The organism is Rhodopseudomonas palustris HaA2 (assembly GCF_000013365.1).
Taxonomy (GTDB): Bacteria; Pseudomonadota; Alphaproteobacteria; order Rhizobiales; family Xanthobacteraceae; genus Rhodopseudomonas; species Rhodopseudomonas palustris_J.
This window is the reverse complement of sequence record NC_007778.1, coordinates 970,671-1,201,356: the sequence shown is the minus strand read 5'-3', so window position 1 is coordinate 1,201,356 and position 230,686 is coordinate 970,671. Positions and strand designations below refer to the sequence as shown.

Below are 230,686 nucleotides of genomic sequence, written 5' to 3'. Positions count from 1 at the left end.
GGCATCCAGCGGCTTGATCGAGCGCACGTCGGTGAGCCCGAGCTGATCGATCAGCGTGTCGCGATAGGCCAGCGTCTCGGCGAACAGCCAGCCGGTGTCGAGAAACACCACCGGGATCGCCGGATCGACATCGGCCATCACTTTCAGCAACGCCGCCGATTCGGTGCCGAACGACGACACCAGCGCGAGCCTGTCGCGGCCGACCTCGCGCAGCGCCGCGGCGATGATCTCCGGCGGCGACGCAGCGCGCAGCGCCGCGTCGAGGTCGCGCGCACGCGCCTCGGACGGGTTCGCCGACGGCAAAGACACGGACTGCGCCAGTTCACTCATGCTCGTTACGTCCTGATCGCGGCGGCTGCCATTCAAACACCAAAACCGCGACTGCCGGCGCCGAATGATCCGAAGGAGGATTGACTAGAATTATTTTCTATCTAAGTATCTTGCAAGCCGCGTATTGAGAAAATTATTCTTTCTATTCGCGGCCTCCGTTCTAGCAATTCTATCCCCAACCAGCGTGCGACAGAGATGTTCGTTCTCCTGACGACCCCAGCGACGTCGCGCGGCGCCACCACGACGGGTCCGCGGCGATGCGGATCAGCCAATTCCGGGAGCTGTGAATGACCCTCGCCGCCCGCGACCCCCTCGCCGCCAAGCCGGTGTCGTTCGCCGATCTCGACCCGCGCGAACAGCTCCGCCCGATGGATCATCTCGACGCGCTGGAAGCGCAGAGCATCTACATATTCCGTGAAGGTTTTGCGCGGCTGAAGAAGCTGGCACTGCTGTGGTCGCTCGGCAAAGATTCCAACGTGATGATCTGGCTGGCGCGCAAGGCGTTCTTCGGCAAGGTGCCGTTCCCGGCGCTGCACGTCGACACCGGCAAGAAGTTTCCTGAGATGTACGCCTTCCGCGAACACTACGCGAAGGAGTGGGATCTCGATTTGCGCGTCGATCCCTGCCCGCCGATCGACAGCGTCGATCCGACCCTGCCGCCGGCGGCGCGCTCGGCGGCGCGCAAGACCGAAGGCTTGAAGCTGGCGCTGGCCAAATACGGCTTCGACGGACTGATCGCCGGCATCCGCCGCGACGAGGAGGCGACCCGCGCCAAAGAACGCGTGTTCTCGCCGCGCGGCACCGAGGGCGGCTGGGACGTGCGCGATCAGCCGCCGGAATTCTGGGACCAGTTCAACGCCTCGCCGCCGCCCGGCGCTCACTTGCGTATTCACCCCATCCTGCATTGGACCGAGGCCGACATCTGGGCCTACACCAAGCGCGAGAACATCCCGATCATCCCGCTGTATCTGGCCAAGGACGGCAAGCGCTATCGCTCGCTCGGCGACCAGGACATCACCTTCCCGGTGGCGTCGCACGCCTCGTCGATCGACGAGATCCTGCACGAATTGCAGACCACCAAGGTGCCGGAGCGCGCCGGCCGCGCGCTCGACCACGAGACCGAGGACGCGTTCGAGCGGCTTCGCGTCGCCGGTTATCTGTGAGCTGTGACTTCGCACCAAGTGATGTCCGACAATGAGTGACGCCATGACCATCGCCGTCCCGCCCGCCACGCTCTCCACGCCGAACGGCACCACGCGCCCCTTGGTGCGCATCGTCATCGTCGGCCATGTCGACCACGGCAAATCGACGCTGGTCGGCCGGCTGCTGCACGAGACCGGCTCGCTGCCGGACGGCAAGCTGGAGATGCTGAAAGCGGTCAGCGCCCGGCGCGGCATGCCGTTCGAATGGTCGTTCCTGCTGGATGCGCTGCAGACCGAGCGCGATCAGGGCATCACCATCGACACCACGCAGATCTCCTTCCGCACCCGCTCGCGCGACGTCGTGCTGATCGACGCGCCCGGCCACGCCGAATTCCTGCGCAACATGATCACCGGCGCCTCGCAGGCCGACGGCGCGGTGCTGATCATCGACGCGCTCGAAGGCGTCCGCGACCAGACGCGGCGGCACGGCTATCTGTTGCAACTGCTCGGCATCAAGCAGGTCGCGGTGGTGGTCAACAAGATGGACCGCGTCGACTTTTCGGCCGAGCGGTTCGGCGCGATCAGCGACGAAATCAGCGCACATCTGATCGGGCTCGGCGTGACCCCGACGGCGGTGATCCCGATCTCGGCGCGCGACGGCGACGGCGTCGCCGAGCGCACCGCCAACATCGCCTGGTATGTCGGCCCGACCGTGGTCGAGGCGCTGGATGCGCTGACGCCGTCGCAGCCGCTCGATCTGCTCGCGCTGCGGCTACCGGTGCAGGCGATCTACAAATTCGACGACCGCCGCATCGTCGCCGGCCGCATCGAATCCGGCCGGCTGCAGGCGGGCGACGACATCGTGATCATGCCGGCCGGCAAGATCGCGAAGATCAAATCGGTCGAGAGCTGGCCGGTGACGCCGGTCGAAGGACCGCAGGGCGCCGGCCGCTCGGTCGGCATCACGCTCGACCGCGAATTGTTCGTCGAACGCGGCGACGTCATCGGCCATGTCGGCGCCGCGCCGCGCGATACGCGGCGGCTGCGCGCGCGGATCTTCTGGCTGCACGATCAGCCGCTCGAAGCCGGCGCCTCGCTGCTGGTGCGGCTCGGCACCCGCGAGACCCGCGCCACCGTGGTGGCGATCGAGAAGGCGGTCGATCCGGGCGAACTCGCCAGCGAGGCCGCGACCGCGATCCGGCGCAATCATGTCGGGGAGATCGACCTGTCGCTGGCGCAGCCGGTGGCGGCCGATCCGGCCGAGGCGTTTCCGCGCAGCGGCCGGCTGGTGATCGAAATCGGCGGCCGGATCGCCGGCGGCGGGCTGGTGCTCAGCGTCGACTCGGGCCAGCGCGCCGCGAGCGCCGACATCGTGCCGGTGGACTCCGCGCTGCGGCCGGACGAACGCGTCGCGCGCTTCCGCCACAATGGCGCGGTGCTGTGGTTCACCGGCCTGCCGGGCTCCGGCAAATCGACGCTGGCCAAGGCGATCGAGCGCCGGCTGTTCGACCGCGGCGGCTCGCCGATCCTACTCGACGGCGACACGCTGCGCGCCGGGCTCAACAGCGACCTCGGCTTTGCGCCGCACGACCGCGCCGAGAACATCCGCCGCCTCGCCGAGATCGCCGCGCATCTCGCCACCAACGGCCACATCGCCATCGTCGCCGCGGTGTCGCCGGCGCTGGACGATCGCGCCGCCGCCCGCCGCATCGCCGGCGACCGCTTCCGCGAAATCCATGTCGCGACGCCGGCCGAAATCTGCGAGCAGCGCGACCCCAAGGGCCACTACGCGAAGGCCCGCGCCGGCGCGCTGCAGAACTTCACCGGGATCGGCAACGACTATCAGCCGCCGACCGCGAGCGAACTGGTGCTCGACACCTCGGCGCAGACCGTGGCCGAAGCCGCCGACACGATCGAGGCGATGCTGGCGCGCAGCGGCGTGCTGGTCGACGAACTGGTCGATCTCGCCGCGAACATCTGATCGCCTTCCGACCGCCGAAACTGATCATTCACGCCTTGCGCATCCGGCAGCAGAATCTTGCCGGAGCGGGCCGCCATTAGAAATGGCTTGATCGGCGGCGGTCTCGTATCGTCTTATGACTCGACCTCGCACTGCAGCATCACTCCAGGAGACCGCATGGCCCTTTCGCGCTTCGAGATCAACCGCCGGACCGTCCTGCTGACGTCGGCCGCCATCGCCGCCAATGTGATCAATCCGATGCGGGCGTTCGCGCAGGAAACGCCGCGCAAGGGCGGCGTGTTCAACGTTCATTACGGCGCCGAGCAGCGCCAGCTCAACCCCAGCTTGCAGGCCTCGACCGGCGTCTACATCATCGGCGGCAAGATCCAGGAGCCGCTGGTCGATCTCGACGCCGCCGGCAATCCGGTCGGCGTGCTGGCCGAGAGCTGGGACTCGACGCCCGACGGCAAGACCATCACCTTCCGGCTGCGCAAGGGCGTCACCTGGCACGACGGCAAGCCGTTCACCTCCGAGGACGTCGCCTTCACCGCGATGAACATGTGGAAGAAGATCCTCAATTACGGATCGACGCTGCAGCTGTTCCTGACCGCGGTCGACACCCCCGATCCGCAGACCGCGATCTTCCGCTACGAGCGGCCGATGCCGCTGAACCTGCTGCTGCGCGCGCTGCCCGACCTCGGCTACATTTCGCCGAAGCACATCTACGAGACCGGCGACATCCGCCAGAACCCGGTCAATCTCGCGCCGATCGGCACCGGCCCGTTCAAGTTCAACAAATACGAGCGCGGCCAGTACATCATCGCCGACCGCAACGACAATTACTGGCGGCCGAACGCGCCCTATCTCGACCGCATCGTCTGGCGGGTGATCACCGACCGCGCCGCGGCGGCGGCCCAGCTCGAAGCCGGCAGCCTGCATCTCAGCCCGTTCTCGGGTCTCACGATCTCCGACATGGCGCGGCTCGGCAAGGACAAGCGTTTCGTCGTCTCGACCAAGGGCAACGAGGGCAACGCCCGCACCAACACGCTGGAATTCAACTTCCGCCGCAAGGAGCTGTCGGACATCCGCGTCCGCAAGGCGATCGCGCACGCGATCAACGTGCCGTTCTTCATCGAGAACTTCCTCGGCGATTTCGCCAAGCTCGGCACCGGGCCGATCCCCTCGACCTCGACCGACTTCTATCCGGGCCCGAACACGCCGCAATATCCGTACGACAAGAAGAAGGCGATCGCGCTGCTCGACGAGGCCGGGCTGAAGCCGGCCGCCGGCGGCAACCGCCTCACGTTGCGGCTCTTGCCGGCGCCGTGGGGCGAGGACATCTCGCTGTGGGCGACCTTCATCCAGCAGTCGCTGGGCGAAGTCGGCATCCAGGTCGAGGTGGTGCGCAACGACGGCGGCGGCTTCCTCAAGCAGGTCTATGACGAACACGCCTTCGACCTCGCCACCGGCTGGCATCAATATCGCAACGACCCCGCGGTCTCGACCACGGTGTGGTATCGCTCCGGCCAGCCCAAGGGCGCGCCCTGGACCAATCAATGGGGCTGGAAGGACGAGGCGATCGACAAGATCATCGACGACGCCGCCACCGAGGTCGATCCGGTCAAGCGCAAGGCGCTGTATGCCGACTTCGTCACCCGCGCCAATGGCGAGCTGCCGCTGTGGATGCCGATTGAGCAATTGTTCGTCACGGTGATCAGCGCGAAGGCACGCAATGCCTCCAATAATCCACGCTGGGCGTCGTCGACCTGGCACGATCTTTGGCTGGCCGAATAGCACCAACTCCGCCAAGATGATCGCATGCGTATCCTGAATCTTGCGGGGCGGCGACTCGCCGCCTCGATCCCGACCTTGCTGCTGATCCTGATCGGCATCTTCCTGCTGCTGCAATTCGCGCCCGGCGACACCGTCGACGCGATGATGGCGCAGATGGGCGGCGGCGACGCCGCGACCGCGCGCGAGCTGCGGCAGTTCTACGGGCTCGATCTGTCGATCCCGATGCAGCTCGGCAACTATCTGTGGCGGCTGGTGCGGTTCGATCTCGGCTTCTCGTCGATCTACGGCAAGCCGGTCGCGACCGTGATCCTGGAGCGGCTGCCGCCGACGCTGCTGTTGATGACCGCGTCGCTGTCATTCGCGTTCTTCGCAGGCCTGGTGCTCGGCGTGATCGCCGCGCGCGGCGTCAACAAATGGCCGGACACGCTGATCTCCACGCTCGGCCTGATCTTCTACGCGACGCCATCCTTCTGGTTCGGCCTGATGGCGATCGTGGTGTTCTCGGTCTATCTGCAATGGCTGCCGGCCGGCGGCTTCGAGGATATCGGCGCGGCCTCGACCGGGCTCGCCCGGACGCTCGACATCGCCAGCCATCTGGTGCTGCCGACGCTGACGCTGGGGCTGATCTTTCTGGCGATCTATCTGCGGATCATGCGCGCCTCGATGCTCGAAGTGCTCAATCTCGATTTCGTCCGCACCGCCCGCGCCAAGGGCCTCGACGAGACCCGCATCGTCGTCCGCCACGTGCTGCGCAACGCGCTCTTACCGATGGTGACGCTGATCGGGCTGCAGGCCGGCACCATGCTGGGCGGCTCGGTGGTGGTCGAAAGCGTGTTCTCGCTGCCGGGCCTCGGCCGGCTCGCCTATGAGTCCGTGGTGCAGCGCGACCTCAACACGTTGCTCGGCATCGTGTTCGTCTCGGCGCTCTTGGTGATCGCCGTCAACTTCCTGGTCGACCTCTTATATGCGCGGCTCGACCCGCGCATCACCGCCGGGACGTGACGTGATGGATGCGATCAAGCGTTACTTCCGCAGTCCCGCCGCGATCGTCGGCCTGCTGCTGTTGCTGGTGGTGATCGGCATGGCGATCAGCGCCGGCTGGTTCTACCCGCGCGATCCGCTGTCGCTCGCCGGCCGGCCGCTGATCTGGCCGTTCAGCAATCCGCGCTTTTTGCTCGGCACCGACAATTCCGGCCGCGACATCGCCGCGCAGATTTTCCACGGCGCGCGGATCGCGCTGCTGATCGGCGGCGCGGCGACCGTGATCGCGGTGGTGATCGGCGTGCTGATCGGCGCCTTCGCCGGCTATTTCGGCGGCATCGTCGACACCGTGCTGATGCGCATCACCGAGGCGTTCCAGATCCTGCCGAACTTCGTTTTATTACTTGTGCTGGTCGCGGTGTTCGGCTCGACGCTGACCACGGTGACGATTGCGGTCGGCATCGTGTCGTGGCCGGCGCCGGCGCGGCTGACGCGCGCCGAATTCCTCAGCTTGCGCAATCGCGAATTCGTCCAGGCCGGCCGCACGCTGGGCATGAAGGATCTGCAACTGATCCTTGGCGAAATTCTGCCCAATGCGCTGCCGCCGGTGATCGTCTATGCCAGCGTGGTGATGGCGGTGGCGATCCTGCTGGAGAGCGCGCTGGCGTTTCTGCGGCTGTCCGATCCCAACGTCGCCTCCTGGGGCAATCTGATCGGGCTCGGCCGCGACGTGCTGCGCGTGCAATGGTACGTCGCCGCGATCCCCGGCATCGCGATCCTGCTCACCGTGCTGGCGGTGTCGCTGGTCGGCCAGGGCCTCAACGACGCGCTCAACCCGAGGCTGAAGGGACGATGACGGAGACCAAAGCCGCCGTCCTGACGCTCGACCGGCTCAACGTCCGCTTGCCCAAGGGTGCCGACAGGACGCACGCCGTGCGCGACGCGTCGCTCACGATCGCCGCCGATGAAATCCTCTGCGTCGTCGGCGAGTCCGGCTCCGGCAAGTCGATCATGGCCAACGCGGTGATGCGGCTGTTGCCGGGCGGCGTCGCGCTCGACGGCGGCCGCGTGCTGTTCGAGGGCCGCGATCTGGCGCAGGCCAGCGCCGCCGAGATGCGCGCCGTGCGCGGCGCCGGCATCGCCATGGTGTTTCAGGAGCCGATGACGGCGCTCAACCCGCTGCGCTCGATCGGCGACCAGATCGGCGAGATGTTCCGCATTCACACCGACCTGTCGAAGAAGGACATCCGCGCCAAGGTGCTGGCGCTGCTCGAGGACGTGCGGATTCCCGATCCGGCGCGCGCCGCCGACGCCTATCCGCACGAACTCTCAGGCGGGCAACGCCAGCGCGCGATGATCGCGATGGCGCTGGCGCTCGACCCGAAGCTGTTGATCGCCGACGAACCGACCACCGCGCTCGACGTCACCACGCAGGCGCAGATCCTGACGCTGATCCGCGAGTTGCAGCATCGCCGCAACACCGCGGTGCTGTTCATCACCCATGATTTCGGCGTGGTCGCCGAAATCGCCGATCGCGTCGCGGTGATGCAGCACGGAATCATCGTCGAGCAGGGCACCGCCGACGACGTGCTGCACCGGCCGCAGCATCCCTATACGCGGCAACTGATCGCCGCGGTACCGCCTCTGACCGCGCCGCCGCCGCGGCCGATCGCGGCCGAGACTATTCTGGGCATCGACAAGGTCTCGAAGACATTTCGCACCGGCGGCTTTCTCGGCCGCGGCGCGCGCGTCACCCACGCCGTGAAATCAGTGTCGCTGCAATTGCCGCGCGGCGCGACGCTCGGCATCGTCGGCGAATCCGGCTCCGGCAAGTCGACGCTGGCGCGCTGCATCATCCGGCTGCTCGACCCCGATTGCGGCTCGATTCTGCTCGACGGCCGCGACTGGGCGACGATGCCGCGCGAAGACGTACGTCGCGAGACCCGCCACATGCAGATGGTGTTTCAGGACCCGTTCGCCTCGCTCAACCCGCGCCACAAGGCCGAGGAATTAGTTGCGCAGGGCCCGATCATTCACGGCACGCCGCGCAAGCAGGCGATCGCCGAGGCGCGCGAGCTGTTCGCGCTGGTCGGGCTCGATCCCGCCGCCGGCGACCGGCTGCCGCACGAATTCTCCGGCGGCCAGCGCCAGCGCATCGGGCTGGCCCGCGCATTGGCGCTGAAGCCCGACGTGCTGATCGCCGACGAGGCGGTGTCGGCGCTCGACGTCTCGGTGCAGGCGCAGGTGCTGCGGCTGCTCGCCGATCTGCGCGAGCGGCTCTGCCTGTCGATCGTCTTCATCACCCACGATCTGCGCGTCGCCGCGCAGATCTGCGACCTCGTCGCTGTGATGAAGGACGGCGAAGTCGTCGAACACGGCCCCGCCGGCGAGGTCTTCAACGCGCCGAAGCATCCCTACACGCAGGCGCTGCTGGCCTCGATCCCGGGCGGCGATTTCGCGCGGAGCCATCCGGTGGAAGCGGTGGTGTAGGCGCCACGCAGCAGGCGCCGTCATCCTGAGGTGCGCGCTCTTGCGCGCCTCGAAGGATGCGGCCACAGGCACGTGCGGCCCATCCTTCGAGGCCCGCCGCGCCGCGCTAGGCGCGGCCCGACAGCACCTCAGGATGACGCTGTGCGTGGGGGTAGGCGCTGAAAGAGGTTGGGAGTCGTACTCACCTCTGTGAGAGCTCCGCGACACTTTCCACCCGGATGGCCGGGCTTGACCCGGCCATCCACGTCTTCCAATGCTGAACGGCTCGAGAACGTGGATGCCCGGGACGAGCCCGGGCATGACGGTTGAAAGGTTGGAGCGGAATCGCGCAGGCAGGCGAACTACGCGATCTCCTTGCTGTCGCGGTGCCGGTACAGCACCATCATCAGCGGCGCGAAGGGGCGGAGCAGTTCGTTGGCGGGGATCGGCGTCGGCTCGGTGAAGGGCAGCGCCAGTTCGCCGTCCGGCACGCCGCGCACCGCTTTCGACAATTCGTCGCCGAGCGCGATCGACAGCGCGACGCCGCGGCCGTTGCAGCCGGTCCAGCCATAGGCATTGGGGCCGAGGCGGTGGATGTGCGGCAGATAGTCCGTGGTCATGCCGATGAAGCCGTTCCAGACGTAGTCGAACTGCACCTCGCCGATCTGCGGCCACAGGCTCTGCAACCGCTTGCCGACACGCGCCCGCAAGGTCGCGGCCTGATTGAACGGCCGGATGATCGCGCCGCCGGTGACGAAGCGGTTGCGGGCGTCGAAGCGGCCGAAGATCAGCTCGCCATGCGTATCCGACATCGCCTGACGGCCGGGGATCATGCTCTTGCGCACATTATCGCCGAGCGGCTGCGTCGCCATCTGCCACGACCGCACCGGCATCACTTCACTTGCGATCGCCGGCGCCAGCGTCTTGGCGAACTCGCCGGTGTAGGCGTTGCTGGCGACCACCAGCGCACGGCCGCTGAGCTCGCCCTGCGCGGTCTTGACGATCCAACGGTCGCCCTGCCGCTCGATGCTCACGGCCGGCGAGCGCGCAAAGATGCGGCCGCCCTGCGCCAGCACCGTGCGTGCCAGCCCGCGCGCCAGCGCCAGCGGATTGATGTGGCCGCCGGTCCTGTTCCAGAACCCGCCGAACCAGGCGTCGGAGCCGAGCATGGCGCGGATCTGGTCGCGCGACAGCAATTCGACCGGCGCGCCGAATTTCGACCATTGCCGGACGCGGCGCTCGGCGATCTTGATCCGGCCCGGCGAATGCACCGGCTGCACCCAGCCATTCTGCTCCTGCTCGGCGGCGATGCCGTGGCGCTTCACCACATCGAACAGGATCGAGGCGCTGTCGCGAATGAGGCCCACCAGCCGCTCGCCGGCGGCGCCGTGTTTGGCGACGATGTCCTCCGGATCGGGCCGCGACAGCGTCGGGATCACCTGGCCGTTGTTGCGACCGGACGCGCCCCAGCCCGGCTCGGCGGCCTCGACCACCGCGACGTCGACGCCCGCTTCGCGCAGATGCAGCGCCGTCGACAGCCCGCTGAAGCCGGCACCGATCACCACGACGTCGGCCGTCTCCGTGCCGCGCAGCTCGGGCAGCTCCGGCCCCGGCGGCGTCACCGCAGCCCACAGCGAATCCGGCCAGCGCACATCGGCAGTCATCCTCAATCCTTCCATATCGATTTCAATCGCCCCCACCTCCGACATGCGTCGGGTTGCGGCGCCGCGGCGATGTCGCTAGCCTTATATGCAAGAATTTTGGGGAGTTGAGCCAGCGTGTCACTGCAATATGTCATCGGAATCGATCACGCCGTGGTCATGGTCGGCGATCTGGATGCGGCCGCGGCCAATTGGCAGCGGCTCGGCTTCACGCTGTCGCCGCGCGGCACCCACAGCCCGGCGCTCGGCTCCGGCAATTACACCATCATGTTCGGGCAGGACTATATCGAGCTGCTCGGCATCCTGGCCCCGACCGAGCACAATGCGCCGAGCCGCGCCTTCCTCGCCGAACGCGGCGACGGCATCGAGCGGATCGCCTTCACCACCACCGACGCCGCCAAGGGCGCCGACGAACTGCGCGACCTCGGCCTCGATGCGGTCGGCCCGATCGATTTCGGCCGGCCGGTGCCGCTGCCGGGCGGCGGCGAAGGCGAGGCGCGCTTCAGCGTGTTCCAATGGCCGCTGCAGGAGGCGCCCGCCGGGCTGCGGATCTTCGCCTGCCAGCACCACACCCGCGATACCGTGTGGATTCCCGAACTGCAGCGCCACGCCAACGGCGCGACCGGGCTGGTGCGGGTGATCGTCACCGCGCCGCGGCCGGAGAGCGACGCCCGGCACCTGCTGCGGCTGATCGACGGCGAGCAGTTTTCCGAGCCCGACGGCAGCGTCGTGGTGCCGTCCGGATCGGACCGCGCCGAATTCGCCTTCGTGGCGCGTGATGTGCTGGCGCAGCACTATCCCGGCGTGGCGCTGGACGGCGTGCCGGAACGCGGCGGCGCCGGCCTGATCATCGCGGTGAACGACCTCGCCGCCTCCGAACAGGCGATCGGCGCCGCCGGCGTCAAGATCGGCGATCGTCTGGTGGTGCCGCCGCGCGCGGCCAACGGCGTGCTGCTGGTGTTCGTGGCGCGCTGACGCGCCACGGAGTTTTGCAGGAACCTTTTCCCGGTCGGACACGTTTTCGCGCCGTCGAGTCTGCTCGACGGTCTGAAGCGTGCGAGCGCCCCGCCAGGGGACGCCCGAATTCCGGGAGCGCCGGCCCTGCCGGCGACTGCAAATGTCCGACGCCTACGTCATCGAAGTGAGCTCACGCACCGCGGGCATCGTCGTCCGCGACGGACGCAATTTCTGCTTCTTCGCCGCCCATCGCGATTTCGACAGCCTCGAGCGGCAATCGTTCGGCTCGCTGGTCGCTGCGCACAAGGCCGCGATGCGCTGCGCCGAGGACATTCGCCATCCGAGGAAGGCCGCGGCCTGATCGGTCGCGCGTCGACCGAGGCTCGGTCGCGCGGGCGCTCGACCTGCCGGATGTTTCGGCATCGGCAGGCCACACGCCGGTGACGGCCAGGAAGATCCGAGCGGCCCTCAGCGGGCCAGGACGATCGAAACCTGAATCCGTCCGTCGGTGCGCAGCACCTCCATCGAGACGCCCTCGCCGTGCCGCCGGATCCGCAGATCGACGCTGGAATCGCCGAGACGCAGATCGCGCAGCACGACTTCGTTGAGGAACGCCGGCAGCCGCGGATTGACCAGACGGATCTCGCGGCGGTCGGCGTTGAACTGCACGCCGAGCGCAGCTTCGACCAGCGTGAACGGCGTGGCGCTGGCCCAGGCCTGCGGCGCGCAGGCCACCGGATACAGCGTCGGGCCGCGGCGCCGCTCGCGCTGGAAGCCGCAGAACAGTTCCGGCAGCCGGCGCAGCTCCATGTAGGACGCCGCCTCGAACAGCCCCTTGAACACCTTCTCGACCGCGGCCTTGAAGCCGTAACGCGCCAGCCCGAGCACGATGATCGCATTGTCGTGCGGCCAGATCGAGCCGTCGTGATACGACATCGGATTGTAGCGCGCCTCGCCGCAGGCGATGGTGCGGATGCCCCAGCCGGAGAAGAAATGCGGCCGCATCAGATCGGTCGCGACCAGCCGCGCGCGATCGGGCCGGACGATGCCGGTGAACAGCAACTGCCCGGCGTTCGAGCTGCGCACCTTGCACGGCCGCTTGGCGCCGTCGAGCGCGACCGCATAGGTGCCGAGTTCCTCGCACCAGAATGCGCGCTCGAACCGGGCGGCGAGTTGCTCGGCCTGCTGCTCGAGCTGCTCGGCCCGCGCCACCAGGCCCAGCCGATGGGCGCAGAGCGCGGCGAGCCGCTTGGCGGCGAACACATAGCCCTGCACTTCGGCGAGCGCGATATTGCCCTCGGCGAGCTTGCCGTCGGCGTGGAAAATCGCGTCGTAGGAGTCCTTCCAGCCCTGGTTCTGCAGACCTTGATCGGTGGCGCGCTGATACTCGACGAAGCCGTCGCGATCCGGATCGCCGGGTCCGTCGATCCAGCCGATCGCCTTCTCGATCGCAGGCCACAGTTCCTTCAACGTCGAGTCGTCGCCGGTGCGCTCGACATAGAGGCCCGCCAGCATCACGAACAGCGGCGTCGAATCCACGCTGCCGTAATATTGCGCGAACGGCACCTCGCGCAGCGCCGCCATCTCGCCGCCGCGCATCTCGTGCAGGATCTTGCCCGGCTCGGCGTCGTTGAGCGGATCGACCGCCGTCGCCTGATGCGCCGCGAGCCGCCGCAACACGCCGCGCGCGATCCGCGGATCGATCCACAACATCTGCAACGCGGTGATCAGCCCGTCGCGGCCGAACGTGGTCGAATACCAGGGAATTCCCGCATACGGATAGCGGCCCTGCGGCGTCTCCGTCGTCAGCATGTTGAGGTCGGCCATCGCCTGGCACAGCACCTCGTTGAAAATGTCGTTCGACGTCTCGACGGTGGTGACGCCCAGCGTCGCCTGCCGCATCTCGCGCCGATGCGCCAGCAGGCTCTGGAAGAACGGCATCAGCTGCTGCGTCGCCGGCCTGTTGCAACTCACGGCCAGGAACACCGACGCCGTCTGCTGCGGCGCCAGCGTGAACTGATACACCGCGCGGTTGACCTCGAGCCGCGCCGGCGCCGGATCGAAGTGCATCGCGGTGCCACGGCTGGTGTCGTCGAGCCCGCGATAATCGAACGCGACATCGCACGGCGACAACCGCCGGCTCGCGCGCTCGCCGCGCCGCGGCCGGACGCTGCCGCGCACCTCGAACAGATCGGCGAAGTCGGTGTCGAAATCGAGCGAGAGCTCGAAGCTGGCTTCGGCGTCGCCGTGGTTCTGCAGCCCGATCCGTTGAAACGCGGTGCCGCGCCACAGGAAGATCGTGCGCACGATGTGCAGCAGATCCTTCGCCAGCACCAGGCGGCCGTCGCGATAGATGTCCGGATTGGTGAGGTCGACGGTGAGCGCCGAATTGTCGTCGCGCAGATTGGAGCCGAGCAGCAGCGGCTGCATGTCGTCGAGGCGGAGCTGCAGCCGCGCGAGATAGCGCGTATCGGCGTTGAACAGCCCGTCGCTGCCGCCGGCCGCCGCGCCGATATCGCCGTGGCTGTCGAGCACCAGGAAGGTGTCGTCGTGTTTCAGGGCGGTGCGCGGGCGCGACGGCCCGGTCATCGGAATGTAGAACGGCGATTCCGCTGCGGCGACAGCGTCTTCGGAAATTGATAGCGGGATCACGTCCGACAGCATCGATCGACCCTAACTGCGACTTGACTATGCGACCGAAGTCGCCGGGGACGCAAACGCGACGGTTTCAGGCGCCGTTCGTCACCAGCCCGGCCGATCGCGCGCGCCACCGGGCCACGATACGGCCCCCGGCGCTGCATCGGCCGGTCCGGCGGACCGTTCGACGATCCGGCCGGCAGGACATCGAGTTGTGGCGGTGCCGAGACGGAAAGCGGCCGGGAGAGGAACATGGAAGAAGTCTGCACGTCTAAGGAACTTCGCAACTGCGAGATCGTTCCCATCTCGGCAATTCCCCCGCATCGCTTGGAGCCGATGTCTGAGGCCCGGCTGGAGCCCATATCTGGAGCCTCATGTTGGAGCCCCGTTGAGCCCATGTCCGGCTCAGGTCTGGAGTGCACATCCCATCGCTGAAGCTACAGTTCACAATGATAACAGGAGACTACTCGATGCGCATCGCGCAGGTTGCTCCGCTGACGGAGGCGATTCCGCCCAAGCTTTACGGCGGCACTGAGAGAGTCGTGCACTGGTTGACCGAAGAGCTGGTCGCTCTCGGACATGACGTGACGCTGTTCGCGAGCGGCGATTCCACAACATCGGCGAAACTCGTGGCCACATGGCCGCGCGCGCTGCGCCTCGACGGTTCGGTGCGCGATGCGAATGCACTGCACATGGTGATGCTGGAGCAGGTGCGACGGCGTTGCGACGACGAGGAATTCGATCTGCTGCACTTCCACCTCGATTACTATCCCTGGTCCCTCTTCCGCCGCCAGCCGACGCCGTACCTCACCACGCTGCACGGACGTCTCGATTTGCCCGAGCATCAGCCGGTGTTCTCGACGTTCTCCGACGTGCCGGTGGTGTCGATTTCGGATTCGCAGCGGCGTCCGGTCCCCAAAGCGAACTGGATCCACACCATCCATCACGGGCTGCCGGCCGATCTTCTGACGCCGCTGGCGCGCAAGCTGGAATATCTCGCCGTGCTGGGACGAATCGCACCGGAGAAGGGCGTCGACCGCGCGATCCGGATCGCGATCCGCGCCGGCATTCCGCTGAAGATCGCCGCCAAGGTGGACTGCACCGATCGGGATTATTTCGACCAGGTGATCGAGCCGATGCTGCATCACCCGCTGATCGAGTTCATCGGCGAGATCGGCGATCAGCAGAAATCGGAATTCCTCTCGGGCGCGCTGGGGCTGCTGTTGCCGCTGGCCTGGCCGGAGCCGTTCGGTCTGGTGATGATCGAGTCGATGGCCTGCGGCACACCGGTGATCGCCTACAACCGCGGCTCGGTCCCCGAGATCATCGAAACCGGACTGACCGGCTTCATCGTCGAGGACGAGACCAGCGCGGTCGCGGCCGTGCATCAGCTCGCCGATCTCGACCGCTCCGCGATCCGTGCCCGGTTCGAGGAGCGTTTCACCGCGCGGCGGATGGCGCTGGACTATCTCGCCGCGTATCGCGGCCTGGTCGCAAGGACCGCGCCGCCGCGGATCTCGCTGGTCCCGGCCGAATAGCGGCCCGACGTTTCGTCGAGCTGAACTTTCTCACTTAGTCGTCATGCCCGGCCTTGTGCCGGGCATCCACGTCTTTACCGCGTGTCGAGAAAAGACGTGGATGGCCGGGACGAGCCCGGCCATGACGGTTTGTGGATGTGACGACCCGCTGGTCCCCGGCGCGCGTGTCAGCGCTTGGCCCCGATGCGGCAGTTATACGCCTTGCGGAAGCCGGCGGCCCGGGCGTCGTCCTCCGAGCAGAACCAGCGGTTCAGCTTGATCAAAGCGGCGTAGCTCGGGCAGCCCGGCAACTGATAGACGCCGACATTGCCGGTGATGCGGGCGCGCTTGGCGAGCTTGCCCTTGATGGTGCAGCCTTCCGGCCTCGCCGGCATATCGGGAAACAGCGCCGAACGGGTCTCGGCCTGGCGATCGTCGCGGCAGGCCGCTCCGCGCAGTGGCGCGGTCTTGTCCCACCGCCGGAAGTTCTCAGGCGCGACGAAGCAGCCTTTCCACAAGCCGGTGTGATCGTCCATTGCCTTGGACTGATCGGCAGCGAAGCGGCCTTTGGAATCAGAATTGAATGCGAGGCCGGCCTGCACCAGCCGCCGGCTCAGGCCGAGGTCGTCGCCGGCGATGGCGCAGCCGCCGATCCGGCGGCCCTTGAACACGGGATCGGGGCCGAGATCGCGGCAATTGACTTTGCGGCCGGCGATCAGCTTGGCCGCGGCGTCGCGGGCTTCGATCCCGCAGGCGGAGGGATCGGCGAACTCGCTCAGGCAACGCTGGTCGAGCTCCGGCGCATCGATGCCCTCGAGCCGATAGGTGACGCCGCCGAGCTGCAGCGTCGCGGCGTCCTTGATCACCGCATCGGCCGCGAAGGCCGGCGTGCCGAGCAGCAATGCCAAAACGAAGATGACCGCAACCATTCCCCGCGCCCTCACGGTTTCCGCCGGCGCGGCGGGATCTGAATCGCCGCGCCCTCGCCGCAGCTATAGCGTGATTCCGCGTGGCCGCCTGCAACGATCGCGCAGGACGGACTGCAAAATGTGGCGGTGATCAGTAGCCGTAATCGCGATAGATCGAGTCCCAAAACGCCGGCGGCGGGGTCCGGCGCCATTCGCCGACGGCCCTGTATTGCGGCCCGCAGCCGCCACAGGCGCCGGTCGGCACCAGATGCTGGACGTATTGCGGCGGCGCCTCGACCCAGATCACCGGCGGCGCCTGCGGAATTCCGATCGGGCGCGGCGCGTAATAGGTGACCGGCGCGGGCGCGGCCCGGTAGGCCGATCGGTACGGCGCCGGCGGATAGTCCGCGGCCATCGCCGCCGTGGCTGTCACCAGACCCGCTACCAAAGGAACCATAAACCGGACTGTACGCACCGACGCTACTCCGAACCGAACCGATGCAGCACGCTCGCACGATATCGTAAACAAAGCCTGCAGACGGCTCGCAGGCCGGATCGGCCGCTCGACCGGCGGCCCGTACTCGTACCAGCCGCCGCATTAACGACTGGGCGAGGTTTGCCCGGCAATCTCAATCCGAACAATTCGATTCGAATTGTCCAGGCCGATGCAAGGGGCCGGGAGCCGCTCGTCCAAGCTATGACGTGGACGCCGCTCTTCAACCAAGACCGTGTCCGAACGCGTATCGCAAATTCACACCGATCCAGGATGTTGCCGGCACTGCTCATTCCCTGACCCTTTTGGCACGCCCGCACCGTCACCAGCCTCCCCACCGGGAGCACTGGATTGCCGAAGGCTGCGGCGCAATCAGGAATCGCCGTCATGAGTCTTCGTACGCGCATCACGCTCGCTTTGATCGCCGCTTCGGTGCTGACCGCGGCCGTCCTGCTGATCGGATCGATCACCACCATCAGCGACATCATCCGCCGCGCCGACGACCGCGAACTACGCGGCCACTACGATGCGGTGATCTCACAGCTCGCGCAGGAGGCCCGGCAGGCGGCGGCGATGAGCGCCGTCGTCGCCGCGATGCCGGCTGCGCAGCAGGCTCTGGCGCGTCGCGACCGCCAGGGGTTGTTCGACCTCTTCCTGGCGGGCTTTCCGTTTCTCAAGTCGCAATACGGCGTCGATCAGTTCCAGTTCCACGTTCCGCCGGCGACGTCGTTCGCCCGCATCCACCAGGCCCAGAAATTCGGCGACGACCTGTCGGGCTTCCGCAAGACGGTGGTCGAGGCCAATCGCGACCGCAAGGCGATCGTCGGTCTGGAGTCGGGCGTCGCCGGACTCGGCATCCGCGGCGTGGTGCCGGTGGCGCACGACGGCAAACATGCCGGCACGGTCGAATTCGGCCTGACCTTCGGCCAGGGCTTCTTCGACAAGTTCAAGCAGGAGCGGGGCGTCGATGTCGCCCTGCATCTGAGCAAGCCCGACGGCTCGGTCGCCGCGCCAGTCGGCACGATCCGCGGCCCGAGCTTCTTCACCCCCGCCGAGATCCGGAAGTCCGCGGGCGGCGCGGTGACGACCCGTCAGGCCGACGACGCCAGCGGCAAGCCGATGGCGATGCTGCTCGGCCCGGTCAAGGACTTCTCCGGCCATCCGATCGGCGCGCTCGAAATCGCGATGGACAACAGCGAATATGCCGCCGCCACCAGCAACGCCTATCTGCTCGCCATCCTCGCCTCGGTGGGAGCCCTGGTGCTGGCCGCGATCACCGGCTTCATCATCGCCGGCGGCATCTCGCGGCCGATCCTGTCGCTGTGCGAGGCGATGCGCGGCCTCGCCGGCGGCGATCTGTCGATTGCGCTGCCGCCGCTGAAACGAAAGGACGAGGTCGGCCAGATGATCGACGCGGTCGGCGTCTTCCGCGAGAGCATGATCGAAACCGAGCGGCTGCGCGCCGATCAGGCCGAAGCGGCGCGGCGGCAGGCGGCACAGCGCCGCGACGAGATGCACGGCCTCGCCGAGTCGTTCGAGGCGGCGGTCGGCCGCATCGTCGAGACGGTGTCGTCGGCCTCGACCGAACTCGAAGCCTCCGCCGGCGCGCTGACCGCCACCGCCGACCGCTCGCTCGACATCGCCACCGCGGTCGCGGCGGCGTCGGAGGAAGCGTCCACCAACGTCCAATCGGTCGCCTCCGCCACCGAGGAGATGACCTCGTCGGTCGGCGAGATCGGCCGCCAGGTCCGGGAATCGGCGCAGATCGCCCGCGACGCGGTGAGCCAGGCCGAGACCACCAACGCCCACGTCGCCGAACTGTCGCGCGCCGCCGCACAGATCGAATCCGTCGTCGAGCTGATCAACAAGATCGCCGGCCAGACCAATCTGCTGGCGCTCAACGCCACCATCGAGGCGGCGCGCGCCGGCGAGGCCGGCCGCGGCTTCGCCGTGGTCGCCGCCGAGGTCAAGGCGCTGGCCGAGCAGACCGCGACCGCCACCAGCGACATCGCCCGCTACGTCGGCAGCATCCAGAGCGCGACCGGCGAGTCGGTGGCGTCGATCGGTTCGATCGGCCAGACCATCAACCGGCTGTCGGAGATCGCGGCCGCGATCGCGTCGGCGGTCGAACAGCAGGGCGTCGCCACCAGGGAAATCTCGCGCAATGTCCACCACGCCGCCGAGGGCACCCATCAGGTCACCGTCAACATCGCCGAGGTTCAGCGCGGCGCCACCGAGACCGAACTCGCCTCCACCAGCGTGCTGGCGGCGGCGCATTCGCTGTCGGAAGAGAGCAACGCCCTGAAAAAGGAAGTCGAGCACTTCCTGCATTCGATCCGCGCCGCCTGAGGCGCCGCCCCCGCCCGCCGGCATGGCGGCGCCGCTTCCGTGTCGCTTCCCGCGGCCCGGATCGCTTGCTACAACGCGCCATGCCCGACGCTTCCAGTGAACCGCGCGCGATGTCCTTCGAGGACAAGGCGCGCATGATCCAGCTCCGCCGCTCGATCCATGGCGCCATCATCGGCCTGCAGCTCGATCGCTTCGCGCCGGGCGAGGCCTGGAGCAGCCTGCCCTATCATCCGGTGTTCGTCGGCGACATCAGAACCGGCGTGATTCATGGCGGCGTCGTCACCGCGATGCTCGACGAGAGCTGCGGCATGGCGGTGCAGCTGGCGCTGCCGGGCACGGCGGCGATCGCCACGCTGGATCTGCGCATCGACTATCTGCGGCCGGCGACGCCCGGCCAGGCGATCCGGGCGCACGCGCATTGCTATCACCTCACCCGCTCGATCGCCTTCGTGCGCGCCACCGCCTATCAGGAGTCCGAGGCCGACCCGATCGCCAGCGCCACCGCGATGTTCATGATCGGCGCCAACCGCACCGACATGCTGCGGCAGGAGCCGAAGGTGCGCTTCGACACGCCGGCGCCGCTGCAGGCCCCGGACGATCCCGGCGGCGCCGACGGCCTTCTCGCCATCAGTCCGTATCCGCGCTTTCTCGGCATCCGCGTCGACGCCGACGCCGAGCCGGTGATGCCTTACGATCCGAAACTGGTCGGCAATCCGATCCTGCCGGCGCTGCATGGCGGGGTGATCGGCGCATTCCTCGAAACCGCGGCGATCGTCGGCGTCCACCGCGAGATCGGCCTCGCCACCGCGCCGAAGCCGATCGGCCTGACGGTGAACTATCTGCGCTCCGGCCGCCCGCTCGATACTTACGCCCGGGTCTCGATCGTCAAGCAGGGCCGCCGCGTCGTCGCGTTCGAGGCGCAGGCCTATCAGGCCGATCCGTCCAAGCCGATCGCGTCCTGCTACGGCCATTTCAAGCTGCGGGCGGAGCCCGGCTGAAACAACGCCGCAACCGCGCCGTGCAGCGCGATTTGCGGCATCGGCTTAAACGGCGATTCACCACTTTTCGGCACGCGCATCGGACTTCACCGGGGATTCAGCTTTCGTCGAATAGGTCTTGCTCGCAACAGGTACTGAAGAACCGCGAAACGTTCACCCGAGCGCGACGCGGCGCCGCCTCGAGATCAAGATGACGCTGAGCAGCAAGGTCGCGAACACCGTCTACATCGAATTCGTTCGACTGCTGTACACGGCGCGCTGGCCCATCGCGGTGGTCGGCGCCGCGATCCTGATGGTGGGGCTGGCCGTCGGCCGGCAGACCGGCGATCTCGTCGCCCCGGCGATCGGCATCATCGGCATGCTGGTGACGGTCGGGCGGCTCGCGCTGTGCGTCGCCTTCGATCGCACCGTGCAGCGCCGGCCGCTCGATCTCGCCTCCGCCAAAGTGTGGGAGCGGCGCCTCGCCATCGGCGTGATCGCCACCGGCGTCTGTGTCGGCGGCTTTGCGGTGCGCTGCTTCCTGCTGCCCGATCTGACCGCCCATATGGTCGCCGGCGGGCTCGTGTTCGGCTACTGCGCCGGGACGACGACGCGCTTTTCGATCCGTCCATGGATCGTCAAAGCCAGCCTCGGCGTCTCCGTCATCCCGGCGGTGTCGGCGGCATTGTGGAATTTCGATCTGATGCACGCCGCGCAGGCGCTGCTGTTCCTGATCTTCTTCTTCGGCGGCTTCGAGCTGATCGTCTACATCCACGACACCACCCGGGAGCAATTGACGTTGCGCGCCGAGGCCGCGCATCTGGCCCGCGCCGACGTGCTCACCAAACTGCCGAACCGGCTGCGCCTCGCCGAGCATTTCGAAGAGACCGCGGCCCGGCTGCGGCGGCACAAGGAAGGCTTCGCCGTGATCGGCGTCGATCTGGATTTCTTCAAGGAGGCCAACGACCGGTTCGGCCACGCCACGGGCGACGAATTGCTCCGGATGGTCGCGACACGGCTGACCGGACTGTTGCGGGAGCACGACCTCGCCGCCCGGATCGGCGGCGACGAATTCGTCGTGATCCAGGCCGACGTCTCCGACCGCCGCGACGTCGAACGGCTGTGCCGCCGCATCGTCGAGACGCTGTCCGCCCCCTATGCGATCGACGGCCACAGCATCACGCTGGGCGCCAGCCTCGGCACCGCGATCGCGCCCGACGACGGCACCAGCCTCGACGATCTGCTCGCCAAGGCGGACGCGGCGCTGTACGCGGTCAAACGCAACCGCTCCGGGCGAACATCGGGCGCTGCAGCCGCACGCGACGCCGCTCCGCTCGCGCCGGATGTGCCGGACGGCGCAGAGCCGACGCGCGGAGCGCCGCAGCCGCTGCAATTCCACGCCTGATCAGGCCGCCCGGTCGCCTTCGACCAGCCGCCAGACGTGGCGGGCGATCATCAGGTCCTCGTCGGTCGGGATCACCCAGACCGAGACCTTGCTGTCGGCGATGCTGATGCGCGCGGCGCCCGCAGCGTGCGCATTGGCGGCGGCGTCGAGCGTGACGCCGAGCCACGCCGCCTGGGCGCACACCCGCTTGCGGATCTCGGCGGAGCGCTCGCCGATGCCGGCGGTGAATACCAGCGCGTCGAGCCCGCCGAGCGCGGCGGCGAGCGAGCCGAGCTCGCGGCCGATGCGATAGACGAACAACGCGACCGCTTCCTCGGCATGCGGATCATCGCTGGCCAGCAGCGTCCGCATGTCGTCGCTGATGCCGGAGACGCCGAGCAGGCCCGATTTGCGATACAGCAGATCGCTGATCTCGGCGGGCGTCATGCCCTTCTGCTCCAGCAGATACAGCACCACGCCGGGATCGAGCACGCCGGTGCGACTGCCCATCATCAGGCCGTCGAGCGCGGTGAAACCCATCGTCGTCGCCACGCTCTTGCGCGCCCGCATCGCGCACATGCTGGCGCCGCCGCCGAGATGCGCGACCACGACGCGGCCCTCGGCGACCGCCGCCCCGGCCACGCCCGGCAGCGCGCTGGCGATGTATTCGTAGGACACGCCGTGAAAGCCGTAGCGGCGGATGCCCTGCGCAATCAGATCGCGCGGCAGCGCGAACCAGGTGGCGAGCGGCGGCAATCCGTGGTGGAACGCTGTGTCGAAACAGACGATCTGCGGCAGCCGGGGATCCAGTCTCGCCAGCGACTCGATCGCCGCGATGCTGTGCGGCTGATGCAGCGGCGCCAACGGAATGAAGCCGCGCAGCCGCTCGATCACGCCGGCATCGACGCGCACCGGCGCGTCGAACAGATCGCCGCCATGCACCACGCGGTGCCCCGCCGCGGCGAGCCGCCGTTCGGGAAAGCGTTGCGCGATCCAGCCCATCAGGGTTCGGATCGCCTCCTCATGGCCGGCGCCGTCGGCCAGATAGGCGTCGTGGACGGTCGCGCCGTGGCGATCGACCACCTTGTGGTGCGGGCGATGGCCGAGGCTGCCGATGCCGCCCTCGCAGATCAGGCAGTCCTGCGTCGGCTCGGTGTGCGCCTCGTACAAGGCGAATTTGACGCTCGACGAGCCGGCATTCAGCACCAGCATCATGTCGTTCATTCGGCGCCCCCGGACGACACGCTGGGCAGCGCCGCGGTCCTGTGGCGCGCGACCAGCAGGGCGATCGCGCAGGAGCTGAGCCGGGCCAGCGTGTTGTCGGCGCGGCTGGTGAGCACGATCGGCACCCGCGCGCCGAGCACGATGCCGGCGACATGCGCGCGCGCCAGATATTCGAGCTGCTTGGCCAGCATGTTGCCGGCCTCGAGGTCCGGCACCACGAAGATGTCGGCGAAGCCGGCGACCGGCGAGACGATGCCCTTGGTCTTGGCGGATTCGGCCGACACCGCATTGTCGAACGCGAGCGGGCCGTCGAGAATGCCGCCGGTGATCTGGCCGCGCTCGGCCATCTTGCACAGCGCCGCCGCGTCCAGCGTCGAGCGGATGCTCTCGGTGACGGTCTCGACCGCCGACAGGATCGCGACTTTCGGCTGGGCGATGCCGAGCGCATGCACCAGGTCGATCGCGTTCTGGATGATGTCGCGCTTGTCGGTCAGCGTCGGATAGATGTTGATCGCGGCGTCGGTGACGAACAGCGCCCGCGGATAGTCCGGCGCATCGATCGCATAGACGTGGCTGATACGCCGCGCGGTGCGCAGGCCGCGCACCGGATCGACCACCGCGCGCATCATCTCGTCGGTGTGCAGCGCGCCCTTCATCAGCGCCTCGACCTTGCCGGCGCGCGCCATCGCCACGGCTTCGGCGGCCGCGGCGTCGCTGTGCTCGGTGGCGACGATCTCGAAAGACGACAGGTCGAGATCGGCCTGCACCGCGGCGGCGCGTATCCGCGCGGCGGGCCCGACCAGCACCGGCACGATCAGCCCTTCGCGCGCCGCCTCGACGGCGCCGAGCAGCGACGGCGTATCGACCGGGTGCACCACCGCGACCCGCAGCGGCTGCAGCCCCTGCGCCATCTCGATCAGCCGCTCGTGCCGCCGCGCCGCCGGGTGCAGATCGAGCTCGGGCAATTGCACGCGCGGGCGCGAGATCTTCTCGACCGGGGCGATCACTTCGGCGAGGCCGACAATCACCTCCTCGCCGTTCTGGTTGGTGGCGCGGCAATCCAGCAGCAGCCGCTTCTTGGCGTCGTTCTTTTCCTTGACCTTGACGCAGACGGTGACGGTGTCGCCGAGCAGCACCGGGCGGAGGAAGCGCAGCGACTGGTCGAGATAGATCGTGCCGGGGCCGGGCAATTGCGTGCCGAGCAGCGTCGAGATCAGCGATCCGCCCCACATGCCGTGCGCCACCACCTGATGGAAGTGGTCGCTCTTGGCGAAGGCGGCGTCGACATGCATCGGATTGACGTCGCCCGACATCACCGCGAACACTTCGATATCGCGATAGGTCAGCGTCCGCACCAGGCTCGCGGTGTCGCCCACCGCGATCTCGTCGAAGGTGCGATTTCGAATCTGCTCCATGATGTCTCCAGGCGTCCGGACGGTCAGCCGACGACGTGATATCCGGCGTCGATGTATTCGATGTTGCCGGTGAGCGCGCGGGCGCCGTCGCCGACCAGGAAGGTCGCGACCTGGCCGACGTCGTCGATGCCGACGAGCTGGTGCGCCGGGGCGCGGGCGCGGGTGCGCTCCATCAACTCGTCGAAGCGGGCGATGCCGGAGGCGGCGCGGGTCTTCAGCGGCCCCGGCGACAGCGCGTGGACTCGGATGCGCTTCACCGCCAGTTCGGCCGCCATGTAGCGCACCGAGCTTTCCAGCGCGGCCTTCACCGGCCCCATCAGATTGTAGTCCTCGACCACCTTCTCGGAGCCGTAGAACGTGACCGTCAACAGACAGCCGCCGTCCCGCATCAGCGGCTCGGCGAGCTTCGCCATCCGGATGAAGGAATGGCAGGACACGTCCATCGCCATCGCAAAGCCGGCCTGCGAGCAATCCACCACCCTTCCGTGCAGATCCTCCTTCGGGGCGAAGGCGATCGAATGCAGCAGGAAGTCGAGCCGGCCCCAGGTCTCGCCGATCTGCGCGAACACCGCCTCGAGCTGGCCCGGCTCGCGGACATCGCAGGGCAGCACGATCGGGCTTTGCAACTGTTCGGCGAGCGGCCCGACATGCGGCTTCGCCTTGTCGTTGAGATAGGTGACGGCCAGCTCTGCGCCGGCGTCGCGGAAAGCCCGGGCGCAGCCGAAGGCGATGCTCTCCGCATTGGCGATCCCGACCACCAGTCCCTTTTTACCTTGCAGCGTCATTCTCACCCTACCGCGTTACGGCGACTCCCTAACCCGGCCGGTGTGTCATTGGCGTGACCGGCGCGCTTCGACCATCGATCAATGGTGAGATGTCGCAGCCGCAGCAAGACCACCGGCGTGCGGGCTATTTCAGCAATTGACGCCGCAATTTCAGCAGTTCCTTGCGCCGCGCCGGCGAGGTCTCGGGATACGACATCTTCAGCGCTTCGATCGTTTCCAGAATGACCTGCGACACGATCAGTCGGGTGTTCTGCTTGTCGTCGGCCGGCACCACATACCAGGGCGCATCCTCGGAGCTGGTTTCGCTGAGGCAATGCGCATAGGCGTCCATGTAGTCGTCCCAGTACTTGCGCTCCTCGATATCGGCGACGCTGAACTTCCAGTTCTTGTCCGGCTCGTCGATCCGCGCCAAGAAGCGCTTGCGCTGCTCCTCCTTCGACAGATGCAGGAAGAATTTAACGATCCGCGTGCCGTTGGCGTGCAGATGCTGCTCGAGATCGCGGATCGAACGATAGCGTTTGTGCCAGAACTGCTTGCCGAAATTGGTGCCGTTCGGCACAGCCTCGCTCAGCAGAATATTCGGGTGGACGCGGACGATCAGCACCTCCTCGTAATAAGAGCGGTTGAAGATGCCGATCCGGCCGCGCTCCGGCAGATCCCGCGTGGTCCGCCACAGGAAGTCGTGCTTCAGCTCGGCGGGGCTCGGATGCTTGAAGCTGAACACCTGGCAGCCTTGCGGATTGACCCCGGACATCACGTGCTGGATCGCGCCGTCCTTGCCGGCCGCGTCCATCGCCTGGAAGATCAGCAGGATCGCATGGCGGTTGCTGGCGTAGAGCAGCTTCTGTTGCTCGGCCAGCCGCACCACGTGGCTACGCAGCATTTCCTGGTAGTTTTCCTTGGATTCGTAGAACGGCTCGACCTGCGTGGGCCATTGATCGAGGACGACCTTGGTGCCTTCCTCGACGCGAAACTGCTTGGTCTTGATTTTCATTTCCGTCCTTTCAGCTCCCGGATCCGGCCCCCGCCAGGCGCATCCGGTGGCCCGCAATCGCCTGCAACCCAGCCGGGCACCGGCCCGGCGGCGGCCACAATAGTCAGCCTTCGTTCATCATCGGTAACGTATACACGTTTGGTCTGATCAGGGAGCCGTCTGGCGCGCGGACCGGACACAAAGCGACCGCAATTTGACGCAATGTCCGGCCGAACCGCTAGGCTTGCTGATCACGCCCATCTTGTGAGATCAGCGGGAACCGGTATGGTGCAGCGAGCGAGGGCCCCACGCCAGGGCCACAGCGACGCGCCTGCCGCCACCAGCCGAGCAATCGCCGCCCTCAACGGCTGACAAGATACTCACCGACATGGAAACGTCCGTTCAGACCAAGCTTCTCGCCGCACAGTCGCGCCGCACCACCTCGGCGCGGATCGCGATGTTCGCGTTGCCGCTGCTGCTGCTCGCGCCCGCTTTGTGGAACGGCTACCCGCTACTCCAGTACGATACCGGCGGCTATCTGGCCCGCTGGTACGAAGGCTATCTGGTGCCGAGCCGGTCGACCACCTACGGCCTCTATCTGCATCTCGGCGAATCCTCGCAGTTCTGGCTCAACCTCGGTTTCCAGGCGATCGTCACGCTGTGGATCCTGCAGCTGACGCTGCGGGTGTTCGGCATCACCCGGCCGTTCCGGCTGGCCGCGATCGGCGTCGCGCTGGTTGCCACCACGGCGCTGCCGTGGATCACCAGCATGTTGCTGACCGATATCTTCGCCGGTCTCGCGGTGCTGGCGCTGTTCCTGCTGATGGCCTGCCGCGACCGCACGTCGGGACTCGAGAAAGGGCTGCTGATCGCCTTCGCCGCCTTCGCCGCCGCCACCCACAGCGCCACGCTCGGCGTGCTGGCGGGGCTGTGCTGCGCCGGCTGGCTGCTGCTGCCGTTGCTACGCGGCCGGCTGTCGGCGATGGGTCTGATGCAGGGCAGCATGACGGTCGTCGCCGGCTCGCTGCTGCTGCTCGCCAGCAACTACGCGCTGTCCGGCACCGTGGCGTGGACGCCCGGCGGCTCCAGCGTCGCGTTCGGCCGGATGCTGCAGGACGGCATCGTCAAGCGCTATCTCGACGATCACTGCGCCACCGTGAAGCTCAAGCTCTGCCCCTACAAGAACGAGCTGCCGCCGACCGGCGACGACTTCCTGTGGGGCGGCAACAACATGTTCGACAAGCTCGGCCGCTTCGAGGGGCTGAGCGGCGAAATGGAGTTCATCTCGCGCGAGGCGGTGAAAGCCTATCCGTGGATGCAGGCCAAGGCCGCCGCCAAGGCGACCTGGGACCAGCTCGTGCATGTCGGCACCGGCGAAGGCACGAACGGCTGGCTGCCGCATACTTACGGCATCATCGAGCGCTATCTGCCCGACCAGGCGGCGACGATGCGCGCAGCGCGGCAGCAGCATTGGGACATCAATTTCAACGCGATGAACTGGGTGCACATTCCGGTGGCGCTCGGCTCGATGGCGCTGCTGCTGGTGATCCTCGGCCGCGCGGCTTGGCGTCGCGAACTCGATGACGTCTCGCTGCTCGCCGGCTTCGTCGCCACCGCGCTGCTCGGCAATGCGCTGATCTGCGGCGTGATCAGTGGCCCGCACGATCGCTACGGCGCACGGATCGTCTGGATCGCCACCTTCGTGGTACTGATCGCCGCGATCAAATACTTCGTCGACGGCCGCAACACCCACGGCGACGAAGCAACGGACTGATCACCGATCTCCGCTCATCAAAAAGCCGCCCGGGAGATCCCGAGCGGCTGATCGATTTGGGGAAGCCCTGCCGTTACGGGCAGGAATGCCGGTTGCCGTCGTAGCCCAGATAGGTGCCCGACGCCGGGTCGTAGGACTTGAAGCGCTGCGAGCAATACGCCACCGCGTCGCCCTGCGCCGCCTGCGCCTGGCTGTTGGCGATCGCGCCGCCGATGATCGCGCCGGCGGCGAGGCCGCCGAGCGCCGCGCCGGCCCCGTAACCATAACCGCGGTGACCGTAGCCGCGATGACCATAGCCATAGCCGCGGTGGCCATAGCGCGGGCCGCCGTGCCAGCCGCCGCGATGACCGCGGTACTGCACCTGCTCGACATTCGGCGCCGCCACGGTGGGCTGGACACCGGCCATCAGCGGCGCGGCCGCAGCCGGAACCGTGGCGACCGCCAGCGATCCAGCGATCAGCGCCATGGCCGGCAGCATGTGAGTCATCTTCATCATCGAATTCTCTCCTTGTGTGCTGTCTGCCTAGCTAACGGCCGCCCCTCCGCGACGTTCCGCTTTTCCCCGCCCGCGGCGACAATTCGCCCGCATTGTGCCCCATCGTACGAACATCTGACTGGAACCCGGATGCTGCGCTCGATGTGAAGCATTCACGACTGACGCGACCGACCGCGTCGTGTAAACAGCAGCGGGTCGCATGGGGGAACTTCGGTCGATGCCGCGCTACATGGCAGCTCTGAAATATCTCGGCCTCGGCCTGCTGGTGATTCTGCTGCTCGGATTGGCGATCGCGCCGTTTTCCAAACGCGTCGTCGAGCAATGGTCGCGCAGCGACGTCGAGGGCCGCTCGCGGCTGGTCTACAACGCGATCCAGGGTCAGATCGTCGGCGCGATGGCCGACGACAACGTCGTGCAGCTCTCGGTGAGTTTCGAGGCGGTCGCGCTCGATCAGCGCATTCTCGCGGTCGGCCTGTGCAGCAGTCAGGGCCAGCTGATCGCGCCGACCCGGTTGATGCCGGCGACGTTTTCCTGCGAGAAGGTGGCCCGCTCCGAGGGCGAGAGTTTCTCGACCATCGTGATCGATGGCCGCCGGGTGATGGTCGGCGCGTTCCCGATCGTCGATCGCGCGCGCAAATCCTATCTGGTCATCCTGCACGATCTCAGCTTCGTCGACGTCCGCTCCAGCGAGGCACAGGGCTTCATGATCGCGGCGCTGGTCGGCGTGGCGCTGATGATCGCCGGCACCGCGGCGATCATCGTCGTGATGGTGCTGCGCGGCTGGATGGCGGCGCTGCGGCGGGCGGTCGACGACGTGCGTTCCGGCGCGGCGCCGCCATTGCGGCAACGCGACCCGTCGGCGATCGACCTGCAGATCAAGAAACTGCTGAGCGAAGTCGAAACCGGCCGCCATTCGATCAGTTCGGCGCAGATCGACTGGTCGCCGGCGACGCTGCAGCAATTGCTGCATTCGACCCTGCCGGACGCCGAAGTGCTGATCGTCTCCAACCGCGAGCCCTACATCCACAATCGCGACGGCGACCGCACCGAGGTGCAGATCCCGGCGAGCGGCCTGGTGTCGGCGCTGGAACCTGTGATGCGCGCCTGCGGCGGCACCTGGATCGCGCACGGCAGCGGCAATGCCGACCGCGACACGGTGGATTCCCACGACCGCATCGAGGTGCCGCCGGATCATCCGTCCTACAGGCTGCGCCGGATCTGGATCACCGACGAGGAACAGGACGGCTTCTATTACGGCTTCGCCAATGAGGGCATGTGGCCGCTGTGCCATATCGCCTTCGTACGGCCGACGTTCCGGGAATCCGACTGGAAGGCCTATCAGCGGATCAACGAGCGCTTCGCCGCCGCCGTCGTCGAGGAGGCGAAGACCGACAACCCGATCGTGCTGGTGCAGGACTATCACTTCGCGCTGGCGCCGCGGATGATCCGCGATCGTCTACCGAAGGCGACCATCATCACCTTCTGGCACATCCCGTGGCCGAACGCCGAGACCTTCAGCATCTGTCCGTGGAAGGAGCAGATCATCGACGGCCTGCTCGGCTCCACCATCCTCGGCTTCCACACCCAGTTCCACTGCAACAATTTCTTCGAGACCGTCGATCGCTTCGTCGAGAGCCGGATCGACCGCGAGCACGCCACCGTGACGCTGTCGGGCCACGAAACCATGGTGCGGGCCTATCCGATCTCGATCGAATGGCCGCCGGCGGCGCTGGACGGCCAGCCGCCGGTCGAAACCTGCCGCCGCGAGGTGCGCGAGGCGCTCGGGCTCGCCGCCGACGTCAGGATCGCGGTCGGCATCGAGCGCTTCGACTACACCAAGGGGATTCTCGACCGCATGAAGGCGGTCGACGATCTGCTGACGCGGCAGCCGCAATGGAAACGCCAGCTGGTGTTCGTCCAGGTCGCGGCGCCGACGCGCAGCAAATTGTCGAGCTACAGCACGCTGCAGGACGACGCGGTGGCGCTCGCCGACGACATCAACCGGCGGCACGGATCGGACGGCTACAAGCCGATCGTGCTGCTGATCCGGCATCACAGCGCGCGCGAGGTGTTCAAGCTGTTCCGCGCCGCCGACGTCTGCATCGTCAGCAGCCTGCACGACGGCATGAACCTCGTCGCCAAGGAATTCGCCGCCGCCCGCGACGACGAGCGCGGCGTGCTGGTGCTGTCGAGCTTCACCGGCGCCTCGCGCGAACTGTCCGAGGCGCTGATCGTCAATCCGTATCACGTCCACGAAACCGCGACCGCGCTCGACACCGCGCTGCGGATGCCGGAGCACGAACAGCAGGAGCGGATGCGCGCGATGCGTCAGCAGATCCGCGAGTGGAACGTGTATCGCTGGGCCGGCCGGATGCTGATCGACGCCGCCACCAGCCGCCGCCGCCAGCGCATTCTCGATCTCGCCGAGGGCTGAGCGGACCGCGGCGCTACAGCTTGAACGGGCCGAGCGGGCCGTGTTCGGCCATGTCGACGAACGCCCAATACCGCGCGCGCACGTCGGCCAGATCGTCCGGCCCGCGGACGTCGCGCTCGGCGTCACCCATCACCAGGTCGGCGTGCCGACGCACGCTGGAGAGCCGCGGCGGATCGCGCTCGACGCTCGCCACCTGCGTCAGCACCTCGAGCATTCCGATCAGCACCGCGGGCTTGCCGGCGGCGTTCTGCCGGATCATGTGCAACATCGCGTCGACCAGCTCGTCGTATTGCAGATGCGGCACCACCAGCGCGAGGCGGCCCTGTTTGACCACGACGCCGCTCTTCATGCGCACCGGCTGCATGTCGCACAGCGCGGCGCCGAGCCGGTTGAGCACGCTGAGCGCGGTGTGCGGGTCGTTGATGCCCGGCGACAGCGCCCGCACCGCGACCTCGACCAATTGCCGGATCGCGAAGCGCAGATCGTCCGACGAGGTCAGCGTCGGGCTGAGCGCCGTCGCGTCGCGGACGGCCTCTTCCGCGCCGTCGCGCGGCGGCTTGATCAGCGCGATCGGCGCGCCGGGAAAGACGTAGTCGCCGGGGCGGACCAGCAGCCGGATTTCCGTCTCGTGCTCGCACGCCCAACTCGCCAACCCGTTCTCGTCGAGATGATGCAGATAGCCGGCGCGCGCGTCGCGGATCGGCTCGGCGTCGCGCCAATGCGCCGGCGGCGGCGGCTCCGGCTGCGGGGCGTCGTCGGTCAGTCCGCGCATCACGCGGCGGACGTCGTCGCTGACCAGCCCGATCACGGTGTCGACATTGATCCGGCTCGCCATGTGATCGACGAAATACACCAGCGTGGCGACGCAGATGAAGCCCAGCGCGATGCCGACGCCGAGCGCGAGATGCGGCACGAAGGCGCCCTCGTCGGCGGTGCGGACGCTGCGCAGCACGATCAGCGCGTAGCAGAACGTGCCGAGGAAGATGCCGAGCGTGATCTGGTTGCCGCGGTCGCGGGTGAAGTTGCGCAGCAGCCGCGGCCCCATCTGCCCCGCGGCCAGCGACAGCGCCGCGATGGTGATCGAGAACACCGTGCCGGCGACGCCGATGGTCGACGACGCCACCGCGCCGAGCAGCGTGCGGGCGCCGGTGGCGCCGCCGTTGTAGAGCCAGTTCTCCAGCAGCCAGGCCGGCACCGTGCCGCTGCGATCGATCTCGATCATGCCGAACGCCGCGACCGTGCCGAGCAGCACCAGCAGCGCCGGAACCAGCCAGAACGTGTCGGACAGATCGTCGTAGAGTTTGCGGAGACGTGCGTTCACGGCGAATTCCGTCGGGTCGGCTGGATCTCGGTCGCGTCGATCAGAGAGTGCCGACCGGCCCACCAGCAGCCAGGCCGCGACATCGATTTCGGAACCAACCAAGTGACCGCCCGACGAAAAGTTCCATCGCCGGATCGCAGGCGCCCGACGGCGCTGACAGCACCGTGGCCGCTCGGCGTCGCATCGGGCGTGCAGCACGCACAAAGGGCGGCCTCGCGGCCGCCCTCGGCGTATCGGCGATGCGGAGTTCGATCAGCCTTTGGCGATCGGCACCGCGACGAAGCGCGCGGCGGAATCCGCGGTCTTGACCCGCATCAGCACGGTCTTCTTGCCGTGCTCGCTGGCCTGCTTCAGCGCGTCGCGGACGTCGCCGGAATTGGCGACCGGCTTGCCGCCGACGTCGAGGATGACGTCGCCGCTGCGCAGCCCGCGATCGGCCGCCGGGCCTTCGGGGTCGACGCCGGTGACGACGACGCCCTTCTGGCCGGAGTCGCCAACCTCGCTGGCCGGCGCGACGCGCAGGCCGAGATAGGGCCGGCCGGACTCGCGCCCGGCATCGCCGCTGTCGGCGACTTTCGCGCTCTCGTTCGGCATCTCCGCCAGGCTGAGCGTCACAGTCTTGCTGTCACCCTTGTGCAGCACGTCGAGCTTCACCGCGCTGCCCGGCGCCATCATGCTGATGGTCCGCGCCAGCGCGCGCGAGTCCTTGATCTCCGCGCCATTGACCGCGGTGATGACGTCGCCGGCGGCGATCCCCGCCTTGGCGGCCGGGCTGCCGTCCTGCGGGCTGTCGACCAGCGCGCCGCGGGCCTGCTTCAGCCCCATGCTGTCGGCGATCTCGGCGGTCACCGGCTGCACCTGCACGCCGAGCCAACCGCGCGTCACCACGCCCTTGTCCTTCAACTGCGCGATGACGAGCTTGGCGGTCGCCGCCGGAATGTCGAAGCCGATGCCGACCGAGCCGCCGGAGGGCGAATAGATCGCGGTGTTGACGCCGATGACGTTGCCGCTGGTGTCGAACGCCGGGCCGCCGGAATTGCCCTTGTTGATCGGCGCGTCGATCTGGACGTAGTCGTCATAGGGACCGGAGCCGATGTCGCGGCCGCGCGCCGAGACGATGCCGGCCGTGACGGTGCCGCCGAGGCCGAACGGATTGCCGACCGCCACCACCCAGTCGCCGACCCGCGCCGGCTGATCGGCGAATTTCACGTAAGTGAAGTCGCTCTTGCCGTCGACCTTGATCAGCGCCAGATCGGTCTTCTTGTCGGTGCCGACGACCTTGGCGGTGTGGACGGCGCCGTCATCGGTCGTGACCTGCACCGACTTGGCGTGATCGACGACGTGATAGTTGGTGACCGCGTAGCCGTCCGGCGAGATGAAGAAGCCGGAGCCCTCGCCGGTGATCATCTCGTGCCGCTTCGGCATGGCGCCTTCGCCGCGGAAGCCGAACTGCTTGAGGAACGGACGCAACTGATCGTCGCCCATCCCCGGATTGGCATTGTCGTCGCTGTCGTCGTTGCGGATCAGCGGCGTGGTGCGGCTGTCCTCGTCGATCTTGACGCGCACCGAGATCACCGCCGGCTTCACCTTGCTGACGAGATCGCCGAAGCCGGAAGGCATGCCGGTCGGCGCAGCCGCTTCGGCCGCGAGCGCGGGCGACGCGAACGACGGAAACTCGTGCGTCATATATCCGCCGGTGACCAGCGCGGCGCTCAGCGCTGCGGCGGACGCCAGCAGAGCAAAGCGCCGCGGCCTCATGATCCGGCGTAGTTGCGCCTCGGATTTCGGGGTGTCGTCGATGTCGTTGCGATCCGTCTTGTTCTGATTCATGGCGAGGCTCCAGTGAGTGGTGAACGGGGCGTGAACTACTCGCTGGAATATAGTTGACCGACATTACGCGAAGCTGTTTGGCGAATTAATCTTTGGACAGGGAGGACCGCCAAACGGGATCGATGCGCCTACGATGACGCGGCGCGCGCGAACGACCTGTCCGAATTTTCATGAAGAGAAAAGGGCAAACAGAGAGATGAAGAAGGAAGAGAGACGCGTCAACGCGGACTAAAGCGCTTCATCGATTGATTGAAGCGGCGCGACCTTCTCGCGTGCAGAGTCGTCATCCTGAGGTGCGCGCGTAGCGCGCCTCGAAGGATGCGGCGAAGGGCACCTGCGGCCCATCCTTCGAGGCCCGCCGCGCCGCGCACAGCGCGGCCCAGCGGGCACCTCAGGATGACGGCGGCAGTCGGATCGCCGGCTCTGATTCCATCAGAAGCAAAGCCGCGCTATTTCGCCGGTGACGCGTCATCCGCTTACTTCATCATGGCCTTATGACGAACGTCAGCGATGGACTTGCTCCGCTCAGCGCTTCTTCAGCGACACCGAGACGTTGCGCACATTGGTGCCTTGCGGCACGATCGAGACAGATTGCGATGCACCGCGGGTCGCCACCGACAGCGACGCCGAGAAGCCCGGGCCTGCGACCTGCGCGTCGACGCGCCCGCCGCGGGCGGTGCCGGTGACCTGGCCGTTGGCGTTGCGGCTCGCTTCCGTCCATGTGCCGGTGATCCGGCCGCCGTTCTCCTCGACATGGCTGGTGATGTCGAACTTGGCACTCGTGCTCGCGCACACCAGGGTTTGTTGCAGCAGGCGCCCCTCGCCCGCCACCGCGTAGGAGGCGCGACAGCGAATGCGCTCGGTCGAACCATCGGACAGTTCGACCTTGCCGCTGCCGTTCCAATAGCCGGCCATGCCGTCGAACGCGCCGGCCGCAAAGCTCGTGGTGGAGAGCATCGCAAACGAGCCCGACAGTACGACAACGGACAGAAGCCGCGCAGCGGAATGAGTTCTCATATGTTGGTTCCTTTCAGTGCGAACGCCGAAGGAAACAACCGCGCAGGACCGTTCCGGTTTCGTCAACTGCCGGTGATCGCTCAATCGTCCACGATCGGCGCCATCGCGGCGAGTACCGCGGCGGAGTCCGCAACCCAGCCGAAGATGCCGCCCTGCGCCTTGATCATCGCGAGCCCGGCATCATGGAAGTCCGGAAAATACGACGCGCAGCCGTCGCCGATCACCACGCAGCGATAGCCGCGATCATTGGCCTCGCGCACCGTGGTGTTGACGCAGACTTCGGTGGTGACGCCACAGACCAGCAGATTCTCGATGCCGTATTTCTGCAGCACGTCGTCGAGTTCGGTGGCGAAGAACGCGCCCTTGCCGGGCTTGTCGATGACGATTTCATCGTCGCGCGGATACAACTCCGGGATGATGTCGTGCCCCGGCTCGCCGCGGATCAGGATGCGGCCCATCGGCCCGGGATCGCCGATCCGCAGCGACGGCGCGCCGCGTGCGAGTTTGGCCGGTGGCGCATCGGTCAGATCCGGCAGATGGCCCTCGCGGGTGTGCACCACCAGCAGACCCATCGCCCGCGCCGCGGCCAGCACCGCGGCGATCGGCCCGACCGCGCGGCCGAGCCGCGAGACGTCGTTGCCCAGCGTTTCGCCGAAGCCGCCCGGCTCCAGGAAGTCGCGCTGCATGTCGATGATCAAGAGCGCGGTCGCGACCCAGTCGAGCGCGATCGGCGCCGGCTCGGCGTCGATCGTGCCCGAGGCTGAGAAAGTCGTGGCGGCCATCGTCGTTGCTCCGCGATCGGAATCGATCGCAGCATAGAACGCCAGACATGACGGATGAAAGCGCCGTTCAGCCGATCAGCAGCGCCACCAGCGTGCCGACGATGGTGCCGGCGCAGGCGGCCGACAGGCCGAACACCGAGCTCCACACCACGAAATACAGGATCACCGAGCCGAGGTTCTTTTCCAGATCGGCGCCGTACATCAGAAACGACACGGCGCAGGCCACCAGCAGCACGGCGGCGGCGGCGATCCGCACCCACAGCGCCCGGCGCGGCGCGCGCGCGACGAACCACGCGCCCCAGCCGAAGCCCGCGGCCAACACCAGCCAGAAGATGATCAACCGGACAGCCATTCTGACCTCCTTGTTACAGGCTCCGGGCTAGCGCGTGAAGCCGACGATGGCATGACGCATCGCACCGCCGATGGTTTTCCGGTAGATTTCGACGGTATTCGCATGCTTGACATGGCGGCGGGCGGCGTTGGGAGAGACCGATGAGATATTCGATTGCGGCGACGGTGCTGATGCTGGCGACCGGCTGCGCGGGCGCGACCGGCGCCGCGGCGCAGGACAAACCGGCCCGGCTCAAGATCGGCTTCGTCTATATCGGCTCGGTCGGCGACGGCGGCTGGAGCTATCAGCACGACCAGGCGCGCAAGGCGATCGTCAAGGAATTCGGCGACCAGGTCGAGACCACCGTGCTCGAGAACGTCGGCGCCGGTCCGGAGGCCGAGCGCTCGATCGAGCAGCTGGCGCGCGCCGGCAATCGGCTGATCTTCAGCACCTCGATCGACTACATGGATGTGACCATCAAGGTCGCGAAGAAATATCCCGGCGTGCGCTTCGAACTCGCCACCGGGACAAGGCGCGAGGCCAATGTCGCGACCTATTCGGCCCGGTTCTACGAGGGCCGGACCATCGAGGGCACGATCGCCGCGAAGATGTCGAAGGCCGGCGTGATCGGCTATGTCGGGTCGTTCCCGGTGCCGGAAGTCGTCTCCGATATCAACGCCACGATGCTGGCCGCGCAGAAGATCAACCCGGACATCAAGCTCCGGATCGTCTGGGTGAATTCCTGGTTCGATCCCGGCAAGGAGGCCGACGCCGCCAAGGCTCTGCTCGATCAGGGCGCCGACGTGATCATGCACGGCACCGACAGCGCCGCGACGATGCGGGTGGCCCAGGAGCGCGGCGCACTGGCCTTCGCGCACAATGCCGACATGATCAAGCTCGGCCCCAAGGCCCAGCTCACCGGCATCGTCGCCGACTGGACGCCGTATTATCTCTCCCGCGTCCGGGCCGCGCTCGGCAACGCGTGGACGTCGGGCGCCACCTGGGGCGGGCTGAAGGACAAGATGATCCTGATGGCGCCGTACACCAACATGCCGGAGGACGTGAAGACGCTCGCGGCCGACACCGAAGCCGGCATCATCGACGGTAGCATCAGGCCGTTCGCCTGCCCGATCCTCGATCAGGACGGCAAGGAGGTCGAATGCAAGGGCGGCGACCGTCTCGACGACGGCCAGGTGCTCGGGATGAATGTCTTCGTCAAGGGAATCGACGACAGGCTGCCGGAGAAGTAGCGCCGCTCAATGCATCCGCGGTCCCTTGAGGAATTTGGCGCGGTCCGCCGAATGCAGCACGACGTCGAAGGTGGCGCCGCCGCTGAACAGCGTCAGCGGGACCTCGACGCCGGCGGCGCCGAGCGCCCAGACCTTGCGATAGAATTCCGCCTCGCTCGTGACCTTGTCGCCGGCGACCGCGAGAATGACATCGCCCGATTTCAGCTCGGCGCGCGCGGCGGGGCCCTTCGGCGCGATCCCGACCACGACGATCCGGTCCTCGATCTCGGTCGAATACAGCCCGAGCCACGGCCGCGGCGGTCTGTCGACCCGGCCGAATTTGCGCAGATCGCCGAGCACCGGCTTCAAGAGATCGATCGGCACCATCATGTTGTAGTGCTCGTCGCTGCCGCTGCGCTCGATCTGCAGCGAGCCGATGCCGATCAGTTCGCCGGTCGCGGAGATCAGCCCGGCCCCACCCCAGTTCGGGTGCGACGGCTCGGTGAAGATCGCGTCGTCGATCAGATATTCCCAATAGCCGGCGAAGGGCTGCCGCGCCGCGATCCGCCCCGCGACCGAGCGGATACGTCCGCCGACGCCGCCGACGATCACGCGATCGCCGGTCTTGGCCGCGCTCGAATGGCCGAGCCGCAGCGGCGGCAGGTCGATCGCGCCGAGCGCCTGCACCAGGCCGAAGCCGCTGTCGGAATCGATGCCGAGCGCGTGCCCCTCGACCGCCCGGCCGTCGCCGAGATGCAGCCAGACGGTCTCTGCTTCGGTGATCAGATAGCCGATGGTCAGCAGCAGGCCGTCGTCGATCAGCACGGCGTTGCCGGCGCGTTCGGTGCCGAGCGTATTCGCGGTGAAGGCGTCGGGCGGAATGATCGCGTGCACGCCGAGCACCGCCGACAGCGTGCGATCGAGATCGAACGGAAAGTCCGCAGCGCGCGGCCGGATCGCGGCCGGCACGTTCCATTCGGGCAAGGAAGGCATCGGGCGTCTCCCGTGGTGCGTCAGCCAACCGGAAATATCGGCACCCCGGCAGCCAATTGCAAGCCGACGCCGCCGGCGCGCGCCCGCCTTCCGGCGCCCCGGCCACGATAATCCAGCGTTAATCTCGGTTTCCTAAACTGTCCGCGCGGCCGACAGCCCCTGCGCGCGGCCGCGTCATCGCACCGCATGACGTTCGGGCCAGGGCCCGCATGAACGACGTCTTCCAGCCGGCGACGCAAGGTTGCAGCCATGACCGACTTTGCCATCGCGGCCGCCCCCTCCCCGGCCACGGCGCCGCGCCTGCGGGCGCTGCAGCTGGCGCTGCTGTGGTTCGTCGGCGCCAGCGGCGCCATCGTGTTCATCGAGCCGAGCCCGTATGAATTCGCGATCCTGCTGTCGATCGTGGTGTTCTTCGCCTCCGGCCTGCGGATCACGCCGGCGCTGATCGTGCCGATCGCGCTCTTGATCGGCGTCGAACTCGGCTACACGATCGGCGCCAGCTCCCTGCTCGACGATCCGATCATCCTGAACTGGCTGCTGACCTCCTGGTACATGGCGATCACCGCGATGTTCTTCGCGCTGGTGACGCTGGAGCACACCGGCGACCGGATCGAGGCGCTGGCCAAGGGCTATCTGATCGGCGGGCTGATCGCGTCGCTGGCCGGCATCGCCGGCTATTTCAACCTGATCCCCGGCACCACGGACCTGCTGACCTATGCGGGGCGCGCCCGCGGCACCTTCAAGGACCCGAACGTGCTCGGCGCGTTCCTGATCTTTCCGGCGGTCTACGCGCTGCAGCGGGTGATCGAGGGCTCGTTCTGGAGCGCGATGCGCCATGCGATCGCCTTCGGCATCATCGCGCTGGCGATCTTTCTGGCGTTCTCGCGCGCCGCCTGGGGCACGCTCGCCGGCGCCTCGATGCTGATGATCGCGCTGATGTTCGTCACCGCGCCGACGCAGCAGCGGCGATTGCGGATCGTGATGCTGGCGGCGATCGCCGGGCTGGTGCTGGTCGCCGCCATCGCGGTGCTGCTGTCGTTCGACCGGATCGACGCGCTGTTCAAGGAGCGCGCCAGCTTCTCGCAACCCTACGACAGCGGTCGGTTCGGGAGGTTCGGCCGGCATCTGCTCGGCGCCGGCATGGCGCTGGACTATCCGACCGGAATCGGCCCGCTGCAGTTCCGGCGGTTCTTTCCCGAGGACACCCACAATTCGTTCCTCAACGCCTTCATGTCCGGCGGCTGGATCAGCGGCATCCTGTATCCGGCCCTGGTGTTCATCACCGCCGCCTACGGGCTGCGCAACGTTTTCGTCCGCACGCCGTGGCAGCGCACCTACATCGCCATCGTGGCGACGCTGATCGTGACGCTGCTGGAAAGCTTCATTATCGATACCGATCACTGGCGGCATTATTTCATGCTGATCGGCTTGACCTGGGGCGTGGCAATTGCGAGCAGTCGCCTCCGGTTGCAGAGCCACGCCGGGCCCTGAGCGTCCGACGGGCCGCCGCCCACAGCCACGGAAGACCGATATGGACAACTACATCCTCGTCACCGGCGGCGCCGGCTATATCGGCAGCCATATGACGCTGGCGTTGCAGGCGGCCGGCGAACGGCCGCTGGTGATCGACGATCTCTCCGCTGGGCTGCGCCGCGCCGTTCCGGAGGGCGTACCGCTGTTCGAGGGCTCGGTCGGCGATTCCGATTTCGTCGGCGACATCATGGATCGCCATCCGATCGCGGCGATCATCCATTTCGCGGCCAGCGTGGTGGTGCCGGAATCGGTCGCGCAGCCGCTGGCCTATTATCGCAACAACACCGCCAACGCCCGCACGCTGATCGACTGCGCGGTGCAGCGGCGGATTCCGCATGTCGTGTTCTCGTCGACCGCGGCTGTGTATGGCGAGCCCGATCGCAATCCGATCGGCGAAGACCAGCCGACGCAGCCGATCAATCCCTATGGCCGCTCGAAACTGATGGTCGAATGGATGCTCGGCGACGTCGCCCGCGCGCATCCGCTGAGCTACGCGGCGCTGCGCTACTTCAACGTCGCCGGCGCCGATCCGGACGGCCGCGCCGGGCAGTCGTCGCCGAACGCCACGCATCTGATCAAGATCGCCGTGCAGGCCGCGCTCGGCAAGCGCGACGGGCTCGACGTGTTCGGCACCGACTATCCGACCGCGGACGGCTCCTGCATCCGCGACTACGTCCATGTCGCCGATCTCGTCGCCGCGCATCTCGACGCGCTGCGCTATCTGCGCGCCGGCCATCCCAGCGTCACCTGCAACATCGGCTATGCCAGCGGCTATTCGGTGCTGCAGGTGATCGAGGTGGTCAAGCGCGTCTCCGGCGTCGATTTTCCGGTGCGCCTCCAAGGCCGCCGCGCCGGCGATCCCGCCGCGCTGGTGGCTGCGAACGAACGCGCGAAGACGCTGCTGGGCTGGACGCCGCGCTACGACGATCTCGAGACCATCGTGCGCCACGCGCTGGCCTGGGAACGCCGGCTCGGCGCCTGAGCCCGCGCTCGCGCCGCTGCGTCATCCCGGAACCCCGGGCCATGCCGGCACAGAGCTGTCACAGCGCGGCACATCCGGGCGAAAACATCGGCCGATTTCGCACAACGCGGTTAACCGTTTTACCTTGTTGAACGGAAGCGGTTAAGCAGCGATTGCATGGTCGTTAAGATGAGCTAATTGTTCTCGTCGAAATGATCGAACCGCCGTCTCGAAACGGCGGCAAGCAGCGGAATTCGCAATGTCCGACGTCAGCGGCCGACTGCCGACCCCCGCGCCCGGCCGACCTCGGGAGTCCGATCGCCGCGTCGCGCCGTTCGCGATCCCCGCCTCGATCGCCGCTCTGCCGTTCGACGAGCGTCGCGTCACCGGCGAACGCCGGCGCGATCGATTTTCGCAGTGGAAGCGCAACATCATCGGCGGCCTGCCGATCGTGGTCGCCGATCGCGCCGAGACCGCGACCGCGATGGTCGACGAGGCGCTGAAGCGTCGCGGCCTGTGGCGCTATCCCGCCTACATGACGTCGACCAACGGCGAAGTGACCTATCGCTGCGCGGTCGATCCGTCCGAGCACGCGATGTTTCTGCAGGCCGATGCGATTCATGCCGACGGCATGCCGCACGTCTTCGTCTCGCGCTTCAAATGCGACGTGCCGCTGCCGGAGCGCGTCGCCACCACCGACCTGTTCCACGATGTCGCGCGCGAGGCCGGCGCACGCGGCGCGACGATGTTCATGCTCGGCGCCGACGAGACCTCGAACCAGCGCGCGGCGGAGTGGGTCGCAACCAACTATCCCGAGGTCCGGCTGGTCGGCCGCCGCAACGGCTACTTCGCCGACGACGCCGAAGAGATCGCCGCCTGCCGGCAGATCGCCGAACTTGCCCCCGACATTCTCTGGATCTCGATGGGGGTGCCGCGCGAGCAATTGTTCATCGGCCGGCATCGCCATCGCCTGACCACCGTGGGTGTCATCAAGACGTCCGGCGGGCTGTTCGATTTCCTGTCCGGATCGAAGCCGCGGGCGCCGCTGTGGATGCAGCGCGTCGGCCTGGAATGGCTGTGGCGGATGGCGCTGGAGCCGCGCCGGCTCGGGATGCGCTATCTCAGGACCAACCCTTACGCGATGTATCTGCTGCTGACGCGAACGCGGTGATCCGGTTCATTGATCGATTTCGTCATGGCCGGGCTCGTCCCGGCCATCCACGTCTTCGGACCCAGCCCCCTGGAAAGACGTGGATACCCGGCGCAAGGTCGGGCACGACGGATCCAGATTCAGCGCCCGACCTTCCTAGAGCAGCTCTGGTTTTGATGGAATCACCGCCGTCATCCTGAGGTGCCCGCTGGGCCGCGCCATGCGCGGCCCAGCGGCCTCGAAGGATGAGCCGCAGGTGCCTTGGCCGCATCCTTCGAGGCTCGCTGCGCTCGCACCCCGGATCAAGTCCGGGGCAGGCTCTCAGGATGACGACTCCGGACGCGAGAATGCCGCGTTGCTTCAATCAAGCGATGAAGCGCTCTACTTGCGCGGCCGAAACAGCATCTGGTCGGTGATCGCGATCTGGTCCGGTCGATAGTGGCCGACGCCCCAGTCCGTCTGCAGCCCATAGGGCGGATCGTTCGACGGACCGATCAGCCACCAGCTGCCGCTGATCGGCTGCTGATCGCCCGAAAAGGCCGGGCCGCCCTCGCTGCCGTATTTGCCGTTCATGTAGTCGATCAGATTGCGCGCCCATTCGCGCGTCTCGGGCGTCCGCAATGATGCGCCCATCTCGCCGATCCACACCGGCGCGATGTCGTCGCGCACCAGATAGCCCCAGGTGGTGTTCATCCGGTCGATGAAGCCCTTGCCGGTCTCCGGAATGCCCCAGCGCTTGGTGTCGGCGATCTCCTCCGGATATTCATGGATCGAATACACCAGCTTGTGCGGGATCTTGAGCCGCACCGGATTGGCGCCCGCCGCGGTGAGATTGCCCGCGGGCGCGGCGTGGCGCGGGTCCATCCCCGACGATTCCGGCGGCGGCTTGTAGGTCTCCGGCCCCTCGCAGATGATCAGCACGTCGGGGCTGACGTCCTGGATCGCCGAGCCGACGTCCTCGCACATCGCCTTGATGTCGGTCGGCCCGCCGCCGCCCCAGGTGATGGCGCCGCGGTCGCCGTTGGGCTCGTTGTGCAGATCGTAGCCGATCACGGTCGGATTGCCGGCGAAGGTCCGCGCCACCCGCAGCCAGTTCTGCTTGAAGTCCTGCGCGGTGAACCGGCCCGGCTTGATGCCGTCGGTGTTGTCGGTGCCTGGGCCGAGATCGAACCACAGCCCGTTGCGCTGCTGCCCCGCGGTGCCCTGATTGGTGTGGTGATTGAAAATCACCTTCAGGCCGATGTCGCCGGCGTAGTCGACGATGCGCTGAAACGCCACCAGCGTGGTGACGTAGCGATAGCGCCCGTTGGCGTCGGGCGTGTCGGATGCCAGCAGGTCGGGATTGAGCGTGGTGTTGATCCAGCCGAGCCGGTCGCTGTAGCCGTTCAGCGGCGTGTCGAGGCCGATATCCGTCCATGGAATCCGCACGGTGTTGAAGCCCGCGGCGACGATCGAGTCGAGAACGGTCCGGTAGCTGACCTTCCAGATCCCCGAGGGTGCTGCGCCGGGCGGGCCCTCGGTGCCGTTCCAGCCGATCGAGGCGATCCGCACCGGCCGGCCGGTCACGTCGACGATCTGGCTGCCCCGCGTGCCGAGATAGCCGGGCGGCAGCAACTGGCCGCCGCGCCCCGCCGGCCGCAGATCGGCGGCGTCCCGGACGATCGCCGGCGGATCGACGAGATGGCTCGGCACCGCGGCGTCCATGTCGCGCTCCTCAGCTCACATAGTCGGGCGGCGCATCCGTCCGCCGGAACAGCGTCGCCACCACCACCAGGAAAATCGCGAAGGTGAAGAACCGCCCGGCGAACGAGCCGAAGGTGCTGCACAGGAAGAAGAACACCGCGATCGGATAGATCGCCTTCGCGGTCATCCGCCGATACGCCTCCCAGATCAGCAGCAGGATGCCGAGCATGATCAGCGAGGCGATCACCACGCCCTGGAACACGCTCATCTGGATGAACGGATTTTCGACGCCCCATTCCAGGCCGAACGAATACACCTGCGACCTGACATATTCGGTGTGCGCGCCCCACAGCATGTCGCCCCAGTCGAACGACAGCAGCAGCGGCACCATCAGCCAGCGGGTGCGGGCGCTGCCGCCGTCCTCGGTGAAGCGGTCGAGCAGCGGATCGAACGCGCCGATCGCCGCCAGCACCGCGACCGCGGCGATCCCGACCGGGATGATCGAGAACCAGACGATCAGGCCGCGCTGCGACATTTTCATGCCCGCCGCGGCGCGGAACGCCCCCCACAACAACATGCCGGCCATGATCAATCCGGTCAGCAGAAACGCGGTGCGCCCGCCGAACGCCAGCAAGGCGGCGCATTGCAGCCCGATCATCGGCAACCGCAGATTCGGCCGCAAGTCCCTGCCCGCGCCGCACAACAGGCTGACGATATAGACGCAGGTGATGGTGGCGGCGTGCAGCGGATGGCTGAGAAACGCCGTCGCCCGCGGCTCCACCGTGGTCATGCCGTCCGGCGAATAGGTGATCAGCGGAAAGATGTTGAAGCCGATCGCCAGCTCGACCACCGCCAGCACCGCATTGGCCAGGAAGAACCAGTGCAGGAAGCGCTCCAGCCGGTCCATGTTCTCCGGCGTCACGAACGGCAGCAGCATGGCGCACAGGAACAGATGCAGGTCGGTGTCGAAATACATGCCGAAGCCGTTGCGGCCGTCGACCACGATGTTGATCACCGCGAAGGTGGCGGCGCAGAAGAAGAAGATCGAGCCGAGCTTGGTGGCGAGGTAGTAGCGCGCCAGATCGCCCTTCTGCGGATAGGTGACGAGAAACACCGCGAACAGCAGCACGATGAAATAGGTCGAGACGTGGATCTTGGTGATCGGCGAGCCGCCGATCGCGCTGTAATCGTAGCCGATCAGGTCCAGTACGTTGGCCGACACCACGAACAGCAGCACGATGTAGACCGCCATCATCTTCTGGACCAGCGGCGCCGCGAACGGCAGCCGCAGCCGGATCGTGGACGCGGCCGCGGCCGCAGGCGCGAACGCGACCGGCGGATGCGGCGCGCCGCCCGCCGTCATGCCGCCACCGCGACGTCCGGCTCGACGAACACGATCCGCGCCTTGACCTGACGCAATTGCAGCAGATCGACCAGGATGGCGGCGTCCTCGCTCTTGCCGCCGGGGCCCTGCGCCAGGAACACGACTTCGTCGGCCATGTAGTACAGCCCGAATTCGGACGCGGTCGATCCGATCTCGCCGCCGTCGACGATGACGCGGTCGAACGCGCGCAGCTGCTGCACCGCCGACTGCAGCGCCTGCCGGGCGCGCGGATCGCGATTGCCGACGGCCGACAGCCCGACCGGCACGATCCGCATCGCGGTCGGCTGGTGCAACTTCACGACCTCGTTGATCGCGGCGGTTCCGGCCATCACGTCACGCAGGCCGGGCGCACCGTCGAAGCCGAGCCGCGACGTGGTGTGATGCCGCGCCAGATCGGCGTCGACCAGCATCACGTCCATCTCGGCGGCGATCACGGTCCGCGCGAGTTGCAGCGCGACGTCGTCGAGCCACGCGGCGCGTTGCACCTGGACCAGCACGATGGTGTGGCCCTTCGGCGCCGCGAGCAGGTCCGCGCTCAGCGCCTTCAGCCGGCCGGTGCGGGGCTGCGCCATCACCGGCCGCGGCGCCGGGACGGGCGCGACCGCGACCGCGACGGGAGGATCGACTTCGTCGACGGCCTCCGGCTCGGGTCCACGGTCCGGGCGCTCGAAGTGATCGCGCGCCAGCGCCAGCGCGATGCCGATGGTCAGCCCGGCGAAGATCGCGGCGGCCAGCATGATCAGCGTCGGCGGCCAGCTCTTGTTTTCCGGCGTGGTGGCGCGCGAGATCAGCCGGATGTTGGTGGTGTCGATGCCCTGCCGCTCCTCGGCGGTCTTCGCCTTGGCGAGGAAGTTCTCGTAGACGATGCGGCTGGATTCCGCCTTGCGCTCCAGCTCGCGCAGCGGCACCAGCAGTTTCTCGTTGGCCTGCGACTGCGTCTTCAGAGCGTCGAAATTGGCCTGCAGGGTCTGCACATTGGTGCGTTCGCTGGCGTAGGTGTTGCGCACCGAGCGCGCGATCGTCTTCAGCTCGCGCTGGATCGCGGCCTGAACGTCACGCACCTGCGCCCGCGCGCCCTGCAGCGCCGGATGATTGGGGCCGTCGATCTGCGCGAGTTGCGCCTCCTCGCGCGACGCGTCGGCCAGCCGCCCGCGCAACTGCACGATCGCGGCCGACTGCATCGCCTCGGGCACCGCCTCGAGGCCGGCGTCGCCGTGCTCGATGGTTTCGATCAGCCGGACCCGCGCCTGCGCATCGGCCAGCCGGGTCTTGGCGTTGGTGAGCTGGGTGTTGGCTTCGTCGAGCTGCTGCTCGCTCACCATCCGGCTGCGCGCGCCGACCAGATTGTTGGCCGCCTTGTAGGCGGCGACGGCTTCCTCGCCGCGCTTGACCTCCTGCCGCAGCTTGCCGAGCTGCGCCGAGATCGCTTCCGAGGTTCGGCGCTGAAACGCGGCGTTGGCGCCGGCCTGCTCGTCGAGATAGGCGGTCGCCACCGCATTGGCGAGCGCGGCCGCGCGCGGCGCGGTGTCGGCCGAGGCCATGATGTCGATCACGAAGGAGCGGTCGACCCGCTTGGTGGCGACCTTCTTGCGCAGATTGCGCAGCGTGACGAGGGCGCGGTCCTCGGTCTTGCCGAGCCCGATCAGCGCCTTCACCAGCCGGCCGAGCCCCATCCGCTCGCCGTTGAACTCCGGATCGTTCTGCAGATTCATCTGCTCGATGACGCGGTTCAGCACCTCGTTCGAGGTGATGATCTTGAGCTGGCTCTCGACCAGCAGCAGGCCGTCGCCCGGCACCGAATTCTGCAGCGGGTCGTCCTTCGGCGTGTACTGATCGCGCGGATCGACGAACACCTGCGCCCATCCGGTGTAGGACGGCTGCGCGACCAGGAGATAGGCCAGGACCACCGCGCACAGCGCCAGCGGAACGCCGAACACCCAGGTCTTGCGCCGCGCCAGAATGCCGGCGACGTTCCTGAAATCGATCCCGTCGGGATTGCGGTCGTCGGAGATCGTTTGGGAAGACGGCCTGGGCGACATGATGCGTTACACACTCGCTGGTCTACATACGCGGATCATCGGCCGCACCGGCCGACGATGGAAGCGCGGCCCCGCGCCGCAAGCGTCCCGACGCCGCAGCGGAGCGGCGGAGCGACGCGCGCGGCGAACCGGAAGCCTGAGCTGCCTTGCACACTGACCACAAAGTAAAGAACTACGGTTAATCGGCGGTTACGGCCGCCGGCACGGTGGTGAGCAGATCGACACCGCGCAATGCCTCGGCACGATGCGCCGATTTGCCGGCGTGACCGGCACCTCGGCATTAACCGGTTCTGTGGGAACTGATCCCGGAAATGCCCGGAAACGTGTAAACAGACGGGCGAGCGCGTAGTACACCCTTCATTAACCAGCGACGCGCATGCGACGATAGCGACGGTGGAAACGAAGGCCGGGTACTGAAGATTGTGACCATGACGATCACCACAGACACCCGGACCGGGCACGATCGCATCGGCGAGACCGATGCAGCGTCACCACAGCCGACGCCGGCGCGCGACGCCGGGGCCGCGCCGGCGCGGCGCACGCGCGTGGTCGTGATCCAGACCCAGGCGGAGAACGCCGGCGCGCAGGAGATTTCGCGGCTGGTCGGCGCCGGGCTCGCCGCGCGCGGCTACGACGTCCACAATCTGTTCTTCTTCCGGCAGTCGCGCTCGTTCGACGAGCCGGCGCAGACGACGTATTGCGCGGCCCGCCGGCCGGGCGATCCGCTGTCGTTCCTGCGGTTTCTCGGCGCGCTCTACGCGCGCATCCGGACGCTTCGGCCCGACGTGGTGCTGACCTTCCAGCATTACGGCAATGCGATCGGCGGGATCGCCGCGCGGCTGGCGAGCCCGGCGCCGGTGATCGCCAACCAGGTGTCGGCGCGATTGACGATGCCGGCCTGGCTGCGCGGCGTCGATCGGATCATGGGCCAGCTCGGCGTGTTCGAGACCATCACGGTCAACTCGCACGACATGCTGCGCGACTATTCGCGCTATCCCGACGGCTATCGCAGGCGGCTGCAGCACGTGCCGCACGGCTTCGACCAGAAGCACGCGACCATGTCGAAGGCGGACGCGCGCCGGCAATTCGGGCTCAGGCCGGATGCGGTCATTCTCGGCTCCGCCGCGCGGCTGCATCCGCTGAAGCAGCTCGACGCCGCCATCCGCGTGCTGGCGCAGCGGCCGGACTGGCGCCTCGCGCTGGCGGGCCAGGGCCCCGACGAGGCGCGCCTGCGCGAACTCGCCGACGGCCTCGGCGTGTCCGACCGCATCACCTTCATCGGCGAGATCTCGCCCGAGCAGGTCGCGAACTTCCTGGCCTGCCTCGACGTGTTCGTGTTTCCCTCGCTGGCCGAGACCTTCGGCCTCGCCGCGGTCGAGGCCGCCCATGCCGGCGTGCCGGTGGTCGCCAACGATCTGCCGGTGCTGCGCGAAGTGCTGTCGGCGCAAGGCGAACCGGCGGCATTGTTCGTCGATGCGGCGGACCCCGCCGCGATGGCGAACGCGATCGCCCGGGCGCTCGACGACGACGCGCTCCGCGCGCAGCTCCGCCGCGCCGGCGACGGGCTGAAGTCGCGCTACGCGGTCGACGCCATGGTCGACGAGTATGTCCGCATCATCGAGGGCGCAACGCAGCCGGCAGCGCGACGGCAAGGAGCCGGCCGTGATCGTTGAGCTCCGCGTCGACGCGCAGCGCCCGCGCCGATGGCTGCGCCATCTGATCGCGCTGCTCGCCGCCGATCGGCACGAGGTCCAGATCGTCCCGGTGCGGACCGATGCGAGCCGGCCGGCGGGGCTCGAAGCGCTGCTCGAGATCGAACGAATGCTGCTGCGGCGCGGCCGGCCATGCGGCGCGGATGCCGATCCGGCGTTGACGAACGAACCTCGCCGGCCGCCGCAGCGCGCCGACATCGTGATCGATTTCACCGCGATGCCGCGCGATCCGACCTGCGCGGCGCGGCTCTATCTGCGTCCGCTATACGAGGGCGTTGCCGGCGAGGATGCGGCGCTCGCCGCCATTCTCGGCGACGATCTCCCGTTGATCGAGATCCTCGACGAGGTCAGCGGCTCGATCGCCTGGTCCGGCAAGCCTTCGGCGGAGACTGCGGACGGCCTCGGCGGCGCGCTCGACGCCGTGATGGCGCGGACCGCGACCTTGCTGAAAGGCGTGATCGACGCCGGCCCGCGCGCGACCGCGCCGCGCGGCTCGGTTCGACGGCGCAGCCTGCGCACGCCCTCGGCCTATGTGCTGCGCGGCCTCGCGGCGCATCTCGTCCGGAGTATCTACCGGCTGTGCTGCTATTCACCGCACTGGCGGATCGGATGGCGCCACACCGACGATGCCGGCATCTGGAATTCCGCCGACCTCTCCGGTCCGGCATGGCGCGCGGTGCCGAGCCCCGGCCACCGGTTCTACGCCGATCCGTTTCCGATCACCTGGAAGGGCCGCACCTTCGTGTTCGTCGAGGACCTCGACCATCGCGTCGGCAAAGGCACCATCGCGGCGATCGAGTTCGGCGACGACGGACCGATCGGCACGGCGATTCCGGTGCTCGAGGAGCCATGGCACCTGTCCTATCCGTTCCTGATCGTGCACGACGACGAATTGTGGATGATCCCCGAGAGCAGTGCCCGGCACGAGGTGAATGTCTACCGATGCGTGCGGTTTCCGGATCGCTGGGAGCGGCACGCGACGCTGCTGTCGGGCGTCGAACTCGCCGATGCGACGATCGTGCGGCACGACGGCCGGCACTACATGTTCGGCGCCACCCGCGACGGCGCCGGCGGCTATTCGGACACGCTGTCGATCTATCACGCCGACGATCTGTTCGGACGATGGACGCCGCACGCGCAGCGGCCGGCGCTGGTCGATCGCGCCAGCACGCGGCCGGCCGGCCATTTCGTGCAGCGCAACGGCCGGCTGTGGCGACCGGTGCAGGACTGCACCAACGGCTATGGCGGCGCGCTCGGCCTCGCGGAGATCACCGCGCTGTCGCCGACGGATTTCGCGCAGACGGTGCACCACGTCATCAGCCCGGGGCCGCGCTGGCCGGGCCGCAAGCTGCACACGCTCAACCGCTGCGGGCGACTCGAACTGATCGACGGAACCATCATCCAGCCGAAGATCGAGGCGTTGCGGCTGCCCGATCGACTCGGCGCGCCGGTCGACGCGCGCGGCCGCTGAAGCCGCCGACGCATCACCGCCGCGGCATCCACCGCACCGCAAGCCAGCCGGCGATCAGCCCGACCGTTCCGCCCGACAGTTTCACCGCGGCATCGAACAGCCGGCCGTGCCGCGACGGCGCCAGCACCTGCAGGATCTCGAACAGCAACGCCGCGCCGAGCACGATCGCGGCGGCGAACAGGATGTAACGCGGATAGGCCGCGGCGAACAAACCGCCGACCAGCGCGAAGGCGAGAAACCGCTCGATCGACGGCGGCCATCCGGTGGTCGGGCGAAGGCCCAGCGGACTGAGCGTCGCCATCGCGACGAACGCCAGACCCAGCCATGCCGCCACGCGCAACGCGGTCTGGTACCTTGCCGGAAACTCAGTCATGCAGGCCTCGTCCGCAACGGATCGCGTATGGTTAACAATCCGTCAATTCCGTCTCTGCCGAGCGAATTGGAACTGCGGCACAGTCTTAACCTCACACGCAAATATCATTTCGAATTTTCTCGATCGACCTTCAGATAGGATAAGTTGGCGTCGCACGCCAGAGCGCCGACGCCGTATCGCCCGGCGGCACTCCGACGATTGCGCGGGCGACATGTCCGCACCAGTGTCGCAACGACCAGGTTGAGTGAGAGTGAAGTTCAGCGTCGCGATCGGGAAAGTCATTCAGCTCCGCCACGATTCGACGGTCCGTTCGATGGCCGGCGCGTTCGCGTTGCGTGTCGGCATCACGGTGGTCAATCTGGCGCTGGTGACGCTCGCCGCGCGGATGCTGAGCCGGCACGATTTCGGCACTTATTCGATGCTGTTCAGCGCCGCCGGCCTGCTCAGCGTGATCGCGACCTTCGGCCAGCAGATCTTCGTCATGCGCTCGTGGAGCGAATTCGGCGCCGCCGGCGACGAGAGCAGGCTGAAAGGCGCGCTGACCTTCAGCACGCTCGCCTGCCTCGCCGGCGTCACGCTCGTCGGCCTGCCGTTCTATGTCTGGTTCGCGGCGGAGCACGATACGGCGCTGGCGCTGTCGGCCACGCTGTATCTGGTGTCCTACTCGCTGATGCTGACCTCGGCGCATGTCGCGCGCAGCGCCGTCGGCGTCCGCATCGGCGATGGCCTGACCTATCTGCTGGTGGCGGTGTGCCCGATCCTCTATCTGATCGGCTGCTATGCGCTCGGCGCGCCGATCCGGATCCACGTCATCTTCCTGACGATGGCGGGCGCTTCCGCCTTCACGGTGGTGGTGCACATGACGCTGCTGCGGCAGCAGATCCGGATGAAGTTTCCTGCGCTCGGCCGTTCGCGTCCGAGCTTCGATCTCAGGACATGGATCGCGCGCTCGGCCAAGCTGTGGGTGTCCGCAGGGCTGGAAGCCGCCAATCAATACGCCGACGTCGTGATCATCGGCTATCTGACGACGCCGTCGATCGCCGGCGCGTATTTCGTGACGACGCGGATCGCCAATGCGTTCGCGATGGCGACCGGCGCGGTCTACATCTTCTCCACCCGGCACATTCCGCATCTGTACTACAATCAGCAGCACCGGCAGCTCGACAGCCTGCTCGACTCGGTCGCACTGGTGACGCTGACCATCGTCGTCGGCGGCCTGCTGGTGGTGCTGGGCGGCGGACACTGGATCCTGTACGCCTTCAACCCCGACTACGTGTCGTATTACGGCATGCTGGCGCTGCTCACGGCGGGGACGGCTGCGGTCGCGGCCACCGGCCCCTCGGGATCGATCCTGATGCTGACCGGCCACGAGGGCCGCTATCTGGCGATCATCGGCGGTACGGTGTTGATGCGCGCGATCGGCTTCTTCGTGCTGATTCCGATGTTCGGCATTCCCGGCGCCGTGGCGGCGACGACGATCTCGTTCGTCACCATGGCGGTGCTGCTGCGCAGCTCGGCCATCAGCACGACCGGAATCGACGGCTCGGTGCTGCGCCTGCTGACACGGCTGCGGCGCGGGCCGGTGTCGCTGCGCCCGGAATGAGCGGGCGGCGCTCCATATCGGCAGACGAGCAAGCGTGAGACGGCGCTGGTCGCGGTCGATGCGATCGGGCGGCTACTCGGTGCCGCCGATGTCGTGATAGCCGCCGCGCCAATACACCAGCGCCTGCGAGGCGCCGCCGAGCTGCACGGCCTCGACCCGGCCGATCACCAGCGCGTGGCTGTTCCAGTCGATGATGCTGTCGACCGTGCAGTCGATCGCCGCCAGCGCATCGCTCAGCAGCGGCGCCCCGGTCACCAGTTCGATCCAGTCGCCGTCGGCGTAGCGCTCCGCTCCGCGCACGCCGTGGCGGCCGGCGAAGCGGTCGGCGAGGTCGCGATGGCCGGCGGCGAGGATGTTGACGCCGAACGTGCCCCGCTCGCGGATCACCGGCAGCAGCGCGCAGCTGCGATTGATGCAGGCGATCAGCGCCGGCGGCTCGGCCGAGAGCGAACTGACCGACGTCGCGGTGATGCCGTTGCGCTCGTCGTCCTGCCCGCTGGTGACGATGCTGACGCCACCGGCGAGGTGGCGCATCGCCGCCTTGAAGCTGTCGGCGGCGGATTCGCGATGCAGCGCGGCGGGGCGGATGTTCATGAGCGGCCTGCGAGGGAGTCGAGCCAGTTGCGGAACAGCGTGGTGGCCGTGGCCTCGATGGCGTCGGCGACGCCGGCGCGCAGCGCCAATTGCGGCAGCCGGGAAATCAGCGCGGGCTCCGGTTCGGCCTCGGCTTGCGCGCCGAACGCGCCGAGCGCGGCCTCGGTCGCGGCATCGAAATAATCGACCGGAATCTCCGGATAGGATTCGCGCTCGCCGGTGAGGAAACGGCCGATGTCGCGCAGATACTCGCGCTGCAGCGAGCCGATGTCGTATTCGGGGTGGCCCTGGAAGAACACGAAGCGGCTGCGCCCGCGGCGCATGAAGACGTCGACGCCGGCGTCGCGCGCCTGCGTCAGCACCTCGTAGCCGCTCGCGGCCAGCCGGTCCGCCGGCAGGTCGTTCAGCCGCGAATGCGGCACCTGCATCTGAGCCGGCAGGTCGATCAGCAGCGGATCGTCCTGCAATCGCTCGCCGGCATAGATGCCGGAACATTTCTTCGGCAGGCGTTCCCGCTCGATGCCGTCGAGATGCAGCACTGCCGCATGCGCGGCGAGGCACGACCAGATCGTCGAAGTGGTGTTGGCCTCGGCCCAGTCGACCAGCGCGCGCATCTCGTCCCAATACGGCTCCTCGCGCAACGTGGCGGCGCGCGGTTCGGCCCCGGTCACGATCAGCCCGTCGAGCCTGATGGTGCGCAGCTCGGAGATGCCGGCATAGAGGCTGTCGATGCGATGACGCGCCGCCGGCGAACGCTGCACCGAGGGCAGCGCGAAGCAATGCAGCCGCACCGGGCGATCGCCGGCGCCGGCCTCGAGCAGGCGCGCGAACTGCCGCTCGGTGGCCCGCAGCGCGGCGTCGCCCATGTTGTTGACGAGCCCGATCTCGATCGCCGCGTCGCGCCCGGCGGCGTCGCGGCGTCTGCGCCCGTCACGCCGGCCGCTCGGGACCAGCATCGGGCTGTCGATCGGATCGGCGTTGTCGAACAGCAGGGACATGCCGGCGCGCCGCTTTATTCCGCCGCGATCAGTTGCGTGCGCCGGCCACCGGCCTGCGCCAGCGCCTGATCGAGATCTTCGATGATGTCGGCGATGTGTTCGATGCCGATCGACAGCCGGATCGTCTCCGGCAGCACGCCGGCGGTGCGCTGCTGCTCGGCGGACATCTGCCGATGCGTGGTCGAGGCCGGATGGCAGGCGAGCGATTTGGCGTCGCCGATATTGACCAGCCGGGTGATCAGCCGCAGCGAATCGTAGAAATTCTTGCCGGCCTCGAGGCCGCCCTTGATGCCGAAGGTGAACAGCGACGACGCCCGGCCGCCGAGATATTTCTGCACCAGCTCGTAATACGGACTGTCCGGGAAGCCGGTGTAGTTCACCCAGGCGACGCGCGGATCGTCGCGCAGGAACTCCGCCACCTTGCGGGCGTTCTCGACGTGGCGTTCCATCCGCAGCGCGACGGTCTCGATGCCCTGCAGCAGCAGGAACGCATTGAACGGCGACAGCACCGACCCCATGGTGCGCTGATAGATGCTGCGGGCGCGCTCGATATAGGCCGTCGGGCCGAACCGCTCGGCATAGACCATGCCGTGATAGGAATGATCGGGCTGGTTGAACGCCGGAAAGCGCTGCGGCTGCGCCGCCCAGTCGAACCGGCCGCTGTCGACGATCGCGCCGCCCAGCGTCGTGCCGTGGCCGCCGAGGAACTTGGTCAGCGAATGCACCACGATGTCGGCGCCGTGGTCGAACGGCTTCATCAGGATCGGCGTCGCCACCGTGTTGTCGACGATCAGCGGCACGCCGTGCCGATGCGCCACCTCGGCGATGCGCTCGATATCGCAGACATTGCCGGCGGGATTGCCGATGGTCTCGCAGAACACCGCGCGGGTATCGGCATCGATGAGCTTCTCGATCGCCGCGGCACTGTCGTTCTCGGCGAAGCGGCCGTGGATGCCCTGGCGCGGCAGGATGTGGGAGAGCAGCGTGTGCGTGGTGCCGTAGAGCTGCGGCACCGAGACGATGTTGCCGCCGTGATCGGCGACGTTGACGAAGGCGTAGTGCAGCGCCGCCTGGCCGCTGGCGACCGCGAGCGCGCCGACGCCACCCTCGAGCTCGGCGACGCGCTTCTCCAGCACAGCGCTGGTCGGATTGGCGATCCGCGAATAGCGATAGCCTTCGGTCTCGAGATTGAACAATGCGGCGCCGTGGTCGGCGCTGTCGAAGGCGTAGGATGCGGTCTGGTAGATCGGGACCGCGACCGCCTTGGTGGTCGGATCGGGATCGTAGCCGGCGTGAATGGCGATCGTCTCGTTGCGCATCGGTCACCTCCGCATCGCCGAGGCTGCGATCGACGCGCAGTCCGCAGGCGTCTTCCTAGCTAGAGCGGAGATCTTTAATCGACAACAAATTTCGAAAATGACGACAAACTAACCCTAATTTCGGATGATAAATCGATTACAATTTGAATCGAATTGCGCGCGTCCGATTTCGTTTACCTTGCGAACGCATTGTTGTCGCAACGGCGATCGATCTTCGATCGCATTCGGCTAAGTTGTATCGATAATTCTCGCAATGTTGTCGGACCGGCATTGATGAACATCCAACCACGATCCGTGACGGCGGACGCGACGCAGGCCCCGCCTGCGCGGGGGGCTGCGACCACTGCCCCGTCCGTCACCAAATCTCCTGTCACCAAGCCTCCTTCCGTCACCAAGAGCTGGCTGCGGGCGATCGAGATCACCTCGCGGATCGAGACCGAACCGCGCCGGCTGCTGGCCTCCGTGATCGACGAATGGGCCGCCGCCGCGCCGCAGCGGGACGCGATCGTGTCGGATCGCGAATCCTTCAGCTACGCGGCGCTGGCCGATCGCATCGACCGCTACGCGCGCTGGGCGCTGACGAACGGGATCGGGATCGGCGACGTGGTGTGTGTGCTGATGCCGAACCGGCCGGACTATCTGGCGGCGTGGCTCGGCATCACCAAGGTCGGCGGCGTCGCGGCGCTGATCAACACCCAGCTCGTCGGCGCCTCGCTGGCGCATTGCATCGAGGTCGCGCAGCCGAAACACGTCATCGTCGCCGACGAACTGGCGGAGGCCTTCGCGAGCGCCCGCCCACATCTCGCGCAGGCCCCACGCGTATGGACGCATGGCGGCGCTGGCGCCGATTCGATCGACCAGGCGCTAGCCGCGCTCGACGCCGGCCCGCTGGCGCCGCACGAACGGCGCGAGGTCTCGATCGAGCATCTGGCGCTGCTGATCTACACCTCCGGCACCACCGGGCTGCCGAAGGCCGCGCGAGTCACGCATCGCCGGGTGATGAGCTGGGCCGGCTGGTTCGCCGGCCTCACCGACGCCGGGCCCGGCGACCGGATGTACAATTGCCTGCCGATCTATCACAGCGTCGGCGGCGTGGTGGCGCCCGGCAGCCTGTTGATGGCCGGCGGCTCGGTGGTGATCGCCGAAAAGTTTTCCGCGAGCCGGTTCTGGGACGACATCGCCCGCTGGGATTGCACGCTGTTTCAATATATCGGCGAGCTCTGCCGCTATCTGCTGCAGGCGCCGCCGCGCGCGCGCGACACGCAGCACCGGCTGCGGCTGGCTTGCGGCAACGGGCTGCGCGGCGACGTCTGGGAGGCGTTCCAGGCGCGCTTCGCGATTCCGCGCATCCTCGAATTCTACGCCTCGACCGAAGGCAATTTCTCGCTCTACAATGTCGAGGGCAGGCCCGGCGCGATCGGCCGCGTGCCGTCGTTCCTGGCGCATCGCTTTCCGGCCGCGATCGTGAAGTTCGACCTCGACAGCGGCCTTCCGCTGCGCGGCGACGACGGGCTGTGCGTCCGCTGCGCGCGCAACGAGCCCGGCGAGGCGATCGGCCGGATCGGCGACGCCGCCGATCGCGGCGGCCGGTTCGAGGGCTACACCAGCGATGCCGCGAGCGACACCAAGGTGCTGCGCGACGTGTTCGCCAGGGGCGACGCCTGGTATCGCACCGGCGACCTGATGCGGCTCGACGATCAGGGCTTCTTCCATTTCGTCGACCGCATCGGCGACACCTTCCGCTGGAAGGGCGAGAACGTCGCGGCGAGCGAAGTCGCCGAGGCGATCGCCGCCTGCCCAGGCGTGACCGACGTCAGCGTCTATGGCGTCAGCGTGCCGCAGCACGACGGCCGCGCCGGCATGGCCGCGCTGGTGGTCGACGCGCGGTTCGATATCGACGCGCTGCATCGCCATCTGGCCGATCGGCTGCCGTCCTACGCGCGCCCGCTGTTCCTGCGGCTGCGCCCGGCGCTGGAAATCACCGGCACGTTCAAGCAGAACAAGCAGGATCTGATCCGCGACGGATTCGATCCCGGCGTGGTGAGCGATCCGCTCTATGTCGGCGGGGCCCAGGCCGCGCGCTACGTCGCGCTCGACGAGGACCTGCACCGCCGCATCGCCGCAGGCGAGCTGCGGCTGTGAGGCCGGCGCCGCACGATCAGCAAGGTTGCATAGATTTCAGTCGCGGCCCGGCCGCGCGAAGCGATGGATCAGAACGATGACTCCGGCCCCCGCACCGATCAGCTTCTCCAAGACCTGGACGTTCTTCGAGGGCGACTGGCACGACGGCAATGTGCCGATCATGGGGCCGCGCACCCATGCGGCCTGGCTCGGCTCGATGGTGTTCGACGGCGCCCGCGCCTTCGAAGGCGTGACGCCCGATCTCGACCGACACATCGCGCGGGTCAATTGGTCGGCGACCAACTTCAAGCTCAAGGCGATGATCGACGAAGCGACCTGGCACGGCCTGGTGCAGGACGGGCTGAAGCGGTTCGCCGCCGACGCCGAACTCTACATCCGGCCGATGTATTGGGCGCAGACCGGCGCCGGCGGCGGCGTGCTGTTCGATCCGGAGACGACCAACTGGTGCCTGTGCATCTATGAGGCGCCGATGCCGAAGCCGACCGGGCTGTCGATCACGCTGTCGCCGTTCCGCAAGCCGAGCGCCGATTGCGCCGTGGTCGACGCCAAGGCCGGCTGCCTCTATCCGAACAATTCGCGCGCGATGATCGAGGCGCAGAGCCGCGGGTTCGGCAACTGCCTGATGCGCGACATGCTCGGCAACATCGCCGAGCTCGGCAATTCCAACATCTTCATGGCCAAGGACGGCGTGGTCTATACGCCGGCGCCGAACGGCACCTTCCTCAACGGCGTGACGCGGCAGCGCGTGATCGAGCTGCTGCGCGGCGACGGCGTCACCGTGGTCGAATCGACGCTGACCTATCGCGATTTCGAGACCGCGGACGAGATCTTCGCCTCGGGCAATTTCGCCAAGGTGCAGCCGATCGTCCGGATCGACGACCGCGCGCTGCAGCCGGGGCCGTTATTCGCCAAAGCGCGCAAGCTGTATTGGGAGTTCGCGCACGGCTGAGCTCGGCAAGCGTCATTCACGCGCGCTGGAAGCGTCATCCTGAGGTGCGAGCGTAGCGAGCCTCGAAGGATGCGGCGACGGAGTGTGCGGCTCGTCCTTCGAGGCCCGCCGCGCCGCGCAGGGCGCGGCACGTCGTGCACCTCAGGATGACGCTGCGGCCGGCGGCGAGCAGCCCATCAAAGCCGATCGGTCCTACGCCTTTTCCAGCGCCGCCGCGCGGATGCCGGACAGCGTCGCGCCGGGGAGGATCGCGTCGGGGTCGATCTTCAGATGGATGATCGACGGCAGGCCGGAGGCGCGCGCCGCGGTGAACGCCGCCGGGAAGTCGGCCGTCTTCTCGACATTGGCGCCGAAGCCGCCGAAGGCGCGCGCATAGGCGGCGAAATCCGGATTGTGCAGCTCGGTGGCGGCGACGCGTCCCGGAAACTCGCGCTCCTGATGCATCCGGATGGTGCCGTACATGCCGTTGTCGCAGACCACCACGACGATCGGCAGCCGATACTGCACGGCGATGGCGAATTCCTGACCGCTCATCAGGAAATCGCCGTCGCCATTGACCGACAGCACCAACCGCTCCGGATGCAGCCGCTGCATCGCGATCGCGGCCGGCATGCCGTAGCCCATCGAGGCCGAGGTCGGCGCGATGTGGGTCATGTAGTGACGGAAACGATAGAACCGGTGAATCCACGACGCGTAGTTGCCGGCGCCGTTGCACAGGATGGTGTCGGCCGGCACGTTGTCGCGCAGCCAAATCATCACCTCGCCGAGATTGACGTCGCCGGGCTGCGGCGTCGCGGTCTCGGTCCAGGCGAGATAGTCGGCATGCGCCGCGTCGGCGGCGTCCCGCCACTCCGGTCGCGCGACGATGTCGCGTTTCGCCAGCGCCGCGACGAAGCGCGCCGGCGAGGCGTGGATCGCGAGTTGCGGACGATACACCCGGCCGAGTTCCTCGGCGCCGGGATGGATGTGCACCAGCTTGGTCTGCGGCGCGGGACTGTCGAGCAGGGTGTAGCCCTGCGACGGAATTTCGCCCAGCCGTCCGCCGATCAGCACCACGAGATCGGCTGCCTTGGCGCGCGCCACCAGCTTCGGATTGGGTCCGAGGCCGAGATCACCCGCATAGCGCGGATGCATCACGTCGAACAGCGTGCCGCGGCGATAGCTGGTCGCGACCGGCAGCCCGGTGCGAGTCGCGATCTGTTCGATCTGCTCGCGCGCCTTCAGGCTCCAGCGGCTGCCGCCGAGCACGATCAGCGGTCGCTCGGCGCCGGCGAGCAGCGCCGCGAGTTCGTCCATCTCCTCGTCGCCGGGCGAGGTTTCGACCGGTCTGAACGCCGGGGCATGGCCGACGGTGACGCGTTCGCTCAGCACGTCCTTCGGCAGCGCGATCACCACCGGCCCCGGCCGGCCGCTGGTCGCGGTGTAGAACGCGCGCGACACCAGCTCGGTGACGCGATCGGCATCGTCGATCTCGGTGGTCCATTTCGTCATGCTGCCGAACACGGCGCGATAGTCGAGCTCCTGAAACGCCTCGCGCTCCTTGACCGCGCGTTCGACCTGGCCGACGAACAGGATCATCGGCGTCGAGTCCTGCCGCGCGACGTGAATGCCCGCCGACGCATTGGTCGCCCCCGGCCCGCGGGTGACGAAACAGACGCCGGGCTGGCCGGTCGCCTTGCCGATCGCCTCCGCCATCATCGCCGCGCCGCCCTCATGGCGGCAGACGGTGATGGTGATGTCGCGATCGCGCAGCGCGTCCAGCACCGGCAGGAAGCTCTCTCCCGGCACGCAGAACACGTGCTTGACGCCGTTGATCGCCAGTTGATCGACCAGCGCCTCGGCGGCGGTGCGGCTCTCGAGCATGTGATGCATGGCGTTTCCCTGAATGATCTTTCGCGTTGGCCGGGTGTCCGTCACGGCCCGTAGAGCACGAGTTCGGTTTCGGTGAGGTCGGCGAGCCGCGGCGGGTTCGGACCCTTGAAGTATTTGCGGCCGCGCGTCTCGGTATAGATGCCGGCCAGTCCCGCGATCGGTCCGTTGGCGTCGACCACCACCAGCGGCCGGCCGCGCAGGATCAGAAAGCGGCCGAGCGCGCGCGCGCAGCGGACGAAATCGGCGATCTCCCGGCAATACACCAGTTGCATCGCCGGCATCGGAAACCGGCCGCTCTTCATCCGCTTCGGCAGCATGATGAACGGGATCGCCTCGCCGCCGATCCGGCAGACCAGCGACAGGCAGCCGTAATCGGCGTGGCTGCGCAGCCGGTCGAGATCGGCCGGCGGCAGCCCTGCGACGGCGGCCGTGGAGCCGGTGACCACTTCGACCGTCGCGCCGCTCTCCGCCCGCGACAGCAGCGGCACCGCGAACAACATGCCGCTGCAATAGCGGCGAAAGCCCTGCGCCTCGATGATCGGCCAGGTGTTAGCGGCCGGCGAAATGTTGATGTAGGTGACGTGCTTGTGCTTCTGCGCCATCGACGTCAGCAACGTCGCGTAGTTGCGGAACTCGGGCTCGACGTACCAGCTCGACACGTTGCAGCGGATGTCCGACGCACAGGCTTCGGTCCGCTGCGTGTAGAGCAGCAGCAGCACGCCGACCGGCAAGCCCGCGCTTTCCAGCAAGTAACCATAGCGCGGGCAGCCCGCCGGGATTTCGCGCTCGCGCTGACGATGCAGCCCCCGCGTCCAGTAATCGCGCGTGCGGCCGGCGAAGCCGCGCGTCAGCAGCTCCGAAACGGCTTCGATATCGGTCTCGACGATCTCGCGGCAGCGAACCTTGCGGGCATCCATCGCTGTTTACCAATCAACCGGATTTGACAACTACGCGCGTAGATTCAATTCATCTTTGCGCCTTATGGTGTTTGTCTCACGGATCGATCAGGAAGGCGAAAAATCAATGTCTGTACGGTTAACGATTGTGACGACGATGCAGGAGATCGCCGCGGAGCAGAATCGCAAGCTGCCGGCGCTCACCGACGACCTGGTACTCCATCAGTCCGGCTTCGATTCGCTGTGCTTCGCCATCCTGGTGGCGCGGCTGGAAGACAGCCTCGGCGTCGATCCGTTCACCGCCGCCGACGACGCGGTCTTTCCGGTGACGCTGGGCGATTTCATCGAGGCGTACGAGAATGTCCCCGCGTGAACTCGTTGCGCTGCGCAACTATCTCGCAGCCGGCCTGAGCGACCGCACGCTCTCGGACGCCAGCGACAGCGTCGCGATGGCGGAGGTCGCGCGCGGCACCGCGCTCGGCGGACGGCTGCCCGAATTGGCGGGCCGCTGCGTGCTGCTGTCGCTGGCGACGCAGCTGATCAGCGGCATCGCGATGATCGAGATCGACGGCGTCGCGCGCCGGATGCTGCTGTGCCCGCCCGATTTCGACATGAAATACGCGCCCGACCTGATCGCCGACGCGCAGATCGACGCCGTCGTCACCGACGATCCGGCGCGCTGGCAAAGCTTGGGCATCGAACTGATCGTCACCGCCGGCCTGCCGCTGCGGCCGGCCAAGCCGATCGAACTCACGCACGCCACCCAATGGTTGATGCTGACCTCCGGCACCACCGGCGCGCCGAAGATCGTGGCGCATACGCTGGCGGCGCTGACCGGCGCGATCGTCGCCGATGGGACCGCACCGGGCGCGCCGCCGACCTGGGCGACGTTCTACGACATCCGCCGCTATGGCGGGCTGCAGATCTTCCTCCGCGCCGTGCTCGGCGGCGGCTCGATGGTGCTGTCCTCGCCCGGCGAAGCGCTCGTCGATCATCTGGCGCGGCTCGCCGCGCGCGGCGTCACGCATATTTCCGGCACGCCGTCGCATTGGCGCAAGGCGCTGATGAGCGCCGCGCTGGCGTCGTTCAGTCCGGACTACGTCCGACTGTCCGGCGAGATCGCCGATCAGGCGGTGCTCGACAGCCTGCGCCGCGCCTTCCCGAGCGCCTCGATCGGCCACGCTTACGCCTCCACCGAGGCCGGCGTCGGCTTCGCCGTCAATGACGGCCGCGAAGGTTTCCCCGCGTCGATGATCGGCGCCGGCCCCAATGGCGTCGACATGCAGGTGATCGACGGCTCGCTGCGGATCCGCTCCGGACGCACCGCGCACACTTATGTCGGGCGCAGCGCGCCGGCGCTGACCGACGCCGACGGCTTCGTCGACACCGGCGATATGGTCGAACTGCGCGACGATCGTTACTACTTCGTCGGCCGGCGCGACGGCGTCATCAATGTCGGCGGCCTCAAGGTGCATCCCGAAGAGGTCGAAGCCGTGATCAACCGCCATCCCGCGGTGCGGATGTCGCGGATTCGCGCGCGGCGCAGCCCGATCACCGGCGCGCTGGTGGTCGCCGACGTGATGCTGGCGAGCGTCTCCGATTCCGGCCGCACCGGCGAGATCCGGGAGGCGATCCTCGCCGATTGCAAGGCGTCGCTGCCGCCCCACAAGGTCCCGGCGATGGTGAACTTCGTCCAGCAGCTCGACGTCACCGCCTCCGGCAAGCTGGCCCGCCATGCGTAAGGTGGTGGTCACCGGCGGCAGCCGCGGCATCGGGCTGGCGATCGCGCAGCGGCTCGCCGCCGCCGGCTACGGCGTCATCGCCGTGGCGCGGCGCGAGAGCGAGGAGCTGACGGCGGCGATCGTCGCGGCCGAAGCCGGCCCGGGCGCGATCCATTTCAAAGCGTTCGATCTCGGCGAGATCGACGCCATTCCGGAATTCGTCAAGAGCCTGCGGCAGGAGTTCGGCTCGATCTACGGGCTGATCAACAACGCCGGCATCGGCACCGAAGGCGTGCTGGCGACGATGCACAACAGCCAGATCGAGGCGCTGATCCGCATCAACGTCACCTCGCCGATCGTGCTGACCAAATACATCGTCCGGCAGATGATGGCCGACGGCGGCGGCCGCATCGTCAACATGTCGTCGATCATCGGTTCGACCGGCTACAACGGCCTGTCGGTCTACGGCGCCACCAAGGCGGCGGCCCTCGGCTTTACCCGCTCGCTGGCGCGCGAGGTCGGGCGGCTCGGCATCACCGTGAACGCGATCGCGCCGGGCTTCATCGACACCGAACTGACCAAGGGCCTCGCCGGCGACGGCCGCGACAAGATCGCGGGCCGCAGCGCGCTGCGGCGACTGCCGGAGGTCGACGACGTCGCCCGCATGGTCGAGTATCTGCTCGGCGACGGCGGCCGCAACATCACCGGCGCGGTGCAGACCATCGATGCGGGGAACACGGCGTAGCGTGCTGGTGCGCTGAGGCCTCCGTGCCGCTCAACAGCGCGCCCCCTCTCCCGCCTGCGGGAGAGGGTTGGGGTGAGGGCGCCCCAGGCAGTGAGTCCCGCGATCGCGGAGAGGAGTGCCCTCACCCGGATCGCTGACGCGATCCGACCTCTCCCGCAAGCGGGAGAGGTGGCTAATCCAGCGCCAGCATCTCCCGCACGCGCGCCGGCCAGGCGGCGGTGTCGATGCCGTGGGTGTGAAACAGCGCCACCGCGAGGCGGTCCATGCCGAAGGCGACGCAGCCGGTGTGCGCCGGCTGGCCGGCGACATCCTCGATGCCCCAGGTGACGCCGAAATGTTCGCGGTGATAGTTGAAGCTCATGCAGGCGGTCGGCTGCTCTTCCGAGCGCAGCGGCACCAGCAGTTCGAATTTCAGCGCCTGCTGCTGCTGGCTGATCGCCTTCATCTGGCCGACGCGGCCGAAGAACGGATCCGACGCGGTGTCGACCCGGAAGGCGAGGCCGAGATCGCGGGCGATCGCCTGCGCCTTGCCCATCCAGCGCTCGCGGAAATCGGCGACGTCCTGCGACGTGCCGATGCAGACATATTCGCGCATCCGGAACGATTGCAGCCGGTCGAGATGTTTCGACGGCTCGCGGCGGAAGCAATCGGCGGCGACGTCGAAGCGCAGCCCGCCGGCCGGCAACGGACCGCGGCTCGCGGCGAGCGGATAGACCGGATAGCAGGCCGCCGGCGACAGCACCAGATCGGCCGGCGACAGCGAACTCGTCCAGTCGCCGCCGGCGTCGAACCGGCTCACCGCCGCATTGATCTCCTGCTCGGTGCCGTGCAGGCCGCAGACGCAGCCGAGCAGATTCGGGAAGCTCTTCAGATAGCCGGATTTCTCCAGCTGGGCGCGGCTCATCACCGGCGGAAACCGCATCACTTCGGTGCCGGCCTCGCGATGCCGCGAGATCAGCGCCGCGAGTTTCTCGACCACGCCCTCGTACAGCGCGGTGCGGGCATAGACGCCGTCGGCGCCCATGCGATGAAACAGCTGCTCGGCGAGATGATCGAGCGCATCGACCGGCTGCGCGTGGGCTTCGGACGGAACCTTGCGGATCGCGACGTTCATGAGGTGGCCTCCTCGAAAGATCGGTGACGGTGCGTTCAGTCGCGCAGGCTCGCCGGCACCGCGCTCATCAGGTTGGCGGTGGCGATATTGGCGAGGATGCGGTCGTTGTTGATCATCAGCGGCGCCGACAGCACGTCGCGCAGATGCCGGCCGATGGTGAAATCGCCGTCGTTGCGATAGCCCGACAGGCCGCAGGCCCGCATCGCGCTCATCACCGTCGCCACCGCGAGATCGGAGGCCTCGACCTTCAGCAGGTTGATCGCCGACTGGAATTCCAGCGAGCCGAGGCCGCGCTCGTCGTATTCATGCGCCGCATAGGCGTCGAGATTGGCGGAGATCAGCGCGCGCAGCTTCGACAGCGACATCTTCGCGCTGGTGTAGTGCGCGGCCCCCGGCGGCATCTGACCGCCGGCGCCGCGCGCCGCCTTGCGGATGAAGCCTTGCGCGCGCTCGACCGAGGCCGCCGCGATGCCGGCCCAGGCCGACGACCACGACAGATGCGCGACCGGCGTCATGGTCTGCGCGTGAATGCGTTCATAGGGCTCGGCGAACACCTGGGCGGCGAGCCCGCTGGCCTTGAGCTCGAAGCCGGCGCTGCAGGTGCCGCGCATGCCGAGGGTTTCCCAGCCCTGCGTCGGCGTCAGCGTGTAGTCGTCGCTGGTGAACACCACCAGCACCTGATCCGACGCAGCCGCCTCGGAAGCGCGGCGCGCGATCGTCATCACGCCGTCGGCTTCGGCGCCGTAGGAAATCACCGTGGCGTTGCGGAGCAGCGACACGCCGGCGTCGGTCACCTCGATCGCCGCGGCGCTGGCGCGAATGTTGCCGCCGTTGTTGCCTTCGGTGGTCGACGACGCCAGCAGCATCTGCTCGGCGGCGATCCGTCGCATCAACTGCTCGTGCCAGTCGCCGCCGCGGCCGTGCCGCACCAGGCACGCCACCTTGGTCTGATGCATCGCCACGATCATCGCGGTCGAGGCGCAGGCGCGTCCCAGCGCGTAGCACATCTCGGTGACGTCGTGGATCGTCGCGCCCTCGCCGCCGAATTCGACCGGGATCTGGGCGCCGAGCAGGCCGTGCGCCTTCGCCGCGTCGATCGCCGCGCGTGGAAACCGCGATTGTTTGTCGACGCTGTCGGCGTCGGCCGCCGCGATCGCGGCGACCTGTGCCACGCGCTGCGACAGCGGGACGGAGTCGCGCCGGAATGAAACGGGCGCGGTCGGCGCGGCGTTGCGGAGAGTGTTGTCTGTGATCATCGCCATGGCGTCGGACGCTCCTCGGTGCCTTACACGGGCTCGATCGCGCCGCGGCGCTTGGTCGTTCGCGCTACTCGTCGGTCGGCGATCGTGCCGCACGCTAGGGGAGCGCGGCCGCGCCCGTCGAGAACTTTCAAAGTGAATCAATTTGAATTCGAATCCGACGGTTAATCCGGCATTGCACGAATACGGAGGATTCTTCGGTTTCCCGTTAGCGTTAAAATTCGAATGGCGGCCGCGGACGAACTACCGCAATTGTTTCCCTAAACTTTCTGCGATTACATCGCGAATGAAACACAGCGCGCCACCGATCGGTCGGGCCGGCGCGAGACGAACGACGCTCAGGAGGTTGCGATGCAAGGCACGGACGCCACGGTTCAGAACAAGATTCTCGCGCTGGTCGAGTCGATCCTGGCGCAGAACGCGATGCCCGGCGGCGTCAAGCCGGATACGCGGCTCGCCGACGCCGGACTCACGTCGATGGAAATGGTCAACCTTATGCTCGGCGTCGAAGCCCTGTTCGACATGACACTGCCGCAGTCGGACATCACGCCCGAGAATTTCATGTCGGTCGAGACTATCGAGCGCCTCGTGCTGTCGCGTCTGCAGAAGCAGGCGGCCTGATCGCTATTCGGTCCGGCGCGTTCATCACGCCCGTCATCTTTCGCGTATCACCCCAGGAGTCGACCCGATGTCCACCGACCTGATCCTCACCTCCAAGACCGATGTCGAACTGAAGCCGGCGCCGATCGAACCGTCGTGGATCATCGACGGCAATCCGACCGCGACCAACGCCACGCTGTCGCGCAGCGCCGACGGCATGGCCTCGACGATCATCTGGCAGTGCACCGAAGGCAGGTTCGAGTGGCACTACGACATCGACGAGACCATCTGCATTCTCGAAGGCTCGGTGGTGATCGAGAGCGAGGGGATGCCGGCGACCCGCTACGGGCCGGGCGACGTGATCTTCTTCAAGGACGGCGCCAGCGCGCGATGGCATGTCGAGGGCCATGTCCGCAAGATCGCGTTCTGCCGCCGCACCCAGCCGAAGCTGGTCGGGTTCGCGATCCGCGCGATCTCGAAGCTGCGCTCGCTGCTGCTGCCGTCGCGCCAACGTCCGGTGCAGTCGCTGCTCGGCGCCAACTGAACCGCTGCTTCGCAGGCTGAAGCGATGGACTGACCATGGGCGGGTCGCGCGAGCGGCCCGCCTTTTTCGTCGCGGCGAGACGACAGGCCATCTCGGCGCACGCCGTCGGCACGCGATCGCGCCGCGAGCCGCGTCGCCCGATCGGAGGCGCGCGACTGGGATTGATTTGCCGCAAAGCCCGCAACGGCCGGTTCTGACATTCTACTAGGCGAAAGTCGTATTGGGGACAGCGGGCAGCGATGGCGTTCAATCTCGGCAGGACTGGCAGGCCATCGATTCTCGCAGTTGTGTATTCGGACGGCGCGGCTGCCTGCCGCGTCATGTCGGATCTCGGCTACCGGTTGCGCAACGCCGGAATCGTCGTCGCCGGCATCGTCCCCTACCACGCGACCCGCGACAGCCTGCCACGCTGCGACATGGAGGTCGAGGAACTGGCCTCGCGGATCATTCTGCAACTGGCCGAGGACCAGACAACGCGGTCCGGCAACTGCCGTGTCGATCCGCTTGCGATGCAGGACGCCGCCGCGCTGATCTCGGCCGCGTTCCAGAAGTGTCCGGAATTGCTGATCATCAACAAATTCGGCCAGCTCGAAGCCGATGGCGGCGGGCTCGGCGACGTGATCACCGAGGCGGTCGAGCTCGGCATCCCGGTGCTGGTCGGCGTGTCGGAACGCCGGCTGGCGAGCTGGCGCGAATTCACCAACGGCCTCGCCGAAGAGGCGATGATCGACTCGCCACGGGTGCAGCAATGGCTGGCGCGGCGCGGCCTCGCGGCGCAACGCAACCGGATCGGCGCGCACCAGGCGCTGACCTCGGCGGCCTGATCGACCGAAGCGACATGGCCCCCTGCCACATCGGATGACTCCTCATCCCGAGGAGCTGACTGGACATGCAGGCCGCCAAGTCAACGCCCCATCCCCGTCATTGCGAGCGCAGCGAAGCAATCCAGAGGCGCCGAGCATGGGGCTTCTGGATTGCTTCGTCGCTGCGCTACTCGCAATGACGGGTGATAGGGCGTTGATGTCGCGGCCTGCATGTCCAGGCCGCAGAACGCCAGTGCTGATTCCATCGGAAACAGAACGGCTCTCGCGGTCCAGAGAACCTCGATGGCCGGGGCAAGCCCGGCCATGACGACATCGGTAGCCACCGCGCCGTTCACGAATCCGCCGTCGGTCTTCGCGAACCGGCGCGGCGGTGCTAGAGCAGCTCAGCCGTTGATGGAATCACCGCCGTCATCCTGAGGTGCCCGCTGGGCCGCGCCATGCGCGGCGCTGCGGGCCTCGAAGGATGGGCCGCAAGCGCCCTGGCCGCATCCTTCGAGGCTCGCTACGCTCGCACCTCAGGATGACGACTCCGCACGCGCGAATGCCGCGTTGCTTCAATCCATCGATGAACCGCTCTACGCTCAGCCGAACTTGAACAGCACGCCGTAGCCGCCGCGCGGATAGTCCCATTCGATGTCGCCATTGCCCTCGGCGATCACCCGGCAGGTGCCGCATTCGACGCAGCCGTCGGGCGTCACCTCGACCTGGCCGTTGGTATTCAGCTCGTAGCAATGCGCCGGGCAGACTTTGAGCAGCGCCAGCAGTTCAGCCGACGGCTTGGTGTGCGGCTTCACCCGGATGTGAGCGTTGCCGACGTCGACCAGATAGCGGTTCTGGAACAGCTTGTCCTCGACCCGAATGGGGGCTTCCACCGTCATTGTTGCTCTCCGCGTTTGAGTTCGTCGCCGTCGCCGTTCACCGCCATGCCCGCGCGAAGCGGAAGGCGTCGCCGAACAGGCCCGCCCAGGATCGCGCCGACACGAACGATCTGATCGTCACCTTCTCCTTGTCGACCTTCGGCGTGCCGTCGACCCGCACGAAGTTCTGCAGCGCCTTGTTGATGAGCTGCGGATAGGTCAGGAAGAAGTTCTGCGACTGGATGTGCAGCAGATCCGGCATATCCTTGTACTTCTTCAGATCCTTGATGACGAAGGACTCGTCCAGCATCTTCTTGTAGAGCGCCAGATTCTCCTTGGTCATCGGATCCTTGCGCGACTTGACCTGGAAGATCGCCTCGCCGGCGATCCGGCCGGAGGTCATCGCCAGATTCGAGCCTTCGCGATGCAGCGCGTTGTTGAGCTGCGCAGCGTCGCCGACCACCACCCAGCCGTCGCCATAGAGCTGCGGGATCGCCTTGTAGCCGCCCTCGGGAATCAGATGGCCGGCATATTCCTTGACCTCGGAGCCTTCGATCAGCGGCGCGATCGAGGGATGCTTCTTGAAGCGCTCGAGCAGATCGTAGGGCGTCTCGCCGGATTTCTGGAAATCGGCGACCAGACAGCCGATGCCGACCGACACCGATTCCTTGTTGGCGTAGACGAAGCCCATCCCGGTCATGCCGCGGGAGATCGTGCCCGCCGCCTCGATCACCACGCCCTCGTCGCCCTTGAGGTTGAAGCGCGCCTCGATGGTCTCGCGGGGCAGGAAGTGCATTTCCTTCACCGCCAGCGCGACCTTGTCGGGCGACGGCCGCTCGCGCAGATCCGCCTTGGTGCCGAGCAGGCCGTTGACGCCCTCGGCCAGCACCACGACGTCGGCATGGACCTCGCCGCCCTCGCGGTCGGTGATCACGCCGATCACCTTGCCATAGGCGTCCTTCACCAGTTCCTTGACGGTGGTCTCGCACAGCACGATGGCGCCGGCTTCCTGCGCCTGGCTGGAGAACCATTTGTCGAACTGCGCGCGGATGATGGTGTAGCGGTTCGGCTTCTCTTCGTTGAAATCGTCCGAGCGATAATGCAGCCCGGTGTGCGAGCGCTCGTCCATCATCCAGAACCGCTGCTCCACCAGATGACGCTCGAGCGGCGCGTCCTCGCGGAAGTTCGGCACCAGCTTCTCCAGCATGTCGGCGTAGAGAATCGCGCCCTGGACGTTCTTCGAGCCCGGATATTCACCGCGCTCGATCTGCAGCACCTTCATGCCGCGTTTGGCCATCGTCAGCGCGGCGGCGTTTCCGGCCATGCCGGCGCCGACCACGATCGCGTCGAAACGTTCCTCGATCATGGTGAACTCCTGTTAGCTCGCGATGCGGTCGCGGGTGTGCGGCGACAGCCGCTTGCGGAATGCTTCGGTCAGCGCCGGCAGCAGGCGGATCGCGTCGGTGACGATCGCCAGATGCGCGAAGTCGAAGATCGGCGCGTTCTTGTCGGTGTTGATGGCGACGATCAGATCGGCGCCGTCGACGCCGACGCGATGCTGGATCGCGCCGGAAATGCCGGCCGCGATGTACAGCTTCGGCCGGATCGTCTTGCCGGTCTGGCCGATCTGGCGATCGGCCGAGACCCAACCCTTCTGCACCAGCGGCCGCGAGCAGCCATATTCGGCGCCGAGCACGCCGGCGAGCTGGCGCACCAGCTGGAAGTTCTCCAGCGAGTTGAGCCCCATGCCGCCGGCGACGACGATGTCGGCGTAGGCCAGGTTCGAGGTCGCCTTGTCGCGATCCGGCACGAACGCCAGGATCTTGGTGACGATGTCGTCCTCGACCATGCCGAGCGGGAATTCGATGATGCGGCCGACCGGCTTCTCGACGCGCTCCGGCATTTCCATCACGCGCGGCCGCACGGTCGCCATCTGCGGCCGGAAGTTCAGCGTGTAGATCGTGCACAGCAGCGAGCCGCCGAAGGTCGGCCGGGTCGCGGCGAGCGAATTGTCGGCGTCGACCTCGAGCTCGGTGCAGTCGGCGGTGAGGCCGGTCAGCAGCGTGGTCGCGACGGCGCCGGCGAGATCGCGGCCGAGCGTGGTGGCGCCGAGCAGCAGGATCTCGGGCTTGTAGGTGTTGACCAGATCGGTCAGCGCCTTGGTGTAGGATTCGTTGCGATAATCGGTGAGCACGTCGTCGGCGACGATGTAGGCGAGATCGGCGCCGTAGCAGAACGATTCCGCCGCCGCCGCGCTGGTCGCCTCGCCGGCCGGGCCGATCACCACCGCGGCGAGCTCGACGCCGAGCTTGTCGGCGAGACGGCGGCCGGAGCCCATCAGCTCCCAGGACACCGGGTGGACGTGGCCGCGCTCCTGCTCGACGAACACCCAGACGTGCTTGTACTGCTTGAAGTGCTCGGACAGCTCCTTCTTGGCGTTGGCGCGTCCGGCGGGCGGGGCAGGCTTTGCTGGCTGGCTCATGAGACTGCTTTCAAATTGGTGTTGTCAAAATCCACGCGCGAGCTCGAACATGTCGGCTTCGAGTTTCGGCCGGAGCTTGAAGATCTCGTCGATCAGCGCGTCGGCCGGCGGGCGGCCGGCCGGCTCCACCACCACGGCTTTTTCCGAACGCGCGGTCGGCGCGAACACGCGCTTGACCACGGTCGGCGAGCCGCGCAGGCCGCATTTGGAAATGTCTTCGACGCCGGCGTCCTGGGCGCTCCACTTCACCACTTCGGCGCGGGCGGCGTTCAGCGCATTCAGCATCGTGCCGCGACGCACCTCGTTGGTGCCCTCCAGCATGGTGATCAGGCAAGGCAGCCGGCTGCGCAGCACCTGGACGCCGCCCTCGGAGCGGCGCTCGACCTCGATGCTGCGGCCGGCGAGATCCAGCGACGCGACCTTGGAGACGTAAGTGAGCTGCAGGAAGTCGAGCCGCTTGCAGATGCCGGGGCCGACCTGGGCGGTATCGCCGTCGATGGTCTGCTTGCCGGTGAACACGATGTCCGGTTCGCCATAGGTGGCGCCGATCTTGCGGATCGCGGAAGCCAGCGCGTAGCTGGTCGCCAGCGTATCGGCGCCGGCGAAGAAGCGGTCGGTCAGCAGCACCGCGCGGTTGGCGCCGAAGGTCAGCGCCTTGCGCAGGGAATCCTCGGCCGAGGGCGGGCCCATCGTCAGCACCGTGACCTCGCCGCCGAACTTGTCGCGCAGCCGCAGCGCCTCTTCGAGCGCGAACAGATCATACGGGTTGATGATCGTCGGCACGCCCTGGCGCATGATCGTGTTGGTGACCGGATGCACGCGGATCTGCGCCGAGTCCGGGACCTGCTTGATACAGACGACGATATGCATGGTGTGCTCCGCGCTTGCTGACACGACGACATCAGCCTGACACAGGGACATCAGCAAGCCTCGTACCAACTTTTCGGCCGATGAAATTCGATCGAAAAAGCAACGGCTTGGGTCGGACCGGCGATCGCCTTGGAATGGTTCTCGATGAATGCGACCCGACAAGTCGGACACTTGTCAGGAAGGCGACAGCGGTTAGAGCGCTTCATCAATTGATTGAAGGATGCGGCCTTCTCTTCAGAGTCGTCATCCTGAGGTGCGCGCGTAGCGCGCCTCGAAGGATGCGGCAAAGGTGCCTGCGGCCCATCCTTCGAGGCCCGCCGTGCCGCGCACAGCGCGGCCCAGCGGGCACCTCAGGATGACGCGGCAGCCAAGTCTGATTCCATCGAAAGCAAAGTTGCTGTAGGAGGCCCAGACTATCCCGCCCCGTCGTGGCAGGGCCGGTCCCGGCCACGACGGAAGGATGCGTATTATGTTCGGTGGAAAGGACGCTGGCGGCTACTTCAGCGCGTCGAGCGAGACGAACGCCGGCGCGCGCGGCGATTTCGGCGCCACCGCGTCCTTGAGCACCTTGAAGACGCGCTGATCGAGCGGCGTCGAGGCGACGAAGTCGGCGTAAGCCCGCTCCAGCACCGCCTTGCAGCGCGCGGTCGCCTCCGCCGCCGGCAGGCCGGCGAGATCCTCGCCGGCGAGATACTGGCCCATCCGCTTCAGGATATGCAGCCGCGCCACATTGACGACGTTCGGATCGTAGGCGACGTCGAGCAGCTGGAAGAACTCCTCCGCCGAGGCGGCGCGCTGCAACTGCCCGATGATGTCGGCCGGCGCTTTGCTGTCGGCTTGTTGGGAACTCGCCTGGGTCGCGCTCATCTCGATCTCCTTCATCTCTCGTTCGCCGCGCAACGTTGCGCTCAGGCGCAGTTCGGCAGCGTGCGGTCGTGAACCTCACGCCAGATCGCCGTCAATGTCTCGTTTCCGACCGGGCCCTTGTTGGCGACCGCATGCAGGCGCACTTGCGCCAGAATGCCCTGCGCCTCTTCGGCCGTCGCCGGCAGATTGAGCTTGGCCAGCGACGAGGTGATCGCCGACAGGCCGGAATGCTTGCCGATCACGATGCAATTGGCGCGGCCGAGCAGCACCGGATCGAGCGACTGATAGGTGCGCTGGTCCTTGAGCAGGCCGTCGACATGAATGCCGGATTCGTGGGTGAAGACGTGTTCGCCGACGATCGCCTTGTTGAGCGGAATCGTCCGCGCGGCGGCGGCCGCCACCACATCGGCGACATGGCCGAGTTCGGACAGCACGATGCCGGTATCGCGGCCGTAAAGCTGCTTCAGCGCGACGGCCACCTCCTCCAGCGGCGCGTTGCCGGCGCGCTCGCCCAGCCCGATCACCGTGACCGACGCATGGCTGGCGCCGGCCTGCAGCGCCGCCAGGGTGTTGGCGGTGGCGAGGCCGAGATCGTCGTGGCCGTGAAATTCCAGTTCGAGATCGGTGGTGGCGCGCAGGGTCGCCATCAGTTCGTGAGTACGAAACGGATCGAGCACGCTGAGCGTATCGGCGATCCGGAACCGCCGCGCGCCCGCCGCCTTCGCGGTGGCGATCACTTCGGCCAGGAACTCCGGATCGGCGCGCGACGAATCCTCGCCGCCGACCGCGACCTCGAGCCCGTGGTCGCGCGCATAGCCGACCACGCGCTTCACCGTCTCGATCGCGTTCGATCGCTGGCCGCCGAGCTTGGCGGCGATCTGCACCTCGGAGACCGGCACCGAAACGTTGACCATCGCCACGCCGGCCTGCAGCGCCGCCTCGACATCCTCGGTGCGCATCCGGCACCAGGCGATCGTCGTCAGCGGCAGCCCGGCCTCGACGATGCTGCGGATCGCCGCGATCTCGTCCGGCCCCATCGCCGGCGTTCCGGCCTCGATTTCCGGCACGCCGGCCTGCGCCAGCGCGCGGGCGATCGCGAGTTTTTCGGCGGCCGAGAACGCCACGCCCGGCGCCTGCTCGCCGTCGCGCAGCGTGGTGTCGTTGAGCACGACCGGCGTCGCGGTCGATGGCGTTGCGCTGCTGTCACGCATGGGCGCGCCCGAGCAAAGGTCCGTCATCGGCGGTGAACGGCGAGATCGCGCGCAGCTTGGCGATCACGCCGGGGATGACGGCGAGCGCGCGCTCGATGTCGTCGTCGGTGTTGTCGCGCGACAGCGAGAACCGCACGCCGCCGCGCACGCTGTCCTCGGCGACCTTCATCGCCATCAGCACATGCGACGGCTCGAACGAGCCTGTCGCACAGGCCGAGCCCATCGAGGCGGCGATGCCGGCGCGGTCGAGCAAAGTGACGATGGCTTCGCTGTCGATATACGAGAACGCGATGTTCGAGGTGTTCGGCAGCCGCTCGGCGCGGGCGCCGATGGCGACGCAATGATCGACGCGCGCCAGGATCTCGTGCTCCAGCCGGTCGCGCAAGCCGCGCACCCGGATGTCCTCGTCGGCCATCGCGCCCGCGGCGAGTTCGGCCGCCATGCCGAGGCCGACGATGCCGGGCACGTTCTCGGTGCCGGCGCGGCGGCCGCGCTCGTGCTGGCCGCCCTTGATCTGCGGCTTGAAGGCCGCGCCGCTGCGGACATACAGCGCGCCGATGCCCTTCGGGCCGTGCAGCTTGTGGCCGGACACCGACAGCATGTCGATCGCGGTGGATTGCAGTTCGATCGGGCATTTGCCGACCGCCTGCACCGCGTCGGTATGAAACAGCGCGCCGACCTCTTTCGACAGTTCGGCGAGGTCGGCGACCGGGTTGATCACGCCGGTCTCGTTGTTGGCCCACATCATCGACACCAGCGCGACGCGGTCGGACAGCGCGTCGCGATAGGCCGCGATGTCGAGATGGCCCTGGCGATCGACCGGGATGACGTGAACGCGGATGCCCTTGTTCTTTTCCAGCCAGGCGCACAGCGACAGCACGGCGGGATGCTCGACCGCGGTGGTGATGATCTCGCGGCGCCGCGGCGCGGCCTCCAGCGCCGACAGGATCGCGGTGTTGGCGCTCTCGGTGCCGCCGGAGGTGAAGATCAGCTCGTGCGGATGCGCGGCGCCGACCAGCGCCTGCAACTGCTCGCGGGCGTGCTTCACCGCACGCGCCGCATGGCCGCCGAGCGCATGCTTGGACGACGGATTGCCGAAATAGCCGGAGAAGAACGGCAGCATCGCATCGACCACGCGCGGATCGGTGCGCGTGGTGGCGTTGGCGTCGAGATAGACGATGTTGGTCGGCTGTGGCGGGGTGCGGGTCTGGCTCATGACACCGGCACCACGCGCAGCGGCCGGCCGAGCTTGTCGGCGAGTCTGGCCTGGACGCCGGACAGCGTCACCGATGACAATTGGCAGCCGACGCAATTGCCCGACAGCCGGACATAGACGACATTGCCCTCGACGCTGACGAGTTCGCAATCGCCGCCGTCGCGCTGCAGATGCGGCCGCAAATCCTCCAGCGCTTCGGCCACCAGAGAAGTCAGCGGCAGCGCGTCGATGGTCCCGGCGACCGGCGCCTGCGCCGTCGCCGGACGCGGCGGCGGGCTCTTCGGCATCGCGCGCAGATGCGCCGGCGCCGCTTTGCCGGAGAAGATGTTGGCCGCCGGCTGCGGCGCGCCGTGCGGCTTCAGGTCGACGGCCCGCTGCTGCGTCGAGCCGAGCTGATACGCCGCGCCAGCGTCGATCAGCCCGTCCTCGACCATCTCGGCATTAACCCGCGCCAGCAGGCCTTCGACCTGCTTGAAGCAGGAGCTGCAGCTCCCGGCCGCCTTGGTGTAGTGGGTCACCTGTTCCAGGCTGGTCAGGCGATTGAAGCGGATGGTGCGCTCGATCATCATCTGGCTGACGCCGAGGCACTTGCACGACGGCGCCGCGTCGGCCTCGCGCAGCGCCGCAATGCCCCGATAGGACGTGATCGCCGTCTGTAGCGCCTCGTAGGCCATCACCGCGCAATACATCCGCGCCGCCGGCAAGCCGCCGAGATCGTCGGCGATGTCGGCCGCGCCGAGCGCCGCGGCGTCGTCCAGCGTCTTGCCGGTGATCAGTTCGGTGACCGCGGACGCCGCGGCGATCGACGAGCTGCAGCCGAACGCCTGAAACCGCGCCTGCTCGATCCGGTCGGTCGCCGGATCGACCCGCAGCATCAGCTTGACCGCATCGCCCCAGCGGATGCCGCCGAAGGCGCCGATCGCGTTGGCCTGCAGCAGCACGCCGGCATTGCGCGGACTGGAGACGAGTTCATCGAGCCTGTCGAGATTGCCGAGCATGACGACGCTCCGTGGCTTGAGGCACTCAGCCGAACGACTTGCCGCAGCCGCATTTGTTCTCGGCGTTCGGGTTGTCGAAGGTGAAGCCGGAGCCTTCGAGGCTCTCGACGAAATCGATCGTCATGCCGTTGAGCAGCGGCTGCGAGTCCGGATCGACGAACACCTTGACGCCGCCGGCCTCGACGACCGCGTCGTCGGAGCGCGGGGCCGGATCGAGCCCGATCAGATATTTGTAGCCGGCGCAGCCGCCGGCCTCGACCATGATGCGTAGTCCGCCTTCGGTCTTGCCGGCGCGCGACATCGCGGCCTTGACGGCGTTACCGGCTTGTTCGGTCAGGATGATCATGATCGGCCTCCGTGCATTGGGTCCGACATGAGTAACTGCAACCGCCGTGCCAGCCTGTGGCGATGCAAAAAGGCGCTGATTCAGCTGTCTATTTTTGATCACGGAAGGAAATGTCAGGGTTGCGACATGGTCGCGAAGGCGACGGTTTCCGACAATGGATCGCAGCTAACGTCTGCTCTCACCCCCTCATCAGGCAATGCCTGACCTCTCCCCGCGCGCGGGGAGAGGTCGACCCGGCTACGCGCAGCGGAGCCGGGTCGGGTGAGGGGGCGCATCAACGAGTCTGAACGTTTCGAGAAGAACTCTTCGCCGGCCGACAATCACTATCGACGCTCGGCCTCTGTGCGACGCCCCCTCATCCCACCCTTCTCCCCGCGCGCGGGGAGAAGGAGCAGGTCGTGCTCGCGGCGACGTTGCGCTGCGGGGTCCTCACGCCACGCCCGCGGCGCGCAGCTCCAGTTCTCGCCGGCGGCCGGCCATGCGGCTTTCGCCGCTTTCGTCGCCGAAGCATTCGGCGAAGTCGTTGCACTGCGAGCACACCGGCGTGCTGCACATCACGATGCCGTCGTCTTCGCAGAGCTTGCGATAGAAGAACCGCTTCCAGCGCATGTTGCGGATGTTGTCGCGGGCCAGCGGGCCGAAGTGCCGCATCAAGAGCCGCGTCAGCTCGGAGCGGTCGCGCAGGCCGAGATCTTCCCAGAGGTGATCCGGCTCCATCGCCCGGCGCGCCACCATGGTGGCGAGCCAGCGTCCGACCTCGCCCGGGGTCGAGCGATGCGCGAGCAACAGGTCGCGCACCATCGCGGCTTCCTCGTCGGCGTCCGGCTCGCCGGCGGCGAGCACGGAGAACAGCACCGAAATGTGCGGGAAGAACGACGTCACCAGCGCGACGAAATCGTCGGCGCCGAGTCCGCAACGCTGGTTGATCGGGCCGGGTTCGGTGATCGCCGCCGACAGGATCGACGCCAGCACGTGGCGATCGAAGGCGCGGTCGTCGTCGATCCGCGCCTCGGCCGGCAGGCCGCCGGTCAGCGCCCGATACACGATCGCTGGCGAGGACGCGAAGCCGGACGCGACGACGCGCAGCGGCAGCGCCGCCGGTGCCGCCTCGCCGCCTTGCTGCTTCGCCCCGCCGATCATGATCGCTCCTACAGCCCGAGTTCGCTGGCCTTGACGTGGGTCTGACAATCCTTCGGACAGACCCGGTTGCAGGCCGAACAGCCGATGCAATTGCCGGGCTGGTCCAGCACCATCACCTTGCGGACGAATTCCTCGTCGTCATCGTCGTTCTCGAGGCTGCAGCCGACCAGTTCGCCGTCCTCGTTGACACCCATCAGATGCATCACGTCGCGCGAGCAGACCTTGTAGCAACGGCCGCAACCGATGCACTTGTCGCCGTCGATCGCGGTGATGTAGGTCGGCTCCCACGGCTTGCCGTCGCGGGATGAAAAAGTCGTCATGGCAATTACTCCTGGCGCGGCAAATCTCCGCGCGGTTCGGGCTGGTGCGTCGGGCCGCGCTCAGGCGGCCTTGGCTTCCAGCTCCTTCAAGGCTTTTCGCGCGGCTTCGAGCGCCGCATAGGCATCGTGGGTCTGCTGCGCGACGGTCATGATGTTCTGCCAGTTGATCGGCAGTTCTTCCGACAAATCGTGCAGGTTCATCTTCATCGTCGTGGCGCGCGCCGACAGTTTCTTCAGTTCGGCCTTCAATGCGTCGATATCGGACATGGGGGTGTCGCCTTCCTTCACAGCGCCGCGACGTCGGGGAATTTGCGGATCATCTCGACGCCGGCATCGACCAGCTTGTCGCCCTCCTCGGCGAGCTTGCCGAGATTGTCGAAGCCGAAGCGGTGGACGTCGCGCATGTGCTTGTTGACGACGATCAGGCGGCCGGCGCTGAGGATCATCCGGCCGAAGCCCTCGTGATGCATCTTCATCATCGGCGACACCATGATCTTGGTCTCGCGCTCGATCGACAGCGCCACCGCGTTGTAGAACAGCTCGAGCCGCCACAGCGTCTCGGGATCCGGATCGCCCATCAGCGGGATCTCGCGGCGCTTGGCCTTGTCGATGATGTAGGGCTCGAGCAGCTTGAGATCGGATTTGTTCTCCCAGACGCCGTGGGTGTCCTGGGCGCGGAGCTGCTTGACCAGCTCCTTGACGAACAGCGAGTCGATCGCCGCGTCGGCCGTGGTTGCTACTTCGGTCATGTCACACCTCGTCCGCGAAATCGAGCTTGCGTTCTTCGCCCTTCAGCAGCGCCTTGCGCAGCCACGGCGGCGGCACGCCGCGCAGCACGCCCTGCAGCTTGGTGATCAGGTCGGTGATCAGTTCGGGCTGCGCCAGCTTCAGCGGATGCACCTGCGCCGCGACGACGCGCGCCGCGCCGGAGCCGCCGATCGCCGCGCAATACACGATGGCGCAATCGCGGATGGCGTCGATTTTCGCCGCGAGCTTGTCCTCGTTGCCGTCTTCCTTCTCCTCGGCGAATTGCACCGCTTCGACGAAGCGATGGTCCTCGGCGGTGACCTCGTAGATCGCGAGGTTCCTGGCCCAGCCGAAATGCGCGTCGACGCGCGTCAGATCCTGAGTGGCAAAAGCGACCTTCATGCCGCGCCTCCGTTGCTGTGCATCGACAGTCTCCTTCGCGTCCGTCCTAATGAGCCGTAGCCGCCGCATCGACCTGATCCCGATCGCCGATCGCGGCGTTGCGCCAGTCGTCGACATGCGGTTCCTTGATGGCGGCGATGAACAGATTGCCGATCGCAAAGATCAGATCGCGGCTGCCGCGATAGCCGACCACGACCTGATGCGCGGCGCCGAGCCGATCGAACATCGGAATGCCGACGCGGAACAGCGGCACGCCGAGCCGCTCGGCGGCTTGCCTGCCGTGCGAATGCGTCAGCAGCAGATCGCACTCCTCGGCGCGGCTCTCCAGATCTTCCAGATCGCCGATCAGCACCTCGTCGGCCGGCACCTGCGAAAGCGCCTGCGAGTTGGTCGTCGTTACCGCAGCCTCGATCGTGCAGCCCATGTCGGCGAGCCAGCCGCCGATATTCAGCAGCATGTCCGGCTCGGCGCCGATCGCGACCTGCTTGCCGCCGAAATAGAAGTGGCCGTCGAGCATGGCGTCGACCAGCTGGCTGCGCTGCCGGCGATATTTCGGCGGCACCGGCCGGCCGCTGATCTTGGCCAGCGTCGCCATCAGTTCGTCGCCGGCCGCGAGCCCGGTGAGCCGCCGCAGCAGCGTGAACGGCACGCCGGCCTTGGCCTCGAGCGCGGCCGCGGCCTTGCGCATCTGCTCGCCGAGCGCCAGCGTATGCGCCGCGCCGCCCATCGCCGCGACCTCGGGGACCGAGACGCCGCCATGGGTGGTCGGGGTGAAGTCGTCCGGCAGATGGCCGTCGAGCGAGCCGGAAATGTCCGGCAGGAAGGTCGGCACCAGGCCGAACGCCTCGATGACGTCGCGCAGCTCGTCGATATCGCCCGGCGTCAGATGGCTGCCGGCCAGCACGTTGAGCCGCGCCGGATCGCGCGCGGCGCCCGGCGCTGGCGCCTCGACCAGCAGCTCGACGATCTTCGCCACGGTGCTGGCGAAGCCGTCCTCGAACGCGCCCTTGAAGTCCGGCGTCGACACCGGCACCAGCGCGACATGCGCGAGTTCGGGATGCTTGCGGCGGACGTCCTTGATGAAGCCGTCGAGGTCGTCGCCCTTGATCTCGGTGACGCCCGTGGTGCAGATCCCGATCACGTCCGGCTGGGTGCGGCCGACGATGTTGACGATCGCCTGCTCGACATTCTCGAAGCCGCCGAGCACGGTGGCGACTTCGCTCATCGCGGTGGTCTGCATCGGGATCTGTTCGCGGAAATGCCGCACGAACAGCACCAGGCCGAACGAGGTGCAGCCCTGCGAGCCGTGCAGCAGCGGCATCGCATTGCGCAGCCCCATCAAGGCCAGCGCCGCGCCGAGCGGCCGACTCATCCGCAGCGGATTGACGGTGCAGGACTTGGTCGATGTCACGATCCTGGCCATGTCACGCGACCTTTGCGGCGGGTGCGGCCTCGGCGGCGCGCTGTGCGTCGTCGGCGGCATTGGCGGCGTCGGCGCGGGTCTCCCAGCTCACTTCGTCCCACGGCGGCGCCGAGCGGACCTGCTGCCAGATCGGGTTCGACAGCGCCTTGTCGATCTGCCGCACCATCTCGACAATGCCGACATAGCCGCAATACGCGTAAGAGCGTTCCTGGTTGATATCCATCCAGGGCATCCGCGCCTTCAGCGCGACGAATTGCGAGCGGCCGCCGGACAACATTATGTCGGCCTGCGCCTCTTTCAGCATCTTGTACATTTCGCGCGGCCGCAGATCGTCGATCAGATGGACGTCGGGACTCATCTCCTTGAGCCGCTCCTTGTCCTCCTTGGTCGATTTCTTGACGCTGGTGCCGACGATGGTGAGCCCGGCTTCCTGCAGCGCCAGCACCACCGACCACGACTTCACGCCGCCGGTGATCAGCAGCACTTTCTTGCCTGCGAGCCGCGGCGTATAGGCCTTGATGGCGGCCCAGGCCTTGGCCTCCTCGCGCGCGATCAGCGCCTCGACGCGGTCCATCAGCTCGGCATCGGCGCCGCGCGCGATCAGCAGCCGTGCGATCTGCCGCAGCGAATCCGAGGTGTCGGTGATGCCGTAGAACGAGCCCTCGAAATACGGAATGCCGTAGCGCTCCTGCATCTTGCGGGCGACGTTGATCATCGCGGTCGAGCACACCATCATGGCGGCGCGGGCGCGATGCGACTGCGCGACCTCGTGATAGCGCGCGTCGCCCGACAGGCAGGACAGGATGCGGATGCCGAGCTCGTCGAGCAGCGGCTTGACCTGCCACAATTCGCCGGCGACGTTGTATTCGCCGATGATGTTGATGTCGTAGGGGGTGGTGACCTCCGGCTCCTGCGTGCCGATCACGTAGTCGAGCATCGCCTCGCCGGCGAGCTTGTTGCCGAGATTCTTCGGGCCGACGAAGCCCGGCGCGATGATCGGGATGCAGGGCTTGCCGAATTTCTCGGCCGCCACCTTACAGACCGCGACGATGTCGTCGCCCATCATCGCCGGCACGCAGGTCTGATACACGAACACCGCGGGCGGGTCGTACTTCTCGATGATTTCCCTGATCGACCGGAACAGCCGCTTCTCGCCGCCGAACACCACGTCGTTCTCGCTCATGTCGGTGGTGAAGCCGGTGCGATACAGCTTCGAGCCCGACGATTTGGTGCCGCGATTGTCCCAGGACGAGCCTTCGCAGGCGATCGGGCCGTGCACCAGATGGGCGACGTCGACGATCGGCTGCAGCGCGATCTTGGCGCCGTCGAAGGCGCAGCCGCCGGCCGCGCCGCCGGGCTGCAGCGGTTTGCTGCAGCCCTTCTTGCGTTGCTTCTCGGACTTGGCCTGATTGTCCGCACAGCCGGGCTCGTTGAAGACATCTTGGATCTTGTCTGCGAGACGGCTCATGCGACGCTCCTGAGGATCAGGTAGTCCGAGACTTTGGTATCGCCTTCGGCATCAGCGGATGATGTCGAAGGACAGGTCGGTCTTGCCGGCGATGTTGGTGGCCTTGTCCATTTCGTCGAAGATCTTGTCGAGGATCTTGACCAGCACGTTCATCGTGCCCTGGTAGCCCCAGATCGGCGAGCGGTGATGGTGGTGGCGATCGAACACCGGGAAGCCCATGCGGATCAGCGGCGTGCCGGTGTCGCGCTCGAGATACTTGCCGTAGGTGTTGCCGATCATGAAGTCGACCGGCTCGGTGAACAGCAGCGAGCGCAGGTGCCAGAGATCCTTGCCGGGATAGACCTTGCAGTTCGTGCCGAACGGCGAGGACGCCAGGAGCTCGTTGACCTTCACTTCCCAGTTCTTGTTGCCGTTGGTAGCGAGGATGTGGGTCGGTTCGCCGCCGAGTTCGAGGATGAATTCGGCCAGGCCGTAGCACAGGTCCGGATCGCCGAAGATCGCGAACTTCTTGCCGTGGATGTGCGCCGAGGAGTCGCCGATGGCGTCGACCAGCCGGCCGCGCTCCTTGGTCAGCGCTTCGGGGATCGCCTTGCCGGTGATCCGCGACACCGCCTGCAGAAAGCGGTCGGTGCCGGTGATGCCGATCGGGCTGTTGAGCGCGACCACTTCCTGGCCGTGCGCCGCGATCGTCGCCAGCGTCTTTTCGGTGCAGAATTCCTGCATCGAGATCGTGCCCTTGGCGTGGATGGCGTTGGCGGCCTGCTCCAGCGTGGTGCCGCCGTCATACATCCGGAATTCGCCGTCGGCCGGGGTGTCCCAGACGTCGCTATTGTCGCCGAAGATGGTGTAGTCGACGCCCATCAGTTCGAAGATGCGCTTGACCTCGCGGATGTTGCCGACGGTGTTGCCGTCGAAGCCGCCGAGGAAGTTGACCGACTCGTTGGGCTGGCGCTCGAGCTTCGGCGTGGTGCCGGACTTGCCGTCCCAGAAGTGCTCGACCACGCCCTTCATGGTGTTGTCGTAGCCGGTGATGTGGCTGCCGACGAACGCCGGGGTGTGGGCGTAGGTGACGTCGAAGTCCTGCGGAACCGAGCCCTTTTCCTTCGCGTTCTTGATGAAGGCGTTGAGGTCGTCGCCGATCACTTCGGCCATGCAGGTGGTCGACACCGCGATCATCTTCGGCTTGTACAGCGCGTAGGAATTGGCCAGGCCGTCGATCATGTTGTTGAGGCCGCCGAACACCGCGGCGTCCTCGGTCATCGACGACGAGACGCAGGAGGTCGGCTCCTTGAAGTGCCGCGAGAAGTGGCTGCGATAATACGCGACGCAGCCCTGCGAGCCGTGCACGAACGGCAGCGTCTTCTCGAAGCCCACCGCGGCGAACACCGCGCCGAGCGGCTGGCAGGCCTTGGCCGGGTTGATGACCAGGGCTTCACGAGCGAAGTTCTTCTCCTGATATTCCTTGGTCTTGGTCCAATCCGACACGCGCGCGACTTCGGCTTCGCCGACGGCGTTCTCGAACTGCTTGCGCTTGTTGTCCATCATGTCCGCGTATTCGGGCTGATGGAAGAGATCGAAATGATCCCGGATCTTTTCTGCGGTCTCGGTCATGTTGATGTTCTTTCCCAAGGAATTCGGGGACACGGGGCTTCCGGTGGATCGCACCGGAAGCCTGTGTGACGAGTTGGTTCAGCTCAGAACCTTCAGCTCCAAGGTGCCTTGGTCAGCTTCCAGATCGGAGCGTTGATGGCGATGTCCATGTCGCGGGCGAAGATGGCGAAGCCGTCATAGCCGTGATACGGGCCGGAATAGTCCCACGAATGCATCTGGCGGAACGGCACACCCATCTTCTGGAAGATGTACTTTTCCTTGATGCCGGAGCCGACCAGATCGGGCCGGACCTTCTCGACGAACTTCTCGAATTCGTAGCCGGTGACGTCGTCGTAGATCAGCGTGCCGTCTTTCACGTAGTGGGTGGTGCGCTGATAGTCGTCGTTGTGGCCGAATTCATAGCCGGTGCCGACCACTTCCATGCCGAGGTCTTCGTAGGCGCCGATGACGTGCCGCGGACGCAGGCCGCCGACATAGAGCATGACCTTCTTGCCTTCGAGGCGCGGGCGATAACGATCGACGATCGCCTGCATCCGCGGCTTGTATTTGGCGATGACGCGCTCGGCGCCTTCCTTGATCTTGTCGTCGAATTTCGCGGCGATCTCTCGCAGCGAGGCTTCGATCTTGGTCGGGCCGAAGAAATTGTACTCGACCCACGGGATCCCGAACTTCTCTTCCATGTGCCGCGTGATGTAGTTCATCGAGCGGTAGCAATGCAGGATGTTCAGCTTCGCCTTCGGGGTGTTCTCCAGCTCGGCGATGGTGCCGTCGCCGGACCACTGCGCGATCACGCGCAGACCCATTTCCTCGAGCAGGATGCGCGAGGCCCAGGCGTCGCCGCCGATGTTGTAGTCGCCGATGATCGCGACGTCGTAGGGGGTCGATTCGAAGGTGGCGACCTTGTCGCCGGCCTTGTCGAACACCCAGTCGCGGATCACGTCGTTGGCGATGTGATGGCCGAGCGACTGCGACACGCCGCGGAAGCCTTCGCAGCGCACCGGGATGATCGGCTTGCCGTCGTATTGCTTGGTCTTGGCCTTGGAGACCGCCTCGATGTCGTCGCCGATCAGGCCGATCGGGCATTCCGACTGCACCGAGATGCCGCGGTTCAGCGGGAACAGGTCCTGAATTTCGTCGATGATCTTGCCGAGCTTCTTGTCACCGCCGAAGACGATGTCCTTCTCCTGGAAGTCGGAGGTGAACTGCATCGTGCCGAAGGTGTCGATGCCGGTGTTGCCCTTGTAGTAGTTGCGGCGCGAACCCCAGGAATACTGGCCGCAGCCGACCGGACCATGGCTGATGTGGACCATGTCCTTGATCGGACCCCACACCACGCCCTTGGAGCCGGCGTAGGCGCAGCCGCGGATCGTCATCACGCCGGGGATCGACTTGATGTTGGACTTGACCGAACACTCGGCCTTTTCGGCCTCGTAGGTGTTGAGGTGCTTGGCGCGGCGCTTGGCGGACTTGTCCGGATAGGCTTCCAGGACTTCGCCGATCAGCTGCTTGTTGCGTTCCTTGATGTCCGCGGGGGATTCTGCGACTGCGGTGCTCATCGTTGTTCCTCGTGTAAGGGGCCGCCGGGGAGCCGGCCGCGCAAGGCGGCCGGCCCGGCTGATGGATCAGGCGGTGGCGGCGGCCGCCTTGGCGGCTTCCTTCTCGGCGAGCTCGGCCAGCGCCTGCTCGTCGGTCTTCATGATGCCGAAGTCGAGCAGCATGCCTTCCAGCTCTTCCATCGTGATCGGGGTCGGGATGGTGCCGTTGCCGGAGTTGGCGTGGATCTTGTTGGCGAGCTGGCGATATTCCTGCGCCTGCTGCGAGTCGGGCGCGTATTCGATCACGGTCTGGCGGCGCAGCTCGGCGTGCTGCACGATGTTGGCGCGCGGCACGAAGTGGATCAGCTTGGAGTTCAGCCGGGCCGCCAGCGCTTCGGCGAGGTCGAGCTCGCGGTCGGTCTGGCGCTCGTTGCAGATCAGGCCGCCGAGGCGGACGCCGCCCGAGGAGGCGTACTTCAGAATGCCCTTGGCGATGTTGTTGGCGGCGTACAGCGCCATCATCTCGCCGGACATCACGATGTAGATTTCCTGGGCCTTGTTCTCGCGGATCGGCATCGCGAAGCCGCCGCAGACCACGTCGCCGAGCACGTCGTAGGAGACGTAGTCGACGTCCTCATAGGCGCCGTTCTCTTCGAGGAAGTTGATCGCGGTGATGACGCCGCGGCCGGCGCAGCCGACGCCCGGCTCCGGGCCGCCGGCTTCGGTGCACTTGATGCCCTTGTAGCCGATCTTCATCACGTCTTCGAGTTCGAGGTCTTCGACCGAACCCGCTTCAGCGGCGAGGCTGAGCACGGTGTCCTGCATCTTGGTGTTGAGGATCAGGCGGGTGGAGTCCGCCTTGGGGTCGCAGCCGACGATCAGGATCTTCTGACCGAGCTCGACCAGAGCCGCGAGGGTGTTCTGCGAAGTGGTCGACTTGCCGATGCCGCCCTTGCCGTAGAATGCGATTTGCCGAAGTGCCGCCATGTTTTCTCTCCGTTGTTCTCGAGCCGTTGATCGATGTGCGCGAACCGCGCAGCCTCATTCCGTTAATCCGTCGCACGGCCCAGAAGCGGATGTTGCCCTTCGCAAGTGGCTGCTCAGCCAACATCCCTCGCCTTGCTGATCCCTGTTTTGCAACCGCCGTGCCAATCGCCGCAGCGCGCGAAAACGTCAGCGTTTACGAGCGGATAGCGAACAATCGGGGGTGTCCTACGCAGATGTTTCGAATCCGACATGCGGCGCCGTCGGCCGACATCGCGGGGACCGGCTGTTAGAAACGAAACAAACTGATACCGGCGGCGGGGCGAACAGAACTCTCTCGCAACTCGAAAGGACGCGGCTTCACCTCCCCGCGCGCGGCAGGGCAATCGCGAATGGAATGTCGAGGCTAGAGCAGCTCTGGTTTTGATGGAATCACCGCCGTCATCCTGAGGTGCCCGCTGGGTCGCGCCATGCGCGGCCCAGCGGGCCTCGAAGGATGAGCCGCAAGCGCCTTGGCCGCATCCTTCGAGGCGCGCAAGAGCGCGCACCTCAGGATGACGACTCCGCACGCGAGAATGCCGCGTTGCTTCAGTCAAGCGATGAAGGGGCTCTATTGCACCGGGCTCGCTTCACCCTCCCCCTCCAGGGGAGGGTGAAGCGCGTCGCGAGCGCACGCTGACATGTGCGACCGTCCTGCCGCACGCCGCGGCACGCAGTAGGTCGCCCACATGGGATGTATCGGAGATTCGCTCGACTACGCCGGCAGGCTCTGGCCCTGCAGCATCGGCGCCAGCGCCGCGATGAACTTCGCCAGCGGCCAATCGATCCGCTCGATGTTCTGCTCGTCGAGGAAGCGCTCCTCGTTGCGGGTCAGGGTGTCGGGCAACACCGCCCAGTGACGCGCCGAGGAGCGCTTCATGATCTGACGCGCGAACAGACGGTCGAGCTGATTGTCGAAGCGGCAGCCCATGAACAGGAAATGCCGGCCACGCCGCAGCTCCTGCACCGCGCCCGGAATCGGCGTCTGGATGTCGATCTCGGTCAGGACTTCGACAAAGTCGCTGTCCGACACCAGATAATTCGCGGCCGGCGCCACCGAGCCGAGCGGCTGATACAGCAGCGTCGCCCAGGCGCGGGCTTCGTCCGGCGTCGGCGCGAACAGCGGCATTTCGTCGGCGACGACGCTCGGATCGGGCTCGGTCACCTCGCTGCCGTCGGGACGATAATAATTCACCCAGCGACCGTGATGCTCGGTCTGGCTGACGCCCTGCGCCATGCCCCAGTCGGCGCGGTCCGCGAAAGCCTTCTGCGGCACGTCGTCGTACCAGGCGTGCACCAGCAGCGGCAGGTCGGGAATCGCCGCCAGCATCCGGTGCAACGGGTTCGGCGCCGCGGATGCGCGAAACGCGTCCGTCATCAGCGATGACAGCGTCTTGCGGTGCTTGAAGTTCTCGATGTACTGCGCCGCGCCGGTGAGATTGGTCCGCACCTTGTGCGGCACCGTCGTCTTCGCCGTCAGCCGCGCCACCAGCTCCAGCGGCGTTGCGGGAATCGCGACGCTCTCGAGCGCGAGCGCGCCGCAGCCCAGATAGGGAATGACCTTGGCCCGCGCGAACGCCGCGGCGACGTCATCGAGTAGTTGGGCCGGCATGGCGGTCTCCTTCACGACGCTCGCGATGGCGCGGCGGCTTTGTGATGCGCGACGACCAGGCCGGTCGCCTGGGCGGGATTGCCGGTGATCGTCCAGCAATGATCCGAACGATCGACGAGGTACAGGCTGAACCCCGGCTGGACGCGGAACGGTTGCTCGTGATCGACGTCGGAGGCGTCGCATTGGGTCAGCGACAGCCCCGGAAACTGCTGCCGCAGGTTTGCCACCAGTTTGCCGCAAGCCTCCGCATCGCCGAGCAGCGCGTCCAGCCGGATGAGATCGTCGGCGGAAAGGGCCATGATCAGGCCAGCTTGCGGGCTTCGACGGTAATCGGCAACCGGGTATCGGCCGCCATCGCCGGGAGTTCGAGCTGCCAGCCATTCGCCAGCGTGACTTTACCGCCCCACAAGTCCGGGTTTTCCATATCGATAATCGCCTCTTCGAGATCCTTCTTGGCCACATAAGCGGACAGCTTGCCGGCCTCGGATCTGCGGATCATCACTTTCATCGATTCAAGTCCTTACAATTGGCCGGCGAGCGACGGCGCCAGCGGGGCGATTTCGTCTTCGAGGCAACCCACGACGCGATTGCCTGCGAATTCAACCAGATAGACCGGCCGTTGGGTCTCTTCGTGCAGTCCGATGCGGACGATCTCGCCGGCATCGCCGCGCTTCACCAGCAGCGCATCGAGCGGCGCGTCCGGAAAGCTGCCGTCGTTGAACAGGTCGATCTCGGCGCGAACCGGTTGACCCCATTGATATTTCGGCTCCGGCCCCATCACGCGACCTCGCGCGATGCGGGCTGCTCGGCCTCGGCCGACACCAGCTCCTTGCGCTTCATCCCGACGATGCGGCCTTGGGCCACGAAGTCGACGCCGTAGATGTAGAACTGCTGCAGGAACGTGCCGATCGAGACGACGTAACCCTCGTCGCCCTTCTTCACCAGCACGTCGCCGATTTCCTTGCCGGGAAAGGTGCCGTCGTTACGGACGTTGATCTTCGCCCGCACCTTCTGGCCGTATTCGAACTCCGGCGGGCCGTCGAGTTCGACGATGTCGCTGTCACGGCTGATATTCATGGTGTTACTCCGTCACGGGCGCTGCATGGGATTGGGGCGAAGCCGATCGCGCCGGCTCGATGAAGCCGGTGCGGCTGCACACCAGCTCCCGCACCAGCGGGTCGGGATCGTCCAGCAATTCGGTCAGCTCGTAAGTGTCGACGCGGCTCGCCACTTCGTAGCGAATCCGCCAGTCGGGATCGTCGATCAGCGCCAGCACCCGGCCGGGCGACATCCGCCGCGCCGCTTCGAGCCGGACATCGCCGTCCTTGTCCATCGCCATCTGCGCCAGCCATTCCGGGCCGATCCGGCGCGCCACTTCGCGGCGGACGCCGCTGTCGGGATCGAGCACCAGCAGCGGCAGCAGGCCCGGCGAGGCCCGCTTCGCCACGACCTGACGGACGTAGTAGTCGCTGTCGTTGACCATCGGCCGCAGATCCTCGTCGGATAGCACCGAGGCGATCCGGATCCGCACCTCGCGGTGCGGATCGGCGCGGAGCGGCAGCAGATAGCGCTTCGGCAGCCGTCGCGCCGCGCTCCAGCGCACCGTCTCGTCGGGGTCCTGCAGGAGGCGCGGCAGCAGGAATACCGTGGCGTAACCCGCCGCGACCGCGCGCACCTCGAAATAGGGATGCATCAGATAATCGTCGGCGATCGCGCGGTTCTGTTGGAAGAAGCGCTCCAGCCGCCGCGCATAGCGATCCTGCACACAGGCCTTCTTCAATTCGCAACGGCCGGCCGACAGCAGGTCGCGGTGCGGGCAGGATGCGCAATCGACCTCGTTGCCTTGCCAGTCGCGGGCCTCGTCGATGTCAGTCGTCATCGTCGTGCCCGATCCGCTGCCAGACATCGTGCAGCACGCCGGCATTGACCTTGTCGGAGGGATCGAGTTCGAGCAGCTTCTCGATCGCCGCATGGCCCTCGTCGATATCGCCGACCCGCATCCGCAAATACGCGTAGGCTTTCAGCGCGAACAGATAGAACCGCGGCAGGATGGCGGCGAAGCTGGAAAACTCGGCGTCGCTGCGCCGGACCTTGCGCCAGTCGAGGTCGAGTCCATTGTCACGCGCGGCCTTCGCCAGGCAGACTTCAGCGACGCGTAACGCCTCGTCGAGCCGGCCCTTGTAGAAATAAAAGCGATACAGCCCGATCAGCACCGCGGCATGATCGGGCGCCAGCGCCTGGGCTTCGCGCAGATGCTGCTCGGCGACGGCATCGCTCTGATAGTCGCGTCCGGCCAGTTCGAGATGCCGCTGCGCCTCGGCCGGCAGTCCCGCACCGAGCAACGCGCCGCCGAGCAGCGATTGCTCGGGTCCGGACATCGTCAGCTCGCTGTGCAGGACATGCGGCATTTCAGAATTCGCGGAGCTGATGCAGATTCTGCCTCGGCGCCTCCACGGTGCCGCCCGAGCACTGGCAGCTCGAGGGCTTCGGATCGTGGAAGATGAAGCCGCTCGACGTCGGCGTCTCCATGAAGTCGACCACGACGCCGTCCAGCAGTTTGCAACTACCCTCGGGAAGGAACAGCCGAAGATCGCCGTGTTCGACGACCTGATCGCCGGGCTGCGGCACGGCTTCGATGTCGAACGCCGCCGACAGACCGGAGCAGCCGCCGGAGGTGACGGCGAGGCGGAAGCCGCCGGCGCCGCCGCTGAGCCGGACCATCCGGCGAATGAACTTCTCGGCCGAGGGCGTCAGATTCAGGTCCATCGTCTCACCTCAAGCCGCGCTGGCGCGCGGGACGGAATTGTCGATCACGCAGGTGCCGTCGACCGGGCACACCGCGACGCATTGCGGCACGTCGAAATGGCCGATGCATTCGGTGCATTTCGACGGGTCGATCATAAACACCCCTCGCCGTTCGCTGATCGCCTCGTTCGGGCACTCCGGCTCGCAGGCCGAGCAGGAGGTGCATTGCGACGCGACGATCTTGTAGGCCATGGCCGATGTCCTCGCTCGACCTCAACTCGCGACGAACGCGCCCTGGCGAATATCGGCGTCGCCGCGAGCGACGTGGCGGATTTCCGACTTCCCGACGCGCGCGAGGTAGTCCTTGAAATAAGCGATCACCGACTGCTCGATATATTCGAAGGCGTAGTCCTCGACCGCCTCGATCCCGGCGCCGGCCAGAGAATCCTTCGGGCACAGACCGATCTTGGCGACCAGCACCGCGGTGCAGTCGTTCAGCGCCTTCAGGATCGGCTCGATGCCGGTCTCGCTGGCGTAGCCGCCCTCGCAATACAGATCGACGCGGCGATGACCGATGAACTTGGCGCCGGCGGTCGAAACCTCGTAGATCTGGAATTCGTGAGCATGTCCGAAGTGCTCGTTGATCACGCCGCCGCCCTTGGTGGCGATCGCGACCTGGATCTTGATCGTGGCGGTCTCGTCGGCGAGCGTCGCCAGTTCGCGCTGCTTGGCGAGGGCGATGGCGTCGCGCTCGGCCTCGACCTTGGCCTGATAGGCCTGCCGCGCGGCGAGATCGTATTCGACCTCCATCTCCATCACCTTGTCGGTGGTGAATTCGGCGCTGCGATCCTCGCCGAGCAGGCCGACCGCGTCGGCGCGGCACTGCCGGCAGTGCCGCATCATGTTCATCTCGCCTTCGCAATCGTCCTGCAGCGCCTTGAGCTCCTGCGCCGACGGGCCGCGACGGCCTTCGAGACCGAACACCGTGCCGTGCTCCGGCTCGGAGATCAGCGGCATGATGTTGTGCAGGAAGGCGCCGCGCGACTTCACCGCCTTGTTGACCTCGATCAGGTGCCGGTCGTTGATCCCCGGGATCATCACCGAATTGACCTTCACCAGGATGCCGCGCGCGGTGAGCATCTCGAGCCCGAGCAATTGCCGCTCGCTGAGGATTTTCGACGCCTCGACGCCGGTGAAGCGGCGGTGGTTGTAGAAGATCCACGGATAGATCTGCGCGCCGATCTCCGGATCGATCATGTTGATGGTGATGGTGACGTGATCGACATTCATGGCGGCGATCTGCTCGACGTAGTCGGGCAGCATCAGCCCGTTGGTCGACAGGCACAACTTGATGTCGGGCGCCGTGGCCGTCACCAGCTCGAAGGTCTTGAAGGTCTTGGCAGGGTTCGCGAGCGCGTCGCCCGGACCGGCGATGCCGAGCACGGTCATCTGCGGAATCGTCGAGGCCACCGCGATCACCTTGCGGGCCGCCTGCTCGGGCGTCAGCTTCTCGCTGACGACGCCGGGGCGCGATTCATTGGCGCAGTCATATTTGCGATTGCAGTAATTGCACTGGATGTTGCATGCGGGCGCGACCGCGACATGCATGCGGGCGAAGTGATGATGCGCCTGCTCGCTGTAGCAGGGATGGTTCTTCACCTTCTCCCAGATCTCCGGCGGCAGATCGCCCTGTCCAGCCGCCGAGCCGCAGCCGGACTTGCCGTTGCCGCCCGTGGTGCTGCAGCCGGATTGCGCCGCGCCGGCGCGCAGCGCCTCGAAGGACTTCGCCCCGGGGGCCCCGAAATCGTGGAGTTGCAGCAGCTTGCTCATGTCCGGCCTCGTTCGATCGCCGCACGATCGGCGGCTTGTCCGTGGGTGGGGTGCTGCAACCGAGCCGGCGATGTTCGGATGAACTGCGGGCGCGGCGAACCATCGAAGACGCGTCCGACGGTCAAGGCGCCGGTCGGTCTTTCGGTCGACGATATGATCAGGCCGGGACGCAGGTGTTATCGACCGGGCACACCGCAACGCATTGCGGCTTGTCGAAGTGACCTTCGCATTCGGTGCACTTGACGGCGTCGATCACATAGGTGCCGCGCTTCATCGAGATCGCGGCGTTCGGGCATTCGAACTCGCACGCGCCGCAGACGGTGCATTGTGAGGTGACGATCTTGTAGGCCATTGGGCACTCCTGGGTTCGCAGACATTGCGTTGAACAACTGTCTTTCAAACCTCGTGCCAGTTGGCCTTGTGATTGATTTATAAGGACTATCGGGGTTAGCCAGAAAGCCGGTGGTGTCGGGGGCCTGACACTTGTCGTAAGTCTGACAGGTCGAAGCGAAGCCCTGAACCGACGAGAGCTTCGGTCTGATCGCGGATCAGGACCGAAGCTCTCGATGAGCAGATGCGATTGTCAATGCGAACCAGTAACAACTTCCCGCGGAGACGCTGTCAGAAGTGTTTGAGCTCGATATCGTACTTCTTCAGCGCGTAGCCGATCTGCCGCGGCGTCAGGCCGAGCAGCCGGGCGGCCTTTGCCTGGACCCAGCCGGATCGCTCCATCGCGTTGACCAAGCGCTCGCGCTCCGACATCGGCCCGCCGTTGGCCGATTCGGCGGACATGGGTGTCGACACCGGATCGGGCGACACACTCACGGCCTCGCGCGGCGCCACGACTTCGAGCGGCGCCTTGCGCGGCATCACCTGCAGCGGAATCTGCGGCCGCGGCCGTACCGGTGCCGGTTCGGCGTGGCCCTTCCACAAGATCGCCGACAGGCATTCGTCCTGATGGCAGGCGAAATCGCTGTCGGTAATTTCCGGCCCGATCGCCAACGTCGCCGTGCGCCGCACGCAGTTCTCGAGTTCGCGAACGTTGCCCGGGAACGAGCACGCCTTCAGCAATTCCAGCGCATGCGGCTCGAATTGCAGTTCGCGATCGTTCTCCTTGTTGAAGTTCTTCAGGAACTCGCTCGCCAGCAATGGGATATCGGTCGGCCTATCGCGCAGCGGCGGCAGGATCATCGGCACGACGTTGATGCGGTAGTACAGATCGGCGCGGAACTCCTTGCGGGCGACGGCCTCTTCGAGATTGCGGTTGGTCGCCGCGACGATTCGGACGTTGACCTTGATGGTCTGGTTGCCGCCGACCCGCTCGAACTCCTGCTCCTGCAGCACGCGCAGCAGCTTGGCCTGGAACGAGGCCGAGATCTCGCCGATCTCGTCGAGAAACAGCGTGCCCTTGTCGGCGAGTTCGAACCGGCCCTTGCGTGAAGCGATCGCGCCGGTGAAAGCCCCCTTCTCGTGGCCGAACAGTTCGGATTCCAACACCGACTCCGGCAGCGCGGCGCAGTTGATCTTGATGAAGGGCCCGTTGGCGCGCGCCGACAATTCGTGGATCGCCTTGGCGATCAGTTCCTTGCCGGTGCCGGACTCGCCGCGCAAAAGCACCGGCGACTGCGATTTGGCGATGATGCTGACCTTGGCGAGCAACGTGCGGATCGCCGGGCTCTCGCCGACGATGCCGTCGACCCGGACGCGCTTGCGCTCGCGCTGCGGCTTCAACTCGTACAGCTCTTTCTGCAGGCGATGGCTTTCCGCCATCAGCCGCTCGCGATCACGCGCCACCACGCGATGCAGCTTCACGGTCTGCCCGATCAGATTGGCGACCATAGTCAGGAACCGGACATCGGCGTCCATCCGGAAGATCGACTGCCCGTCGCGAACCCGGTCGATCGTCAGGGTGCCCACGACCCGCGAATCGATCCGGATCGGCACGCCGATGAACGACACACGGGTCTCGTCGGTCGCGCCCAGCGCGAGCGCGTCGGCGGCGGAGAACATCGGATGCGCGGCCACGTTGTCGGCGACCAGCGGCACCGAGGTGGCGACGATCTGGTCGATGGCTTTCTGCGGGAGTCGCGCGCGATAGCGATTGTCGCTGCCTTCGTTCCAGCCCACGCCGACCGTGATGTCGGGAACACTGTCGTCGGCCAGCAGCGACACGACGCCATTTCGCATCTGCAGAAAGGACTGCAGCAGATTGACGACATTCGCGAGCGTGACTTCGAGCCGCGCCGGCGCTGTGAGGATCTTGGAGATTTCAAAAATGCCGGTGAGCGCAATCTCACTCAGCGGTATCGGGTTCTGGTTCATCGGCTGCCGCGATTGCTCGCTCTCGACAAGACGTACTTCGCGCTGAGCCATTGCTATCTCCATCGCTCCTGAGACATCCCCCTTAGTTCCGGAGCATTACGAGATTGTGTATGATCCTCAATCAGATGTCGTGCTCAACTTGGCTGCATCACTGAGGAAGTTGATAGCGGTACCTGCACAGTTCGTCGCCAGAGCGGAAGTGTCTGAATATGCACTGATTACTTAGTTACCAGCGAAAACAGCCGCGCTTCGCATTGATGCAGCGCAAAACAAGTCGATGAAAAGACACGCAGTCGCGCCGAGACGGCAAAGATACCAACAAACTAATTGCGAGCTATTCGCTAGACGCGCTGGCCGCCGTTGATGTGAATTTCTTCGCCGGTGACATAGCTGGCGGCATCCGAGCAAAGAAAGAACATCACCTTTGCCACTTCCTCCGGTGTCCCGATACGGCGCATCGGGATCGTCGGCGCCAGCATCGCCTCGGTTTCGGGCGACAAGATATCGGTCTTGATCTCACCCGGCGCGATCGCGTTCACGCGAATGCCATAGGGTGCGTAGTCGTGCGCCATCTCGCGGGTGAGGCAGGTCAGCGCCGCCTTGGACGTGGCATAGGCGCTGCCGGCAAACGGGTGCACGCGCGAACCGACGATCGAGGTGACATTGACGATCGAGCCGCTGCCGGCGCGCAATTCGTCGAACAGGCCTTGCGCCAGCATCACCGGCGCCAGCAGATTGACGTGGAACACGCTCATCCAGGTCCCGACCGGCGTATTCAGGGAGGTGAGGCGCTCGCCTTCCGGGCTCTTCGGCGAGATCGCGGCGTTATTGATCAAGGCGCTGAGCGGTCCGCCGCCGAGTTTTTCCTTGAGCTCATCGATCGCGCGCGGCAGTGCCCGGTGATCGGCCAGTTCGACGGCGACATGGTTTTCCATGCCGGTGGCCCACGGACAGCGATCGTCCGAAAACGGCTGGCGCGAGCAGGTGATGATCCGCCATCCGGCATCGGAGAACAGCTTCCCGGTGGCGTGGCCGATGCCGCGAGAGGCGCCGGTCAACACCAGCGTTTTCTGCTTGCCCGAACGGGCTTGATGTTGATCGTTGTGAAACGGACAGGCCCCGACGCCGACCGCTGGCTGTCCCGGTCCATGACTGTCCGGTCCATGCCCTCCCGGATGCCCCGGCCGTTCGGCCTGCAACGGCTCGCTGTGCACGGGTGCCTCCATTGCTTGTCTCATGGTGCAGGCATTGCACGAACTGGGCCAGTGGGTGCTTGCTCGACTTTCAGGCGATTTCGGCGCCCTGTTGCCAGCTAATGTCATGAGACCGACACGGCGAAGCGTGCCCCGTACGACAAAGAGTGATGTTTCCGACACCCTTCGGGAGTCGGGCGGTACCCGTCGACGCTTTTGGACAATTCCGCACACTGGTCCGAGCCTTGCTTAGCGGGCGGCTGATCGACCATTCGTGACATCTGAGACCCGCATGCATCAGCCGATCGACCACAGCCGCCGCCCGTTTGCGATCGTGCTCGGCACCAACGAGATCGCCTCTGCCGTGGCGGTGCATCTGCACCGTGCCGGCTACTTCGTGGTCATGTCGCATGACCCGTTTCCGCCGGTGATCCGACGCCGGATGTCGTTCCACGACGCGCTGTACGGAGATCCGGTGTCGATCGATGGCATCGCGGGCATTCGCGCGGACGATGGCGTGCAAATTCTCAAGGCGCGACGGCAGCCCGAGGCTATTCAGGTCTCCTGGCTGGCGCTCACCGACCTGCTGTCGGTGGCAAGCATCGACGTCCTGGTCGACGCGCGCATGCAAAAGCACAGCGTGAAGCCGGACCTGCGCCCGCTCGCGCGGTCGAGCATCGGCCTCGGCCCCGGTTTTGCGGCGAACGTCAATTGCGACATCGCCATCGAGACGAGACCCGGCCGCAGCGGGCTCCGGGTGGCGCGCGGCTGGACCGATGCCGCGGACGGCGTCGCCAGCCCGCTGGGCGATGCCGGCGCCGAGCGGTTTCAGTATTCCCGGACGAGCGGCCGCTGGCACACGCCGGTCGACATCGGCAGCCGTGTTTTCAAGGGGTTCGTGCTGGGGCACCTGTCCAGCGAGGCGATCAGGGCGCCGTGTGACGGCATCGTTCGCGGCATCGTGCGGGACGGCTGCGACGTGCCGGCTCAGGTCAAGCTGCTGGAGATCGATCCGCGCGGCCGGCACGCGCAATGGACCGGCATCGACGGCCGCGGCCGGACGATCGCAAAGGCGGTCTGCCGCGCAATCGAGACCGAGAGAACGCCCAGCGATCCGACCATCACCCAGCCGGTGTAGAGCAGGCCTCAGCCGGCGCCGAACGCGACCGCGACGTTGTAGGTGATCAGGCTCGCGACATAGGCCAGCGCGAACATGTAGATGAAGGTCACGCCCATCCAGCGCCAGCTTCCGGTCTCGCGCTTGATCACGGCGAGCGTCGAGGCGCATTGCGGCGCGAACACGAACCAGGCCAGCAGCGACAGCGCGGTGGCGAGGCTCCATTTCGACGCGAGCACCTGGCCGATCTGGTCGGCGGCTTCCTTGCCGCCTTCGATGGCGTACACGGTGCCGAGCGCCGCGACAGCAACCTCGCGTGCAGCCATGCCCGGGATCAGCGCCACACCGATCTGCCAGTTGAAGCCCAGCGGCGCCAGCACCGGCTCGACGGCGTGGCCGATCATCGAAGCCAGGCTGTAGTCGATCGCCGGCTCCGTGGCGCCGGCCGGCGGCCGCGGGAACGACGCCAGGAACCAGATCAGCACCATCATCGAGAAGATCGTGGTGCCGGCGCGCTGCAGGAACATCTTGGCGCGGATATAGATGCCGATCGCGACGCTCTTCACCCGCGGCAGCTTGTAGTCCGGCAGTTCCAGCATGAACGGCGCCGGCTCGTAGTCGCGCCACATGAAGAACTTGATCAAAGCCGAGACGCCGAGCGCGCTGGCGATGCCAACCGTGTACAGGCCGAACATCACCAGGCCCTGGAGGTTGATCCAGCCGAACACCTGCTGCGCCGGAATAAAGGCCGAGATGATCAGGGTGTAGACCGGGATTCGGGCCGAACAGGTCATCAGCGGCGCGATCAGGATGGTCGTCAGCCGGTCGCGGCGATTGTCGATCACCCGCGTCGACATGATGCCCGGGATCGCGCAGGCGAAGCTCGACAACAGCGGGATGAACGCGCGGCCGTGCAGGCCGGCGCCGCCCATGATGCGGTCCATCAGGAACGCGGCGCGGGCCATATAGCCGAGATCTTCCAGCAGCAGGATGAACAGGAAGATGATGATGATCTGCGGCAGGAACACGATGACGCTGCCGACGCCGGAGATCACGCCGTTCTGCAGGAAGCTCTGCAGCAAGCCTTCCGGCAGGGTCGCACGCACGACTTCGCCGAGCGCTTCGAAGCCGCCGGAGATCAGCTCCATCAGTGGCTGTGCCCAAGAGAACACCGCCTGGAACATCACGAACAGGATCAACAGCAATATCGCGAGGCCGGCCACCGGATGCAGGACGACCGAATCGATCCTGGCCGTCAGCGTATGCGGCCGCGCCGGCAGGCTCACGCAGTCGGCAATGATCTGATCGGCCTCCCGCTGCAAGGCGCGCAGTTCCGCCGTGGTCAGCGGCCGCCAGCCGCTGGTGGTCGGCTCGGCGCTCTCGCGCAGGGCGAACTCGTCGGTCCGCTTCAGCAGATCGACGGTGCCGCCCTTGCGGACCGCGATCGAGGTCACGACCGGAATGCCGAGCCGCTCCGACAACTTTTCGAGATCGACGGTGACGCCGCGACGCATCGCGATGTCGTACATATTCAGCACCAGCATCAGCGGCCGGCCGATCGTCTTGAGCTCGAGCATCAGCCGGAAGGTCAGCCGCAGATTAGTGGAATCGGCGACGCAGAGAATCAGATCCGGCACGACCTCACCCGGCCGCCGGCCGAGCACGACGTCACGGGTGATTTCCTCGTCCGGGCTGCGACCGCGCAGCGAATAAGTGCCGGGCAGGTCGAGCAGGCTGACGGTGCGACCGCCGGGCGTGGTGAACACGCCGGCCTTCCGCTCGACGGTGACGCCGGGGTAATTCGCGACCTTCTGGCGGCTGCCGGTCAACGCGTTGAACAGCGAGGTCTTGCCGCTGTTCGGCGTTCCCACCAGCGCGAGATTGAAGGGGTGACTTTCGATCGAGCTCATCGCGCAATCGTCACATCAATACGACGGCCATCGCCTCGCGTCGCCGGACGGCGATCGTGATGTTGTCCACACGGACGGCGATCGGATCACGGCCGATGATCCCTTCGTGCAGCACTTCGATTTTGGCGCCCTCGACGAAACCCAGCTCGATCAGCCGGCTTTCGAGTTCCACCGGCTGAAGCGCGGACGCCACCTTTTCCGAATCGATCGCCTGGACGACGCCGCGATAACCGCGCCGCGCATTCCCGAGCAGGATGGGCTGGTGGCCGTTGTGATGCAGCTTTGAGGTCATCGCTCGTTCTTCCAATCGTCGCCGCGGAGGTCAAGAGATTCAGCGCTGCGTCGATCGGAGTTTAGAACGATTGTAACAGGCGCTATCAATTCGCATCTAAGCCGGAACTGACGAATATTGGATTGATCCAGCACAATTATGACTTTGTTTCAGAGGGCCTCTAAGTCGACGCCCTGCGAGGGGCAGTCGCAGTCGCCTGCTGCCGATCGGCCGGCGCCGTGACGGCTTCCATAAACCATAGAGCGCGATGGCCGACCTTCACCAAGCCTGATTAAGGCTTCGGGAGCGCAACCATGAGAGGCTGCCGCCGACGCCGGGGCAGCCCTGCCCTGCCGTCAGACGCGACGGCACCGGTCAGTTCGGGATTTGACATGAAGAAGCAGCCCTCTCGAAGCCGCCGCAAGACCAAGCCGGCGGCGGCGTACTCCACCTCGCTGACGACTGTGATCGCCCACAACCTGGCGAATATGGCGACGGTGTTCGCGTCGTCGGGGTCGGTGCTGCTTTGCCTGTTGATCGCCAGGCGCTTCTGAACCCGCAACGCCGGCAGATTGACCGGGCCGGTGGAGGTCGGACATTGCCCAATTCGGGTGGCTGTCGAACGAAACGGCCCGCGCGAGGCGGGCCGTTCGGTTCCGATGGGCGGCTGTCCGCTTACGCGGCTGCGAGCTTGAGCGAATTGCGCCAGTTCGGGTACAGCGCATCGGCATCGTGCGGGAAGCTCTCGAAGGCGCGGGCGAATTCGCGATGATCCTTGGCGAATTCGACCGGATCGGCGCCAGCCTTCCAGCACTGCTCAGCCTGCCGCAGCGACTTGGCGCCCGCCGCGCCGCCGTCGATATGGCCGAAGGCGCCGCCGCCCGCGGTCATGATCAGGTTGGAGTGGCCGAGATTGTCGAAGAAGCCGGGCATCCGCAGCGCGTTCATGCCGCCGGAGATGATCGGCGTGGTCGGATTCATGCCGAGCCATTCCTGGTGGAAGAACGGTCCGTCCGCCGAGTCTTCGGTGATCATGTAGGCCATGGCGCGATCGGCGGCTTCGCCTTCCATCTTGCCGAAGCCCATGGTGCCGGTGTGGATGCCGGAGGCTCCCTGCAGCCGGGCCATCTTCGACAGCACGAATGCGGTGTAGCCGCGCTTTGACTGCGGCGAGGTCACCGCGCCGTGGCCGGCGCGATGATAGTGCAGATACTGCTTCGGGAACGCGCGGCGCGCCGTGGTCACCGCGGCGGGGCCGGCGACATAGCCGTCGACCAGGAAGGCGACGTGGTCGGCGTTGTCGGCGAAGGTCTCGAGGATGTATTCGCCGCGCGCCACCATCTCGTAGTGATCGTCGGCGGTGATGTTGAACGAGAACAGCTTCGGCTCGCCGGTCTTGTCCTGGGCGCGGCGCATCGCCTCGTTGACCGCCCGCACCGTCTCCTTGAACGGCGCAAACACCTGATTGCCCTGCGGTTCGTCGTTCTTGATGAAATCGCCGCCGAGCCAGAAATCGTAGCAGGCATCGGCGAAAGGCTGCGGCCGCAGGCCGAGCTTGGGCTTGATGATGGTGCCGACGATGAAGCCGCCGTCGACCACCGGCCGGCCGAGCACGCGCCACAGATCCCGGATCGTGGTCGAGGGGCCGTCGAACAGCCGCAGATACGCGGGCGGCACGTAGAAATCGTGCATCTTGGCGTATTCGACGTCGCCCATGCCCTGGTTGTTGCCGATCGTCAGCGTCAGGAACGAGGCGATCATCGCGCGGCCATCGATCACGTTGCGATCGAACAGTTCGATCGGGTAGGCGATCTTCATCACGTTGTTGGCTTCGTCGATCTCGTAGACCAGCGCATCGACGCCGCGGGTGAAGTCGTCGGTGGTGGAGACTTCGACATTGGTACCAGTCGAGGATTCGGCCGAAAAATGTGCGGCGGTCTGCAGGAAATTGCCGAAGCCGTCCTTCGGCTTCATGATGTAGGCGCACAGCACATGCCGCCCGCCCGCGATCAGATCGCTTTCTTTGAGGTTGAGGTTGGCGTAGCGGCTCGACTGGTCCATCGTGGTCTCCTGAATGGCGAGTGCGGGGCGGCCGGCGGCCGCTCCCGATTGTTTCGAACTACTCTGCGGCTCTTGCGACCTGGCCGATCTGCGGATCGAGCGCGCCGGATTTGTAGCGCTTGGCCATTTCCGACAGCGGGATCACCTTGATCTTCGAGGCGTGGCCGGCGGTGCCGAACTGTTCGAAGCGCAGCCGGCAGAGGTCGCGCATCGCGTCCATCGCGGGCTTGAGGAACTTGCGCGGATCGAACTCGGCCTTGTGCTCGGTCGCGATCTTGCGGAACACCCCGGTCATCGCCAGGCGACAGTCGGTGTCGATGTTGACCTTGCGGACGCCGTGCTTGATGCCGCGCACGATCTCCTCGACCGGCACACCGAACGTCTGCGGCATCGCGCCGCCGTATTTGTTGAAGGCTTCCTGCAGATCCTGCGGCACCGAGGACGAGCCATGCATCACCAGATGGGTGTTCGGCAGCCGGCGGTGAATCTCCTCGACCACCTTCATGGCGAGCACGTCGCCGTCGGGCTTACGCGAGAATTTGTAGGCGCCATGCGAGGTGCCCATCGCGATCGCCAGCGCATCGACCTTGGTGGCGCGGACGAAATCGACCGCCTGGTCCGGATCGGTCAGCAACTGCTCGCGGCTGACCTTGCCCTCGACGCCGTGACCGTCTTCCTGCTCGCCGCCGCCGTGCTCGAGCGAGCCGAGCACGCCGAGCTCGCCCTCGACCGAGGCGCCGACCCAATGCGCCATGTCGGTGACGCGGCGGGTGATGTCGACGTTGTACTCATAATCCGCCGCGGTCTTGGCGTCCGCCTTGAGCGAGCCGTCCATCATCACCGAGGTGAAGCCGTATTTGATCGCGGTGGCGCAGGTGGCTTCGTCGTTGCCGTGATCCTGATGCATGCACAGCGGAATGTCGGGATACATCTCCGCCAGCGCGTCGATCATCTTCGCCAGCATGATGTCGTTGGCGTAGGAGCGCGCGCCGCGCGAGGCCTGGATGATCACCGGCGCGTCGACCGCCGCCGCCGCCTCCATGATCGCCAGTCCCTGCTCCATGTTGTTGATGTTGAACGCGGGCACGCCATAGCCGTGCTCGGCGGCGTGGTCCAGCAATTGCCTCAAGGTGATACGCGCCATGATGGCTCCTGTCCTAAATGTTGAATGTCGATCTGGTGTTGATCGGTGTCATGCTGATCAATGTTTGCTGCGGGCGATCGCGGCCTTGGCCGCCTCCGTGACCGCATCCGCGGTGATGCCGAACTTCTGGTACAACACCGGCGCCGGCGCCGAGGCACCGAAGCCGGTCATGCCGACGAACGCGCCGCCATCGCCGATCCAGCGCCGCCAGTCGATGTCGCGCGCGGCCTCGATGCCGATCCGCGGCGCCGTGCCGAGCACGGCCGCACGATACGCGTCGTCCTGCTCGGCGAACAATTCGAAGCAGGGCGCCGAGACCACCGCGACCTTGATGCCTTCGCCGTCGAGCTTGCTCGCCGCTTCCAGCGCCAGTGACACTTCGGAGCCGGTGGCGATCAGTGTGACATCGCGCTTAGCCGGATCGATGACCAAATAAGCGCCACGCGAAACCGGGTTCCCCTCGACGCCGTTCGGCCGCGGCAGCATCGGCAGCGCCTGCCGCGACAGCGCCAGCACCGACGGCCGGCTGGTCTGCTTCAGGGCGCAGTCCCAGGCCTGCGCGGTCTCGATCGCATCCGCCGGACGGAACACCAGCAGGTTCGGGATCGCCCGCAGCGAGGCGACGTGCTCGACCGGCTGATGGGTCGGGCCGTCTTCGCCGAGGCCGATCGAATCGTGGGTCATCACGTGGATGACACGCACGCCCATCAGCGCCGCGAGGCGGATCGCCGGACGGCTGTAGTCGGCGAATACCAGGAAGGTGCCGCCATAGGGAATGAAGCCGCCGTGCAGGGCGATGCCGTTCATCGCCGCCGCCATGCCGAATTCGCGGATGCCGTAGTGCAGGTAAGCGCCGCCATAGGCACCGGGCTTGACCGACGCCGAGCCCTTGGCGTGGGTGAGGTTGGAATGCGTCAGATCGGCCGAGCCGCCGAGCAGATTCGGCGAGGCCGGCACCAGCGCGTTGATGGTGAGCTGCGACGCCTGCCTTGTGGCGATCGACGGCTGCTCGGCGGCGAAGCCGGCGATCAGCGCTTTCAGCGCGGGTTCGTAGTCGGCCGACAGCTTGCCGGCGAGCACGTTCTCGAAGCCGGTGCGCGTGGCCGCGTCGACGCTGCCGAGTCGCTCGGCCCAGGCCTGATGCGCGGCCTTGCCGCGGCTGCCATCCTCGCGCCAGCGCGCGAGGATGGCGTCCGGAATCTCGAACGGCGCGTGCGGCCAGTTCAATGCGGCGCGGGTCTTCTCGACCTCGTCGGCGCCGAGCGGCGCGCCGTGCGCCTTTTCGGTGCCCGCGACCTTGGGCGAGCCAAACCCGATGGTGGTGCGGCAGGCGATCAGCGTCGGCCGGTCGCTCTGCCTAGCCTGCTCGATCGCGGCCGCCACCGCTTCCGGATCATGGCCGTCGACCCGCGTGGTCGCCCAGCCCGACGCGGCGAAGCGCGCGAGCTGATCGTCCGAGCACGACAGCGAGGTGTCGCCGTCGATCGAGATGTGGTTGTCGTCCCACAGCACGATCAGGCGGTTGAGCTTGAGGTGCCCGGCGAGCGAGATCGCCTCGTGGCTGACGCCTTCCATCAGACAGCCGTCGCCGGCGATCACATAGGTATAGTGATCGACCAACGCGTCGCCGTAGCGCGCATTCAGCATTCGCTCGGCGAGCGCCATGCCGACCGAAGTGGCGAGCCCCTGGCCGAGCGGGCCGGTGGTGGTCTCGACGCCCTTGGTGTGGCCGTATTCGGGATGGCCGGGGGTCTTCGAGCCCCACTGCCGGAAGGATTTGAGCTGATCGATCGTGACCTCTTCGACGCCGGTCAGATGCAGCAGCGCGTAGAGCAGCATCGAGCCGTGGCCGGCGGAGAGCACGAAACGGTCGCGATCCGGCCAGGCCGGATCGGCGGCATCGAACTTCAGGAAGCGGGTGAACAGCACGGTGGCGACATCGGCCATGCCCATCGGCATGCCGGGGTGGCCGGACTTCGCCTTCTCGACCGCATCGATGGCGAGGAAGCGGATCGCATTGGCCATCTCGGCGTGGCTGACCTGGTCGTGGAGTTCGCGTGCGGGGATATTCAAGCCGGCCTCCCGGAAGTGGAATGATGACGCATGTTTATTTCACGCCGCGCTTGCGATCGACCAGTTGCATGATCAACGGCGTCAGGATGAGCTGCATGGCGAGATCGAGCTTGGCGCCATGGATTACGATCGAGTTGGCGCGCGACATGAAGCTGCCCTGGATCATCGACAGCAGATAGGCGAAATCGATTCCGCGCGGGTCCTTGAAGCGGATCACCACCATCGACTCGTCGGCAGTCGGGATCCACCGCGCGATGAACGGGTTCGACGTATCGACCGTCGGCACGCGCTGGAAATTGATGTCGGTCTCGGCGAATTGCGGCACGATGTAGTGCACGTAGTCCGGCATCCGGCGAAGGATGGTGTCGGTCACCACCTCGGTGGTGTAGCCGCGATCGGCGCGGTCGCGGTGCAGCTTCTGGATCCACTCCAGATTGATCACCGGCACCACACCGATCTTGAGGTCGGCGTGTTGCGCAACGTTGACTTTCTCGGTGATCACCGCGCCGTGCAGACCTTCGTAGAACAGCAGATCGGAATCCGCCGGCAGCGAGTGCCAGTCGGTGAAATTGCCGGGGGCAACGCCGTGAACCGCGGCTTCCTTGTCGTCATGGACGTAGGTGCGGGTCTTGCCGGTGCCGGTGGTGGCGTAGTCGCGGAACGTCGTCTCCAGTTCCTCGAACAGATTGGTCTCGGGGCTGAAATGGCTGAAGTGCCGGTTTCCCAGCGCGGCCTCCTCGGCCATCTTGGTGCGCATGTCGACGCGGTTGTAGCGGTGAAACGCATCGCCTTCGATGTAGGCGGCGTTGACGTTCTCGCGACGGAAGATCTGCTCGAAGGTCCGCTTGACGGAGGTCGTTCCGGCGCCGGAGGAGCCGGTGATCGAGATGATCGGATGCTTACGGGACATGGATTCACATTTCCAACAATTGGGGACTTGGTTCAGGTCCGGAACAGGCCGCGGCGCCCGAACAACGGCGCTGTGCGTGAGGCCGCGGCCGGATCGAGGTGCAGCTCGACGATACGATGGACCTTGTCACTCGACCCCATGATCAGCGGCGAGCGCTGGTGGGTCGTGCTCGCGACGACGTCGAGAACGCGTTCGCGGCCGGTGGAGGCGGCCCCGCCGGCCTGCTCCATCACGAATGCCATCGGATGGGTCTCGTAGAGAACACGCAGCCGGCCTTCGCCGTAGCCGGGCCGCGAATCCGCCGGATACAGGAACACGCCACCGCGGGTGAGAATGCGATAGGCCTCCGCCACCAGCGAACCGATCCAGCGCATGTTGAAGTTCTTGGCGCGCGGACCGTCGGTCCCGGCCAGACACTCGTCGACGAAATCGCGCACCGGCTGCTCCCAGTGGCGATGGTTGGAGGCGTTGATAGCGTATTCGGCGGTGTCGGCCGGCACCTGGACGCGCTCGCGGATCAGTCGATAGGTCTTCGCGGCGCGGTCGAGCGTAAAGATGTCGACGCCGTCGCCGAGCGTCAGCACCAGCGAGGTCTGCGGCCCGTAGACCACGAAGCCGGCGGCGAGCTGGCAGCTGCCCGGTGCGGTGAACGGCGCCACCCCGGGCTCGTTCGGAATGACCGAGAAGATCGTCCCGACCGTCATATTGGTGTCGATATTCGACGAGCCGTCGAGCGGATCGTAGGCGATCGAGATCGGTGCCTGCGGATCGCCCATCAGCAGCGTGTCGGACTCCTCGGAGGCCAATGCCGCATAGGGAACGTTCTTCAGCGCCGCGACGATGGCGGCCTCGGCGCGGACGTCGAGATCCTTCTGGACGTCGCCGTCCGCATTGCTCGCGCCATGGGCCGCGCCGGTGATCCCGGCCAGCGCGCCCTGCCCGATCAGGTCGGAGATTTCGATCGACGCCTCGGCGATCGCGCCGACAGCCGCGGCAACCGCGCGCGTGCGCGCGTCCGTCCCGTAAGAGTCCAAAAGACGCGATAACGTCTGACCCTGATCCATCCCTTAAACCCCCAACCACGCCGTCCGGCCAAATTGTCGCAGCGAGCCCATCACCCGGGGGTTGTGGGCTCAACCACGGCATAAGAGAAATTTCATTTTCCTTGCTACCGCCGCAAGAAATCTTATATCTCTTACCCTACTTAAATACCTTATGCGGTGTAAGGCCTAGGCCATCCATGCACCCGGCAATTGGCACCCGCCGTGATCTAAATCAGAAGCGCGAGGTCACGATCAGCCTGATCTCGTCGTCGGTCAGCACCACCGGATTGGTCTTCATGCTGGACCCACGGCTGGCCGCGACGATCCGATCGACGTCCGCGGCGGCGACGCCGAGCGACGACAGCCTCGGCAGCGACAGGCGCTGCGTCCAGTGCCGCAGCGTGCGCAGCAGAGCGTCGCGATCCTGCGCCGCGCCGCTGCCGGAGCCGCCGCACAGCAGGCGGCCGATCTCGGCGTATTTCGCCAGCGCCGGATGTTGCGGCGCACGCGCTTCCATTGCGGCGATATTGACGCGAGTGGCATCCGCGACCAGCGTGCCGCACACCACGCCGTGGCCGATCGGGAAGAACGCGCCGAGCGGCGAGGCCAGACCGTGCACAGAGCCGAGCCCGGTCTGCGCCAGACAGATGCCGGACAGCAGCGAGGCGTAGGCCATCTGCGTGCGCGCCTCGCCCGCGGCGTCGCCGCCATCGTACCAGGCGAGCAGGCCGTCCCGCACCGCGCGCAGGCCGGACAGCGCCAGCGCGTCGGTGAACGGATTGGCGCGGGTCGAGACGTAGGATTCGAGCAACTGGGTCAGCGCGTCCATGCCGTTGGCCGCGATCAGCGCTGGCGGGCAGCCGGCCAACAGTTCTGGGTCGACCAGCGCGATCTCGGCCACCAGCGCCTCATCGCGGAACGATTTCTTGAAGCCATCGGGGCCGTGACGGGACAACACCGCGTTCTTGGTCGCCTCGGAGCCGGTGCCGGCGGTGGTCGGCACCGCGATGAACGGCGTCGCCGGGCCTCGATAGGGCAGTTCGGGGCCGACGCCTTCGAGATGGTCCATCACCGAATTGCCGGGCTTCAGCAGCCCGGCGATCGCCTTGGCGGCATCGAGCGCGCTGCCGCCGCCGAGGCCGATCACGACGTCGATCTCGGCGCGGCGACACTCCCGCACGGCGTCGTCGACCATCTCGGGCGACGGCTCGCCGCGGATCGGCACCCGCGCGATACTGAAGCTCTGGTCGCGCAACGCGGCCAGCAACGGCGCCGTATAGGAGGCATGATCGAACGAGCGTGCACCGGTGACCAGCAGCAGGCGCTTGCCGTAGACGGCTGCGAGGCTCGGCAACCTCGCGATGGCGCCTGCGCCGAATTCGATGCGGGGCAGACGGGCGATCGAGAAAGGCAGGATCATCACGCGCTCGGACACAGGCCCGCGCAGGCCGCGCGGGGCTTCGACACGGCGTGAGGTTTAGCAGCCCGCGCGCTACGGCGCGAGATATTGCAACAGCCGCGGGTCGTTGCGGACTTCGTCGGCGGTGCCGGTCAGCGCGACGCGACCGCGATCCAGCACATAGGCGCGGTCGGCAACGCGCAGCGCCAGGTCGAGGTGCTGCTCGACGATGATGACGGCGATGTCCTTGGCCAGCGCGATCAGCCGGTCGGTGATCTCTTCGATCACGCCGATCCAGACGCCTTCGGTCGGCTCGTCGAGCAACAGCACGCGCGGCTCCGACAGCAACGCGCGGCCGATCGCCAGCATCTTGCGCTCGCCGCCCGACAGCGTGCCTGCGGCCTGATCGAGCCGTTGCCCGAGTTTCGGGAACATCTCCAGCACGCGATCGACCGCGCGGCTGTCCTTGTTGGTCAGGGCACCGACCGCGAGATTGTCGCGGATCGACAGCCGCGCGAACACCGGATGGTCCTGCGGCACATAGCCGAAACCGGCGCGAATGCGCTGCTCGGTCGGCAGTTTCGTGACCTCCCGCGCATCGAGCGAAACGCTGCCGCGCTTCACCGGCAATTCGCCCATGATCGCCTTCATCAGCGTGGTCTTGCCGGCGCCGTTGCGGCCCAGAATGGCGACGCCGCCGCGCCACGGCGCCGACATCGAGACGCCGAACAGCACCTGACTACGGCCATAGCCGGCGTCGAGATCGCGAACGTCGAGATACTGATCCTCAGGCACGGCGCAGATAAACCTCTTGAACCTTGGGGCAACTCTGAATCTCCGCGATCGTCCCGCTGTTGAGCACCGCGCCCTGATCGAGCACGGTGAGCCGGTCGCAGATATCGCGGATGAAATCGAGATCGTGCTCGACGATCACCAGTGAGCAGCGCGACTTGATCGGCGCCAGCAATTCGCCGGTGACGCGGCGCTCTTCGAGGCTCATGCCGCCGGTCGGCTCGTCGAGCAGCAGTAGTTTGGGTTCGGGCGCCAACGCCATCGCGATCTCCAACCATTGCTGCTGGCCGTGCGACAACGCCGAGGCATGCTCGCCGGCGCGATCGACCAGCCGGAACTGCTCCAGCATCGCCATCACCTTGTCGTGCAGCAGCCCGCGGGTGCGCGAGAACATCAATTTCGTCAGCGCGGTCTGGCCCTGCAGCGCCAGCAGGACATTGTCGTAGAGCGTCAACGCCGGCAGCACGCTGGTGATCTGGAATTTCAGGCTCATGCCAGCGCGGGCGCGCTCGGCCGGCGTCGCCGCGGTGATGTCTTGCCCGCCGAAGGTGACTTTGCCCTCGGTCGGCACCTCGGCGCCGGCGATGCACTTCATCATCGTGCTCTTGCCGGAGCCGTTTGGACCGATCAGGCCGTGGAACTCGTTGGGCTGCACGATCAGCTCGGCGCCATTCAACGCGGTGAGCTTGCCGAAGATCTTCTTCAGGCCGCGCGCTTCAAGCAGAGCCATGATCGCGCTCCTTCCGGTGCGGTTTCGGCGGCCGGCCGAAATTGCCGATCCGTTCGCTGTGGCTGACGATCAGGCTGATCAGCCCGGCCGGACGGAACAGGATCACCAGCAGCATCAGGCAGCCGAGGATGATCGGCCAGATGTCCTGGTAGGAGTTGGACAGCCAGAACGACACGATCTCGATGACGACCGTGCCGATCACCGCGCCGATCAGCGTGCCGGAGCCGCCGAACAATACATACAGCACCACCTGGGTCGACATCACAACGCCGAGCATGTTCGGCCAGACGAAGCCTTCGTGGAAGGCGTAAAGGCTGCCCGCGAGGCCCGCGATCGCGCCGGCGAGCGAGAAGATGATCGCCTTGATGTGTTGCACCTGGTAGCCGAAAAAGGCGATGCGCTGCTCGTTCTCGCGCAGGCCCGCGAGCGCGAGCCCGAATTGCGACTTGGTCAGGAAGCGGCAGCCGAGATAGACCAGCAGCAGGATCGCCAGCACGAAATAGTAAAACACCGGCCCTTCGGTGAGATCGTAGCCGCCGATCTGCATCGGCGGGATCGAGGGAATGCCGTTCTGGCCGCCGAGATAGTACCAGCCACGCGCCAGCCGATCGAACGCATAGGAGCCGGTGAGCGTACCCAGCGAGACGAAGATGACGCTCGACGGATTGCGCCCGAGCAGCAGGAAGCCGCCGATCAGCAGCGCGATGCTGAATCCGATCAGCACGCCGGCTGGAAGCACCAGCAGCATCGAGGTGACGTTGAGATCGCGTGCCAGCAACGCGACGCCGTAGCCGGCCGAGCCGAAGAACACCGCCTGGCCGAAGCTCATGATGCCGGAATAGCCCCACACCAGATCGAACGACAGCGCGAACAGGCACAGGATTAGCACCCGCGTGCCGAACACCGTGAGATAATCCTGCAGCACCAGCGGCAACAGCAGCCCGATCGCGAGAACGACCACCTCGATAATCGGCAGCACCTTCAGGCGGCGCCCGGTGCGAGGCGCGGTGAACTGCGCAGCCGTCGAAGAAGTATCCGTCATCGATACGCCAGGGTGCTGAATGGGGGTGACGCGTGCGAGGAGAGCGCCGCATGGTCCGCGGGCATCGTCGTCGTAAATAAGCAGAGCGCTGCCGCACGCACGCCCTCTCCCCGCGTGCGGGGAGAGGGATGGGGTGAGGGGGCGTTTCCGCGAGTCCGAGCGGCTCGGCCTTGCTGAGCCGCCCCCTCACCCGACCGGCTTCGCTGCGCTACGCCGGTCGACCTCTCCCCGCACGCGGGGAGAGGCGCAGGCCGTGCGCGTGGAGAACGCCGCTGCGAACCCGCCATCAGCATTCCTTCGGATCCACCAGCCCCTTGCTGCGCTCGACGATCTCGTAGCTGCCGTTCTTGGCGACGGCGGTGTACATGTTCATCTTGCAGTGGCGTTTGCCGGGGACCATCTCGGCGGGGCCTCCCGGGCCTTCGGCGATCTTGGCGTGATCGAGCGCCGCGGCGACGCCGTCGCGGTCGATCTTGCCGGCTTCCTTCACCGCGGCTTCCCACAGCTTGAGGGCCCGATAGGTGCCGGTGGCGGCGCTGCCGGCCGCGAACAGGAAGTTGCCCGGGAACGCCTTTTCGTAGTCGGCCTGCAGCTTGGCGGAGAACGGCTCGTCCTTGGTGAGCGCCTTGAAGTAGTCGAGGCAGCTCGCCAGCCCTTCGATCTCCGCCGGCTGATTGATGCCGAGCGTGTTCTCGTCATAATACACGCAGGCGAGCCGGCCGCCGTTCTTGAGGAACCCCGCTTCATAAAGCTGCTTGAAGAACGGGCCGACACCGGGCGGGATCACGGTGTTGAACACCACATCGACCTTGTTGGAGATGATGCGGTTGACGGTCGACGAGAAGTCGATCTGATCAAGCGGGTAGTACTCCTCGAGCACCACTTCGCCGCCATTGGCCTCGATCACCTTGCGGGCATAGACGTTGAGCGTGTGCGGCCAGACATAATTGGCGGAGGGCAGCGCGAATTTCTTGCCGCCGTTCTTGATCAGCCACGGGATGAACTCGTCGCACTGCTGCGCCGGGGTCGGGCCGGTGCAGAACAGGTTCGGCGTGCATTCCTTGCCTTCGTAGAGTTGCGGATAGATGTAGAGTGTCTTGCCGCGCGACACGATGACGTCCTTGATGGCGTTGCGCATCGACGAGGTGATGCCGCCGACCACGAGGTCGACCTTGTCGCGCTGGATCAGCTTGCGGACGTTGCCGACCGCGACGGCCTCGTTGGACGCGGTGTCCTCGATGAAGAGTTCGATCGGCCTGCCGAGCAGGCCGCCGGCGTCGTTGATCTGCTTGATCACCATCTTGGCGACGTTGGCATCGGCGTTCCCGGCATAACCCATCGGGCCGGTGAGGTCGGTGCCGATGCCGACCTTGATCGGGCCGGCGGCGGCGTTGGCCCAGCCGGCCGGGACGACCCAGCTGCCGACGCCGGTGGCGATCGCGGTGCCGGCGAAGGCGAAGTTGGAGAGGAAACGGCGGCGGGTGAACGCGTGTTTGTTGTCGCTGGACATCAGGCTAGATCCCTTTTCCCGAAACGAGGCCCTGCGGCCGGAACTTGATGAAGATGATGGCGAGGACGAAGACGAGCACGTCGGCGACGACCGGCTGGATCACCCAGGGCAGCGCCGCGGACAGCGTGCCGATCACCGCCGCGCCGGCGACCGGGCCTGCGAACGATCCGATGCCGCCGACCATCACGGCGACGAAGCCCTGGATCAGGAAGCGCAGGCCGAGATCGGCGAACAGCGAGAACACCGGTACGATCAGCGCACCGGCGAGGCCCGCCAGCGCCGCGCCGAACGCAAAGGTTGCGCCATAGATCGCGTTGGTGGAGATCCCCGAGGCGCGCGCGAGCGCTGGATTCTCCAATGAGGCACGGACCCGCAGGCCGAACGAGGTGCGCGACAGCAACAGATAACTCGCCACCATCACCAGCGCGGTGATGACGATGATCACCAGCCGCCAGGTCGAGAAATGCATCGCGCCCAGAGCAACTGAACCGCCGACCGGCTCCGGCACGGAGATATAGAGACCGCCGATCAGGCCACGGACGATTTCGCGAATGATCAGGCCGAGCGCATAGGTCCCGAGCATCGCCACGATCGGCGCGGCGTAGAATCTGCGAACGATCAGACGTTCGAGCACGAAGCCCAGCGCGCCGACGACGAACGGCGCCGCCACCATGCCGAGCCACACCGGCAGCCCGGCCGTGTAAGCGAGATAAGTGACGTAAGCGCCGAGCAGGACGAATTCGCCCTGCGCGAAATTGAAGATCCCCATCATGCTGGCGATGATCCCGAGCCCCAGCACCACCAACACGACGATGGCGCCGAAGCTCAGGATTTCGAACAAAGCGACGAGCAGATTTTCCATTCGTTCTTACCGGATGGGGTGGCAAGCGTTGCGACGTGGGGGCGATCCGGACAACCGGTCGACGCTTGTCCGGATCACGGCGCTCACATCGTCTTCCAGTCGCCGGACTGCTCGAAGGCGTGCGCCGCGCGATAGATCGTCGGCTCGTCGAAATGCTTGCCGATCAACATCAGCCCGACCGGCAGGCCGTCGACCATGCCGCAGGGCAGCGACATCGCCGGGTGATGGGTGATGTCGAACGGCGCGGTGTTGCTGATCATCTCGAAGGCGCGGCCGATGACCTCCTCGCGGCTGGCGCCGGGCGGCGGCAGCGGCGTCGCCTTCATCGGCGTCGTCGGCATCAGCAGCAGATCGAACTTCGCCAGCGCCGCATCATAGGCGGCGGTGACCCGGCGCGAGATGTTCTGCGCCTTGCCGTAATAGCGCGGGCCGAATGTGTTGTTGATGTAGGTGCCGAACAGCAGCATCATCTTGGTGGTTTCGGACAGCGAATCCGCCTGTTCGCGCCAGCCGCGATGCGCCTTCATGAGCGCGGTGGAATACAGATCGGGACGGCTGAGGCCGTAACCGTCACCGAACATCATGGTCTGCGTCATGCCCTCGGTTCCGATCGGCATCCACACCGCGGCGGCGAGATTGTGCGCTGGGATCGAGATCTCCTCGACGGTGGCGCCGAGGCTCGCGAGCCGCTTGGCGGCCTCGCGCACGCTCTCGTTGACCGCCGGCTCGGCGCCGGCCTGTTCGAAGCCTTCGCGGACGATGCCGATCTTCATGCCCTTGACGCCGCCGCCGAGCGCTTTGGTGTAGTCGTGGACGACCGGTGCGCGGATCCGTGGATCGTAGCCGTCGTCGCCCGCGAGCACTTCCAGCAACAGCGCATTGTCCGCGACGCTCGCGGTCATCGGGCCGGTGTGATCGACGAAGATTTCGATCGGCATGATGCCGGTGTAGGGCACCAGGCCCCATGTCGGCTTCATGCCGTAGATGCCGCTGAACGACGCCGGCATCCGGATCGAGCCGCCCTGGTCGCCGCCGATCGCCATGTCGGCCTCGCCGAGCGCGACCACGACGGCACTGCCCGACGACGAACCGCCGGCCGAATAGCCCATCTTGTGCGGATTGTGCACCGGACCGTTGGAGCCGGTGTGGCTGCCGCCGGACATGCAGAAATGTTCGCAATGCGTCTTGCCGAGAATTTCGCCGCCGGCATCGAGAATCCGCATCACGACGGTCGCGTCGAAATCCGGGACGAAGCCTTCGAGCGTCGAGGAGCCGTTCATCATCGGCACGCCGGCCAGCATGATGTTGTCCTTGAGCGCGATGGTCTTGCCTGTCAGCTTGCCCGACGCGGCGCCCTTCACGCTCGACTTGCGGTACCAGGCGTTGCGCGGATTCTCGTCGGAGTCCGGCGAGTAGCCGGGCGTGCGCGGATACTTCACCAGCGGCACTTCGTCCGGCAACGCGGCGACGACATTGTAGGCATCGACCGAGGGCTGCATCAGCGCGCGGAAGGACATCACGTCCTCATCGGTGAGCGACAGGCCGCACTGATCGGCGACGTCGAGAAGCTGCGTGGGGGTGGGAAGTGAAACGGCCAAGGTTGTCCTCCTGCGCATGAGCAGACCGGCGGCGCCGGTCCGGGGAAGACCGGCTGCGGCTCGCGGGCCGCCGCGTCATGGATACTACATACGGAAATATTTTCCGTTTCAAGTATTATTTTGCGATCGGTCCTCTCTACCCGATGCGGCCGCCTCAGAACGTGCGGATCAGCTTGAAATCGAGGCCGTCGGCTTCGGCGAGATGGATCGTCATCCGCGCACGGCCGTCGCGGATCGTCACGGCGCCGCGCGCGCCGTTGTAGACGACGTTCTTGGCCGCGGAGAGCAATGGACGCGCGGCCAGCGTCTGCGCCTTGTCGGCGACGGCCTCCAGGAATCGCAAGCCTTCGTAGTTGGATTGTCCGACAGATCCGATAGGCGGCGCGGTCGGCCCGAAAGCCCTCAGGCAGGCAGCGCGGAATTGATCGTTGGCGCTGGAGTCGTGGCAGCCGAAATAGCCCGAGGCGCAGAACAGGTTCTCGGTGTTGTCGGCGCCGATGCCGAGCAGCACGGTCTCGTCCATCGCGCCGGCAAGCCGCAGAGTGCCACCGGCCAGCCCGCATTCGGCGAAGGCGCGATTGAAGGTGACGCTGTCGGCGCCGATCAGCGAGATCAGCACCACGTCGGGACGCGCGGCGCGAATACGCGCGAGATGGCGCTCGTGATCGTCCTCGCCGAGCGGCACGAATTCCTCGCCGACCACCTGGCCGCCGGCGTTCTTAATGTATGTCTTGACCGCGCGATGCGACAGCCAGGGCCAGACATAGTCGCTGCCGATCAGATACCAGCGCTGCGCCTTCTTGACCTGGGTGAGCCAGTCGATCGCCGGCCGGCTCTGCCAGCGCGGCGTCTCGCCGATCGCCATCACGCCGGGCGTGCGTTCGCCGCCTTCATAGACCGGCGTGTAGATGTACGGCACGCGGCCGCGGATCGCCTTGCGCAGCGCGACGCGGACCGCACTGATATGCGAGCCCATCACGATGTCGACGTCGTCGAAATCGACCGCCTGCGCCACCCGCCGCGCGACATCCTCGATCGGACCGCCGGCGTCGCACATCACCAACTCGATTTCGCGGCCGAGGATCCCGCCGCGTTTGTTGATTTCGGCGGCAGCCAGCAGCGCGGCATTGCTCGAGGCAGGCCCCCAGATTCCCGGCGCGCCCTGAAAAGTGACGAAATTGGCGATGCGCAATTTGTTGCGCGCCCGACGCGCCGCGGCACCGGCGCCGTCGCCCGGCCCTTCCACCCACGCCGCGTCGGCGAGCGAAGATGCCCTCTCAAGCAACCCGAGCGGCGGCGCAAGCCCGGCGCCACCGCCTCCGCAATCCCCGATCGAAAGCACGCCCTCTCCTGTCTTGGCGCAGGGCCGTCCCGCGAAAGTCCGACCCCGCACGGCATTCGATGCTATTCGAAAATATTGAACATTCAACAATTGATGTGCATATAGATGCAGCAATCGCAGCATCTGATTCATTCAAGTCGAACGATAAAGTCTCAGCCCGTGGCCAGATCGCCCAGTTCCAACCCGCCGATCACCGAGCATCTCGCTTATCTGCTGGCGCAGGCCAACCGGGAGATCAACCGTCAGCTCGAGGCACGGCTGCGCGACGAAGGCGTTCCGGTCGAGCAATGGCGCATCCTCAAGGTCCTGTCCGACGGCAAGGGCCATTCGATGGGCGACCTCGCCGAGGAAGTGCTGCTCAACCACCCGACCCTGACCAAGATGATCGACCGCATGGTGTCGGACTCGCTGGTGTATCGCGTGCAGGCCCCGGACGATCGTCGCAAGGTGCTGATGTATTCGTCCGAACGCGGCAAGGCCCTGACCCAACGTCTCAACGCGCTCGCGCTCAGCCAGGAAGCGCATATCGCCGAGAACTACGGCGACAAGGCCACCGCCGAACTGAAGCGGCTGCTGGAGAGCCTGATCGACACCGCGACCTGACGCCGGATCGCTCGCGCTCCACACTTGGCGTCTCTCACGGGCGCCTCCGACCTGGTCGGTTCTTCACCGAATTCAGGAACGTCCTGTCGGCCTCGATACGCTCCTCGAGGAAAGTGATGACGGCTTTGATGCGGGCGATGTGGAGCAGGTCCTCATGGACCGAGAGCCAGATATCGCGGGTCGTGAACAGTTCCGGCATGACCGGACGCAGCTCGGAGCGACCTGAGGCCACATAGGTGGGCAGCATCGCGATTCCCTGCCCTGCGGACACGGCGATGGATTGCGCGACCAGGCTGGTGCTGCGAAAGATCGTATGCGGTGGTCGCAACACATCGGAGAGCCAGCGATTCTCCTTGCTGTAGATGTGATCTTCGATGAAGTCGATGAAGGCGTGGTCTTCCAGTTCCTTCTGCGTTCGCGGCTCGCTCCGGCCCTCGAAATACCGATTGGACGCGTACAACGAAATTCGGAACTCGCCGACCTTCTTGATCGACAATCGCTTGCCGTGAGGCCTGAAGAAACTGACGAAGATATCGGCCTCGCGACGGCTGAGGTCGAGCAGGCGGGTATCGGTGATCAGTTCGATCTGGATCGACGGATAGATCTTATTGAAGTCGACGATGCAGGGCGTGAGATAGAAGCTGCCGATGCCTTCCATCGCCGCGATCCGGACCGCACCGCCGGCATCGGCGGTGTCGGTGCCGATCGCCTCGACGATCGCGTTCGCCTGGCTTTCCATGCCCTCGGCATATTGCAGTAGCCGCATGCCTATTTCGGTCAGGCTGAAGCCGGATTTGCTGCGCTTGAACAGCGTCGAATTCAGGCTTCGCTCGAGCTCCCGGATGCGCCGGCTGACGGTGGTGTGGTCGACCTTCAGCTTGGCCGCGGCGCGCACCAGGCTGCGTTGCCGGGCCACCTCGAGAAAGTAGACGACATCGTTCCAGTCATAGCGGATCTTGCGTTGTGTCTTGGCCACGTGCTCTGCCGTCCTGCGGGGCGACCGGCGCTGCTGCGCCGATCGCGCGACCGTCATCGGCCGGTCACCCGTCAAGTGGCTAGGCCGCGACGATCGGAGCGTAGGTCTCCACCAGCCGGTTGGCAAACATGTCGACCTTCGGGATCATCAGCTTCTGGCGGCAGACCGCCAGATCTATGTGCTTGGGCATGACCGCGCCGAGTTTCATCACCCGCGGAGCGGCGATGTTGATGTCCCATTGCGGGAAGCCGGTCGGCGGGATCACGACGCTGCCGCCCGGATACGGGCTGTCGACGCGGTTGGCGAGCACGACCGCCACCCGGTTGTCCTCGGCGCGCGGCACGGCGATGAGCTCGCGCTCGAACGGCTCGCGCAACGCGGCGGGCCACAGAATGATATCGGCGCCGCCGATCGCGAGACAGCGCGAGGTCTCCGGAAACACCGCATCGTAGCCCGACATCACGCCGATGCGGCCGAACGGCGTCTCGAACACCGGATAGTCACGGCCAGCGGCCGCCCACCGGCGCTCTTCGGCGGTGAGATGTGTCTTGCGGTAGCGGCCGATCTCCTTGCCGTCGGGGCCGATCAGCACGGTGGTCACATAGAGCCCGGCGGCGGCGCGCTCGATGACCGGCGCCGCGATCAGGCAGCCGTAGCGCGCGGCGATCTTCGCGACTGCCGCCAAATTCTCCGCCGTCCGGTCGGCCTGCTCGGACGCCTCCTCGACGGAAAGGATGTAGTGCTCGGAGAATGCGTATTCCGGCAGCACCAGCACCTTGGCGCCGAGCTTGGCGGTGTGGTCGACCATGTCGAGCACCTCCGCGACGCTGCATTCCGGCGTGACGTGAATCTGCACCGCCGCCACCTTGGTGACGGATTTCGACGGGATCAGCGGACGATCGGCGACGCCGTAGACCGGGGTCTGCTCGTACGGCAGCGCCATGATGCCGTAGGTCTCCGGACGGCGATCGGCGATCTTGTCGTTGGCGGTGTAGATCGATTTGTCGGCGGCGGCGTCGAGATCGATCGTCGCGATCGACATGCCGTGGGTGTCGTACGGCACCTTCGACAGCACCCGGCCCTTCGGATCGACGATCATGCTGCCGCCCGGATAGTAGATCGAGCGCTCGTAGCCCGCCTTGGTGGCGGCCACCAGCCAGACGCCGTTCTCGTAGCTTCGCGCCGGGCCCCACATGTCGGCCTGATCCATCGCGAAGAAATTGGCCATGTCGACGATCACCTCGGCGCCCTGCATCGTCATGGCGCGGAAGATTTCGGGGATGCGGCCGTCGAAGCAGATCAGCAGGCCGATCCTGCCGAGGTCGGTATCGACCACCGGGCAGCCGCGCTCGCCGAAGGCGAACCAGTTCTGATCGTGGGTGGCGAGAAACTGCTTGTGATAGTGGCAGGCGACCTCACCCTTGCGATCGAACATGATGCCGGTGTTGAAGATCTTCTCTTTGGCGGGATCCCATTCGGTGATGCCGCTGGCGATATAGACGCCGTGCTTGCGGCTGAGCGCCGCCAGCGCCTTGACGAACGGACCATCGGCCAGCGTCTCCGCCAGTTCGCGGCAATGCTCCGGCGAATCGAACAGATAGCCGGTGTCCATGCACTCCGGAAATACGATCAGCTCGGCGCCCTGGCGAACCGCGTCTTCGACGTAGCGAGTCGCGAGTGCGATGTTGAAGTCGAAATCGCCCAACTTGGCGAGTGTCTGCACCGCAGCGGCGCGAAACCGGCGCTTCGTCATGTCAGTCTCCAGGTTCTGATGGTGGTTCGGATTCCTCGGACCCGGCTCAGCCGGCGCCCGTCATTTCTTGACTTCCTGCCAGAAGCGATCGAGGCAATGGCGCTTGAGCGCCATGAAGTCGTCACCCGTGGTGACGGCGCGGTCGCGCGGCCATGGCAGGCCGATCTCGACGATCTCGGCGACCTGGGTCGGCCGCCGGGTGAGCAGGACCAGCTTGTCGGCTTGCTCGATCGCCTCGTCGAGGTCGTGCGACACCAGCAGCATCGTGGTCCTCGTCTTCATGAAGATCTTCTGCAACTGCTCGCGCATCGACATCGTCATCTCGTAGTCGAGCGCCGAGAACGGCTCGTCGAGGAACAGCACCTCCGGCTCCGTCACCAGCGCGCGCAGGATCGACACGGTTTGTTGCTGGCCGCCCGACAGCGTGTAGGGATAGGCGTTGAGATCGATCCGGATCTCGAACTCCGCCAGCAGCTTCTCGATCCGGCGCTTCCGCTCGGCGCGCGGCACGCCCATCACCTTCAGCGGGTAATGGATGTTGTCGATCGCCTTCAACCACGGAAACAGCGCCTCGCGATAGTTCTGGAACACGTAGGAGATCCGCGTCTCGCTGATGCGCTGGCCGTCGTACAGCACCTCACCGGCATCCATCGGCATCAGGCCGGAGATCATGTTGATCAGCGTGCTCTTGCCGCAGCCGTTCGGACCGAACACCGAGATGAACTGGCCGAGCGGAAGATCCAAGTCGAAACCGTCGTAGACGACGGCGTCGTTGAAGGTCTTGCGCAGGCCGCGGATCGTCATCTTCGCCTGCCGGCCGGGTTTCGACGCGGCGGGCATCGGTGCGGTATCGGTCATCTGCTTCGGCCGCAGTTGGAGGACGCTGCCCGCGTTCATTCGCCGATATCCGCCTTGGTCAGCAGTTTCTCGCGGACGTTGATCGGCCCCTGCACCACGCCCTGGGCGATGAACACGTCGACCAGCGCCTGATAGGATTTGACGTCGGTATCGTCGAGGTCCTTGAAGCCGCGCAAGTAAGGCTGCGCCACGAGGTCGAGCTGATCGGCCTTGATCGGCGTATAGGCCGGCAGCACCGCCTTGTACTTGGCGAAATCGGCGTTCACCAGGTCGGTCGCCTGATCGATCACCGCCACCACACGGCGGGCGACGTCCGGGCGCTCGGTCATGAATTTGGTCGTCATCACCGAAGCGCCGGAATAGAACGGGTCGGCGATCACGCTGGCGACCGGGTTGGTCATGGCGCGCTTGGCCTTGCCGGACGCCACCGCGATCGAACCGACCGGCTCCAGCGACAGCGTCGCGTCGACCGTGCCGCCGACCACCGCCGGCACCTGCATGGCGACCGCGAGATCGACCAGCTTGACGTCCTTGTCGGGATCGAGGCCGGCGGCCTTCACCATCTGGCGCGAGATCGTCCGCCACTGGATGCCGGGCACGTGCCCCAGCGTCTTGCCCTTGAGGTCTGCGAACGATTTGATCGTGCTGTCCGGCTTGACGATCAGGCCGTCATTGATGCGATCGACCTTGATGCCGCCGCCCTGCAGGCCGAACACCTTGAGCTTGCCGGGGAATTTCGACTCCGCGATCATCGCGATGCCGGCCGCGGCGCCGGGCGGTCCGAAATCGGCGCGGCCGGCGATCAGCGAATCGATGATCTGATTCGGCGATTCCATCTTGTTGGAGTCGATCTCGATGCAGGCTTTCTCGAACAGCTTCTGGTCGAGCGCGACGTAATAGGCGGTGGTCTGCATGATCGGCAGCCAGGCCGCCGTCACCTTGTCCATCTTGTCGCAGGCCGCCTGCGCGCTGCTGACGGTCGAGAGCGCGGCCGTCATCGCGGCGGCGAACAGAACTGATTTCGACATCTTGGACTCCTTGTGAACGGGTGCGGCAGGGATCGTCATTTGCCCGACCAGTGGATGACCGAACGTTCGAGAAACAGCAGGATCAGATTGAGCCCGTATCCCATCGCGCCCGCGATCAGGATCGAGCCGTACATGTCGGTGAGCGAGTAGGAGATCTGCGCATCGATGATGCGATGGCCCATGCCGTCGGTGGCGCCGATGAACATCTCGGCGACGATGATGACGACCAACGCCAGCGACACCGCCGTGCGCAGGCCGATAAAGGTCTGCGGCAGGGTTTCGAAGAAGATCACGTCGCGGAAGATACGGAGCGACGATGCGCCCATCGAGCGTGCCGCGAGGATCCGGGTCTGCCGGGCGTTCATCACGCCGTAGGCGACGTTGAACACGATCACCAGCCACGCAGCGAACGCAGCGACGGCGACCTTGGCGAGGTCACCGAGCCCGAACAGCAGCAGGAATAGCGGAAACATCGCGGTCGCCGGCGTCGAGCGGAAGAAGTCGATGATGAACTCGACCGAACGATAAACCGTCGCCTTGGCGCCGAGCACGATGCCGATCGGAACGCCCGCGATGATCGCAATCGCGATCGAGTAGCCAACGCGGACCAGCGTGCTCCAGAAATCCTCGGTCATGCTGCCGGACCAGATATTGGCCGCGGTGTCGCGAAGTGTATCGACCGGCGACGGCAGAAGATCCCGGTTGACCCAGCCGCCGCGCGCCGCGAGCCACCAAACCCCGAACAACAGGATCGGGCCGACCGCCAGTTCGCTGGCGCGACGGACTCTCGCGGCGGTGGTTTTCGAGACGGCGAACGGCACGATGTTCAGATCTCCGCGTTGGTCCATGCTGATTGCTCAGCGGCTGTCGGGTCATCATCGCCGATCGAGACCGTATGAAAATGCCGAATTGTGCAACGCAATGTGCATTTTTGCATATTCAAAGCAACCAGAATGGAGATTAATTTGTAATCATACATTGTCTCGTTTGTGGGCAGAATGCGCCTGACAAGCACCAAGACACCGCAATCAGCCCGGCGCTGGGCCGCTGGCGCGTCTTCTTCACCCGAGCAACAGAGCTGATAGCTGCGCCGACGGCCCGCCTCAGCCCGCGGCCGGCACCAGCCGATGCGACACTACCAGCAGGCTGCGGGCGCCGCGCAGTCGTTCCACACCCTGCATCACCTCTGCGGCGGTCGCCTCGTCGAGGCCTTCGGTCGGCTCGTCGAGGATCAGGATGCGGGCGTCGGAGCGCAGCAGGCCGCGCGCGATTGCCAGTCGCCGCACCTCGCCACCCGACAATCTGGCGCCGCCCTCGCCGACATAGGTTCCAAGCTGCTCGGGCATCCGCGCTACCGCCTGCTTCAGCCCGGCGCCGTCGAGCGCCGCCCACAGATCCGCGTCGCTCGCCGCCGGCGCGAAGGCGCGCAGATTGTCGGCGATGGTCGCGGCGAAGATGTGCGGTTGCTGCGGCACCAGCGCGATCACCGCCCGCAGATCGGCCAGCGCCAGCCGCCGGATCGGCACGCCGCCGAGCCTGATCTCGCCGGCATCGGGATCGCGGACGCGGACCAGGAGATCAATCAGCGTCGACTTACCGCTGCCGCTCGGGCCGTCGAGCCGCCGCTCGCCGCCCTGCGGCAGGACGACATCGACGGCGCGCAACGCCGGCGTGGTGCGTACCGGATAGGTCAGCGACACCTTGTCCGCGACCAGATCGTACGCTTGCGGCACCGGCACCGGCTGCGCCGGCTCGTCGACCAGCGGCGCGCGGTCCCACAGCGCGAACAGCCGACCCAACGATACCAACGTGGCGCCCAGCCCCGCCGCCGCGACGGGTAGCGGCGCGAACGCCTCGAACGACGCCAGCACCAGTAGCAGGATCAAGGTGAGGTCGGGACCGTTGATCGCCGCGCTGCCGAGCGCCGTCGCACCGACCGCGAGCACGGCGATCACCGCGACATCGGACGCGGCGCCGAGGCCGATCGCGCCCAGCGCGCTGCGCGTTGCGATCGTCCGCTCGGCCTCGATCCGCCGCGCCAGCAGTTCGTCGAGCGCATCGATGCGGCGGCGATCGTCGCCGGTGACCAGCAGCGTCGCCAGCCCGTCGAGATGCTCGGTGGTGCGGCGGCGCAGCGTCGCGGCCAGCACCGCTTCGCGATCGGCGGCATTGCGTGTGGCGCGCACGACCAGCGCCGGGCCGATCAGCCCGCCGGCCACCAGGATCGCCGTGAGCACCCAGGCCAGCAAGGTCAGGCCGAGCCAGGCAACGGCGCCGATCACGACGGCGCCGACCACGACCGCGACCACCGCCGGCGCGACCAGCCGCAGGAACACGATCTCCAGCCGATCGATGTCCAGCTTCAGCCGGGCCGCCACTTCACCAGAGCGCAGATCGGCGAGACCGCCGGGCGCGATCTCAGCCAGCCGCGAGAACAGCGCGACGCGCGTCGACGCCAGCAGCGCGAAAGTCGCCTCGTGGCTGACGACGCGGTCGAGCCAGCGGCCGCCGGTGCGGACGATCGCGACGAACCGGATGATCGCCGACGGGGTGAAATAATTCATGGTCACGCCCGCCGCGCCGGCGACCGCCATCGCGGTGACGAACCATCCGGCGGTCGCCATCAGCGCCAGATTGGCGAAGGTGGTGAGCAGCGAGATCGCGAGCGCGCCGAGCAGCAGCGGCAGCGAGCCGCGCCACAACCGGACGAGACGCATCAGGTCACGCATCGGTGCGCTCCGCTTCGGATCGCTCGAGCGCGCCGGCCAGGAGTTGGGCGGGCGTGCCCTGCGCGACGACGCGGCCGCGATCGATCACTACGACGCGGTCGGCGGCCGCGATGGTCTCGCGCCGATGCGCGATCGTCAGCACGGTGCGCCCCATGCGCAGCCGCGCTAGCCCCTGCAATACGACACGCTGCGCCTCGGCATCGAGATGCGCGGTCGGCTCGTCGAACAGCAGCAGCGGACCGGCCGCATAGATTGCGCGCGCCAGCGCGAGCCGCTGCGCCTCGCCGCCGGACAAATTCGCACCGCGCTCCGCCAGCGACGTCGCGGCGCCGTCCGGCAACCGGTCGACCCACGCCGCGGCGTCCGCGGCGCGTAGCGCCTCGCGCAGCGCCGCATCGTCCTGCGCAGCCGCACGGCCCATCAAGATGTTGTCGGCGATGCTGCCCTCGAAGAACTGCGGCGTCTGCGGCATCGCCACCAGCGCCCGCCGCCATGCCGCCGGATCGATCTCGGACAGCGGCGCACCGTCGATCAGCACCCGGCCGCTGCTCGGCTCGACGAACCGCAGCAGCAGCGCCAACACGGTGCTCTTGCCGGCGCCGGACGGGCCGACCAGCGCGACGTGCTCGCCGGCGGCGATGTCGAGGCTGAAGCCGTCGAGCGCGACGCGGCCGTCGGCATGGACGACGCGGACGTCGTCGAACCGGATCGCCGGCGGCCCCGCCGCAATGTACGGCCGGCCGACGGCGGGCGGCGCGTCGAGCAGCGGCGCCAGTTTGTCGAGCGCGGTCAGCGCTTCGAGCTTGGCGTGGCGGCGGGCGCCGATGTCGCGCAGCGGCGCGAAGAACTCCGGCGCCAGCAGCAGCACGAACAGCCCGGTGGCGAAATCCATCTCGCCCCACAGCAGCCGGAACCCGACCGCGATCGCCACGCCGGCGATCGCCGCGGTCGCGACGAACTCCACCACCAGCGCCGACAGAAACGCGATCCGCAGTACCGCCATGGTCTCGCGGCCGTAGCGCTCGGCGGCGTCCTTCACCGCGGCGATGGCGCGGCCCGCGGTGCCGGCGAGCTTGCGTTCGGGCAGCCCGCGGATCTGATCGAGCAGGTGGCCGCCGAGCCGGGCGAGGCCCGCCCAACGCTCGCCGCTCGCCCGCTCGGCGCCCTGCCCGGCCAGGATCGAGAACCACACCAGCAGCGGCAGCGCGACGAGAAGGATGCCCGCCGCCAGCGGATCGCGCCACGCCACGATCGCCAGCACCGCGACCGGGACCACCGCGGCGCGCACGATCGCCGGCTGCCACGCGCGCCACAGCGGCGCCACCGCGTCGAGCGAGTCGGTCAGCAGCGCCACCAGTTCGCCCGGCGGATGTTCACCGAGTCGCACCGGGCCGAGCGCCGACACCCGCTCCAGCGCCCGCCTGAACAGATGCCGCCTCACCTTGGCCGAGGCTTCGAACGCCGCCCGCTCGGTGAGCCACGCCGCCGCGGCGCGCAGCACCGCGACGCCGCCGAGCAACGCGAGAAGCGGCGCCACCGCCGGCAGCGCCGCAGGACCGAACACCAGCCGGTCCACCACGATCGCGATCAGTTGCGCGGTCGCAACCGCCAACACGCCGCCGACCGCGGCCGCGACCGCCGCGACGCGGGCGTGGCCTCCGGCGACGGGGCGCAGCGAACGCAGCAGCGCGATGGACTCGGCGGGTCGTGCAGTCACGGTGGCGGCGCCCTGGTGCGAAAACCTAGTCGGTGAAAACCATGTCAGAAGGCGCGAGGCCGGCGCGTCGATCGCGCCGGCCTCGTCGGGATGTCAGGCCTTTCGGCTGCTAAGCGACGCGGTCGGGGACCTGCGAGCCATCGGGCCGGTCGTGGGTCGGCACCGCCGCCACCAGACCGTCCTGAAACTCGTACCACATCACGTTGATGACGGCGATCGCCGCAGCGGCGGTGACGCCGAGGATCCAGGCGAAGTACCACATGGTCGATCTCCCTCAGTAGGCCGAATGGGCGCGGGCTTCGATTTCGTCGGCGGTGACCCTGCCCCACATGTTGGCGTAGCACCACACGGTGTAGCCGAGCACGATCGGCAGGAAGATCACCACCGCCCAGAACATCACCGTCAGGGTCAGTTCGCTCGACGCGGCGTCCCAGATCGTCAGGCTCGATCTCGGATCGATGCTCGACGGCATGATGAACGGGAACATCGACAGCCCGGCGGTGCCGATGATGCCGATCATCCCGAATGCGCTGGTGACGAAGGCGAGGCCCGGCCGGTGCACGGCCGCCAGCAGCATCGTGAGCAACGGGCCGACCAGGCCGAGCGCCGGGACGATCATCGCCAACGGCTGTTTGGCGTAGATGTCGAGCCAGGCGCCGGGCGCGCGCACCACCTCCTTGGCGAGCGGGTTCGACGCCGCGCTGTGCGCCGCCTCCTTGACGATGCGATAGCCGTCGACGCCGAGCCACAGCCAGACCCCGGCCAGGGCGAACGCCACCGCCACGATCGGCGACAGCAACAGCACCGCCTTGCGGGCGCGATCGGCGACCGCGCCCGAGGCGCGAAGCTGCAGCCAGACCCCGCCGTGCGCGGCGAGCATCGCCAGGCTGATCACGCCGGCGAGCAGCGCGAACGGATTGAGCAGCGGCAGCAGCGCCGTCAGCAGCGAGCCCTGATAGTGGGAGCGCAGCAATTCGTCGAGCCGGAACGGCACGCCCTGCAGCAGGTTGCCGAAGGCGACGCCGAAGATCAGCGCCGGGATGGCGCCGCCGGCGAACAGCCCCCAGTCCCAGGCGTTGCGCCAGGTCGGGTTCTCGATTTTGGAGCGATAGTCGAACCCGACCGGGCGGAAGAACAGCGCGAACAGCACCAGCAGCATCGCCATGTAGAAGCCGGAGAATGCGGCGGCGTAGACCGCGGGCCAGGCGGCGAAGATCGCGCCGCCGGCGGTGATGAACCAGACCTGGTTGCCGTCCCAATGCGGGCCGACCGAGTTGATGGCGATGCGGCGTTCGACATCCTTGCGGGCGACGAACGGCAGCAAGGTGCCGACGCCCATGTCCATGCCGTCGGTGATGGCGAAGCCCATCAGCAACAGGCCGACGAAGATCCACCAGACGAACTTGAGAGTCTCGTAGTCGAGCATGATGATCTCCTCCGGCTCACACTGTCACTGCGGCGGGCTTGGCGTTGGTCTCGAAGTGATAACGCCCGGTGCCAAGCGAACTCGGACCGAGCCGGGCGAACTTGAACATCAGGTACACCTCGATCACCAGCAGCAGCGTGTAGAAGGCCAGGAAGCCGGTCAGCGAGAAGATCAAATCTCCCGTGGTCAGGCTCGAGGTCGCCAGGAAGGTCGGCAGCACTTCGCCGATCGCCCACGGTTGCCGGCCGAATTCGGCGACGAACCATCCCGCTTCCGAGGCGAGCCACGGCGCCGGGATCAACAGCACCGTGAACCACAGGAACCAGCGCTTCTGTTCGAGCCGCTTGGTCGCGTTGAACCAGAAGCCGGCCGCGAAGGTGAACAGCATCAGGAAGCCCAGCGCGACCATGATGCGGAACGCCCAGAACAGCGGCCACACCGTCGGGATGGTCGACGCCGCGGCGGCCTTGATCTGCTCCGGCGTGGCGTTCGCCGGATCCTCGACGAACTGCTTCAGCAGCAGGCCGAAGCCGAGGTCCCTGACGTGGGCGTCGAAGGTCTTGCGGGTCTCCGGCGACGTGTCGCCGGCGCGAATCTTGGTCATCGCCGCATAGGCGATCCGCCCGGATTCGATCCGCGCCAGATGCTCGCGTTCGAGGTCGGCCAGGCCCTGCACCGGCTTGTCGATCGACCGCGTCGCGATCAGCCCGAGCACCGCGGGGATCTTGATCGCGTCGGCGATCGCCTGGCCGGTCTGGCTCGGGAAGCCGAACAGCGTGAACGCCGCTGGCGGCTTCTCGGTGTGCCATTCGCCCTCAATCGCGGCGAGCTTGACCTTTTGCACGTCGCCGAGGGTGTAGCCGCTCTCGTCACCGAGCACGATCACCGACAGCGACGACGCCAGGCCGAAGCCGACCGCGACCGCGAACGAGCGACGCGCGAACGCCAGATCCCGCCCCTTCAGGATGTACCAGGCGGAGATGCCCATCACGAACACCGACGCGGTGACGTAGCCCGCCGCGACGGTGTGGACGAACTTCACCTGCGCCACCGGGTTGAGGAACACCTCGGCGAAGCTGGTCATCTCCATCCGCATCGTCTCCGGCGAGAACACCGAGCCGACGGGATTCTGCATCCAGCCGTTGGCGATCAGGATCCACAGCGCCGACAGGTTCGAGCCGATCGCGGTGAGGAACGTCACCGCCAGATGCTTGCGCTTCGACAGCCGGTCCCAACCGAGGAAGAACAGGCCGATGAAGGTCGATTCCAGGAAGAACGCCATCAGGCCTTCGATCGCCAGCGGCGCGCCGAACACGTCGCCGACATAGTGCGAGTAGTACGACCAGTTGGTCCCGAACTCGAACTCCATGGTCAGGCCTGTGGTGACGCCAAGGGCGAAGTTGATGCCGAACAACTTGCCCCAGAACTTCGTCATGTCCTTGTAGATCTCCTTGCCGGTCATCACGTAGACCGTCTCCATGATGACCAGGAGCCAGGAGAGTCCGAGCGTCAGCGGCACGAACAGGAAATGATAGAGCGCGGTCGCGGCGAACTGCCAGCGCGACAGCTCTACGAATGTTGAGTCCACCATGATGTCCGACATCCTTCCGAGGAGTGAAGCCGATCCGCGGCAGGCGGCGGCTCCGTAGCGATGCGGTGAGATTGGGCATGCGGGGCATCGCATGCGGCCGACAGGGAGATGTCCAGAAACATGACGGCGAAGTCCCGATCACGACCGGGCCCCTGTTGCAGAGATGCCGCCGATGGCCGATCGGGCGATGGCTTGGTCGGACGGCGCTGCTGCGGCAGAATGTCAGAGGCGTTCAATGCGCTCGGTGACTTCGTCACAGGACTCGACCTGCGCCGACCTCGTAGCGTGTCCACTCCGTACTGATACGGAGGAGCCCGGCGCGCGATTGTTGGTCCTTCGCAAATCATACATCCTGCGCGCGCATGGGACCGCCACCCATGTCACGGCCCGGTATTCAAAGTGACATCGTCACTGTGAGCGCGGCCGCGGCGGCCCAAAGATCACGACGTTGCTGGTGGCAGACCTGCGCCGAGTCTCGCGCAGCGGACATTCAAAGGTGACGCGCGAAGCACCTGTCCGACGAATCCCAAAGTCTGTTCGCCGGACGGCACGTCGCTTCGGAAATGATCGCCGCAAAACGGCGCAAGGGGGGTTGGCATGGCTTCGGACGAGTTCATCTCACGACGGCACTTCATGGGCCTCGTTTCGGGGGCGATCGCCGCCGCCGGCGTGGCCGGTTCGGCGGCGGCGCAGCCGATCGCCACCAAGGCGCGCATCGTGATCATCGGTGCGGGCGCGGCCGGCACCGCGATCGCCAACCGGCTGGCGATGCGGCTGGAGCAGGCCAGCATCTTGATCATCGACGGCCGGCGCGACCACATCTACCAGCCCGGGCTGTCATTGGTGGCGGCGGGACTGCGGCCCGCCTCCTATGTGGTGTCCCGCACCAGCGACTGGCTGCAACCCGGCGTCAAGCTGATCGAAGAGCCGGCGGTGGCGATCGATCCGGTGGCCAAGACGGTCGCGACCGCCGCGCGCAACACCGTGCCGTACGATTATCTGATCGTCGCACCGGGGCTGGTGCTGGATCACGAGGCGATCGAGGGCTTCTCGCTCGATCTGGTCGGCAGTAACGGCGTCGGCGCGTTGTATGCCGGCCCGGACTATGCGGCGCGGACCTGGGCGGCGGCGTCTCGCTTCACCGAGACCGGAGGTGTGGGACTGTTCACCCGGCCGGCCACCGAAATGAAATGCGCCGGCGCGCCGCTCAAGCACACCTTCCTGATCGACGACATCGCCAGCCGCAAGGTCGGCGCCGGCCGCTACAAGATCACCTATGCGGCGCATGCGGACTCGCTATTCAGCGTGCCGATCGTCTCCGAAAAGGTCCGGATGCTGTTCGAAGAGCGCGGCATCAACGCCGTCTACAGCCGCGTCTTGAAGGCGATCGATCCGGGCCGCAGGATCGCCACCTTCCAGACGCCGAAGGGGACAGAAGAGCTCGGCTACGACTACCTCCACGTGATTCCGCCGCAGCGCGCCCCGGCGTTGATCCGGCAATCAGACCTGTCGTGGGCCGACAAATGGACCGACCAGGGCTGGGTCGAGGTCGATCAATACACGCTGCGCCACCGCCGCTATCCGGATGTCTTCGCGCTCGGCGACGTCGCCGGCGTTCCGAAGGGCAAGACGGCGGCGTCGGTCAAATGGCAGGTCCCGGTCGTCGAGGATCATCTGATCGCGGCGATCAAGGGCAAGGAGGGGACCGAGCGCTTCAACGGCTACACCTCCTGCCCGCTGATGACGCGGGTCGGCCGCGCGATGCTGATCGAGTTCGACTATCGCAACAATCTGGCGCCGTCGTTCCCCGGCCTGATCTCACCGCTCGAAGAGCTGTGGATCAGCTGGCTGATGAAGGAGGTCGCGTTGCGCGCCACCTACTATGCCATGCTGCGCGGCAAAGCCTGAGGAGAACGACGATGAAGCAACTGAGTTTCGAGACTCTGATCGCGGTGTTCGAAGAACTGTACGGCGCGACGCTGTTCTGGACCCTGGTCGGAATCGCCGGACTGATCACGCTGGGCTATCTCTACGTGCTGATCCGCGACCACAAGATGTCGATGCGGCGCTTCCTTTGGGCGCAATTGTCGATGCCGTTCGGAGCCGTCGCGGCGGTGCTGTTCGTCCAGGCCGTCACCCATTCCGACTTCCGCGATCTCGGCGGGCCGGTCGACTGGATCGTCATGCTCGGCGTCGCGGCGCTGGGCGCCGGCGGTTCGGCGATCCTGGTGTACACCTTGCAGTCGCTGCTGCGGACCAGCCCGTTCGTCATCCGACGCAGATCCAACCCGTAATCGCCATCGGCGGCGGAGATCTGCCTGGAAACTGCCGCCGTCCTTCCTCGACGTCGGCGGACACGCGCGCATTTGCCGACTTCGCCTCCTGAGGCTCGCAGGTCTGGAGCGATAGCTTCTCCCGCTCGCCAAATAGCTGCGTGGGGGACTTTATCGGCATTTTTCCAGATAGCCCCCACATGATATGGACTGAGCCCAAGCTAACGCGCCACCACATCAAAAGGGCAAGACACGCCACCGCCCCCTTTGCTGCCGATCCCCCGCAGCTTGCCTGCCGCGACGATGGGCGGCGCAAATCGGCAAGTACCGAGGCCACCCGAATGCAGGTTCGGCGCAGGTACGTACATCACACCGGTGGCGACACTCGGCGAGCCACCACCTCGGTGCGAGTCGGCAACCCCTTGTGAAAAAATGGACATTTGCAGTCACAAGGCTTCTGGCGGAGAGAGTGGGAACCTCCCCCAAGAACCTCTAAAGCCCAATAACCCCTTGTTTAACACGCCTTCTGAGGATAGCAAGGTGTGGTTTACAGGTGTGGTTTGGCATGGCGGACACGAAGTATCTTCAAAAGAAAGGCAACACGTGGCGCGTGGTGGTTGAGATACCCAAGCCGCTCCGCGAGGCCCTGCAAGGAAAGCCGCGCTTCATCAAATCCCTGGGCACGGAAAGCCTCAGCGAGGCTAACCGGATTAAGCACCAGCACGTCGCCGAGTTCAAACGCCGTATCAAGCTCGCTGAGCAGGGCAAAGCAGACCCCCTCGCCGCAGCCATAGAGGCCGCCATTGCCTTCCGAGAGGCCTTCGCTTCGCACGACAACGAATACCTTGTTCATGGCGACCAGGAGAGCACCGGAGCCGAAGAACTCTTGGAGGTGGTGAACCAGGAGGCACAAGCCCTTTTGAAGACCCGAGGGCCTGAGGCATCGCGGCTGTTCCATAGTCTCGCGACTGGCAAGGCCACGCTGATCCGGGACCAGTACCCAACTTGGCTCGCCATCTGCAACGGCACCGAGCAAACCAAGGCTCAGCATGAAGCCACCATCAAGCGCTTCCTCGCTTGGGCCGGTGAGTTCATGTCGATCGAAGGCACCGACCGCAAGAAGGCAGGGGAATACGTCCAAGTCCTCAGGGACGCAAAACTAGCGGCCAAGACAATCCAGCGGCACCTGTCGTCTTTAGCCACGCTGTGGTCTTGGTTGACGAGCAGAGGGCTCACAAGCACTTCCGAACGCGACAATCCATGGAGAGGACATGGAGTCGGGAAAACACCGCGTGGCACCAAGAAGAAGTCGACGCGAACGGGATTGAGCAACGAGAAGCTCCTAAAGCTCCTGAGAGGCCGTTACAGCACGCCACGATATGCAACGATCCTCGCAGACCTCACAAGGCTTGCCCTACTCCATGGCAGCCGCCTGGACGAGCTTTGCGCGCTCAAGAAAGCCGACATTCAGAAGATAGACGGCGACTACTGGTTCCAAATCACCGAAGGCAAGACCGAGGCGGCTGTGCGCAGGGTGCCGCTCCATCCCCTCGCCGTCCCAATCATTGAGCGGCGACTGAAGGGACCAGGGAAGGAATACCTGTTTGATGGTTTGGTGCCAGGCGGTCCTGACCGCAAACGTTCATGGAACGCTAGTAAAGCCTACGGCCGGTTCCGAAAAGACGTAGGGGTTGCGGCGCGCTATGAGGACTTCCACGCTCTCCGAAAAACGTTTGCCGACCTCATGGAGGGCCTTGAGGTCCCCGAGCGGACCGTGCAGTTGATCATCGGTCACGAGCGAGGCTTTACCTATGGAGACTATTCGAGCGGACAGCGTGTAAACCTCCGCAAGATCATCAATCAGGTAGATTATGGTTCTGAGGTCATGGCAGCAATCGCCCTGCCCGCCCCCGAATAATCGGCGCTGTCAAAGCCATCCTCGGGAGGGCCGAAAGCGGCGCAAGGGTCGAAGACTTCGGGAAGCTTGATCACGCGCACAGCATCCGGCCACAAACTTACGCCACGTTTGCCGCCATGCTCCCATAGAGCAACGACGCCAGTAATGCGGATGAGTGCCCCTCCCTTGATGATCAATCCGGCTGGTAGCGGCTTGCCCTTCGCGTCAGTCAGAACCGGCTGCTTCTTCGGGCTTTTGAACTTCAGCACTACAGTGCCGTCTTCAAGCTTCTTCCAAGGCCTAACAGATACTTTGCGTCCAAAGTTCTCCGAAATGATGCCTTCCACTTGGCGCATGAAGCACTCCGTCCACTCAGGGGAGGCGACTGCTTCGGTCTTGTATTTGCCGTCTGCGAAATCGCCTTCTGTGTGGGGCTCCGAGAGGTTGGGATTGCGAGCGGTGAGCACATCGGTGACGCACGCGGTGTATTTGAACTTCTTGTCAGCCATCGGCTCCAAGCAGCCTGCATCTGATTCGATTGCCCAAGCGTGGCACGGGATCAGAAGACGACCAATTCATTACTGTTGCACTTCGACTGCAGCGGTGTCTTTCCGGAAAGCCTTGCGAATCGTCCAAGCTCACTCATTCTTGGCGGCTTCATAAGCTTTGGAGCGAGTGAGATGACAGAATGGATCGAGAACAAAGAACTGGACAGCATTTCGGAACTGCCTAGCCGTGTTGATTTCGATGATTGGGAGAAGGAGGAGGGGCTAGTCAACCTTCTTGCGAAGAAGGGGCGTGCAAAGCCGTGGCTTCCAGCCGGACTTTATAAAAGGACAAAAGGCGGCAGGCTCTGCGTCTTAGAGGTTCATCGCTCATTGAAGGGCGTGGAGCAGGCTGTTTGGCTGCGAAAAATTCCGTGAGGCGCGCTCTTAATTGTTGTCGTTGCGTCCACAAGCAGCCTCCTCGGCTCGGCTGATCCACATCCGCCGCTGAGCCGGCGTGAGGCTCTTGCACCGCTCCAAGTCCTTGGGGAACGCTTCGACCAGCACCGTTACCATGAGGGCGTCTTCGCCGTCATAGGCCTCCGCTATTTCATCCAAGCGCTCCTGTATTCGGCGGCGTGTGATTTCAGCCTTGGCCTTCCGCAGCCATTTGCGCCGCTCCCTCATCGTAGGCAGCAGCCGCAGGTAGTCGCAATCTGTGCACGGCATCCATTCCGGAAGGGCCTCAAGCCCCGGTACGTCCGAGACGTTCGCGAACCAAAGCATCAAAGAAGTCGGGCTCTGTGCTCAAAACCGAATGATAGTTCATGCGAGATACCTCAGCGATGATTCGCTCATCTCCATGAGAATGGTCTGGCTCGCGAGCAATGCAAAACGGAATCCCTGCGATTCCCAAATGCAAGTTCTCCTTGTGCACAAAACGATCTACCGTTCGTAGCGTCAAAATGTGCAAAGAGGAATATTGTCATGGCTTCCGGGAAGTTCGTCTCTTACCTCCGCGTTTCGACGGACAAGCAGGGCAAGAGCGGCCTCGGGATCGAAGCGCAGCGCGAAGCCGTGACCAGCTACCTTAACGGTGGACGCTGGACCCTGGAGGCGGAATACGTGGAGACCGAGAGCGGCCGGAAATCGGACAGGCCGAAGCTAGCCGCAGCGCTCTCCCACGCCAAAGCCATCGGAGCGCGGCTTGTCTTTGCCAAGCTCGACCGCCTCACCAGAAACGTGGACCTCCTGCGCTCCCTGGTGGCCAGCGAGGTCGAGCTTGTCTTTTGTGATTTGCCGACCGTGCCCCCCGGCCCAATGGGCAAGTTCCTGCTGACCCAAATGGCAGCAGTTGCCGAGCTTGAGGCGGGCTTGATCAGCGAGAGGACCAAGAAGGCCCTCGCAGCCGCCAAGGCGCGCGGTGTGAAGCTGGGCAACCCCAACGGTGCAAGAGCCCTCAGAGGCAAGCAGAGGGGCAATGCTGAGGCGGTGGCTAGGATCAAGCAGAAGGCCGCGCAGCGCGCTACGGACCTTCGTGGCATCATTCAGAGCTTCCAGCGCTCAGGCATCACCAGCGTCCGCGCCATCACCGACGAACTCAACCGGCAAGGCATCCGCGCGCCTCGTGGGGGCGACTGGCACCCCACAGCCGTTGCTAGGCTGCTCAATCGCCTTCCCAAGGCCGCCTAGGGCTATTCGAGAGGAGAACACCACCATGCTAATCCAAGTTGCTGCGCTCGCCTTGATTGCTTCGGCTGTGATCCAAAGCCGCCCCATGATCGTTGGCAGCATACTGGCATTCGGAGGGGCAGCCTGGTTCACTTGAGCGCTGGACCGCTTTGCGGCCTTGAAAGCCGTTGTTCGCCTTTTGGCGCAGTGGGTTACGGATTTTTGAGACTACCTATACACAAGAGGCCGCCTCAGTACCAACTGAGCCAATGCCCGGAGCCGATCCCTCAAATCTCAACCCACACGGCCATTGGTCACGCCTCTAGGCGCTTAGCACGGAGCAGTCAGGATAGGCGATCACTGCGGCCGGGCGAGGGCTCGGGGAGTGCGCGTAAGGGTCCCTCCCTGCTCCCTGATTTGGCACATTTCTTCCCAAATGGATTTCAAAATCGGGGTCTAAAGCCGCCGTTGTTGTTTGACGAAATCGGCGTGTGGAGCATGGGTCCCTCTGAGCCGACGAATCTCGGCTTAGGGCCTACTGGAACTTTCGGCGCTTGAATGCAGCGACGTCGGCGTTGCTAAGCTTGAACCACTCGCCATTAGCTCTCTTCTCGCTGAAGCGTCGATGCCAATACGCTTCAATGCCGGATGGATCATCAGTTCTGATGGAGTGTACCAGCACAGCAGCTTCAGGAAGAGCGATGCGAATCTCCTTCACTCGTCTTTCAAGTTGGTCGCTTCGGCCGACTTTGTAGTATGCGCCTGATTTTATCAGATATACTAGTCCCTCTCGTGAAGCCCCCGTCTGGACTATGGGGCTATTGCCGCTGAAGAGCGCTAACACGTCAGCGACGCTGTCTTGCCCTAAGAGCCAGGAGCGACATTTGTCCAAGAAAGCGTCTTTGCTGCCGAAACGCTTGTAGAACGACTTCGCAGCAGGGAATCCGTCCCGCCCGCGAGAGAATATCTGTAGCTCGCTGCCGGTTGGTATGTGCCTGTAATATCTGCACGCCTCAATGAATTTCTGAAAGACGTAATCCGCATCCAGCTTGCCCTGCCACTCATTCGGCTTAAAGCCAGCTTCAGAAAGTGCGTCGCTCCAGCGAGCCCAATAGACACCGCGCCATGCGGCTTCACGAACTCCTGTAGCGCGCTCAAAGGCAACAACCCCTGGAGGCTTTCCATCATTCGCTTTGGCCAGCTTCCTAATGTCGTCCACTATCTGCTGCCTCATCCTTTCCTACTCCGATAATCCAACAAATGAAGCATTCAGTACGTTCAAGGTGCGCGCGAGTAGCCAACGGAAAAAACTGCGCCGGAAGCGCCCCCAAAGCAGTTGGCACCCTAGGCGCTCGGTAGTTTCCCCGCATCATCTTCCTTTGCACGCGCCTCCATGCGGGAAGCGTATTGCGATCATCAGGACGAAGCGGCCTTAGGTGCGCCCTCACGGGCTCGCCAAACACTCGAAGTGGTCCCTCATAGTTCTTAACGCCCGCCAAAAGTCTCTGCACGACCTTCCAAGCAGTCTTGTAGGTGACGCCCAAGGCGCGCTCGATCTCCCTCACCGCAATAGGCTGATGTGAATTGAGCAGATGCGCAGCACCAATCCAGAGTTTGAGAGGAAGCTTCGTGCCCTCCAGTGGAGTCCCAACGGTAACAGTGAACTGGCGTCGGCAAGCTGAGCACAGATACAGGCCCGGCCGGTGCGATTTGCCCGCTATGGCCACGACCGAAGGACTGCCGACCCCGCAATGAGGACATTCGGGACCGTTAGGCCACCGGATGCGCTCCAACACTGCTCTGCAATCGTCTTCCGTCATTAAGCCCTCAAAGGCTGTTTTGTCTCGTATATATGCGGGACGACGCCAAAAGCAATAATTGCCTTTTGAATCAATGGGTTTCGGTCATTGTGAGACCACCTATGCCCAGAAGGCGGCCTGCATCCTCCACGGAGGTAGTCCAACATTAAACCCCACCAATTCTTCGGCGCTCTCTACGAGACCTGCAGCACACCTGTAGAGCGCCGCAAGCTCCTCACCGTCCTAGAAGCCGGATGGCCTGAGGAGCGGCTTGCTGACTTTGCCCGCTGGCAGTTCGGCAAGCCACTTGTTGCGTTGAAGGCTAGAGACCTCATCGCAATCCTTAACTCTGCCGTCCTGCACGACTACTTCGCCCGGAGGTTCCTCAAAGAACGAGGTCGAAGGTCGGTTGGTCTGCACGCATCCCGCATAGATAGGTAAGATCACCTAACGACATGACTACACCACAACCCGGCGCACGGGAGGCGTTCGCGTTTCTCCGTTCCGTGTGTCGCAATTTTCCGGAAAGGCTGATGCTTGGCGAGGCTATCCGCAACCAATGGCCCGCCCATGCCATCGAAGCTGCTGCGCGGCAATACAAGGGGCGCGGCGACCTCAAGTATAGACTGGCAATCCAGGACGCATCAAAGCGCCGCTACTACAGCCCCGAGGAACGAGCCGCTGACTACGCCGCCCTCCACGAGCGGCAGGCCGAGCTAGAGGCTCGCAGCGCCATGAAGGCGACCAAGGCCACAAGGCCCTCTGTGCCCCCTGAGTTCAAGGCGGCCCGTGCTGCTTGCCGTTCTGTGCTCGACTGCGACCGCCTAAAAGCAGCCCTCGAAGCGGGATGGTTGCCCGAACAACTCAACTACGTTGCTCGGCAACTCAGCAAGAAAGCTTCTCGCGTGGCGTTTCGAGAGACCCCAGCAGCGTATCGCCACGCTTTCGAGTTCATCAACGGCGCCGATCCTGCGCACTTCACATTCCTGCCGCTCAGTCTTCAGTCAGCGGCCCATGAACCTCATGCCAACGCCTAGAGACACGATGATCATTGTCCACTACACCTATATGCCGAAAGAGGCCCGTTAAGTGCCCGTAGAGACTTTCCAATACCTTGACAGCCTCGTAACGACCAACCCGGACGTGAACGACGGTCTGGTCAATGGCGACGACCATATCCGGGGCACCAAGCTTGCCCTGAAGAACTCCTTCCCGCAGATCGCTGGAGCGGTCACCGCATCCCACACTGACCTCTCCACGGTCGGCTCTTGGGTGACTGGTGGTGCCCCGCTGCTCTCTGGCGCTGGAACGTACTTCAACGTCAACCCGACCGATGGCTTCAGGAACACTGTAGCCGGCGACATTGACGTGGTGCTCGCTGGCACCATCGCAGCGACCTTCCAGCGCACGGCGGGTGTCAACTTCTTCAAGGTCTCTGGAGGCATTCAGGCCACTGCAGAGATCAAAGGCCCTGGTGTCTGTCCTCCAGGCTCCACGGTGATCTGGTGGGATGACACGCTTCCCGAGGATGGCCTTTGGGCTTGGGCAAACGGTCAGGTGATCACCGACGCCGCTACGCGCTGTCCGATCTTGCTCGCGCGGTGGGGTAGTCGCTTCGGCGGCAACGGCGTGACTTCCATGGGCCTCCCGAACCTCCAGGAGGTCGTTCCGGTTGGCAAGAGTGGCATGGGCGGTGGTTTGGTCCCTGGGGTGCTTTCGAGCATCGCTGGAGCCCTCAAGACTGCCCTTCATGCACTGATCGGAGCAGACGCTGTCACGCTTACGACAGGGCACCTACCGAACCTGGAATCGTCTGGTACCAACCTCATCAGTCTCTCTGGTTCCACGTCGAACGTCGTCTATGGATACTCAGGTACGAGCGATCAGTATGGTCCTTATAACGGTTCGGCAGTAACCGCCTACGGGCCGGTGCCGGTGAATGTAAGCGGTTCGGTCAACATCACCACTCGCTTCAATGGTGGTGGCAATGCTCACAACAACGTCCAACCGTCCAGGACGGTCAATTGGATCGTTCGGCTAGGTTGAGTTACCAACTAGAGGGGCTTCGGGACGGCCCGGCTCTACAGAAGGCTCAGCCTCCCGGGAGGCTACACTCAGGACCGTAAAGGCACCCCTGTTGTTGGCACCAATTGTGAGGCCAAGGTGTCGGTCAGTGACGTTCGCTAAGGGCCTCAGTGGTCCTTTAAGAGCGCTCCAGTCGCTGTAGCTTATGGGGGAGTCTTCGGCCTCTTGCCTCTCCTGAGACTTTGAAGACTCCTCCAAAGGGGTGATGATGCACCCGGTCATGGCCTCTATTTCCCCCCTCGAAGCTCTATAGGAAACAATAAGAAGCCTAGGGGGAATAAGTCCAACCTCTGCCAGCTTGCAGCCCTGACGGAGCTGCCAATCCCTACACACAAATCCGAGGTCAACACTTAAGTGGAACCCTATATTGGTTCGCGCGGAGCATGTGCGCTCGTGCCGCCGCCGCTGTTCGTATCAGCAATGTCCAATCATTGGACCAACAATTTAGACATGCCTTCATCGCCAGCCTTAAGCTCTCTTTGGGAGACGATGGCAGTGACCTTCAGTCGTGCCATCACAGAAGCTAGCATCGGGCACAAAACACAGTGGAAGGTGCTCCAGCCGCCTACAGGGTCTGGAAAGACTGAAGGGGCGTGCCTCTATGCCGCCTTGCAGGCAGAGCGCAATGAAGCTCTCAAAGGGTTTGCAAGGCCCGTTGGCGTCCTCATCGTCACCCGGCTTATTGATCAGGCTAACGCCTTAGCCTCCCGTGTGAACGAGCTGTGCGCGCGGACGGTTGCCTGCGCCCGGCATTCCGAGAGCACCGCTACTGCTGATCAAGCCTACGCATCCGACGTGCTCGTGGTGACCCATAAGGCATTCGTTGATGCCGCTGGAAACATCGGCGGTGCATCTTGGCAGAAGCTCACCGAGTGGAGAGGCGGAGCGCGGCTTCTAACCGTGATTGATGAAGCCCTTGCAAACGTCGTGGAAGAGAGTCGTGTTACTCTGCAAGGTCTCGGATTTGCCTTGGGATGCGTGCCATTGAAAGTGGCGGAGGACTTCCCTGGGCAGATGAAAGCGTTGAAAGACCTTATCAGCGCACTCCAGCACCAAGCCACCGACGCACTGAATGATGACGGCGTTGCGCTGTCGTTGCTTTGGACGGAGGGAAGTAAGTGGGAGAACGCAGAGGTAAACACAGACATGCGCCATCTGCGGGCGGCGATGCGTGCTACGGCCTACGACCGCCTCACGATAGGTCAGGAAAACGGAATTCATCGGAACCGCATCGCTGCGCGCGTGGACTGCACTCTGGAGGGCGCTCAGTCTGTCTTGGAGCGCTGGGCCTTCTACGCTCGTTCGGGCGCGGAGCACTCAGTCAACTCGGCGGCACTCCTGGTGCCTGACGGTGTTCCGGGCGCTGTGGTGCTCGACGCCACCGCTAAGCAGAACTTCCTTTGGGAGCTTCTGCCTAATAGAGCGGAAATCGTCCCGATCCGCAGTGGTGCACGGAGCTACCGCACCGTCAATCTTCACGTTGCCCGAGCCCGAGGCGTCGGCAAGTCATCTATGGAGAAGAGCTTCGCAAAGCGCTACGCCAGACTCTTGGAAGCGCTCGAAGGCCGTCTCGGGACTGACCGCTCCGTATTTCTATGCACGCACAAGGTGAATGAGCACGTGCCGAAGACCTTTCAGCACCGCTTCGCTCGGCTGGAAGTGGGGCATTGGGGCGCGATAGACGGACGCAATGATTGGAAGGATTTCGATACAGCCGTCATCTTTGGCTTGCCGTTTCTGGATAGGGACGTGTGGGCTACCGGGATGTTCTTCGCCCTTCAAGGCGTTCAGGACGAAGCGTGGCTGGAGGCTCCGTCATGGCAGGGGCACCACAATGTGCGAACGGTGATGCACCAGCGGCAGATGTCAGTTTCCATCATTCAAGCGATCAATCGCATTCGGTGCCGCAAGGTGATTGATGAAAGCGGCGGCTGTGCTGCCTGCGATATCTTCATCATTCTTCCCGCCGATAAGGTGGGTGATGCCATCTTGGATGATATCCAGGCCGACATGCCTGACACTAATGTTGTGCCGTGGGATTTTGAGTTAGACGGACCTCAAATTCGCAAGCCGCGCGCCGGAAGCTCCCATGACGCGCTAATCACGTTGATGCAGAACCGTGCGCCGGGAGAGGTCTCAATGAGCCTCGTGCAGCGTGAGTTAGGGCTGAAGCCTAAGGGCCTCGAAAAGCTCCGTGGCGTCCTAAGGGACTGCGGTCACCCGACCACCAGGGCGCTTGAGCAGATGGGTGTTAAGCTGGTCACTCACGGACGAACGCGAGGAGCCAAGACCTTCCTCGTCAAGCATGAAGCCGCCTAGAGCTAAACGATAGACTTCGCCGGTGAGGCTCATTGAGAGATGGACCTCGCCGGTTCTTGTAGAACCACAGTGCTTCTCGAAGCTGTTCCCGGTGTATCAATTGCATCACAACGTGCTTGCCCCTGGGGGACAGCAAAAAGGCCTCAGGTTGATCCCTGAGGCCCCTTGGTCCTTCGCGACGAGTTGACGGCGAAGCGGTGGAGGAAGTGTGTCAGACTGCTTTGCGCGGTGCCGTCGCCTTTCGTCGCGCATGGGGCTTGCGGCGTGTTTTGGGCGTGCCTGAAAAGGCTTCATGCACCTCGAAGAACGGCACCCCAGCCGTCTCGGCGATTTGCTCCAACGAGCCTCCAACCTGATCCGCTAGGGCGTCCAGTTCGGCGCTGAGCTTTGAAGCAGTCTGCATGAGACCTAGCAGCGTCGCTAGGGCGGCAAGCTGACGCCGACGTTGGGTGTGGTTCGCGGGTGTGGTTCCGGATTTCGCTCTCATTCAAAAGTCTTTGATAAGGTTGAATTATCGGACTTCTGTGATAGCTGGCGGAGAGAGTGGGATTCGAACCCACGGTACGGTTTCCCGCACACACGCTTTCCAAGCGTGCGCCTTAAGCCACTCGGCCATCTCTCCGGGCGCCCTCTCATGACCGCGCCGGGCGGATTTGGCAAGGGATCGCGGCGGTGGCCTGCGGATTTCATCTAAATTATTGATTTGATGGGCGCTCCTCCATCGGAAAGCCCAAGGCCGGAGGGCCGCCGGCGACAAAATCGTTGCGCGAATCCGGGCGGGCAGCAGCGCCCGTCCCCGGCGCAGCGTCGGCAGCCTCCTATTGCAGCCGCGCGCCGCCGAAGGCCAGAGGCCCGCCCCGCGACCAGCCGCCGGCCATTTTCAGCGCCGGCGGCTGGCTGGCGAGGGCGCCGGCGGCGTCGCTGTTGGCGGTATGGGCGTCTTCCAGCGACGCCACGAAATCCGCGAACCAGGACTGGACGCTGCCGCGGCGCAGCTTGGCCATCATCGCTTCCCAGCGCAGCCGGCGCTCGGTCAGGGGCATCGACAATGCGGTGGCGATGGCGCGGGCCATGCCTTCGACGTCGTGCGGATTGACCAGCAGCGCGGTATCGAGCTCGTTGGCGGCGCCCGCGAATTTCGACAGCACCAGCACGCCGGGGTCGATCGGATTCTGCGCGGCGACGTATTCCTTCGCCACCAGATTCATGCCGTCCTGCAGCGGCGTGACAAGACCGACCTGCGCGGTGCGGTACAGCCCCGCCAGCACGCCCTGACGGAAGCCCTTGTTGAGATAGCGGATCGGGGTCCAGTCGGCCTCGCCGAGCCGGCCGTTGACGTCGCTGACGAGCTTGGCGAGTTCGCCCTGCAGATTGCCATAGGCCTCGATCGTGCCGCGCGACGGGGTCGCGATCTGCAGCAATGACACGGTGCGTTGCAGCGACGGTCGCATGGTCAGCATTCGGTCGAAGGCATTGACGCGGTTGATCAAACCCTTCGAATAATCCAGGCGGTCGACGCCGATCACGAGCTTCTCGCCGTTGAGGCTCTTGCGCAGCCGCGACACATCGGGATGCGCGGTCGCCTTCTGCGCCTGCTGCGCAAACAGATCGGCATCGATGCCGATCGGGAACACTTCACAACGCGATGTGCCGTACGGCGTCGTGACGACGCCGTCGGCGATGGCAAAGCCGAGTTCGGCTTTGCCATAGGCCAGAAAATTGCTCCGGTCCTCTTCGGTCTGGAATCCGATCAGATCATAGGCGAGCATCGCCTCGACCAGCTCGCGATTGTGCGGCACGCAGCCCATCGTCGCCGGGGACGCCCACGGCGTGTGCAGGAAGAAGCCGATCGGCTGGGTCACGCCGAGGGCGCGCAACTCCGCGCCGAGGGCGAGAAAATGGTAATCCTGTATCCAGAACGCAGTGTCGGGCTTGCGGAAGCGCAGCAGGGCGCGCGCCATGAAGCTATTGACCTCGCGATAGGAACGGTAGTCGTCCTGCGAGACGCGGATCAGATCGGCGCGGGAATGCAGCGCCGGCCACAGCGCGGAATTGGCGAAGCCCTCGTAATAACCGCCGTAATGCGCCGCCGGCAGATCCAGCATCGCCAGCGCGCCGGCGCCGAGTTGTTCAATCTCCGCAAAGGGTTCCCGTTGCGCGCCATCGCGCACCCGGCCGCTGGAACCGACCCAGATGGCGCCGGACTTTTCGACCACGGGCAGCAAGGCGGCGGCCAGACCACCGGTCATCGGCTCGTTCGAAGACGCCCTCGCCACCCGGTTTGAAACGACGACTAGGTTCACGTGTCCCTCCGCGCCCCTGTTGATTTGCCCTTATTAACAACCGTTCATCAAGTTCGTTCCATGGCGCAAATTGAACGACTTTGCGGCACGACACGGATCGACGCGGAACCCCGACGTGTTGCGGCTAACTTGGGGCTAACCTGGGGCTAACTGTGGATCGAGCAACCGCGCCAGCCAGGCCCGCACATCGCGCGGCTCGTCGAAATGTCCCGCGACGATGTCGCTGTGGCGGCCCACCGAAAATGCCAGACCGCGTAGTTCCGGCATGATCGCGAACACCGTCTCGTCGGTGACGTCGTCGCCCAGGAACACCGGGCGCCGACCTTTGAACGGTTCGTGATTCATCAGTTCGAGCACGCCGGTCGCCTTGGTGACGCCGGCATGCTTGATCTCGCACACCGACTTGCCCGGCAGCACTTCGAGCGGCGCGTGCGGATTCTCGGCGCGGATCGCGGCGACGGATTCGTAGATCGCTTTCTCGGTGTGCGGCGCCAGACGGTAGTGCAGCGCCAGCGAGTAGCCTTTGTCTTCGAGCAGAATGCCGGGACTGATCCGCGCGATCGCGGCGAGACGATTTTTCAAGTCGGGGTCCAGCGGCGGCGCGCGGGTCGCGACCTGTTCGGCGCTGGACAACAGCCGCATCTCGGCGCCGTGGCCGCCGACGGCGGGCAGTTTCAGCGGCGCGAAGATCAGATCGATATCGTTGATCGAACGGCCGCTGACCAGCGCCAGCGCGCCGGAGGTGCGCTCGTGCAGCGCGCGCAGCGTCTGTTCGAGTTCCGGCGGCACCCAGACTTCGCGCGGCGTCGGCGCGAGGTCGAGCAGCGTGCCGTCGATATCGAGCAGCAGCGCGCACTGATCGAGATGCGGCACCAGCGCGCTCGGCACCGGTACGGAATTGGTAGTCGGCCGCGAGGCGTCGTCGGCGAGATTCGAAGTCATCGGTTTTCCTCTATGGCGGCCAGCGGCCGCGCCACTTGTTCCAGCGACCTGCGTTCGGCCGCCACACCATAACGCCAACCGACCATTGCGGCGACGATCATCAGAGCCGCGCCGAGCAGATAGCCGGCGAACACGGTGGTGCGCGATCCGGTATCGATCAGCGCGCCGAACAGCGCCGGGCCGGCGACGCCGCCGATTCCTGTGCCGATCGCGTAGAAGATCGCGATCGCCAGCGCACGAACCTCGAGCGGGAAGGTCTCGCTGACCGTGAGATAGGCCGCGCTCGCGGCCGGCGATGCGAAGAAGAAGATCACCATCCAGGCGATCGTCTGGCTCTGCGCGGTCAGCGCACCGATCGAGAACAGATAGCCGGAGCCGGCGAGCAGCAGTCCCGAGATGCCGTAGGTGAACGCGATCATCTTGCGGCGGCCGAGCGTATCGAACAATCGACCGAGCAGCAACGGCCCGAGAAAATTGCCGGCGGCGAACGGCAGGATGTACCAGCCGATATGGCTGGACGGAATGCCGAAGAAGTCGGTCAGGATCAGCGCGTAGGTGAAGAAGATCGCATTGTAGAAGAACGCCTGCGCCGCCATCAGCGTCAGTCCGACGAACGAACGTTGCCTGTATGTGGTGAGCAGCGTGTGCGCGACCTCGCGCAGCGGCGTGTGGCTGCGCATCTGCAGGCGGATCTTCGACTTGATGCGATGCTCCGGCTCGGTTGCGATCCGCGCCGTCCGCTCGATCTCGGCGACGATCGCCTCGGCCTGTTCCGGGCGGCCGTGAATCATGAGCCAGCGCGGGCTTTCCGGAATCCACAACCGCATCACGAACACCACGATGCCGAGCACGGCGCCGGTGAAGTAAGCGAGCCGCCAGCCATATTCGGGATCGATCACCGCCGGGTCGAGCAGCACGATGGCGCAGACCGCACCGAGCGCCGCGCCGAGCCAGAAGCTGCCGTTGATCACCAGATCGGTCCAGCCGCGATAGCGCGCCGGCATCAGCTCCTGGATCGTCGAGTTGATGGCGGTGTATTCGCCGCCGATGCCGGCTCCGGTGAGAAATCGAAACAGCGCGTAGCTCCAGACATTCCAGGACAGCGCCGTCGCCGCGGTCGCGGCGAGATACAGCGCCAGCGTGATGAAGAACAGTTTCTTGCGGCCGATCCGGTCGGTCAGCCAGCCGAAGCCGAGCGCGCCGAGCACCGCGCCGGCGAGATAGGCGCTGTTGGCGACGCCGACATCGAGGTTGGAGAACTGAAGCTGCTGCTTCAGCGCGCCCGAGAGCGTGCCGGCGAGCGTCACTTCGAGACCGTCCAGAATCCAGGTGACGCCGAGCGCGACCACCACGCGGGTATGAAAGCCGCTCCACAGCAGGCCGTCCAGCCGCGCCGGAATGTCGGTTTCAATGATGCAACCGCCGACGCGCGGGGCCGGTGGTGGTTGCGTCCAAGCGGCGCTTGTGGAAACGGCCATTACCTCGCTCCGGCGTTGAGCCACGCCGCAAGCGCCGAACGTGGCGATCCGTCACCCAGGACGGACCGGTCGCAGGCTAACGGAACGGGGCCGCAACGGTTCCCGATCTTCCGACTCGAGGTCCCCTTTACCGTCACGAGGCCTGGCCTACGTGACGTTGCGAGCCGGCAGCGGTCGGCTCGCACGCTTGTCTGAGGGCCTCCGGGCGAGGCTGTTTGCGCTCAGGCCGCGCGGATATTGGCCATGAAGCGATCGAGCTCGGCCCGCAACCGCGCGCTTTCCGACGACAGACCGCGCGCCGAATGCAGCACCTGTGCCGACGCCGCGCCGGTCTCGGACGCGCCGCGGTTGACCTCGTCGATGTTGCCGGCGACCTGCTGCGTGCCGAGCGCGACGCTCTGAACGCTGCGGGCGATTTCCCGGGTCGCGGCGTCCTGCTCGGCCACCGCACCGGCGATCGAAGCCGAGATGGTCGAGATCCGCGAGATCGTCTCGCCGATCTTCTTGATCGCGCCGACGGAGTCGCGCGTCGCCTGCTGCATGTCGGCGACCTGTGCGGAGATGTCGTCGGTCGCCTTCGCGGTCTGGCTCGCCAGCGACTTCACTTCGGCCGCCACCACGGCGAAGCCGCGGCCGGCATCACCGGCGCGTGCCGCTTCGATCGTGGCGTTGAGCGCGAGCAGGTTGGTCTGCTCGGCGATCGCGGTGATCAACTGAATGACGGCGCCGATCTGCTGCGCGGCGAGCGTCAGCTGACCGATCCGCCCGTCGGTTTCCTGCGCCTGCTCGACCGCACTTTCGGCGATCTGGCTCGATTGTCCGACCTGGCGGCCGATCTCGCCGACCGAGACAGAGAGCTGCTCGGTAGCGGTCGCGACCGACTGCACATCGGTCGAAGCCTGCCGCGAAGTGCCGGCCACTGCGCCCGAAAGGCTCTGGGTGGTCTCGGCGGTGCGGGTCAGCGTGTCGGCCGCTTGTTCGAGCTGTCCTGCGGCGTCCGCAACATTCGCCACGATCGCCCCCACCGCGGTTTCGAACTCGCCGGCGAATCTGATCAGTTCCGCCCTGCGCGCTTCGCGGCCGGCGCTGGCCTCGGCTTCGCGTGCCACCGCGTCCTGCTCGGCCTTGCGCGCGGCCTGAACCTTGAACGCCTCGACCGCCGCCGCCATGTCGCCGATCTCGTCCCTGCGGCCCAGTCCGGGGAGCACGACGTCGAACTCGCCGTCCGCGAGCTTGCGCATCGCCCCGCACATCGCCTGCATCGGCCGCGAGATGCTGCGCCCGAGCACGAAGGCGAGGATGACGCCGAGCAGGAAGCTGCCGGCGCCGAGCGTCACCACCATGGTCTTGGTCGCGGCGATCGTGGCGTCGGAGGCCTGCGCCAATCGCCGCTGATCGGCGACGAGTTCGGCCTTCATGGTCTGCGAATCCCGGATCACGACCTCGGCCATCTGCGTCATCTGCGCGACGCGCGATTCCACCGCGCGCGAATCTGCGACCACTTTGACCAGAGCCGCGATGTAGTCGGCCAATCCCGCCGAGATGTCCTTCAGCCGCGCGGCGACATCAGGCGTTTCCGGCGCGATCGCATTCAGGGAGTTGTCGATGAATTTGAGCCTTGCGATCGCGCTATTGGAAACGTTGCGGTCCCAACTGCTGATGAACGTCGTCACCATGGTCGCGGCGGCCACGAACTGGATCGATACCTGCTTGGCGCCGGCCTCGACGGCGCGAAGGTCGTTGCCGCCCGCCGAGTTGGCGAGGTCGTCGATCTTGTAGCGCAGACTGTTGCCGCCGCGGACCAGTCGGTCCTGAACCAGCATCGCGCTTTCCGTTTTCAGCGCCTGGATCTCGGCGAACCGCTTGGCGAAGCCGTCGAATTCCGCCGCCAGCTTGGTGACCCGCTCGCGTTGCTCCGGCGTCTTCGCAGTCTGCATCGACCTATCGATCGCGGCGCTCAGCGCTGCCTGGGCCGCCAGCGCCGCCTTGGCGTCGTCGTCCTTGCCGGTGAGAACATAGTAACGGGCACGTGCCTGGAAAACCGTCAACGCCTGATCGATATTTCGTGCGGCATCGGACTCGTCGACCCCCTCACGATAGCCGGCGACGACATCCGAGACACGCTCGAAGGCGACGACGGCGAGGCCCATGCTGATGGCCGATAGCCCGAGCGCGACGGCAAAGCCGAGCGTGACCTTGCCGCGAAACCGCAACGCGGGCAGCACTCCGCGCTGCCGCGATCCCAAAACGTCAGATTTATTCACGTGATTGCACCTGTCCCGCAGAACCATCCGGCACCTCGGGAAAATACGGGGTATTTTCTAAGCGGCGGTAAATTGTTCCGGTCGAAGGCAGGACATTATTGCGGCCGAGATGTCATCAAAACGTCAGGAAAAATATCCGCGCCGAACGCTCCATCGCAGAAAATGCCAGTTGCAAAGTCCCGCGTCCGTGCTTCTAATTGGAACAATTAAAAATTCAGCGGGAGGACTGCGCGTGTCCAAAGTCTCTATGACTGTCAACGGGAAAGCCGTCACGGCGGAGGTCGAGGATCGAACCCTCCTCGTCCAATTGCTGCGCGATCATCTGAACCTGACCGGCACCCATGTCGGCTGCGACACCAGCCAGTGCGGCGCCTGCATCGTCCACATCGACGGTCGCGCGGTGAAGTCCTGCACGACGCTGGTCGGCCAGGCCGACGGCGCCAACATCACCACGATCGAAGGCATCTCCCGGGGCGACGAGCTGCACCCGATGCAGGCGGCATTCCGCGACAATCACGGCCTGCAATGCGGCTATTGCACGCCCGGCATGATCATGTCGGCGATCGACATCGTCAACCGGCACGGCGCCGATCTCGACGAGGACACCGTCCGCCACGAGCTCGAAGGCAATATCTGCCGCTGCACCGGCTATCACAACATCGTCAAATCGGTGCTGGACGCCGCCTCCCGCATGAAGATGGCGCAGGCCGCCGAATAGGCCGCGCTGCCGCCTCCGCCGTTTTCGTCACGTATCAACTCAATCGAGCTGCGCCCGCGTCGTCGACGTCGCGGCCGACGCAGTCGGACAGGGAGCAAACACAATGGGCATCGAGGGCATCGGCGCGAGCGTCGTGCGCAAGGAAGACCGTCGCTTCATCACCGGCAAGGGCCGCTATGTCGACGACATCAAGATCATCGGCATGACGCATGCGTATTTCCTGCGCAGCCCGCATGCCCACGCCAGGATCAAGCGCATCGACGTCGAGGCCGCCAAGGCGATGCCTGGGGTGGTCGACGTGCTGACCGGGCAGCAGATCGTCGACGACAAGGTCGGCAATCTGATCTGCGGCTGGGCGATCCACTCCAAGGACGGCTCGGCGATGAAGATGGGCGCGTGGCCGGCGATGGCGCCGGAGACGGTGCGCTTCGTCGGCCAGGCGGTCGCGGTGGTGATCGCCGAGACCCGAAACCTCGCCCGCGACGCCGCCGAGGCGATCGTGGTGGAGTACGAAGAGCTGCCTGCCGTCGCCGATGTCAAGGCCGCGATCGCGCCCGGCGCGCCGCAGCTTCATCCCGAGGCCCCCGGCAACATCGTCTATGACTGGGAGATCGGCGACCAGAAGGCGGTCGACGAGGCCTTCGGCAAGGCCGCCAATGTGGTGTCGTTCGAACTGACCAACAACCGGCTGGTGCCGAACGCGATGGAGCCGCGCGCCGCACTCGCCGACTACAACGAGGCGGAAGAGCACTTCACGCTGTACACCACGTCGCAAAATCCGCACGTCGCCCGGCTGGTGCTGTCGGCGTTCTACAACATCGCGCCCGAGCACAAGCTGCGGGTGGTGGCGCCCGACGTCGGCGGCGGCTTCGGCTCCAAGATCTTCATCTATCCGGAAGAGATGGTGGCGCTGTGGGCCTCCAAGAAGGTCGGCCGCCCGGTGAAATGGACCGGCGACCGCAACGAGGCGTTCCTGACCGACGCCCACGGCCGCGACCACGTCTCCAAGGCCGAGATGGCGTTCGACAAGGACAACAAGATGCTGGCGCTGCGGGTGACGACCCACGCCAATTTCGGCGCCTACATGTCGCTGTTCTCGTCCTCGGTACCGACTTATCTCTACGCCACGCTGCTGTCGGGCCAGTACAACATCCCGGCGATCTACACCGAGGTGATCGGCGTCTACACCAACACCACGCCGGTCGACGCCTATCGCGGCGCCGGGCGGCCCGAGGCGTGCTACCTGCTGGAGCGGCTGGTCGAGACCGCGGCGCGGCAGCTCAAGGTCGACCCGGCCGAGCTGCGGCGCAAGAACTTCATCACCCAGTTCCCGCATCAGACCCCGGTGATCATGGCCTACGACATCGGCGACTTCAACGCGTCGCTCGACGCCGCGCTGAAGGCCGCCGACTATGCCGGCTTCCCGGCGCGCAAGGCCAAGGCCAAGGCCGAGGGCAAGCTGCGCGGGCTCGGCTTCTCCTGCTACATCGAGGCCTGCGGCATCGCGCCCTCGAAAGCGGTGGGCTCGCTCGGCGCCGGCGTCGGTCTGTGGGAATCCGCGGAGGTGCGCGTCAACCCGGTCGGCACCATCGAGATCCTGACCGGTTCGCACAGCCACGGCCAGGGCCACGAGACCACCTTCGCCCAATTGGTCGCCGATCGCCTCGGCATTCCGATCAACCAGGTGTCGATCGTGCACGGCGACACCGACAAGGTGCAGTTCGGCATGGGCACCTACGGCTCGCGCTCCGCCGCGGTCGGCATGTCGGCGATCTTCAAGGCGATGGAGAAGGTCGAGGCCAAGGCCAAGAAGATCGCGGCGCATCAGCTCGAGGCCAGCGAGGGCGACATCGTCATCGAGAACGGCGAGTTCAAGGTCACCGGCACCGACAAGTCGATCGCGCTGCCGATGGTGGCGCTGGCCGCCTACACGGCGCACAATCTGCCCGACGGCATGGAGCCCGGCCTGAAGGAGAGCGCGTTCTACGATCCGACCAACTTCACGTTCCCGGCCGGCTCCTACATCTGCGAGCTCGAAGTCGATCCCGGCACCGGCAAGACCTCGTTCGTCAATTTCGTCGCGGTCGATGATTTCGGCCGGCTGATCAATCCGATGATCGTCGAAGGCCAGGTCCATGGCGGCCTCGTCCAGGGCATCGGCCAGGCGCTGCTGGAGCAGGCGATCTACGACGACACCGGCCAGCTCGTCACCGCGTCGTTCATGGACTACGCGATGCCGCGCGCCGACGACGTGCCGTCGTTCAAGGTGTCGCACACCGAGACGCTGTGTCCGGGCAATCCGCTCGGCGTCAAGGGCTGCGGCGAGGCCGGCGCGATCGGCGCCTCGGCGGCGGTGATCAACGCCATCACCGACGCGATCGGCAACAACAAGCTCGAAATGCCGGCGACGCCCGACCGGGTGTGGCACGCGATCCAAGCGGCCTGAGGGAGGACACAGCATGTATTCCACCAACTATCACCGCCCCTCGTCGGTCGAGGAAGCCGTCGCGCTGTTCGGCAAGGGCAGCGATCCGAAATATCTCGCCGGCGGCCACACGCTGCTGCCGGTGATGAAGCAGCGGCTCGCCGGGCCGAGCGACGTCATCGACATCGCCCGCATCCCGGGGTTGATCGGCATCGAGGCCAGTGCCGACGCGCTGACCATCAAGGCGGCGACCACCTATTACGACATCATGCACAATGCCGATGTGAAGCGCACGATTCCGGCGATCGCGTATCTCACCTCGGTGCTCGGCGATCCGGCCGTGCGCTATCGCGGCACGATCGGCGGCTCGGTCGCGACCAACGACCCGGCCGCGGACTATCCGGCCGCGGTGCTGGCGCTCAACGCCACGGTGAAGACCAACAAGCGCGAGATCCCGGCCGACCAGTTCTTCAACGGACTGTTCATGACCGCGCTCGAGGACAACGAGATCATCACGGCGATCTCGTTCCCGATCCCCGAGAAGGCCGGCTATGCCAAGATGCGCAATCCGGCGTCGCGCTTCGCGCTGACCGCGGTGTTCGTCGCCCGGCTGAAGTCCGGCGAGATCCGCGTCGCCGCCACCGGCGCATCGCAGAACGGCGTGATGCGGGTCGGCGTGATCGAGGACGCGCTGAAGGCGAACTGGTCGGCGGCGGCGCTGGACAATGTGAAGGTCTCCGACGACGGCCTGATGGCCGACATCCACGGCAGCTCGGACTATCGCGCCAATCTGATCCGCGTGATGGCGCAACGCGCGGTCGACGCCGCGGGCTGAGCTTCGAGGGCTGTCGCACCGGCGCCCTCTTCACCCTCCCCTGGAGGGGGAGGGTCGGGACGCAGCCCGCGGAAGCGGGGATGCGGGACGGGGTGGGGTGAGCCGCGGGCATTGCGGCTGAACTCTTCGCCACCCCACCCCGCTCGCTAACGCGAGCGACCCTCCCCCTCCAGGGGAGGGTGTCCTCGCAGCGGCCGTCAACGCGCGCACGAGATGGCCCTGCCGACCGATGTCCGCATCGGGCTGTCCACCTCGAGCTTTCCACGTCACGGCAAACGGCGCGCGCAAGGCGCGCCGTTTGGATTTGTGCGGCGCGGTCGCATGGGGTCATGCGGCGATGGGGCGAAAAGTCACTTGCCCGAAGACCGCCAGCCATGATGATTGACCGCAACCACAACCGCTCCGCGCGCTGCGGACAACAACAATGGACACCCAAGGTGCAAGACACAGCGACCGCCTCCAAGAAGCCGCAGACCTCCGGCCGCGCCAGCGGACCGCTCGCCGGCATCCGCATCGTCGAATTCGCCGGCATCGGCCCGGGGCCGTTCGGCGCGATGCTGCTGGCCGACATGGGCGCCGAAGTGATCACGCTGACGCGCGCCGGCCAGACGCCGCGCGGCGCCGCCGCCCGCGGCCGCAAGATCGTCGTAGTCGACCTCAAGGACAAGGCGTCGCTCGACGGCGTGCTGGCGCTGCTCGACAATGCCGACGCGCTGATCGAGGGCTATCGCCCCGGCGTGATGGAGCGGCTCGGCCTCGGCCCGGATGTGGTGCTCGGCCGCAATCCGAAGCTGGTCTACGGCCGCATGACCGGCTGGGGCCAGACCGGCCCGCTGGCGCAGGCCGCCGGCCACGACATCAACTACATCTCGATCACCGGCGCGCTGGCGGCGATCGGCCCGGCCGAGAAGCCGGTGCCGCCGCTCAATCTGGTCGGCGATTTCGGCGGCGGCTCGATGTATCTCGTCGTCGGGATGCTCGCCGCGCTGCTCGAGGCCAAGAGCTCCGGCAAGGGCCAGGTGGTCGACGCCGCGATGTGCGACGGCGCCGCCTCGCTGATCACGATGTTCTTCGACATGACCTCGGCCGGGCGCTGGCAGGAAGGCCGCGAGAGCAACATGCTCGACGGCGGCGCGCATTTCTACGGCGTGTACGAATGCAAGGACGGGCATTTCGTCTCGATCGGCTCGATCGAGCCGCAGTTCTACAAGCTGTTGCGCGAACTCGCCGGCCTGACCGATCCGCAATATGACGGCCAGATGGATCCGAAGAACTGGCCCGCCCTGAAAGAGAAGCTGACCGCGGTGTTCAAGACCAGGACGCGCGACGAATGGTGCCAACTGATGGAAGGCACCGACGTCTGCTTCGCCCCGGTGCTGACGATGGCGGAAGCGACGCAACATCCGCACATGGTGGCGCGCGAAGTGTTCATCACCCACGAGGGCCACACCCAGCCGGCGCCGGCGCCGCGGTTCTCCCGCACGCCGTCGTCGGTGCGCACGCCGCTGCAGGCGGATCTGGTAGGATTGGCGAAAGAATGGGGCGGGAAGTAACGCCCAACCGCCGTCATTGCGAGGAGCGAAAGCGACGAAGCAATCCAACGCCTCAGCCGGGGCATGGATTGCTTCGCTTCGCTCGCAATGACGCCTGAATGAGCCCTTCCGTCATTCCGGGGCGCGCGTAGCGCGAACCCGGAATCCATACTCCCGGTACTCGCGATGGGAGTTGAGGCCGCCACGCTCTTCCTGAACACCCGTGCAGGGGTTATGGATTCCGGGTTCGCTCACTACGTGAGCGCCCCGGAATGACGAACGAGAGTCGTGCGAGCGGAAAGAGCGTCAGCTCTTCGCCGCCAGAATCGTCCCCTCGACCTCGCCGAAACCGACGCGGTAGCCGTCGGCCTGGCACCAGCCGCGCATGATCAGCGAATCGCCGTCGTCGAGGAAGCCGCGGGTCTCGCCGCCGGGGAGCTGCACCGGTTCGGCGCCGTTCCAGCTCAGCTCCAGCAGGCTGCCGAGCTGATCCTTCGCCGGCCCCGAGACGGTGCCGGAGCCGAGCAGGTCGCCGACATTCATCGCGCAGCCGCTGGAGGCATGGTGCACCAGCTGCTGCACTGACGACCAGTACATGTATTTGAAATTCGTCGCGCTGATCCGCGCCGGCGCGTTCATGGCCGGCGTGCGCAGGTTCACTTCCAGCGCCATGTCGTAGTTGTTAGGCCCCTGCTGCTGCAGATAGGGCAGAGGCACAGGATCCTGCGTGGGCCCGTGAACCCGAAACGGCTCCAGCGCCTCGCGCGTCACGATCCACGGGCTGATCGAGGTGGCGAACGCTTTCGCCTGGAACGGCCCGAGCGGCACATACTCCCATTGCTGGATGTCGCGCGCGCTCCAGTCGTTCAACAGCGTGAAGCCGAAGATCATCTCCTCGGCCTGCTGTTCGGTCAGCGTCGTGCCCATCGCCGACGGCTGCCCGATCACGACGCCGATCTCCAGCTCGAAATCGAGCCGCTTGCACGGGCCGAAGCTCGGCAGCTCGGCGGATGGTGGCTTGAGCTGCCCGCGCGGACGATGGATCTGGGTGCCGCTGACCACGACGGTCGAGGCGCGGCCGTTGTAGCCGATCGGGATGTGCAGCCAGTTCGGCAGCAGCGGATTGGTCTTGTCGCGGAACATCGTGCCGACATTGGTGGCGTGTTCCTTCGACGAGTAGAAATCGGTGAAGCCTTCGACGCGCAGCGGCAGATGCAACTTCGCGTCACTCATCGGAACAAGCGCCCGCGCGCGCAGCGCGGCGTCGTCGCGCAGCTCGGGATTGTCGTGACGCAGCAACGCACTGATCCGCGCCCGTGTCGTGCTCCACATTGCGAGCCCGAGCGCCATGAAGGCGTTGATCGACGATTGCGCGAACACGCCGTCCGGCAGATCGAGCAGCTTGGCCGCCTGCAGCGCCGCGAGATCGAGCACGAAATCGCCGATCGCGACGCCGACACGCGGGGAAGGGTCGGACGCGGTCGAGATCACGCCGTAGGGAAGGTTCTGGATCGGAAAGTCCGATTCCGGTTTCACATCGACGAAGGAGCGCAGGCGCGGATCGTTGGGGTGCATGAAGGGTCCTGGGACGTTGGGCGGTTCTATCGGGTCGGCGGATGTACCCTCTCCCCGCGCGCGGGGAGAGGGTGGCGCGGCAAGCGCAGCTTGGCGCGCCGGGTGAGGGGGCGCCGGAGTTCAAACGCAAACGCCCCCTCACCCGCCCGGCTTCGCTGCGCTACGCCGGTCGACCTCTCCCCGCGCGCGGGGAGAGGTTAGCGGGTGCGCAGGCGCGAGGTGTGGTTGTCCAACATCACTCCGCATCCGGCTGCCGGCCCGGCTCGGCGGCGACGAAGGCGTCGAGTTTCATCGCTTCGGCTTCGATCTGGCGGATGCGTTCGAACGGGGCGAGGTCGGCGTCGAAGCGACGGGCGTTGAAGACCTGCGGCACGATGCACAGATCGGCCAGCGTCGGCTGATCTCCATAAGCAAACGGCCCCGGCGTCTGCGAAAGCCGCGCCTCGATCGCCACAAAACCCTGCTCGATCCATTGCTTCGACCAGCGCGCGCGCTCGATCTCGTCGATGCCGAGCTCGGTCAGCCGTTTCAGAATCCGCAGATTGCCGAGCGGATGGATGTCGCAGGCGACCGCGTAGGCCATTTCGCGGACGATCGCACGGGCCCTGGGATCTCTCGGCAGCAGCGGCGGCTCGGGATGGGTCTCGTCGAGATATTCGATGATCGCCAGCGATTGCGCGAGATCGAAATCGCCCTCGCGCCAAAACGGCACCGATCCGGCGGGATTGATCCAGCGGTAGGCTTCGAGATTCTGCTCGCCGTCGCGCAGATGCACGTAGCGCTGCGCGACGACGACGCCCTTCAGATTGAGCGCGATGCGCACCCGATAGGCCGCGGAGGACCGGAAGTAACCGTACAGCACCGCGGCGTCGTGATCAGCGGTCTTGGTCATGGCCGGCTCGGGTCGAAGCGCTTCTCCAGGCCGCGCCAGCAATCGGCGTAGTCGTCCTGCAGCGTGCCGGCGGTCGCGGCATATTCGGTGACGCGCTGCGGATAGCGGGTCTCGAACATGAAGGCCATCGTGCCGGTGAGTTTCACCGGCTTCAGCTCGCCGTTCGAGGCATGATCGAACGCCTCGCGATCCGGCCCGTGCGGCAGCATCATGTTGTGCAGCGACGCGCCGCCGGGGACGAAGCCCTGCGGCTTGGCGTCGTAGACGCCGCAGATCAACCCCATGAACTCCGACATGATATTCATGTGGTACCAGGGCGGCCGGAAGGTGTTTTCCGCCACCATCCAGCGCTCGGGGAAGATCACGAAGTCTATATTGGCGGTGCCGGCGGTTTCCGACGGCGACGTCAGCACGGTGAAGATCGACGGATCGGGATGATCGAAGCCGATCGCGCCGACCGGCGAGAAGGTGCGCAGATCGTATTTGTACGGCGCGTAGTTGCCATGCCACGCGACCACATCGATCGGCGAATGCGGCAGCGTGGTCTGCCACAGCGCCCCGCCCCATTTCACGAACAATTCGGTCGGCACGTCCCTGTCCTCATAGGCCGCCACCGGCGTCAGGAAATCGCGCGAATTGGCCAGGCAATTGGCGCCGATCGGGCCGCGCTCCGGCAGCGTGAAGGCGCCGCCGTAATTCTCACACAAATAGCCGCGCGCCGGGCCGTCGACCAGTTCGACGCGAAACTTGACGCCGCGCGGGATCACCGCGATTTCGGCGGGCTCGATGCTGATGACGCCGAATTCCGTGACCAGCCGCAGGCTGCCCTGCTGCGGCACGAACATCAATTCACCGTCGGCATTGTAGAAATGCTGATCGACCATCGATTGGGTGATCAGATACATATGCGTCGCCATGCCGGCCTGCGTATTCACATCGCCGGCGGTCGTCATCGTTCGCACGCCTTGCAGGAACGTCAGATCCTCCTGCGGCATCGACGGCGCGTCCCAGCGCAGCTGCGCGATCGGCATGTCGTATTCGAGACACGGCGCCGAGCGCCACAGGCCCATGTCCGCCTTGGTAAAGCGGCCGGAGTGCTTCACCGAGGGGCGGATGCGATACAGCCAGCTTCGCTCATTGGCGCCGCGCGGCGCGGTGAACGGCGAGCCTGATAATTGCTCGGCATAGAGGCCGTAAGCCGCGCGCTGCGGCGAGTTGCGGCCGATCGGCAGCGCGCCGGGGAGAGCTTCGGTTTCGAACGAATTGCCGAAGCCCGACATGTAGCCGGGCGTGACGCCCTGCGAACCGTGGCCAATGATCTGCGGTGCGGCGTTGATATTCATGTCATCCTCCAACACGTGGGTGCATGGCTGGGGAAAGCGGGTGGTTCGGATTATCCTTGCAGCGCGGCCCACATCTCGCGATCGCGCTCGGCGGTCCAGATCACCGGATCGTCGATGCCCGAGGCCTCGTCGAATGCGCGCGAGACGTTGAACGGCAGGCAGTGCTCGTAGATCGCGAAGCTCGCGAATTTCGGGTCCATCTTTTCGCGGGTCGCGTCCCAGGTCTCCTTGAGGCTGCGGCCGCGAGCGACCGAGATTTCGGCGGCGCCGTACAGCGTGCCGACGAAATCGCGCGTCATAGCGATCGCCTCGCGGGTGGTCTCCAGCCCCTTCAGCGCGTCACCGCGGCCGGGCGCGATCGCCTTGGGATTGAACTCGCGGATCTCGTTCAGCGTCATCGGCCATTCGCGCAGATAAGCGTCGCCGCAATAGCAAGCCGAGTGATATTCGACGAGGTCGCCGGTGAACATCACTTCGGCGTCCGGCACCCAGGCGACGATGTCGCCGGAGGTGTGGCCGGCGCCGAGCTGCATCAGCCGCACCTCGCGCTTGCCGAGATAGATCGACATCTCGCCGTCGAAGGTCAGCGTCGGCCAGGTCAGGCCGGGAATGCTCTCGGCGTCCTGGAACAGCCGCGGAAACCGGCCGTATTCGGAATCCCAATCCTGCTGGCCGCGTTCTTCGATCAGGCGATAAGTCTCCTGCGAGGCGACGATGCCTTCGGCCCCATAGGCCGAAGCGCCGAGCACGCGCACCGCGTGATAATGCGACAGCACGACGTATTTGATCGGCTTGTCGGTGACGGCGCGGACGCGCTCGATCACCTTGCCGGCCATCGCCGGCGTCGCCTGCGCGTCGAACACCAGGCAGCCGTCCTCGCCGACGATCACCGCCGAATTCGGATCGCCCTCCGCGGTGAAGGCGTAGAGATCGGGGCCGATCTCGGAGAACGTCACCTTCTTTTCGGCGAGGTCGGTGGTGGAAGCGAAGCCCTTGGCCATGTGGTGTCCTTGGTGTTGGTCAGTGTTGGTCAGTGTTGGTCTGATTGATGCGCCAGATTGATACGCGTTCGACGAAGTCTCTCAGGTCGTCATTCCGGGGCGCTCGCGCAGCGAGCGAACCCGGAATCCAGACGTGTTCTGCGACCGCTGCTCTCGCCCCGAACTTCGGGATTCCGGGTTCGCGCTGCGCGCGCCCCGGAATGACGAACTCGAGGGCTTTGGCTCGTCGTTCCCGATCATCAGCCTGATGAGTGGCGTCATTATCATGACGACGCCTGCGGCTGCTCATCCACCACGCTCCGCTTCGCCAGCGTCACCGCGTCGCGCAGCACAGCGAGATCGCCGATGTGATTGGCGAGAATCAGCACCAGCGCCGCGTCGAGCGCCGCGCTCTGCTCGTCGCTGATGCCGCGATGCGCCTCGACGATCAGCCGGTAGGCGGCGTCGGGATCGGCGAAATTGCTTTGGGTCGAGAGGGCGGCGGTCATTGCGCGGCCCTCCCCTTCAAGCGATCGTTGCTGCGCACGGCCTTCGCCCCGACCGCGGCGAGCTCCCTCGCCCCGCTCTTGCGGGGAGAGGGTTGGGGTGAGGGGCGACGCGGGCACGGAGTCTCGGCCTCGTCGAGACGCCCCCTCACCCGACCGGCTTCGCTGCGCTTCGCCGGTCGACCTCTCCCCGCACGCGGGGAGAGGTTCGGTTGTGCCTGCGGTGAGAGGCTCCGCCCCAAGCGCTGCGATGCTCGTTCGAAGCTCTGAGTCTCGACAGACATCATCGCCGCGCCCTCATCGCCCGCTTGCCCGCGCCAGCGCCGCATGGATTGTAGCTGTCGTCGGATGCCGGAACCGCGCGGCGACGTAGCCGTCGGGGCGGAGCAGATAGGCCGAGCCCGGGGTGGCGTCGTAGCGTTTGGCGAACACGCCTTCGGCGTCCTGCAGCGGCGAGTCCTTGCCGATGCGCAGGCTGCGCACACCTTGCGGCACCGGCGCGGCAACACCATTGGCGCTCTCGAGCAGCACGAAGTCGCAGCCGGCGGATTTGAACGCCTCGGTGAGGAACATCGGCGCGCCATCCGCCGCCAGCGGCGCATCGAGCATCGCCGCGCCGGGCTTCGGCCCCGCGCCCCAGGCATCGGCATCGGGCGTCGACAGCGGACTGTCGTAGACGGTCGGCGTCGACAGCCGGCCGGCATTGACCATGCGCTTGGCGAAGTCGACCTCCTTGGCGAGCGCCAGCGCGGCATCGCGCAGCCGGCGCTCCTGCTGCGAATGCGGCGCGATGAAATCGGTCGAGCGGGTCGAATGGCGGATGTTGTCGTCGGCGGCCTGGCCGCGTTCGATTTCATAAGAGTCGAGCAGGCTCGCGGGCGCCTCGCCGCGCAGCACCAGCGCGAGTTTCCAGGCAAGGTTCTCGCCATCCTCGAGCCCGGAATTGGCGCCGCGCGCACCGAAGGGCGAGACCTGATGCGCGGAATCGCCGGCGAAGATCACCCGCTCGTGCAGGAAGCGCTGCATCCGCCGGCACTGGAACTTGTAGACCGAGATCCACTCGAAGGAGAAATCGCCGTGGCCGAGCATCCGCTCGATCCGCGGCCGGACATTCTCGGGCAATCGCTCGACCGCCGCGTCGGCCTCGGCGCCGATCTGCAGATCGATGCGCCACACATCGTCGGGCTGGCGATGCAGCAGCGCCGACTGCCCGGCATGGAACGGCGGATCGAACCAGAACCAGCGCTCGGTGGGGAATTCCGCCGTCATCTTGACGTCGGCGATCAGGAACTGATCCTCGAACACTTCACCTTCGAACTCCGCGCCGACCAGGCCGCGCAACGCCGAGCGCGCGCCGTCGCAGGCCACCACGTAGTCCGCCGCCAACCGATACGGCCCGTCCGGCGTCTCGATCGTCAGCACCGCGTGGTCGTTGTGCTGCGCCAGCGCGATCACCTTGTTGCGCCAGCGCAGATCGATCTGCGGCAGTTCCTGCACGCGGTCGACCAGGAAGGCTTCGGCGTAATATTGCTGCAGATTGATGAAGGCCGGCATCTTGTGGCCGGTCTCGGGCAGCAGGTCGAAGCGATACACCATCTCGTCGCGGCGGAAGATCTTGCCGACCTGCCAGACCACGCCCTTCTCGACCATGCGGCTGCCGACGCCGAGCCGGTCCCACACTTCCAGCGCGCGCTTGGAGAAACAGATCGCGCGCGAGCCCTCGCCGATCCGGTCGGCGTCGTCGAGCAGTACGACGCGCTGGCCGCGCTGCGCCAGATCGATCGCCAGCGACAGCCCGACAGGGCCGGCGCCGACGATCACCACGGGATGGCGCGCCGGCTCGCGCCCACCATCCGGGGCTGCGCGGTCCTGATCGGGGTGGCGGCGATAACCGAACTGGAAACTCTCGCGGGCGGGCATGGCCTCAGCCCGCTCGGCCCATGCGGGACGGCAAAACGCTGGTCAAGGCTTCCTCCTGCATGATAGTTTCATTTGCAACCATCTAAGCCGGCCTCGCCCCGCCGCGCAACCCGAGCCGGAGATTTTTTTGAGCAAGCTCGATCTGTTTTCCTTCGTGCCGTTTCAGCTCAACCGGCTGGCCGCCGAAGTCAGCGCGGCGCTGGCCGGCGAATATCAGCAGCGCTACGGGCTGGATATTCCGGGCTGGCGGATCCTCGCCACGCTCGGCTTTCGCGACGACGCCTGCACCGCACAGTTCATTTCGCAATGCACAAGGACGCACAAATCGACCATCAGCCGCGCCGTGACGGCGCTGCTGGAGCGCGAATTGATCGAGCGGGTCGAGAACGAGGATGATCGCCGCGAATTCCGGCTGCGGCTGACCGCCAAGGGCCGCGCGCTGTATCACGAGCTGGTGCCGCGGCTGAAGCGCAAGGAACAGGAGATCCTGTCGTGCCTATCTGCGCGCGAGCGTACCGACCTAGCGGCGGCGCTCGGCAAGATCGAGCGGCACCTCGATCTGATCCAGGCCAGCCATGATCAGGACCAGCCGGCGGCGATCAAGCCGCGGCTGTCGGCCGGGTGAGACGCGACCGCCCGTTTCACGCGACGCGCCGGCGGTGACCAAACGCGAAAGGCCCCGGCTTGCGCCGGGGCCTTGTTCGGCCGGGATGCCCGGAAAGCAGGGCTCAGTATTTCGCGACCAGCGTGGTCGGCGCGAAGCGATAGTTCACACCGACGGTCGAGATGAAGCCGTTCTGCTTGACGTCGATCGTCGAGGTCGGCAGCACGTAGCGCTCGCGGCCCATGTCGAAATAATTGGTCTCGGTCCGCACCGTCCAGTTCTTGCTGAGCGCGAATTCCGAGCCGATGCCGATGGTCCAGCCGGCGCGGCTGCGGCTGGCGTTCTCGCCGCAACCCGCGAGGCCGAGCGGGTTGAACGGTCCGGTGTTGCAGGTCGTGGTGACCTTCAGGTCGCCGAAGGCACCGCCGCCGCGGACGTACCACAGCGAGCGATCCCAGAACGCATAGCCGAGCTTGGCGGTCGCGGTTCCCATCCAGCTGACATTGGTCTCGCAGGTGAAGAACACGCTGGACGGGCACGGCCGCGCGCCGTTGGCGTTGGTCGCATTGAGCGCGCCCTCGACGCCCACCACCCATTTGCCGAACTGATAGTCGTAGCCGATCTGGCCGCCGCCGATGGCGCCGGCGAAGCGCGGGTCGGTGGTGGTGCCGCCGGGCTGGAACGTCCAGTCGGTGCGGCCGTTCAGCACGCCGAAGCTGCCGCCGACGAAGAAGCCGGTCCAGTTGTAGGCCGAGTGAACCAGAATCGGCGCCTTCGCCGCCTTGGTGTAGAGCGGAGCCGCGGCCACCGCCTCGGGGGCGAATTGATAGCGCACGCCGCCGTTGAAGCTGTAGCCGTCGATGTTCTCGCCGGCGCGATAGTCGGCGCGGATGTAGCCGAGCAGGCCGGTGTTGACGAGTTGACCGGCGACGCCGATGCCGAACTGGCCGTAAGTGCCGAGGTTGGAACTGGAGATGTTGCCGGTCGCCGACGGAAGACCGGTGGCCGCCGACGCCGCCGCGCCGTTGAACGACGAGGTCACCGCGCCCCTGAATTCGTGATACACACTGGCGATCGCGAAGGGCTGCCAGATCATGTTGCCCGAGGCGATGCTGGTGCCGCCGCGCAGGCTGAAGCGACCGAGCGTGCTGTTGATGTCGTCGACCTGCAATTGGCCGGGGAAGGTCACGCCCGGGGTGAAGCTCGCGGGCAGCACCAGCGAACCGGTGACGTTGAGCGGATCGACCTTGACCTTCGACACCACCACGCCGGCCGACGGCTCGATGAACCAGTTGTTCTGCAGCGCGTGATTGTAGCCGACATTGCCGGTGAAGGAGAGGCCGCGGGCATCCAGCTTCTGGCCGAAAATGCCGCCGACGATCGGGTCGCTCAGCGAGTTCTGGTAGTAGTCGAGGCGGACCTGGCCGTCGGCGAAGAAGCCGCCTTTGGTCATGGCGACATAGACGCCCGCGAACGGAACCTGCAGCGTGTCCTCGAAGGTGCCGCCGAGCGGATTGAGCACCCCGGCCGACGATTTGTCGCGCGACTTGGCGCCGATATAGCCCACCGTCGAGCCGAGATGCAGGTTCCAGCCGTTGTAGTTCAGGACCGAGGTATCGGCCCCGACCTGGACGCCGGCGAAGCTGAGCTTGTTCTCGTTGTCGCAGGTCACGGTGCCGGGCAGGCCGACGCCTCCGACTGCGACGTTGGTGGTGGTGCTGGTCGATTTGGTGGTGACCTCACCGCCGATCGCGCGGGTCCAGACCCCGCCGCCTTCCTGATTCGGCCGCGGACTCGCCGGCGCGCTGACGAAGGCGGTCGACTGGGTGAGAAACGCGGTGTTCGCCGTGTTGATCGCCGAGACCAGCGAGTTCACCGCGCCACCGGCGGCGAATGGAAGAACCGATGACGGGTTGAAGCCCGGTACCAGACCCGGAACGAAACTGCCGGTGCCGGTACACGCCGCAACGGCGCCGGTGGAAACCGAGGTCGCCATCGCGAAGGCGAAGCCAGCCAGAATTCGTGTCCGAGCCTTCTGCATAACTATCGACCCCCATCGACAACGTGCATTTCAGCGGAACCCCGTCGCCGAGTCGGCCGGGATGTTTCGTATTATTTCTAAGTCACGGGAATCGGCGCGAGCAAGCACGAGGGCCCGCAGAGCGGGTGTACAACCCGACAATTCAACTCCATGTGCTATTGCGGCAACATCTGTGATGTCGATTACTATTCACGCAGGTAGCTCAATCCGGACTGATCAGTTGGTCGGCGCCGCATTGGTAGCAGTTCGGCCCGACGCGCCGGTCGACCTGATTCGCCGAAGCACTAAATTTCTGAATCGCTTGAACAATCAGCATCCGCCCGGCGACCAAGATCGAGAGGGATTCCGCGCCCGCCCTGCTCACTATTGCTCACACCGGACGCCTCTCACGACGGACCTGAGTGACCTATGTCACAGCGAAGCGCAGCACTTGGGCGCCATCCTAATTCCCATGAGGACCGAGCCCGCCGCTGAGCGGCCTCGGCCAGATGGAGCGAAACATGATGATTCGGCAGATCAAATTCAGCCTGGCGCTGGCCGCCGTCGTTCTGGTGGGCGGCTCTGGTATCAGCATGACCGCGGCGGAGGCCGGCGAGGTGTCCTCGCAGCAGATTCGCGATCAGCTCAAGACCTCCAAGACCCGCAGCCTGAGCGGAACCCGCGCCGCAATGAGTCCGGACGATCTGGCGACGATCAAGCGGGTCAGCCGGACCCGGTCGCTGTCGGCCGGCGACCGCGAGCAGATCGCAGCGATTGCCGCCAAGCGCCCGACGATCGATCTCGAGATCAATTTCGACTACAACTCCGCGACCTTGTCGCCGCGGGCCGAACCGCAATTGAAGAGCCTCGGCGACGCCCTGACCAGCAGCGACCTGAAGAATTCGATCGTCATGCTGGCCGGCCATACCGACGCCAAAGGCGGCGACGATTACAATCAGAGCCTGTCGGAACGGCGGGCCGAGGCCGTCAAGCGCTACCTGATCGAGCGCTATCGGATCCAGCCGGACAATCTGGTCGCCGTCGGCTACGGCGAGAAGCAGCTCAAGAGCTCGGCCGAGCCGCTCGCCGCGGAGAACCGCCGCGTCCAGATCGTCAACATGGCCGAGCACGACGAGGCGGCGAAGTAACCTCGTGCCGCGACTGATCGGTCCCGGCGCCGGTGATTGATCGGGCGCTGGGTTGAAGATAGGATCATGGCGATCGTCGATGTCGTTCTTGAAGCTATTGTCTTGAAGCTATGAATGTGGGTCGCGCTGATCGCGTCACATTCGCAGCGAACCGCGCTCGAGCTGCGTTACGATCGAGGTGCGTCGGAGTCGACGTACATCACAGATAACTCACTTAACGTTCCGTCCCGAATCCATGGGGATCTGCCCGGCGAGGAGCCGCACCCAGGAAGCGACATGATCGAGCGTCTTGGTCCGATTGCGACGACGATTGGCGCAGCCATCCTGGCGATGGCGGTGTCGTGCGGCGTTGCGCTGGCCGACGCCAAACGTGTCGCGATGGTGGTCGGCAACTCGCTGTATCAGAGCGTCCCGCAGCTTCCCAACCCGTCGCGCGACGCCGACGCCGTCGCGCGGATGTTCAAGGATTCCGGCTTCGACGTCACCCGGGTGATCAACGCCGGCAACCTCGATTTCAAGCGCGCGATCCGCAAATTCGAGACCGATGCCGACCAGGCCGACGTCGCCGTGATCTACTACGCCGGCCACGGCATCGAGATCAGCGGAACCAACTATCTGATCCCGATCGACGCCCGGCTGGCCAGCGACCGCGACGCCGAGGACGAGGCGATACCGCTCGAGCGCCTGGTGTCGTCCGCCGACGGCGCGCAGAAGCTGCGGGTGGTGATCCTCGACGCCTGTCGCGACAACCCGTTCACGGTGCGGATGCGGCGCGAAAGGAAGGTGGCGAGCCGCAACGTCGTGTCCGGCCTCGGCAAGGTCGAACCGACCAGCACCGATACGCTGATCGCCTATGCGGCGAAGGCCGGCTCCACCGCGGAAGACGGGACCGGCGATCACAGCCCGTTCACGACCGCCATCCTGAAGAACCTCACCGTGCCCGGGCTCGACATCCGGCTCGCCTTCGGCCGGGTCCGCGACGAGGTGATGAAGGCCACCGGCAACAAGCAGGAGCCGTTCGTGTACGGCTCGCTCGGCGGCGGCAACGTGTCGCTGGTGCCGGCGCCGGCAGTGACGCAGGAGGCGACCGCCAGCGACGTCAAGGCCGACTACGATCTGGTCGCCAGGATCGGCTCGCGCCGCGCCTGGGAGGTGTTCCTCGCCACTTACAAGACCGGCTTCTATGCCGATCTGGCCCGCGCCCAGATCGCGAGTCTGACCGATCAGGTCCCGAGCGGCGAGCCCCCGTCGGCGGCAGGCCAGATCACGACCGCGGCGGTCGATCCCGGCACGCCGGCGCCGGGGCGCGAAGTGAGTTCCCGGGAGGCGCTGGACTGGGATCGCGTCAAGGACAGCAACGACATTGCGGCGCTGCAGAAATTCATCAAGCGATATCCGGATTCGCCGCGGTCGATCGCCGCGCAGAGCCGCGTCGAATTGCTGCAGCAGATCGCCCGCGAGCGGGAGCAGCGCGCCCGCGCCGAGCGCGAGGCCGCGGCGCGGGCGGCGGAACTGGCGAAGCTCCAGGCCGCGCAGAAAAAGGCCGAGGAAGCCGCCACGCGCCAGCGCGAGCAGGACGAACGCCGCGCCCAGAAAGCCGAGGCCGAGGCCAAAGCCAAGGCGGAGGACGCCGAGCGCAAGGCGGCCGAAGCCAAGCGCAAGGCCGACGAGGCCGACCGTCAGAAGTCCGCCCAGGAAGCCGCGGCGCTGCGCGCGGAAAGTGAAAAGCGCGCCAGGCAGGCCGAGGACGAGCGGCGCAAGGCCGCGGAGGCGGCCATTCAGGAGACCGTCTGCAAGGATCAGCAGGCCCAATTCGACGCGCTCAACAGCAAGAGCGACGCGCCCTCGGCGCTCGACGATATGAAGGTGTTGGCCAAATCGATCACCTGCAGCCGGCTGCAGCCGATGGTCGCCATGGCGATCGACCGGCTGAAGCTCGAAGCCGACAAGCGCGCCGCCGCGATGCCGAACTCGCCGCAACTCGTTCGCTCCGCGCAGACCGAACTGGCGCGGATCGGCTGCCTGACCGACAAGCCGAACGGCGTGCTCGGCGACCCGACCAGGACGGCGCTGGGGCGCTATTTGAGCATCAAGGGACAATCATCGAGCGATCTCAGCGTGACAGAGGCGCTGGTGGCGGACCTCGGCAAGCAATCGGGCCGGGTGTGCCCGCTGGTGTGCAAAGCGGGCGAGATCGCCAAGGGCGATGCTTGTATCGCGAGCGAGAAGCGCGACGAGCCGAAAGCGGCGGCGCGCCGCCAGCGCGACGACGAAGACGACCGCGCGGCGCGGCGCAAGCCGGCCCGCCGCGAAGCGCAACAGGAGCGTCGTCAGTCGCGGCCCGAACCGCGCGCCCGGCAGCAGGCGACGTCGCGGCCGAGCGGCGGCGCCGCCGCGATGATCGGCGTCGGCTTCTGAGCGCGGGTCGACCGAACTGATCGATCCGGCAGCAGCGCCGGACGAGGCCAGCAGATCCGGCACCGTCGATGCCGGACGGGCGTGAAAGAGGTGATCGATGCTCGACTATCCATGCCTGACGCGTCGCGCGATCGCGGCGACCGGGTTCGTGGCGACCCTCGCCGTGCTGCAGGTGTCCGCCACCCACGGCGCGGTCGCCAGCAACGAGACCATCACCGCGCCCGTCAGCCTCGGCGTCATCGCGCAGGGTGTCGCCACCTCGACCACCGAAGCGGTGGTCGCGACGTCGGGCGCGATGGCGAAAGCACCGGTCGCGGCGACGAAGCGGATGCGCGTTGCGACGGCCGCGCGAACCTTGCGCCGCACCGAGGCGAGCTCGGCGCCCGCCGGGTCGTGGTGGCAGCGGCGCCACATCGTCCTGATGCTGGGCATCGGCTATTGAGTCCTGCCCCGCCGTCACCGCCGTGCAAGACCGACGTTGAAAGATGGCCACGTGACGCGATCAGCGTGACGGATCCACGACACCGCCCGCACTCACCGTGGCGCCGAAAGCCGACGTCGCGGCTGATTGACAGTGGCGACCGGCACGGTTTGATACTATGAAGACCACTGATTGAAGTCAGGTCGCCGTCCGGCTCCGGCTGGATCGGCGCCCCATCTCAGGACCGGGGTTGAATGAAGATCCGCATCGCGTTGCTCGTCCTCCTCACGCTGCTGACGGCGCCGGCGACCCGATCGAATGCCGCGGACGATCGCGGCGGGCGCGTCGCGCTGGTGATCGGCAACGCCAAATATCCCGACTCCGAGAAGCCGCTCAAACAGCCGGTCAACGATGCGCGCGAACTGGCCGACGAGTTGAAGCGCGACGGCTTCGACGTCGATGTCGGCGAGAATCTCGGCGGCGATGCGATGCGGCGCGCCTTCGACCGGCTGTACAATCGCGTCAAGCCGGGTTCGGTCGCGCTGGTGTTCTTCAGCGGCTTCGGCATCCAGTCCGGACGGCAGAGCTACATGATCCCGGTCGACGCCCAGATCTGGACCGAGCCGGACGTCCGCCGCGACGGCATCGGCCTCGAGACCGTGCTCGGCGAGCTCAACAGCCGCGGCGCCACCGTCAAGATCGCGCTGATCGACGCGTCGCGCCGCAATCCGTTCGAACGCCGGTTCCGCAGCTTCTCGGCCGGCCTCGCCCCGATCATCGCGCCCGGCGGTTCGCTGGTGATGTACTCCGCCGCACTGAGTTCAGTCGTGAGTGACAATGGCGGCGATCGCAGCCTGTTCGTCAGCGAACTGCTCAAGGAAATCCGCGTGCCGGGGCTCGGCGCCGAGGAAGCGCTCAACCGCACCCGCGTCGGCGTCACCCGGGCGTCGCGCAGCGAACAGGTGCCGTGGATCTCGTCGTCCCTGGCGGAGGATTTCGCCTTCGTGCCCGCGGCCGCCACGGCCGCGAGCGACAGCGCGCCGAAGCCCGCCGCGACCGCCGCGCCCGCGACCAGCCCGATCGTCGATCGCACCCCGCCGGAGGCGCCGGCCGCCCCCAAGCCGGTCGAGGCCAAACCCGCCGAAATCAAGCCTGCCGAAACCAAGCCGGCCCCGACGCCACCCGTCGCAGCCGCGGAGCCCAAGCCCGCGCCGCTACCGGCCGCCGCGCCCGACAAGCCGGCCGAACTCGCCAAGCAGATCGAGCTGCCGAAGCCGATCGACGTGCCGAAGGAACTGCCCAAGGAGCTGTCGAAGGAGCTCGGCACCAAGGTCGAGCCCGCCGATCCCAAGCAGAACGACGACAAGATCAGGCTGGCGCTGCGCGACGACCCGACGGTGCAGAGCCTGAACAAGCGGATCGACGACAATCCGGCGGACGCCAACGCGCTGTATCGCCGCGGCCAGGTCTATGCCAGCAAGGGCGCCTATTGGTCGGCGATCAAGGATTTCGACGAGGCGCTCCGGCTCAACCCGCGCGACGTCGAGGCCTACAACAATCGCTGCTGGGTGCGCACTGTCGTCGATGAACTGACCGCAGCGCTCAAGGACTGCAACGAGGCGCTGCGGCTGCGTCCGAATTTCGTCGACGCGCTGGACAGTCGCGGCCTGCTCAACCTCAAGAACGGCCAGAACAAGAACGCGATCGCCGATTTCGACGCGGCGCTCAAGATCAATCCGCGGTTGACGTCGTCGCTGTATGGCCGCGGCCTCGCCCGGCAGCGCGCCGGGATGAAATCCGAAGGCGAGATCGATATCACCACCGCCAAGGGGATGGACCCCAACATCGTGAAGGAGTTCGACAGCTACGGGGTGCGCTGAGTGCGACGCACCGCCTCAGCGGCGTGTTGAACCTTCTCCGCCCCGGCAGCGACGATTGATCGAGACGGATTTTGATAGACCTCAACCGTGTTGCAGAGATCGCCTGAGGGCGGAGGGATAACGCCATGTCGACCACATCCAGTCTCGGGATTTTCCGCGTCCTCCTCGGTGTCGGCACCGCGCTGTCGTTCGGCGCCGGCATGGCGTTCGCCGCCGACGACGCCACCGAAGACCAGATCCTGCGCGCGCTGGCGCCCAAGAAACCGCTGACGCGCAGCCTGTCGCCGTCGCGGCCGGCAGCCGAGCCCGCCGAGCGGCAGTTCGTCGATACGCTGCGCAACCGCCCGACCCGGTCGCTGTCGTCGAGCGAGCGCGAGCAGATCGCCGCGATGGCGAAGGACAAGCCGAACATCGATCTGGAAATCACCTTCGAGTACAATTCGGCGAATATCAGCCGCAAGGCCGAGCCCGCCGTCGAGGCGCTCGGCAAGGCGCTGGCCAATCCGGACCTCAGGGGATCGACCTTCGTGGTCGCCGGCCACACCGACAGCATCGGCAGCGACAACTACAATCAGGACCTGTCCGAACGGCGCGCCGACACGATCAAACGCGTCCTCGTCGAGAAATACGGCATCGCCGGCGCCGACCTCGTGACCGTCGGCTACGGCGAGAGCAAGCCGAAGAACGCCGACAATCCCACCGACGCGTCCAACCGGCGGGTGCAGGTGGTCAACATGACCAGCCAGACCACCGCCTCCAAGTGATACCGGATGCACCGAACGTGATCGCGTCTCGGCAATTCGGCGCCCCGCTCCCGGCGGGGCGCTTTTGCGCTTTTGTCGAGTCGTGGCGGTGTGTAGATTGCGGCCCGCGGTTGCGCACCGGACGTTTGGTTTTCAGTGTTCGTCGATTCGAATCCGCTGAATGATCGAACTGATGAAGCGAACTTCCGAATCGAGACCTGATCGAGTGCGCTCATGACCAAGCTGTGGATCGAGCTGGCCGCGCCGTCCCGCTGCAGATCGATGATCGTTTCGGCCGGCCCGCGCCGCGCCGCGCGCATTGCGCCGAATCTCCCCATCGCCACCCGCGCGATTGCGGTTCTCGGATTCGCGGTTCTGGGATTCGCGAATGCGGCGATCGCCGCCGAGAAAGCGGCGCCGCCGGCGCCGGGCGTGCAGGTCACCGTCGCCAAGGCGACCAACGCCTGCTTCTCCGACATGGTGCGCGTCACCGGCTTCGTGGTGCCGCGCCGCGAGGCCGCGGTGATCGCCGACAGCGACGGCAAGGTCACCGAGGTGCTGGTCCGCGAGGGCGATCTGGTCACCGACAATCAGGAACTGGTGCGCACCGTCGGCGCGACAGGGGCGAAATCGCTGCGCGCGCCGGCCGCCGGACTGATCACCGAGTTGCGCACCGCCGTCGGTGCCCCGGCGTCGCCGCTCGCCGGCCCGGTGGCGCGCATCGCCGTCGGCAACGAGATCGAGATCGAAGCCGAAGTGCCGAGCATCCACGCGCTCAAAGTCACGGCCGGCGCGCCCGCGCGCATCGGCCGCGACGACGGGCCGGATCTGGTCGGCAAGGTGCGGCTGATCGCGCCGCAGATCGACCGCAAGACCCAGCTCGGCAAGGTCCGGATCTCGGTCACCAACACGCCGTCGCTGAAGATCGGGATGTTCGTCCGCGCCACCATCGACGCGCGGCGGAGCTGCGGCGTCGCGATCCCGCGATCGGCGATCGACCATCTCAAGGTGCAGGTGGTGAAGGGCGGCACCGTCGAGACCCGCCGGGTCAAGGTCGGGCTGGTGTCCGACAGCAGCATCGAGATCCTCGACGGGGTCCGCGAAGGCGAGCTCGTCGTCGCCGATTCCGGCACCTCGCTGCACGACGGCGACCCGATCAAGCCGATCTTCCTCGACGAATTCGACCGATCGCGAGCACGCTAATGGGCCTCAACGTCTCCTCCTGGTCGATCCGGCATCCGCTGCCCTCGATCGTGTTCTCGATCATCCTGCTGGCGCTGGGCTGGATCAGCTTCACCAAGCTCGCGGTGACGCGGCTGCCGAGCGCCGACATCCCGGTGATCTCGGTGGCGGTGGCGCAGTTCGGCGCGGCCCCGGCCGAGCTGGAAGCGCAGGTCACCAAGACCATCGAGGACGGCGTCTCCGGCGTCGAGGGCGTCCGCCACATTGCCTCGTCGATCACCGACGGGCTGTCGGTCACGACGATTCAGTTCGCGCTCGAGACCAACACCGACCGCGCGCTGAACGACATCAAGGACGCCATCACCAGGGTCCGCAGCAACCTGCCGCAGAACGTCAACGAGCCGCTGATCCAGCGCGTCGACGTGATCGGCCTGCCGATCCTCACTTACGCGGCGATCTCGCCCGGCAAGACGCCGGAGCAATTGTCGTGGTTCGTCGACGACGTGGTCAAGCGCGCGCTGCAGGGCGTGCGCGGCGTGGCGCAGGTCGAGCGCATCGGCGGCGTCGAGCGCGAGATCCTGGTGTCGCTCGATCCGGACCGGCTGAAGGCCGCGGGCCTGACCGCGCTCGACGTGTCGCGACGGCTGCGCGGCACCAATGTCGACCTCGCCGGCGGCCGCGCCGAAATCGGCCGCAACGACCAGGCGATCCGCACCTTGGCCGGCGCGAAAACGCTGAACGACCTCGCCGGCACCATGATCAGCCTGCCGTCCGGCGGCGAAATCCGCCTCGACGACCTCGGCACCGTGACCGACACCATCGCCGACCGCCGCACCTTCGCCCGCGTCAACGGCGAGCCGGTGGTGGCGCTCGGCATCAAGCGCTCCAAGGGCGCCAGCGACGTCGTGGTCGCGGAAGCCGTGCAGAAGCGGATCGAGGCCCTGAAGGCGCAGCATTCCGACGTCGATCTCAAGCTGATCGACACCTCGGTCGACTACACCAAAGGCAATTACGAAGCCGCGATCTCGACGCTGTTCGAGGGCGCGATCCTTGCGGTGATCGTGGTGTTCCTGTTCCTGCGCGACCTGCGCGCCACCGTGATCGCCGCGATCTCGCTGCCGCTGTCGATCTTCCCGGCGTTCTGGGCGATGGACATGCTGGGCTTCTCGCTGAACCTGGTCAGCTTCCTCGCCATCACGCTGTCGACCGGCATTCTGGTCGACGACGCCATCGTCGAGATCGAGAACATCGTCCGCCATATGCGGATGGGCAAATCGCCCTATCAGGCGGCGATCGAGGCCGCCGACGAAATCGGCCTCGCGGTGATCGCGATCTCGCTGACCATCATCGCGATCTTCGCGCCGGCGAGCTTCATGTCCGGCATCGCCGGACAGTTCTTCAAGCAGTTCGGCATCACGGTTTCGGTGCAGGTGTTCTTCTCGCTGCTGGCGGCGCGCTTCATCACGCCGGTGCTCGCCGCCTATTTCCTCAAGAACGTCTCGCACGAGGAGAAGCCGCCGGGCCGCGTCCTGCAGGCCTACACCCGCATGGTGACGTGGTCGGTGAAGCACTACTACCTCACGGTGCTGATGGGGCTCGGGGTGTTCGCCGCGTCGATCTGGAGCATCGTGCTGCTGCCGCAGGGCTTCCTGCCGGCGCAGGACACCGCGCGCTCGGTGATGGCGATGGAGCTGCCGCCCGGCACCCAGATCCGCACCACCGAAAAGACCACCGAGCGGATCGTCACGCTGTTGCGCCAGCGGCCCGAGGTGCGCAGCGTGTTCGTCGACGGCGGAAGGGTGCCGCCGGGCATCCAGGAGGTCCGCCGCGCCTCGCTGATCATCAACTACACGCCGAAGGGCGACCGCAAGATCACCCAGCGCGACCTCGAACTGGCGATCAGCAAGGATCTCGACCAGATTCCCGACATCCGCTATTGGTTCCTCGACGAAAACGGCCTGCGCGCAATCTCGCTGGTGGTGACCGGCGCCGACAGCAACATCGTCAACAACGTCGCCCAGGAACTGGCGGCGCAGATGAAGCGCATCCCGATCATCTCCAACGTGATCTCCGAGACCTCGCTCGACCGGCCCGAATTGCGGATCCAGCCGCGCGCCGATCTCGCCGCCCGGCTCGGCGTCTCGACCGAGAGCCTGTCCGAAACAATTCGCGTCGCCACCATCGGTGACGTCGGCCCGGCGCTCGCCAAATTCGACGCCGGCGACCGGCTGGTGCCGATCCGGGTGCAGCTCGAGGACGGCGCGCGCGGCGAGCTCGGCGTGCTGGAGCAGCTCCAGGTGCCGATCTTCGGCGGCCGCGGCTCGGTGCCGCTGTCGGTGGTCGCCGACATCAAGTTCGACCAGGGCCCGACCAGCATCAACCGCTACGACCGCGAACGTCAGGCCACCGTGGCCGCCGATCTGGTCGGCAACGCCGCGCTCGGCGACGCCACCAAGCTGATCAACGATCTGCCGGTGATGAAATCGCTGCCGAAGGGCGTCCGCGTCAGCCCCTCCGGCGACGCCGAAAGCCTGAACGAACTCTCGGACGGCTTCGCCACCGCGATCTCGGCCGGCCTGATGATGGTCTATGCGGTGCTGGTGCTGCTGTTCGGCACCTTCCTGCAGCCGATCACCATCCTGTTCTCGCTGCCGCTGTCGATCGGCGGTGCGATCGCCGCGCTGCTGGTCACCGGCAAGCAGCTCACCACGCCGGTGTGGATCGGCATCCTGATGTTGATGGGCATCGTCACCAAAAATGCGATCATGCTGGTCGAGTTCGCGCTGGAGGCGATCCGCGAGGGCAAGCCTCGCGAAGCGGCGATGATCGACGCCGGCCAGAAACGCGCCCGGCCGATCGTGATGACGACCATCGCCATGGTGGCCGGCATGGTGCCGAGCGCGCTGGCGTTCGGCGCCGGCGGCGAATTCCGCTCGCCGATGGCGCTGGCGGTGATCGGCGGCCTGATCTTCTCGACGGTGCTGTCGCTGATCTTCGTGCCCGCGATGTTCATGATGATGGACGATGTCGGCCGGCTGTTCTGGCGGTTCGGCAAATTGCTGCTCACCCATCACGGCGACGACGAAGATACCGGCAGGACGCCCGGCCCGCCCGCGCCGCCGAACCCCACGCCCGCGCCGGCCACAGCCGCGCCGGCCAGCGTCGCGCCGGCGAAGAGCCTGTCGTTCTGGCGAAGCAAGTAAGCGAACCGGAGTGCCGCGATCGGCGATTTGATGGCGCGTCGCGAACGCTGCGCGTCGGCGCGCACAACTGGAATCTATGATTCCTGGAGCCGTTCTGCTTCTGATGGAATCAGCGCTCGCGATCCGGTTGCCGCCGTCATCCTGAGGCGCCCGCTGGGCCGCGCTGTGCGCGGCGGCGGGCCTCGAAGGATGGGCCGCAGGCACGCGGGCCGCATCCTTCGAGGCTCGCTGCGCTCGCACCCCGGATCAAGTCCGGGGCAGGCTCTCAGGATGACGACTCTGCACGCGAGGTCGATGAAGCGCTCTGGTTTCGGCTGACATCCGACGCGCGGCCTCGACGGGCCCGCAGTGCGTATGGATTCCGGGTCTGCCCTGCGCCGCAGCGCATCCCGGAATGACGACGACGATGTCGTCGATTCCCGATCAGCGCTCCTGGCTGCGCGCGACTTGCGTCAGGCGGCCCATGTTCTTCAGCAGGATGCGGCCGCGGTGCAGATCGAGGATGCCGTCCTTGCGCCAGCTCTGCAGCTGGCGGTTGACGCTCTCGCGCGCCGCGCCGACGAACACGCCGAGCTGCTCCTGCGAGATGTGCACCTCGGCGCCGAAATCGGCCGCGAGCGCGCACAGTCTTCGGGCCAGCCGCACCGGCAGCGGCTGCAGCACCGATTCCTCCATGCGCTCGCTCATCCAGCGGATGCGCTGGCACAGCAGTGCGATCAGTTTCACCGCGAGCTTCGGTTCGCGCTCGAGATGACCGAGGAAATCGTCACGCCGCAGCACGAACAGTTCAGTGGGTTCGCCGGCCGTGGCGTCGGCGGTGCGGCTCTGGCCATCCAGCACCGCGACCTCGCCGAACAAATCGCCGGGGCCGAGGAAATTCAGCGTCAGCCGGCTGCCGTCGGAGGCGCCGGTCTCGATCCGGATCTGGCCGCGCCGCACGCCGAACAACGCGTCGCCGTCGTCACCCTTCTGGAACAACATTTCGCCGGCATTGAGCTGCTGCGTATGACACAGCCCGGCGATCCGCTGCAGTTCCTCGGGACCGAGATCGGCGAACAAGGGATTCAGCTTCAGAATGACCGCGAATTCGGCCTGCGTACTCATCGCGATGATCGCCCCCAGAATGTCACTTACCGTTTAGCCGCGTGAGAGGGACAATGGTTCAAACAAAATGTGCCACGCGTCACAGAATGTCCGGCTCTCACTGCGGTATTTTGCCCGGCCGCCGCACACGAGGCTCGCCGCCGATCCGAAATTCCGGTTTGATCGCGCCTGATCCGATCGGTCACATCGGACGCGCGTCACGATACGCGGTGCGTCGTGGCGCGGCCGAGCGATACACGCGCGCGACATTGCGCCTTGGGAAGTGGTCATGAAACTCAGCAAGCTTGCCGGCATCCTGATCGCGGTGATCGTCGTCGCGGCCGTGCTGCTGGTCGTGGTCGGAATTCCGTCCGGTGCCGTGACCTCGGCGATCCAGTCCCGCATCGAACGCGACACCGGCTATCGGCTCGCGATCGGCGGCGCGAGCAAGATCAGCCTGTTTCCGGGCTTCAGCGTCACGCTGAACGATGTGACGCTGCAGGATCCGAACGACCGCAATCCCGACAGCCGCTTCACCATCGGGCGCGTCCGCGCCGAACTGCCGCTCGGCAGCGTGATCTCGGGCAAGCCACGGGTCACCGAGCTGACGCTGACAAAGCCCGAGCTTCGCGTCCCGCTGATCCGCGAGCGCGCGCCGACCGCCTCGTCGCCACCGTCGCCCGCCATCCGCAACGGCCGACAGATCGACACGGTCATCGACCGCGTCATTGTCGAAGACGGCGTCGTGGTGATGGCGAATGCGGCGGACCGCGTCGAGGACCGGATCGAGCGCATCAATGCCGAGATCACGATCGATGCCGAGCGCCGCGTCAGCGCGGTCGGCGGCGCGCAGCTCGGCGGCAAGCCGGCGACATTCGACATCAAGGCGTCTCCGCCCGCCGCGGATGCGCAGCCGGTGCCTGTCGAACTCAAACTCGAGGCGCCCGATCTGCTGCGCGCGCCGCTGGCGGCCAAGGCCGAGGTCCGGCTGCGCGGCGCGCTGCTGCAGATCAACGGCCTGTCCGGCACGCTCGGCGACGGCGCCTTCAACGGCTGGGCCTCGGCCGATCTCGCCGGCAAGCCGCGGCTCAAGCTCGATCTCGATTTCCAGCGGCTCGATCTCGGCCATCCGCGCACGCCCGCGCAGCCCCCCGGCGCGCCGTGGAGCGACGCCCGGATCGATCTGTCGGGGTTGAACTATGTCGATGCCGAGCTGCGGCTGTCGGCGAACGCGCTCAATCTCGGCGCGGCGCATTTCGCCCCGGCGTCGATCGACGCCAAACTCATCGGCGGCGTGGTCACCGCGCAGTTCTCGCAGATCGGCGTCTATGGCGGCGAGGCGGAGGGCCAGCTCGGCATCGACGCCTCGCAGCGGACGCCGTCGTTCAGCCTGCGCGGCGACCTCGACGGTGTCCGGGCGCTGCCGCTGCTCAGTGGGCTCGCCGAATTCGACAGGATCGACGGCAAGATGCAGGCGAAGCTGGCGCTGCGCGGCAGCGGCGACAGTCCGCGCGCGATCATGGCGAGCCTCGCCGGCACCGCTTTCGTCAATGTCCGCGACGGCGAGATCCGCGGCCTCAACGTCGCGCGGATGATCCGCAATCTGACCAGCGCGACGCTGTCGGGCTGGCAGGAGAACGGCACCGAGGCCACCGACCTGACGCAGCTCGGCGCCTCGTTCCGGATCGCGCAGGGCAAGGCCGCGACCGCCGACCTCGCGCTGGCCGGGCCGCTGGTGCGGATGACCGGCGCCGGCACCATCGATCTCGGTGCCAAAACGCTGGCGCTCAAGGTCGAGCCGAAGCTGGTGCTGACCACGCAGGGCCAGAGCGCGCCCGGCGAACCACAAGCCGGTCCGACCGCCGAGCCGGTCGGGCTTGGCATCCCGGTGATGATCGAGGGGCCGTGGGCGTCGCCGCGGATCTTCCCCGATGCCGCCGGCATCCTCGACAATCCGGACCAGGCCTATGCGCGGCTGCGCCAGATGGGCAAGGGCCTGTTCGGCGCGCTCGGCGGCGGCGCGAACAGCAGCGCGGGCGGCGCACCGGGGGCGGACAATCCGCTCGGCGGCGCGCTCGGCGAAAGCATCGGCCGGCTGATCCAGCAGGGCCTGCAAAGCGGCGGCGCCGCCGGACCGTCCACCGGCGCCACGCCATCGCAGCCGCCGCCGCAACAGCCCGGTGCGCCGCCCGCCGACCGCATCGACAACGATGCCGCCATGAACGCGATCATGAAGCAGCTGTTTCGCGGCCAATAGGCCGCCCTCCTCGTCCCGCCCCCGTCCGGGCCGAGCCCGCGGCAGCGCTCGCCCCGCATTCTGTGATAAGACCAAGTCCGGTCCCGCGCGGCCCGCCGGTCAGCGGCGCTGTGCGGCTGCAAAGGAACAGAATGCCCGGCCTCGAGACCATCCCCCGAACGCGACGTCGCGGCCTGTTCGCGAAATACGTCACGTCGCTGGTCGGGCTGGTGGTGTTCGTGCTCGCGGTCAACGGCGCGCTGGAAATCTGGTTCAGCTATCGACAGACCCGCACGGCGCTGATCGACGCGATGGCGGAGAAGGCCGAAGCGAGCGCGCGGCGGATCGCGCAGGCGATGACCGAGCTCGAGCGCCAGATCAGTTGGACCACGCGCGCCAGCGTGCAGACGCTGGAGCAGCGCCGCACCGACTACACCCAGCTCATGCAGCAGGTGCCGGCGATCAGCCAGCTCGCGCTGATCGACGGCCAGGGCCGCGAGGCGCTGCGCCTGACCCGCTCGACGGGACCGGGCGGTGGCGAGGAATTCTGGCGCGATCCGCAGGTCGCACGGGCCGCCGAAACCGGCGTGTCGATCGGCCAGACCCGCTTCCGCAACGGACGTCCGTTCATCGTCGTCGCGGTGGCGCATGCCGGACGCGACCCGGCGATCACCGTGGCCGAGATCGACCTGCGGTTTCTGTCGGAACTGGTCGGCGACGCCCAGGCCGGCAAGGTCGGGATCGCCTATGTGATCGACCCCGCAGGCCGATTGCTGGCGAGTTCGCGCGACAGCGACACCCTCGGCGACGACATTGCGAGCCGGCGTCAGGTCGCCGCGCTGTTGCGCGATCCGCCGCAGGCGTTGGCGTCGGGACAGGACGGCGACGGCAACGCGATGCTGGTGGCGTCGCGCCCGGTGGCGAAGCTCGGCTGGTTCGTGCTGTTCGAACAGCCGCGCAGCCAGGCCTTCGCATCGATCGGCGAAGTGCTGCTGCGAATCGCCGGCCTGATCGCGCTCGGCCTGATCGTCGCGATCATCGCCAGCATGCTGCTGGCGCGGCGGATGCTGGTGCCGATCGACGCGCTGCGCGCCGGCGCCAGCCGGCTCGGCGGCGGCGATTTCGGCCAGCGCATCGAAGTCCGCACCGGCGACGAGCTGGAAGAGCTGTCCGATCAGTTCAACAGCATGGCCGGCCAATTGCGGGAGACCTATGCGGGGCTCGAAAGCAAGGTCGAGGAGCGCACCCGCGACCTCGAGCGGTCGATCAACGAACTGAAGGCGCTGGAAGAAGTCGGCCGCGCCATCGCCTCCTCGCTCGATCTCGATGCGGTGCTACCGACGGTGGCGGCGCGGGCGCTGGAGATCACCCGCGCCGATGCGGTGCTGATCTTCAGCTACGATCCGCTGCAGCGGCGGTTCGATCTCGCCGAAGCCAAGGGCATCGACCCGCCGACCGACGGCGGCGTGGCCTATGCGTCGATCGACGCCGACGGCAGCGTGCTCGGCGACGCCGCGCAGTCCGGCCAGCCGATCGCGGTGCCGGATCTGTCCGCCGCGCCCGACCATCCTCTGAAGGCGCTCGCGCTCGCCGCCGGCTTCGCCTCGGTGCTGGTGGTGCCGCTGCTCGACCAGCACGGCGCGCTCGGCGCGCTGGTGGTGCTGCGGCGCAGCGCCGGCGACTTTGCCGACAATCTGATCGGGCTGATGCGCACCTTCGCGCATCAATCGGAACTGGCGATGCGCAACGCCCGGCTGTTCCGCGAGGTCGACCACAAGGGCCGCGAACTGGCCAGCGCCCACGACACCGTGCAGCTTCAGGCGGCGCAACTGCGGGAGCAGACCGATCAGCTCAAAGACTGGAATCGCTCACTCGAGGAGCGCGTCGAAAAGCAGCTCGGCGAGATCGAACGGATCCGGCGGCTGGAGCGCTTCCTCGCGCCGCAGGTGGCGCAACTGATCGCCTCCTCCGACGGCCATGACGCACTGCTCGACAGCCATCGCCGCGAAGTCACCGTGGTGTTCTGCGATCTGCGCGGCTTCACCGCCTTCACCGAAGCCTCCGAGCCGGAAGAGGCGATGAACGTGCTGCGCGAGTATCACGCAGCTTTGGGCGAACTGATCTTCCGCTACGAAGGCACCCTCGACCGCTTCGCCGGCGACGGCGTGATGATCCTGTTCAACGCCCCGATCCCGTTCGCCGATCATACCCGACGCGCGGTGAAGATGGCGGTCGAGATGCGCGACGCGCTGGCCACGCTGACCGAAAAATGGAGCCATCGCGGCCACAGCCTCGGCTTCGGCATCGGCATCGCGGTCGGCTATGCGACGATCGGCCAGGTCGGTTTCGAGCACCGGCTGGAATACGCCGCGATCGGCAGCGTCACCAACCTCGCCTCGCGGCTGTGCGCCGAAGCCGCGCCGGGCCAGATTATCGTCAGCCAGCGCGCCTATGCGATGGTCGAGGACTGGGCCGAGGCGCAGCCGATCGAACCGCTGACGCTGAAAGGCTTCAGCCGCCCGATACCGGCCGTCGAAATTCTGCGCTGGCGTGAAACCTCCGACGCCGCTGCGGACACCCATGAGACGCGCCCCGCGGCCAGCGCCGGCCGCGCGTCGTGAGCGCTTGGCGCGGCGGACGCCGCATGATTAGAGTTGCAGGCGGACTTGCATGTCATTCGGGATGCAGGACGGGACAGAGGGTGTGACGATGAACTTTGGGATCGCGAACGGCCCTGCCCGCGACATTCTCCAGCGCGGCGTGAGCGCTCTGCTGATCGCAACACTGTGCGCGACCGCGCTGCCGGCGCGCGCCGCCGACGAGGCGGAGCCCAATGCGGTCAAGGGCCAGGCGGTGACGGTGCTGAAGGCGGCCAAATCCTGCTTTCCGGCGATCGTCGAAGTCTCCGGCTTCCTGATCCCACGCGACGAAATCTCGATCCGCCCCGACCGCCCCGGCGCGCGGGTCACTGAGGTGATGGCCGACGCCGGCGAAATCGTCGCGCAGGGCCAGGCGTTGGCGAAACTCGCCGGGCCCGACAGCGGATCGACGATCTCCGCGCCGGTCGCGGGCCTCGTCTCCAGCTCCACCGCGGTGATCGGATCGCCGGCCTCGGCGAAGGGCGAAGCGTTGTACACCATCATCGCGCGCAGCGAATTCGATCTGGTCGGCCAGGTGCCGACGCGCAATCTCGCGCAGCTCGCGGTCAACCAGACCGCCGCGGTCAAGATCGTCGGGGTGCCCGACGAGATCGAAGGCCGGGTGCGGCGCGTGTCGTCGACGGTGGAGCCCAACAGCCAGCTCGCCAGCGTGTTCGTCGGCGTCAGCTCGACCAAGCGGCTGTTGTCCAACGCCTCGGGCCGCGCGATGATCAAGACCGGCGAAAGCTGCGGCATCTCGGTGCCGCTGACGGCCGTGCTCTACAGCTCGGCCGGCACAGTCGTGCAGGTGGTGCGGCGCCAGACGGTCGAGACCAAGCGCGTCGAGGTCGGGCTGATGAACGGCGGCAATGTCGAGATCCGCGAAGGCCTGCAGGAAGGCGACATCATCGTCGCCCGTGCCGGCGCGTTGCTGCGCGAAGGCGACCCGGTGCGCCCGGTGGTCGCCGACGCGAAGCCGGCCGAGAAGTAACCGCTACGCGGCGCTGCATCGCCACGCGGATCGCGTCATTTTCATCGCACAACTAACTGAACTCGATCAGCGCCTGCACGACGAAGGTCGCTCCGACTGTTGGCCGAATAGTTCCAGAGTATCACCCCCAATCGCAAACATCGCCCCGCTTATCACCGCACGCGGATCAAACTCGTAGTTACACGGATGGGACGTTTACCGGCGACGCATCAAATAGCGGCCGCGGCGGGTGCGGCCCGCTGCTACGTTAACGCTAACATCATGAGTTCCGACATATCCGGGGGTTCGGCCACTCGCACGACGATCGGAACAACAGATGCGACTGACGATTACGCGCGCCGTCCTTCTTTTTGGGCTCATCATCGGGTCCGGCATGACGGCGATTTTTGGGGCAAGCCTGTATGGGCTGTCGCAACTCAAGGTCGGCGGACCGCTGTATGACCAGATCAAACTCGGCAACGATCTGGTGGCCGACATCCTGCCGCCGCCCGCTTACGTGATTGAAGCCTATCTGGAGGCGACGCTGGCGATCGAGGAGCCCGATTCGTTCCCGCTCCGCCGCGAGCGGCTCGGCCGACTTAAGAAAGAATACCAGGACCGCCACGCATTCTGGCTCACCGCGCCGCTCGATCCGGCGATCAAGGCACGCCTGATCGACGATTCCGACCGCGAAGTGAAGAAGTTCTGGGACATTCTGGAGGCCAGCCTGTTCCCGGCGATCGAGAGCAAGGATCCCGACACGGCGATGCAGGCCTACAGGGACCTGACCAAGGCCTACACGGCGCATCGCGCCATCATCGACGATATCGTCAAACGGACCAACGATCTGAATGCCGCAACCGAAGCGGCGACGGCGGTGCGCGCGGCCGATCTCAACTATCTGCTGTGGGGTGTATCGTCCGCGGTCTTCTTATTGTTCATCGCGGGCCTGACCGGGATCGTGAAAGGCGTGATCGCGCCGATCACCGGGATGACGGAGGTGATGCGCCGTCTCGCTGACGGAGACCGCTCGGTGGCGATTCCCGCGATCGAGCGCGGCGACGAGGTCGGCGCGATGGCGCGGGCGGTGCAGGTGTTCAAGGACAACGCGCTGCGGGTCGAAGCGATGGAATCCGAAAAGGGGGTGAAGGCGCGCGCCGACGCGAACCGTCGGGCTGAAATGCAGAAGATTGCCGATGAGTTGGATGGCGCGATCGGCAGGATCGTCCAAACCGTGACGGCGACGTCCACCGAAATGGAAGCGGCCGCAAGCCAACTGGCTGGCAACGTCGATTCCACGCAGCGGCTGGCAACTACCGTGGCGACCGCTTCACAACAGTCCAGCGCGACCGCACAATCAACCGCCGTCACCTGCAACGAGGTCGCCTCGTCCGCATCCCAGATCGGACAGCAAGTCCGGCAGGCGCAAAACATCTCACAGGCCGCCGTCCGGCAGGCGCAGGAGACCAACGCGCGTATCGCCGACCTTTCGACCGCGGCCGGTCGTATCGGCGATGTCGTCAATCTGATCAACGCGGTCGCGGCACAGACCAATTTGCTGGCGCTCAATGCGACGATCGAAGCCGCCCGCGCCGGCGAGGCGGGACGCGGCTTTGCCGTCGTCGCCTCGGAGGTCAAGGCGCTCGCATCCCAGACCGCAAAAGCGACCGAGGAGATTACCGAACAGATTTCCCAAATGAAGACGGCGACCGAATTGTCGGTGTCGGCGATCGAAGCGATCGGCACCACCATTCTTCAGATCTCGGAAATCTCGGATGCGACCGCATCGGCGGTCGACCAGCAGGGCGCCGCGATGCGCGAGATTGCCGTCAGCGTCCGGGAGTCGGCGGACGCGGCGACCGACGTCTCAAACACGATCGGGACGGTGCGCGAGGGCGCCGAGGACACCGGCTCGGCGTCCGCGCATGTCCACGATCTGGCCGCCTCGCTGCTCGCGGAAAGCCGCCACCTCAAGACCGAGGTCGACCGCTTCTCGGCAGCGGTGCGCGCCGCTTGATCAAGTCTTGCGAGACTACGCGCTGCGCGCCAGCGCGCCGTCGATCATCGCGACCGCATTGTTGAGGCCGTAGACCGCCACGAAGGAGCCGAAGCGCGGGCCTTTTTCCTGGCCGAGCAGCACCTGGTACAGCATGTTGAACCAGTCGAGCGACACGCCCGGCTTGCCGTCCTTGGCGGCCTTCTTGTGGTCGAGGAACGGCTCGCGGCGGCCGATCTCGTAGACCACGTCCTGGATCGCTTCCGCGGTCGAGTCCGGCGCCAATTGCGACAGAGCATCGCGCAGATCCTGCAAGGCGGCGCGCTCCTGATCGGTCGGATCGCGGAACACCTTCGTCGGCGCCACGAAGTCGCGATAGTAGTTGATCGCGTAGCCGACCATGGCGTCGAGCTTCGGATGGGTCTGCGGCGTCACGCCCGGCCGGTAGCGGCCGATGAAGCCCCACAGCGTCTCGGCGTTCTCGGCGTTCGACGACGACACCAGCGTCAGCAGCAGCTGGAACGTCACCGGCATGTCGGATTTCGGCGGATTGCCGCTGTGAATGTGCCAGACCGGATTGGCGAGTTGCTGCTTGGCGTCCTGCCGGCCAAAGCCGTCGAGGAACTGCTGATACTCGTCGACATTGCGCGGGATGACGTCGAAATACAGCCGCTTCGCCGCCTTCGGCTCGCGATACATGAACAGCGACAGCGATTCCGGCGAGGCGTAGCGCAGCCATTCATCGATGGTGAGACCGTTGCCCTTCGACTTGGAGATCTTCTGGCCCTTGTCGTCGAGGAACAGCTCGTAGTTGAAGCCCTCCGGCGGCGTGCCGCCGATCGCCTGCGCGATCTTGCCGGACAGCTTCACCGAATCGATCAGGTCCTTGCCGGCCATTTCGTAGTCGACGCCGAGCGCGGTCCAGCGCATCGCCCAGTCGGGCTTCCACTGCAATTTGCAATGCCCGCCGGTGACCGGGAGCGTCACCCGCTCCTTGGTCTCCGGATCGTCGTAGGACACCGTGCCGGCGGCGACGTCGTGATCCACGATCGGCACCTGCAGCACCACGCCGGTGCGCGGACACACGGGGAGAAACGGCGAGTAGCTCGCGGCGCGCTCTTCGCGCAGGCTCGGCAGCATGATCGCCATCACCTTGTCGAGCCGCTGCAGCACCTTCAGCAGCGTGGCGTCGAACCGGCCGGACTTGTAGTAGTCGGTCGCCGAGGCGAACTCGTAGTCGAAGCCGAAGGTGTCGAGGAAGGCGCGCAGCCGCGCATTGTTGTGCGCGCCGAACGACTCGTGGGTGCCGAACGGGTCGGGCACGCTGGTCAGCGACTTGCCGAGATGCTGCGCCAGCATCTCCTTGTTCGGCACATTGTCCGGCACCTTGCGCAGCCCGTCCATGTCGTCGGAAAACGCCAGCAGCTTGGTCTTGATCTTGTCGTCGGTCAGCACCCGGAAGGCGTGGCGCACCATGGTGGTGCGGGCGACCTCGCCGAAGGTGCCGATATGCGGCAGGCCGGACGGGCCGTAGCCGGTCTCGAACAGCACCTCGTCCTTCGGCTGCTTTTTCAGGCGGTTCACCAGCGCGCGCGCCTGCTCGAACGGCCAGGCGTTGGATTGTTCGGCGAGCGTGCGCAGGTCGGACGCGCTGGGCAGATCGGTCGTGGTCATCAAGGTCTCCAACCGCGCGAGGCGGGTCTTTCGAATTTGTCAGAACGGGCTGACGGAAAAATACCGCAGCCACAGATCGGTGTAGCGGCCCTTCTCCCAGACCCGGAACAGCGCCCAGTTCAGCGACTGGCGCAGCAGATCGTTGCCCTTGCGGACCGCGATGCCGACGCCCTCGCCGAAATAGCGACTTTCGGTGAACGGACCGCCGCTGAAGGCGCAGCAATTCTCGGAATCGGTGCCGTTGATCCAGAACGCCAGCGAGATCGCGTCGCCGAAGATGAAGTCGACCTCGCCGCGCCGCAGCGCCGCCCGCAGCGCCTCGTCGTTCGGGTAGGAATGCAACTCGGCGTCGGTGAACATTGCCTTGAGATAGGCCTCGTGCGCGGAGCCGGCGATCGCGCCGACCTTCTTGCCCTCGAGATATTCCGGGCGGATTTCCGGCAGCACCGCGTCCTTGCGGGCGACGAAACGGCCGGGCGCGCGGTAATAAGGATCGGTGAAATCGACCTTGCCGCGGGTCTGCGGCGTCACCGCCAGCGATGCGATGATGGCGTCGCCGCGATTGCTCGCCAGCGCATCGAGCAGCGTCTCGAACCGCCGCATCTGCACCGTGCAGGTGACCTTCATCTCCTCGCACAGCGCCCGCGCCAGATCGACATTGAAGCCGGCCGGATTGCCGTCGGCGCCGGTGAAATTGAACGGCGGATAGTCGGTCTCGGTGAGAAACCGGATCACGGTGAGGCGCGACAGGTCGGGCCGATCCGGGCGCCGCCGCGGGTCCCAGAATCCCGGCACGGCATGCGCAGTCGCCGCCGCGACGGCCTTGGCTTCCGCGCCGGTCTCGGCCGCGTGCGCGTCGCACAGCGGCAGCAGAGCACCGAACAGCATCAGCGCCATCAGCAATGGCCGCATCACGGCCCCGAACAATGGCCGCGCCACGGCCGATCGGCCGTTGATCAAGAACTCAATCCATGGTTGCATAGTCGGGATCCGCACCGGCGATCTTATAGACCATCCGGCGCGAGACGCGAGTGCCGTTTGCGTAAGGGCGTTCCATGGTCGCCGACCGCGCCGGACACAACGTTGCGGTGGAGCAGCGCGGCAGGCACGCGGGGACCTCGCCATGGCCGGGGCGGCCGGGCTTTCTCGCCTGCTGGAACGGGTCCGCCGTCGATGCTGCGACCGTGCCGCCGCAGAGTCCCGAACTGAATTGCCTGCGCGGTGTGCTGCCACCGAACCTGCTGGAGGCCGCCCGCCGGCGCGCCGGCGAACTCGGAACGGGTGCCGATCAGGTGCTGATCCGATGGGGCGTGATCGACGAAACGACTTATCTGCATCGACTGGCCCGGCATCTCCGGATCGCCCCCGAGGATTTTGCGCAGGTCGGCCGCGACGACACGCCGTTGTGCGACGACCAGATGCGGTTCGCCGCGGCGGCGGGGGTGATGCCGCTGCGGCAGAACGGCGACCTGGTATGGGCGATGGCGCCACGGCGGATGGCGGCGCGCACCTTGTGCGGCGTGCTGCACGATCATCCATCGCTGCGCAGCCGGTTTCGCGTCGCCCCCCAGTGCGCGATGCAGCAGTTCCTGCAGCAGACCGGTCAGGGCCTGGCGCAGCACGCGAGCTTCGGCCTGCAGCGCCGCTATCCCGCGCTGGCGGTTTCACCCTGCGATGTCGAGATCGGCTGGCGGACCGGGCTCAGGCGCGCGGCGGCCGGTGCGTTGCTGGCCGCCGCCTTGCCGCTGCTGTGCGCCGTCCATTCCGGCGTGGTCACGGCGCTGCTGTTTCTCGGCTTCATCGGATTGCGGCTGGCGGCGAGCCTGCAGCCGCGACCGCCCGCACCACGATCGGCGCGCCGGCCGGACGACGCATTGCCGATCTACACCGCGATCGCGGCGCTGTATCGCGAGGCGGCGTCGGTGGCGTCGCTGGTCGAAGCGATCGAGGCGCTGGACTATCCGCGCGAGAAACTTGACATCATTCTGGTCGTCGAGCTCGACGATCTCGCCACCCGCGCCGCGATCGCGCGGCTCGGGCCGCGACCACATCTGCGCGTGCTGATTGCGCCGGCGGTCGGGCCCAGGACCAAGCCGAAGGCGCTCAACTACGCGCTGCCGTTCGTGCGCGGCGGCATGGTGACGGTGTTCGACGCCGAGGACCGCCCGGAGCCCGATCAGCTTCGCGCCGCGCTCGACGCCTTCGCGCGCGGCGGGCCGACGACCGGCTGCGTCCAGGCCGGCCTGTGCATCGACAACATCACCCATAGCTGGCTGTCGCGGCTGTTCCTCGCCGAATATGCCGGCCAGTTCGAGGCGGTGCTGCCCGGCCTGACGCGACTGGGTCTGCCGCTGCCGCTCGGCGGCTCGTCGAATCACTTCCGCACCGCCGTGCTGCGCGAGGTGGGCGGTTGGGATGCTTACAACGTGACGGAGGATGCCGATCTCGGCTTCCGGCTGGCGCGGTTCGGCTACAGCGCCATCAGCTTCGACTCCCGCACCTTCGAAGAGGCGCCGATCGGCCTCGCCGCGTGGCTCGGCCAGCGCACCCGCTGGATGAAAGGCTGGATGCAGACCTGGTGCGTGCACATGCGCCGGCCCCGGCTGTTCTGGCGCGACGCCGGCTGGCGCGGCGTGCTGGCGCTGAACCTGTTCGTCGGCGGCAGCGTGCTGTCCGCCCTGATCCATCCGCTGCTGCTCCTGGACCTCGCCACGACAGGGCTCGCGCTCGCGCAGGGCGAGCCGCTGTCCCCGCCTTCGCCGTGGGCCTCGCTCCACGGTCTGGCCGTCGCCGCCGGATACGTCGGCAGCGCGGTCGTCGCTGCGATCGGCCTGAAGCGGATCGGTCGGCTGCACGATGCGGCCTGGCTGCTGCTGATGCCGCTGTACTGGATCTGCCTGTCGATCGCGGCCTGGCGCGCGCTCGGCGAACTGGTGTGGAAGCCGCATCATTGGCAGAAGACCGAGCACGGCGTCGCCGCGCGTGCCGCCCCTTCGCCGAAGGCCGTCGGGAAAACGCTCGTCAGAGATAGCGCTTCAGATCCGCGGCGGCCTCTTCGGGCTTCCGCTTCATGTTGAACGGGGCGACGAACCTGCCGTCCTTGTCCATCAGATAGATCAGCGCAGTATGATCCATCGTGTAGTCGCCATCCGAGGTCGGGACCTTCTTGGCGTAGACCCGGTAGCCCTTCTCGATCTTGTCGGTGGCCTCGCGCGAGCCGATCAGTCCCTTGAGATGCGGATCGAAGCTCGACAGATACTCCTTCATCGACTCCGGCGTGTCGCGCTCCGGATCGACCGAGACGAAATAGGCGTTGAGGCGGTCGGCGTCGGGACCCAGCGCCTGCAGCACCTGGGTGATCTCGAACAACGAGGTCGGGCAGACATCGGGGCAGCGGGTGAAGCCGAAGAAGATCAGCGTCGGTTTACCCTTCAGGCTCTGCTCGGTGACGATCCGGCCGTTGTGGTCGGTGAGCTGGAATGGGCCGCCGATCGACGCCGGGGCCGCGACCTTGTTCAACCCGCCGAGCAGCCACAGCACCACCACCAGGCCAACGACCAGACTGCCGGCGAACGCCGCGATGATGACGAGCGGACGGGTGGAAGAGGCTGGTGCGGCCATCGCGGAATCCTCGTCGAGAGCCGGTCGGCGAAGCGAGCGTCCGCGCACCGGCAAGATCCACACGGCGCGGCGCCGCATGTGCCGAAGCCATAGAGCGCAGCGCGGCGGCCGGCAAGCGCGCTCGCCGATCGTGGGATCACGTGATGCGGAGCGGCGCGCGTCCCGTCATCGCGACGCGGAGGCCTGTGCGTCCATATAGCACGGGCGGTACATCGACATCAGCTGCTTGCCGCGCAGGAAGATCATCTGCCGCGTCAACCCGCCGCGCTTGGCAATCCAGCGGCGGATCTCGGCCGGATACATCGTGTACAGCATCTGCGTCGCTTCGGGATTGGTGACCGCGCGACCGTTGGAGCCGAGATCCCAGGCGGCATGGAAGCCGAGATTGGCGCGCGAGGTGACGCAGATCTTGTGGTGCGGCACAGCGCCGAGCACGATGGTGCAGGCGGAAGCGCACAGACCGTCGATCACCACCGTTTCGCCGGAGGAACGCAGGCTCTGATACTTGTCGACGTAGGTTCCGATGCGGCCGCCGCGATCGTCGGCGATCCGGACCACGGCTTGGGCCGATGCCGCACCGGCGAGAAGCAGAACCGCCGCCAGCAATCCCGTCAGCAATCTCATGCCCCGCCCCAGTCAGTTCAGTCGGCTGTTCCAAGTCTGCCTGCGTCGCCGTCTTGAATCGGGCGAAGCCGATTCAGGACGCTTCATCAGCGTGATTTCGGATCGGCTGTTTGTCCAGATCGCGAGCCTCGCTCCAATTAAATTCAAATCGAGTGTTGCAGGCGGGATGCACTCGGCACGAGTCCGGGTCCCAATCTGAAACAGCATGGACACGAAAGCCGTTGACCGCGCCGGGCCGCGCGCGTTTCAATCGGTTCCTCCACAGGGAACGCCCATGACGACAGATGCGGACGTGATCGTGATCGGCGCCGGCCTCGCCGGTCTGGTCGCCGCCACCGAGATCGCGGACGCCGGACGCTCGGTGATCGTGATCGATCAGGAGGGCGAACAGAATTGCGGCGGCCAGGCGTTCTGGTCGTTCGGCGGCCTGTTCCTGGTCGACTCGCCGGAGCAACGCCGGCTTGGAATTCGCGACAGCTACGAACTCGCGCTGCAGGACTGGCTCGGCGCGGCCGGTTTCGACCGCGACGAGGATCTGTGGCCGCGGCGCTGGGCCGAAGCCTATCTCGGCTTCGCCGCCGGCGAGAAGCGCGACTGGCTGCGCGCAATGGGGCACAGGATCTTTCCGGTGGTCGGCTGGGCCGAGCGCGGCGGCTACGACGCCATGAGCCACGGCAATTCGGTGCCGCGCTTCCATGTCACCTGGGGCACCGGGCCCGGGCTGATCGAACCGTTCGTGCGCCGCGCCCGCGCCGCACAGGATTCCGGCCGGCTCGGCTTCCGGTTCCGCCACCGCGTCGATGCGCTGACGCTGACCAACGGCGTCGTCGAGGGCGTCAGCGGCGCGGTGCTCGAGCCGACGCAGGCGCCGCGCGGCGCAAGTAGTTCGCGCAAGGTGATCGGTGACTTCACGCTGCGCGCCCAGGCGGTGATCGTCGCCTCCGGCGGCATCGGCGGCAATCACGAGCTGGTGCGACAGAATTGGCCGCAGCGGCTGGGCAAGCCGCCGCAACGGATGATCTCCGGCGTGCCCGCGCATGTCGACGGCCGGATGCTCGGCATCACCGAGGCCGCCGGCGCGCGGCTGATCAACCGCGACCGGATGTGGCACTATGTCGAGGGCCTGCAGAATTTCGATCCGATCTGGCCGCGCCACGGCATCCGGATTTTACCCGGACCGTCGTCGATGTGGTTCGACGCCACCGGCAAACGGCTGCCGGCGCCGCTGTTTCCCGGCTCCGACACGCTCGGCCAGCTCCACGCCATCATGGCGACCGGCTACGACTATTCCTGGTTCGTGCTGACGCAGGCGATCATCAAGAAGGAATTCGCGCTGTCGGGTTCCGAGCAGAATCCGGACCTGACCGGCAAGAGCTGGCTGATGACCGCGCGCCGCGCCACCAACAAGGCCGCGCCGGCGCCGGTCGAAGCGTTCAAGCAGCACGGCGCCGACTTCATCGTCCGCGACAATCTCGACGATCTGGTCGTCGCGATGAACGCGCTCAGCGGCGACAATCTGCTGAAGCCGGGCGAACTGCGCAGCCAGATCGAGGCGCGCGACCGCGAGATCGACAATGCCTTCGTCAAGGACGCGCAGGTGATGAACATCCACAATGCGCGGCGCTATATCGGCGACCGGCTGATCCGCACCGCGAAGCCGCACAAGATTCTCGATCCCGCCTACGGCCCGCTGATCGCGGTGCGGCTCAACATCCTCACCCGCAAGACGCTCGGCGGATTCGAGACCGATCTCGACGCGCGGGTGTTCGGCCAGGACGGCGCGATCATTCCGGGGCTGTACGCGGTCGGCGAAGCCGCCGGCTTCGGCGGCGGCGGCATGCACGGCTATCGCTCGCTCGAAGGCACCTTCCTCGGCGGCTGCCTGTTCTCCGGCCGCAACGCCGGCCGCGCGGCGGCGAAAGCGGTGGCGTGACAGGCGAATTAGTCCTCAACGGCGCGCGATGCGGACGCCGGCTGACAGAGTACTAACAGCAGCGCTCAGCTTGCGCGGCGCGCCGGCAAGCCGTCGTTAATGATCTCCGTAAAGCCTAATTCCGCTCTGTCGTTGACGACCGGGAGCGGCGGCCGCATTGATGCGTTCGAATACGTCGCAAGGACGTTCGTCGCAAACAGCTGAAGGGGACGCCAGTCATGTCACGCCTCGCCGCCGCTATCATCACCGCGCTCGCCGCCGTCGCGCTGCCGACCGCCGCTTCGGCCTGCTACGGCTGCTACACGCCGCCGCCCTGCCACACCTGCTATCAGCAGCAGGTCGTGCCGCCGCAATACCGCACTGTCGAAGAGACCGTGATGGTGGCGCCGGGCCGCGTCGTCGCGCACCGCACGCCGGCGCAGTACCGCACCGTGATGGTGCCGAAGACCGTGATGGTCGCGCCGGAAGGCGTCGAATACGAGCGCATCCCGCCGCGATACGCGACCCGCGAGCGCGTCGAGATGGTGGCCCCGGCGCGGGTCTACTACGCCCCGGTGCGCCCGCGCTGCGGCGGCTGCGGCTGGTAGGCAATCAACGACTCTATCTCCGTCATTGCGAGCGAAGCGACGCAATCCAGCCGCACGCCACGGAGCTGGATTGCTTCGTCGCTGCGCTCCTCGCGATGACGAAGATCACCCCCGCCGGTGCGGCAGCTTGCGGCCTTCGAGCTTGCGCAGCCCCGCCTCGCGGCGTTCCAGCCACCAGCCATATTGCTTCGGCCAGTCGGCGAACACCTCGTCGTCCTCGGTGAGTTCGAGCTGGGCGTGCAGCGTCCAGTTCGGATCGAACAGCGCCTCGCGGCCGATCGCGACCAGATCGGCCTGGCCCTGCTCGACGATCGATTCCGCCTGGTCCGGATGCAGGATCAGCCCGACCGCGATGGTCGGAATCTCGGCTTCCTTGCGGATGGTCTCGGCGAACGGCACCTGGAAGCCATAGCCCCGCGGAATGCGCGCCGCGGTGGCCGAGCCGAGCAGCCCGCCCGACGAGCAGTCGATGATGTCGGCGCCCCGCGCCTTGGCCTCGCGCGCGAACACCACCGAATCGGCGAGCTCGATGCCGCCCTCGACCCCGTCGACCGACGACACTCGCACCGCCAGCGGCAGCGGGGCGGGCCAGACGGCGCGCACCGTCTCGATCACCTGCAACGGAAACCGCATTCGCCCGGCGCGGCTGCCGCCGTAAGCGTCGGTCCGCATGTTGGACAGCGGCGACAGGAACGAATGCAGCAGATAGCCGTGGGCGCAATGCACTTCGAGCATTTCGAAGCCGGCCTCGACCGCGCGCAGCGTCGCGGCGCGCCAGGCCTCGAGCAGGTCGTCGAGCTGATCTTCGGACAGTTCCTGCGGCATCAGCCAGCCGTCCTCCATCGGCACCGAACTCGGCGCGACGATCGGCCACGGCTCGTCGCCGCGCGCGCGATCTTCCGCGGTGAGCGCGGCGTTGCCGTACCACGGTCGCTGCATGCTGGCCTTGCGCCCGGCATGGGCGAGCTGGATCGCCGGCACCGCGCCATTGTCGCGCAGGAACGCGGCGATCCGCTCCAGCGGCTTGATCTGGCCGTCGTGCCACAGCCCGAGGTCGCCATGGGTGATACGGCCATTGGCCGTGACAGCGGTGGCTTCCACCATCACGATGCCGGCGCCGCCTTGGGCGAACTTGCCGAGATGGACGAGGTGCCAGTCGTTGGCGACGCCGTCGACCGCCGAGTACTGGCACATCGGCGAGATCAGGATGCGGTTCTTGGCGGTGATGCCGCGCAAGGTGAACGGGCGGAACAGCGGCGGCTGCGACATCGGACACTCCACAGCTCTGGGCGTTTGACGTGCGTGACGGTCTCAGGGTCTGCACTGCGACGGCGAGAGCGTCAACCGGTGCGTGAATACGTCCGACGTCACCCGCCCGGCGGAATTCGGCGGACCTGCGCAACCTGGGTCAATTGCTTGCTGTGATTGTGAATTCGAGCCCTTTTGGACTATCGTCGAAGGATGACCCTGATCAGCCGACAAAGCACCTTCCGCCTCGCCGCGCTCGCACTTTTGACCACGCTGCTGCCGCTCCACGGCGCCGCGGCCGAAGGACTGTATCCCGCGCGCCCCGTCCGCATCGTGGTGCCGTTCGCCGCCGGCGGCGTCGCCGACATCACCGCCCGGCTGGTCGCCGACAAGCTCGGCGCCAAGCTCGGCAGCCGCTTCTACATCGAGAACCAGCCCGGCGCCGGCGGCATCAGTGCGGCGCGCACCGTGATCGCGGCGCAGCCCGACGGCTACACGCTGGCGCTGCTGTCGAACGGCACCGCGATCAGCGCCTCGCTGTTCAAGAAGCTGCCGTTCGATCCGGTCAAGGACTTCGCGCCGATCTCGACTCTCGGCTTCTTCGACTTCCTGTTCACGGTCCGGGCCGATGCGCCCTACAAGACGATGGAAGAGTTCATCAAGGCGGGCAAGCAGAGCCCGGGCCGATTCAATGTCGGCACCATCATTCTCGGCAGCACGCAGAATCTCGCGGCCGGCATGTTCAAGACCGCGGCGGGGATCGACTTCGTCACGATTCCGCATCGTGGCACGCCGGACGTCTTGGTGTCGCTGCTGCAGGGCAATCTCGACATGGCGATCGACAGCTACTCGGCGCTGAAGGGCAGCCTCGCCGACGGCAAGATCCGCACGCTGGCCGCCTCGGGGCCGCTGCGCTCCAAGATCACGCCGAACGTGCCGACGCTGCGCGAAAACGGACTGGAAGTGAGCATCGAATCCTGGAACGCGCTGTTCGCGCCGGCCGCGACGCCGCCGGCGGTGATCAGCACGCTGAACCGCGCGCTGCAGGAGATCCTCGCCGAACCGGCGCTGAAGAAACAGCTGCTCGACCTCGGCGTCGACGCGCGCGGCTCGACGCCGGACCAGCTCGCGACGCGACTGCGCGCCGACATCGAGAAATGGAAGGCCGTGATCGAGACCTCCGGGATCGAGAAACAATAGCGGCCCGTCCGGGCAAGGCATTCGATGAATCTCAAGCAGCTCGAATATTTCATGCGCGTGGCCGAGCTCGGCTCGTTCAGCAAGGCGGCGATGATGCTCGACATCGCGCAGCCGGCGCTGAGCCGGCAGGTCCGTGGGCTGGAGACCGAACTCAATCAGCAATTGTTCCTGCGCAACGGCCGCGGCGTGGCGCTGACGGAAGCGGGGCGCCGGCTGTTCGACCACAGCGTCGGCATCATGCAGATGGTGGCGCATGCGCGCGAGGATCTCGGCGCCAGCCGCGACGCGCCGGTCGGCCGCGTCACCATCGGCCTGCCGCCGTCGATCGGACGCCAGCTCACGCTGCCGCTGATCGACCGCTTCAAGCGCGAACTGCCGGCGGCGCGGCTCGCGATCGTCGAGGGGCTGTCGTCGCATATCGTCGAATGGGTCACCACCGGCCGCGCCGATGTCGGGCTCGTGTACAATCCGGAAGCGCAATCCGGTATCGACATCACGCCGCTGCTGCAGGAACCGCTCGGCCTCGTCAGCCGGGCCCCGAAGGGCAAGCGCGGCCAGCCGGCGCCGCCGCTGCCGTTCAAGGAACTGTCGGCCTATCCGCTGATCGTGCCGGAGCGCGTCCATGCGATGCGCCGGCTGCTCGAGACCCAGGCGGCGCTCGCCGGGGTCAAGCTCGACATCGCCTGGGAAGTCTCGAGCGTGCCGTCGATCATCGAACTGGTCTGCGCCGGCTACGGCCATGCGGTACTGACCGCGAGCGGCGTCGCCGCCTCGCCGCGCGCGGCCGAACTGAGTTCGCGCAGGCTGATAGACCCCGCGGCGACCAGCGCGCTGTGCCTCGCGGTGTCCGCGACGAGACGGCCGACGCCGCTCGCGCAATATACCATGCGGCTGCTGACGGAACTGGCGCGCAGCCTGCCGAACTGAGCGCGCCGCGCGTTGCAGTGCTGGGGCGGCATGGCGGCACGACTTTGCCATACCTTAACCCGATAGCTGTTATTGAGACGCGGCGGTGGCGTCGTCCGGCCGCCAACGCCACAATGGCATAATAATCCGGGAAGGAAGCGAATGCAGACGGCCATCCCCTGCCTGTTCATGCGCGGCGGGACCTCTCGCGGCCCCTTCTTCAATGCTGCCGATCTGCCGAGCGACATTGCCACCCGCGACAGAGTGCTGCTCGCGGTGATGGGATCGCCGGATCGTCGCCAGATCGACGGCCTCGGCGGCGCGCATCCCTTGACCAGCAAGGTCGGCATCGTCGCGAAAGGCTCCAAGCCCGGCGTCGATCTCGACTTTCTGTTCGCGCAATTGCAGCCCGACAAGGACAGTGTCGACACCACGCCGAACTGCGGCAACATGCTCGCCGCGGTGGTGCCGTTCGCGCTGGAAACCGGACTGGTGCAGCCGCAGGGCGACACCACGACCCTGCGCGTGCTGACGCTCAACACCGACATGCAATGCGACATCACCGTGCAAACGCCGGACGGTCACGTCAGCTATGACGGCGACGCGCGGATCGACGGCGCGCCGGGCACCTCGGCGCCGATCAAGATCAACTTCCTCGACACCGCGGGCTCGGTGGCGCCCTCACTGCTGCCGACCGGTAACGTCCGCGACGTCATCGACGGCGTCGAGGTGACCTGCATCGACAACGGCATGCCGCTGGTGATGTTCAGGGCCGAGGCCGTCGGCCGCACCGGCTATGAGGGTGTCGCGCAGCTCAATGCCGATACCGACCTCAAGGCGCGGCTGGAGCGGCTGCGGATCGCCTGCGGCCACGCCATGCAGCTCGGCGACGTCACCGCGAAAAACTATCCGAAGATGACGCTGATCACCGCGCCGCGCGCGGGTGGCAGCATCACCACCCGCAGCTTCATCCCGCATGTCTGCCACGACGCCATCGGCGTGCTCGCCGCGGTGACGGTGGCGACCGCCTGCGTGCTCGACGGCTCGGTGACGCAGGGCATCGCGCAGGTGCCGGACGGCACGATCAAACAGATCTCGGTCGAACACCCGACCGGCGAATTCTCGGTCGAGATCGAGGTCGATCCGGCCAACCCGCAAACCGTCACCCGCGCCGCTTTGCTGCGCACCGCGCGGCTGATCATGCGCGGCGAGGCGATGGTGCCGGCGTCGGTGTGGGGCGGGAAGACGGCCGGCGACGCAGCCCTGCGGCAGGCGGGTTGAGGCATCGAATGCAGAGAAGAAATAACATCGAAGCCCGCGCTGTTCGTGCGAGCGACGCCACAAGCCACGGACGTCATACGCGGGCTTGACCCGCGTATCCATCATCTCAAGAGGATGGATTGCCGGGTCAAGCCCGGCAATGACGGCCACAGACTATTCGAGGACACCCGATGATCATCGACATTCACGGTCACTACACCACCGCCCCGAAGGCGCTGGAGGATTGGCGCAACCGCCAGATCGCCGGCATCAAGGACCCGTCCGCGATGCCGAAAGTGTCCGAGCTGAAGATCAGCGACGACGAGCTGCGCGCGTCGATCATCGACAACCAGCTGAAGAAGATGCAGGAGCGCGGCAGCGACCTCACGGTCTTCTCGCCGCGCGCCTCGTTCATGGCGCACCATATCGGCGACTTCAACGTCTCCTCGACCTGGGCGGCGATCTGCAACGAGCTGTGTCACCGCGTCGCGCAACTGTTCCCGGACAATTTCATCGGCGCGGCGATGCTGCCGCAATCGCCGGGCGTCGATCCGAAGACGTGTATTCCCGAACTCGAGAAGTGCGTCAGGGACTACGGTTTCGTCGCGATCAATCTCAATCCCGATCCGTCCGGCGGGCACTGGACCTCGCCGCCGCTGAGCGACCGGCAGTGGTATCCGATCTACGAGAAGATGGTCGAGCTGGATATCCCGGCGATGATCCACGTCTCGACCAGCTGCAACGCCTGCTTCCACACCACCGGCGCGCATTATCTCAACGCCGACACCACCGCCTTCATGCAATGTCTGACCTCGGACCTGTTCAAGGATTTCCCGACGCTGAAATTCGTGATCCCGCACGGCGGCGGCGCGGTGCCGTATCACTGGGGCCGGTTCCGTGGGCTGGCGCAGGAATTGAAAAAGCCGCTGCTGAAGGATCATCTCCTCAACAACATCTTCTTCGATACCTGCGTGTATCACCAGCCCGGCATCGATCTCTTGACCAAGGTGATTCCGGTCGACAACGTGCTGTTCGCCTCGGAGATGATCGGCGCGGTGCGCGGCATCGATCCGGAGACCGGCTTCTACTACGACGACACCAAGCGCTACATCGAGGCGTCGACGATCCTGACGCCGGCCGAGAAGCAGCAGATCTACGAAGGCAATGCGCGCCGCGTCTATCCGCGGCTGGACGCCGCCCTCAAGGCCAAGGGGAAGTAGCATGACCGTACGGATGAACGATCTCGGCATCGTCAAGCGCAACATCAGCCGCGCCGACAAGGCAGCGGTCGAGAAATTGTCGCGGTTCGGCGTCGCCACCATCCACGAGGCGATGGGCCGAGTCGGCCTGATGCAGCCCTATATGCGGCCGATCTACGCCGGCGCGCACGCCTGCGGCACCGCCGTCACCGTGCTGCTGCAGCCCGGCGACAACTGGATGATGCATGTCGCGGCCGAGCAGCTTCAGCCCGGTGATATCGTGGTGGCGGCCTGCACGGCGGACAACACCGACGGCTTCTTCGGCGACCTGCTGGCGACCAGTTTTCGCGCCCGCGGCGCCCAGGGGCTGATCATCGACGCCGGCGTGCGCGATGTCCGCGATCTCACGCAGATGCAGTTTCCGGTGTTCTCCAAGGCGATCCACGCCAAGGGCACCGTCAAGGCGACGCTCGGCTCGGTCAATATCCCGGTGGTGTGCGCCGGGGCCTATGTGGTGCCCGGCGACGTCGTCGTGGCCGACGATGACGGCGTCGTGGTGGTGCCGGCCGCGGTGGCGCAAGCCGTCGCCGACGCCGCCGAAGCGCGCGAGGCCAACGAGGCCGAGAAGCGCGAAAAGCTCGCGAGCGGCGTCCTCGGCCTCGACATGTACAAGATGCGCGAGCCGCTGGAAAAGGCCGGGCTGAAGTATATCGACTGATGAGCAGCGATCCGAAACAAGCGCGCATCGGACTGGTCGGCTATGGCGAGGTCGGCAAGATCCTCGCCGAGGATCTGCGCGCGCAGGGCGTCGCGGTCGCCGCGTTTGACGTGAAGCTGGACGACGATCGCGCGGGTCCGCTGCGCGAGCACGCGACTGCGCATGGCGTGACGCTGGCGACCTCGCATGCCGATCTCGCCGCGCGGTGTGACGTGATCATTTCGGCGGTGACGGCGAGCCAGACCGTGGCGGTGGCCGAAGCCTGTGCGGGCGCGCTCAACCAGGGTTCGTGGTTTCTCGATTTCAATTCGGCCTCGCCGGGCGCCAAGCAACGCGCCGCCGCGCTGATCGAGAGCGCTCATGGCCGCTACGTCGAAGGCGCGGTGATGACCTCGGTGCCGCCCTATCGGATCAAGGTGCCGCTGCTGCTCGGCGGTCCGCACGCCGCGGAGCTTGCGCCGCTGCTGGGTGCGCTCGGCTTCGATGCCAAGCCGGCGAGCGATCGGCTCGGTGTGGCGTCGGCGACCAAGATGTGCCGCAGCATCATGATCAAGGGGCTGGAGGCGATGGTGATCGAGAGCTTCACCACCGCGCGCGCCTACGGCGTCGAGGATGCGGTGATCGCCTCGCTGGCCGAGACCTTTCCGTCGATCGATTGGGAGAAGCAGGGCGCCTACTTCTTCCAGCGCGTGATCGAACACGGCCGCCGCCGCGCCGAGGAAGTGCGCGAGGTCGCGCAGACCGTCCGCGAGGCCGGGCTGACGCCGTGGTCGGCGCAGGGCACGGCCGAGCGCCAAGCCTGGGTGGCGGATCTCGCGGATGAAGGTCTGTTCGGGATGCGCGGCAGCAAGGAGTTTGCGCGTAGCGCCGACTGGCGCGTCGAGGCGGATCGGATATTGGCGCAGGCGAAGGACAAGAAGAACACTTAGTGCCGACGACTTGAGGCCGCAGCGCTCGTGGTTTCCCCTCCCCCTTGCGGGGAGGGTCGGCCGAGCGAAGCGGAGGCCGGGGTGGGGGTCCACGGGCACTGTGCTCGCGGACCCCCACCCCCGACCCCTCCCCGCAAGGGGGAGGGGAGAAGTAAAGAGCTCCGTTCTGAACCACGCGCTGACTTCAATGAGCAGCAGATACAAGAGTAACCTGAATGACCTTCGAAAAGACCCCCGGCTGGCTGGACTGGTACGCAAATCCGTCGAAGCCGCGGTTCAAGGTGCCGGCGGGCTCCGTCGATGCGCATTGCCATGTGTTCGGGCCGGGCGCGGAATTTCCGTTCGCGCCGGAGCGCAAATACACGCCGTGCGACGCGTCCAAGCAGCAGCTTTATGCGCTGCGCGACCATCTCGGCTTCGCCCGCAACGTCGTCGTGCAGGCGACCTGCCACGGCGCCGACAACCGGGCGATGGTCGACGCGCTGGTCCATTCGAACGGCCGCGCGCGCGGCGTCGCCACCGTCAAGCGCAGCGTCAGCGACGCCGAACTGCAGGCGATGCACGATTCCGGCGTGCGCGGCGTGCGCTTCAATTTCGTCAAGCGGCTGGTCGACTTCACCCCGAAGGACGAGCTGGTCGAGATCGCCGAGCGGATCAAGACGCTCGGCTGGCACGTGGTGATCTATTTCGAGGCGGTCGATCTGCCTGAGCTGTGGGACTTCTTCACCGCGCTGCCGACCACCATCGTGGTCGACCACATGGGCCGGCCGGATGTCGGCAAGCCGGTCGACGGGCCCGAATTCGAGCTGTTCGTCCGTTTCATGCGCGAGCATTCCAACGTCTGGTCGAAGGTGAGCTGCCCGGAGCGGCTGTCGGTGTCGGGCCCACCGGCTTTGCACGGCGAACAGCACGCCTATCGCGATGTGGTGCCGTTCGCCCGCCGCATCGTCGAGAGCTTCCCGGACCGCGTGCTGTGGGGAACCGACTGGCCGCATCCGAACCTGAAGGACCACATGCCCGACGACGGCCTGCTGGTCGATTTCATCCCGCACATCGCGCCGACCGCGGAACTGCAACGCAAACTGCTGGTCGACAACCCGATGCGGCTATACTGGCCGGAGGAGACATGATCCGACCGTCCTGGCAACGCGCACGAACCTCACCTCTCCCCGCGTGCAGGGAGAGGTCGACCGGGTTCGCGCAGCGAGGCCGGTCGGGTGAGGGGGCGTCTCCGCAAAGCCGAGCGGCTCAGACTCGCGGAGACGCCCCCTCACCCCGACCCTCACCCCGCACGCGGGGAGAGGGAGCGATCGCTGCCCGTTTCAACTAACAAGTCTCAGAGGAGAAACCGCCATGTCCCTCGACAAACCCTATACCGACGTGCCCGGCACCACGATCTTCGACGCCGATATGTCGCGGATGGGCTATCACCTGAACCAGTTCTGCATGTCGCTGATGAAGGCGGAGAACCGCGCCCGCTTCAAGGCGGACGAACGCGCCTATCTCGACGAATGGCCGATGACCGAGGAGCAGAAGCAGGCGGTGCTCGATCGCGATCTCAACCGCTGCATTTCGCTCGGCGGCAACATCTACTTCCTCGCCAAGATCGGCGCGACCGACGGCAAGAGCTTCCAGCAGATGGCGGGCTCGATGACCGGCATGACCGAAGAGGAATATCGCAACATGATGATCAATGGCGGCCGTTCCGCCGAGGGCAACCGCTACATCGGGGAGAAGAAGTAATGGCCCGCATCACCGCCAGCGTCTACACCTCGCACGTGCCGGCGATCGGCGCCGCGATCGACATGAAGAAGACCGGCGAAGACTATTGGAAGCCGGTGTTCAAGGGCTACGAGTTCTCCAAGGAATGGCTGAAGAACGAGAAGCCCGACGTGATCTTCCTCGTCTTCAACGATCACGCCACCGCGTTCAGCCTCGACTTCATTCCGACCTTCGCGATCGGCACCGCGGCCGAATACACGCCGGCCGACGAAGGCTGGGGACCGCGCCCGGTGCCGAAGGTGATCGGCCATCCGCAGCTCGCCGCGCATATCGCCCAGTCGGTGATCCAGGACGATTTCGATCTCACCATCGTCAACAAGATGGACGTCGACCACGGCCTCACCGTGCCGCTCAGCCTGATGTGCGGCGAGCCGCAGGCCTGGCCCTGCCCGGTGATCCCGTTCGCCGTCAACGTCGTGCAATATCCGGTGCCGTCCGGCCGGCGCTGCTACATGCTCGGCCAGGCGATCGGCCGCGCGATCCGGTCCTACGACGAAGACCTCAACGTGCAGATCTGGGGCACCGGCGGCATGAGCCACCAATTGCAGGGCCCGCGCGCCGGCCTGATCAACCGCGAATGGGACAACGCCTTCCTCGATCAGCTCATTGCCGATCCCGACGCGCTGTCGAAGAAGCCGCATATCGACTACGTTCGCGAGGCGGGCTCCGAGGGCATCGAACTGGTGATGTGGCTGATCGCGCGCGGCGCGATGAGTGACGCTGCCGGCGGCCCCAAGCCCAAGGTCGCGCATCGTTTCTATCACGTCCCGGCCAGCAACACCGCGGTCGGGCATCTGATTCTGGAGAACGCCTGATATGGCCAAAGCGATCAAGGTCGCGCTCGCGGGTGCGGGCGCGTTCGGCATCAAACATCTCGACGGCATCAAGAACATCGACGGCGTCGAGGTGATCTCGCTGATCGGGCGACGGCTGGAGCCGACCCAGGAGGTCGCCGACAAATACGGCATCAAGCACGTCTCGACCGAGCTCGCCGACGCGCTGGCGATCAAGGACGTCGACGCCGTCATCCTGTGCACGCCGACCCAGATGCACGCCGAGCAGGGCATCGCCTGCATGAAGGCCGGCAAGCACGTCCAGATCGAGATTCCCCTGGCGGACTCGCTGGCCGATGCGCAGGCGGTGGTCGACCTGCAGAAGACCACCGGGCTGGTGGCGATGTGCGGCCACACCCGGCGCTTCAACCCGAGCCATCAATACGTCCACAACAAGATCACGGCCGGCGAGCTGAACATCCAGCAGATGGACGTGCAGACCTATTTCTTCCGCCGCACCAACATGAACGCGCTCGGCCAGCCGCGGAGCTGGACCGACCACCTGTTGTGGCACCACGCCGCCCACACGGTGGATCTGTTCGCCTATCAGGCGCGTTCGCCGATCGTGAAGGCGAATGCGGTGCAGGGGCCGATCAACCCGAATCTCGGCATTGCGATGGACATGTCGATCCAGCTCAAGGCCGCGAACGGCGCGATCTGCACGCTGTCGCTGTCGTTCAACAATGACGGGCCGCTCGGCACCTTCTTCCGCTACATCGGCGACACCGGCACCTACATCGCCCGCTACGACGATCTGGTGAACGGCAAGGAAGAGAAGATCGACGTTTCCAAGGTCGACGTCTCGATGAACGGCATCGAACTGCAGGACCGCGAATTCTTCGCCGCGATCCGCGAAGGCCGCGAGCCGAACGCCAGCGTCGCCCAGGTGCTGCCGTGCTATCAGGTGCTGCACGACCTCGACCTGCAGCTCGCAAAGGGCTGACCGCCCGGCGGTCGAACGATCGTCATGCCCGGCAGCCCGGGCATGACGGCCGAGTGTGATGCTGATCACGACGGCGCGAAACCTTGTGTTTCGCCGGTGGAACCTTAGGTTAAGAGGCGAAGTTATCTCACGACGGCCGATGCACGGCCGCCCGCCAAGTCGAGGTTTCCAATGTCGAAGTGTCAGATCCCGCGATCGGCCGGAGCCAGGGCCCTCATCATCGCGACCGTGGCGGCGCTTGCGCTGCCAGCGCTGGAGGCGACCCCGGCCGCCGCAGCCCCGAAGCCAGCCGGCGTGACCACCCAGATCGAAATGACCGATGTCAGCGCCGCCAGGAAGCGCCGCCACGTCCGGCGCGGCGGCGGCAACAATGCCGCGGCGGCCGCGGCCTTCGCCGGGATCATCGGCACCATCGGCGTGATCGCCGCCAGCCAGGCCCGGCGCGACTACTACGAGAGCCATTATTATTACGGCCCGCGGCACTACGGCCCGCGGCCCTATGGCTATTACGGGGCCCCGGGATACATCGGCGGCCACCCGGGTTATGGCTACGGCAACGGCTATCACTACGGCTATTGATCGGAGCTGATCGACCATATCGAGGCCGCGCCTCGGGCGCGGCCATTTGCCTCGACAGGGAGTCGCCGGTTTTACGCAACCGACATCGATTTTCGCTAGGCTGGTTAAATGGCTGATTCGGTTGAGCGACTCTATCAGGCGGTGCTGGCGGCGCGGGATCTCGATCCCGCGACATCTCGCACGGCGCGGCTGTTTCGCGGCGGCTCCGGCAAGATGGCCAAGAAGCTCGCCGAGGAGGCGATCGAGGTCGTGATCGACGCCGTCAACGGCGACCGCGACGCGGTGGTCCGGGAAAGCGCCGATCTCATCTACAATCTCACCGTGCTGTGGGCTTCCGCCGGTGTTCGCCCGGACGACGTCTGGGCGGAGATGAGCCGGCGCGAAACCCTGTTCGGGATTGCCGAGAAGGTTCCCAAATCCGCCCTGAAGATCGCCGACGCCGCGACCCTGCACCCCGTCCGGCGGCCGATCACAGCGCTCGAGACCCACGCCGCGCGCAAGCGGCGCTGATCGTCTGCCGGCCTCCGTCACAACTGTGGAATGGACAAATCCGCCCGGGGGTGGTTGATCGCGCCATGCTGAGACGAATCTACGACTGGTGCATCGACGCCGCCCACAAGCCCTACGCCCTCTGGATCCTGGCGATGGTCTCCTTCGCGGAGAGCTCGTTCTTTCCGATCCCGCCGGACGTGATGCTGATCCCGATGTCGCTGGCGCGGCCGGAGCGCGCGTGGTTCTACGCCGCGCTGTGCACCGTCACCTCGGTCCTCGGCGGCGTGGTCGGCTATGCGATCGGCGCGCTGCTCTACGACTCGGTCGGCCACTGGCTGATCCAGCTCTACGGCTATGGCGACAAGGTCGAGACCTTCCGCGCCGGCTATGCGGAATGGGGCGCCTGGATCATCCTGCTGAAGGGCCTCACCCCGATCCCCTACAAGCTCGTCACCATCACCTCCGGCTTCGCCGGCTACGACATCTGGCTGTTCATCCTGTTCTCGATCATCGCCCGCGGCGGCCGTTTCTTCGTGGTTGCGATCGTGCTCAACCGTTACGGCGTGGTGATCCGCGAGCAGATCGAAAAGCGGCTGACGATGTGGGTCACGATCGGTGCGGTGGTGCTGGTGCTCGGCTTCGTCGTCGCGGTCAAGCTGGTGTGAGCCGCCGGTGACTGCACCGTTGCTGATCAGGGCCGCGGTCGCGATCATGTTCGCAGCGGCCGGGCCGGCCGGCGCGCAGACATCGCCGCCGCCACCCGAGCCGCCGCCACGCGAAAATCCCGGCCTCGTCAACGAGATCGGCAAGCTGCTGACGAACCCGTCGTCGCTGCTGCCTGATTTCGCCAAGCCGGACCGCAGCAAGACCGACATGCCGGCCCCCGAAGCACCGCCCGCATCGCAACCGCCGCAGCCGCAGCCGCAACAGGCGGCGCCCTCGCCGCCGCCGTCCGCACCGTCGCCCGCCGCGCCGACCATCCCGGCGATGGTCAACGGCCGCCAAGTCTGCCCGGCCTCGGCCAATGGCGCACCCGATTGCGCCGCAGGCGCCGTGATCCTGTGCCGGGCCAAGGGCTATCGGGACGGCCGCAGCCTCGCGATCGACGCCACCGAGAAATGCTCGGCCAAGCTGCTGATTCCCGGCCGCGCCCGCCAGCCGGACGATTGCCGCACCGAGAATTTCGTGACACGGGCCTGGTGCCAGTAGCGCGGCGGATTTTCCGCGCGCTTGCGTTGAAAGGCTGCATTTTTCCGCATCGACCGCCTTGCAGGCCGGTTCCTGCCTTGCTTTTGTGTCGCCGCGGTTGCACCGCCAAACACAACAAGAGGAGACATCCGGAATGCCCATGCCTGCATTGTTCAAAGGCCGTCTGTCGATCCCGGTGATCGGCTCGCCGCTGTTCATCATTTCGACGCCCGATCTGGTGATCGCGCAATGCAAGGCCGGTGTGGTCGGCTCGTTTCCCGCGCTGAATGCGCGGCCGGCGGCGCTGCTGGACGAATGGCTGCATCGCATCAAGGAAGAGCTCGCCGCCCACGACAAGGCGCATCCGGATCGCCTGTCGGCCCCCTTCGCGGTCAACCAGATCGTGCACAAATCCAACAACCGGCTCGATGCCGATCTGGCGCTGTGCGAGAAGCACAAGGTGCCGATGCTGATCACCTCGCTCGGCGCCCGCGAGGAGCTGAACCAGGCCGCGCATAATTGGGGCGGCATCGTGTTCCACGACGTCATCAACCAGCGCTTCGCCCACAAGGCGGTCGAGAAGGGCGCCGACGGCCTGATCCTGGTCGCGGCCGGCGCCGGCGGCCATGCCGGCATGCAGTCGCCGTTCGCCTTCGTCACCGAGACGCGCAGCTGGTACGACGGCCCGATCGCGCTGTCGGGCGCCATCGGCAACGGCCGCGCGATCCGCGCCGCCCGCGTGCTCGGCGCCGACTTCGCCTATATCGGCTCGGCCTTCATCGCCACCCAGGAAGCCAATGCCGTGCCGCGCTACAAGGAGATGATCACCACCTCCGGCGCCGACGACATCGTCTATTCCAATTTGTTCACCGGCGTGCACGGCAACTATCTGAAGCCGTCGATCGTCGCCGCCGGCATGGACCCGGACAATCTCGAACAGTCCGATCCGTCGAAGATGAATTTCGGCACCGACGAAGCCGGCGAGCGCGCCAAGCCGAAGGCCTGGAAGGAAATCTGGGGCGCGGGCCAGGGCATCGGCAGCATCACCGGCATCGTGCCGGTCGCCGAAATGGTCGCGCGCTTCAAGCAGGAATACGACGACGCGATCGACCCGCCGCTGGCGTAGTGGCGCGCCAAGCACAGACGTCATCCTGAGGAGCGCGCCGTCTTCGGCGCGCCTCGAAGGATGACAGCAACAAAGGCGGCTGCGGCCCATCCTTCGAGGCCGCCGCTGCGCGGCGGCGCCTCAGGATGACGGCGAACTCGTTGAGAAGCCGTCGTCCAACGGCCGCTTCTGTGTTTTAACCTTGTTCCCTTGCTTGGACCCGAACCTGATGGACGCCATCTTCCGCATCGACGGCAACGGCATCGAGACCAGCGGCCACGCTGCCGGGCCGTGGGACCCGACGATGCAGCACGGCTCGCCGCCGTCGGCGCTGGTGGCGCATCTCGCCGAACAGATGCCGGCGCCGGTGCCGATGCATGTGGTGCGCGTCACTGTCGACCTGTTGCGGCCGGTGCCGGTCGGGCCGCTGACCTTCGACACCGAAGTGCTGCGCGAGGGCCGCAAGATCCAGCTCTGCGCCGTGCGGCTGCTTTCGAAGGGCGTCGTGGTGGTGAACGCCAGCGTGCTCAAGGTGCGCAACGCGCCGCCGGACCTGCCCGACCACATCGAGCATCCGGAACTCGACGTGCCGCTGCCCGACGACTGCCCGCCGCTCGATGTCGGCTTCACCCGCAATCCGTTCGTCGGCGGCATGTCGCTGCGCAAGGTGCGCGGCGGCTTCGGCGCGATCGGCCCGGGCGCGACCTGGTATCGCGCCGACCGGCCGCTGATCGAGGGGCAGCCGACCTCGCAACTGATGCGCGCGGTGATCGCCTCCGACTTCAGCAACGCCACCTCGTCGGTGCTCGACTTCCGGCACTGGATCTTCATCAATGCCGATCTCAACGTGTTTCTGGCGCGGCAGCCGGTCGGCGACTGGATCCTGCTGAACTCCGAAATGTGGCTCGGTCCGGACGGCGCCGGCATCGCGTCGTCGCGGCTCGCCGACGTCACGGGTTACTTCGGCCGCGCGATCCAGAATCTGGTGATCGAGCGACGCTGAGTAGTTCTACGAAGTCCGCGACCGCAGGCTTAAACCTCGCGTTAACCATCTCGGGACCAACAATGGGGCCGCCGCAATGCGGGGGCCTCGACGCTTCGATGCAGCCGCGCCGGCACCTCGGCATCGAAGTGGACGCTGGCATGTTGTACTCCGAAAAGACTCCTGCATCTCTCGACGAGATCAGGGCCCGCGTGGCGCGCGCGCTGCACCGGCATCCGCTGTGCCGCGAGGTGCGGTTCGAGATCGTCTCGACGCCGCGCACCCGCAAGGGCGGCAACTGGACGATCAGCATCCAGGCGGTCGCCCCCGACGCGCTGTGGGAAGCCTCCGAGATCGTGTCCGACATTCAGGAAGCCTACGAGCTCGCCGTCGTCGCCGAGAGCCGGGCCGCCTGATCCCACCGCGGAACCGCGGCGTTCCGATTCGACCTGCCCGACGCGGGCCGCCCGACACCGGTATCCGGTGCCGGGCCATATTTCCTCTGCATTTATGCGCGATATGGACAGGCGTTCGTCGCGACGGAGATGAGCTTGACGAAAGCAGCGACCCTTCTGGCTCTGGTGTGCCTCCTGATCGCGGGCGCCTCGGCCGCGACCATCCTGGCGCGCGACAGCGTTCCGGCCGCCGGCCTGGCGATGGCAGGCCCCGCGATGGCAGCTCCGGCGGCGATCGCGAGCCCGGTGAGCAACCGGGAAACCAAGTCCGACAGACTGGCGTCTGCGGTCGCTCCCTCCGACTTGTCGTTGCCCGCATTGTTGTCGTCCGCACCGCTGCTGGCCGATCCGTCGGCAGAGGCCGCCGTGCCCGATCTCGCCGGACAACAGGTCCCGTCGCCGCAGAAGCCGATCCAACTGGCCTATGCGGCCGACGACAGCGGCGACCTCGCGGTCGGCGCGCTGCCCGATGCGGCCGACAAGGCCGCCAATTCGGCCCCGGTCACCAGTCTCCCGCCGGTGATCGCCACCGCGCCGGTGCAGAAGCCGAAGCCGGCCGCCAAGCCGAAGCCGCCGGCGCTGCTCAGCGATGCGCAGATTTCCCAGCTCCGCGGCCGCCTCAATTTGTCATCGTCGCAGGAATATTACTGGCCCTCGGTCGAGCAGGCGCTACGCGCGATCGGCCGCAAGCTGCATGCGACCCGCACTGTCGCCGACAGCGGCCCGCCGCCGATCGATCCGGACAGCGCCGAAGTCCAGCAACTGAAATACGCCGCGATGCCGCTGCTGTTCCAGCTGCGCGAAGACCAGAAGCAGGAAGTCCGCAAACTCGCCCGCGCCATGGGGCTGGAGCAGGTCGCGCAGGCGATCTGAGCGGCGCCGGCCGGCGTTCATGGCCGGCGTTGCAGAACAACTCCCGCAAGCACAACTCCCGCAAGCGTCATCCTGAGGTGCTCGCCCGCGAGGGCGAGCCTCGAAGGATGCGGACACGAGGGCCGAGCTTGCGGCTCATCCTTCGAGGCTCGCTGCGCTCGCGCCTCAGGATGACGGAGTGCAAGTTGAGAACCCGCACGCGCCGACAGATTCAGATATCAAACAGCCACGGCTCTTCGTTCTCGCGGCTCCGCTGAGCCCGAGGTGTGCACCCGTCGCTGTCACAGCGAGGGGTGGGGGCGCGCCGGTCGGCGCGGGGTTTGGTGGTGGTTCTCGCGATCACTTCTTGCGAAGGATCGCGCATCGCCTTCCGGCGAGCCCACCGCGGCGCTTTCTGTCTTCGGGCCCGTGCTTCCGTTGACAGGCAAGGGTAATGAAACCCCACGGTCCGGCGGATTACGCCGCCTTCGCCTGCCCCCGTGCAGCGAACTAACAAGTCGCGGAGCCTCGTAGTAGGCCCGGACGGGTCCCCGAAGCCTCCCGGACGCGTGCTTGCGAGGCACGACGCGCAGGACGCCGCGTCCGTCCGATTCCACCGGCACAAGGCCGGCTTCATCGAACCATCGTTCCGGACCGGTTGCCCGGCCCGCCGATCTGTCCCGCTTGTACGACGCCTCGCGAAGCGCCCCTCACGGACAGGACAGCGCGGACTATAATCATAGTAGGATTTTTGTCAAGACGCCTTCCGCCTTCACGGTCGTCATCCCCCGCGAAAGCGGGGGATCCAGTATTGCAGGGCGTGCGTGGTGAGCGCACGACGAACTAACAGGCGCTCTGGAATACTGGGTTCGCCCGATCAAGTCGGGCGATGACGGCAGCGAGAGGCGGAAAGCCGACGCGACCATCCCGACGCCGTCATCCTGAGGTGCTCGACCGTAAGGGCGAGCCTCGAAGGATGCGGATACGGTGCGCGCGGCTCATCCTTCGAGGCTCGCTGCGCTCGCACCTCAGGATGACGTGGCGTCAGTTGCGGGGCGGTGAAACATACTGAAGTCATCACCCGCGCAGGCGGATGATCCAGTATCGCTGGGCGTGCGCGGCGAATGCACCGCGGACCAACAGACGCTCCGGGTTACTGGGTCGCCCGCCTGCGCGGGCGATGACGGCGGGGCAAGTGACAACGACCTTGAGTGATCACTCCAGATCGATCAGATATTGCAGCGCCGAGCGGCTCGGCATGAAGAAGTAGCCGCCGCCTGTCACCGTGACGTAGCTGTGGATACCGTGCAGGGTCAGCGGGCCGGCGGCGGTCGGGATGGTGAAGACGCGCTTTTTCGCCGGATCGTCGGGCGCCGACGCGATGATCGGGTCCGGCTCGTGGCTGAGGCCGTGGAACGACGGCGACGACACCCAGGATTGCTGCACCAGTTCGAACTGGCGTTCGACGTCGGCGCAGACCGCGACGAACAGCAGGCCCTTTTCCGGCTTGCCGCCGCGACCCGGCCCGCCACTGCCCTGCCCGGCTTCGAACGAGCGGCCGCGGCGCAGCAGCCGGTGCCGCGCGGTGAGCTGCTGCTGCGTCGGATCGTCGGGCTGCAGGCTGTCGCGCGGATTGGCGCGGCGGATATGCGCGCCGAACGGACAATGCAGCCCCTGCGGATCGTCCTGGCCGTAGGCGAAGTCGTTGTCGCGGTCGTAGGGATCGCGCGCGTCGCTACGCGATTTGCCGCGACGGGTGTTGAAGGTGGTGGAATTCGGCTTGTCGACCAGCGGCACGCCGTTGCGCCAGCGCCCCATCATCTTCGCCGCCACCCATTCGGCCGTCGGCGTCTCGCCGATCACCGCTGCGAGGTCGCGATATTTCGACAGCTCCTGCGCCTTGGCTTCGGTGAACGCCTTGAAGCCGTCGACGTCCTGCACGAACTGGCGGATCGCGAGAAAAGTCCCGTTGCGGCCGAAATCGCGCACCGGCTTGGCCGGCGTATCGGCGCGGAAATTCGGAAACCGGCTCGGCAGCAGATCCGGCAGGATCGGCAGATGATTGGCCGGATCGGAGCTGCTGGCCACCGTCGCGCTCGGCGGAAAGTAACCCTGATTGTTGCGATAGCCGAGAATGAACTCGCCGGGCTCGACGATGTCGCGCGCCGGCACGCCCTTGGCGAAGCGCTGGGTGCCCTTGATCACCGGCTGCGAGATGCCGTCGACGAAGCCGAAATGTTCGTACTCCAGCGAGGTCTTCGGACCGTCCGGGGTGTCGACCGTCGGCGGGCTGGTCTCGACGACGTAGAGCAGCGCATCGCGGCCGCCGAGCAGCGCCGCATGCGCGTCGAGCGCCTTGCGGCAGACCTCGGCGGATTTGCCGTAGACGAACAGCGTGGCGTCGGCCGCCGCCGCCCCGTCGCTGCCCTCCAGCGCGGCGTCGACCCAATCCCATCGCTCCGGCTTCGACGCGCCGGTGTCGCGCAGGATGTTGGCGCGCTGCGACATGCCAATGTTGAACGCGGTCGGGAACGTGGTCAGCCCGTCATTGGCGTTGCGCGCCGACAGGCCGAGCTTGCCGAGCCCGCTCGCCGAGAAGGCGACGAAGGTCGCGACATTGTGCGCGGCGTCGCCGCCGACGAACGGTCGATCGCCGAAGGTGATCGCGCCGATCGCGGGCCGCGGCGCCTGCGGATCCTGCAGCAGCCCCGCCTCCGGCATGATCGCGCGCAGCCATTCCTTGCCCGCGCCCCGGTCCGCGGGCAGCCGCAGCAATGCGGTCGCGGTGTGGTCGAGCTGCCCCATCGCGCGGAACACCAGCGACTGCACCTCGGGAGTCTCGATCGCATAGTTCGGCCGGGTCATCGAGCCGAAGCAATCGAGCCACGCCCGCGCCGCGCTGTCGGTCGAGGCGCGGACCAGGCCGTCGTGGATCATGGCGTTGCGGCGGATGTCGTCGGTGGTGAGTTGCGGATAGCGGTTGAACCAGAACTGGGTCGGCACCTGCTGGCGCCGCACCCAGCGCTTGAAGCGATCGCCGTCCTGCGCGCCGTCGAAGATCAGGAAGCGGGTGCGCGGAAAGCCGACGCCGTTGCTCCACGCCGCCGACTGGCCGGCATGGGCCTTCATCACGAAGTCCTCGAGATAGCTCTCCCAGCTGCCGTCGTAATTGGCGAGGAAGATCAGCTTGTCGGTGCCGGGCGGCCGGAACCATTTCGCCTTGTGGATGGTGCCCATGTTGAGCACGAAGCCGGGGCGATACCAGTGCGTCACCAGCTCCTTGATGCCCCACAGCGACAGCGCCAGCGTCAGTTTCCGGAACCAGCCGGGCTTGAGCGTGGTGACCGCGGTGATGTGGTTCTGGATGAAGCCGGGATGGTTCTCGCTGGCGGCGATCTCGCGGACCTTTCCGAGATCGGGGTCGCTGTCGTCGGGAACGTCGCGCGATTCGTAGTCGTTCAGCACGAGCAGGAACAGCCCGCCGAGTGCGGCGAGGATCAGCGCCACCAGCAAAATCCCGCCGACCAAGGCGAGCGCGATGCGGCCAAGATAGGTCGCGTCCGAGAACGGCTCGATCGCGAAATAGATCGCCTGGCCGGCGATCAGCACCAGCGCGGCGACGATCGCGCCGATCCACTGGAAAGTCGGCGAGCCGAGCAGCGACAGCAGCGAGTCGGTGCCGGAGCGCGGCACCCAGTCGGAGATCTTGAGCCGCCGCCGGCTCGGCCGGATCAGATATTGGGTGAACGCCGCGCCGCGGGCGAACAGCGCCTGCAGCCGCGCCCTGCGCGGCGAGTCCGGCGATTCGTCGATGGTCCGCTTCAGCGCGGGGTCCTGCCGGATCAGCTTGCGGACATAGCCGAGCGCCACCATCGCGCGGCTGCCGAGGCAGGCGTGATTTTCGAGATAGTCCTCCAGCGCGTCCTGGGCGAATTGCGCCAGCTCGCGCTGCCGGATGATATCGCCGACGGCGAATTCCGGCGTGCCGTTGAAGTTCAGCCCGATCGCGCCCCACGGCCGGGTCTGCAGATCGAGCGTGTTGTCGCGCAGGATGTCGATCAGCGCCGCGCCGGCGGGCGCGTCGGCCTGCGCGAAGATCGGCGCCAGCCATTGTCCGGCGACCTCGGCCACGGCGCGGATCGCGCCGTCCGGGGTGCCGTCGACATTGAGCTCGAGCAACAGATGCGGCGCGGGCTGCTCGGGCGTGCCGGCGTCGATCAGCGTCATCGAGGCGAAGTGGACGATGCCGGTCGCCTCGAACGCCGCGACCAGCTCCGGCCGCGCCGGATTGCCGAGCGCGGTGATCTGCGTCCGCAAGGTGTCGAGATCGGCGCCGGGACGCACCGGTGCGCAGATCACCACCATGTTCTGGGTCTGCGGCGCGACCCGCGATTCGAACTCCATGTCGAGCCGGCGCGGGAAAGGACCGACCCAGCCGATCGCGCCATCCTTGCCGGAAGCGGTGCGCAGATTCGGCTGTTGCAGCAGCCCGCGGAACACCTGCGTGATCTGCGTGATCGCGACGTGCTTGCCGAGGCAGACATGGGCGCCGTCGCCGAACATCAGGCCGGAATCGTTCGGCCGGTCGGCGCGGAACGACCCCGGCGCCACGAAAGCGCGCTTGTCGCGCAGCGCCGACATCGTCGCCACCATCAGCACCGAGCCGGCCTTGACCCGGCGCTGCCGGCTGGTGTTGTGCGCGATCACGCCGTCCTGCGTCGCGTAGCGCCACTGCCCCGGCGCCAGCGCCGGATTGAGCCGGCCGGCTTCGAGCAGGATCGCCTGCAGCCCGGCGACGTCGTCGCGGCCGGCGCAAGCGATCGCCTCCGCCCACACTTTCGGACGGCGCAGCAATTCGTCGAGCATCTTGCCGGCGGCGAGCGTGTTGGTCGGGATGAAGCCGGTGACGAGGCCGACGATGATGGCGCGGATCTCGTCCTCGGTGACGACGCCGTCGTGCGCCTGCGCCACCAGGCGCCCGACCACGGTGTCGGTTTCCGGCGCCGCCTTGGCGCGCGCGATGGCGCGGTCGATGACCTCGCGGACCTGTGCGGCGCCGTTCAGCGCCAGCCGCCGCGTCGCGGCGTCGCCGAACGGATCGGCGAACAACAGCGCCGAGATCGACATCGCCCATTCGGCGAAGGCGTCCGGATCCTCCGGTTCGAGGCCGAAATAGCCGCAGCAGGTTTCGGTCGCGACCCGCGTCATCAGATCCTTCATCACGTCGATGCGGCCGCCGGAGGCGTCGAGCAGGATCGTCGTGTAGTGCGCGGACAATTCCCTGATGCGATCGAGATCGGCCGGGCGCAGCACGCTGCGGATGATGGCGTTCTGGCGGTCGTGCTCCGGACCCTCGAGGCCGAGCACGAAATTGGTGCCGCCGGCGAGTTCGGTCATCTCCGGCCCGTAGGGCACCTCGTACAGGCCGGGCTGCGCCAGCACGTCACGAACGTCGGTCTCGCGGGTGACGATGATCAGACGACCGAATTGCGGATTCGGCCAGACCTCGCGGAAGACATGCAGCGCTCCGCGCATCAGCCAGCCGAAGCCCCAGCTGGTCCAGCGCTTCAGCGTGGTGTCGGCGCCGAGGTCGTCGAGATTGAACGGGAGGATCGGAGCGGGCGGGGCGGAAGCGGTGTCGGACTGGGCTTTCTTGATCGCGTCGTAGTACTTGAGCGTGAACATCGGCCACCTCAAAAAAACACATCAAAATCGGTCTCGCCGATCAATTCGGCTCAAAATGCGCGGGGCTTTCTTGACTGTCGCGCTCCAGCCAGTCCGCGTCGCGGCCCGGCACCATTTTCAGGCCTTCGACGAAATGGTCAATCCATGTTCTATCGACGAACGGCAACCATTCGATGTAACGCCGCGAAAAATTCGGCTTGACAGCAAGTAATTCATCGGTCGCGAGCCGCGCCGCGGCGAGATGACCGCCGCGCGCCAGCGCGTTGATCTTGAGAACGTGCGCGTACCAATAGGCCGGGCGGCGGGCCAGCGACAGCGAGGCGTGCTCGGCCGCGTCGGCCCAGCGGCCGCACATGGTGTGCGACATCGCCAGTTCGCCCAGCGCATAGAAGATGTTCGGATCGTTCGAGCTCAGCCGCAGCGACGCCTTGAGGTGATCGATCGCTTTGGCCGGCTCGCCGGCGAGATTGTAGCAGCCGCCGAGCTGGGCGTGCGCCAGCGCGAGGCTCGGATTGAGCGCGATCGCGTGCTGCAGCAGGGTCTTGGCCTCGTGCGGATGGCGCAGCCACATCTCGGCGATGCCGGCGAGCATGAAGCCGCGGCCGTCGTCGGGGTCGGCGAGACTGGCCTGCTTCGCCAGCTTGCGCATCCGCAGGATCTGCTCCTGCGGCTGGCGGCCGGCCCAGATCGACCAGCCGAGCGCCGAGGTGACCTGGATCAGCGCCTCCGCCGAGTCCGGATCGAGCGCCAACGCGTCGGCGAACAGCTTCTGCGCCATGTCGGAATCGGCGCGGGTCAGCCGGTTGAGGTGCCAGCGGCCGCGCCAGATCAGGTCGCTGACGCCGAGCGCGTCCTGGCGCTTGTTGCGGATGCGGATCTGCTCGGCGTGCTCGATCCTGATCTCGAGCTGCGCCACCAGTTCGTTGACGAACTGCTCGAGTTCGTCGCGGAGCGCCGGCGATTGCAGCGTGAAACGCCGCGACCAGATCGCGTAGCCGGTCGCCGCCTCCGACAGGCTGGCGGAGACTCCGAACGAATCGTAGGCGCGATACAGATGCCCCTCGATCAGATAATGCGCGCCGAGCCGCTGGCCTATCACCTTGCGGTCGATCGTGTCGGCGAAGGAAAAGCTCGAACTGCGCGCGATCACCGGCAGCCAGCGAATCCGCGACAGGCCGACGATCAGCTCTTCGCTGATGCCCTCGGCCAGATAGTCCAGCGTCTCGTCGCCGGTGACGTTGGTGAACGGCAGCACCGCGATCGCCTGATTGCCGGTGAAGCCGACGGGCGGCTGGCTGGTGTCGAGGATGTGGCTGGGCAGCCCGCCCGGCACCGGCGCGGCGGGCGCCGGTGGGCGCGGTCCGCGCATCAGCCGCGCGCGCTGCTCGCGCAGCCAATCGCGGAAGCTGGCCTCGCCGGGAATATCGAAGCCTTCGAGAAATTCGCCGGCGATGGCCGGATCGGCGCTCGGATCGCGGGCGTCGACGACGATCCGGTCGAGCCGCAGGCGGACGCGGTCACGATCGCTGACCAGCAATTCGATGCCGGCGCCATTCAGAAGCTTTCGCAGATTCGACAATTCGCGGCGCAGACTTCCCGCCGCTTCGGCATGGCCGCGACTGCCCCACAGTCGATCCTGCAGCCAGCCACGGGTGTGCTCACCGTCGCGCGACATCGCCAGCATGGCGATGACGGCCGTCCCCTTCTTGCTGGAAATCTCGACGCGTCGACCGTCCGGCGTCGACAGCTGGAATGGCCCCAGCAATCTGACCGAAAAGCGCAACGACGTCTCCGACATAACTTCGATCATCCGGATTCAACTCAGAATAGCATTTTTCACGCGTCTATCACGTGAATTTCACGCCGGAAACAGTTCGATAAGAAGACGAATGGGAACTCGATAAGGAAAATGCCGAGGTGCTCTTCCGCTAGGCGAAATTCGCCGGCGAGGGCTCGGAGTTGGCCGCTGGAGCTGCAGGGCGGGTCGTGCGCGGACTTTATGCGAGCAAGTCGCATGTCGCGGAACGGCGGAGTTAGTAAGGGCGGGGTGAAATGGTAGGGGTCGCAGGGGCGGATTTCCAGCAGGACCTTCTGTTCGCGTTCGGTGGCGGAGATCCGCAGATCACCATCGCGGTGCTGGATGGGCCGGTGGATCGCACACATGATTGTTTTCGCGGCGCGCGGCTGGCTCCGCTCGACACGCCGGCTGCGGCGCGATGCGCCGAGGAATTCGCCAGCGCGCAGGGCACGCATCTGGCGAGTCTGATTTTCGGCCAGCCCTGCAGTTCGGTCGAAGGCGTCGCGCCGCTCTGCCGCGGGCTGATCGCACCGATCTTCGGCGACGACCGGCCGGGCTGCTCCCAGACCGATCTGGCGCAGGCGATCGTGATGGCGCTGGATCACGGCGCCCACATCCTCCACATCAGCGGCGGATTGTTCGACGGGCGGCGGCAGCCGACCGCCGAACTGAGCGCGGCCGTGGCGCTGTGCAACGACCACAACGCGCTGATCGTCGCCGGCGCCGGCCGCGATGGCTGCGCCAGCCTGCTGCGCCGCTGCGGCGCGGTGAATCTTCTCCCGGTGGGCGCGATCGACAGAAACGGCCGGCTGATCGGCGGCAGCGACGCCAGCCTGCACGAGATCGGCATCGCGGTCCCCGGCGCCAGGCTGATCGGCGCGACGCTGGAAGGCGGCATCGGCGAGCGCCGCGGCGCGAACTACTCGGCCGCTTTGATCGCCGGCATTGCCGGGCTGCTGCTCGGGACGCAGACCGCCACCGGCCGGGCCCACGACCCCGGCGCGGCCATCGAGGCGATCCTCGGCAGCGCGACGCCGCGGCTCGCGGCGCGGGCCGACGAATGCCAGCGCGCCTGGATCGGCCGGGCAAATGTCGAAGCCGCCGCGGCCCGCCTCACCGGCGTGATGTTCGACAGTGCCGCGACGTCTCCGTTCGGACTGTGGCATCGGGCGCTGACGAATGCGCAGCCGTCGGACCACGCCACGTTCCGGCCGCGGGCGTGACCGCGCCGGGCTTTGCGCGCGGACCAGCGTGACTTCGCAGCTTCGCATGGTCGGATCGTCGGGGCGGACCGCAATGGTTACGATGCAGAGTCGCGCGCGGCACCGCGCTCGGGGGCCAGCGCGACGCCCTTGATCTGCGCGAACAATTCGTCGCCTGCGGCGAGCTGCAACTGATCCCACGACCGCCGCGTCACCCGCGCCAGCAGCCTTGCGCCCTGCCCGCCCGGGCCGAGCGCCAGCACGACCAGAACCTCGTTGGGGCCGACTGGCGAGGTCGTGGCGATCCGGGCCGGCAGGATGTTGAGAATCGAGGTGCGGTGCGGCGCCTCGCGCGCGAGGCTGACATCGCCCGCGGCGATCCTGATCCGGCGCGCTTCGCCGGGCTGCACCGGCGCGGACGGCACCAGCAATCGACCGCCGTCGAGCCGCAGCGTCAGCAGGCCGTAGACGGAATCGTAGGACTCCGCGATGGCGTCGACATTCACCGCGGCGTCGCGCGCGGTCGCCAGCGGCAGCGCCGGATCGCTCTGCAGCTCGGTCAGCGGTCCGGCGGCGAGCACTTTGCCGGCCCGCATCAGGATCAGATGATCGGCGAGGCGTTCGATCTCGGTGATGTCGTGGCTGACATAGATCACCGGCAGCGACAGCCTTGCATGCAGCCGCTCCAGGAACGGCAGGATTTCGTCTTTGGTCAGTCGGTCGAGCGCCGACAGCGGCTCGTCCATCAGCAGCAGTTTCGGCTGCGACAGCAGCGCGCGGCCGATCGCGACGCGCTGGCGCTCGCCGCCGGAGAGATTGCGCGGCGCGCGGTCGAGCAGATGCGACAGCCCGAGCAGCTCGATCACCTCGTCGAAGCCGACCGCGCCCTCCGCCGCGTCGGCGCCGCCACGCGGCGCGCCGTACAGCAGATTGGCCCGCACCGACAGATGCTGAAACAGGCTGGCCTCCTGAAACACGTAGCCGATCGGGCGCTGATGCGGCTTCAGAAAGGTCGCCTCGTCCTGCCAGACATCGCCGTCGACGTCGCAACGACCGCCGGGCAGACGCTGCAGCCCCGCCAGACAGCGCAGCACCGTCGACTTGCCGCAGCCGCTCGGACCGAACAGGCCGGTGATGCCGGTCGCCGGCACGCTGAACGCCGCGTCGAGCGCGAAGCCGCCGAGCCGGCCGCGGAATTCGCCACGAATGCTGCGCGGAGCGATCGCCCTCATCCTCTGATCCGCGCGGTACGCTTTTCCAGCATCATCATGGTGAGAATCACCACGAAGGCGAACGCCGCCATGCCGCCGGCGAGGATATTGGCCTCGCGCCATTGCGAGGTCTCGACATAGTCGTAGATCGCCACCGACAGCACCTTGGTGCTGCCGGGAATGTTGCCGCCGATCATCAGCACGATGCCGAATTCGCCGACGGTGTGGGCGAAGCCGAGCACCGCGCCGGCGAGAAAGCCCGGCCGCGCCAGCGGCACCGCCACCGTCCAGAACGCCTTCAGCGGCGAGGCCCGCAGCGTCGCGGCGACTTCCAGCGGCCGGTCGCCGATCGCGTCGAAGGCGTTGCGGATCGGCTGCACCACGAACGGCATCGAATAGATCACCGAGCCGAACACCAGACCGCCGAAGGTGAAGGCCAGCGTGCGCCCGCCCCACAGCCCGGCGATCGCGCCGCCCGGCCCGTCCGGCCCCATCAGCACCAGCAGATAGAAGCCGAGCACGGTCGGCGGCAGCACCAGCGGCATCGCCACCACCGCGGCGACGCCCTCCTTCCACGCCGCCTTGGAGCGCGCCAGCCACCACGCGATCGGCGTGCCGACGATCAGCAGGATGATCGTGGTGATGGCCGCGAGTTCGATCGTGAGCCAGACCGGCTGCCAGATATCGGGGGGAAGGCCCGTCATTGGTGCGCCCGGATGCCTGTGCGGGGCGCGGCACTAACCTCTCCCCGCGCGCGGGGAGAGGCCGACCGGCGGAGCGCAGCGACGCTGGTCGGGTGAGGGGGCGCCTCCCCGAGGCCGAGCGGCCCAAACTCGCGGAGACGCCCCCTCACCCCGGCCCTCTCCCCGCGCACGGGGAGAGGGAGCGAAGCGCCGTGCATGAAGCCGGATTGCTTCGCTGCGCTCGCAATGACGGGAAGAGGCGCTCGCATGCAGCGTCGCTCAGCTCGCCTTGCCGGGCGCGACTTCGTAGCCGTACTTCTCGATGATCGCGCGCGACTCGGGGCCCTTGAGGAAGTCGATGAAGGCCTTGGCGGCGACATTGGCCTCGCCCTTCTTCAGCAGCACCGCGTCCTGGGTGATCGGCTTGTACAGCGACTGCGGCACCATCCAGCGCGAGCCGTCCTTGTCGTTGATCACTTGCGACAGCGCCACGAAGCCGACCTCGGCATTGCCGGTCTGCACGAACTGATAGGCCTGGGTGATGTTGGCGCCCTCGACCAGCTTCGGCTTCAGCTCGGCATCGAGCTTCAGCGCCTGCATGGTTTCGACCGCGGCAGCGCCATAAGGCGCGGCGGCCGGATTGCAGATCGACAGCTTGGCGAATTTGGCGTCCTTCAGCGTCGCCTCGCCCTTCACCACGCCGGGCGCCTTGCTCCACAGCACCAGCTTGCCGATCGCATAGGTGAAGACGCTGTCCTTCACGCCGAGGCCCTCGTCGGCGAGCTTCTTCGGGCGCGCGCTATCGGCCGACAGGAACACTTCGAACGGCGCGTCCTGGGTGATCTGGCTGTAGAACGGGCCGCTGGCGCCGAACGACAGCACCAGCTCGTGCCCGGTCTTGGCCTTGAAGGCCGCCGCGATCTCCTTGACCGGCTCGGTGAAATTGGCCGCGACGGCGACGTGGGCGGAGGCGGCGAATGCCTGGCCGGCCGACAGGCCGACCGCGACGGCGCCGAGCAGCGCGAGTTTGAGGACGTGTTTCAAAGCATGACTCCTAAGTGTGGACAATGAACTCTCATCCGCCATTGCGAGGAGGCGCAGCCGACGAAGCAATCCAGCCACTTGCGCGCCTCTCCTGGATTGCTTCGTCGCTACGCTCCTCGCAATGACGCGGATGCATGGGCATCAATCGATGGCGACGATGACGTGTGCGGCGTCGAACAACGCGCAGGCCGGATCGCCGGGGGACAGCTTCATGTCGACGGCGCTGCGCGCGGTGATCGAGGCGGCCAGCGTCTTGTCGTCGCCGATATCGAGCACGATCTCGGCATTGACCGCGGAGACGTCGGCGCGCCGGACCACGCCGTGCACGCAATTGCGCGCCGACACCATCGGCGCCGTGGCGCCCGGCGAGATCAGCACGAACGGCGCCTTGATCAGCACGATCACCTCGCGCCCGACCACGAGACCCAGGCTGCGCACGCTCTCGCTGGTCAGCAACGCGTAGATCGTGGTGTCGGCCGACACCGCGACCGCGACCTCTGCGCTCAGCGTGTCGGAATTGATTTCGGTGATGGTGCCGCGGAGGGCGTTGCGGGCGCTGGTTTTCATGAAGAATCCGGAGACGAGATTGAGCGGGGAGATGCCGGTGCCGGCGAGGTCCGGCTCGAGATTGCGCAACACCCGCGCCATCTGGGCCTCCAACCGGCCGAACGCCTCGATCACCCGCAGGCCGGTCGGCGTCAGCACCGCGCCGCCGCCGGCCTTGCCGCCGGTTCGCGTTTCCAGCAGCGGGCGGCCGAACATGTTGGTCATCGCGTCGAGCGCGTCCCACGCCGCCTTGTAGCTGAGGCCCGCCGCCTTGGCGCCGGCGGTGATGCTGCCCTCGCGCGCCACCGCCTGCAGCAGCCGGATGCGGTCGCGGCCGACGCCGGAAATGTCCTTGGTCTTCAGGGTGACCGTAGCCTCGATTGGCATAAAGACGGGCTCGCCGATGGTTATATAGATGATCTACATAACGCTAACCCCGATCGGGACATTCCGCAACCAGGAGATTCGACTATGAAGATCAGCGCCCGCAACCAGCTCAAGGGCACCATCATCGACATTCAAAAGGGCGCCACCACTTCGCATGTCCGCATCGACATCGGCGGCGGCGCGGTCGTCACCGCGGCGATTACCAACGAGGCGGTGGACGAGCTGAAGCTCGCCAAGGGCCAGGCCGCCATGGCGGTGATCAAGGCCTCGGACGTGCTGGTGGCGATCGACTGATGGCGGCCGGTCGACGCTGTGTGTGCGCAGCGTCGACCGGCCCTTCCCTCAGAACAGATAATTGAGACGCAGCATCGCCTGGTGGCGCTCGAAATTCGTGAGGTCGAGACGCCGCGGGTCGTTGATCGCCCTGCCCGCGACCTGCGTGCTCCAGGTGCCCGACAGGCCGACATTGTGCGCCAGATGCATCGAGAAGGTCGGGCCGAGATACACCGCGTCGCCGACGAAGCGGTCGAGGCCGAGGCCGTCATAGGCCCGCAAATAGCGCGCCTCGGCGCCGAGGATCAGATCCGGGCCGACTTTATAGGACATGGCTCCGTTCACCGAGAACTCCGAATCGCGCGACCACGCGTTGCTGAGGTCGCGCGACGCGCCGCCCGAGTACCAGACGTTGACGGTGGCGAACAGCGTGTTGCGGATCAGCTCCTTGTCCATCAGCGCGGCGAACTCGCTGCCATAGGTCTGGACGTCGAAGCCGGTCAGTTCGTCGAACCTGTTCCACGCCGGCGCGGCGTGCAGCGTCAGACCGAACGGCATCACGTCGCGGTCGAGCACTTTGTAGCGGAATTCCAGCGACGCGCCGGCGACCGCGGTGCGGCGGTTGTCGATCATGTCCGGCACGCCGCTGACCCTGGTCGAGGCAAAGCTGATGCCCGGCGCCACGCGAAAATTGTCGGTGAGCACGAACTTGACCTGCGACAGCACGCCGACGCCGGTATACGAGCCGGCGCGCCTGTTGAAGCGCCCGACATTCTCGATCTCGAGCTCGATCTCGCCCTTCTTGCCGATGTCGGAGCCCATGCTGAAGCCGAAGATGTGCTCGGTATCGACGCCGTCGTGCTGCGCCTGCGCGTCGAGCAGCTCGGCGCGCGGCTTGACGGCCCGCACGGCAGCGCTGGTCGACGAGGCCGAGGCGGTGGACAGCCAGGACGGCGCGTCGCCGGCGTCCGCCGAGACCGGCAGCATCGACCCGAGCGCCAGAATGCTCAGCGCCACACCCAAAATAGACTTCTTGCGACGACCGCACGCCGCTTCAAACTGCAACACCATTCGACCCCCGAAATCGAAACGCAACTCATTCCGGGAACTAATTGCAATTGAGAGACGGCGCGGGTCAAAGATTTTGTTCTATAGGATCAATAAGTTGGAAGTTGTTTAGATTTGATCGAAAGCAATGACAGGGTAGTTAGTTACCAAAAATACTCGCCGCATCATTCTTTCGTCGACCACCGAAGCGCGCAGAATCCGGAGATCATGCGACTGATGGCGTCGCGGCGTGATAACGATACCGGCCTGCGGCCGACGCCTGCTCGCGCAGTCGACCGACCGACCAACCTTGACGAGGACACGACATGAAGAAGCGCCCCCAGATCAATATCGGCATCTCCGAGAAACATCGCGGCAAGATCGCCGACGGGCTGTCCCGGCTGCTGGCGGACTCCTACACGCTGTATCTGATGACGCACAATTTCCACTGGAACGTCACCGGGCCGATGTTCAACACGCTGCATGCGATGTTCATGGCGCAATACACCGAGCAGTGGACCGCGCTGGATCAGATCGCCGAGCGCATCCGCGCGCTGGGTTTTCCGGCGCCCGGCACCTACAAGGAATTCGTCAAGCTGGCCTCGATCGCCGAAGTCGAAGGTCAGCCGAAGGCGCTGGACATGGTGCGGCACCTGGTGTCGGCGCAGGAAGCCACCGCGCGCACCGCGCGCGAACTGTTTCCGATCGTCGGCGAGGCCAACGACCAGCCGACCGCCGATCTGCTGACCCAGCGGCTCGACGTCCACGAAAAGACCGCGTGGATGCTGCGCAGTCTGCTCGAAGACTGACCACTTGGCGAATCGCGACATCGACCAGGGCCGGCTACGGCCGGCTCTGGAGATTTATTTGTAGACCTCGCACACCGTGGTGTGCGCGTTCGGCGCACTGCCTCTGCCGCGCGGAGAGAGGTTGGACCACCACGCCTCCAGCGCCCGGCGCTCGCAGGGCAGCCGCACGCTCATGCCGTCGGCGAACCGGATCCAGGCGTCGAAGCGCTTGTTCGGGACCGCGATCACCAGCGGGATGTCGGCGCTCAGCGCCTGAACGATCAGATGCAGCAGCCCGCGGCCTTCGCTCTCCTGCTGGCCGAAGCGGTTGATGATGACGAGGTCGGCGCCCTGGCCGATCGCCGTGCCGACGCGGCCGCCGGCCGCCAGTAGCTGGCCGGGATCGAGCCGGCAGCCGGACGCCTGCGAACCGAGGTTCTGATACAGCGGCAGTTGCTCGCCGCTGTGCAGCAGCGTCGCCGACAATTGCGGCACGTCCGCCACGCGATGCGCGAACTGCACCAGGCCGACGGTGCGAGTGCCGCGCGCATTGAGATCGGCCGCGAAGCCGTGGAGCAGCGCGTCGGGATCGTCGCCGGGGTCGTAGACCAGCGCCGCGAGATCGCATTGGGAATCGAAGGTCATCTTCTCTCCGCCGGTTTGCCGGCGCTCCGCGGACGGAGGAGGGTCCGCCGCACTTCAGCGGCGCCGGCCCGTCGTCGTATAGATAAATATATAACGTATGTGCCATTTACGAGCAATTTGGCCTTTAGGTGCGCTTCGTGAGCGACGCGGCGGCGACCCCATACCCCGCCACCTGCGGATGCCTCTCATTTGAGACTTTTGTAATTTTATTGCTCAAACAGCACCTCATTCTTCGCTTTTGATGCGCGTCAAATCGAGCCCTCCTCTCGCATGCTAGTGCACCGCACACAGGCTACGGCTTTACCACCGCGGAGGTTCGACCCCGCCGGAAGCCACTTCTGAAGGATCGAGACGAGGTTCGCCGTGCGCTGCAATCGCAGCCGCCACGGCCCCGACCGCTTTTCTCGGACGCGCCGCGCGGCATCGCTGCGCCAACAGTCATTAGGAATGGAACGACCCATGAACGCAAAATATCCCGGCATCCCCTCGGTGATCCACGGCAACGGCGCGGTGGCGCAGGTGATGGGTCATGTCTGCGGCGGCGTCATCGGCTACCCGATCACGCCCTCGACCGAGATCTCCGAGATCTACGAGGCGTTCCGCTCCTCCGGCGGCTGCAATGTCTGGGGCAAGCACCCGTTCTTCTTCGAGCCCGAGGGCGAGCACTCGGCGCAGTCCGGCGCACTCGGCGCCGCGCTGACCGGCGGCAAGTTCATCTCCAACGCCTCGTCCAGCCAGGGCATCCTGTACGGCCTGGAGTCGCACTACGTCACCGTCGGCAAGAAGGTCGGCGGCTTCGTGCTGCAGGTCGCCGCGCGCGTGGTGTCGAAGCACTCGCTCAACGTGATGGCCGGCCATGACGACGTCTATGCACTGCTGTCGTCGGGCTACACCATCCTGTTCGGCTCCAATCCGCAGGAAGCCGCCGACCTCGCGGCGATCTCCTACAAGGTCGCCGCGACCTCGCTGATCCCGGTCGCCAATGCGATGGACGGCTTCGCCACCTCGCACATGCTCAGCGAAGCGCTGATGCCGGAGCCGGAACTGCTGCGCGACTTCCTCGGCGACCCGTCCGGCCGCATCAAGTGCCCGACGGTGGCGCAGGAGATGCTGTTCGGCGCCAAGGGCCGCGTGTTCCAGCTCAAGCAATATCTGGCGCGGCACGAGGCCGATTTCCTGGCCTGCGATCTGACCAAGCTGAAGCTGCATCTGGATTCCCATGCCGACGCGATCGAGACCGACAACGACGCCGCGCTGATCGATGCGACGCTCGCCTACGTGCCGGAAGAGCTGCGCGGCCCGTGGAAGCGGCAGTGGGTCAACGCGCCCGAGAAGGGCACGCGGCAGTTGGTGCCGGCGCTGGTCGATATCGACAATCCGGGCCTGACCGGCGGCGTGCAGAACCAGCCGGACTTCCAGGCCGGCGCGGTCGACCACCGCACCCATTTCGCCAATGCGGTGCCGCGCTTCGTCAAGGAAGCGATGGACGAATACGCCGCATTGACCGGCCGCGAATACAAGCCGGTGATGACTTATATGTGCGACGACGCCGAGCACGTCGTGATCGGGCTCGGTTCGGTCACCGACGACGCCGAAGCGGTCGCGGCTTACTTGCGCTCGCAGGGCAAGAAGGTCGGCGTGGTGTCGATCAAGATGCTGCAGCCCTTCCCCGAGGCGGACCTGATCGAAGCGCTGAAGGGCAAGACTGCCGTCACCGTGCTGGAGCGCTCCGACGTCACCGCGCTCACCAGCCTGGTGACGCAGGCGCTGTGCAAGGCGCGCGAGAACGGCGACGCCGGCGTGCGCCATGCCGGCATTCCGGCGCTCGACAAATTGCCGAAGATCACCACCGCGATCTTCGGCCTCGGCGGCCACGATCTGCAGCCGCGCGACATGATCGCCTGCTACGCCAACATGGAGAAGCCGGATTCGGCGCCGTTCGTGTATCTCGGCACGCAGTTCTTCACCAAGGACGCCTCGCCGCGGATGGCGGCGCTGCAGGATCGGCTCAGGACCGCCTATCCGGAAACCCAGTTCATGGCGCTGCCGACCGGGACCAACCCGAACCTGCTGCCGCCCTCGGCCTTCCGCATCCGCTTCCACTCGATCGGCGGCTACGGCACCATCGCGTCCGGCAAGCTGCTCACCGACATTCTGGCCGGCGCGCTCGACATGCACTCGAAGTCGGCGCCGAAATACGGCTCGGAGAAGAGCGGTGCGCCGACCAATTACTACATCACGCTGTCGCCGGAGCCGGTGAAGATCACCAACGCCGAACTTGAAGACGTCGAGATCGTGATCTCGCCGGACCATAAAGTCTTTGTGCACACCAACCCGCTGCGCGGGCTGGTCGAGGGCGGCACCTTCATCTTGCAGACCAACCTGTCGGCGCTCGACGTCTGGCGTGACCTGCCCGCCAAGGCGCGGCAGACCATCCGCGACAAGAAGATCAAGTTCTACGTGATCGACGCCTTCGCGGTGGCCAAGCGCCACGCGCCGACCGCCGAACTCGAGACCCGGATGATGGGCATCGCCTTCATCGGCGCGGTGTGCGGCCATGTCGACCGCGTCGTCGCCGACGCCTCGCAGGAGGCGATGCTGAACAAGATCCGCCAGCAGATTTCCAAGAAGTTCGGCGCCAAGGGCGGCGACATCGTCGACGGCAACATGGCGGTGATCCGTGAGGGCGTCGAGGCGACCCACAAGGTCGATGTCGACGCACCGGAATTCAGCGAGGACGCCATCAAGGCCGCCCCGAAGGCCAAGCGCGACGCCTCGATCTCGGCGTCGATGTGCCGCGCCGCCGCACCGGCGCAGGCCTCGGGCTTCCTCGATCCGGAGTACTACGACGACGTGCTGGCCGGCCCGTTCCGCGACGGCACCATCGCCGATGCGCCGGTGCTGCCGGGCATGGGCATGTTCATGCCGGCCGGCTCCGCCGCCGCCAAGGACAAGGGCCTGTTCCGCCGCAACGTGCCGGAGTTCAACGCCGATCTGTGCACCGGCTGCATGGAATGCGCGCTGGTCTGCCCGGACGCGGCGATCCCCAACGCCGTGCACGACATCCACGAACTGCTCGGCACCGCGATCAAGCAGCTCGACATCGCGCCGGCCCAAGCCGAGGCGTTGCGCGGCCAGGTGCCGACTCTCAGCGAAGCGATTCGCGAGGTGTATCGCTCGGCCAAGGACGACAGACCGTTCCACGAAGTGGTGGCGCAGGCGGCCGAACCGCTCGGCCTCGACAACGCCACGCTGAAGCGCAATCTCGGCAAGCTCGCCGCGGCGCTGTCGGTGTATCCGGTGGCCCGCACCCGGCCGTTCTTCGACGCGATGGAGAAGAGCCAGCCGGGCACCGGCGGCCTCTATTCAGTGAGCGTCGATCCGTGGAAGTGCTCGGGCTGCCTCGAATGTATCGACGTCTGCGGCCCCGGCGCGCTGGTCGATCGCGAGCAGGACGAGCCGCTGCTGGAGCAGCTCCAGGCCCGGTTCGAATTCCTCAGCCGCACCCCGAACACCCCGGCGCGCTTCACCGAAGGCGCGACCAAGCCCGAGGGTGAGACCAAGCGGCTGATGCTCGACCGCGCCAATTACTACGCCACCACCGGCGGCCACGGCGCCTGCCGGGGCTGCGGCGAAGTCACCGCGATCCGGCTGGTCACCTCGACCAACCACGCGATCCACGACAAGCGCCGCAAGGACCACACCCGCGAGCTGGAAGCCCTGATCGACCAGCTCACCGCCAAGCGGACGCAGGTCGAAGGCGACGCGGCGCGCGCCGCGCGGATCGACGCGACGCTGAAGACGCTGGAGAAGCGGCTGTACACCTACGAGAGCGGCCCGACCGGCAACGGCCCGTCCGGCATGGTGATCGCCAACGCGACGGGATGTTCGAGCGTCTACGCCTCGACCTTCCCGTTCAACCCCTACACCGACCCGTGGGTGAACAGCCTGTTCCAGGACACCCCGGCGGTGGCGAAGGGCATCTTCGAGGGCCTCACCGCGCAGGCCTCCGACGATTTTCGCGCGCTGCGGGTGGCGAAGCTGGAGCTGGCCGACGCCTATGATCCAGCCAAGCACGACGGCTTCTTCCGCTACTTCGGTTGGGGCCAGTTCACGCCGGAGGAGCGCGGCCTGCTGCCGACCGTGCTGAGCATGGGCGGCGACGGCGCCACCTACGACATCGGCTTCGGCGCGCTGTCGCGGCTGCTGTCGACCAAGACCCCGATCAAGGTGGTAGTGCTGAACACCGGCGCCTATTCCAACACGGGCGGCCAGACTTCGACCGCGAGCTTGACTGGTCAAGACTCCGACCTGTCGCGGTTCGGTATCGCCAATCACGGCAAGCAGGAATCCCGCAAGGAGCTCGGCCTGATCGCCTCGTTCCATCCCAACGTGTTCGTGGTGCAGACCGCGACCGCGCTGCAGGGGCACTTCCTGAAAAACGTGATGGAGTTCCTCAACCACAGCTCGTCGCCGGCGGTGCTCGACGTCTACACGCCGTGCCAGGCCGAGCATGGCATCGGCGACGCCGTCGCCAACCGCCAGGCGCGGCTGGCGGTGGAGAGCCGAATGAATCCCGTGTTCGTCCACGACCCGCGCAAGGCCGGCAAGCTGGAGCGCGCGTTCTGCCTCGACGGCAATCCGGAGCCGGATCAGGATTGGGCCAGCAAGTCGATCGAATATGTCGACGACAGCGGCGCGACCCAACTGATGAAGGCGAAACTGACCCCGGCCGATTTCGCCTATACCGAAGTCCGCTTCCGCAAGCAGTTCAAGCCGATGAAGAAGGAGGCCGACGGCCTGCCGATCGACGAGTACGTGGCGCTCGACGCCGCTGCGCGGGCCGGCAGGACGCCGTTCATCCATGTCGCCGACGCCGACAAGAAGCTGGTCAGGATGGCGGTCGGCGAGACCGTGGTGGCGCTGGTGGAAGAGCGGCGCAAATACTGGCGCACGCTGCAGGTGCTCGCCGGCTTCGACATCCGCGCACTCGACGACAGCCACCGCGTCGAACTGGAAGCGCTGCAGCAGCAGTACCAGGAGCAGGTCAAGGCCCGCGAATCCTCGCTCGACCAGATCGCGCGCGGCATGAGCGAACTCGCCGCTTCCTCCAACGCGCCGGCCGCCGGCGGCTTTGCCGGGCTGATGAACGGCTTCGCGGCGGCGCCCGCCGCGGCGGCGCCGACCAACGGCGCCAAGCCGGCCAACGGCAACGGCGCCGAGCCGATCCATATCGACGATGCCGATCTGGACAAATGCACCAACTGCAAGAGCTGCTATCAGGACGTGCCCGAAGTGTTCGAGCTGACCAAGATCGTGGTCGGCGGTGCGTCGAAGGACGTCGCTCACGTCATTCCCGGCGTCTTCGGCAAGCTCAAGGTGACGCCCGAATTGTCGGCCAAACTCAGCCGCGCGGCGGCGAATTGCGACGCGGAGATCATCCGATGAGCAGCCTCACCGTGCCGAACGACGTGCTGCGCTATCAGCAGGCGCGCAGCGCGCTGGAAAGCTCCAAGACCGAGCTGGAGGAGCTGCAAGCCAGCGAAGCGGTCGGCGTGTTCCAGAAGCAGATCGCGCTGTTGCAGAAGCGGCTGCTCAACGACCCGGCGTCGCTGCGCAACATGTTCATCGCCGACGGCACCCAGGCGATCGTCTGGGAATTCCAGCAGGCGGAGCTCGGCGAAGCGTTCACCACGACGCTGTGGAATCTGCTCGCCCGCGGCGATGATATGTCGATCATCCTGCAGCGCTTCATCTGGGCGCTGCCGCTGAAGTTCAAGCGCAAGTTCATCAAGGCGATCGACCTGCATCTGCGCGATCGCTATCCGATGTTCGAAAACCTGTCGGAAGGCTGGCCGGGCGAGGCGTTCATCCCGCCTTACATCCGCCCGGCGGAGCAGCGCGCGGTCGACTTCGACCTCGTCAACCAGGGCTATCTCGGCTACCAGTCGATCGGCTATTCGCTGCGGGAGTGCGAGCTGTTCGTCTGGCTCGAAGTGATGCGCGACAAGCAGTGCGACGACAAACCGTGCGAGCTCGGCGTGCTGATCCACGGCAAGAGCGAGCCGAAGGGCGGCTGCCCGGTGAAGATCCACATCCCCGAGATGCTGGACCTGCTCGGCAACGGCAAGCATCGCGAAGCCTTGGAGCTGATCGAGAGCTGCAACCCGCTGCCCAACGTCACCGGCCGCGTCTGCCCGCAGGAACTGCAGTGCCAGGGCGTCTGCACCCATACCAAGCGGCCGATCGAGATCGGCCAGCTCGAATGGTATCTGCCCGAACACGAGAAGCTGGTGAATCCGAACGCCAATGAGCGCTTTGCCGGCCGCATCAGCCCGTGGGCCGCGGCGGCAAAACCGCCGATCGCGGTGGTCGGCTCCGGCCCGTCCGGCCTGATCAACGCGTACTTGCTGGCGGTCGAAGGCTTCCCGGTCACGATCTTCGAGGCGTTCCACGACCTCGGCGGCGTGCTGCGCTACGGCATCCCGGAATTCAGATTGCCGAACCAGCTGATCGACGACGTCGTCGAGAAGATCACGCTGCTCGGCGGCCGCTTCGTGAAGAACTTCGTGGTCGGCAAGACGGCCACCTTGGAAGACCTCAAGTCCGAAGGCTTCTGGAAGATTTTTGTCGGCACCGGCGCGGGGCTTCCCACGTTCATGAACGTGCCCGGCGAGCATCTGCTCGGCGTGATGTCGGCCAACGAGTTCCTGACCCGCGTCAACCTGATGCGCGGCCTCGACGACCGCTACGAGACGCCGTTGCCCGAGACCAAAGGCAAGAACGTGTTCGTGATCGGCGGCGGCAACACCGCGATGGACGCCGCGCGCACCGCGAAACGTTTGGGCGGCAACGTCACCATCGTGTATCGCCGCACCAAGAGCGAGATGCCGGCGCGCGTCGAGGAGCTGCATCACGCGCTCGAAGAAGGCATCAATCTCGCGGTGCTGCGCGCGCCGCGCGAATTCATCGGCGACGACCACACCCATTTCGTCACCCACGCGCTGCTCGACGTCAACGAGCTCGGCGAACCGGACAAATCCGGCCGCCGCAGCCCGAAGCCAACTGGCGAGATCGAACGCGTGCCGGTCGATCTGGTGATCATGGCGCTCGGCAACACCGCCAACCCG

Annotated in this window: 196 protein-coding genes and 1 tRNA gene (2 of these 197 only partly in view); 82 read left to right on the top strand and 115 right to left on the bottom strand. The window is 66.3% G+C overall.

Annotated features, from left to right (window positions below; all coding sequences use genetic code 11):
* Positions 1–330, bottom strand: partial view of a phosphoadenylyl-sulfate reductase gene (locus tag RPB_RS05285; protein WP_011439943.1) — the start only. 405 nt of this gene lie to the left of the window's left edge; 330 of the gene's 735 nt are visible here — the first part of the coding sequence; the start codon lies at positions 328–330; its stop codon lies beyond the left edge, outside the window.
* Positions 331–698: 368 nt separating this feature from the next.
* On the opposite strand from RPB_RS05285, the gene cysD reads away from it, so the two are divergent.
* The 6 genes from cysD to RPB_RS05255 all read left to right on the top strand — a co-directional run bounded on the left by cysD (position 699) and on the right by RPB_RS05255 (position 8,697).
* Positions 699–1,493, top strand: coding sequence for a sulfate adenylyltransferase subunit CysD (gene cysD, locus RPB_RS05280; protein ID WP_041798570.1), 795 nt, complete (start codon positions 699–701; stop codon positions 1,491–1,493).
* 43 nt (positions 1,494–1,536) lie between these two features.
* The gene (gene cysC / locus RPB_RS05275) at positions 1,537–3,453 is read left to right on the top strand and encodes an adenylyl-sulfate kinase (RefSeq protein ID WP_041797973.1); all 1,917 of its coding nucleotides are present in this window, start codon (positions 1,537–1,539) and stop codon (positions 3,451–3,453) included.
* Positions 3,454–3,609: 156 nt separating this feature from the next.
* Positions 3,610–5,226 (top strand): ABC transporter substrate-binding protein, encoded by a 1,617-nt coding sequence (locus RPB_RS05270; protein ID WP_011439940.1) that lies wholly within the window; start codon positions 3,610–3,612, stop codon positions 5,224–5,226.
* 24 nt (positions 5,227–5,250) lie between these two features.
* Entirely contained in the window at positions 5,251–6,228 is a 978-nt protein-coding gene (locus tag RPB_RS05265) for an ABC transporter permease (protein ID WP_011439939.1), read from the top strand.
* Positions 6,229–6,232: 4 nt separating this feature from the next.
* Positions 6,233–7,063, top strand: a complete 831-nt coding sequence (locus RPB_RS05260; RefSeq protein ID WP_011439938.1) for an ABC transporter permease — start codon at positions 6,233–6,235, stop codon at positions 7,061–7,063.
* Positions 7,060–8,697: an ABC transporter ATP-binding protein gene (locus RPB_RS05255; RefSeq protein ID WP_011439937.1), complete on the top strand. Its 1,638-nt coding sequence runs from the start codon at positions 7,060–7,062 to the stop codon at positions 8,695–8,697. The genes RPB_RS05260 and RPB_RS05255 overlap by 4 nt, the downstream gene beginning before the upstream one ends.
* A 341-nt stretch (positions 8,698–9,038) precedes the next feature.
* Here RPB_RS05255 and RPB_RS05250 read toward each other — a convergent pair whose 3' ends face one another.
* Positions 9,039–10,340, bottom strand: a complete 1,302-nt coding sequence (locus RPB_RS05250) for an NAD(P)/FAD-dependent oxidoreductase (RefSeq protein ID WP_011439936.1) — start codon at positions 10,338–10,340, stop codon at positions 9,039–9,041.
* A 114-nt stretch (positions 10,341–10,454) separates the two neighbouring features.
* Between RPB_RS05250 and RPB_RS05245 the strand changes: the two genes are divergently transcribed.
* A complete protein-coding gene (locus RPB_RS05245; RefSeq protein ID WP_011439935.1) occupies positions 10,455–11,312 on the top strand; it encodes a VOC family protein in 858 nt (285 codons plus the stop codon).
* Between the two features lie 142 nt (positions 11,313–11,454).
* On the top strand, positions 11,455–11,655 hold the full coding sequence (locus RPB_RS05240) for a hypothetical protein (RefSeq protein ID WP_011439934.1): 201 nt from the start codon (positions 11,455–11,457) through the stop codon (positions 11,653–11,655).
* Between the two features lie 107 nt (positions 11,656–11,762).
* Here RPB_RS05240 and RPB_RS05235 read toward each other — a convergent pair whose 3' ends face one another.
* Positions 11,763–13,958, bottom strand: a complete 2,196-nt coding sequence (locus RPB_RS05235) for an amylo-alpha-1,6-glucosidase (protein ID WP_011439933.1) — start codon at positions 13,956–13,958, stop codon at positions 11,763–11,765.
* 443 nt (positions 13,959–14,401) lie between these two features.
* Here RPB_RS05235 and RPB_RS05230 point away from each other — a divergent pair, with 443 nt between their 5' ends.
* Positions 14,402–15,469 carry a glycosyltransferase family 4 protein gene (locus RPB_RS05230; protein WP_011439932.1) on the top strand — a complete coding sequence of 356 codons (1,068 nt, stop codon included), beginning with the start codon at positions 14,402–14,404 and terminating at the stop codon, positions 15,467–15,469.
* A gap of 167 nt (positions 15,470–15,636) precedes the next feature.
* Here the strand turns inward: RPB_RS05230 and RPB_RS05225 are convergent, their stop codons facing one another.
* Both RPB_RS05225 and RPB_RS05220 read right to left on the bottom strand, forming a co-directional pair.
* Entirely contained in the window at positions 15,637–16,377 is a 741-nt protein-coding gene (locus RPB_RS05225) for a thermonuclease family protein (RefSeq protein ID WP_011439931.1), read from the bottom strand.
* Positions 16,378–16,507: 130 nt separating this feature from the next.
* On the bottom strand, positions 16,508–16,789 hold the full coding sequence (locus tag RPB_RS05220) for a hypothetical protein (RefSeq protein WP_245258309.1): 282 nt from the start codon (positions 16,787–16,789) through the stop codon (positions 16,508–16,510).
* 447 nt (positions 16,790–17,236) lie between these two features.
* Here RPB_RS05220 and RPB_RS05215 point away from each other — a divergent pair, with 447 nt between their 5' ends.
* The 3 genes from RPB_RS05215 to RPB_RS05205 all read left to right on the top strand — a co-directional run bounded on the left by RPB_RS05215 (position 17,237) and on the right by RPB_RS05205 (position 21,580).
* Positions 17,237–19,198 (top strand): methyl-accepting chemotaxis protein, encoded by a 1,962-nt coding sequence (locus RPB_RS05215; protein WP_011439929.1) that lies wholly within the window; start codon positions 17,237–17,239, stop codon positions 19,196–19,198.
* A gap of 80 nt (positions 19,199–19,278) precedes the next feature.
* A complete protein-coding gene (locus RPB_RS05210; protein WP_041797972.1) occupies positions 19,279–20,196 on the top strand; it encodes a PaaI family thioesterase in 918 nt (305 codons plus the stop codon).
* 190 nt (positions 20,197–20,386) lie between these two features.
* Complete coding sequence (locus RPB_RS05205) at positions 20,387–21,580, top strand: GGDEF domain-containing protein (protein WP_049824654.1); 1,194 nt, start codon at positions 20,387–20,389, stop codon at positions 21,578–21,580.
* On the opposite strand, the gene RPB_RS05200 is transcribed toward RPB_RS05205, so the two are convergent.
* The 4 genes from RPB_RS05200 to RPB_RS05185 all read right to left on the bottom strand — a co-directional run bounded on the left by RPB_RS05200 (position 21,581) and on the right by RPB_RS05185 (position 25,977).
* Complete coding sequence (locus RPB_RS05200) at positions 21,581–22,783, bottom strand: acetate/propionate family kinase (protein ID WP_011439926.1); 1,203 nt, start codon at positions 22,781–22,783, stop codon at positions 21,581–21,583.
* Positions 22,780–24,198, bottom strand: a complete 1,419-nt coding sequence (locus RPB_RS05195; RefSeq protein WP_011439925.1) for a bifunctional enoyl-CoA hydratase/phosphate acetyltransferase — start codon at positions 24,196–24,198, stop codon at positions 22,780–22,782. Before RPB_RS05195 ends, RPB_RS05200 begins: the two co-directional genes overlap by 4 nt.
* Before the next feature lie 23 nt (positions 24,199–24,221).
* Positions 24,222–24,983 (bottom strand): enoyl-ACP reductase FabI, encoded by a 762-nt coding sequence (gene fabI / locus RPB_RS05190; RefSeq protein WP_011439924.1) that lies wholly within the window; start codon positions 24,981–24,983, stop codon positions 24,222–24,224.
* A gap of 124 nt (positions 24,984–25,107) precedes the next feature.
* Positions 25,108–25,977 carry an ADP-polyphosphate phosphotransferase gene (locus tag RPB_RS05185; RefSeq protein WP_011439923.1) on the bottom strand — a complete coding sequence of 290 codons (870 nt, stop codon included), beginning with the start codon at positions 25,975–25,977 and terminating at the stop codon, positions 25,108–25,110.
* A gap of 367 nt (positions 25,978–26,344) precedes the next feature.
* On the opposite strand from RPB_RS05185, the gene RPB_RS05180 reads away from it, so the two are divergent.
* On the top strand, positions 26,345–27,730 hold the full coding sequence (locus RPB_RS05180) for a hypothetical protein (protein ID WP_011439922.1): 1,386 nt from the start codon (positions 26,345–26,347) through the stop codon (positions 27,728–27,730).
* A 73-nt stretch (positions 27,731–27,803) separates the two neighbouring features.
* On the opposite strand, the gene RPB_RS05175 is transcribed toward RPB_RS05180, so the two are convergent.
* A complete protein-coding gene (locus tag RPB_RS05175) occupies positions 27,804–28,223 on the bottom strand; it encodes a BA14K family protein (protein ID WP_041798568.1) in 420 nt (139 codons plus the stop codon).
* Between the two features lie 220 nt (positions 28,224–28,443).
* Here RPB_RS05175 and RPB_RS05170 point away from each other — a divergent pair, with 220 nt between their 5' ends.
* Positions 28,444–30,660 carry an alpha,alpha-trehalose-phosphate synthase (UDP-forming) gene (locus RPB_RS05170; RefSeq protein WP_011439920.1) on the top strand — a complete coding sequence of 739 codons (2,217 nt, stop codon included), beginning with the start codon at positions 28,444–28,446 and terminating at the stop codon, positions 30,658–30,660.
* A 13-nt stretch (positions 30,661–30,673) separates the two neighbouring features.
* Here RPB_RS05170 and RPB_RS05165 read toward each other — a convergent pair whose 3' ends face one another.
* The 5 genes from RPB_RS05165 to RPB_RS05145 all read right to left on the bottom strand — a co-directional run bounded on the left by RPB_RS05165 (position 30,674) and on the right by RPB_RS05145 (position 35,962).
* The gene (locus tag RPB_RS05165) at positions 30,674–31,981 is read right to left on the bottom strand and encodes a DUF2254 domain-containing protein (protein ID WP_011439919.1); all 1,308 of its coding nucleotides are present in this window, start codon (positions 31,979–31,981) and stop codon (positions 30,674–30,676) included.
* Positions 31,982–32,233: 252 nt separating this feature from the next.
* Entirely contained in the window at positions 32,234–33,739 is a 1,506-nt protein-coding gene (locus RPB_RS05160) for a Do family serine endopeptidase (protein ID WP_049824735.1), read from the bottom strand.
* Between the two features lie 597 nt (positions 33,740–34,336).
* Complete coding sequence (locus RPB_RS05155) at positions 34,337–34,828, bottom strand: hypothetical protein (RefSeq protein ID WP_011439917.1); 492 nt, start codon at positions 34,826–34,828, stop codon at positions 34,337–34,339.
* A gap of 80 nt (positions 34,829–34,908) precedes the next feature.
* Positions 34,909–35,610, bottom strand: a complete 702-nt coding sequence (locus RPB_RS05150; protein ID WP_011439916.1) for a cysteine hydrolase family protein — start codon at positions 35,608–35,610, stop codon at positions 34,909–34,911.
* A gap of 67 nt (positions 35,611–35,677) precedes the next feature.
* Entirely contained in the window at positions 35,678–35,962 is a 285-nt protein-coding gene (locus RPB_RS05145) for a hypothetical protein (protein WP_011439915.1), read from the bottom strand.
* 140 nt (positions 35,963–36,102) lie between these two features.
* Here RPB_RS05145 and RPB_RS05140 point away from each other — a divergent pair, with 140 nt between their 5' ends.
* Entirely contained in the window at positions 36,103–37,191 is a 1,089-nt protein-coding gene (locus RPB_RS05140) for a BMP family ABC transporter substrate-binding protein (protein ID WP_011439914.1), read from the top strand.
* A 6-nt stretch (positions 37,192–37,197) separates the two neighbouring features.
* On the opposite strand, the gene RPB_RS05135 is transcribed toward RPB_RS05140, so the two are convergent.
* On the bottom strand, positions 37,198–38,163 hold the full coding sequence (locus tag RPB_RS05135) for a S1C family serine protease (protein WP_011439913.1): 966 nt from the start codon (positions 38,161–38,163) through the stop codon (positions 37,198–37,200).
* Between the two features lie 249 nt (positions 38,164–38,412).
* Here RPB_RS05135 and RPB_RS05130 point away from each other — a divergent pair, with 249 nt between their 5' ends.
* From RPB_RS05130 to RPB_RS05120, 3 genes are all read left to right on the top strand, one after another.
* A complete protein-coding gene (locus tag RPB_RS05130) occupies positions 38,413–39,654 on the top strand; it encodes an O-antigen ligase family protein (protein ID WP_011439912.1) in 1,242 nt (413 codons plus the stop codon).
* A gap of 40 nt (positions 39,655–39,694) precedes the next feature.
* Entirely contained in the window at positions 39,695–40,678 is a 984-nt protein-coding gene (galE, locus tag RPB_RS05125) for a UDP-glucose 4-epimerase GalE (protein ID WP_011439911.1), read from the top strand.
* A 238-nt stretch (positions 40,679–40,916) separates the two neighbouring features.
* Positions 40,917–41,828: a WecB/TagA/CpsF family glycosyltransferase gene (locus RPB_RS05120; RefSeq protein ID WP_011439910.1), complete on the top strand. Its 912-nt coding sequence runs from the start codon at positions 40,917–40,919 to the stop codon at positions 41,826–41,828.
* Between the two features lie 360 nt (positions 41,829–42,188).
* On the opposite strand, the gene RPB_RS05115 is transcribed toward RPB_RS05120, so the two are convergent.
* The 3 genes from RPB_RS05115 to RPB_RS05105 are packed head-to-tail and all read right to left on the bottom strand — an operon-like array spanning position 42,189 to position 46,913.
* Positions 42,189–43,511: a glycoside hydrolase family 5 protein gene (locus tag RPB_RS05115; RefSeq protein ID WP_011439909.1), complete on the bottom strand. Its 1,323-nt coding sequence runs from the start codon at positions 43,509–43,511 to the stop codon at positions 42,189–42,191.
* 10 nt (positions 43,512–43,521) lie between these two features.
* Positions 43,522–44,853 carry a VpsF family polysaccharide biosynthesis protein gene (locus tag RPB_RS05110; protein ID WP_011439908.1) on the bottom strand — a complete coding sequence of 444 codons (1,332 nt, stop codon included), beginning with the start codon at positions 44,851–44,853 and terminating at the stop codon, positions 43,522–43,524.
* A complete protein-coding gene (locus RPB_RS05105; protein WP_011439907.1) occupies positions 44,850–46,913 on the bottom strand; it encodes a GumC family protein in 2,064 nt (687 codons plus the stop codon). Before RPB_RS05105 ends, RPB_RS05110 begins: the two co-directional genes overlap by 4 nt.
* A 428-nt stretch (positions 46,914–47,341) precedes the next feature.
* Here RPB_RS05105 and RPB_RS05100 point away from each other — a divergent pair, with 428 nt between their 5' ends.
* Entirely contained in the window at positions 47,342–48,586 is a 1,245-nt protein-coding gene (locus RPB_RS05100; RefSeq protein ID WP_049824653.1) for a glycosyltransferase family 4 protein, read from the top strand.
* Positions 48,576–50,096 carry a glucosamine inositolphosphorylceramide transferase family protein gene (locus tag RPB_RS05095; RefSeq protein ID WP_011439905.1) on the top strand — a complete coding sequence of 507 codons (1,521 nt, stop codon included), beginning with the start codon at positions 48,576–48,578 and terminating at the stop codon, positions 50,094–50,096. Before RPB_RS05100 ends, RPB_RS05095 begins: the two co-directional genes overlap by 11 nt.
* 13 nt (positions 50,097–50,109) lie before the next feature.
* Here RPB_RS05095 and RPB_RS05090 read toward each other — a convergent pair whose 3' ends face one another.
* Complete coding sequence (locus RPB_RS05090) at positions 50,110–50,469, bottom strand: hypothetical protein (RefSeq protein WP_011439904.1); 360 nt, start codon at positions 50,467–50,469, stop codon at positions 50,110–50,112.
* Between the two features lie 250 nt (positions 50,470–50,719).
* Between RPB_RS05090 and RPB_RS05085 the strand changes: the two genes are divergently transcribed.
* A complete protein-coding gene (locus tag RPB_RS05085; protein WP_011439903.1) occupies positions 50,720–52,072 on the top strand; it encodes a lipopolysaccharide biosynthesis protein in 1,353 nt (450 codons plus the stop codon).
* Positions 52,073–52,144: 72 nt separating this feature from the next.
* Here RPB_RS05085 and RPB_RS05080 read toward each other — a convergent pair whose 3' ends face one another.
* The 3 genes from RPB_RS05080 to RPB_RS05070 are packed head-to-tail and all read right to left on the bottom strand — an operon-like array spanning position 52,145 to position 54,983.
* Positions 52,145–52,666 (bottom strand): flavin reductase family protein, encoded by a 522-nt coding sequence (locus tag RPB_RS05080; RefSeq protein WP_011439902.1) that lies wholly within the window; start codon positions 52,664–52,666, stop codon positions 52,145–52,147.
* On the bottom strand, positions 52,663–53,664 hold the full coding sequence (gene metA, locus RPB_RS05075; protein WP_011439901.1) for a homoserine O-succinyltransferase MetA: 1,002 nt from the start codon (positions 53,662–53,664) through the stop codon (positions 52,663–52,665). Before metA ends, RPB_RS05080 begins: the two co-directional genes overlap by 4 nt.
* 14 nt (positions 53,665–53,678) lie before the next feature.
* Positions 53,679–54,983 carry an O-acetylhomoserine aminocarboxypropyltransferase/cysteine synthase family protein gene (locus RPB_RS05070; protein ID WP_011439900.1) on the bottom strand — a complete coding sequence of 435 codons (1,305 nt, stop codon included), beginning with the start codon at positions 54,981–54,983 and terminating at the stop codon, positions 53,679–53,681.
* A 273-nt stretch (positions 54,984–55,256) separates the two neighbouring features.
* On the opposite strand from RPB_RS05070, the gene RPB_RS05065 reads away from it, so the two are divergent.
* On the top strand, positions 55,257–57,125 hold the full coding sequence (locus tag RPB_RS05065) for a long-chain-acyl-CoA synthetase (protein ID WP_011439899.1): 1,869 nt from the start codon (positions 55,257–55,259) through the stop codon (positions 57,123–57,125).
* 76 nt (positions 57,126–57,201) lie between these two features.
* Positions 57,202–58,074 (top strand): branched-chain amino acid aminotransferase, encoded by an 873-nt coding sequence (locus RPB_RS05060; protein ID WP_011439898.1) that lies wholly within the window; start codon positions 57,202–57,204, stop codon positions 58,072–58,074.
* A gap of 192 nt (positions 58,075–58,266) precedes the next feature.
* Here RPB_RS05060 and RPB_RS05055 read toward each other — a convergent pair whose 3' ends face one another.
* Together RPB_RS05055 and RPB_RS05050 are read right to left on the bottom strand one after the other, a co-directional pair.
* Positions 58,267–59,946, bottom strand: a complete 1,680-nt coding sequence (locus RPB_RS05055; RefSeq protein WP_011439897.1) for a thiamine pyrophosphate-binding protein — start codon at positions 59,944–59,946, stop codon at positions 58,267–58,269.
* Between the two features lie 41 nt (positions 59,947–59,987).
* Complete coding sequence (locus RPB_RS05050) at positions 59,988–60,863, bottom strand: hypothetical protein (protein ID WP_011439896.1); 876 nt, start codon at positions 60,861–60,863, stop codon at positions 59,988–59,990.
* Between the two features lie 106 nt (positions 60,864–60,969).
* Between RPB_RS05050 and RPB_RS05045 the strand changes: the two genes are divergently transcribed.
* The 3 genes from RPB_RS05045 to RPB_RS05035 are packed head-to-tail and all read left to right on the top strand — an operon-like array spanning position 60,970 to position 63,308.
* Positions 60,970–61,215 carry an acyl carrier protein gene (locus RPB_RS05045; RefSeq protein WP_041798563.1) on the top strand — a complete coding sequence of 82 codons (246 nt, stop codon included), beginning with the start codon at positions 60,970–60,972 and terminating at the stop codon, positions 61,213–61,215.
* Complete coding sequence (locus RPB_RS05040; protein ID WP_011439894.1) at positions 61,202–62,584, top strand: class I adenylate-forming enzyme family protein; 1,383 nt, start codon at positions 61,202–61,204, stop codon at positions 62,582–62,584. The genes RPB_RS05045 and RPB_RS05040 overlap by 14 nt, the downstream gene beginning before the upstream one ends.
* The gene (locus RPB_RS05035; protein ID WP_011439893.1) at positions 62,577–63,308 is read left to right on the top strand and encodes an SDR family NAD(P)-dependent oxidoreductase; all 732 of its coding nucleotides are present in this window, start codon (positions 62,577–62,579) and stop codon (positions 63,306–63,308) included. The genes RPB_RS05040 and RPB_RS05035 overlap by 8 nt, the downstream gene beginning before the upstream one ends.
* A 172-nt stretch (positions 63,309–63,480) precedes the next feature.
* Here the strand turns inward: RPB_RS05035 and RPB_RS05030 are convergent, their stop codons facing one another.
* Together RPB_RS05030 and RPB_RS05025 are read right to left on the bottom strand one after the other, a co-directional pair.
* On the bottom strand, positions 63,481–64,422 hold the full coding sequence (locus RPB_RS05030) for an amino acid--[acyl-carrier-protein] ligase (RefSeq protein ID WP_011439892.1): 942 nt from the start codon (positions 64,420–64,422) through the stop codon (positions 63,481–63,483).
* A gap of 35 nt (positions 64,423–64,457) precedes the next feature.
* A complete protein-coding gene (locus RPB_RS05025; protein WP_011439891.1) occupies positions 64,458–65,684 on the bottom strand; it encodes an acyl-CoA dehydrogenase family protein in 1,227 nt (408 codons plus the stop codon).
* A gap of 348 nt (positions 65,685–66,032) precedes the next feature.
* On the opposite strand from RPB_RS05025, the gene RPB_RS05020 reads away from it, so the two are divergent.
* The 3 genes from RPB_RS05020 to RPB_RS05010 all read left to right on the top strand — a co-directional run bounded on the left by RPB_RS05020 (position 66,033) and on the right by RPB_RS05010 (position 67,649).
* Positions 66,033–66,302: a phosphopantetheine-binding protein gene (locus tag RPB_RS05020; protein ID WP_011439890.1), complete on the top strand. Its 270-nt coding sequence runs from the start codon at positions 66,033–66,035 to the stop codon at positions 66,300–66,302.
* A gap of 67 nt (positions 66,303–66,369) precedes the next feature.
* Entirely contained in the window at positions 66,370–66,825 is a 456-nt protein-coding gene (locus RPB_RS05015) for a cupin domain-containing protein (protein ID WP_011439889.1), read from the top strand.
* Positions 66,826–67,064: 239 nt separating this feature from the next.
* Entirely contained in the window at positions 67,065–67,649 is a 585-nt protein-coding gene (locus RPB_RS05010; protein ID WP_011439888.1) for a DUF2478 domain-containing protein, read from the top strand.
* A gap of 581 nt (positions 67,650–68,230) precedes the next feature.
* Here the strand turns inward: RPB_RS05010 and RPB_RS05005 are convergent.
* The 32 genes from RPB_RS05005 to RPB_RS04850 form a co-directional block, all read right to left on the bottom strand.
* On the bottom strand, positions 68,231–68,527 hold the full coding sequence (locus tag RPB_RS05005; protein ID WP_011439886.1) for a ferredoxin family protein: 297 nt from the start codon (positions 68,525–68,527) through the stop codon (positions 68,231–68,233).
* Between the two features lie 37 nt (positions 68,528–68,564).
* A complete protein-coding gene (locus RPB_RS05000; RefSeq protein ID WP_011439885.1) occupies positions 68,565–69,872 on the bottom strand; it encodes an FAD-dependent oxidoreductase in 1,308 nt (435 codons plus the stop codon).
* A 12-nt stretch (positions 69,873–69,884) separates the two neighbouring features.
* On the bottom strand, positions 69,885–70,988 hold the full coding sequence (locus RPB_RS04995; protein WP_011439884.1) for an electron transfer flavoprotein subunit alpha/FixB family protein: 1,104 nt from the start codon (positions 70,986–70,988) through the stop codon (positions 69,885–69,887).
* 24 nt (positions 70,989–71,012) lie between these two features.
* On the bottom strand, positions 71,013–71,858 hold the full coding sequence (locus RPB_RS04990; RefSeq protein ID WP_041797969.1) for an electron transfer flavoprotein subunit beta/FixA family protein: 846 nt from the start codon (positions 71,856–71,858) through the stop codon (positions 71,013–71,015).
* A 495-nt stretch (positions 71,859–72,353) separates the two neighbouring features.
* Positions 72,354–72,725 carry a nitrogenase stabilizing/protective protein NifW gene (gene nifW / locus RPB_RS04985; protein ID WP_011439882.1) on the bottom strand — a complete coding sequence of 124 codons (372 nt, stop codon included), beginning with the start codon at positions 72,723–72,725 and terminating at the stop codon, positions 72,354–72,356.
* A 41-nt stretch (positions 72,726–72,766) separates the two neighbouring features.
* Positions 72,767–73,936 (bottom strand): homocitrate synthase, encoded by a 1,170-nt coding sequence (gene nifV, locus RPB_RS04980; RefSeq protein WP_011439881.1) that lies wholly within the window; start codon positions 73,934–73,936, stop codon positions 72,767–72,769.
* Entirely contained in the window at positions 73,929–75,152 is a 1,224-nt protein-coding gene (gene nifS, locus RPB_RS04975) for a cysteine desulfurase NifS (RefSeq protein ID WP_011439880.1), read from the bottom strand. The genes nifV and nifS overlap by 8 nt, the downstream gene beginning before the upstream one ends.
* Complete coding sequence (nifU, locus tag RPB_RS04970) at positions 75,149–76,150, bottom strand: Fe-S cluster assembly protein NifU (RefSeq protein WP_011439879.1); 1,002 nt, start codon at positions 76,148–76,150, stop codon at positions 75,149–75,151. The genes nifS and nifU overlap by 4 nt, the downstream gene beginning before the upstream one ends.
* A 25-nt stretch (positions 76,151–76,175) precedes the next feature.
* Positions 76,176–76,496, bottom strand: a complete 321-nt coding sequence (locus RPB_RS04965) for a HesB/IscA family protein (protein WP_011439878.1) — start codon at positions 76,494–76,496, stop codon at positions 76,176–76,178.
* Between the two features lie 429 nt (positions 76,497–76,925).
* Positions 76,926–77,636 (bottom strand): nitrogen fixation protein NifQ, encoded by a 711-nt coding sequence (locus RPB_RS04960; protein WP_011439877.1) that lies wholly within the window; start codon positions 77,634–77,636, stop codon positions 76,926–76,928.
* A gap of 8 nt (positions 77,637–77,644) precedes the next feature.
* Positions 77,645–77,956 (bottom strand): ferredoxin III, nif-specific, encoded by a 312-nt coding sequence (fdxB, locus tag RPB_RS04955; protein WP_011439876.1) that lies wholly within the window; start codon positions 77,954–77,956, stop codon positions 77,645–77,647.
* 60 nt (positions 77,957–78,016) lie between these two features.
* On the bottom strand, positions 78,017–78,223 hold the full coding sequence (locus tag RPB_RS04950) for a CCE_0567 family metalloprotein (protein WP_011439875.1): 207 nt from the start codon (positions 78,221–78,223) through the stop codon (positions 78,017–78,019).
* A 17-nt stretch (positions 78,224–78,240) separates the two neighbouring features.
* Positions 78,241–78,705, bottom strand: coding sequence for a NifX-associated nitrogen fixation protein (locus tag RPB_RS04945; protein WP_011439874.1), 465 nt, complete (start codon positions 78,703–78,705; stop codon positions 78,241–78,243).
* 1 nt (position 78,706) lies between these two features.
* A complete protein-coding gene (nifX, locus tag RPB_RS04940; protein WP_041797965.1) occupies positions 78,707–79,105 on the bottom strand; it encodes a nitrogen fixation protein NifX in 399 nt (132 codons plus the stop codon).
* A 46-nt stretch (positions 79,106–79,151) separates the two neighbouring features.
* Complete coding sequence (gene nifN / locus RPB_RS04935; RefSeq protein ID WP_011439872.1) at positions 79,152–80,528, bottom strand: nitrogenase iron-molybdenum cofactor biosynthesis protein NifN; 1,377 nt, start codon at positions 80,526–80,528, stop codon at positions 79,152–79,154.
* A 1-nt stretch (position 80,529) separates the two neighbouring features.
* Complete coding sequence (nifE, locus tag RPB_RS04930) at positions 80,530–81,996, bottom strand: nitrogenase iron-molybdenum cofactor biosynthesis protein NifE (RefSeq protein ID WP_011439871.1); 1,467 nt, start codon at positions 81,994–81,996, stop codon at positions 80,530–80,532.
* A 51-nt stretch (positions 81,997–82,047) separates the two neighbouring features.
* Positions 82,048–83,607, bottom strand: coding sequence for a nitrogenase molybdenum-iron protein subunit beta (gene nifK, locus RPB_RS04925; protein WP_011439870.1), 1,560 nt, complete (start codon positions 83,605–83,607; stop codon positions 82,048–82,050).
* 92 nt (positions 83,608–83,699) lie between these two features.
* Positions 83,700–85,163 carry a nitrogenase molybdenum-iron protein alpha chain gene (gene nifD, locus RPB_RS04920; protein ID WP_011439869.1) on the bottom strand — a complete coding sequence of 488 codons (1,464 nt, stop codon included), beginning with the start codon at positions 85,161–85,163 and terminating at the stop codon, positions 83,700–83,702.
* Positions 85,164–85,229: 66 nt separating this feature from the next.
* Entirely contained in the window at positions 85,230–86,129 is a 900-nt protein-coding gene (nifH, locus tag RPB_RS04915) for a nitrogenase iron protein (RefSeq protein WP_011439868.1), read from the bottom strand.
* A 751-nt stretch (positions 86,130–86,880) separates the two neighbouring features.
* Positions 86,881–87,777 carry an SIR2 family protein gene (locus tag RPB_RS04910; RefSeq protein WP_011439867.1) on the bottom strand — a complete coding sequence of 299 codons (897 nt, stop codon included), beginning with the start codon at positions 87,775–87,777 and terminating at the stop codon, positions 86,881–86,883.
* A gap of 11 nt (positions 87,778–87,788) precedes the next feature.
* A complete protein-coding gene (locus tag RPB_RS04905; RefSeq protein ID WP_011439866.1) occupies positions 87,789–88,076 on the bottom strand; it encodes a hypothetical protein in 288 nt (95 codons plus the stop codon).
* A gap of 2 nt (positions 88,077–88,078) precedes the next feature.
* Positions 88,079–88,285, bottom strand: coding sequence for a putative nitrogen fixation protein NifT (gene nifT / locus RPB_RS04900; protein WP_011439865.1), 207 nt, complete (start codon positions 88,283–88,285; stop codon positions 88,079–88,081).
* Positions 88,286–88,297: 12 nt separating this feature from the next.
* A complete protein-coding gene (locus RPB_RS04895) occupies positions 88,298–88,555 on the bottom strand; it encodes a nitrogen fixation protein NifZ (RefSeq protein ID WP_011439864.1) in 258 nt (85 codons plus the stop codon).
* Positions 88,555–88,854: a nitrogen fixation protein NifZ gene (locus RPB_RS04890; RefSeq protein ID WP_011439863.1), complete on the bottom strand. Its 300-nt coding sequence runs from the start codon at positions 88,852–88,854 to the stop codon at positions 88,555–88,557. Before RPB_RS04890 ends, RPB_RS04895 begins: the two co-directional genes overlap by 1 nt.
* Before the next feature lie 4 nt (positions 88,855–88,858).
* Positions 88,859–89,656 carry a 4Fe4S-binding leucine-rich repeat protein gene (locus RPB_RS04885; protein WP_011439862.1) on the bottom strand — a complete coding sequence of 266 codons (798 nt, stop codon included), beginning with the start codon at positions 89,654–89,656 and terminating at the stop codon, positions 88,859–88,861.
* Complete coding sequence (locus RPB_RS04880) at positions 89,646–90,185, bottom strand: tetratricopeptide repeat protein (RefSeq protein WP_011439861.1); 540 nt, start codon at positions 90,183–90,185, stop codon at positions 89,646–89,648. Before RPB_RS04880 ends, RPB_RS04885 begins: the two co-directional genes overlap by 11 nt.
* A 1-nt stretch (position 90,186) precedes the next feature.
* Positions 90,187–90,543 (bottom strand): HesB/IscA family protein, encoded by a 357-nt coding sequence (locus tag RPB_RS04875; protein ID WP_011439860.1) that lies wholly within the window; start codon positions 90,541–90,543, stop codon positions 90,187–90,189.
* 9 nt (positions 90,544–90,552) lie between these two features.
* A complete protein-coding gene (locus tag RPB_RS04870; RefSeq protein ID WP_011439859.1) occupies positions 90,553–90,774 on the bottom strand; it encodes a 4Fe-4S binding protein in 222 nt (73 codons plus the stop codon).
* Between the two features lie 21 nt (positions 90,775–90,795).
* Positions 90,796–92,352: a nitrogenase cofactor biosynthesis protein NifB gene (nifB, locus tag RPB_RS04865; protein WP_011439858.1), complete on the bottom strand. Its 1,557-nt coding sequence runs from the start codon at positions 92,350–92,352 to the stop codon at positions 90,796–90,798.
* 157 nt (positions 92,353–92,509) lie between these two features.
* Positions 92,510–92,704 (bottom strand): 4Fe-4S dicluster domain-containing protein, encoded by a 195-nt coding sequence (locus tag RPB_RS04860; protein ID WP_011439857.1) that lies wholly within the window; start codon positions 92,702–92,704, stop codon positions 92,510–92,512.
* Between the two features lie 269 nt (positions 92,705–92,973).
* The gene (gene nifA, locus RPB_RS04855) at positions 92,974–94,725 is read right to left on the bottom strand and encodes a nif-specific transcriptional activator NifA (RefSeq protein ID WP_011439856.1); all 1,752 of its coding nucleotides are present in this window, start codon (positions 94,723–94,725) and stop codon (positions 92,974–92,976) included.
* A 290-nt stretch (positions 94,726–95,015) separates the two neighbouring features.
* Positions 95,016–95,912 (bottom strand): SDR family NAD(P)-dependent oxidoreductase, encoded by an 897-nt coding sequence (locus RPB_RS04850; RefSeq protein WP_080507732.1) that lies wholly within the window; start codon positions 95,910–95,912, stop codon positions 95,016–95,018.
* 247 nt (positions 95,913–96,159) lie between these two features.
* Here RPB_RS04850 and RPB_RS04845 point away from each other — a divergent pair, with 247 nt between their 5' ends.
* Positions 96,160–97,005: a xanthine dehydrogenase gene (locus RPB_RS04845; RefSeq protein WP_011439854.1), complete on the top strand. Its 846-nt coding sequence runs from the start codon at positions 96,160–96,162 to the stop codon at positions 97,003–97,005.
* Between the two features lie 8 nt (positions 97,006–97,013).
* Here RPB_RS04845 and feoB read toward each other — a convergent pair whose 3' ends face one another.
* Both feoB and RPB_RS04835 read right to left on the bottom strand, forming a co-directional pair.
* A complete protein-coding gene (gene feoB, locus RPB_RS04840; RefSeq protein WP_011439853.1) occupies positions 97,014–98,894 on the bottom strand; it encodes a ferrous iron transporter B in 1,881 nt (626 codons plus the stop codon).
* A gap of 10 nt (positions 98,895–98,904) precedes the next feature.
* A complete protein-coding gene (locus RPB_RS04835; RefSeq protein ID WP_011439852.1) occupies positions 98,905–99,186 on the bottom strand; it encodes a FeoA family protein in 282 nt (93 codons plus the stop codon).
* 371 nt (positions 99,187–99,557) lie between these two features.
* On the opposite strand from RPB_RS04835, the gene RPB_RS24825 reads away from it, so the two are divergent.
* The gene (locus tag RPB_RS24825; protein WP_198135155.1) at positions 99,558–99,719 is read left to right on the top strand and encodes a hypothetical protein; all 162 of its coding nucleotides are present in this window, start codon (positions 99,558–99,560) and stop codon (positions 99,717–99,719) included.
* A gap of 121 nt (positions 99,720–99,840) precedes the next feature.
* On the opposite strand, the gene RPB_RS04825 is transcribed toward RPB_RS24825, so the two are convergent.
* The 13 genes from RPB_RS04825 to RPB_RS04765 all read right to left on the bottom strand — a co-directional run bounded on the left by RPB_RS04825 (position 99,841) and on the right by RPB_RS04765 (position 115,671).
* Positions 99,841–101,226: a ribulose-bisphosphate carboxylase gene (locus RPB_RS04825; protein ID WP_011439850.1), complete on the bottom strand. Its 1,386-nt coding sequence runs from the start codon at positions 101,224–101,226 to the stop codon at positions 99,841–99,843.
* Positions 101,227–101,284: 58 nt separating this feature from the next.
* Complete coding sequence (gene fba / locus RPB_RS04820) at positions 101,285–102,370, bottom strand: class II fructose-bisphosphate aldolase (RefSeq protein ID WP_011439849.1); 1,086 nt, start codon at positions 102,368–102,370, stop codon at positions 101,285–101,287.
* Between the two features lie 57 nt (positions 102,371–102,427).
* Positions 102,428–104,443 (bottom strand): transketolase, encoded by a 2,016-nt coding sequence (gene tkt, locus RPB_RS04815; protein WP_011439848.1) that lies wholly within the window; start codon positions 104,441–104,443, stop codon positions 102,428–102,430.
* A gap of 34 nt (positions 104,444–104,477) precedes the next feature.
* Complete coding sequence (locus tag RPB_RS04810; RefSeq protein ID WP_011439847.1) at positions 104,478–105,353, bottom strand: phosphoribulokinase; 876 nt, start codon at positions 105,351–105,353, stop codon at positions 104,478–104,480.
* Positions 105,354–105,385: 32 nt separating this feature from the next.
* The gene (locus RPB_RS04805; protein ID WP_011439846.1) at positions 105,386–106,417 is read right to left on the bottom strand and encodes a class 1 fructose-bisphosphatase; all 1,032 of its coding nucleotides are present in this window, start codon (positions 106,415–106,417) and stop codon (positions 105,386–105,388) included.
* 211 nt (positions 106,418–106,628) lie between these two features.
* Positions 106,629–107,816 (bottom strand): iron-containing alcohol dehydrogenase, encoded by a 1,188-nt coding sequence (locus tag RPB_RS04800; protein ID WP_011439845.1) that lies wholly within the window; start codon positions 107,814–107,816, stop codon positions 106,629–106,631.
* 72 nt (positions 107,817–107,888) lie between these two features.
* Positions 107,889–108,590, bottom strand: a complete 702-nt coding sequence (locus tag RPB_RS04795; RefSeq protein ID WP_011439844.1) for an ABC transporter ATP-binding protein — start codon at positions 108,588–108,590, stop codon at positions 107,889–107,891.
* Positions 108,583–109,317 (bottom strand): ABC transporter ATP-binding protein, encoded by a 735-nt coding sequence (locus RPB_RS04790; RefSeq protein WP_011439843.1) that lies wholly within the window; start codon positions 109,315–109,317, stop codon positions 108,583–108,585. Before RPB_RS04790 ends, RPB_RS04795 begins: the two co-directional genes overlap by 8 nt.
* Positions 109,304–110,359, bottom strand: a complete 1,056-nt coding sequence (locus tag RPB_RS04785; RefSeq protein ID WP_011439842.1) for a branched-chain amino acid ABC transporter permease — start codon at positions 110,357–110,359, stop codon at positions 109,304–109,306. Before RPB_RS04785 ends, RPB_RS04790 begins: the two co-directional genes overlap by 14 nt.
* A gap of 286 nt (positions 110,360–110,645) precedes the next feature.
* Positions 110,646–111,869 carry a substrate-binding protein gene (locus RPB_RS04780; protein WP_011439841.1) on the bottom strand — a complete coding sequence of 408 codons (1,224 nt, stop codon included), beginning with the start codon at positions 111,867–111,869 and terminating at the stop codon, positions 110,646–110,648.
* Positions 111,870–111,873: 4 nt separating this feature from the next.
* A complete protein-coding gene (locus RPB_RS04775) occupies positions 111,874–112,731 on the bottom strand; it encodes a branched-chain amino acid ABC transporter permease (protein ID WP_011439840.1) in 858 nt (285 codons plus the stop codon).
* A gap of 83 nt (positions 112,732–112,814) precedes the next feature.
* Entirely contained in the window at positions 112,815–114,329 is a 1,515-nt protein-coding gene (locus tag RPB_RS04770) for an amidase (protein WP_011439839.1), read from the bottom strand.
* 154 nt (positions 114,330–114,483) lie between these two features.
* On the bottom strand, positions 114,484–115,671 hold the full coding sequence (locus RPB_RS04765; protein WP_011439838.1) for a substrate-binding domain-containing protein: 1,188 nt from the start codon (positions 115,669–115,671) through the stop codon (positions 114,484–114,486).
* Positions 115,672–115,830: 159 nt separating this feature from the next.
* Between RPB_RS04765 and RPB_RS04760 the strand changes: the two genes are divergently transcribed.
* Positions 115,831–116,274 carry a MarR family winged helix-turn-helix transcriptional regulator gene (locus RPB_RS04760; RefSeq protein WP_041797961.1) on the top strand — a complete coding sequence of 148 codons (444 nt, stop codon included), beginning with the start codon at positions 115,831–115,833 and terminating at the stop codon, positions 116,272–116,274.
* Positions 116,275–116,308: 34 nt separating this feature from the next.
* Here the strand turns inward: RPB_RS04760 and RPB_RS04755 are convergent, their stop codons facing one another.
* The 10 genes from RPB_RS04755 to RPB_RS04710 form a co-directional block, all read right to left on the bottom strand.
* On the bottom strand, positions 116,309–117,307 hold the full coding sequence (locus RPB_RS04755; protein WP_011439836.1) for a LysR family transcriptional regulator: 999 nt from the start codon (positions 117,305–117,307) through the stop codon (positions 116,309–116,311).
* A gap of 22 nt (positions 117,308–117,329) precedes the next feature.
* Positions 117,330–119,003, bottom strand: coding sequence for a carbon-nitrogen hydrolase family protein (locus RPB_RS04750; RefSeq protein WP_011439835.1), 1,674 nt, complete (start codon positions 119,001–119,003; stop codon positions 117,330–117,332).
* Positions 119,004–119,063: 60 nt separating this feature from the next.
* Positions 119,064–119,900, bottom strand: coding sequence for an ABC transporter ATP-binding protein (locus RPB_RS04745; protein WP_011439834.1), 837 nt, complete (start codon positions 119,898–119,900; stop codon positions 119,064–119,066).
* Complete coding sequence (locus RPB_RS04740) at positions 119,897–120,889, bottom strand: ABC transporter substrate-binding protein (RefSeq protein ID WP_011439833.1); 993 nt, start codon at positions 120,887–120,889, stop codon at positions 119,897–119,899. The genes RPB_RS04745 and RPB_RS04740 overlap by 4 nt, the downstream gene beginning before the upstream one ends.
* A 35-nt stretch (positions 120,890–120,924) precedes the next feature.
* Positions 120,925–121,737, bottom strand: coding sequence for an ABC transporter permease (locus RPB_RS04735; protein WP_049824652.1), 813 nt, complete (start codon positions 121,735–121,737; stop codon positions 120,925–120,927).
* A 255-nt stretch (positions 121,738–121,992) separates the two neighbouring features.
* Positions 121,993–123,618, bottom strand: a complete 1,626-nt coding sequence (gene cydC, locus RPB_RS04730; protein ID WP_011439831.1) for a thiol reductant ABC exporter subunit CydC — start codon at positions 123,616–123,618, stop codon at positions 121,993–121,995.
* Positions 123,611–125,335 (bottom strand): thiol reductant ABC exporter subunit CydD, encoded by a 1,725-nt coding sequence (gene cydD / locus RPB_RS04725; RefSeq protein ID WP_011439830.1) that lies wholly within the window; start codon positions 125,333–125,335, stop codon positions 123,611–123,613. Before cydD ends, cydC begins: the two co-directional genes overlap by 8 nt.
* 109 nt (positions 125,336–125,444) lie before the next feature.
* Positions 125,445–125,597: a cytochrome bd-I oxidase subunit CydX gene (gene cydX / locus RPB_RS23955; RefSeq protein ID WP_080507730.1), complete on the bottom strand. Its 153-nt coding sequence runs from the start codon at positions 125,595–125,597 to the stop codon at positions 125,445–125,447.
* 12 nt (positions 125,598–125,609) lie between these two features.
* Positions 125,610–126,761, bottom strand: a complete 1,152-nt coding sequence (gene cydB, locus RPB_RS04715) for a cytochrome d ubiquinol oxidase subunit II (RefSeq protein WP_011439829.1) — start codon at positions 126,759–126,761, stop codon at positions 125,610–125,612.
* A 16-nt stretch (positions 126,762–126,777) separates the two neighbouring features.
* Positions 126,778–128,352, bottom strand: a complete 1,575-nt coding sequence (locus RPB_RS04710; RefSeq protein ID WP_011439828.1) for a cytochrome ubiquinol oxidase subunit I — start codon at positions 128,350–128,352, stop codon at positions 126,778–126,780.
* Positions 128,353–128,949: 597 nt separating this feature from the next.
* Here RPB_RS04710 and RPB_RS04705 point away from each other — a divergent pair.
* The 3 genes from RPB_RS04705 to RPB_RS04695 all read left to right on the top strand — a co-directional run bounded on the left by RPB_RS04705 (position 128,950) and on the right by RPB_RS04695 (position 132,543).
* Positions 128,950–130,260 (top strand): NAD(P)/FAD-dependent oxidoreductase, encoded by a 1,311-nt coding sequence (locus RPB_RS04705; RefSeq protein ID WP_011439827.1) that lies wholly within the window; start codon positions 128,950–128,952, stop codon positions 130,258–130,260.
* An 11-nt stretch (positions 130,261–130,271) separates the two neighbouring features.
* Complete coding sequence (locus RPB_RS04700) at positions 130,272–130,646, top strand: DUF5368 domain-containing protein (RefSeq protein ID WP_011439826.1); 375 nt, start codon at positions 130,272–130,274, stop codon at positions 130,644–130,646.
* Between the two features lie 544 nt (positions 130,647–131,190).
* Positions 131,191–132,543 (top strand): tyrosine-type recombinase/integrase, encoded by a 1,353-nt coding sequence (locus RPB_RS04695; protein ID WP_011439825.1) that lies wholly within the window; start codon positions 131,191–131,193, stop codon positions 132,541–132,543.
* Here the strand turns inward: RPB_RS04695 and RPB_RS04690 are convergent.
* A complete protein-coding gene (locus RPB_RS04690; RefSeq protein ID WP_041797957.1) occupies positions 132,495–133,031 on the bottom strand; it encodes a hypothetical protein in 537 nt (178 codons plus the stop codon). The genes RPB_RS04695 and RPB_RS04690 overlap by 49 nt on opposite strands.
* Before the next feature lie 171 nt (positions 133,032–133,202).
* Here RPB_RS04690 and RPB_RS24490 point away from each other — a divergent pair, with 171 nt between their 5' ends.
* Complete coding sequence (locus RPB_RS24490; protein WP_157038778.1) at positions 133,203–133,445, top strand: hypothetical protein; 243 nt, start codon at positions 133,203–133,205, stop codon at positions 133,443–133,445.
* A 9-nt stretch (positions 133,446–133,454) separates the two neighbouring features.
* On the opposite strand, the gene RPB_RS04685 is transcribed toward RPB_RS24490, so the two are convergent.
* Positions 133,455–133,793, bottom strand: a complete 339-nt coding sequence (locus RPB_RS04685; protein ID WP_041797956.1) for a hypothetical protein — start codon at positions 133,791–133,793, stop codon at positions 133,455–133,457.
* Positions 133,794–133,994: 201 nt separating this feature from the next.
* On the opposite strand from RPB_RS04685, the gene RPB_RS04680 reads away from it, so the two are divergent.
* Positions 133,995–134,699 (top strand): recombinase family protein, encoded by a 705-nt coding sequence (locus RPB_RS04680; RefSeq protein ID WP_011439823.1) that lies wholly within the window; start codon positions 133,995–133,997, stop codon positions 134,697–134,699.
* 514 nt (positions 134,700–135,213) lie between these two features.
* On the opposite strand, the gene RPB_RS04675 is transcribed toward RPB_RS04680, so the two are convergent.
* Positions 135,214–135,912 (bottom strand): GIY-YIG nuclease family protein, encoded by a 699-nt coding sequence (locus tag RPB_RS04675; protein ID WP_011439822.1) that lies wholly within the window; start codon positions 135,910–135,912, stop codon positions 135,214–135,216.
* On the bottom strand, positions 135,884–136,498 hold the full coding sequence (locus RPB_RS25255) for a transposase (protein WP_011439821.1): 615 nt from the start codon (positions 136,496–136,498) through the stop codon (positions 135,884–135,886). Before RPB_RS25255 ends, RPB_RS04675 begins: the two co-directional genes overlap by 29 nt.
* A gap of 512 nt (positions 136,499–137,010) precedes the next feature.
* On the opposite strand from RPB_RS25255, the gene RPB_RS04670 reads away from it, so the two are divergent.
* The 3 genes from RPB_RS04670 to RPB_RS04660 all read left to right on the top strand — a co-directional run bounded on the left by RPB_RS04670 (position 137,011) and on the right by RPB_RS04660 (position 140,881).
* Complete coding sequence (locus RPB_RS04670) at positions 137,011–137,514, top strand: hypothetical protein (protein ID WP_157038777.1); 504 nt, start codon at positions 137,011–137,013, stop codon at positions 137,512–137,514.
* Positions 137,515–137,620: 106 nt separating this feature from the next.
* Entirely contained in the window at positions 137,621–138,523 is a 903-nt protein-coding gene (locus RPB_RS23750; RefSeq protein WP_198135154.1) for a phage tail protein, read from the top strand.
* A gap of 393 nt (positions 138,524–138,916) precedes the next feature.
* Complete coding sequence (locus tag RPB_RS04660) at positions 138,917–140,881, top strand: DEAD/DEAH box helicase family protein (RefSeq protein ID WP_041797955.1); 1,965 nt, start codon at positions 138,917–138,919, stop codon at positions 140,879–140,881.
* A 211-nt stretch (positions 140,882–141,092) separates the two neighbouring features.
* On the opposite strand, the gene RPB_RS24485 is transcribed toward RPB_RS04660, so the two are convergent.
* The 6 genes from RPB_RS24485 to RPB_RS04635 form a co-directional block, all read right to left on the bottom strand.
* On the bottom strand, positions 141,093–141,368 hold the full coding sequence (locus RPB_RS24485; RefSeq protein WP_157038775.1) for a hypothetical protein: 276 nt from the start codon (positions 141,366–141,368) through the stop codon (positions 141,093–141,095).
* Positions 141,369–141,413: 45 nt separating this feature from the next.
* Positions 141,414–141,503: transfer RNA gene (locus tag RPB_RS04655), tRNA-Ser, on the bottom strand.
* A gap of 196 nt (positions 141,504–141,699) precedes the next feature.
* Entirely contained in the window at positions 141,700–143,184 is a 1,485-nt protein-coding gene (gene otsA / locus RPB_RS04650; protein WP_011439817.1) for an alpha,alpha-trehalose-phosphate synthase (UDP-forming), read from the bottom strand.
* A 135-nt stretch (positions 143,185–143,319) separates the two neighbouring features.
* Positions 143,320–144,126, bottom strand: a complete 807-nt coding sequence (otsB, locus tag RPB_RS04645; RefSeq protein WP_011439816.1) for a trehalose-phosphatase — start codon at positions 144,124–144,126, stop codon at positions 143,320–143,322.
* Positions 144,123–145,604 (bottom strand): MFS transporter, encoded by a 1,482-nt coding sequence (locus RPB_RS04640; RefSeq protein ID WP_011439815.1) that lies wholly within the window; start codon positions 145,602–145,604, stop codon positions 144,123–144,125. The genes otsB and RPB_RS04640 overlap by 4 nt, the downstream gene beginning before the upstream one ends.
* Positions 145,605–145,825: 221 nt before the next feature.
* Positions 145,826–147,895, bottom strand: a complete 2,070-nt coding sequence (locus RPB_RS04635) for a methyl-accepting chemotaxis protein (protein WP_011439814.1) — start codon at positions 147,893–147,895, stop codon at positions 145,826–145,828.
* Positions 147,896–148,100: 205 nt separating this feature from the next.
* Between RPB_RS04635 and RPB_RS04630 the strand changes: the two genes are divergently transcribed.
* The 4 genes from RPB_RS04630 (at position 148,101) to RPB_RS04615 (ending at position 153,399) form a co-directional block, all read left to right on the top strand.
* Positions 148,101–148,586, top strand: a complete 486-nt coding sequence (locus RPB_RS04630; protein ID WP_011439813.1) for a (2Fe-2S)-binding protein — start codon at positions 148,101–148,103, stop codon at positions 148,584–148,586.
* A 103-nt stretch (positions 148,587–148,689) separates the two neighbouring features.
* A complete protein-coding gene (locus RPB_RS04625) occupies positions 148,690–151,032 on the top strand; it encodes a xanthine dehydrogenase family protein molybdopterin-binding subunit (protein ID WP_011439812.1) in 2,343 nt (780 codons plus the stop codon).
* A gap of 13 nt (positions 151,033–151,045) precedes the next feature.
* The gene (locus tag RPB_RS04620) at positions 151,046–151,846 is read left to right on the top strand and encodes an FAD binding domain-containing protein (protein WP_011439811.1); all 801 of its coding nucleotides are present in this window, start codon (positions 151,046–151,048) and stop codon (positions 151,844–151,846) included.
* Between the two features lie 437 nt (positions 151,847–152,283).
* Positions 152,284–153,399: a CaiB/BaiF CoA transferase family protein gene (locus RPB_RS04615; protein ID WP_011439810.1), complete on the top strand. Its 1,116-nt coding sequence runs from the start codon at positions 152,284–152,286 to the stop codon at positions 153,397–153,399.
* Positions 153,400–153,684: 285 nt separating this feature from the next.
* Here RPB_RS04615 and fahA read toward each other — a convergent pair whose 3' ends face one another.
* The 6 genes from fahA to RPB_RS04585 all read right to left on the bottom strand — a co-directional run bounded on the left by fahA (position 153,685) and on the right by RPB_RS04585 (position 160,594).
* On the bottom strand, positions 153,685–154,953 hold the full coding sequence (gene fahA, locus RPB_RS04610; protein WP_011439809.1) for a fumarylacetoacetase: 1,269 nt from the start codon (positions 154,951–154,953) through the stop codon (positions 153,685–153,687).
* 235 nt (positions 154,954–155,188) lie between these two features.
* Positions 155,189–155,845 carry a maleylacetoacetate isomerase gene (maiA, locus tag RPB_RS04605; protein ID WP_011439808.1) on the bottom strand — a complete coding sequence of 219 codons (657 nt, stop codon included), beginning with the start codon at positions 155,843–155,845 and terminating at the stop codon, positions 155,189–155,191.
* Positions 155,842–157,188, bottom strand: a complete 1,347-nt coding sequence (gene hmgA / locus RPB_RS04600) for a homogentisate 1,2-dioxygenase (RefSeq protein WP_011439807.1) — start codon at positions 157,186–157,188, stop codon at positions 155,842–155,844. The genes maiA and hmgA overlap by 4 nt, the downstream gene beginning before the upstream one ends.
* Positions 157,189–157,238: 50 nt before the next feature.
* Positions 157,239–158,189, bottom strand: coding sequence for an MBL fold metallo-hydrolase (locus RPB_RS04595; RefSeq protein ID WP_011439806.1), 951 nt, complete (start codon positions 158,187–158,189; stop codon positions 157,239–157,241).
* 263 nt (positions 158,190–158,452) lie between these two features.
* Positions 158,453–158,677: a DUF2783 domain-containing protein gene (locus RPB_RS04590; RefSeq protein WP_011439804.1), complete on the bottom strand. Its 225-nt coding sequence runs from the start codon at positions 158,675–158,677 to the stop codon at positions 158,453–158,455.
* 294 nt (positions 158,678–158,971) lie between these two features.
* Positions 158,972–160,594, bottom strand: a complete 1,623-nt coding sequence (locus RPB_RS04585; RefSeq protein WP_011439803.1) for an FAD-dependent oxidoreductase — start codon at positions 160,592–160,594, stop codon at positions 158,972–158,974.
* 127 nt (positions 160,595–160,721) lie between these two features.
* On the opposite strand from RPB_RS04585, the gene RPB_RS04580 reads away from it, so the two are divergent.
* Positions 160,722–161,219, top strand: coding sequence for a MarR family winged helix-turn-helix transcriptional regulator (locus RPB_RS04580; protein ID WP_011439802.1), 498 nt, complete (start codon positions 160,722–160,724; stop codon positions 161,217–161,219).
* Between the two features lie 103 nt (positions 161,220–161,322).
* Here the strand turns inward: RPB_RS04580 and RPB_RS04575 are convergent, their stop codons facing one another.
* Positions 161,323–163,239, bottom strand: a complete 1,917-nt coding sequence (locus tag RPB_RS04575) for an autotransporter outer membrane beta-barrel domain-containing protein (protein WP_011439801.1) — start codon at positions 163,237–163,239, stop codon at positions 161,323–161,325.
* Positions 163,240–163,739: 500 nt separating this feature from the next.
* Here RPB_RS04575 and RPB_RS04570 point away from each other — a divergent pair, with 500 nt between their 5' ends.
* The 7 genes from RPB_RS04570 (at position 163,740) to RPB_RS04540 (ending at position 174,213) form a co-directional block, all read left to right on the top strand.
* The gene (locus tag RPB_RS04570) at positions 163,740–164,366 is read left to right on the top strand and encodes an OmpA family protein (RefSeq protein WP_011439800.1); all 627 of its coding nucleotides are present in this window, start codon (positions 163,740–163,742) and stop codon (positions 164,364–164,366) included.
* A 276-nt stretch (positions 164,367–164,642) separates the two neighbouring features.
* Entirely contained in the window at positions 164,643–166,784 is a 2,142-nt protein-coding gene (locus RPB_RS04565; protein WP_011439799.1) for a caspase family protein, read from the top strand.
* A 97-nt stretch (positions 166,785–166,881) separates the two neighbouring features.
* A complete protein-coding gene (locus RPB_RS04560) occupies positions 166,882–167,226 on the top strand; it encodes a hypothetical protein (RefSeq protein ID WP_011439798.1) in 345 nt (114 codons plus the stop codon).
* A 233-nt stretch (positions 167,227–167,459) separates the two neighbouring features.
* Entirely contained in the window at positions 167,460–169,085 is a 1,626-nt protein-coding gene (locus RPB_RS04555; RefSeq protein ID WP_011439797.1) for a caspase family protein, read from the top strand.
* Between the two features lie 125 nt (positions 169,086–169,210).
* Positions 169,211–169,849 (top strand): OmpA family protein, encoded by a 639-nt coding sequence (locus RPB_RS04550; protein WP_011439796.1) that lies wholly within the window; start codon positions 169,211–169,213, stop codon positions 169,847–169,849.
* Between the two features lie 213 nt (positions 169,850–170,062).
* A complete protein-coding gene (locus RPB_RS04545) occupies positions 170,063–171,031 on the top strand; it encodes an efflux RND transporter periplasmic adaptor subunit (RefSeq protein WP_011439795.1) in 969 nt (322 codons plus the stop codon).
* Positions 171,031–174,213: an efflux RND transporter permease subunit gene (locus RPB_RS04540; protein ID WP_011439794.1), complete on the top strand. Its 3,183-nt coding sequence runs from the start codon at positions 171,031–171,033 to the stop codon at positions 174,211–174,213. Before RPB_RS04545 ends, RPB_RS04540 begins: the two co-directional genes overlap by 1 nt.
* Positions 174,214–174,636: 423 nt before the next feature.
* Here the strand turns inward: RPB_RS04540 and RPB_RS04535 are convergent, their stop codons facing one another.
* On the bottom strand, positions 174,637–175,317 hold the full coding sequence (locus RPB_RS04535) for a Crp/Fnr family transcriptional regulator (protein WP_011439793.1): 681 nt from the start codon (positions 175,315–175,317) through the stop codon (positions 174,637–174,639).
* A 268-nt stretch (positions 175,318–175,585) separates the two neighbouring features.
* Here RPB_RS04535 and RPB_RS04530 point away from each other — a divergent pair, with 268 nt between their 5' ends.
* The 4 genes from RPB_RS04530 (at position 175,586) to RPB_RS04515 (ending at position 183,158) form a co-directional block, all read left to right on the top strand.
* Positions 175,586–177,553, top strand: coding sequence for an AsmA family protein (locus RPB_RS04530; RefSeq protein ID WP_011439792.1), 1,968 nt, complete (start codon positions 175,586–175,588; stop codon positions 177,551–177,553).
* 131 nt (positions 177,554–177,684) lie between these two features.
* Positions 177,685–180,153 carry an adenylate/guanylate cyclase domain-containing protein gene (locus tag RPB_RS04525; protein WP_011439791.1) on the top strand — a complete coding sequence of 823 codons (2,469 nt, stop codon included), beginning with the start codon at positions 177,685–177,687 and terminating at the stop codon, positions 180,151–180,153.
* 88 nt (positions 180,154–180,241) lie between these two features.
* A complete protein-coding gene (locus RPB_RS04520; RefSeq protein ID WP_011439790.1) occupies positions 180,242–181,162 on the top strand; it encodes an efflux RND transporter periplasmic adaptor subunit in 921 nt (306 codons plus the stop codon).
* A gap of 373 nt (positions 181,163–181,535) precedes the next feature.
* On the top strand, positions 181,536–183,158 hold the full coding sequence (locus RPB_RS04515; RefSeq protein ID WP_011439789.1) for a methyl-accepting chemotaxis protein: 1,623 nt from the start codon (positions 181,536–181,538) through the stop codon (positions 183,156–183,158).
* Between the two features lie 15 nt (positions 183,159–183,173).
* On the opposite strand, the gene RPB_RS04510 is transcribed toward RPB_RS04515, so the two are convergent.
* Positions 183,174–184,811, bottom strand: coding sequence for a lysine--tRNA ligase (locus RPB_RS04510; protein WP_011439788.1), 1,638 nt, complete (start codon positions 184,809–184,811; stop codon positions 183,174–183,176).
* A 39-nt stretch (positions 184,812–184,850) separates the two neighbouring features.
* Entirely contained in the window at positions 184,851–185,723 is an 873-nt protein-coding gene (locus RPB_RS04505; protein WP_011439787.1) for a transporter substrate-binding domain-containing protein, read from the bottom strand.
* Positions 185,724–185,866: 143 nt separating this feature from the next.
* On the opposite strand from RPB_RS04505, the gene RPB_RS04500 reads away from it, so the two are divergent.
* Complete coding sequence (locus RPB_RS04500; RefSeq protein WP_011439786.1) at positions 185,867–187,888, top strand: glycosyltransferase family 2 protein; 2,022 nt, start codon at positions 185,867–185,869, stop codon at positions 187,886–187,888.
* On the opposite strand, the gene RPB_RS04495 is transcribed toward RPB_RS04500, so the two are convergent.
* On the bottom strand, positions 187,833–188,432 hold the full coding sequence (locus tag RPB_RS04495; protein ID WP_011439785.1) for an SCO family protein: 600 nt from the start codon (positions 188,430–188,432) through the stop codon (positions 187,833–187,835). The genes RPB_RS04500 and RPB_RS04495 overlap by 56 nt on opposite strands.
* A gap of 165 nt (positions 188,433–188,597) precedes the next feature.
* The gene (locus tag RPB_RS04490) at positions 188,598–189,056 is read right to left on the bottom strand and encodes a hypothetical protein (protein ID WP_011439784.1); all 459 of its coding nucleotides are present in this window, start codon (positions 189,054–189,056) and stop codon (positions 188,598–188,600) included.
* A 274-nt stretch (positions 189,057–189,330) separates the two neighbouring features.
* On the opposite strand from RPB_RS04490, the gene RPB_RS04485 reads away from it, so the two are divergent.
* Both RPB_RS04485 and RPB_RS04480 read left to right on the top strand, forming a co-directional pair.
* The gene (locus RPB_RS04485) at positions 189,331–190,989 is read left to right on the top strand and encodes an FAD-binding dehydrogenase (protein WP_011439783.1); all 1,659 of its coding nucleotides are present in this window, start codon (positions 189,331–189,333) and stop codon (positions 190,987–190,989) included.
* A gap of 218 nt (positions 190,990–191,207) precedes the next feature.
* Positions 191,208–191,576 (top strand): hypothetical protein, encoded by a 369-nt coding sequence (locus RPB_RS04480; RefSeq protein WP_011439782.1) that lies wholly within the window; start codon positions 191,208–191,210, stop codon positions 191,574–191,576.
* Between the two features lie 105 nt (positions 191,577–191,681).
* Here RPB_RS04480 and RPB_RS04475 read toward each other — a convergent pair whose 3' ends face one another.
* Positions 191,682–192,845 carry an NADH:flavin oxidoreductase/NADH oxidase gene (locus tag RPB_RS04475; protein WP_011439781.1) on the bottom strand — a complete coding sequence of 388 codons (1,164 nt, stop codon included), beginning with the start codon at positions 192,843–192,845 and terminating at the stop codon, positions 191,682–191,684.
* 192 nt (positions 192,846–193,037) lie between these two features.
* Here RPB_RS04475 and RPB_RS04470 point away from each other — a divergent pair, with 192 nt between their 5' ends.
* The 18 genes from RPB_RS04470 to RPB_RS04385 all read left to right on the top strand — a co-directional run bounded on the left by RPB_RS04470 (position 193,038) and on the right by RPB_RS04385 (position 208,268).
* Positions 193,038–194,024, top strand: coding sequence for a Bug family tripartite tricarboxylate transporter substrate binding protein (locus RPB_RS04470; protein WP_011439780.1), 987 nt, complete (start codon positions 193,038–193,040; stop codon positions 194,022–194,024).
* A gap of 24 nt (positions 194,025–194,048) precedes the next feature.
* Complete coding sequence (locus RPB_RS04465) at positions 194,049–194,951, top strand: LysR substrate-binding domain-containing protein (RefSeq protein ID WP_011439779.1); 903 nt, start codon at positions 194,049–194,051, stop codon at positions 194,949–194,951.
* Positions 194,952–195,092: 141 nt separating this feature from the next.
* Entirely contained in the window at positions 195,093–196,211 is a 1,119-nt protein-coding gene (locus RPB_RS04460; protein WP_011439778.1) for a 4-oxalomesaconate tautomerase, read from the top strand.
* 170 nt (positions 196,212–196,381) lie between these two features.
* Positions 196,382–197,410 (top strand): amidohydrolase family protein, encoded by a 1,029-nt coding sequence (locus RPB_RS04455; RefSeq protein ID WP_011439777.1) that lies wholly within the window; start codon positions 196,382–196,384, stop codon positions 197,408–197,410.
* Between the two features lies 1 nt (position 197,411).
* Positions 197,412–198,107: a 4-carboxy-4-hydroxy-2-oxoadipate aldolase/oxaloacetate decarboxylase gene (gene ligK / locus RPB_RS04450; RefSeq protein WP_011439776.1), complete on the top strand. Its 696-nt coding sequence runs from the start codon at positions 197,412–197,414 to the stop codon at positions 198,105–198,107.
* A complete protein-coding gene (locus RPB_RS04445; protein WP_011439775.1) occupies positions 198,107–199,036 on the top strand; it encodes a DUF1932 domain-containing protein in 930 nt (309 codons plus the stop codon). The genes ligK and RPB_RS04445 overlap by 1 nt, the downstream gene beginning before the upstream one ends.
* A gap of 215 nt (positions 199,037–199,251) precedes the next feature.
* Positions 199,252–200,166 carry an amidohydrolase family protein gene (locus tag RPB_RS04440; RefSeq protein ID WP_011439774.1) on the top strand — a complete coding sequence of 305 codons (915 nt, stop codon included), beginning with the start codon at positions 199,252–199,254 and terminating at the stop codon, positions 200,164–200,166.
* A 223-nt stretch (positions 200,167–200,389) separates the two neighbouring features.
* A complete protein-coding gene (ligA, locus tag RPB_RS04435) occupies positions 200,390–200,779 on the top strand; it encodes a protocatechuate 4,5-dioxygenase subunit alpha (RefSeq protein ID WP_011439773.1) in 390 nt (129 codons plus the stop codon).
* Complete coding sequence (locus RPB_RS04430; protein ID WP_011439772.1) at positions 200,779–201,633, top strand: class III extradiol dioxygenase subunit beta; 855 nt, start codon at positions 200,779–200,781, stop codon at positions 201,631–201,633. The genes ligA and RPB_RS04430 overlap by 1 nt, the downstream gene beginning before the upstream one ends.
* A gap of 1 nt (position 201,634) precedes the next feature.
* Positions 201,635–202,594, top strand: a complete 960-nt coding sequence (locus tag RPB_RS04425) for a Gfo/Idh/MocA family oxidoreductase (RefSeq protein WP_011439771.1) — start codon at positions 201,635–201,637, stop codon at positions 202,592–202,594.
* A gap of 171 nt (positions 202,595–202,765) precedes the next feature.
* A complete protein-coding gene (locus RPB_RS04420; protein ID WP_011439770.1) occupies positions 202,766–203,173 on the top strand; it encodes a hypothetical protein in 408 nt (135 codons plus the stop codon).
* 108 nt (positions 203,174–203,281) lie between these two features.
* On the top strand, positions 203,282–203,683 hold the full coding sequence (hisE, locus tag RPB_RS04415) for a phosphoribosyl-ATP diphosphatase (protein WP_011439769.1): 402 nt from the start codon (positions 203,282–203,284) through the stop codon (positions 203,681–203,683).
* A 65-nt stretch (positions 203,684–203,748) separates the two neighbouring features.
* On the top strand, positions 203,749–204,330 hold the full coding sequence (locus tag RPB_RS04410) for a YqaA family protein (protein WP_011439768.1): 582 nt from the start codon (positions 203,749–203,751) through the stop codon (positions 204,328–204,330).
* A 7-nt stretch (positions 204,331–204,337) separates the two neighbouring features.
* A complete protein-coding gene (locus RPB_RS04405) occupies positions 204,338–204,874 on the top strand; it encodes a hypothetical protein (RefSeq protein WP_011439767.1) in 537 nt (178 codons plus the stop codon).
* Positions 204,875–205,007: 133 nt separating this feature from the next.
* Complete coding sequence (locus tag RPB_RS04400) at positions 205,008–205,979, top strand: NAD(P)H-dependent flavin oxidoreductase (RefSeq protein WP_011439766.1); 972 nt, start codon at positions 205,008–205,010, stop codon at positions 205,977–205,979.
* Positions 205,980–206,187: 208 nt separating this feature from the next.
* A complete protein-coding gene (locus RPB_RS04395) occupies positions 206,188–206,961 on the top strand; it encodes a thioesterase family protein (RefSeq protein ID WP_011439765.1) in 774 nt (257 codons plus the stop codon).
* Positions 206,962–207,101: 140 nt separating this feature from the next.
* On the top strand, positions 207,102–207,356 hold the full coding sequence (locus tag RPB_RS04390) for a hypothetical protein (RefSeq protein ID WP_041798555.1): 255 nt from the start codon (positions 207,102–207,104) through the stop codon (positions 207,354–207,356).
* A 135-nt stretch (positions 207,357–207,491) separates the two neighbouring features.
* The gene (locus RPB_RS04385) at positions 207,492–208,268 is read left to right on the top strand and encodes a hypothetical protein (protein ID WP_011439763.1); all 777 of its coding nucleotides are present in this window, start codon (positions 207,492–207,494) and stop codon (positions 208,266–208,268) included.
* A 1,194-nt stretch (positions 208,269–209,462) separates the two neighbouring features.
* Here the strand turns inward: RPB_RS04385 and RPB_RS04380 are convergent.
* Positions 209,463–213,932 (bottom strand): cytochrome P450, encoded by a 4,470-nt coding sequence (locus RPB_RS04380; protein WP_011439762.1) that lies wholly within the window; start codon positions 213,930–213,932, stop codon positions 209,463–209,465.
* 40 nt (positions 213,933–213,972) lie between these two features.
* Positions 213,973–215,742, bottom strand: coding sequence for a hypothetical protein (locus RPB_RS04375; RefSeq protein ID WP_041797946.1), 1,770 nt, complete (start codon positions 215,740–215,742; stop codon positions 213,973–213,975).
* 242 nt (positions 215,743–215,984) lie between these two features.
* On the opposite strand from RPB_RS04375, the gene RPB_RS04370 reads away from it, so the two are divergent.
* Positions 215,985–216,953, top strand: coding sequence for a S8 family serine peptidase (locus RPB_RS04370; RefSeq protein ID WP_011439760.1), 969 nt, complete (start codon positions 215,985–215,987; stop codon positions 216,951–216,953).
* 77 nt (positions 216,954–217,030) lie between these two features.
* Here RPB_RS04370 and modC read toward each other — a convergent pair whose 3' ends face one another.
* From modC to RPB_RS04350, 4 genes are all read right to left on the bottom strand, one after another.
* Entirely contained in the window at positions 217,031–218,164 is a 1,134-nt protein-coding gene (gene modC / locus RPB_RS04365; protein ID WP_011439759.1) for a molybdenum ABC transporter ATP-binding protein, read from the bottom strand.
* Complete coding sequence (gene modB / locus RPB_RS04360; protein ID WP_011439758.1) at positions 218,161–218,847, bottom strand: molybdate ABC transporter permease subunit; 687 nt, start codon at positions 218,845–218,847, stop codon at positions 218,161–218,163. Before modB ends, modC begins: the two co-directional genes overlap by 4 nt.
* Before the next feature lie 258 nt (positions 218,848–219,105).
* The gene (modA, locus tag RPB_RS04355; protein ID WP_198135173.1) at positions 219,106–219,912 is read right to left on the bottom strand and encodes a molybdate ABC transporter substrate-binding protein; all 807 of its coding nucleotides are present in this window, start codon (positions 219,910–219,912) and stop codon (positions 219,106–219,108) included.
* 99 nt (positions 219,913–220,011) lie between these two features.
* On the bottom strand, positions 220,012–220,803 hold the full coding sequence (locus tag RPB_RS04350; RefSeq protein WP_011439756.1) for a TOBE domain-containing protein: 792 nt from the start codon (positions 220,801–220,803) through the stop codon (positions 220,012–220,014).
* A gap of 84 nt (positions 220,804–220,887) precedes the next feature.
* Here RPB_RS04350 and RPB_RS04345 point away from each other — a divergent pair, with 84 nt between their 5' ends.
* Entirely contained in the window at positions 220,888–221,097 is a 210-nt protein-coding gene (locus tag RPB_RS04345) for a TOBE domain-containing protein (protein WP_011439755.1), read from the top strand.
* A gap of 48 nt (positions 221,098–221,145) precedes the next feature.
* Here RPB_RS04345 and RPB_RS04340 read toward each other — a convergent pair whose 3' ends face one another.
* A complete protein-coding gene (locus RPB_RS04340) occupies positions 221,146–222,147 on the bottom strand; it encodes a hypothetical protein (protein WP_011439754.1) in 1,002 nt (333 codons plus the stop codon).
* 302 nt (positions 222,148–222,449) lie between these two features.
* Here RPB_RS04340 and RPB_RS04335 point away from each other — a divergent pair, with 302 nt between their 5' ends.
* Entirely contained in the window at positions 222,450–222,932 is a 483-nt protein-coding gene (locus RPB_RS04335; RefSeq protein WP_011439753.1) for a Dps family protein, read from the top strand.
* Positions 222,933–222,986: 54 nt separating this feature from the next.
* Here the strand turns inward: RPB_RS04335 and RPB_RS04330 are convergent, their stop codons facing one another.
* On the bottom strand, positions 222,987–223,556 hold the full coding sequence (locus RPB_RS04330) for a DUF2478 domain-containing protein (protein WP_011439752.1): 570 nt from the start codon (positions 223,554–223,556) through the stop codon (positions 222,987–222,989).
* A gap of 459 nt (positions 223,557–224,015) precedes the next feature.
* Between RPB_RS04330 and RPB_RS04325 the strand changes: the two genes are divergently transcribed.
* The gene (locus RPB_RS04325; RefSeq protein WP_041797943.1) at positions 224,016–229,004 is read left to right on the top strand and encodes a 2-oxoacid:acceptor oxidoreductase family protein; all 4,989 of its coding nucleotides are present in this window, start codon (positions 224,016–224,018) and stop codon (positions 229,002–229,004) included.
* Positions 229,001–230,686, top strand: the 5' portion of a protein-coding gene (locus RPB_RS04320) for a sulfide/dihydroorotate dehydrogenase-like FAD/NAD-binding protein (protein ID WP_011439750.1). 1,143 nt of this gene lie beyond the right edge of the window; only the first 1,686 of its 2,829 coding nucleotides appear in the window; its start codon is at positions 229,001–229,003; its stop codon lies off the right edge, out of view. Before RPB_RS04325 ends, RPB_RS04320 begins: the two co-directional genes overlap by 4 nt.

Excerpts from the sequence above, each read along its gene's own strand:
- cysD (WP_041798570.1), top strand. The coding sequence starts at position 699 with ATGGATCATCTCGACGCGCTGGAAGCGCAGAGCATCTACATATTCCGT.
- cysC (WP_041797973.1), top strand. The coding sequence starts at position 1,537 with ATGACCATCGCCGTCCCGCCCGCCACGCTCTCCACGCCGAACGGCACC.
- RPB_RS05270 (WP_011439940.1), top strand. The coding sequence starts at position 3,610 with ATGGCCCTTTCGCGCTTCGAGATCAACCGCCGGACCGTCCTGCTGACG.
- RPB_RS05265 (WP_011439939.1), top strand. The coding sequence starts at position 5,251 with ATGCGTATCCTGAATCTTGCGGGGCGGCGACTCGCCGCCTCGATCCCG.
- RPB_RS05260 (WP_011439938.1), top strand. The coding sequence starts at position 6,233 with ATGGATGCGATCAAGCGTTACTTCCGCAGTCCCGCCGCGATCGTCGGC.
- RPB_RS05255 (WP_011439937.1), top strand. The coding sequence starts at position 7,060 with ATGACGGAGACCAAAGCCGCCGTCCTGACGCTCGACCGGCTCAACGTC.
- RPB_RS05250 (WP_011439936.1), bottom strand. The coding sequence starts at position 10,340 with ATGACTGCCGATGTGCGCTGGCCGGATTCGCTGTGGGCTGCGGTGACG.
- RPB_RS05240 (WP_011439934.1), top strand. The coding sequence starts at position 11,455 with ATGTCCGACGCCTACGTCATCGAAGTGAGCTCACGCACCGCGGGCATC.
- RPB_RS05235 (WP_011439933.1), bottom strand. The coding sequence starts at position 13,958 with ATGCTGTCGGACGTGATCCCGCTATCAATTTCCGAAGACGCTGTCGCC.
- RPB_RS05230 (WP_011439932.1), top strand. The coding sequence starts at position 14,402 with ATGCGCATCGCGCAGGTTGCTCCGCTGACGGAGGCGATTCCGCCCAAG.
- RPB_RS05225 (WP_011439931.1), bottom strand. The coding sequence starts at position 16,377 with ATGGTTGCGGTCATCTTCGTTTTGGCATTGCTGCTCGGCACGCCGGCC.
- RPB_RS05215 (WP_011439929.1), top strand. The coding sequence starts at position 17,237 with ATGAGTCTTCGTACGCGCATCACGCTCGCTTTGATCGCCGCTTCGGTG.
- RPB_RS05210 (WP_041797972.1), top strand. The coding sequence starts at position 19,279 with ATGCCCGACGCTTCCAGTGAACCGCGCGCGATGTCCTTCGAGGACAAG.
- RPB_RS05205 (WP_049824654.1), top strand. The coding sequence starts at position 20,387 with ATGACGCTGAGCAGCAAGGTCGCGAACACCGTCTACATCGAATTCGTT.
- RPB_RS05200 (WP_011439926.1), bottom strand. The coding sequence starts at position 22,783 with ATGAACGACATGATGCTGGTGCTGAATGCCGGCTCGTCGAGCGTCAAA.
- RPB_RS05195 (WP_011439925.1), bottom strand. The coding sequence starts at position 24,198 with ATGGAGCAGATTCGAAATCGCACCTTCGACGAGATCGCGGTGGGCGAC.
- fabI (WP_011439924.1), bottom strand. The coding sequence starts at position 24,983 with ATGACGCTGCAAGGTAAAAAGGGACTGGTGGTCGGGATCGCCAATGCG.
- RPB_RS05185 (WP_011439923.1), bottom strand. The coding sequence starts at position 25,977 with ATGAAAATCAAGACCAAGCAGTTTCGCGTCGAGGAAGGCACCAAGGTC.
- RPB_RS05180 (WP_011439922.1), top strand. The coding sequence starts at position 26,345 with ATGGAAACGTCCGTTCAGACCAAGCTTCTCGCCGCACAGTCGCGCCGC.
- RPB_RS05175 (WP_041798568.1), bottom strand. The coding sequence starts at position 28,223 with ATGAAGATGACTCACATGCTGCCGGCCATGGCGCTGATCGCTGGATCG.
- RPB_RS05170 (WP_011439920.1), top strand. The coding sequence starts at position 28,444 with ATGCCGCGCTACATGGCAGCTCTGAAATATCTCGGCCTCGGCCTGCTG.
- RPB_RS05160 (WP_049824735.1), bottom strand. The coding sequence starts at position 33,739 with ATGAGGCCGCGGCGCTTTGCTCTGCTGGCGTCCGCCGCAGCGCTGAGC.
- RPB_RS05155 (WP_011439917.1), bottom strand. The coding sequence starts at position 34,828 with ATGAGAACTCATTCCGCTGCGCGGCTTCTGTCCGTTGTCGTACTGTCG.
- RPB_RS05150 (WP_011439916.1), bottom strand. The coding sequence starts at position 35,610 with ATGGCCGCCACGACTTTCTCAGCCTCGGGCACGATCGACGCCGAGCCG.
- RPB_RS05145 (WP_011439915.1), bottom strand. The coding sequence starts at position 35,962 with ATGGCTGTCCGGTTGATCATCTTCTGGCTGGTGTTGGCCGCGGGCTTC.
- RPB_RS05140 (WP_011439914.1), top strand. The coding sequence starts at position 36,103 with ATGAGATATTCGATTGCGGCGACGGTGCTGATGCTGGCGACCGGCTGC.
- RPB_RS05135 (WP_011439913.1), bottom strand. The coding sequence starts at position 38,163 with ATGCCTTCCTTGCCCGAATGGAACGTGCCGGCCGCGATCCGGCCGCGC.
- RPB_RS05130 (WP_011439912.1), top strand. The coding sequence starts at position 38,413 with ATGACCGACTTTGCCATCGCGGCCGCCCCCTCCCCGGCCACGGCGCCG.
- galE (WP_011439911.1), top strand. The coding sequence starts at position 39,695 with ATGGACAACTACATCCTCGTCACCGGCGGCGCCGGCTATATCGGCAGC.
- RPB_RS05120 (WP_011439910.1), top strand. The coding sequence starts at position 40,917 with ATGTCCGACGTCAGCGGCCGACTGCCGACCCCCGCGCCCGGCCGACCT.
- RPB_RS05115 (WP_011439909.1), bottom strand. The coding sequence starts at position 43,511 with ATGGACGCCGCGGTGCCGAGCCATCTCGTCGATCCGCCGGCGATCGTC.
- RPB_RS05110 (WP_011439908.1), bottom strand. The coding sequence starts at position 44,853 with ATGACGGCGGGCGGCGCGCCGCATCCGCCGGTCGCGTTCGCGCCTGCG.
- RPB_RS05105 (WP_011439907.1), bottom strand. The coding sequence starts at position 46,913 with ATGTCGCCCAGGCCGTCTTCCCAAACGATCTCCGACGACCGCAATCCC.
- RPB_RS05100 (WP_049824653.1), top strand. The coding sequence starts at position 47,342 with ATGACGATCACCACAGACACCCGGACCGGGCACGATCGCATCGGCGAG.
- RPB_RS05090 (WP_011439904.1), bottom strand. The coding sequence starts at position 50,469 with ATGACTGAGTTTCCGGCAAGGTACCAGACCGCGTTGCGCGTGGCGGCA.
- RPB_RS05080 (WP_011439902.1), bottom strand. The coding sequence starts at position 52,666 with ATGAACATCCGCCCCGCCGCGCTGCATCGCGAATCCGCCGCCGACAGC.
- metA (WP_011439901.1), bottom strand. The coding sequence starts at position 53,664 with ATGTCCCTGCTGTTCGACAACGCCGATCCGATCGACAGCCCGATGCTG.
- RPB_RS05070 (WP_011439900.1), bottom strand. The coding sequence starts at position 54,983 with ATGCGCAACGAGACGATCGCCATTCACGCCGGCTACGATCCCGATCCG.
- RPB_RS05065 (WP_011439899.1), top strand. The coding sequence starts at position 55,257 with ATGAACATCCAACCACGATCCGTGACGGCGGACGCGACGCAGGCCCCG.
- RPB_RS05060 (WP_011439898.1), top strand. The coding sequence starts at position 57,202 with ATGACTCCGGCCCCCGCACCGATCAGCTTCTCCAAGACCTGGACGTTC.
- RPB_RS05055 (WP_011439897.1), bottom strand. The coding sequence starts at position 59,946 with ATGCATCACATGCTCGAGAGCCGCACCGCCGCCGAGGCGCTGGTCGAT.
- RPB_RS05050 (WP_011439896.1), bottom strand. The coding sequence starts at position 60,863 with ATGGATGCCCGCAAGGTTCGCTGCCGCGAGATCGTCGAGACCGATATC.
- RPB_RS05045 (WP_041798563.1), top strand. The coding sequence starts at position 60,970 with ATGTCTGTACGGTTAACGATTGTGACGACGATGCAGGAGATCGCCGCG.
- RPB_RS05040 (WP_011439894.1), top strand. The coding sequence starts at position 61,202 with ATGTCCCCGCGTGAACTCGTTGCGCTGCGCAACTATCTCGCAGCCGGC.
- RPB_RS05035 (WP_011439893.1), top strand. The coding sequence starts at position 62,577 with ATGCGTAAGGTGGTGGTCACCGGCGGCAGCCGCGGCATCGGGCTGGCG.
- RPB_RS05030 (WP_011439892.1), bottom strand. The coding sequence starts at position 64,422 with ATGAACGTCGCGATCCGCAAGGTTCCGTCCGAAGCCCACGCGCAGCCG.
- RPB_RS05025 (WP_011439891.1), bottom strand. The coding sequence starts at position 65,684 with ATGGCGATGATCACAGACAACACTCTCCGCAACGCCGCGCCGACCGCG.
- RPB_RS05020 (WP_011439890.1), top strand. The coding sequence starts at position 66,033 with ATGCAAGGCACGGACGCCACGGTTCAGAACAAGATTCTCGCGCTGGTC.
- RPB_RS05015 (WP_011439889.1), top strand. The coding sequence starts at position 66,370 with ATGTCCACCGACCTGATCCTCACCTCCAAGACCGATGTCGAACTGAAG.
- RPB_RS05010 (WP_011439888.1), top strand. The coding sequence starts at position 67,065 with ATGGCGTTCAATCTCGGCAGGACTGGCAGGCCATCGATTCTCGCAGTT.
- RPB_RS05005 (WP_011439886.1), bottom strand. The coding sequence starts at position 68,527 with ATGACGGTGGAAGCCCCCATTCGGGTCGAGGACAAGCTGTTCCAGAAC.
- RPB_RS05000 (WP_011439885.1), bottom strand. The coding sequence starts at position 69,872 with ATGATCGAGGAACGTTTCGACGCGATCGTGGTCGGCGCCGGCATGGCC.
- RPB_RS04995 (WP_011439884.1), bottom strand. The coding sequence starts at position 70,988 with ATGAGCCAGCCAGCAAAGCCTGCCCCGCCCGCCGGACGCGCCAACGCC.
- RPB_RS04990 (WP_041797969.1), bottom strand. The coding sequence starts at position 71,858 with ATGCATATCGTCGTCTGTATCAAGCAGGTCCCGGACTCGGCGCAGATC.
- nifW (WP_011439882.1), bottom strand. The coding sequence starts at position 72,725 with ATGAGCGCGACCCAGGCGAGTTCCCAACAAGCCGACAGCAAAGCGCCG.
- nifV (WP_011439881.1), bottom strand. The coding sequence starts at position 73,936 with ATGCGTGACAGCAGCGCAACGCCATCGACCGCGACGCCGGTCGTGCTC.
- nifS (WP_011439880.1), bottom strand. The coding sequence starts at position 75,152 with ATGAGCCAGACCCGCACCCCGCCACAGCCGACCAACATCGTCTATCTC.
- nifU (WP_011439879.1), bottom strand. The coding sequence starts at position 76,150 with ATGCTCGGCAATCTCGACAGGCTCGATGAACTCGTCTCCAGTCCGCGC.
- RPB_RS04965 (WP_011439878.1), bottom strand. The coding sequence starts at position 76,496 with ATGATCATCCTGACCGAACAAGCCGGTAACGCCGTCAAGGCCGCGATG.
- RPB_RS04960 (WP_011439877.1), bottom strand. The coding sequence starts at position 77,636 with ATGATCGGCGGGGCGAAGCAGCAAGGCGGCGAGGCGGCACCGGCGGCG.
- fdxB (WP_011439876.1), bottom strand. The coding sequence starts at position 77,956 with ATGACGACTTTTTCATCCCGCGACGGCAAGCCGTGGGAGCCGACCTAC.
- RPB_RS04950 (WP_011439875.1), bottom strand. The coding sequence starts at position 78,223 with ATGTCCGATATCGACGCATTGAAGGCCGAACTGAAGAAACTGTCGGCG.
- RPB_RS04945 (WP_011439874.1), bottom strand. The coding sequence starts at position 78,705 with ATGACCGAAGTAGCAACCACGGCCGACGCGGCGATCGACTCGCTGTTC.
- nifX (WP_041797965.1), bottom strand. The coding sequence starts at position 79,105 with ATGAAGGTCGCTTTTGCCACTCAGGATCTGACGCGCGTCGACGCGCAT.
- nifN (WP_011439872.1), bottom strand. The coding sequence starts at position 80,528 with ATGGCCAGGATCGTGACATCGACCAAGTCCTGCACCGTCAATCCGCTG.
- nifE (WP_011439871.1), bottom strand. The coding sequence starts at position 81,996 with ATGAGCCGTCTCGCAGACAAGATCCAAGATGTCTTCAACGAGCCCGGC.
- nifK (WP_011439870.1), bottom strand. The coding sequence starts at position 83,607 with ATGACCGAGACCGCAGAAAAGATCCGGGATCATTTCGATCTCTTCCAT.
- nifD (WP_011439869.1), bottom strand. The coding sequence starts at position 85,163 with ATGAGCACCGCAGTCGCAGAATCCCCCGCGGACATCAAGGAACGCAAC.
- nifH (WP_011439868.1), bottom strand. The coding sequence starts at position 86,129 with ATGGCGGCACTTCGGCAAATCGCATTCTACGGCAAGGGCGGCATCGGC.
- RPB_RS04910 (WP_011439867.1), bottom strand. The coding sequence starts at position 87,777 with ATGCCGGCCCAACTACTCGATGACGTCGCCGCGGCGTTCGCGCGGGCC.
- RPB_RS04905 (WP_011439866.1), bottom strand. The coding sequence starts at position 88,076 with ATGGCCCTTTCCGCCGACGATCTCATCCGGCTGGACGCGCTGCTCGGC.
- nifT (WP_011439865.1), bottom strand. The coding sequence starts at position 88,285 with ATGAAAGTGATGATCCGCAGATCCGAGGCCGGCAAGCTGTCCGCTTAT.
- RPB_RS04895 (WP_011439864.1), bottom strand. The coding sequence starts at position 88,555 with ATGGGGCCGGAGCCGAAATATCAATGGGGTCAACCGGTTCGCGCCGAG.
- RPB_RS04890 (WP_011439863.1), bottom strand. The coding sequence starts at position 88,854 with ATGAATATCAGCCGTGACAGCGACATCGTCGAACTCGACGGCCCGCCG.
- RPB_RS04885 (WP_011439862.1), bottom strand. The coding sequence starts at position 89,656 with ATGACGACTGACATCGACGAGGCCCGCGACTGGCAAGGCAACGAGGTC.
- RPB_RS04880 (WP_011439861.1), bottom strand. The coding sequence starts at position 90,185 with ATGCCGCATGTCCTGCACAGCGAGCTGACGATGTCCGGACCCGAGCAA.
- RPB_RS04875 (WP_011439860.1), bottom strand. The coding sequence starts at position 90,543 with ATGGACCTGAATCTGACGCCCTCGGCCGAGAAGTTCATTCGCCGGATG.
- RPB_RS04870 (WP_011439859.1), bottom strand. The coding sequence starts at position 90,774 with ATGGCCTACAAGATCGTCGCGTCGCAATGCACCTCCTGCTCGGCCTGC.
- nifB (WP_011439858.1), bottom strand. The coding sequence starts at position 92,352 with ATGAGCAAGCTGCTGCAACTCCACGATTTCGGGGCCCCCGGGGCGAAG.
- RPB_RS04860 (WP_011439857.1), bottom strand. The coding sequence starts at position 92,704 with ATGGCCTACAAGATCGTCACCTCACAATGCACCGTCTGCGGCGCGTGC.
- nifA (WP_011439856.1), bottom strand. The coding sequence starts at position 94,725 with ATGGCTCAGCGCGAAGTACGTCTTGTCGAGAGCGAGCAATCGCGGCAG.
- RPB_RS04850 (WP_080507732.1), bottom strand. The coding sequence starts at position 95,912 with ATGAGACAAGCAATGGAGGCACCCGTGCACAGCGAGCCGTTGCAGGCC.
- RPB_RS04845 (WP_011439854.1), top strand. The coding sequence starts at position 96,160 with ATGCATCAGCCGATCGACCACAGCCGCCGCCCGTTTGCGATCGTGCTC.
- feoB (WP_011439853.1), bottom strand. The coding sequence starts at position 98,894 with ATGAGCTCGATCGAAAGTCACCCCTTCAATCTCGCGCTGGTGGGAACG.
- RPB_RS04835 (WP_011439852.1), bottom strand. The coding sequence starts at position 99,186 with ATGACCTCAAAGCTGCATCACAACGGCCACCAGCCCATCCTGCTCGGG.
- RPB_RS24825 (WP_198135155.1), top strand. The coding sequence starts at position 99,558 with ATGAAGAAGCAGCCCTCTCGAAGCCGCCGCAAGACCAAGCCGGCGGCG.
- RPB_RS04825 (WP_011439850.1), bottom strand. The coding sequence starts at position 101,226 with ATGGACCAGTCGAGCCGCTACGCCAACCTCAACCTCAAAGAAAGCGAT.
- fba (WP_011439849.1), bottom strand. The coding sequence starts at position 102,370 with ATGGCGCGTATCACCTTGAGGCAATTGCTGGACCACGCCGCCGAGCAC.
- RPB_RS04810 (WP_011439847.1), bottom strand. The coding sequence starts at position 105,353 with ATGTCCCGTAAGCATCCGATCATCTCGATCACCGGCTCCTCCGGCGCC.
- RPB_RS04805 (WP_011439846.1), bottom strand. The coding sequence starts at position 106,417 with ATGGATCAGGGTCAGACGTTATCGCGTCTTTTGGACTCTTACGGGACG.
- RPB_RS04800 (WP_011439845.1), bottom strand. The coding sequence starts at position 107,816 with ATGATCCTGCCTTTCTCGATCGCCCGTCTGCCCCGCATCGAATTCGGC.
- RPB_RS04790 (WP_011439843.1), bottom strand. The coding sequence starts at position 109,317 with ATGGCTCTGCTTGAAGCGCGCGGCCTGAAGAAGATCTTCGGCAAGCTC.
- RPB_RS04785 (WP_011439842.1), bottom strand. The coding sequence starts at position 110,359 with ATGACGGATACTTCTTCGACGGCTGCGCAGTTCACCGCGCCTCGCACC.
- RPB_RS04780 (WP_011439841.1), bottom strand. The coding sequence starts at position 111,869 with ATGTCCAGCGACAACAAACACGCGTTCACCCGCCGCCGTTTCCTCTCC.
- RPB_RS04775 (WP_011439840.1), bottom strand. The coding sequence starts at position 112,731 with ATGGAAAATCTGCTCGTCGCTTTGTTCGAAATCCTGAGCTTCGGCGCC.
- RPB_RS04755 (WP_011439836.1), bottom strand. The coding sequence starts at position 117,307 with ATGACGGTCGCGCGATCGGCGCAGCAGCGCCGGTCGCCCCGCAGGACG.
- RPB_RS04750 (WP_011439835.1), bottom strand. The coding sequence starts at position 119,003 with ATGACGAAGCGCCGGTTTCGCGCCGCTGCGGTGCAGACACTCGCCAAG.
- RPB_RS04745 (WP_011439834.1), bottom strand. The coding sequence starts at position 119,900 with ATGAACGCGGGCAGCGTCCTCCAACTGCGGCCGAAGCAGATGACCGAT.
- RPB_RS04740 (WP_011439833.1), bottom strand. The coding sequence starts at position 120,889 with ATGTCGAAATCAGTTCTGTTCGCCGCCGCGATGACGGCCGCGCTCTCG.
- RPB_RS04735 (WP_049824652.1), bottom strand. The coding sequence starts at position 121,737 with ATGGACCAACGCGGAGATCTGAACATCGTGCCGTTCGCCGTCTCGAAA.
- cydC (WP_011439831.1), bottom strand. The coding sequence starts at position 123,618 with ATGCGTGACCTGATGCGTCTCGTCCGGTTGTGGCGCGGCTCGCTGCCG.
- cydX (WP_080507730.1), bottom strand. The coding sequence starts at position 125,597 with ATGTGGTACTTCGCCTGGATCCTCGGCGTCACCGCCGCTGCGGCGATC.
- cydB (WP_011439829.1), bottom strand. The coding sequence starts at position 126,761 with ATGCTCGACTACGAGACTCTCAAGTTCGTCTGGTGGATCTTCGTCGGC.
- RPB_RS04710 (WP_011439828.1), bottom strand. The coding sequence starts at position 128,352 with ATGGTGGACTCAACATTCGTAGAGCTGTCGCGCTGGCAGTTCGCCGCG.
- RPB_RS04705 (WP_011439827.1), top strand. The coding sequence starts at position 128,950 with ATGGCTTCGGACGAGTTCATCTCACGACGGCACTTCATGGGCCTCGTT.
- RPB_RS04700 (WP_011439826.1), top strand. The coding sequence starts at position 130,272 with ATGAAGCAACTGAGTTTCGAGACTCTGATCGCGGTGTTCGAAGAACTG.
- RPB_RS04695 (WP_011439825.1), top strand. The coding sequence starts at position 131,191 with ATGGCGGACACGAAGTATCTTCAAAAGAAAGGCAACACGTGGCGCGTG.
- RPB_RS04690 (WP_041797957.1), bottom strand. The coding sequence starts at position 133,031 with ATGGCTGACAAGAAGTTCAAATACACCGCGTGCGTCACCGATGTGCTC.
- RPB_RS24490 (WP_157038778.1), top strand. The coding sequence starts at position 133,203 with ATGACAGAATGGATCGAGAACAAAGAACTGGACAGCATTTCGGAACTG.
- RPB_RS04685 (WP_041797956.1), bottom strand. The coding sequence starts at position 133,793 with ATGCTTTGGTTCGCGAACGTCTCGGACGTACCGGGGCTTGAGGCCCTT.
- RPB_RS04680 (WP_011439823.1), top strand. The coding sequence starts at position 133,995 with ATGGCTTCCGGGAAGTTCGTCTCTTACCTCCGCGTTTCGACGGACAAG.
- RPB_RS04675 (WP_011439822.1), bottom strand. The coding sequence starts at position 135,912 with ATGAGGCAGCAGATAGTGGACGACATTAGGAAGCTGGCCAAAGCGAAT.
- RPB_RS25255 (WP_011439821.1), bottom strand. The coding sequence starts at position 136,498 with ATGACGGAAGACGATTGCAGAGCAGTGTTGGAGCGCATCCGGTGGCCT.
- RPB_RS04670 (WP_157038777.1), top strand. The coding sequence starts at position 137,011 with ATGCTTGGCGAGGCTATCCGCAACCAATGGCCCGCCCATGCCATCGAA.
- RPB_RS24485 (WP_157038775.1), bottom strand. The coding sequence starts at position 141,368 with ATGAGAGCGAAATCCGGAACCACACCCGCGAACCACACCCAACGTCGG.
- otsB (WP_011439816.1), bottom strand. The coding sequence starts at position 144,126 with ATGACTTCGAATCTCGCCGACGACGCCTCGCGGCCGACTACCAATTCC.
- RPB_RS04640 (WP_011439815.1), bottom strand. The coding sequence starts at position 145,604 with ATGGCCGTTTCCACAAGCGCCGCTTGGACGCAACCACCACCGGCCCCG.
- RPB_RS04635 (WP_011439814.1), bottom strand. The coding sequence starts at position 147,895 with ATGGTTCTGCGGGACAGGTGCAATCACGTGAATAAATCTGACGTTTTG.
- RPB_RS04625 (WP_011439812.1), top strand. The coding sequence starts at position 148,690 with ATGGGCATCGAGGGCATCGGCGCGAGCGTCGTGCGCAAGGAAGACCGT.
- RPB_RS04620 (WP_011439811.1), top strand. The coding sequence starts at position 151,046 with ATGTATTCCACCAACTATCACCGCCCCTCGTCGGTCGAGGAAGCCGTC.
- fahA (WP_011439809.1), bottom strand. The coding sequence starts at position 154,953 with ATGCACCCCAACGATCCGCGCCTGCGCTCCTTCGTCGATGTGAAACCG.
- maiA (WP_011439808.1), bottom strand. The coding sequence starts at position 155,845 with ATGACCAAGACCGCTGATCACGACGCCGCGGTGCTGTACGGTTACTTC.
- hmgA (WP_011439807.1), bottom strand. The coding sequence starts at position 157,188 with ATGAATATCAACGCCGCACCGCAGATCATTGGCCACGGTTCGCAGGGC.
- RPB_RS04595 (WP_011439806.1), bottom strand. The coding sequence starts at position 158,189 with ATGGCCAAGGGCTTCGCTTCCACCACCGACCTCGCCGAAAAGAAGGTG.
- RPB_RS04590 (WP_011439804.1), bottom strand. The coding sequence starts at position 158,677 with ATGACCGCCGCCCTCTCGACCCAAAGCAATTTCGCCGATCCCGACGCC.
- RPB_RS04585 (WP_011439803.1), bottom strand. The coding sequence starts at position 160,594 with ATGCCCGCCCGCGAGAGTTTCCAGTTCGGTTATCGCCGCCACCCCGAT.
- RPB_RS04575 (WP_011439801.1), bottom strand. The coding sequence starts at position 163,239 with ATGCAGAAGGCTCGGACACGAATTCTGGCTGGCTTCGCCTTCGCGATG.
- RPB_RS04570 (WP_011439800.1), top strand. The coding sequence starts at position 163,740 with ATGATGATTCGGCAGATCAAATTCAGCCTGGCGCTGGCCGCCGTCGTT.
- RPB_RS04565 (WP_011439799.1), top strand. The coding sequence starts at position 164,643 with ATGATCGAGCGTCTTGGTCCGATTGCGACGACGATTGGCGCAGCCATC.
- RPB_RS04560 (WP_011439798.1), top strand. The coding sequence starts at position 166,882 with ATGCTCGACTATCCATGCCTGACGCGTCGCGCGATCGCGGCGACCGGG.
- RPB_RS04555 (WP_011439797.1), top strand. The coding sequence starts at position 167,460 with ATGAAGATCCGCATCGCGTTGCTCGTCCTCCTCACGCTGCTGACGGCG.
- RPB_RS04550 (WP_011439796.1), top strand. The coding sequence starts at position 169,211 with ATGTCGACCACATCCAGTCTCGGGATTTTCCGCGTCCTCCTCGGTGTC.
- RPB_RS04545 (WP_011439795.1), top strand. The coding sequence starts at position 170,063 with ATGACCAAGCTGTGGATCGAGCTGGCCGCGCCGTCCCGCTGCAGATCG.
- RPB_RS04540 (WP_011439794.1), top strand. The coding sequence starts at position 171,031 with ATGGGCCTCAACGTCTCCTCCTGGTCGATCCGGCATCCGCTGCCCTCG.
- RPB_RS04535 (WP_011439793.1), bottom strand. The coding sequence starts at position 175,317 with ATGAGTACGCAGGCCGAATTCGCGGTCATTCTGAAGCTGAATCCCTTG.
- RPB_RS04530 (WP_011439792.1), top strand. The coding sequence starts at position 175,586 with ATGAAACTCAGCAAGCTTGCCGGCATCCTGATCGCGGTGATCGTCGTC.
- RPB_RS04525 (WP_011439791.1), top strand. The coding sequence starts at position 177,685 with ATGCCCGGCCTCGAGACCATCCCCCGAACGCGACGTCGCGGCCTGTTC.
- RPB_RS04520 (WP_011439790.1), top strand. The coding sequence starts at position 180,242 with ATGAACTTTGGGATCGCGAACGGCCCTGCCCGCGACATTCTCCAGCGC.
- RPB_RS04515 (WP_011439789.1), top strand. The coding sequence starts at position 181,536 with ATGACGGCGATTTTTGGGGCAAGCCTGTATGGGCTGTCGCAACTCAAG.
- RPB_RS04510 (WP_011439788.1), bottom strand. The coding sequence starts at position 184,811 with ATGACCACGACCGATCTGCCCAGCGCGTCCGACCTGCGCACGCTCGCC.
- RPB_RS04505 (WP_011439787.1), bottom strand. The coding sequence starts at position 185,723 with ATGCGGCCATTGCTGATGGCGCTGATGCTGTTCGGTGCTCTGCTGCCG.
- RPB_RS04500 (WP_011439786.1), top strand. The coding sequence starts at position 185,867 with ATGGTCGCCGACCGCGCCGGACACAACGTTGCGGTGGAGCAGCGCGGC.
- RPB_RS04495 (WP_011439785.1), bottom strand. The coding sequence starts at position 188,432 with ATGGCCGCACCAGCCTCTTCCACCCGTCCGCTCGTCATCATCGCGGCG.
- RPB_RS04490 (WP_011439784.1), bottom strand. The coding sequence starts at position 189,056 with ATGAGATTGCTGACGGGATTGCTGGCGGCGGTTCTGCTTCTCGCCGGT.
- RPB_RS04485 (WP_011439783.1), top strand. The coding sequence starts at position 189,331 with ATGACGACAGATGCGGACGTGATCGTGATCGGCGCCGGCCTCGCCGGT.
- RPB_RS04480 (WP_011439782.1), top strand. The coding sequence starts at position 191,208 with ATGTCACGCCTCGCCGCCGCTATCATCACCGCGCTCGCCGCCGTCGCG.
- RPB_RS04475 (WP_011439781.1), bottom strand. The coding sequence starts at position 192,845 with ATGTCGCAGCCGCCGCTGTTCCGCCCGTTCACCTTGCGCGGCATCACC.
- RPB_RS04470 (WP_011439780.1), top strand. The coding sequence starts at position 193,038 with ATGACCCTGATCAGCCGACAAAGCACCTTCCGCCTCGCCGCGCTCGCA.
- RPB_RS04465 (WP_011439779.1), top strand. The coding sequence starts at position 194,049 with ATGAATCTCAAGCAGCTCGAATATTTCATGCGCGTGGCCGAGCTCGGC.
- RPB_RS04460 (WP_011439778.1), top strand. The coding sequence starts at position 195,093 with ATGCAGACGGCCATCCCCTGCCTGTTCATGCGCGGCGGGACCTCTCGC.
- RPB_RS04455 (WP_011439777.1), top strand. The coding sequence starts at position 196,382 with ATGATCATCGACATTCACGGTCACTACACCACCGCCCCGAAGGCGCTG.
- ligK (WP_011439776.1), top strand. The coding sequence starts at position 197,412 with ATGACCGTACGGATGAACGATCTCGGCATCGTCAAGCGCAACATCAGC.
- RPB_RS04445 (WP_011439775.1), top strand. The coding sequence starts at position 198,107 with ATGAGCAGCGATCCGAAACAAGCGCGCATCGGACTGGTCGGCTATGGC.
- RPB_RS04440 (WP_011439774.1), top strand. The coding sequence starts at position 199,252 with ATGACCTTCGAAAAGACCCCCGGCTGGCTGGACTGGTACGCAAATCCG.
- ligA (WP_011439773.1), top strand. The coding sequence starts at position 200,390 with ATGTCCCTCGACAAACCCTATACCGACGTGCCCGGCACCACGATCTTC.
- RPB_RS04430 (WP_011439772.1), top strand. The coding sequence starts at position 200,779 with ATGGCCCGCATCACCGCCAGCGTCTACACCTCGCACGTGCCGGCGATC.
- RPB_RS04425 (WP_011439771.1), top strand. The coding sequence starts at position 201,635 with ATGGCCAAAGCGATCAAGGTCGCGCTCGCGGGTGCGGGCGCGTTCGGC.
- RPB_RS04420 (WP_011439770.1), top strand. The coding sequence starts at position 202,766 with ATGTCGAAGTGTCAGATCCCGCGATCGGCCGGAGCCAGGGCCCTCATC.
- hisE (WP_011439769.1), top strand. The coding sequence starts at position 203,282 with ATGGCTGATTCGGTTGAGCGACTCTATCAGGCGGTGCTGGCGGCGCGG.
- RPB_RS04410 (WP_011439768.1), top strand. The coding sequence starts at position 203,749 with ATGCTGAGACGAATCTACGACTGGTGCATCGACGCCGCCCACAAGCCC.
- RPB_RS04400 (WP_011439766.1), top strand. The coding sequence starts at position 205,008 with ATGCCCATGCCTGCATTGTTCAAAGGCCGTCTGTCGATCCCGGTGATC.
- RPB_RS04395 (WP_011439765.1), top strand. The coding sequence starts at position 206,188 with ATGGACGCCATCTTCCGCATCGACGGCAACGGCATCGAGACCAGCGGC.
- RPB_RS04390 (WP_041798555.1), top strand. The coding sequence starts at position 207,102 with ATGTTGTACTCCGAAAAGACTCCTGCATCTCTCGACGAGATCAGGGCC.
- RPB_RS04380 (WP_011439762.1), bottom strand. The coding sequence starts at position 213,932 with ATGTTCACGCTCAAGTACTACGACGCGATCAAGAAAGCCCAGTCCGAC.
- RPB_RS04375 (WP_041797946.1), bottom strand. The coding sequence starts at position 215,742 with ATGATCGAAGTTATGTCGGAGACGTCGTTGCGCTTTTCGGTCAGATTG.
- RPB_RS04370 (WP_011439760.1), top strand. The coding sequence starts at position 215,985 with ATGGTAGGGGTCGCAGGGGCGGATTTCCAGCAGGACCTTCTGTTCGCG.
- modC (WP_011439759.1), bottom strand. The coding sequence starts at position 218,164 with ATGAGGGCGATCGCTCCGCGCAGCATTCGTGGCGAATTCCGCGGCCGG.
- modB (WP_011439758.1), bottom strand. The coding sequence starts at position 218,847 with ATGACGGGCCTTCCCCCCGATATCTGGCAGCCGGTCTGGCTCACGATC.
- modA (WP_198135173.1), bottom strand. The coding sequence starts at position 219,912 with ATGGCGGATGAGAGTTCATTGTCCACACTTAGGAGTCATGCTTTGAAA.
- RPB_RS04350 (WP_011439756.1), bottom strand. The coding sequence starts at position 220,803 with ATGCCAATCGAGGCTACGGTCACCCTGAAGACCAAGGACATTTCCGGC.
- RPB_RS04345 (WP_011439755.1), top strand. The coding sequence starts at position 220,888 with ATGAAGATCAGCGCCCGCAACCAGCTCAAGGGCACCATCATCGACATT.
- RPB_RS04340 (WP_011439754.1), bottom strand. The coding sequence starts at position 222,147 with ATGGTGTTGCAGTTTGAAGCGGCGTGCGGTCGTCGCAAGAAGTCTATT.
- RPB_RS04335 (WP_011439753.1), top strand. The coding sequence starts at position 222,450 with ATGAAGAAGCGCCCCCAGATCAATATCGGCATCTCCGAGAAACATCGC.
- RPB_RS04330 (WP_011439752.1), bottom strand. The coding sequence starts at position 223,556 with ATGACCTTCGATTCCCAATGCGATCTCGCGGCGCTGGTCTACGACCCC.
- RPB_RS04325 (WP_041797943.1), top strand. The coding sequence starts at position 224,016 with ATGAACGCAAAATATCCCGGCATCCCCTCGGTGATCCACGGCAACGGC.